This is a genomic window from Streptomyces sp. NBC_01237 (assembly GCF_035917275.1).
Taxonomy (GTDB): Bacteria; Actinomycetota; Actinomycetes; order Streptomycetales; family Streptomycetaceae; genus Streptomyces.
In genome coordinates this window covers 459,326-688,067 of sequence record NZ_CP108508.1, presented here as the reverse complement: position 1 = coordinate 688,067, position 228,742 = coordinate 459,326, and the positions used below count along the sequence as shown (strand labels likewise).

Annotated in this window: 201 protein-coding genes and 6 pseudogenes (2 of these 207 cut by a window edge); 96 read left to right on the top strand and 111 right to left on the bottom strand. The window is 70.8% G+C overall.

Annotated elements, in window-relative coordinates:
- Positions 1-409: the 3' portion of a DNA-binding protein NsdB gene (locus OG251_RS03195; protein ID WP_326675502.1), read on the top strand. It extends 1,085 nt beyond the left edge of the window; the window shows 409 of its 1,494 coding nt (coding positions 1,086-1,494); its start codon lies beyond the left edge, outside the window; the stop codon is at positions 407-409.
- A gap of 119 nt (positions 410-528) precedes the next feature.
- On the opposite strand, the gene OG251_RS03190 is transcribed toward OG251_RS03195, so the two are convergent.
- Positions 529-1,980: a PP2C family protein-serine/threonine phosphatase gene (locus tag OG251_RS03190; RefSeq protein ID WP_326675501.1), complete on the bottom strand. Its 1,452-nt coding sequence runs from the start codon at positions 1,978-1,980 to the stop codon at positions 529-531.
- A 424-nt stretch (positions 1,981-2,404) separates the two neighbouring features.
- Here OG251_RS03190 and rpmG point away from each other — a divergent pair, with 424 nt between their 5' ends.
- Complete coding sequence (gene rpmG, locus OG251_RS03185) at positions 2,405-2,569, top strand: 50S ribosomal protein L33 (RefSeq protein WP_326675500.1); 165 nt, start codon at positions 2,405-2,407, stop codon at positions 2,567-2,569.
- Between the two features lie 63 nt (positions 2,570-2,632).
- Positions 2,633-2,893 (top strand): type B 50S ribosomal protein L31, encoded by a 261-nt coding sequence (locus OG251_RS03180; RefSeq protein ID WP_326675499.1) that lies wholly within the window; start codon positions 2,633-2,635, stop codon positions 2,891-2,893.
- A 254-nt stretch (positions 2,894-3,147) separates the two neighbouring features.
- Here the strand turns inward: OG251_RS03180 and OG251_RS03175 are convergent, their stop codons facing one another.
- Entirely contained in the window at positions 3,148-3,648 is a 501-nt protein-coding gene (locus tag OG251_RS03175; RefSeq protein ID WP_326675498.1) for a tetratricopeptide repeat protein, read from the bottom strand.
- A 75-nt stretch (positions 3,649-3,723) separates the two neighbouring features.
- Between OG251_RS03175 and OG251_RS03170 the strand changes: the two genes are divergently transcribed.
- On the top strand, positions 3,724-4,593 hold the full coding sequence (locus tag OG251_RS03170; RefSeq protein ID WP_326675497.1) for a VanZ family protein: 870 nt from the start codon (positions 3,724-3,726) through the stop codon (positions 4,591-4,593).
- On the opposite strand, the gene OG251_RS03165 is transcribed toward OG251_RS03170, so the two are convergent.
- The 4 genes from OG251_RS03165 to OG251_RS03150 all read right to left on the bottom strand — a co-directional run bounded on the left by OG251_RS03165 (position 4,565) and on the right by OG251_RS03150 (position 10,419).
- On the bottom strand, positions 4,565-6,298 hold the full coding sequence (locus OG251_RS03165; RefSeq protein ID WP_326675496.1) for a glycoside hydrolase family 6 protein: 1,734 nt from the start codon (positions 6,296-6,298) through the stop codon (positions 4,565-4,567). The two genes, OG251_RS03170 and OG251_RS03165, sit on opposite strands and share 29 nt — an antisense overlap.
- 15 nt (positions 6,299-6,313) lie before the next feature.
- On the bottom strand, positions 6,314-7,813 hold the full coding sequence (locus tag OG251_RS03160) for a cellulase family glycosylhydrolase (RefSeq protein WP_326675495.1): 1,500 nt from the start codon (positions 7,811-7,813) through the stop codon (positions 6,314-6,316).
- Between the two features lie 396 nt (positions 7,814-8,209).
- The gene (locus OG251_RS03155) at positions 8,210-9,802 is read right to left on the bottom strand and encodes a DHA2 family efflux MFS transporter permease subunit (RefSeq protein WP_326681128.1); all 1,593 of its coding nucleotides are present in this window, start codon (positions 9,800-9,802) and stop codon (positions 8,210-8,212) included.
- Between the two features lie 137 nt (positions 9,803-9,939).
- Positions 9,940-10,419, bottom strand: a complete 480-nt coding sequence (locus tag OG251_RS03150) for a MarR family winged helix-turn-helix transcriptional regulator (RefSeq protein WP_326675494.1) — start codon at positions 10,417-10,419, stop codon at positions 9,940-9,942.
- A gap of 240 nt (positions 10,420-10,659) precedes the next feature.
- On the opposite strand from OG251_RS03150, the gene OG251_RS03145 reads away from it, so the two are divergent.
- The 8 genes from OG251_RS03145 to OG251_RS03110 all read left to right on the top strand — a co-directional run bounded on the left by OG251_RS03145 (position 10,660) and on the right by OG251_RS03110 (position 17,102).
- Positions 10,660-11,445 carry a DUF4389 domain-containing protein gene (locus OG251_RS03145; protein ID WP_326675493.1) on the top strand — a complete coding sequence of 262 codons (786 nt, stop codon included), beginning with the start codon at positions 10,660-10,662 and terminating at the stop codon, positions 11,443-11,445.
- Between the two features lie 37 nt (positions 11,446-11,482).
- Positions 11,483-12,016 carry a DinB family protein gene (locus OG251_RS03140; RefSeq protein ID WP_326675492.1) on the top strand — a complete coding sequence of 178 codons (534 nt, stop codon included), beginning with the start codon at positions 11,483-11,485 and terminating at the stop codon, positions 12,014-12,016.
- Between the two features lie 382 nt (positions 12,017-12,398).
- Positions 12,399-12,914: a lytic polysaccharide monooxygenase auxiliary activity family 9 protein gene (locus OG251_RS03135; protein ID WP_326675491.1), complete on the top strand. Its 516-nt coding sequence runs from the start codon at positions 12,399-12,401 to the stop codon at positions 12,912-12,914.
- 247 nt (positions 12,915-13,161) lie between these two features.
- Positions 13,162-14,187, top strand: coding sequence for an alpha/beta fold hydrolase (locus OG251_RS03130; RefSeq protein ID WP_326675490.1), 1,026 nt, complete (start codon positions 13,162-13,164; stop codon positions 14,185-14,187).
- 75 nt (positions 14,188-14,262) lie between these two features.
- Complete coding sequence (locus OG251_RS03125; protein ID WP_326675489.1) at positions 14,263-14,772, top strand: mycothiol transferase; 510 nt, start codon at positions 14,263-14,265, stop codon at positions 14,770-14,772.
- A gap of 132 nt (positions 14,773-14,904) precedes the next feature.
- Complete coding sequence (locus tag OG251_RS03120) at positions 14,905-15,216, top strand: hypothetical protein (RefSeq protein ID WP_326675488.1); 312 nt, start codon at positions 14,905-14,907, stop codon at positions 15,214-15,216.
- A gap of 366 nt (positions 15,217-15,582) precedes the next feature.
- Positions 15,583-16,362 (top strand): signal peptidase I, encoded by a 780-nt coding sequence (lepB, locus tag OG251_RS03115; RefSeq protein WP_326675487.1) that lies wholly within the window; start codon positions 15,583-15,585, stop codon positions 16,360-16,362.
- A 74-nt stretch (positions 16,363-16,436) separates the two neighbouring features.
- Positions 16,437-17,102, top strand: coding sequence for a class I SAM-dependent methyltransferase (locus OG251_RS03110; RefSeq protein ID WP_326675486.1), 666 nt, complete (start codon positions 16,437-16,439; stop codon positions 17,100-17,102).
- A 79-nt stretch (positions 17,103-17,181) separates the two neighbouring features.
- Here the strand turns inward: OG251_RS03110 and OG251_RS03105 are convergent, their stop codons facing one another.
- From OG251_RS03105 to OG251_RS03075, 7 genes are all read right to left on the bottom strand, one after another.
- On the bottom strand, positions 17,182-17,673 hold the full coding sequence (locus OG251_RS03105) for a YfbM family protein (RefSeq protein ID WP_326675485.1): 492 nt from the start codon (positions 17,671-17,673) through the stop codon (positions 17,182-17,184).
- A 60-nt stretch (positions 17,674-17,733) separates the two neighbouring features.
- Positions 17,734-18,171: a protein-tyrosine phosphatase family protein gene (locus OG251_RS03100; RefSeq protein WP_326675484.1), complete on the bottom strand. Its 438-nt coding sequence runs from the start codon at positions 18,169-18,171 to the stop codon at positions 17,734-17,736.
- 138 nt (positions 18,172-18,309) lie between these two features.
- On the bottom strand, positions 18,310-18,453 hold the full coding sequence (locus OG251_RS03095) for an HPr family phosphocarrier protein (RefSeq protein ID WP_442818303.1): 144 nt from the start codon (positions 18,451-18,453) through the stop codon (positions 18,310-18,312).
- A 63-nt stretch (positions 18,454-18,516) separates the two neighbouring features.
- On the bottom strand, positions 18,517-20,556 hold the full coding sequence (locus OG251_RS03090) for a PTS fructose transporter subunit IIABC (RefSeq protein WP_326675483.1): 2,040 nt from the start codon (positions 20,554-20,556) through the stop codon (positions 18,517-18,519).
- Positions 20,557-20,647: 91 nt separating this feature from the next.
- Positions 20,648-21,595 (bottom strand): 1-phosphofructokinase, encoded by a 948-nt coding sequence (gene pfkB, locus OG251_RS03085; protein WP_326675482.1) that lies wholly within the window; start codon positions 21,593-21,595, stop codon positions 20,648-20,650.
- Complete coding sequence (locus OG251_RS03080) at positions 21,592-22,353, bottom strand: DeoR/GlpR family DNA-binding transcription regulator (RefSeq protein WP_326681127.1); 762 nt, start codon at positions 22,351-22,353, stop codon at positions 21,592-21,594. The genes pfkB and OG251_RS03080 overlap by 4 nt, the downstream gene beginning before the upstream one ends.
- Before the next feature lie 190 nt (positions 22,354-22,543).
- Positions 22,544-22,792 carry a DUF6296 family protein gene (locus tag OG251_RS03075; RefSeq protein WP_326675481.1) on the bottom strand — a complete coding sequence of 83 codons (249 nt, stop codon included), beginning with the start codon at positions 22,790-22,792 and terminating at the stop codon, positions 22,544-22,546.
- A gap of 249 nt (positions 22,793-23,041) precedes the next feature.
- Here OG251_RS03075 and OG251_RS03070 point away from each other — a divergent pair, with 249 nt between their 5' ends.
- Entirely contained in the window at positions 23,042-23,848 is an 807-nt protein-coding gene (locus OG251_RS03070) for a PepSY domain-containing protein (RefSeq protein WP_326675480.1), read from the top strand.
- A 92-nt stretch (positions 23,849-23,940) separates the two neighbouring features.
- Here the strand turns inward: OG251_RS03070 and OG251_RS03065 are convergent, their stop codons facing one another.
- From OG251_RS03065 to OG251_RS03045, 5 genes are all read right to left on the bottom strand, one after another.
- Positions 23,941-24,438, bottom strand: coding sequence for a GNAT family N-acetyltransferase (locus tag OG251_RS03065; protein ID WP_326675479.1), 498 nt, complete (start codon positions 24,436-24,438; stop codon positions 23,941-23,943).
- A 61-nt stretch (positions 24,439-24,499) separates the two neighbouring features.
- Complete coding sequence (locus tag OG251_RS03060; RefSeq protein ID WP_326681126.1) at positions 24,500-26,533, bottom strand: ATP-binding protein; 2,034 nt, start codon at positions 26,531-26,533, stop codon at positions 24,500-24,502.
- A 177-nt stretch (positions 26,534-26,710) separates the two neighbouring features.
- Complete coding sequence (locus tag OG251_RS03055) at positions 26,711-27,217, bottom strand: DinB family protein (RefSeq protein ID WP_326675478.1); 507 nt, start codon at positions 27,215-27,217, stop codon at positions 26,711-26,713.
- Between the two features lie 82 nt (positions 27,218-27,299).
- On the bottom strand, positions 27,300-27,872 hold the full coding sequence (locus OG251_RS03050; RefSeq protein WP_326675477.1) for a DUF4291 domain-containing protein: 573 nt from the start codon (positions 27,870-27,872) through the stop codon (positions 27,300-27,302).
- A 43-nt stretch (positions 27,873-27,915) separates the two neighbouring features.
- On the bottom strand, positions 27,916-28,344 hold the full coding sequence (locus tag OG251_RS03045) for a GerW family sporulation protein (RefSeq protein WP_326675476.1): 429 nt from the start codon (positions 28,342-28,344) through the stop codon (positions 27,916-27,918).
- Positions 28,345-28,491: 147 nt separating this feature from the next.
- On the opposite strand from OG251_RS03045, the gene OG251_RS03040 reads away from it, so the two are divergent.
- On the top strand, positions 28,492-29,130 hold the full coding sequence (locus OG251_RS03040; RefSeq protein ID WP_326675475.1) for a hypothetical protein: 639 nt from the start codon (positions 28,492-28,494) through the stop codon (positions 29,128-29,130).
- A gap of 136 nt (positions 29,131-29,266) precedes the next feature.
- Here the strand turns inward: OG251_RS03040 and OG251_RS03035 are convergent, their stop codons facing one another.
- Complete coding sequence (locus OG251_RS03035; protein ID WP_326675474.1) at positions 29,267-30,322, bottom strand: alpha/beta hydrolase; 1,056 nt, start codon at positions 30,320-30,322, stop codon at positions 29,267-29,269.
- A 126-nt stretch (positions 30,323-30,448) separates the two neighbouring features.
- On the opposite strand from OG251_RS03035, the gene OG251_RS03030 reads away from it, so the two are divergent.
- Positions 30,449-31,060, top strand: a complete 612-nt coding sequence (locus OG251_RS03030) for a TetR/AcrR family transcriptional regulator (protein ID WP_326675472.1) — start codon at positions 30,449-30,451, stop codon at positions 31,058-31,060.
- A 24-nt stretch (positions 31,061-31,084) separates the two neighbouring features.
- On the opposite strand, the gene OG251_RS03025 is transcribed toward OG251_RS03030, so the two are convergent.
- Positions 31,085-31,975, bottom strand: a complete 891-nt coding sequence (locus tag OG251_RS03025) for a sigma-70 family RNA polymerase sigma factor (protein WP_326675471.1) — start codon at positions 31,973-31,975, stop codon at positions 31,085-31,087.
- Positions 31,976-32,082: 107 nt separating this feature from the next.
- Here OG251_RS03025 and OG251_RS03020 point away from each other — a divergent pair, with 107 nt between their 5' ends.
- Positions 32,083-33,291: an alkene reductase gene (locus OG251_RS03020; protein ID WP_326675469.1), complete on the top strand. Its 1,209-nt coding sequence runs from the start codon at positions 32,083-32,085 to the stop codon at positions 33,289-33,291.
- Here OG251_RS03020 and OG251_RS03015 read toward each other — a convergent pair.
- The gene (locus OG251_RS03015) at positions 33,227-34,048 is read right to left on the bottom strand and encodes a hypothetical protein (protein WP_326675468.1); all 822 of its coding nucleotides are present in this window, start codon (positions 34,046-34,048) and stop codon (positions 33,227-33,229) included. The genes OG251_RS03020 and OG251_RS03015 overlap by 65 nt on opposite strands.
- A gap of 269 nt (positions 34,049-34,317) precedes the next feature.
- On the opposite strand from OG251_RS03015, the gene OG251_RS03010 reads away from it, so the two are divergent.
- A complete protein-coding gene (locus tag OG251_RS03010; protein ID WP_326675467.1) occupies positions 34,318-34,914 on the top strand; it encodes a hypothetical protein in 597 nt (198 codons plus the stop codon).
- Between the two features lie 18 nt (positions 34,915-34,932).
- Here OG251_RS03010 and OG251_RS03005 read toward each other — a convergent pair whose 3' ends face one another.
- Positions 34,933-35,586 carry a hypothetical protein gene (locus OG251_RS03005; RefSeq protein ID WP_326675466.1) on the bottom strand — a complete coding sequence of 218 codons (654 nt, stop codon included), beginning with the start codon at positions 35,584-35,586 and terminating at the stop codon, positions 34,933-34,935.
- A gap of 571 nt (positions 35,587-36,157) precedes the next feature.
- Positions 36,158-37,048 carry a hypothetical protein gene (locus OG251_RS03000; protein WP_326675465.1) on the bottom strand — a complete coding sequence of 297 codons (891 nt, stop codon included), beginning with the start codon at positions 37,046-37,048 and terminating at the stop codon, positions 36,158-36,160.
- 162 nt (positions 37,049-37,210) lie between these two features.
- On the opposite strand from OG251_RS03000, the gene OG251_RS02995 reads away from it, so the two are divergent.
- The gene (locus OG251_RS02995) at positions 37,211-37,417 is read left to right on the top strand and encodes a hypothetical protein (RefSeq protein WP_326675464.1); all 207 of its coding nucleotides are present in this window, start codon (positions 37,211-37,213) and stop codon (positions 37,415-37,417) included.
- A 95-nt stretch (positions 37,418-37,512) separates the two neighbouring features.
- On the opposite strand, the gene mmsB is transcribed toward OG251_RS02995, so the two are convergent.
- From mmsB to OG251_RS02965, 6 genes are all read right to left on the bottom strand, one after another.
- Positions 37,513-38,739 (bottom strand): multiple monosaccharide ABC transporter permease, encoded by a 1,227-nt coding sequence (gene mmsB, locus OG251_RS02990; RefSeq protein WP_326675463.1) that lies wholly within the window; start codon positions 38,737-38,739, stop codon positions 37,513-37,515.
- A 9-nt stretch (positions 38,740-38,748) separates the two neighbouring features.
- Positions 38,749-40,311: a multiple monosaccharide ABC transporter ATP-binding protein gene (gene mmsA / locus OG251_RS02985; RefSeq protein ID WP_442818302.1), complete on the bottom strand. Its 1,563-nt coding sequence runs from the start codon at positions 40,309-40,311 to the stop codon at positions 38,749-38,751.
- On the bottom strand, positions 40,308-41,414 hold the full coding sequence (gene chvE, locus OG251_RS02980) for a multiple monosaccharide ABC transporter substrate-binding protein (protein ID WP_326675462.1): 1,107 nt from the start codon (positions 41,412-41,414) through the stop codon (positions 40,308-40,310). The genes mmsA and chvE overlap by 4 nt, the downstream gene beginning before the upstream one ends.
- Before the next feature lie 3 nt (positions 41,415-41,417).
- Entirely contained in the window at positions 41,418-42,386 is a 969-nt protein-coding gene (locus OG251_RS02975) for a hypothetical protein (RefSeq protein ID WP_326675461.1), read from the bottom strand.
- Between the two features lie 118 nt (positions 42,387-42,504).
- A complete protein-coding gene (locus OG251_RS02970; RefSeq protein WP_326675459.1) occupies positions 42,505-43,509 on the bottom strand; it encodes a zinc-dependent alcohol dehydrogenase in 1,005 nt (334 codons plus the stop codon).
- Entirely contained in the window at positions 43,506-44,660 is a 1,155-nt protein-coding gene (locus OG251_RS02965; protein ID WP_326675458.1) for a mandelate racemase/muconate lactonizing enzyme family protein, read from the bottom strand. Before OG251_RS02965 ends, OG251_RS02970 begins: the two co-directional genes overlap by 4 nt.
- Positions 44,661-44,821: 161 nt before the next feature.
- Here OG251_RS02965 and OG251_RS02960 point away from each other — a divergent pair, with 161 nt between their 5' ends.
- The 3 genes from OG251_RS02960 (at position 44,822) to OG251_RS02950 (ending at position 47,298) form a co-directional block, all read left to right on the top strand.
- The gene (locus OG251_RS02960) at positions 44,822-45,592 is read left to right on the top strand and encodes an IclR family transcriptional regulator (RefSeq protein WP_326675457.1); all 771 of its coding nucleotides are present in this window, start codon (positions 44,822-44,824) and stop codon (positions 45,590-45,592) included.
- 327 nt (positions 45,593-45,919) lie between these two features.
- Positions 45,920-46,717: a phytanoyl-CoA dioxygenase family protein gene (locus OG251_RS02955; RefSeq protein ID WP_326675456.1), complete on the top strand. Its 798-nt coding sequence runs from the start codon at positions 45,920-45,922 to the stop codon at positions 46,715-46,717.
- Complete coding sequence (locus OG251_RS02950) at positions 46,714-47,298, top strand: DUF6309 family protein (protein WP_326675454.1); 585 nt, start codon at positions 46,714-46,716, stop codon at positions 47,296-47,298. The genes OG251_RS02955 and OG251_RS02950 overlap by 4 nt, the downstream gene beginning before the upstream one ends.
- On the opposite strand, the gene OG251_RS02945 is transcribed toward OG251_RS02950, so the two are convergent.
- Entirely contained in the window at positions 47,227-47,976 is a 750-nt protein-coding gene (locus OG251_RS02945; RefSeq protein ID WP_326675453.1) for an SDR family oxidoreductase, read from the bottom strand. The two genes, OG251_RS02950 and OG251_RS02945, sit on opposite strands and share 72 nt — an antisense overlap.
- Positions 47,977-48,066: 90 nt before the next feature.
- Here OG251_RS02945 and OG251_RS02940 point away from each other — a divergent pair, with 90 nt between their 5' ends.
- Positions 48,067-49,398 carry an aspartate aminotransferase family protein gene (locus tag OG251_RS02940; RefSeq protein ID WP_326675451.1) on the top strand — a complete coding sequence of 444 codons (1,332 nt, stop codon included), beginning with the start codon at positions 48,067-48,069 and terminating at the stop codon, positions 49,396-49,398.
- A 17-nt stretch (positions 49,399-49,415) separates the two neighbouring features.
- Here OG251_RS02940 and dnaE read toward each other — a convergent pair whose 3' ends face one another.
- Positions 49,416-53,012 carry a DNA polymerase III subunit alpha gene (gene dnaE, locus OG251_RS02935; protein ID WP_326675450.1) on the bottom strand — a complete coding sequence of 1,199 codons (3,597 nt, stop codon included), beginning with the start codon at positions 53,010-53,012 and terminating at the stop codon, positions 49,416-49,418.
- 261 nt (positions 53,013-53,273) lie between these two features.
- Between dnaE and OG251_RS02930 the strand changes: the two genes are divergently transcribed.
- Positions 53,274-54,212 (top strand): LysR family transcriptional regulator, encoded by a 939-nt coding sequence (locus tag OG251_RS02930; protein ID WP_326675449.1) that lies wholly within the window; start codon positions 53,274-53,276, stop codon positions 54,210-54,212.
- Between the two features lie 161 nt (positions 54,213-54,373).
- On the opposite strand, the gene OG251_RS02925 is transcribed toward OG251_RS02930, so the two are convergent.
- Positions 54,374-55,678: an NAD(P)-binding domain-containing protein gene (locus tag OG251_RS02925; protein WP_326675448.1), complete on the bottom strand. Its 1,305-nt coding sequence runs from the start codon at positions 55,676-55,678 to the stop codon at positions 54,374-54,376.
- 210 nt (positions 55,679-55,888) lie between these two features.
- On the opposite strand from OG251_RS02925, the gene aroQ reads away from it, so the two are divergent.
- Positions 55,889-56,548: a gamma subclass chorismate mutase AroQ gene (gene aroQ, locus OG251_RS02920; RefSeq protein WP_326675447.1), complete on the top strand. Its 660-nt coding sequence runs from the start codon at positions 55,889-55,891 to the stop codon at positions 56,546-56,548.
- Between the two features lie 272 nt (positions 56,549-56,820).
- Here the strand turns inward: aroQ and fabV are convergent, their stop codons facing one another.
- From fabV to OG251_RS02905, 3 genes are all read right to left on the bottom strand, one after another.
- Positions 56,821-58,065, bottom strand: coding sequence for an enoyl-[acyl-carrier-protein] reductase FabV (gene fabV, locus OG251_RS02915; RefSeq protein WP_326675446.1), 1,245 nt, complete (start codon positions 58,063-58,065; stop codon positions 56,821-56,823).
- 228 nt (positions 58,066-58,293) lie between these two features.
- Positions 58,294-58,791, bottom strand: coding sequence for a cupin domain-containing protein (locus tag OG251_RS02910; RefSeq protein WP_326675445.1), 498 nt, complete (start codon positions 58,789-58,791; stop codon positions 58,294-58,296).
- 92 nt (positions 58,792-58,883) lie between these two features.
- A complete protein-coding gene (locus OG251_RS02905) occupies positions 58,884-59,321 on the bottom strand; it encodes a RidA family protein (protein ID WP_326675444.1) in 438 nt (145 codons plus the stop codon).
- A gap of 97 nt (positions 59,322-59,418) precedes the next feature.
- Between OG251_RS02905 and OG251_RS02900 the strand changes: the two genes are divergently transcribed.
- Positions 59,419-60,090, top strand: coding sequence for a FadR/GntR family transcriptional regulator (locus OG251_RS02900; protein WP_326675443.1), 672 nt, complete (start codon positions 59,419-59,421; stop codon positions 60,088-60,090).
- A gap of 101 nt (positions 60,091-60,191) precedes the next feature.
- On the opposite strand, the gene OG251_RS02895 is transcribed toward OG251_RS02900, so the two are convergent.
- Entirely contained in the window at positions 60,192-60,731 is a 540-nt protein-coding gene (locus OG251_RS02895; RefSeq protein ID WP_326675442.1) for a GNAT family N-acetyltransferase, read from the bottom strand.
- A 122-nt stretch (positions 60,732-60,853) separates the two neighbouring features.
- Between OG251_RS02895 and OG251_RS02890 the strand changes: the two genes are divergently transcribed.
- Positions 60,854-61,390, top strand: coding sequence for a DinB family protein (locus tag OG251_RS02890; RefSeq protein ID WP_326675441.1), 537 nt, complete (start codon positions 60,854-60,856; stop codon positions 61,388-61,390).
- 264 nt (positions 61,391-61,654) lie between these two features.
- On the opposite strand, the gene OG251_RS02885 is transcribed toward OG251_RS02890, so the two are convergent.
- Positions 61,655-63,100, bottom strand: a complete 1,446-nt coding sequence (locus OG251_RS02885) for an MFS transporter (RefSeq protein ID WP_326675440.1) — start codon at positions 63,098-63,100, stop codon at positions 61,655-61,657.
- Between the two features lie 880 nt (positions 63,101-63,980).
- Here OG251_RS02885 and OG251_RS02880 point away from each other — a divergent pair.
- Positions 63,981-64,115 (top strand): hypothetical protein, encoded by a 135-nt coding sequence (locus OG251_RS02880; RefSeq protein WP_326675439.1) that lies wholly within the window; start codon positions 63,981-63,983, stop codon positions 64,113-64,115.
- Between the two features lie 671 nt (positions 64,116-64,786).
- On the opposite strand, the gene OG251_RS02875 is transcribed toward OG251_RS02880, so the two are convergent.
- Positions 64,787-65,314, bottom strand: coding sequence for a hypothetical protein (locus OG251_RS02875; RefSeq protein ID WP_326675438.1), 528 nt, complete (start codon positions 65,312-65,314; stop codon positions 64,787-64,789).
- A 148-nt stretch (positions 65,315-65,462) separates the two neighbouring features.
- Here OG251_RS02875 and OG251_RS02870 point away from each other — a divergent pair, with 148 nt between their 5' ends.
- Positions 65,463-66,452: a hypothetical protein gene (locus OG251_RS02870; RefSeq protein ID WP_326675437.1), complete on the top strand. Its 990-nt coding sequence runs from the start codon at positions 65,463-65,465 to the stop codon at positions 66,450-66,452.
- Positions 66,453-66,533: 81 nt separating this feature from the next.
- Here OG251_RS02870 and OG251_RS02865 read toward each other — a convergent pair whose 3' ends face one another.
- Positions 66,534-67,766, bottom strand: a complete 1,233-nt coding sequence (locus OG251_RS02865; protein ID WP_326675436.1) for an MFS transporter — start codon at positions 67,764-67,766, stop codon at positions 66,534-66,536.
- Between the two features lie 556 nt (positions 67,767-68,322).
- Here OG251_RS02865 and OG251_RS02860 point away from each other — a divergent pair.
- Positions 68,323-71,082 carry a hypothetical protein gene (locus OG251_RS02860; protein ID WP_326675435.1) on the top strand — a complete coding sequence of 920 codons (2,760 nt, stop codon included), beginning with the start codon at positions 68,323-68,325 and terminating at the stop codon, positions 71,080-71,082.
- Positions 71,083-71,296: 214 nt separating this feature from the next.
- Here OG251_RS02860 and OG251_RS02855 read toward each other — a convergent pair whose 3' ends face one another.
- The 7 genes from OG251_RS02855 to OG251_RS02825 form a co-directional block, all read right to left on the bottom strand.
- The gene (locus tag OG251_RS02855; RefSeq protein ID WP_326675434.1) at positions 71,297-71,929 is read right to left on the bottom strand and encodes an isochorismatase family protein; all 633 of its coding nucleotides are present in this window, start codon (positions 71,927-71,929) and stop codon (positions 71,297-71,299) included.
- A gap of 61 nt (positions 71,930-71,990) precedes the next feature.
- On the bottom strand, positions 71,991-73,631 hold the full coding sequence (locus OG251_RS02850) for a (2,3-dihydroxybenzoyl)adenylate synthase (protein ID WP_326675433.1): 1,641 nt from the start codon (positions 73,629-73,631) through the stop codon (positions 71,991-71,993).
- Positions 73,628-74,833, bottom strand: a complete 1,206-nt coding sequence (dhbC, locus tag OG251_RS02845; protein ID WP_326675432.1) for an isochorismate synthase DhbC — start codon at positions 74,831-74,833, stop codon at positions 73,628-73,630. The genes OG251_RS02850 and dhbC overlap by 4 nt, the downstream gene beginning before the upstream one ends.
- A gap of 71 nt (positions 74,834-74,904) precedes the next feature.
- Positions 74,905-75,735 (bottom strand): 2,3-dihydro-2,3-dihydroxybenzoate dehydrogenase, encoded by an 831-nt coding sequence (locus OG251_RS02840; protein WP_326675431.1) that lies wholly within the window; start codon positions 75,733-75,735, stop codon positions 74,905-74,907.
- 244 nt (positions 75,736-75,979) lie between these two features.
- A complete protein-coding gene (locus OG251_RS02835) occupies positions 75,980-76,915 on the bottom strand; it encodes an NAD-dependent epimerase/dehydratase family protein (RefSeq protein WP_326675430.1) in 936 nt (311 codons plus the stop codon).
- Between the two features lie 192 nt (positions 76,916-77,107).
- Positions 77,108-78,568, bottom strand: a complete 1,461-nt coding sequence (locus OG251_RS02830) for a N,N-dimethylformamidase beta subunit family domain-containing protein (protein ID WP_326675429.1) — start codon at positions 78,566-78,568, stop codon at positions 77,108-77,110.
- Positions 78,565-79,722, bottom strand: coding sequence for a glycosyltransferase family 4 protein (locus OG251_RS02825; RefSeq protein WP_326675428.1), 1,158 nt, complete (start codon positions 79,720-79,722; stop codon positions 78,565-78,567). The genes OG251_RS02830 and OG251_RS02825 overlap by 4 nt, the downstream gene beginning before the upstream one ends.
- 888 nt (positions 79,723-80,610) lie before the next feature.
- Between OG251_RS02825 and OG251_RS02820 the strand changes: the two genes are divergently transcribed.
- The 6 genes from OG251_RS02820 to OG251_RS02795 all read left to right on the top strand — a co-directional run bounded on the left by OG251_RS02820 (position 80,611) and on the right by OG251_RS02795 (position 86,271).
- Complete coding sequence (locus OG251_RS02820) at positions 80,611-80,760, top strand: hypothetical protein (RefSeq protein ID WP_326675427.1); 150 nt, start codon at positions 80,611-80,613, stop codon at positions 80,758-80,760.
- A 128-nt stretch (positions 80,761-80,888) separates the two neighbouring features.
- The gene (locus OG251_RS02815) at positions 80,889-81,803 is read left to right on the top strand and encodes an aKG-HExxH-type peptide beta-hydroxylase (protein WP_326675426.1); all 915 of its coding nucleotides are present in this window, start codon (positions 80,889-80,891) and stop codon (positions 81,801-81,803) included.
- Complete coding sequence (locus OG251_RS02810) at positions 81,803-83,080, top strand: YcaO-like family protein (RefSeq protein ID WP_326675425.1); 1,278 nt, start codon at positions 81,803-81,805, stop codon at positions 83,078-83,080. Before OG251_RS02815 ends, OG251_RS02810 begins: the two co-directional genes overlap by 1 nt.
- A gap of 100 nt (positions 83,081-83,180) precedes the next feature.
- Complete coding sequence (locus OG251_RS02805; protein ID WP_326675424.1) at positions 83,181-84,011, top strand: class I SAM-dependent DNA methyltransferase; 831 nt, start codon at positions 83,181-83,183, stop codon at positions 84,009-84,011.
- Positions 84,012-84,138: 127 nt separating this feature from the next.
- Positions 84,139-85,341 carry a cytochrome P450 gene (locus OG251_RS02800; RefSeq protein WP_326675423.1) on the top strand — a complete coding sequence of 401 codons (1,203 nt, stop codon included), beginning with the start codon at positions 84,139-84,141 and terminating at the stop codon, positions 85,339-85,341.
- A 105-nt stretch (positions 85,342-85,446) separates the two neighbouring features.
- Positions 85,447-86,271, top strand: a complete 825-nt coding sequence (locus OG251_RS02795; RefSeq protein WP_326675422.1) for an aldo/keto reductase — start codon at positions 85,447-85,449, stop codon at positions 86,269-86,271.
- Positions 86,272-86,379: 108 nt separating this feature from the next.
- Here the strand turns inward: OG251_RS02795 and OG251_RS02790 are convergent, their stop codons facing one another.
- A complete protein-coding gene (locus OG251_RS02790) occupies positions 86,380-86,904 on the bottom strand; it encodes an SET domain-containing protein-lysine N-methyltransferase (RefSeq protein WP_326675421.1) in 525 nt (174 codons plus the stop codon).
- A gap of 350 nt (positions 86,905-87,254) precedes the next feature.
- Between OG251_RS02790 and OG251_RS02785 the strand changes: the two genes are divergently transcribed.
- Positions 87,255-87,947: a TetR/AcrR family transcriptional regulator gene (locus OG251_RS02785; protein ID WP_326675420.1), complete on the top strand. Its 693-nt coding sequence runs from the start codon at positions 87,255-87,257 to the stop codon at positions 87,945-87,947.
- Between the two features lie 52 nt (positions 87,948-87,999).
- Positions 88,000-89,151, top strand: coding sequence for an FAD-dependent oxidoreductase (locus tag OG251_RS02780; RefSeq protein ID WP_326675419.1), 1,152 nt, complete (start codon positions 88,000-88,002; stop codon positions 89,149-89,151).
- A gap of 186 nt (positions 89,152-89,337) precedes the next feature.
- On the opposite strand, the gene OG251_RS02775 is transcribed toward OG251_RS02780, so the two are convergent.
- Entirely contained in the window at positions 89,338-92,100 is a 2,763-nt protein-coding gene (locus OG251_RS02775) for a hypothetical protein (RefSeq protein WP_326675418.1), read from the bottom strand.
- A gap of 329 nt (positions 92,101-92,429) precedes the next feature.
- Here OG251_RS02775 and OG251_RS02770 point away from each other — a divergent pair.
- Positions 92,430-93,571: pseudogene (locus tag OG251_RS02770) on the top strand (serine hydrolase domain-containing protein).
- Positions 93,572-93,661: 90 nt separating this feature from the next.
- Here the strand turns inward: OG251_RS02770 and OG251_RS02765 are convergent.
- Positions 93,662-94,390 (bottom strand): hypothetical protein, encoded by a 729-nt coding sequence (locus OG251_RS02765; RefSeq protein WP_326675417.1) that lies wholly within the window; start codon positions 94,388-94,390, stop codon positions 93,662-93,664.
- A gap of 129 nt (positions 94,391-94,519) precedes the next feature.
- Complete coding sequence (locus OG251_RS02760) at positions 94,520-95,110, bottom strand: VOC family protein (protein ID WP_326675416.1); 591 nt, start codon at positions 95,108-95,110, stop codon at positions 94,520-94,522.
- Positions 95,111-95,389: 279 nt separating this feature from the next.
- Between OG251_RS02760 and OG251_RS02755 the strand changes: the two genes are divergently transcribed.
- The 4 genes from OG251_RS02755 to OG251_RS02740 all read left to right on the top strand — a co-directional run bounded on the left by OG251_RS02755 (position 95,390) and on the right by OG251_RS02740 (position 101,010).
- Positions 95,390-97,219, top strand: a complete 1,830-nt coding sequence (locus tag OG251_RS02755; protein ID WP_326675415.1) for an alkyl/aryl-sulfatase — start codon at positions 95,390-95,392, stop codon at positions 97,217-97,219.
- Between the two features lie 162 nt (positions 97,220-97,381).
- Positions 97,382-98,218: a trimeric intracellular cation channel family protein gene (locus tag OG251_RS02750; RefSeq protein ID WP_326675414.1), complete on the top strand. Its 837-nt coding sequence runs from the start codon at positions 97,382-97,384 to the stop codon at positions 98,216-98,218.
- Between the two features lie 179 nt (positions 98,219-98,397).
- A complete protein-coding gene (locus OG251_RS02745; protein ID WP_326675413.1) occupies positions 98,398-99,675 on the top strand; it encodes an amidohydrolase in 1,278 nt (425 codons plus the stop codon).
- A 234-nt stretch (positions 99,676-99,909) separates the two neighbouring features.
- On the top strand, positions 99,910-101,010 hold the full coding sequence (locus OG251_RS02740; RefSeq protein ID WP_326675412.1) for a serine hydrolase domain-containing protein: 1,101 nt from the start codon (positions 99,910-99,912) through the stop codon (positions 101,008-101,010).
- 137 nt (positions 101,011-101,147) lie between these two features.
- Here OG251_RS02740 and OG251_RS02735 read toward each other — a convergent pair whose 3' ends face one another.
- The 8 genes from OG251_RS02735 to OG251_RS02700 form a co-directional block, all read right to left on the bottom strand.
- Positions 101,148-101,963 carry an SAM-dependent methyltransferase gene (locus OG251_RS02735; protein WP_326675411.1) on the bottom strand — a complete coding sequence of 272 codons (816 nt, stop codon included), beginning with the start codon at positions 101,961-101,963 and terminating at the stop codon, positions 101,148-101,150.
- A gap of 178 nt (positions 101,964-102,141) precedes the next feature.
- Positions 102,142-103,362 (bottom strand): hypothetical protein, encoded by a 1,221-nt coding sequence (locus OG251_RS02730; protein ID WP_326675410.1) that lies wholly within the window; start codon positions 103,360-103,362, stop codon positions 102,142-102,144.
- A complete protein-coding gene (locus tag OG251_RS02725) occupies positions 103,359-104,186 on the bottom strand; it encodes a class I SAM-dependent methyltransferase (protein WP_326675409.1) in 828 nt (275 codons plus the stop codon). Before OG251_RS02725 ends, OG251_RS02730 begins: the two co-directional genes overlap by 4 nt.
- Positions 104,183-106,408, bottom strand: coding sequence for a cytochrome P450 (locus tag OG251_RS02720; protein WP_326675408.1), 2,226 nt, complete (start codon positions 106,406-106,408; stop codon positions 104,183-104,185). The genes OG251_RS02725 and OG251_RS02720 overlap by 4 nt, the downstream gene beginning before the upstream one ends.
- 508 nt (positions 106,409-106,916) lie before the next feature.
- Positions 106,917-108,419 (bottom strand): alpha/beta hydrolase, encoded by a 1,503-nt coding sequence (locus tag OG251_RS02715; protein ID WP_326675407.1) that lies wholly within the window; start codon positions 108,417-108,419, stop codon positions 106,917-106,919.
- 216 nt (positions 108,420-108,635) lie between these two features.
- Entirely contained in the window at positions 108,636-108,773 is a 138-nt protein-coding gene (locus tag OG251_RS02710; protein WP_326675406.1) for a hypothetical protein, read from the bottom strand.
- 319 nt (positions 108,774-109,092) lie between these two features.
- Positions 109,093-109,734 (bottom strand): histidine phosphatase family protein, encoded by a 642-nt coding sequence (locus OG251_RS02705; RefSeq protein ID WP_326675404.1) that lies wholly within the window; start codon positions 109,732-109,734, stop codon positions 109,093-109,095.
- A 167-nt stretch (positions 109,735-109,901) separates the two neighbouring features.
- Positions 109,902-110,804: a S41 family peptidase gene (locus tag OG251_RS02700; RefSeq protein WP_326675403.1), complete on the bottom strand. Its 903-nt coding sequence runs from the start codon at positions 110,802-110,804 to the stop codon at positions 109,902-109,904.
- Between the two features lie 445 nt (positions 110,805-111,249).
- Here OG251_RS02700 and OG251_RS02695 point away from each other — a divergent pair, with 445 nt between their 5' ends.
- Entirely contained in the window at positions 111,250-111,777 is a 528-nt protein-coding gene (locus OG251_RS02695) for a DinB family protein (protein ID WP_326675402.1), read from the top strand.
- Between the two features lie 47 nt (positions 111,778-111,824).
- Complete coding sequence (locus OG251_RS02690) at positions 111,825-112,220, top strand: DUF2268 domain-containing putative Zn-dependent protease (protein WP_442818301.1); 396 nt, start codon at positions 111,825-111,827, stop codon at positions 112,218-112,220.
- Between the two features lie 161 nt (positions 112,221-112,381).
- Here OG251_RS02690 and OG251_RS02685 read toward each other — a convergent pair whose 3' ends face one another.
- Entirely contained in the window at positions 112,382-113,233 is an 852-nt protein-coding gene (locus tag OG251_RS02685; protein WP_326675401.1) for a class I SAM-dependent methyltransferase, read from the bottom strand.
- Between the two features lie 47 nt (positions 113,234-113,280).
- Here OG251_RS02685 and OG251_RS02680 point away from each other — a divergent pair, with 47 nt between their 5' ends.
- Positions 113,281-113,847, top strand: a complete 567-nt coding sequence (locus OG251_RS02680) for a helix-turn-helix transcriptional regulator (RefSeq protein ID WP_326675400.1) — start codon at positions 113,281-113,283, stop codon at positions 113,845-113,847.
- Positions 113,848-114,261: 414 nt separating this feature from the next.
- Positions 114,262-114,606: a hypothetical protein gene (locus OG251_RS02675; protein WP_326675399.1), complete on the top strand. Its 345-nt coding sequence runs from the start codon at positions 114,262-114,264 to the stop codon at positions 114,604-114,606.
- 267 nt (positions 114,607-114,873) lie between these two features.
- Here OG251_RS02675 and OG251_RS02670 read toward each other — a convergent pair.
- The 3 genes and pseudogenes from OG251_RS02670 to cynR all read right to left on the bottom strand — a co-directional run.
- A pseudogene (locus OG251_RS02670) lies at positions 114,874-114,969 on the bottom strand (IS5/IS1182 family transposase); the annotation flags it as partial.
- A gap of 205 nt (positions 114,970-115,174) precedes the next feature.
- The gene (locus OG251_RS02665; protein WP_326675398.1) at positions 115,175-115,627 is read right to left on the bottom strand and encodes a hypothetical protein; all 453 of its coding nucleotides are present in this window, start codon (positions 115,625-115,627) and stop codon (positions 115,175-115,177) included.
- An 873-nt stretch (positions 115,628-116,500) separates the two neighbouring features.
- A complete protein-coding gene (cynR, locus tag OG251_RS02660; protein WP_326675397.1) occupies positions 116,501-117,406 on the bottom strand; it encodes a transcriptional regulator CynR in 906 nt (301 codons plus the stop codon).
- Between the two features lie 123 nt (positions 117,407-117,529).
- On the opposite strand from cynR, the gene OG251_RS02655 reads away from it, so the two are divergent.
- The 3 genes from OG251_RS02655 (at position 117,530) to OG251_RS02645 (ending at position 119,340) form a co-directional block, all read left to right on the top strand.
- Entirely contained in the window at positions 117,530-118,129 is a 600-nt protein-coding gene (locus OG251_RS02655; RefSeq protein ID WP_326675396.1) for a carbonic anhydrase, read from the top strand.
- A 120-nt stretch (positions 118,130-118,249) separates the two neighbouring features.
- Positions 118,250-118,720 carry a cyanase gene (gene cynS, locus OG251_RS02650; RefSeq protein WP_326675395.1) on the top strand — a complete coding sequence of 157 codons (471 nt, stop codon included), beginning with the start codon at positions 118,250-118,252 and terminating at the stop codon, positions 118,718-118,720.
- 122 nt (positions 118,721-118,842) lie between these two features.
- Entirely contained in the window at positions 118,843-119,340 is a 498-nt protein-coding gene (locus OG251_RS02645) for a nucleoside deaminase (RefSeq protein WP_326675394.1), read from the top strand.
- Between the two features lie 69 nt (positions 119,341-119,409).
- Here OG251_RS02645 and OG251_RS02640 read toward each other — a convergent pair whose 3' ends face one another.
- The 4 genes from OG251_RS02640 to OG251_RS02625 all read right to left on the bottom strand — a co-directional run bounded on the left by OG251_RS02640 (position 119,410) and on the right by OG251_RS02625 (position 124,484).
- Positions 119,410-120,285, bottom strand: a complete 876-nt coding sequence (locus tag OG251_RS02640) for a hypothetical protein (RefSeq protein WP_326675392.1) — start codon at positions 120,283-120,285, stop codon at positions 119,410-119,412.
- Positions 120,286-120,721: 436 nt separating this feature from the next.
- On the bottom strand, positions 120,722-122,056 hold the full coding sequence (locus OG251_RS02635) for a glutamate-cysteine ligase family protein (protein ID WP_326675390.1): 1,335 nt from the start codon (positions 122,054-122,056) through the stop codon (positions 120,722-120,724).
- Between the two features lie 14 nt (positions 122,057-122,070).
- A complete protein-coding gene (locus OG251_RS02630) occupies positions 122,071-123,606 on the bottom strand; it encodes a flavin monoamine oxidase family protein (protein WP_326675389.1) in 1,536 nt (511 codons plus the stop codon).
- 272 nt (positions 123,607-123,878) lie between these two features.
- Positions 123,879-124,484, bottom strand: coding sequence for a hypothetical protein (locus OG251_RS02625; RefSeq protein ID WP_326675387.1), 606 nt, complete (start codon positions 124,482-124,484; stop codon positions 123,879-123,881).
- 667 nt (positions 124,485-125,151) lie between these two features.
- On the opposite strand from OG251_RS02625, the gene OG251_RS02620 reads away from it, so the two are divergent.
- Positions 125,152-125,796 (top strand): dihydrofolate reductase family protein, encoded by a 645-nt coding sequence (locus OG251_RS02620; RefSeq protein ID WP_326675385.1) that lies wholly within the window; start codon positions 125,152-125,154, stop codon positions 125,794-125,796.
- Between the two features lie 236 nt (positions 125,797-126,032).
- On the opposite strand, the gene OG251_RS02615 is transcribed toward OG251_RS02620, so the two are convergent.
- Positions 126,033-126,695 carry a GNAT family N-acetyltransferase gene (locus tag OG251_RS02615; protein WP_326675384.1) on the bottom strand — a complete coding sequence of 221 codons (663 nt, stop codon included), beginning with the start codon at positions 126,693-126,695 and terminating at the stop codon, positions 126,033-126,035.
- A 143-nt stretch (positions 126,696-126,838) separates the two neighbouring features.
- On the opposite strand from OG251_RS02615, the gene OG251_RS02610 reads away from it, so the two are divergent.
- On the top strand, positions 126,839-127,285 hold the full coding sequence (locus tag OG251_RS02610) for a TIGR03618 family F420-dependent PPOX class oxidoreductase (protein ID WP_326675382.1): 447 nt from the start codon (positions 126,839-126,841) through the stop codon (positions 127,283-127,285).
- Between the two features lie 308 nt (positions 127,286-127,593).
- Here OG251_RS02610 and OG251_RS02605 read toward each other — a convergent pair whose 3' ends face one another.
- Complete coding sequence (locus OG251_RS02605) at positions 127,594-128,994, bottom strand: lamin tail domain-containing protein (protein ID WP_326675380.1); 1,401 nt, start codon at positions 128,992-128,994, stop codon at positions 127,594-127,596.
- A gap of 347 nt (positions 128,995-129,341) precedes the next feature.
- Between OG251_RS02605 and OG251_RS02600 the strand changes: the two genes are divergently transcribed.
- The gene (locus OG251_RS02600; RefSeq protein ID WP_326675379.1) at positions 129,342-130,463 is read left to right on the top strand and encodes a hypothetical protein; all 1,122 of its coding nucleotides are present in this window, start codon (positions 129,342-129,344) and stop codon (positions 130,461-130,463) included.
- A 137-nt stretch (positions 130,464-130,600) separates the two neighbouring features.
- Here OG251_RS02600 and OG251_RS02595 read toward each other — a convergent pair whose 3' ends face one another.
- Together OG251_RS02595 and OG251_RS02590 are read right to left on the bottom strand one after the other, a co-directional pair.
- Positions 130,601-131,320: an ABC transporter permease gene (locus OG251_RS02595; protein WP_326675378.1), complete on the bottom strand. Its 720-nt coding sequence runs from the start codon at positions 131,318-131,320 to the stop codon at positions 130,601-130,603.
- A 36-nt stretch (positions 131,321-131,356) separates the two neighbouring features.
- Positions 131,357-132,241, bottom strand: a complete 885-nt coding sequence (locus OG251_RS02590) for an ABC transporter ATP-binding protein (protein WP_326675376.1) — start codon at positions 132,239-132,241, stop codon at positions 131,357-131,359.
- Positions 132,242-132,513: 272 nt separating this feature from the next.
- Between OG251_RS02590 and OG251_RS02585 the strand changes: the two genes are divergently transcribed.
- Both OG251_RS02585 and OG251_RS02580 read left to right on the top strand, forming a co-directional pair.
- Positions 132,514-133,647 (top strand): sensor histidine kinase, encoded by a 1,134-nt coding sequence (locus tag OG251_RS02585; protein WP_326675374.1) that lies wholly within the window; start codon positions 132,514-132,516, stop codon positions 133,645-133,647.
- Positions 133,644-134,246, top strand: a complete 603-nt coding sequence (locus OG251_RS02580; RefSeq protein ID WP_326675372.1) for a response regulator transcription factor — start codon at positions 133,644-133,646, stop codon at positions 134,244-134,246. Before OG251_RS02585 ends, OG251_RS02580 begins: the two co-directional genes overlap by 4 nt.
- A gap of 216 nt (positions 134,247-134,462) precedes the next feature.
- On the opposite strand, the pseudogene OG251_RS02575 reads toward OG251_RS02580, so the two are convergent.
- Positions 134,463-134,911, bottom strand: a pseudogene (locus OG251_RS02575) (carboxymuconolactone decarboxylase family protein).
- 94 nt (positions 134,912-135,005) lie between these two features.
- Between OG251_RS02575 and OG251_RS02570 the strand changes: the two are divergent.
- A complete protein-coding gene (locus OG251_RS02570; protein ID WP_326675371.1) occupies positions 135,006-135,884 on the top strand; it encodes a sigma-70 family RNA polymerase sigma factor in 879 nt (292 codons plus the stop codon).
- A gap of 169 nt (positions 135,885-136,053) precedes the next feature.
- On the opposite strand, the gene OG251_RS02565 is transcribed toward OG251_RS02570, so the two are convergent.
- The gene (locus OG251_RS02565) at positions 136,054-136,905 is read right to left on the bottom strand and encodes a LysR family transcriptional regulator (RefSeq protein WP_326675370.1); all 852 of its coding nucleotides are present in this window, start codon (positions 136,903-136,905) and stop codon (positions 136,054-136,056) included.
- A gap of 80 nt (positions 136,906-136,985) precedes the next feature.
- On the opposite strand from OG251_RS02565, the pseudogene OG251_RS02560 reads away from it, so the two are divergent.
- Positions 136,986-137,477 (top strand): annotated as a pseudogene (locus OG251_RS02560) (cupin domain-containing protein); the annotation flags it as partial.
- Between the two features lie 182 nt (positions 137,478-137,659).
- On the top strand, positions 137,660-138,022 hold the full coding sequence (locus tag OG251_RS02555) for a DoxX family protein (protein ID WP_326675369.1): 363 nt from the start codon (positions 137,660-137,662) through the stop codon (positions 138,020-138,022).
- Positions 138,023-138,034: 12 nt separating this feature from the next.
- Here OG251_RS02555 and OG251_RS02550 read toward each other — a convergent pair whose 3' ends face one another.
- Both OG251_RS02550 and OG251_RS44940 read right to left on the bottom strand, forming a co-directional pair.
- Positions 138,035-138,724, bottom strand: a complete 690-nt coding sequence (locus OG251_RS02550; protein ID WP_326675368.1) for a TetR/AcrR family transcriptional regulator C-terminal domain-containing protein — start codon at positions 138,722-138,724, stop codon at positions 138,035-138,037.
- Positions 138,687-138,914 (bottom strand): annotated as a pseudogene (locus tag OG251_RS44940) (TetR family transcriptional regulator); the annotation flags it as partial. The gene OG251_RS02550 and the pseudogene OG251_RS44940, both read right to left, overlap by 38 nt.
- A 95-nt stretch (positions 138,915-139,009) precedes the next feature.
- Here OG251_RS44940 and OG251_RS02545 point away from each other — a divergent pair.
- Positions 139,010-139,525: a hypothetical protein gene (locus OG251_RS02545; RefSeq protein WP_326675367.1), complete on the top strand. Its 516-nt coding sequence runs from the start codon at positions 139,010-139,012 to the stop codon at positions 139,523-139,525.
- A 110-nt stretch (positions 139,526-139,635) separates the two neighbouring features.
- On the opposite strand, the pseudogene OG251_RS02540 reads toward OG251_RS02545, so the two are convergent.
- The 5 genes and pseudogenes from OG251_RS02540 to OG251_RS02515 all read right to left on the bottom strand — a co-directional run.
- Positions 139,636-140,338: pseudogene (locus OG251_RS02540) on the bottom strand (CoA transferase); the annotation flags it as partial.
- Between the two features lie 44 nt (positions 140,339-140,382).
- Positions 140,383-140,730: a VOC family protein gene (locus tag OG251_RS02535; protein ID WP_326675366.1), complete on the bottom strand. Its 348-nt coding sequence runs from the start codon at positions 140,728-140,730 to the stop codon at positions 140,383-140,385.
- Positions 140,731-141,151: 421 nt separating this feature from the next.
- Positions 141,152-141,679, bottom strand: a complete 528-nt coding sequence (locus OG251_RS02530) for a GNAT family N-acetyltransferase (RefSeq protein ID WP_326675365.1) — start codon at positions 141,677-141,679, stop codon at positions 141,152-141,154.
- A gap of 149 nt (positions 141,680-141,828) precedes the next feature.
- A complete protein-coding gene (locus tag OG251_RS02525) occupies positions 141,829-142,059 on the bottom strand; it encodes a hypothetical protein (protein WP_326675364.1) in 231 nt (76 codons plus the stop codon).
- A 569-nt stretch (positions 142,060-142,628) separates the two neighbouring features.
- Complete coding sequence (locus OG251_RS02515) at positions 142,629-143,213, bottom strand: hypothetical protein (protein WP_326675363.1); 585 nt, start codon at positions 143,211-143,213, stop codon at positions 142,629-142,631.
- 2,251 nt (positions 143,214-145,464) lie between these two features.
- Between OG251_RS02515 and OG251_RS02510 the strand changes: the two genes are divergently transcribed.
- Positions 145,465-146,247, top strand: a complete 783-nt coding sequence (locus OG251_RS02510; protein ID WP_326675362.1) for a sirohydrochlorin chelatase — start codon at positions 145,465-145,467, stop codon at positions 146,245-146,247.
- 193 nt (positions 146,248-146,440) lie between these two features.
- Here OG251_RS02510 and OG251_RS02505 read toward each other — a convergent pair whose 3' ends face one another.
- Positions 146,441-147,934 carry an MFS transporter gene (locus OG251_RS02505; RefSeq protein WP_326675361.1) on the bottom strand — a complete coding sequence of 498 codons (1,494 nt, stop codon included), beginning with the start codon at positions 147,932-147,934 and terminating at the stop codon, positions 146,441-146,443.
- A gap of 195 nt (positions 147,935-148,129) precedes the next feature.
- Between OG251_RS02505 and OG251_RS02500 the strand changes: the two genes are divergently transcribed.
- From OG251_RS02500 to OG251_RS02490, 3 genes are all read left to right on the top strand, one after another.
- Complete coding sequence (locus OG251_RS02500; RefSeq protein ID WP_326675360.1) at positions 148,130-148,561, top strand: YciI family protein; 432 nt, start codon at positions 148,130-148,132, stop codon at positions 148,559-148,561.
- Positions 148,558-149,769 (top strand): RNA polymerase sigma factor, encoded by a 1,212-nt coding sequence (locus tag OG251_RS02495; protein WP_326675359.1) that lies wholly within the window; start codon positions 148,558-148,560, stop codon positions 149,767-149,769. Before OG251_RS02500 ends, OG251_RS02495 begins: the two co-directional genes overlap by 4 nt.
- Positions 149,770-149,869: 100 nt before the next feature.
- Positions 149,870-149,998 (top strand): hypothetical protein, encoded by a 129-nt coding sequence (locus OG251_RS02490; RefSeq protein WP_326675358.1) that lies wholly within the window; start codon positions 149,870-149,872, stop codon positions 149,996-149,998.
- A gap of 93 nt (positions 149,999-150,091) precedes the next feature.
- On the opposite strand, the gene OG251_RS02485 is transcribed toward OG251_RS02490, so the two are convergent.
- Entirely contained in the window at positions 150,092-150,682 is a 591-nt protein-coding gene (locus OG251_RS02485; protein WP_326675357.1) for a lytic polysaccharide monooxygenase auxiliary activity family 9 protein, read from the bottom strand.
- Between the two features lie 773 nt (positions 150,683-151,455).
- Here OG251_RS02485 and OG251_RS02475 point away from each other — a divergent pair.
- The 3 genes from OG251_RS02475 (at position 151,456) to OG251_RS02465 (ending at position 153,179) form a co-directional block, all read left to right on the top strand.
- Positions 151,456-151,677 carry a hypothetical protein gene (locus OG251_RS02475; protein ID WP_326675356.1) on the top strand — a complete coding sequence of 74 codons (222 nt, stop codon included), beginning with the start codon at positions 151,456-151,458 and terminating at the stop codon, positions 151,675-151,677.
- Entirely contained in the window at positions 151,670-152,761 is a 1,092-nt protein-coding gene (locus OG251_RS02470; protein ID WP_326675355.1) for a response regulator, read from the top strand. Before OG251_RS02475 ends, OG251_RS02470 begins: the two co-directional genes overlap by 8 nt.
- A gap of 130 nt (positions 152,762-152,891) precedes the next feature.
- On the top strand, positions 152,892-153,179 hold the full coding sequence (locus OG251_RS02465; protein WP_326675354.1) for a hypothetical protein: 288 nt from the start codon (positions 152,892-152,894) through the stop codon (positions 153,177-153,179).
- Between the two features lie 149 nt (positions 153,180-153,328).
- Here the strand turns inward: OG251_RS02465 and OG251_RS02460 are convergent, their stop codons facing one another.
- From OG251_RS02460 to OG251_RS02445, 4 genes are all read right to left on the bottom strand, one after another.
- Positions 153,329-153,682 carry an SCO4225 family membrane protein gene (locus OG251_RS02460; protein WP_326675353.1) on the bottom strand — a complete coding sequence of 118 codons (354 nt, stop codon included), beginning with the start codon at positions 153,680-153,682 and terminating at the stop codon, positions 153,329-153,331.
- A 100-nt stretch (positions 153,683-153,782) separates the two neighbouring features.
- Positions 153,783-154,460, bottom strand: coding sequence for a response regulator transcription factor (locus tag OG251_RS02455; protein ID WP_326675352.1), 678 nt, complete (start codon positions 154,458-154,460; stop codon positions 153,783-153,785).
- Positions 154,445-156,829, bottom strand: coding sequence for an ATP-binding protein (locus OG251_RS02450; RefSeq protein WP_326675351.1), 2,385 nt, complete (start codon positions 156,827-156,829; stop codon positions 154,445-154,447). Before OG251_RS02450 ends, OG251_RS02455 begins: the two co-directional genes overlap by 16 nt.
- Positions 156,830-157,083: 254 nt before the next feature.
- Complete coding sequence (locus OG251_RS02445; RefSeq protein ID WP_326675350.1) at positions 157,084-158,562, bottom strand: MFS transporter; 1,479 nt, start codon at positions 158,560-158,562, stop codon at positions 157,084-157,086.
- Positions 158,563-158,699: 137 nt separating this feature from the next.
- Here OG251_RS02445 and OG251_RS02440 point away from each other — a divergent pair, with 137 nt between their 5' ends.
- Positions 158,700-159,443 carry a class I SAM-dependent DNA methyltransferase gene (locus OG251_RS02440; RefSeq protein ID WP_326675349.1) on the top strand — a complete coding sequence of 248 codons (744 nt, stop codon included), beginning with the start codon at positions 158,700-158,702 and terminating at the stop codon, positions 159,441-159,443.
- A 110-nt stretch (positions 159,444-159,553) separates the two neighbouring features.
- Here OG251_RS02440 and OG251_RS02435 read toward each other — a convergent pair whose 3' ends face one another.
- The 3 genes from OG251_RS02435 to OG251_RS02425 form a co-directional block, all read right to left on the bottom strand.
- Complete coding sequence (locus OG251_RS02435; protein WP_326675348.1) at positions 159,554-160,324, bottom strand: MerR family transcriptional regulator; 771 nt, start codon at positions 160,322-160,324, stop codon at positions 159,554-159,556.
- A 349-nt stretch (positions 160,325-160,673) separates the two neighbouring features.
- Positions 160,674-161,546 carry an alpha/beta fold hydrolase gene (locus OG251_RS02430; protein WP_326675347.1) on the bottom strand — a complete coding sequence of 291 codons (873 nt, stop codon included), beginning with the start codon at positions 161,544-161,546 and terminating at the stop codon, positions 160,674-160,676.
- Positions 161,543-162,193 carry a TetR/AcrR family transcriptional regulator gene (locus OG251_RS02425; RefSeq protein ID WP_326675346.1) on the bottom strand — a complete coding sequence of 217 codons (651 nt, stop codon included), beginning with the start codon at positions 162,191-162,193 and terminating at the stop codon, positions 161,543-161,545. The genes OG251_RS02430 and OG251_RS02425 overlap by 4 nt, the downstream gene beginning before the upstream one ends.
- Before the next feature lie 47 nt (positions 162,194-162,240).
- Between OG251_RS02425 and OG251_RS02420 the strand changes: the two genes are divergently transcribed.
- On the top strand, positions 162,241-163,671 hold the full coding sequence (locus tag OG251_RS02420) for an amidase (RefSeq protein ID WP_326675345.1): 1,431 nt from the start codon (positions 162,241-162,243) through the stop codon (positions 163,669-163,671).
- A 289-nt stretch (positions 163,672-163,960) separates the two neighbouring features.
- Positions 163,961-164,557 (top strand): RNA 2',3'-cyclic phosphodiesterase, encoded by a 597-nt coding sequence (thpR, locus tag OG251_RS02415; protein ID WP_326675344.1) that lies wholly within the window; start codon positions 163,961-163,963, stop codon positions 164,555-164,557.
- A gap of 52 nt (positions 164,558-164,609) precedes the next feature.
- On the opposite strand, the gene OG251_RS02410 is transcribed toward thpR, so the two are convergent.
- Positions 164,610-164,999, bottom strand: a complete 390-nt coding sequence (locus tag OG251_RS02410; protein ID WP_385894254.1) for a MerR family transcriptional regulator — start codon at positions 164,997-164,999, stop codon at positions 164,610-164,612.
- A 425-nt stretch (positions 165,000-165,424) separates the two neighbouring features.
- Between OG251_RS02410 and OG251_RS02405 the strand changes: the two genes are divergently transcribed.
- A complete protein-coding gene (locus OG251_RS02405) occupies positions 165,425-166,945 on the top strand; it encodes a SulP family inorganic anion transporter (protein ID WP_326675342.1) in 1,521 nt (506 codons plus the stop codon).
- A gap of 12 nt (positions 166,946-166,957) precedes the next feature.
- Here OG251_RS02405 and OG251_RS02400 read toward each other — a convergent pair whose 3' ends face one another.
- The gene (locus OG251_RS02400; protein WP_326675341.1) at positions 166,958-168,220 is read right to left on the bottom strand and encodes an MFS transporter; all 1,263 of its coding nucleotides are present in this window, start codon (positions 168,218-168,220) and stop codon (positions 166,958-166,960) included.
- A gap of 120 nt (positions 168,221-168,340) precedes the next feature.
- Between OG251_RS02400 and OG251_RS02395 the strand changes: the two genes are divergently transcribed.
- Positions 168,341-168,937, top strand: coding sequence for a TetR/AcrR family transcriptional regulator (locus OG251_RS02395; protein ID WP_326675340.1), 597 nt, complete (start codon positions 168,341-168,343; stop codon positions 168,935-168,937).
- A 141-nt stretch (positions 168,938-169,078) separates the two neighbouring features.
- On the opposite strand, the gene OG251_RS02390 is transcribed toward OG251_RS02395, so the two are convergent.
- From OG251_RS02390 to OG251_RS02380, 3 genes are all read right to left on the bottom strand, one after another.
- Positions 169,079-169,510: a DUF6083 domain-containing protein gene (locus tag OG251_RS02390; protein WP_326675339.1), complete on the bottom strand. Its 432-nt coding sequence runs from the start codon at positions 169,508-169,510 to the stop codon at positions 169,079-169,081.
- A gap of 278 nt (positions 169,511-169,788) precedes the next feature.
- Positions 169,789-170,235, bottom strand: coding sequence for a hypothetical protein (locus OG251_RS02385; RefSeq protein WP_326675338.1), 447 nt, complete (start codon positions 170,233-170,235; stop codon positions 169,789-169,791).
- Positions 170,232-173,348 carry a DNRLRE domain-containing protein gene (locus tag OG251_RS02380; RefSeq protein WP_326675337.1) on the bottom strand — a complete coding sequence of 1,039 codons (3,117 nt, stop codon included), beginning with the start codon at positions 173,346-173,348 and terminating at the stop codon, positions 170,232-170,234. The genes OG251_RS02385 and OG251_RS02380 overlap by 4 nt, the downstream gene beginning before the upstream one ends.
- A 342-nt stretch (positions 173,349-173,690) precedes the next feature.
- On the opposite strand from OG251_RS02380, the gene OG251_RS02375 reads away from it, so the two are divergent.
- The 3 genes from OG251_RS02375 (at position 173,691) to OG251_RS02365 (ending at position 176,637) form a co-directional block, all read left to right on the top strand.
- The gene (locus OG251_RS02375; protein ID WP_326675336.1) at positions 173,691-174,092 is read left to right on the top strand and encodes a hypothetical protein; all 402 of its coding nucleotides are present in this window, start codon (positions 173,691-173,693) and stop codon (positions 174,090-174,092) included.
- A gap of 134 nt (positions 174,093-174,226) precedes the next feature.
- Positions 174,227-175,378 (top strand): PLP-dependent cysteine synthase family protein, encoded by a 1,152-nt coding sequence (locus OG251_RS02370; RefSeq protein ID WP_326675335.1) that lies wholly within the window; start codon positions 174,227-174,229, stop codon positions 175,376-175,378.
- Positions 175,375-176,637 (top strand): MFS transporter, encoded by a 1,263-nt coding sequence (locus OG251_RS02365; protein ID WP_326675334.1) that lies wholly within the window; start codon positions 175,375-175,377, stop codon positions 176,635-176,637. The genes OG251_RS02370 and OG251_RS02365 overlap by 4 nt, the downstream gene beginning before the upstream one ends.
- Positions 176,638-176,753: 116 nt before the next feature.
- Here the strand turns inward: OG251_RS02365 and OG251_RS02360 are convergent, their stop codons facing one another.
- Positions 176,754-177,137, bottom strand: a complete 384-nt coding sequence (locus OG251_RS02360) for a winged helix-turn-helix transcriptional regulator (protein WP_326675333.1) — start codon at positions 177,135-177,137, stop codon at positions 176,754-176,756.
- A 138-nt stretch (positions 177,138-177,275) separates the two neighbouring features.
- Between OG251_RS02360 and OG251_RS02355 the strand changes: the two genes are divergently transcribed.
- From OG251_RS02355 to OG251_RS02345, 3 genes are all read left to right on the top strand, one after another.
- Entirely contained in the window at positions 177,276-177,563 is a 288-nt protein-coding gene (locus OG251_RS02355) for a hypothetical protein (RefSeq protein ID WP_326675332.1), read from the top strand.
- Positions 177,564-177,763: 200 nt separating this feature from the next.
- Positions 177,764-179,839, top strand: coding sequence for a DUF4139 domain-containing protein (locus OG251_RS02350; protein ID WP_326675331.1), 2,076 nt, complete (start codon positions 177,764-177,766; stop codon positions 179,837-179,839).
- Between the two features lie 8 nt (positions 179,840-179,847).
- Positions 179,848-181,410, top strand: a complete 1,563-nt coding sequence (locus OG251_RS02345; RefSeq protein WP_326675330.1) for a mucoidy inhibitor MuiA family protein — start codon at positions 179,848-179,850, stop codon at positions 181,408-181,410.
- A 165-nt stretch (positions 181,411-181,575) separates the two neighbouring features.
- Here OG251_RS02345 and OG251_RS02340 read toward each other — a convergent pair whose 3' ends face one another.
- Positions 181,576-182,214: an NADPH-dependent F420 reductase gene (locus OG251_RS02340; RefSeq protein ID WP_326675329.1), complete on the bottom strand. Its 639-nt coding sequence runs from the start codon at positions 182,212-182,214 to the stop codon at positions 181,576-181,578.
- 111 nt (positions 182,215-182,325) lie between these two features.
- Between OG251_RS02340 and OG251_RS02335 the strand changes: the two genes are divergently transcribed.
- A complete protein-coding gene (locus OG251_RS02335) occupies positions 182,326-182,763 on the top strand; it encodes a winged helix-turn-helix transcriptional regulator (RefSeq protein ID WP_326675328.1) in 438 nt (145 codons plus the stop codon).
- 35 nt (positions 182,764-182,798) lie between these two features.
- Here the strand turns inward: OG251_RS02335 and OG251_RS02330 are convergent, their stop codons facing one another.
- Positions 182,799-183,038 carry an alpha/beta hydrolase gene (locus OG251_RS02330; protein WP_326675327.1) on the bottom strand — a complete coding sequence of 80 codons (240 nt, stop codon included), beginning with the start codon at positions 183,036-183,038 and terminating at the stop codon, positions 182,799-182,801.
- Between the two features lie 487 nt (positions 183,039-183,525).
- Here OG251_RS02330 and OG251_RS02325 point away from each other — a divergent pair, with 487 nt between their 5' ends.
- Positions 183,526-184,086, top strand: coding sequence for an SMI1/KNR4 family protein (locus OG251_RS02325; protein ID WP_326675326.1), 561 nt, complete (start codon positions 183,526-183,528; stop codon positions 184,084-184,086).
- Positions 184,087-184,351: 265 nt separating this feature from the next.
- Here the strand turns inward: OG251_RS02325 and OG251_RS02320 are convergent, their stop codons facing one another.
- The 3 genes from OG251_RS02320 to OG251_RS02310 all read right to left on the bottom strand — a co-directional run bounded on the left by OG251_RS02320 (position 184,352) and on the right by OG251_RS02310 (position 186,843).
- On the bottom strand, positions 184,352-184,498 hold the full coding sequence (locus tag OG251_RS02320) for a hypothetical protein (protein WP_326675325.1): 147 nt from the start codon (positions 184,496-184,498) through the stop codon (positions 184,352-184,354).
- 330 nt (positions 184,499-184,828) lie between these two features.
- The gene (locus OG251_RS02315; RefSeq protein WP_326675324.1) at positions 184,829-185,185 is read right to left on the bottom strand and encodes a hypothetical protein; all 357 of its coding nucleotides are present in this window, start codon (positions 185,183-185,185) and stop codon (positions 184,829-184,831) included.
- Positions 185,186-185,412: 227 nt separating this feature from the next.
- The gene (locus OG251_RS02310) at positions 185,413-186,843 is read right to left on the bottom strand and encodes an amidase (protein WP_326675323.1); all 1,431 of its coding nucleotides are present in this window, start codon (positions 186,841-186,843) and stop codon (positions 185,413-185,415) included.
- Positions 186,844-186,970: 127 nt separating this feature from the next.
- Here OG251_RS02310 and OG251_RS02305 point away from each other — a divergent pair, with 127 nt between their 5' ends.
- The 3 genes from OG251_RS02305 (at position 186,971) to OG251_RS02295 (ending at position 189,415) form a co-directional block, all read left to right on the top strand.
- Positions 186,971-187,606, top strand: a complete 636-nt coding sequence (locus OG251_RS02305; RefSeq protein WP_326675322.1) for a TetR/AcrR family transcriptional regulator — start codon at positions 186,971-186,973, stop codon at positions 187,604-187,606.
- Positions 187,607-187,732: 126 nt separating this feature from the next.
- The gene (locus OG251_RS02300; protein WP_326675321.1) at positions 187,733-188,410 is read left to right on the top strand and encodes a HEAT repeat domain-containing protein; all 678 of its coding nucleotides are present in this window, start codon (positions 187,733-187,735) and stop codon (positions 188,408-188,410) included.
- Between the two features lie 3 nt (positions 188,411-188,413).
- A complete protein-coding gene (locus OG251_RS02295; RefSeq protein ID WP_326675320.1) occupies positions 188,414-189,415 on the top strand; it encodes a MerR family transcriptional regulator in 1,002 nt (333 codons plus the stop codon).
- Between the two features lie 107 nt (positions 189,416-189,522).
- Here the strand turns inward: OG251_RS02295 and OG251_RS02290 are convergent, their stop codons facing one another.
- Positions 189,523-191,160, bottom strand: a complete 1,638-nt coding sequence (locus OG251_RS02290; RefSeq protein WP_326675319.1) for an alpha/beta hydrolase — start codon at positions 191,158-191,160, stop codon at positions 189,523-189,525.
- Between the two features lie 425 nt (positions 191,161-191,585).
- Between OG251_RS02290 and OG251_RS02285 the strand changes: the two genes are divergently transcribed.
- Entirely contained in the window at positions 191,586-193,685 is a 2,100-nt protein-coding gene (locus tag OG251_RS02285; RefSeq protein WP_326675318.1) for a S9 family peptidase, read from the top strand.
- A 36-nt stretch (positions 193,686-193,721) separates the two neighbouring features.
- Here OG251_RS02285 and OG251_RS02280 read toward each other — a convergent pair whose 3' ends face one another.
- The gene (locus OG251_RS02280; RefSeq protein ID WP_326675317.1) at positions 193,722-195,749 is read right to left on the bottom strand and encodes an ABC transporter ATP-binding protein; all 2,028 of its coding nucleotides are present in this window, start codon (positions 195,747-195,749) and stop codon (positions 193,722-193,724) included.
- A 585-nt stretch (positions 195,750-196,334) separates the two neighbouring features.
- Between OG251_RS02280 and OG251_RS02275 the strand changes: the two genes are divergently transcribed.
- On the top strand, positions 196,335-196,748 hold the full coding sequence (locus tag OG251_RS02275) for a GFA family protein (RefSeq protein ID WP_326675316.1): 414 nt from the start codon (positions 196,335-196,337) through the stop codon (positions 196,746-196,748).
- An 87-nt stretch (positions 196,749-196,835) separates the two neighbouring features.
- Here OG251_RS02275 and OG251_RS02270 read toward each other — a convergent pair whose 3' ends face one another.
- The 6 genes from OG251_RS02270 to OG251_RS02245 all read right to left on the bottom strand — a co-directional run bounded on the left by OG251_RS02270 (position 196,836) and on the right by OG251_RS02245 (position 203,985).
- Positions 196,836-198,656 carry an ABC transporter ATP-binding protein gene (locus OG251_RS02270; RefSeq protein ID WP_326675315.1) on the bottom strand — a complete coding sequence of 607 codons (1,821 nt, stop codon included), beginning with the start codon at positions 198,654-198,656 and terminating at the stop codon, positions 196,836-196,838.
- On the bottom strand, positions 198,653-200,758 hold the full coding sequence (locus OG251_RS02265; RefSeq protein ID WP_326675314.1) for an ABC transporter ATP-binding protein: 2,106 nt from the start codon (positions 200,756-200,758) through the stop codon (positions 198,653-198,655). The genes OG251_RS02270 and OG251_RS02265 overlap by 4 nt, the downstream gene beginning before the upstream one ends.
- Positions 200,759-201,432: 674 nt before the next feature.
- Positions 201,433-202,029 carry an HAAS signaling domain-containing protein gene (locus OG251_RS02260; protein WP_326675313.1) on the bottom strand — a complete coding sequence of 199 codons (597 nt, stop codon included), beginning with the start codon at positions 202,027-202,029 and terminating at the stop codon, positions 201,433-201,435.
- Positions 202,026-202,235 (bottom strand): hypothetical protein, encoded by a 210-nt coding sequence (locus OG251_RS02255; protein WP_326675312.1) that lies wholly within the window; start codon positions 202,233-202,235, stop codon positions 202,026-202,028. The genes OG251_RS02260 and OG251_RS02255 overlap by 4 nt, the downstream gene beginning before the upstream one ends.
- Before the next feature lie 300 nt (positions 202,236-202,535).
- Positions 202,536-203,090, bottom strand: a complete 555-nt coding sequence (locus tag OG251_RS02250) for a hypothetical protein (RefSeq protein ID WP_326675311.1) — start codon at positions 203,088-203,090, stop codon at positions 202,536-202,538.
- A 214-nt stretch (positions 203,091-203,304) separates the two neighbouring features.
- Entirely contained in the window at positions 203,305-203,985 is a 681-nt protein-coding gene (locus OG251_RS02245; protein ID WP_326675310.1) for a TetR/AcrR family transcriptional regulator, read from the bottom strand.
- Positions 203,986-204,138: 153 nt separating this feature from the next.
- Between OG251_RS02245 and OG251_RS02240 the strand changes: the two genes are divergently transcribed.
- The 3 genes from OG251_RS02240 (at position 204,139) to OG251_RS02230 (ending at position 206,926) form a co-directional block, all read left to right on the top strand.
- Positions 204,139-205,065 carry an NADP-dependent oxidoreductase gene (locus tag OG251_RS02240; RefSeq protein WP_442818300.1) on the top strand — a complete coding sequence of 309 codons (927 nt, stop codon included), beginning with the start codon at positions 204,139-204,141 and terminating at the stop codon, positions 205,063-205,065.
- A 280-nt stretch (positions 205,066-205,345) separates the two neighbouring features.
- Positions 205,346-205,726: an FKBP-type peptidyl-prolyl cis-trans isomerase gene (locus OG251_RS02235; protein WP_326675309.1), complete on the top strand. Its 381-nt coding sequence runs from the start codon at positions 205,346-205,348 to the stop codon at positions 205,724-205,726.
- Positions 205,727-205,999: 273 nt separating this feature from the next.
- Positions 206,000-206,926, top strand: a complete 927-nt coding sequence (locus tag OG251_RS02230) for a MerR family transcriptional regulator (RefSeq protein ID WP_326675308.1) — start codon at positions 206,000-206,002, stop codon at positions 206,924-206,926.
- A 680-nt stretch (positions 206,927-207,606) separates the two neighbouring features.
- On the opposite strand, the gene OG251_RS02225 is transcribed toward OG251_RS02230, so the two are convergent.
- Positions 207,607-207,939 carry a hypothetical protein gene (locus OG251_RS02225; protein ID WP_326675307.1) on the bottom strand — a complete coding sequence of 111 codons (333 nt, stop codon included), beginning with the start codon at positions 207,937-207,939 and terminating at the stop codon, positions 207,607-207,609.
- Between the two features lie 671 nt (positions 207,940-208,610).
- On the opposite strand from OG251_RS02225, the gene OG251_RS02220 reads away from it, so the two are divergent.
- From OG251_RS02220 to OG251_RS02205, 4 genes are all read left to right on the top strand, one after another.
- The gene (locus OG251_RS02220; protein WP_326675306.1) at positions 208,611-209,450 is read left to right on the top strand and encodes a hypothetical protein; all 840 of its coding nucleotides are present in this window, start codon (positions 208,611-208,613) and stop codon (positions 209,448-209,450) included.
- Positions 209,451-209,950: 500 nt separating this feature from the next.
- Entirely contained in the window at positions 209,951-218,395 is an 8,445-nt protein-coding gene (locus OG251_RS02215; protein ID WP_326675305.1) for a type I polyketide synthase, read from the top strand.
- Positions 218,396-218,629: 234 nt separating this feature from the next.
- Positions 218,630-219,181 (top strand): GNAT family N-acetyltransferase, encoded by a 552-nt coding sequence (locus OG251_RS02210; RefSeq protein ID WP_326675304.1) that lies wholly within the window; start codon positions 218,630-218,632, stop codon positions 219,179-219,181.
- A 257-nt stretch (positions 219,182-219,438) separates the two neighbouring features.
- Positions 219,439-220,281, top strand: a complete 843-nt coding sequence (locus OG251_RS02205; protein WP_326675303.1) for an alpha/beta fold hydrolase — start codon at positions 219,439-219,441, stop codon at positions 220,279-220,281.
- 245 nt (positions 220,282-220,526) lie between these two features.
- Here OG251_RS02205 and OG251_RS02200 read toward each other — a convergent pair whose 3' ends face one another.
- Positions 220,527-220,943 (bottom strand): helix-turn-helix domain-containing protein, encoded by a 417-nt coding sequence (locus OG251_RS02200; RefSeq protein ID WP_326675302.1) that lies wholly within the window; start codon positions 220,941-220,943, stop codon positions 220,527-220,529.
- A 553-nt stretch (positions 220,944-221,496) separates the two neighbouring features.
- Here OG251_RS02200 and OG251_RS02195 point away from each other — a divergent pair.
- Positions 221,497-221,895: a hypothetical protein gene (locus OG251_RS02195; RefSeq protein ID WP_326675301.1), complete on the top strand. Its 399-nt coding sequence runs from the start codon at positions 221,497-221,499 to the stop codon at positions 221,893-221,895.
- 338 nt (positions 221,896-222,233) lie between these two features.
- Here the strand turns inward: OG251_RS02195 and OG251_RS02190 are convergent, their stop codons facing one another.
- Together OG251_RS02190 and OG251_RS02185 are read right to left on the bottom strand one after the other, a co-directional pair.
- Positions 222,234-223,058 (bottom strand): hypothetical protein, encoded by an 825-nt coding sequence (locus tag OG251_RS02190; RefSeq protein WP_326675300.1) that lies wholly within the window; start codon positions 223,056-223,058, stop codon positions 222,234-222,236.
- Positions 223,059-223,124: 66 nt separating this feature from the next.
- Positions 223,125-223,631 (bottom strand): SigE family RNA polymerase sigma factor, encoded by a 507-nt coding sequence (locus OG251_RS02185; protein WP_326675299.1) that lies wholly within the window; start codon positions 223,629-223,631, stop codon positions 223,125-223,127.
- 352 nt (positions 223,632-223,983) lie between these two features.
- On the opposite strand from OG251_RS02185, the gene OG251_RS02180 reads away from it, so the two are divergent.
- From OG251_RS02180 to OG251_RS02160, 5 genes are all read left to right on the top strand, one after another.
- On the top strand, positions 223,984-225,411 hold the full coding sequence (locus OG251_RS02180; RefSeq protein WP_326675298.1) for an NAD(P)/FAD-dependent oxidoreductase: 1,428 nt from the start codon (positions 223,984-223,986) through the stop codon (positions 225,409-225,411).
- Positions 225,395-225,877, top strand: coding sequence for a terpene synthase family protein (locus tag OG251_RS02175; protein WP_326675297.1), 483 nt, complete (start codon positions 225,395-225,397; stop codon positions 225,875-225,877). The genes OG251_RS02180 and OG251_RS02175 overlap by 17 nt, the downstream gene beginning before the upstream one ends.
- 118 nt (positions 225,878-225,995) lie before the next feature.
- Complete coding sequence (locus OG251_RS02170) at positions 225,996-226,514, top strand: MarR family winged helix-turn-helix transcriptional regulator (protein WP_073721618.1); 519 nt, start codon at positions 225,996-225,998, stop codon at positions 226,512-226,514.
- A gap of 333 nt (positions 226,515-226,847) precedes the next feature.
- Positions 226,848-227,702 (top strand): NmrA family NAD(P)-binding protein, encoded by an 855-nt coding sequence (locus tag OG251_RS02165; protein WP_326675296.1) that lies wholly within the window; start codon positions 226,848-226,850, stop codon positions 227,700-227,702.
- 197 nt (positions 227,703-227,899) lie between these two features.
- Positions 227,900-228,742, top strand: partial view of a sodium:calcium antiporter gene (locus tag OG251_RS02160; protein ID WP_326675295.1) — the 5' portion only. 207 nt of this gene lie beyond the right edge of the window; 843 of the gene's 1,050 nt are visible here — the first part of the coding sequence; its start codon is at positions 227,900-227,902; the stop codon falls past the right edge of the window.

Genomic DNA, 228,742 nt, shown 5'->3' with positions numbered 1-228,742 from the left:
GAGCTGGATGCAGATGTTCGACGAGGCGGACATGCACGGCATGCAGGCGCTCGCGTTCCGGACGCTGGCCGAGCACGACCCGGCGGCCGCGACCACGGCCCAGCGCCATGCGAAGGAGGCCCTGGACCTGCGGGGCGACGGACGCCAGCGGTCCAAGCTCTTCGACTACATCTCGCTCGCCTCCGCCTGTTTCATCGCCGATGACCCGGAGCAGGCCGACCGGTACGCACGGCTCGCGCTCGTGTCGATGGGGGAGACCTCCTCGCACCGCACCTGGGACAGGCTCCACGAGATGTACCGGCTCACCGGCCGGTTCGCGGGCTCCGCCAGGATCCAGGACCTGCGCGAGGAGATCGAGCTCGTGCTGCCGCAGCGGGCGGCGAAGAAGGCCAGGGGTACCCAGATCTGATCCGAGGCGCTGCCGGGCAGCGGCGCCCCCGTCCTCCGTACCACTGCCCCGTGTCCAACCGTCCCGCGTCCACCCACCGATTCCCCGCGCCGGCGGGCGTCACATCGTCGTGCGCTCCGTCATGCCCCGATGCGGGCGATCAGCACACACGCGTCGTCCGGACGATCGGTCCCGCCGAACCCCTCGACGACGGTCCGTACGCAGTCCTGTGCCGTGCGGGCGTGGGCGAACCTCGGTGCGAGATCGAGCAGCGCTTCCGGGCCCGCACCCCGGTCGCCGCGCCGCGTCAGCCCGTCGGTGTGCAGGACCAGCACGTCGCCGGGCAGCAGCGGCACGTCCTCCTGCTCGTAGGCGACCCCGGACGCCGCGCCGAGCAGTACCCCGTCCGGCGGGGGCAGGGGGCGCCCCGTTCCGTTGCGGAAGAGCAGCGGGGCGGGGTGTCCTGCCTGCGCCCAGGAGAGAACGCCGGTCGCGGGGTCGAAACGACAGCACAGCGCACTGCCCAGCGCGGGCTGCATCGATGATTCGAGCAGCTGGTTGAGATGGCCCATCAGGGGGCCGGGTCCGATGCCGGCCACCGCCATGCCGCGCAGGGCGCCGAGCATCATCGCCATGGCCGAGGTGGCCGGGATGCCGTGGCCGGTCAGATCGCCGACGGTGAGCAGTGTCCTGCCGTCGGGCAGCTCCATGGCGTCGTACCAGTCGCCGCCGATGAGACCGCTCGACTCCGACGGCAGATAGTGGGCCGCGATGTCCATCGCGCCGGGGCCCTGCCGGGGGAGCCGTAACGATCCGCGCCACGGAGGCAGCACCGCCTCCCGGAGTTCGAGGGCCAGCCGGTGCTCGGTCCGGACGATGTGGTCCTGGCGGCGCACCGAATCACGGTTCCGGCCGACCGTCCGCTCACTGCGGCGCAGCTCGCTGACGTCACGCAGGACCGCCCACATGGAGGCGGTGCAGCCCTCCGCGTCGAGGACGGGCTCACCCATCATGTGCAGGGTCCGCATCCGGCCGTCCGGCCGCAGGATACGGAACTCCCCGTCTATCGGCCGTCCGTCGACGAGGCAGTCCGTCACCATCGAGGTCAGCGACGGCTGGTCCTCGGGAAGAAGTACGGAGGGCAGTTCGTCCAGCGACAGCGGTCCCGTTCCGGGCGGCCTGCCGAAGATGCGGTACAGCTCGTCGGACCAGCTGACCTCGTCGGTCAGGAGGTTCCATTCGGCGCTGCCGACCCTGCTCAGCAGTGAACCGGGCGGCGATTCGGGTAAGGCGTACCGGCCGGACGCGGCGGCGGAGCCGGAGGTCGGTGCGGCGTCCCCGGTGCTCTGCGTGGGCACCCCCGCCCGCAGCTGTCCCAGGTGGGCATCGAGATCGTCGAGGTGCTGGACCGCGAGTTCGCACAGGGCGCGCCGCCAGCGCAGCTGCGGGTCGTCCTCGTCGACGATCACGGCGTCCCGCCGCACGGCGTCCACGTCTCCGCGCAGCCGGCGGGCCCGATGGATCAGCGCGTCGACGGCATCGTGCTCGGGCGGCTGTGGTGCGGGGCGCTCCGCGAACAGATGGGACGGCATCTCGTACTCCGATACAGGCGCGGCGCGGCCAGTTCTGAGGGGTGGACCGAAGACGACTGTCGCACAGGCTGCGGCAGCCCGTAAGGGATTTGGCAACACTCGATACGTTGTTGCATCCGGCATATGCCATGGGCTGTGTGGGGCGATGGCTCGCCGAACACCCTTGCCTTTGCAGGGATGTTGACGCAAGTCGCCCGGCGTGCGCGGCCGCTGTGCGCGCCCGCGTGCGAGGTTCCCGCGCGGTGTGCGCGAGGGGGGTCGGGGCATATGCCGTCGGCGGGACGGGCGGGGTGGACGGGATGCGTGAGGTGCGGGAGCGGTGCACGGGAATGCGGGCGGACCCCTCCGCGTTACGACACCAGAACGAAAACGACACCCATTCCCGGTACGGGGGCGGGGTCGACGCACACGCCGGGAGGCGCCCATGGCACGCAGTGAGGTCAGGCCCGTCGTCACACTCCGCTCGACCGCCGGAACGGGGCTGAGCTATGTGACGCGCAAGAACCGCCGCAACAACCCGGACCGGCTGGAACTGCGCAAGTTCGACCCGGTCGTGAGGCAGCACGTCCTCTTCCGCGAGGTCCGCTGACCGTCGGGGAACCACATGCCCGTACACCCGCCACCGCGCCCGCGGTGAGGAAGGAACGCATCCATGAAGTCCCGTATCCACCCCGTCTCCCGCCCCGTGGTCTTCCGCGACCGCGCCGCCGGAGTGGCCTTCCTGACCCGTTCGACCGCTGACGCCGAGCAGCGGGTGGAGTGGGAGGACGGCAACACCTATCCCGTCATCGACGTGGAGACCTCGTCCGCGAGCCACCCGTTCTACACCGGCGCAGGCCAGGTGCTGGACACGGCGGGCCGCGTCGAGCGGTTCCGGCGCCGCTACGCAAGCGCCACGACGGCCGGAAGCTGACGCGGACCGGGAACGCCGTGCCCTGGATCACAAGACAGGGCGCGGATTCCCGGGAACAGGTCCGGATGGTTTATCGTTCATCTACCAGTGGGTGTGAGGGGGACAGTGTCCCCGGGCCTCACCTGTAGCCCATGGGGAAGATCGTTCGGCTGAAGCCCCATGGAGCCCCCCGCCGAGAGGCGACCGCCCTTCACTCCCACGCACAGGCCGCCCCGGCCGGATTCCCCCGATCCGGCCGGGGCTTCTCCATGCGGTCACACGGTCTCGTGGAGATCCTTCGCGTAGTGCTCGATGGCGCGCCGGTAGCGCTGCACGGAGCGGTCGTCGCTGGTCGAGGCGAGCAGCTCCAGGAGAACGCGCATCGCCTCGTGGTGCTCATCGGTGTTGAACAGGGCCATCGAGAGGAAGGTCCTCAGCGCACCGTCGTCGGGGAACTCCGCCACGCCCCGCCGGAGCGTCTCGACCGCCTGGCCGTATCTGCCCAGCACGCGGTAGGTGCTGCCGAGGCCGAGAAGCGCGGCGCTGCGGTCCTCGGCGGCGAGTGCCGTGTCCCGCAGGCACCGCTCGTAGTACGGCACCGCCTCGGCCTCCAGGCCGAGCACATCGTGGACCCAGGCGGTCTGGTACGCGACCTCGGCGTCGTCCGGGAATTCCGCCGTGAGGGCGAGGAGGCGTTCCCTCGCTTCCTCGGGGCGGCCGTCGGCGCGCAGTCGTACGGCCTCGGCCAGCAGGGCGTCCCTGTCACGTGAGTTCATGCGGTCATCGTCGCAGGCGGAATCCCGCCACTTTGCCTCAGGTGTGTCCCCGGATGCCGGGGGCACCCGTCCGCCATGACTCCAGAGACCAATCGTGGTGCACACCCGGCGGGAGGGTGGCGCGTCCTGCTGCGTGCGACCGTACTGGTGGCCGCCTTCCTGGGACTTGTGGCCTTCTCCGTCCTCCTGGCGAAGGTGACGCTGACACCGTCGCCCGCGTCCGAGGATCTCGTCAACTCGAATCTGCGGCCCGGGAGGTCGCTGCGGCAGTACGCCGAGGACTACACGTTCCTCGCCGCCTGCAAGCAGGCGGGCGGAAACCTGCTGCTGGGCGTGCCCTTCGGTGTGCTGCTGCCGATCGTCGTGCCGCGCCGGCTCCGGATGATCCGTATGACCTTCCTGACCGTCCTGGCAGTGATCGCCGTCGAACTGGTGCAGGGCGCACTGGTCGCCGGACGGGCCTTCGACATCGACGACGTGATCCTCAATACGGCGGGTGCGCTGCTGGGCTACCTCGTGCTCGGGCGCCGGCTCAGCCACCGCTACCACGTGTTCGCGGCGGGCGGGGGAGAGGCGCGGGCGGGGCGGGCGGACAGCGAGGGACGGGAGAAGCGGACGGAGAGCAGCGGGAAGACACGGACGCGGAGCGACGGGAAGGCGGGGAGCCGGGCCGGGGCGAAGGCGCGGACGCGGACCAAGGCAAAGGCAAAGGCGGGGAGCCAGGGCAAGGGGCGGACGCAGACCGGGGCAAAGGCGGGGAGCCAGGCCAAGGGGAAGGCCGGGGCGGCGGGGTCCAGGGGCGCGAAGGCCCGCGCCGGTGCGGCGGCGCGGGCCCGGCGCGGGCGTGAGCTGATCGCCCGGCTCTGCGGGCGCCGACCGGCGCCGGGCGGGGGAGCGCCCGGCACCGGACGTCGCACTAGAGCGCCGGGTGGGCGTTCTTCATGAGCTCCTGGAACTGGGCGGAGAACCACTGCCCGGAGAGCGGGGCGTCCGGCAGCGCGCCCGACATGTTGTTGCCGTTGCGGACGTTGCCCGGGTACGTCGGGTCGCACATCCGGTCGAATCCCTTGCCCTCCCCGTTCGGGATCTCCTTGCTGGAGCCGTCGGACTCGCCCGGCGGCTTCATCCAGACGTACGCGTCGACCCCCGCCTCGGGCGCCGCCTGCGGCCGCTCGCCGAGACCGGCTCCGGACTGGTTGCACCAGTTGCCGAGGTGGATGCGCCGGTCGTAGCGGCCGCCGTTGACGTAGGTGTCCACGCTGGTGGTCGCGCCGGGTCCGGTCGGCCGCGCCGTGCCGCCCCAGCCGTTGCGGGAGGTGTCGATCAGCATGCCGATGTGCGTGTCGAACCCGATGGAGACGAGTTGGGTGCGGAAGGCCTGGGCGAAGGACAGCTCGTCGGTGTAGCGGTTCCAGTCGACCCACTTCGACTGGCGTACGGACGTTCCGTTGACGGAGTCGCCGATGGCGAAGTGCTCCTCCTTGAGCGCGCTGTAGTTGGCGGTGTTGGTGATGAAGCCGTGTACGTCGCCGACCGTGGCGCCCTCGGCGGTGGCCGCCTGCTTGAAGGTGTCGGCGGACGCGGCGAAGTTGTCGTCCCAGCCGATCCAGCCGTGGTGTCCGGCGTCGATGTAGTTGTAGACGTTGGACACGTCGCCGAGCTTGTTCAGGGCGTAGCCGACGCCCTTCACGTAGTTCCCGTTGGCCTTCATCGTGTCGCAGGCCGGGGTGGCGGTCGGGCGGCCGCCGGTGTTGGTGACCAGGTTCGGCAGCGAGTCGATCTCGACCGTGGTGACGATGCGCAGCCCCGCGTACTTCGCGTCGCCCAGGATCGCCGCTATCGGGTCGATGTACTCCGTCTTGTACCGCCCCAGGTCGTTCGGCCCCAGCTCGCCGTTGGAGGCGAGCGCCGCGCAGTCCCGGCCGGGCAGGTTGTAGATGACGAGCTGGACGACGAGTTCGCCGTTGCCCTTCTGGGCCAGCGCCTCGTCCAGGTGGTCGCGCAGCCCCATTCCGCCGTTGACGCCCTCGATCGCGGCGATGCGGTCGAGCCAGACCCCCGTGGGTTCGTCGGCGATCCGGGAGCCGCCGGGCTCGGCGGAGGCCTTCGCCGCCCACTCCGGGTTCACATAGACCTGGGCGCCGGCATACGGGTTGTCGACGCGGTCACCGGGCCCGGTGGGATCGGTGGGGTCGACCGGGCCCGTGGGATCGCCGTTGCACGTCACGCCGTTCAGCTTGAACGTCGCGGGGACGGTGCTGTTTCCGCCGGCCGTCGCGTTGAAACCGAAGGAGGCCGAGGCGCCGGAGGCGAGGGTGCCGTTGTACGAGACGTTCTTCGCGGTGACGGCCGTGCCGCTCTGCGAGACGGCGGCGTTCCAGCCCTGGGTGACCTGCTCGCCGCCGGCGAACGTCCACTCCAACTGCCAGCCGGAGAGCGCCGCGCCGTTGTTGGTGACGCTGACGGCGCTGGTGAACCCGCCGTTCCACTGGTTCTGGATCGTGTAGGCGACGGTGCACCCGGCCGCCGCGGCGGAGGCCCCGTGGGGACCGGAGGCGGCGGCGGTGCCCGCTGCCGCGGCGACGAGCGCCGCCGCGGCGAGGAGTGACGTACGTGATCGGCGCAAGGTGGTGCGGCTCGTGCGGCTCATACGAATTCCGTTTCCTCAGCTGTCGAGGGCGCGCAGATGATCACGCAGCCCGATTCCGTACGGGGTGGGGGTTCCTTCGTAGTCGCTGATCAAGGACGGGCCCGAGGAGCAGTCCCAGGTGTTCCAGGTCCATCCGAGATACGAGAGTCCGCGGTCGTCGAACCACCGCATGACCCGGTCGGCGAAGTTGTGGGAGCAGGTGTTCTCGCCGATCTCGCCTGCGACGAGAGGGACTTCGGCGGCGACCGGCGCGAGCGTGGAGTTCCAGCAGTCCTCGTTCGCGCAGACATTGAAGTTGTAGACGTGCCAGGCGGCGGCGAGATTGCCCGCCGGGTCCACGGGCCGGTGCCGGAGCCACTGGCCGAGGTCGTTGGAGTACGCGAGTCCGCCGGCCAGGATCAGGTTCCCGGCGCCGGTCGCCCGTACCGCGTCGACCAGATCCTGCATGCCCGCGACCTCGTACCCGATGCCCGGGCAGGTGCCACCGTCCCGCCAGCAGGTCCATGCCTGGTCGGGGGTGGGCGTGGCGCGGTCCGGATACGGCTCGTTGAACAGGTCGAACACCACGGTCGGGTCGTCCTTGAACGTCGAGGCGACCGAGGACCAGAAGTCCGGGGTGTACCGCGCGTCCGGCATCGGTTTCTGGCAGCTCGCGTGCACATCGGAGCAGCCCGCCGAGTTGCCCGTGTACTGGCCCCAGGACCAGTGCAGTTCGACCATGGGGGTCATGCCGTGGTCGCGGACCCGTCGGACCAGGTCCTTCACGGCGTCGATGTAGTGGGTGCCCGCGTACCGCGGGTCGATGTTGTCCAGGCCCAGCCAGCACTCCTCGTTGAGGGGGATACGGACGGTATTGGCTTTCCAGTCGGCGATCGCCCGTACCGAGGCGTCGTCGACCGGGCCGTCGAAGATGCCATGGCCCTGTACGCACATGAACTCTCCGCCGGAGCGGTTGACGCCGAGCATGCGCCGGGTGGCGCCGGACTCGTCGACGAGCCTGTTGCCGGACACCTTCAGTACGGGCGGCCCGGCGGTGGGGTCGGGGGGATCGGTGGGGTCGGTCGGGTCCGGGCCGGGATCCGTGTTGCAGGGGGTGCCGTTGAGAGTGAACGTGGCGGGAGGGGAGCCGGCTTCGGCTCCGGACCCCGAGTCCAGGAATCCCGCCATCACGCTCGCCCCGGTGGCGAGCGTGGCGTTCCACGTCTCGTTCGACGCGGTGACCGCTCTGCCCGACTGCGACCACCGGGCGTTCCAGCCACCGGTCACCGTCCCGTTGCCGGGCAGAGCGAACTTCAGATCCCAACTACCCACGGAGGGACCCAGGTTGGTGAGTGTCACCGCTCCCTGGAAACCGCCGTCCCACTGGTTGGCGGCTGTGTACTCCACCGTGCAGACAGGGGCGGATCCGGAAGCGGGGACCACGGGTCCGACGACGATGCCGGCCGTGGTGAGCACTGCTCCGAGGAGCAGCCGGAACAGGTGCCGTACGTGCGGTAAGTGCGGGGGATGTCGCATGAGCGACTCCTTGCAGTTCGGATGTGTCCCCTACGACACATCGACTGATGGAACCGCTCCCACTGGTGTGGCATGACGTTAGAGCGTCATGAGGTGTCGGTCAACACACACGTTCTGATCTGTCGCTATCGAATTTATTCGACTCTTCAACTCTCTTGACTCCCTTTTTTCCCGTCTCCATGCTGGGAGCGCTCCCACTGGTTCAAGGCTTGTGCTCGACCCCGCACGCCCACCCTGTCGCCGAACTGCGAGGAGGAACCCGCGCATGCCTTCGGGAAGCGCACGAAGACCATGGGTGCCGGGGAGATCCGGCACAACCGGAGCGAAGTCCCGTCGGCTGACGGCATCGCGGACCGGTGACCGGACCTCCCTCGGCGTGGACCGCCGACGCGGTCCCTACGCGTGGCCGGGGGACGCGTCCCGGGCGCGGTGCAGTCCGAAGGCGGCGAGGGCCGCTCCGAGCAGGCACAGCACCCCGGTCACGGTCACGGCGGTGTGCACCCCGTTCATGAACGCCTGCCCGCTGCCCTCGGTCACCGCGGCCCTCAGCCGGTCCGGCATCCCCTCGGAAACGGGCGACACCCCCATCGCCACCGCGTCCCGGGCCTCGCCCAGGCCCTGTGCCACGGGTGCCGGAACCCCCGCGGAGGTCAGCTCGCCCGTCAGGGTGGAGCCCACCCGGCTGCTGATCAGGGAGATGAGCACGGAGGTGCCCAGCGCCCCGCCTACCTGGAGGGACGTGGCCTGCAGCCCGCCCGCCACCCCGGCGTCCCGGACCGGCGCGCTCCCGACGATCGCGTCGGACGAGGCGGCCATGACCATGCCCACACCGAGGCCGAGGGCGATGAAGGACGGCCACATCGCCGCGTACGGCGAATCTGTTCCCAGGCCCAGCAGTCCGAACGAGGCGCCGGCCTGGAACAGCATGCCCAGCGTCATCGACAGCCGCGCGCCGAACTTCTCGGTGAGCGCCGCGCCCAGTGGGGAGGCGACCACGGAGGCGAGACTCAGCGGCAGCGTACGGACGCCGGCCTCGACGGGGCTGTAGCCCCGCACGTTCTGCAGGTACAGCATGATGAAGAAGATCGCGCCGAGCAGCACGAAGAAGTTCACCGCGGTGATGATCGTGCCGATGGTCAGCGAACGGTTGCGGAACAGCCGCATCGGCAGCAGCGGGTGCTCGTTGCGCGTCTCGAACCATCCGAAGACGACGAGGACGAGGAGCCCGGCGGCCAGTGTGCCCATGGTCCGGCCGGAGGCCCACCCCCAGGTCTCGCCCTTGACGACGCCGAAGACGACGACGAGCAGGCCGAGGGCCAGCAGGACGACGCCGGTGATGTCGAAGCGGTGATGTCCGGTGGAGTTCTTGCTCTGCGGGAGTACGAACGCGCCGTACGCGAGCGCGATCGCGCCGATGGGCGCGTTGATGTAGAAGACCGTCTCCCAGCTGGCGTGCTCGACGAGGAGTCCGCCGACGATGGGGCCGAGCGCGGTGGAGACGGACGAGACCATCGCCCAGATACCGACGGCCATCCCGAATTTCCTCGGCGGGAACACGGCGCGCAGCAGGCCCAGGGTGTTGGGCATCAGCAACGCGCCGAAGAAGCCCTGCACGGCGCGGAAGGTGATGACGCCCTCGATGGAGCCGGCCAGGCCGATCGCGACCGAGGCCAGGGTGAATCCGGCGACCCCGACCAGGAAGTACGTGCGGCGCCCGAAGCGGTCACCGAGTTTTCCGCCGAGGATCAGGGCCGCGGCGAGCGCCAGGAGATAGGAGTTGGTCACCCACTGGAGCTGGGACGTGCTGGCTCCGAGGTCCCGGCCGATCGCCGGGTTGGCGATGGAGACGACGCTGCCGTCGAGGCCCACCATGAACAGGCCGAAGGCCACGGCGGTGAGTGTGAGCCACGGGTTGGACCTGCGTCCGGCCGGGCCCCGGGGCGTTTCCCGCACCGGCGTTCCGGCCGTCGGGGGAGTGTGCGCGGGCATGACGAGATCGCCCGCGGAGGGGGAGGACATGCGGAAGTGCCTTTCGACTGAACCGGAATGAGACGCCCCCGCCTCGGAAGCCGGGGCGGGGGAAGTGTGAGGAGAAGGTGGTGGGGAGCGGGGGTGGGCCGGCGGTGTCAGCTCGCGGCCGAGCGGACCTGTCGCGCGAGCGCGGAGAGGGCGGGCAGGGCGCGGGCGATGGAGGCGACATCGTCGTCGCCCAGGGACCGGAGCCCTTCCTCGACATAGGTGCTGAACAGTGCGTCCACGGCAGTGCTGTGTGCGCGCGCCCGCTCGGTGCTGTGCAGATGGGCCACCCGCCGGTCGGCGGGGTCCTGCCTGCGCTCCATGAGGCCCTCACCGCTCAGCTGGGACACCATCGCGCTGACGTTGTTCGGTTTCATGAGAAGGGTCTCGGCCGCCTGCCGGACGGTGATGCCGTCCTGTTCCGTCACCAGTCGCAACAGGGCGAGTTGGCCCTCCGACGGCTTGGGGTGGCCGTATTCCTTCTCGACCCGGCGGTCCGCCGCCCGCAACAGCACCGGAAGTACGGCCGTGAGCGTCGCGGCGATCTCGGCGGGGGTGCGCGGGGACGGGCCGGGGCTGTCGGGAAGCATGGAAGTACCTTAGGTATGAAGTAATAGGTATGTCAACATAGCTAAATTCGCTGCGGTCGTACGGCGTCGATCCGCCCGGTGGGCGCGGGCCGGATCGGCTGACGCGGCCGTCCGCCTCATGAGCCGCCCGGCGGGCACCCGTTCGGCCCGTGGCCGATTGCGGGGCCGTTCGCGCGGACCCAGCGTGGGTCACGTCGTACGCGCCGATGCCGTACGGATCACCTGCCGAGGAGGAGCCCGATGGCCGACGGCCAGTGGAGCCCGGGCCGCGTCGCGGGGGACGCGGACGAATTCCAGCCCGTCGTGGACATCGTCGAACCGTCCCGGCAGCGCCGTCTCACGGTGCTGCTGCGTCTGCTCCTGCTCATCCCGCAGTTCATCGTGCTGTTCTTCCTGTACATCGCCGCCGTGGTCACCGTGATCGTGGGCTGGTTCGCCGCCCTGGTGCTGGGGCGGCTGCCCCAGCCGGTCTTCCGCTTCCTCTCCGGATACCTCGGCTACCACGTGCGGGTCTCCGCGAGCGAGATGCTGCTGATCGACCGATACCCGCCGTTCGCGCTGACGCCGCCGCCGGACTACCCGGTGCGGACCGAGGTCCGGGCCACCGACCTCAACCGGCTCGCCGTGCTGTTCCGGCTGTTCCTGATGATTCCGGCGGCGATCGTGCAGAGTCTGGCGGTGACCGGCTGGTTCGTCCTGGGGTTCCTCTGGTGGCTGATCACCCTGGTCCTGGGCCGGATGCCGCGGCCGCTGTTCGAGGCGACGGCGGCCACCCTGCGCTATCAGACACGGTTCTACGCCTACGCCATGATGCTCACCCCGGCCTATCCCAAGGGCCTCTTCGGGGACGACGACCTCTCCGTCCTGCGGGCCCGGACGCGTTCCGGCACCGAGCCGCTGGTGATGGGCGGAGCGGGCAAGGCCCTGGTGGTGCTCTTCCTGGTGCTGGGCCTCCTGGGCGGTATCGGCTCTTCGACCACCACATGGTCGGACGACGGCGACGACCACAGGATGAGCGGTCAATAGGTTCGCGCCGACGGCCGTCGGCAGGCATGCTCGCCGGATGACATGGACAGCACCCGAAGCAATCGACGCCTACGGCTCCCCGATGGCGGACAGCCCACTCGCCGCGGGCGAGCGCGAGATACTGGCGGAGTTCCTCGCCTCCTTCCGCACCGCGCTCCTGCGGAAATGCGCCGGTCTGACGGGGGAGCAGCTCGCCGAGACCACCGTGCGGCCGTCCAACCTCAGTCTGCTCGGGCTCATCAGGCACATGGCGAAGGTCGAACGCGTCTGGTTCCGTGAGCGCTTCGCCGGCCGGACGCTGCCCCCGATGTACGACGCGGACAAGGGCAAGGACGCCGATTTCGAGGACCTGGCGCCCGAGCGTGCCGAGGAGGACTACGCACGCCTGGTGGAGGAGATCCGCCTCGCCGACGAAGTGATCGCCGGTGCCTCCCTGGACGACACCTTCGTCCACCGGGGCGAGGTCTACTCCTTGCGCCTGGTCCATGTCCACATGATCTCGGAGTACGCCCGCCACGCGGGCCACGCCGATCTGCTCCGGGAGAGCCTGGACGGGGTAACGGGGAGCTGAGGGCGGGCCACTGGGCCTCGCCGCTTCCGTCCGCCGGGGGCGGTGCCCCCGTACGTCGGGGGCACCGCCCCCGGTGCCTTCGTGTACGCGGCGAGCTCCGTGTCACGGTGCTCCCCGCGCACCGTGAGCCTTCGGAGCCGGCTCATGCGCATGGCCGGTTTCCGACTCCCTTCGCCTCCGGTGTCCTTGACGTGTACGCGCCGATCGGTATGGTCTAGTCCAAGTGCAAGGCCTTTCCGGACAGCCGCAAACCGGGCTCCGGCAGTGGTTCTTGCTGTGCCCTTCGCGCCACTTGGCCCCACACTCGCGAGGCCTCGCCGCCCCCGGCCGGGTTACCCCACGGCCCGCCACCACGCGGCACGGCCTCCTGTGAAGGAGAAGCATGCACGCCAAAAGGAAGACCGCAGTCGCCGTCGGCGCCGTACTCGCACCGGTGCTCGCGCTGAGCCTCCCCGTGAGCCCCGCCGGTGCCCACGGCTATATCTCCTCGCCGCCCAGCAGGCAGGCGCAGTGCGCCGCCGGAACCGTCAGCTGCGGTGAGATCAAGTACGAGCCGCAGAGCGTGGAAGGCCCCAAGGGGCTGACCAGTTGCAGCGGCGGCAACAGCAGGTTCGCCGATCTCGACAACGACGCCAAGGGCTGGCGGGTCAGCCCCGTGAGCCGCTCCCAGTCCTTCCAGTGGACCCTCACCGCCCGGCACTCCACCAGCACCTGGCAGTACTACGCGGGCGGCCAGAAGATCGCCGAGTTCAACGACAACGGTGCCCAGCCGGGAGCGACCGTCACCCACCAGGTCAACTTCGGCAGCCACACCGGAAAGCAGAAGGTCCTCGCGGTCTGGAACATCGCGGACACCTCGAACGCCTTCTACGCCTGCATCGATGTGAACGTCAGCTAGAGGGCCCCGCACACCGTGCCCCGGACGGGAACCCCCGTCCGGGGCGCCGTGCTGCCCGCGACCGGAGGCCGGCAGGGCGCCGAGCGTGTCCTGTCGGCGCCCGCAGCTCATCCGGTTTGCCGTACCGGCAAGTTTTCTTGTGCCTGCCGCGGCCCGGTCGAATGATCGTGCAGAGGGCGGCAGGATGGATGATCAGCCGCCTCGCCGGTCGTCGGCGTCCGCTGTCCGGGACGCCCCAGGAGGAAACATGCCGCAGACCACCCCGACGCCCCAGCCGCCGACGACGGACCGGACATGGCCGTCCACCGCCGTTCCCGGCGCGGTCCACCGCCTGGTGGATGTTCCCGGCGGCCGTATCCACCTGGTCGAGCAGGGCGCCGGCCCCCTCGTCCTCCTCGTCCACGGATTCCCCGAGTCCTGGTACTCGTGGCGCCATCAGCTCCCCGCGATCGCCGCCGCGGGCTTCCGTGCCGTCGCCGTCGACGTACGCGGCTACGGCCGTTCGTCCAAGCCCGCCGCCGTGGACGCCTACCGCATGCTCGACCTGGTGGCCGACAACGCCGGGATCGTACGCGCCCTCGGCCAAGAGACCGCCACGGTCGTCGGCCACGACTGGGGCTCGTCCATCGCCGCCAACAGCGCACTGCTCAGGCCCGACATCTTCACCGCCGTGGGCCTGCTCAGCGTTCCCTACGCACCCCGCGGCGGCATCCGTCCCACCGAGGGCTTCGCCCGGATCGGTGGCGACGAAGAGTTCTACGTCAGCTACTTCCAGACACCCGGCCGGGCCGAGGCGGAGATCGAGGAGGACGTGCGCGGCTGGCTGGCAGGCTTCTACACGGGGCTCTCCGGCGACACCCACGCACCGCAGGACCGGCCGAGCCTCCACTTCGTCCCCCCGGGCGCGAAGCTCTCCGACCGGTTCGCCGAGGGGCCGCTGCCCGCCTGGCTCACCGAGTCCGACCTCGACGTCTACAGCGGTGAGTTCGAGCGGACCGGGCTCACCGGCGCACTCAACCGCTACCGCAACGTCGACCGGGACTGGGCGGACCTCGCCGCCTGGGACAGCGCGCCCGTGACCCGGCCCGCACTCTTCATCGGTGGCGCGCTCGACGCCTCCACCACATGGATGGCCGACGCCATCAGCGCCTTCCCCGTCACCCTGCCCGCCCTGACCGCGGCGCACATCCTCGAAGGCTGCGGCCACTGGATCCAGCAGGAGCGGGCCGACGACGTCAACCGCCTGCTGACCGACTGGCTCGGCGCGCTGTGACCGCGGGCCGAATCCGCGGGCCCGCCACGCCCCGGTCGGGGTGCGCCCGGCGGGCCCGCGGGTCATGGTGACCGTATGAACAGTGCAGGTTTGCTGGCCGAATCCTTCGGCCGGGTCCGGGAAGCGGTGCATTCGGCGGCCGAAGGGCTGCCGCCCGACCATCTCAACGCCCGGCTCGACGACGGCGCCAACTCGATCGCGTGGCTGCTCTGGCATCTCGCGCGGGTCCAGGACGACCACATCGCCGACGCCGCCGGAACCGAGGAGATCTGGCTCGCCCAGGGCTGGTCCGACCGGTTCGCCCTGCCGTTCGAGGAGCGGGCGACCGGATACGGCCACAGCGCCGAAGAGGTCGCCGCCGTGCGGGTGGACTCGGCGGAACCGCTCCTCGGGTACTACGACGCCGTGCACGAGCGGACCCTGGAATTCGTCACCGGGCTGAACGGCCACGCGCTGGACCGGATCGTGGACGAAGGGTGGTCACCGCCGGTGACCCTGGGTGTCCGGCTGGTCAGCGTCCTCGCCGAGGGCCTTCAGCACGCCGGTCAGGCAGCGTTCGTCAGGGGCTCGTTGCAGCGCGCGTGAGCCCTGACGGCGAGGGCGCCGACAGTTCTGGAAGCATGCCGGACCGCACACCCGTGCGACACCGTAATTCCGGTGGCATACTCGGAAGCAGTCCCGCTGGACAGACTGTCCCTGGCCGAAAGGCGACACGTCATGAACTGGGCATCCTGGACGACCAGCGGTGTCTACGCGGGCGCCGGCGGAGTCCGCACCGAAGAGGTAGGCATCCTGGCCGGAGATCTGACCGTCCACACCACCTGGTCCGACGGACAGGCGTCGGTGGCCGTGCAGTACAGCGGCTCCTCGGACTGGTTCACCCTGGCGGGCAGCCCCGTGCCGTGCCCCTCCGAAGAGGAGAGCCGCACGTTCCACCAGAGCGTGGTCGAGGCAGTACGTGCCGGAGACGGCGCCACGGTCCCGGTCGCCGAGAGCCCGCCCGAACCGCCTCCGCCACCCGCCCCGTAGCGCCCCCCGTCCCCGCGCTACGTGCCGGCAACGGTACGGGCGTCTGCGGAACGCAGGAGGCGCGGCCCAGGCGGCGCGCGACAGACATGAGCCCGGTGCTCCGTCCGGGAAACCACAGCCACCCTCGGGCCTGAGCCTTGTCCATCGAGTCCCGTACGGCTTCCGGCGGCAGGCCGGGGCGGGGGCCCGCCATGTCGGGGCTGTCGGCGCGGAGTTCTCACTCCGGCCCTGTCGGCTCAGCCCGCAACACCCCGCCCGTACAGGAGGAATGGCCGCTCCCGCAGCCTTCCGCAGCACGCCTTAGAGTGGCCTGCGGGCCACTCCGGGTACGGGGCGGGCGGTGAACACGGGGCGAGGAGCGGCGTGATGGTGCTGGCGGGCGCACGGCGGGGCAGAACGAAGAAGCAGCGTCCGTTCTGGGTGGAGCTTCCGCTGCTCATCGGCATGGCACTGGTGCTGGCCCTGCTCATCAAGACCTTTCTCGTTCAGGCGTTCTCGATTCCGTCGGAGTCCATGCAGAACACCCTTCAGAAGGGCGACCGGGTCCTGGTCGACAAGCTCACCCCGTGGTTCGGATCGGAACCCGAGCGCGGCGAGGTCGTCGTCTTCCACGACCCGGCGGACTGGCTCAGCGGGGTACCCGTCGACAAGCCCAACACGGTCCAGAAGGTGCTGAGTTTCGTCGGTGTGATGCCCTCGTCCGAGGAGAAGGACCTCATCAAGCGCGTGATCGGTGTCGGCGGGGACACGGTGGAGTGTGCGGGCGACGGCCCGCTCAAGGTCAACGGCACCGCTCTGGACGAGCCGTACGTCTTCCCCGGGAACACCGCGTGCGGCGACGACGCCGAAGGCCGGTTCAAGGTGACCGTGCCCGCCGGCCGGATCTGGGTCATGGGCGACCACCGGCAGGACTCGGCGGATTCCCGCTACCACCAGGACGATCCCCACGGCGGAATGGTCCCGGTCGACGACGTGGTGGGCCGCGCCGTGCTGGTCGCCTGGCCGGTCACCCGCTGGGGCACCCTTCCGGTGCCCGGCGCTCTGGACCGGGCCGGTGCGGTGGCCGCCGCGCATCCGGGTGGACCGGCCCTCGCCGGTGCGCTGACGCTCGTTCTGGTGCGGCGCCGGCGCCGGGCGGGCAACTGAGCACGACACCGGGCGTTTTGCCGTAACGGCAACGGAATTCGCCTGCCGCCCGGAACCCAGGTCACAGTGACGGCATGAGCCACCATCACTCGGCCGACCACACCGAGAACACGGATGACCACTTCACCCAGGAGTTCTGGGACGCCCGCTACCGTTCCCGCACCGTCTGGAGCGGCAACCCCAACCCTCTCCTCGTCGAGTACGCCGCGGGTCTCACCCCGGGCACGGTGCTGGACGTGGGCAGCGGCGAAGGCGCCGACGCGATCTGGCTCGCCTCGCGCGGCTGGCAGGTCACCGGTGCCGACCTGTCCACCGTCGCGCTGGAGCACGCCGCACGGAACGCGGCCGAAGCGGGCGAGGACATCGCGGGCCGGATCACCTGGCAGCATGCCGACTTCCTCACCTGGGACCCGGCCCCCCGGCGGTTCGACCTGGTGTCGGCGCAGTTCATGCACCTTCCGCGGCCCTCGCTCGAAGCCCTGTACCGCAGGCTGGCCGCCGCGGTGAATCCCGGCGGGACCCTGCTCGTCGTGAGCCACCACCCGGCGGACCTGGACACATCCATGGGCCGGCCGATGGCCGTGGACACGTTCGTGACGGGCGAGGAGATGGCCGCCGTACTCGACCCCGACGCGTGGGCATCGATCGTCACGGCGGCCCCCGAACGCATGGCGTCGGACCCCGAGGGCCGTCAGGTCGTCATCCGTGACGCCGTGCTCCGGGCCGTACGCCGCGGCTGACCCGCCAGGACCGGACACGACGGGGGAGCGCTCACGCCCGCGTCCGGATCTGGCGGAAGCGGGCGCGGGCGCGCCCCGGCTACTGGTCGACAGTGAAGATCGCCGCCCGGCCCGCCCGCGCTGCCTCACCGTAGAAGTCCCGCAGGTCGGGCAGATAGGCGAGCGCGTAGCCGATGTCGTCCTCACCGCCGCTCCCCCGGTACTCGGAGAAGGTGAGGGCGGCGAAGCGCTCCCTGAGCCATTCCTCGTCGAGCGGCGCCAGGGCACGGGCGATGTCCCGGACCTCCGCCGCATCGACGTACGAAACGATGTAGTCGTCGCCCTCGTGGAGGAGCCTGCCCCCGAGGACGGCATGGGAGAGCGGGTACTCACCTCCGGCGTAGGACAGGCTTCCATCGGTCAGACAGCGGTGCAGGACGTCCCAGGACTTGTCGAGCTCCATCAGCGCCGACACGTCCCAGCCCTCCTCGATCGTTTCGACGATCTCCATCACCCCGGTATCGCTTCCGGCTGCCAGCAGCCGTTCCGCGTCCGCGGCCTCCAGCGCGAAGAGGACCCCGCGACAACCCATGTGCTTTCTCCCGCCCGGTGGCATCGGTCAGGGGAAGATCCAACCACAGGGCCGCGGGCGCTACTTGACCGCTCCGAAGTGCCGCACATAGCGACGCTGCCATGGTGTCTCCACCGCACGCGGATGGTAGTGGCGGCGGATGAACGCGACCGCCTGATCCGCCGGGACACCATCCAGAACGGCCAGGCACGCCAGGGCCGTTCCCGTCCGGCCGATGCCGCCTCCGCACGCGACCTCGACCCGTTCGCGGTCGGCCCGGCGCCACACTTCCGCAAGAAGATCACGCGCCGCCCGCCGGTCGGCGGGGAGCCGGAAGTCCGGCCAGCGAAGCCAGTCGGACTCCCACGGTGTGGGCGGCGGCCGCTTGCCCAGGAGATAGACGCCGAAGTGCGGCACCGGCCCGTCGGGAAGGGGACGGCGCAGGCCACGGCCACGTACCGTCCGCCCGGAAGGGAGGCGGACGACGGCCTCGTCAGCGGGGCTCCAGCTCTCGGTCACGCGGCCAAATCTAGCGAGGTGGCGGGCTGCGCCGTACCCCATTCGGCACACTCGTTCATCAAAGCGGCCTGGAGACGGCACCGGTGGCAGTCGGTGCCGTCTCCAGGGGGGCTTCGCCCGTCCCCGGGGGCCGCCGGTTCAGCTGCGGGCATCGACCGGATCGCGACCGTCCCGGGCGATGGTCACCTTGACCGGCTGACGGGTGGCGGCCCGGACGAACAGCCAGGCCGGGCGGGCGTGGAGGCCGCTGCGGGAACCGACGGTCACGGTGCACAGATGCATGGGCTCACTCCTGTTTGAGGTACACCGGAAAGGTGAGGTCCACCGGCAAAGAGGGTGTGGCGATCAGGCGGTGACGGTGACCTCGGACCCCTCGGCCGCCGACGGGGCGGCCGCCGTCGACCGGCGCATGCCCTTGAGCAGCACGACCAGAGCGGTCGCCACGACCGTGCCGGCCGCGATGGCCAGCAGGTAGGGGAACGGGTTGCCGATCAGCGGTACGACGAAGATGCCGCCGTGCGGAGCCCGCAGCGTGCAGCCGAAGGCCATCGACAGGGCGCCGGTCACCGCGCCGCCCGCCATCACCGACGGGATCACCCGCAACGGGTCGGCCGCCGCGAACGGGATCGCGCCCTCGGTGATGAACGAGGCGCCCAGTACCCAGGCCGCCCTGCCGTTCTCCCGCTCCGTCCTGGTGAACAGCCCGCTCCGTACGGTGGTGGCGAGGGCCATCGCCAGGGGCGGCACCATGCCGGCCGCCATGACCGCGGCCATCACCTTGAGGCTGCCCGGCGTCGGGTCGGCGAGGCCGCCGACCGCGAAGGCGTACGCGACCTTGTTCAGCGGGCCGCCCATGTCGAAGCACATCATCAGGCCGAGGACGATGCCGAGGACGATCGCGTTGGAGCCTGACAGGCCGTTCAGCCAGTCCGTGAGGGCCTTCTGCAGCGAGGCGATCGGCTTGCCGACCACGATGAACATCAGGAATCCCACGACCGCCGAGGCGATCAACGGGATCACCAGCACCGGCATGATCCCGCGCAGGGTCGGAGGGACCTTGAGCCGCTGGATCGCCATCACCACCGCACCGGCCAGCAGTCCGGCGACGAGGCCGCCCAGGAAGCCCGCGTCGACGGTGAGCGCGATGGCTCCGCCGACGAAGCCGGGCACGAGCGCGGGGCGGTCCGCCATGCCGTACGCGATGTACCCCGCGAGGACCGGGACCAGGAAGCCGAAGGCCGCGCCGCCGATCTGGTTGAGCAGGGCCGCCCAGCTGTCCGCCTCGCCCCAGACGAAGTGGTCGGCGACCGACTCGGCGCTCGCCGTCCCGTAGCCGCCGATGGCGAACGAGAGGGCGATGAGGAGTCCGCCCGCCGCGACGAACGGAACCATGTAACTGACGCCCGACATCAGGTACGTCCGCAGCCGCACCCCGAAGCCGGCGTGGTCGGCGTCCGGCCGGTCCGCACCGGGCGACGCACTGCCCGGGGCGTCCGAGGCGGTGCTGATCTCACCGCGCTCCGCCTTGCGGCGGGCCTCGGCTATCAGTTCGACGGGACGGTTGATGCCCGCCTTCACCCCGACGTCGACGACCGGCTTGCCGCCGAACCGCGCCTTCTCGCGCACCTCCACGTCATGGGCCCAGATGACCGCGTCGGCCGCGGCGATGACCGCGGGGTCCAGCTTCTGGAAACCGGCCGAGCCCTGTGTCTCGACGGTGAGTTCGACACCCTCGGTCCGGGCCGCCGCCGCCAGTGCCTCGGCGGCCATGTACGTGTGCGCGATGCCGGTGGGACAGGAGGTGACGGCCACGATCCGCAACGGTGCGCGCTCGGCATCACCGGCCGGGGGGCCGGGCACGGCCCCGGCGGGAACCGGGGCGGACGGAGCGGCGGAGCCGGCCACCGGTGCGCCCCCGGTCGCCTCGGCCTCCCCGGGCGCGGGCTCCTCGCCCCGGATCAGACCCGCCACCGCACCGGGATCGTCCTGGGCGCGGAGCGCGGCGGTGAACTCCGGGTCCATCAGCCTGCGGGCCAGGCCCGACAGGATGGTGAGGTGGTCGTCGTCGGCTCCGGCCGGTGCCGCGATCAGGAAGACCAGATCCGCCGGACCGTCGGCCGCGCCGAAGTCGATGCCCCGTGCGCTCCGCCCGAACGCCAGGCTCGGCTCGCTCACGTGCTCGCTGCGGCAGTGCGGGATACCGATGCCGCCGTCCAGACCGGTCGGCATCTGTGCCTCCCGGGCGGCCACGTCGGCGAGGAAGCCTTCGAGGTCGGTGACGCGATGCTCGGCGACCATCCGCTCGGCGAGCGACCTCGCGGCGGCGTCCTTCGTTCCGGCGGACAGATCGAGGTCGACCAGTGCCGCGGTGATCAGTTCACTCATCGCGGTGCTCCTTGCTCGTGGACCGCCCTGCGGGCGGCCGGGGGACGTGGGGCGGCGGGCTCATGCGCGTGATGACGGCGGGTGGCGCCGCTCATGGGGCGGGCTCCGTCAACGCGCGGTCCAGGGGAACGTCGGAGGTCGTGACGACCGCCGGCAGATCGATGTCGGCCGGGGTGGGCATGACGCTTCCGGGAAGCTGCACCGCCGCCGCGCCGTGCGCGACGGCGGCCGCCAGCGCGGCCGGTCCCGCACCGCCTGCGGCCAGGAAGCCCGCGAGGGACGCGTCGCCCGCGCCCACATTGCTGCGGACCGATTCCACGAAGGCGCTGCCGAAGTACGTACCCGACGCCTCCACCAGCAGTTGTCCGTCGGCCCCCAGGCTGGCCAGCACGGACCCGGCGCCGCGCTCGCGCAGCTCCGCGGCGGCCTCGACGGCGTCCCCGACGGTCGCCAGGGGGCGGCCGACCGCTTCGGCGAGCTCCTGGGCGTTGGGCTTGATCACATCGGGGTGTTCCCGCAGGGCCGCGGTCAGCGCCCGACCGGAGGTGTCGAGCGCGATGCGCGCACCGGCGCGATGGCTGCGCGCCACCAGCTCGGCGTACCACCGGGGCGGCAGCCCGCGCGGGAGGCTGCCGCAGCACGCGATCCAGTCCGCGGCCGCCGAGCGCGCCCGCACGGCCTCCAGCAGGCTCTCCGCTTCGGCCGCCGTGATCCCGGGGCCGGTCGCGTTGACCTTGGTGAGGGTGCCGTCGGGCTCGACGAGCGTGATGTTGACCCGGGTGCTCCCGGCGATCTCCACCCCGGCGGCCTCGATCCCGTGCTCGCCGAGCAGACGGGCGAGCAGGGCGCCCTCCGGTCCGCCGAGGGGGGCGACGGCCACCGTACGGTGGCCGGCCGCCGCGACCGCGCGGGAGACGTTGACGCCCTTGCCGCCGGGGTCGACACGGTCCGCGGCGGCCCGCAGGACGGCGCCCCGGACGAGGCCAGGGAGCTCGTACGTACGGTCCAGGCTCGGATTGGGGGTGACGGTGAGGATCATGCGCGTACTACCTCCGTGCCCCGGCTCTCGATGGAGCGGGCGTCCTCGGGGCTGAGGCCCGTGTCGGTGATGAGCAGGTCGACGTCGTCGAGCGCGCCGAAGCGGGCGAAGTGTTCCTGCCCGAATTTGCCCGAGTCGGCGAGCAGGACGACGCGCCGGGCGGCCCGGATCACCGCCCGCTTCACCGCGGCCTCGGCGAGGTCCGGGGTGGTCAGCCCGGCGTCGGGCGAGAACCCGTTGGTGGCCAGGAAGACGACATCGGCGTTGATCTCGGCGTACGCGCTCAGGGCCCAGGCATCGACGGCGGCTCGTGTACGGTGCCGGACCCGGCCGCCCACGAGGTGCAGGGCGAGGCCGGGGTGGTCGGCGAGGCGGGCGGCCACCGGCAGGGCGTGCGTCACCACGGTCAGGGCCGAGTCGATCGGGATGGCCGCGGCGAGCCGGGCTGTCGTGGTCCCGGCGTCGATGATCACGTTGCCCCCGGCGGGAAGTTCGCCGAGCGCGGCCTCCGCGATGCGGTCCTTCTCGTCGGCCGCGACGGCGTCGCGCTCGGCGAGGTCGGGCTCGAATCCGAGCCGACCCACGGGAATCGCGCCGCCGTGCACCCTGCGCAGCAGTCCGGCGCGGTCCAGGGCCTTCAGATCACGCCGAACGGTCTCGGCGGTCACCTGGAACTCCTCGGCGAGGGAGAGCACATCGACCCGGCCGCCCTCCTGGGCGAGACGGAGGATCTCTTGCTGCCGCTCCGGTGCGTACATGTGGTTTCGTATCCGTTTCATGCCCGAGTCTGTGGTTTCGCGATCAGATTACGTCCGGGGTGCGGGAATGTAAACACAATCGGGCGAAGAGCGGGCATGTGCGGACGGCGCCGTGCGGACAGCACACAGCGGCGGGGCATCCAGGTGGACGCCCCGCCGCCTGCTCGCCACAGGGTTCGGCGGGCCGCGCTCAGTGCGTGTGCGGGCTTCCCTGGCTCACGGGCCGGGCCAGGAGCGGTACTCCGAGGACCTGGTGCCCACCGCTCGCCAGCATGCGTACCTCGCCGCGGTCACTGATCTCCGCGCGGACGATGCCCGACTCGTCCTCGTAGACCGGGTATCCGCCGGCCCCGGACCGGGCGGTCAGCCGCACGGTGACGACATCGTCCTCGGCGCCGGACGCCTGGAAGATCAGTTCGTAGCTCTCCGGGTATTCCATGACGGCCTCCCGACCGGGCGGCGACAGGAACCGGCGCCCGCGTTGCGTCCATTGTTTCCCACCTCCGCGAGACCCGCTCAAGGAGCGCCACCGTGGCACGGGGTGCCACCGCCTGGGACGCCCGAGGGCGGCGGGGACGACGGCCAACGGGCGAAGAGGCCGGTCGATCGGGTGACTCCGGCCGGTCGGGCAACATGACTGATCGCCGGGAGGGCTAGGCATGCGCGTATGAGACTTGAGCCCCGACGAATGACCCGTGTTTCCCCCCGTGCCCGAAACCTCCGTGTCGCAGGTGCCCTCTGCGTGGTCGCCGCCGCCGTGCTGGTGACCGGATGCGGGGCGAGCGGAGACGAGACGACGGCCACGGCCACTTCCGAGGCCGCGAAGGTCGTCCCGCAGCAGACGACCACCGCGTCGAAGAGCGCGTCCGGCAGCCCTTCGGCCACGGCACAGCTGACCAAGGACCAGAAGGAGCGCAAGAGGCTGATCGAGGCCACCAAGGTGACCTTCGACAAGGCGGCCACGACAGCGGTCGGCGAGGTGGCCGGGAGCAAGCTGGTCGAACTCGACCTGGACGACAGGGACAGTGACGCGAGCGCGAGCCCCAGCGGGAGCGCGAGCGCCAGCCCCAGCGGAACCACGAGCGCCAGTGCCAGTGCCAGTGCCAGTGCCAGCGGCAGCGCGAGCCCGAGCGCCGGCGCCGTGAAGCCGGAATGGGTCGCGGAGGTCGTCGAGAAGGACGGCACCGCGCACACCGTCCGCATCGACGCGGTCTCGGGAGAGGTGATCGAGGCCACGGCGGACACCGATCAGGACGCCGCCGAGAAGAAGCAGATGGCCCAGTGGATCACCGAGGCCACGCAGACGCCCGAGCAGGCGGCCAAGGTGGCCACGGACAAGAAGAAGGGAACGGTCACCTCGGTCAACCTGGACGACAACAACGGCAAGGGCGTCGTCTGGTCGGTCGACGTGGTCGACTCCGGGTGGAAGAAGACCACGTTCGACGTGGACGCGAAGAACGACACCATCATCAGCGAGAAGACCGACGAGGACTGACCTGTCGGTGACGTGACCGTACGCCGGCGGTCTGCCGTGAGGGCACACCACCGGCGTACGGGAAGCGTGGAGACCGGCCGGGCGTCCCCGGATCAGTGGAGCGGTGCTGCGCTCAGCTCGAGCGTGTAGAGACGCCCCGGGCGGCCGTCGAACACGGCCTCGCCCGTGGGCTCGAATCCCGTACGCGTCAGTACGGCGTGCGAAGCCGCGTTGTCCACGGTCGTGGCGGCCCGCAGCCTGGTGAGTCCGTAGTCGGCGGCGGCCAGAGCGCAGACCCGGCGGACGGCCGATGTCGCCAGCCCGTGACCCGCGGCCCGCTCGGCGATCCGGTAGCCGAGCTCCGCGGAGCCCTCCGCGACATCGATCAGATTGACCCGGCCCAGTACCGTGCCCTCACCGTCCTCCACGAGGTGGAAGTGGTGCAGCCCGGCCCGCTGTTCTGCGAGCAGGCCGTGGTGCCGTACGTCGAAGTGGGCGAAGTAGTCGTCTCCGCGGTCCGGGACCGAAGCGGCGAAATAGGCACGGTTCTCCTGCTCGAAGGCGAGCAGGGCCGGGGCATGGTCGAGGCGCAGCCGACTTATGACGATCATGCGGTGACGATAGTGTCCGGTGCGCCGGAGGCGCGCGGCGCAAGGGGGCGCGGGACGCCCCTCAGGGAGAGGACTGCCGTTCCAGGGCATGCGCCAGGCCCCGTTCGGCGTCGTCGGCCGAGGCGCGGTGGTAGGCCCGATCGTAGGCGGTGTCGCCCGCGGATTCCCGCGCGTGGCGCTCCCACCGCTCGCGGATCGCGCCGAGCTCGGGGGTGCCGCGATGGGGGTGGCCGATCATCCGCCAGAACGTGTGTCCCGTGCCGGACGTACGGGCCGCCTCGACTCCGTCGCCCTGGGCGGCGATCGCCCCGGCGAGCAGGTCGAGACCGAGGGCGATGCCGAGGCTGTCGTGCAGCGTGTGCTTGCTCGCGAGCATGGCACGCGCGTGGGTCTCGGCATGGCGCGGTCGGCCCTGCAACAGGTGTATCAGGGCGAGTTGGTGGTCGGCGTAGGCGCGGGCCCAGTGTTCGCCGTGGCTCAGGCTGATCTGCTGGAGCCGGGTGGCTTCCTCGTACGCCTCGTCCAGACGGCCGAGCGCGGAGAGCGCGAAGAGCCTTATCACCCTGCAACGCATGTGCGAGGGGGCGTCGCGCGAACTGTCCGGCAGATGGCGCAGGGCGTGGTCGCTCACCGAGTGGGCGGTCTGCGGACGGCCCATCATCAGATAGGTGAAGCTGATGGAGTGGGCGGCGGAGAGTATGGATTCGGCGTCCTGGTCGCGCCGCGCGGCGCGGTTGCACTCCTCACCGACCCGCCGGGCCGCCTTGTGGTCGCCCTGGAGGGTGAGCGTGATCCCGAGGGCCCAGAGCGCGCGGGTGCGGTGCGGGCCGGGGGAGAGCGGCAGGGCCAGGGCCCGCTCGATATAGACGCGGGCCTGGTGCAGATAGCCGCAGCAACTCCAGAACAGGCCCGTGCAGCCGGCCATCTCGACGGCCTTCTCGGGGTCCTCGGCCAGCAGGTGGTCGAGAGCCGCGCACAGATCCGCGTGGGTGTCGGCGATCCTGCGGTACCAGGCGACCTGGGACGGGCCGAGCCAGCCCGCGTGGGCCTGCGCCGCGACGCTCGCGAAATGCCGGGCGTGCCGGTCCGCGAGGGAGGTGTCCTCCGCCAGTTCCGCGAGCCACATGGCGCCGTACTCGCGCAGCGTGTCGAGCATCCGGTACCCCTCACCGACCCGCTGGAGCACGGAGCGGGCGGCCAGTCTCTCCAGCGCCGGGGCGATCGCGTCGCAGGTGAGCGGACCCCCGGAGCACACGGCCTCGGCGTCGGCCGTCCCGATGACGCCGCGGAAGACGGAGAGCCGGGCCCACAGGAGGCGTTCGAGGGGCTCGCACAGCTCGTGGCTCCAGCCGATCGCGGTGCGCAGTGCCCGGTGGTGGCGGGGCCACCGGGCCTCGTCGGTGAGAGCGTCGAGCCGGGAGACGAGCCGGCCGGTGATCTCCTGCGTGCTGCTCTCGCGGAGCCGCGCGCAGGCCAGCTCGATGGCCAGCGGGACCCCTTCGAGGCGGCGGCAGATCTCCTCGACGGCCGTGGCGGTGGCCGGGTCGTCGAGCGCCAGACGGGGTGCCGCGGTCGCGGCACGGTCACGGAACAGACGCACCGCTTCGTCCCCGTCGTCGCCCGCGGGCAGCGGCGGCACGTCGAGGCAGTGCTCGCCCGCGATGCCGAGCGGCTGCCTGCTGGTGGTGAGGACGGTCAGCCCCGGCGCGGCGGCGAGGAGTTCGTCCACGAGGTTCCCGCAGGAAGCGAGCACCCGCTCGCAGCAGTCGAGGACGAGCAGCAGCCGCCGGTCGGCCAGCCACTCGCGCAGCGCGTCCTCGGGGAGGCGCGAGCTGTGATCCAGCAGTCCGACGCCGTCGCAGACGGTCGTGGTGAGCAGCTGGTCGTCGTGGAGATGGGACAGATCGGCCCACCACACACCGTCGGGGAATCGGTCTTCGGCACGGTCGGCCGCGCACAGTGCCAGCCGGCTCTTCCCGACCCCGCCGCTGCCCGTGAGCGTGACCAGCCGGTGTTCTTCGAGTGCCCGTTCAATGCTGGCCAGTTCGCCGCTGCGGCCGATGAAACTGGTCCTCACGACGGGAAGGTTGCCCATCACGCACGCCATCCTGCCTCGGCCACATCCAGGGTCCACGTCCATGACGGATAACAGTCAAAAAAGGCCGACAATGAATCCTGAAGGGGCAGGAATTGGCGTGATCTGACGCCGCGTGAGCAGATGGGTGCAGGAACGGGACGCCTCGCCGGACGTCGCCTCGCGGGTGCGCCGCGCCTACTCTCCGGTGACTCCGTCGATGGCTTCACGCAGCAGATCGGCGTGCCCGTTGTGGCGGGCGTACTCCTCGATCATGTGGGTGAGGACATAGCGGAGGCTGAACACCTCGTCGCGCCACCGCACGCTGGTGTCGAGGGAGTTGACGGATTCGACGATCGCCCGGGACCGCGCGCAGGCCGTCCGCCAGAGCGTGAACGCCTCGTCGGGATCGGCCGCGTCCACATCGAAATCGGCGAACGTGCCGTCGGGCTTCCTCGGCCAGTACGCGGGGACGTCCTCCGTGTTCCAGACGACCTGGAACCAGCTCCGCTCGACCTCGGCCGCATGCCGCACCAGCCCGAGCAGGGACAGTCCGGACGAGTGGACCGCTCTCCTGCGCAACTGGTCGGGGGTCAGACCCGCGCACTTCATCGCGAGAGTCTCCCGCTGGTACTGGAGGAATCCGGTCAACGAGACCCGCTCGTCCGCTGTCCTTGAAGGAGTTGCCCGCTCACGATCACGCATCGGGGCATCATGGCAGGGGACGGCCGCCGAAGCCCCCGGATTTCCGGGCGCGGGGACGGTCACGCGTACGGGCGTGGGGGCGTCATGCCGAGGTGTCGATGCGAAGGCGCTCGGCGCAGGCCCCGGGAGCGGGGTAGACGCGCTCCGCGGGGAGCAGCCGCTGAGCCTTCGATGCGTTCCCGCTCTGTATGAGCCCGGCGACCTTGCGGGCCTGTGCGGTGATGTCGGTGAGGTCGACGATCCACTCGTCGGCGAACGTCCGGATCAGCCCCCTGCCCACCCCCACCTGGATGCTGTAGTGGTTGAGGGCCGCTCCGCGCAGTGAACGCTCCGGATCCCACTGGACATGAACCGGTGCTCGGGCGACGTGCGCGGGATCGGCCGTTGTCAGGACGGCCTGTGACAGGGCTTCTTCCCATCCTTCCCGGGTGATCCGTACGGCGAGAACGCGTTCCTGCCCCGATTTCCGTGCCCAGTTGCTGCGGTGCATGAGCCACAGGAACGACGGTTTGATCCACGTCATGCGAGTGAACGAGAACGGTGGCACGAAGCGGTTGGCGCGCAGAGCGGGATCTGCGACCGCGGGCGAGTACGCCTGATAGACGACGATCGTGCGAGCGTCGTACTGGGCGCGTATCTGACGCTGGGGCAACATGCGGCGCACGCTGTCATGTCACGGATTCATCGGCAAAGGATTTCTAGACCCCCCGGCGCCCGAGCTCGGCGAGCGCGCGGGCGGCCCGGGGAGCGGCGACCGCCGCCAGGAGCAGAGCCACGGGGATGACCGTGTCGGCCCAGGGGGGTCGGATCGGGCGGTAGACCGCGGTGCCCTTGCTGATCTCGATGAACCCCAGGGGCCGGGCCGTCGCGCCGCCGCCCCCGCCGCCGCCCTCGTTCGACCTCCCGTCACCGTCCTCCTGCGTGGCGCCGCCCCCGAATCCGAATCGTGCGGAGGCGACGGGGATGACGGTCACGTCCTCGCGGACGACCGGCTCCCCGAAGACGGCCGACACCGCGGCCCTGCCGCCGAGGCGGGCGGCGACCCGCTCCAGCAGCCGGGTCGCCGCCTCCGTGCTCGCGCCCGCTGCCTTGAGGGCGTCCTGCGGCGTTCTGCGTGGCGTGGTCATGGCGGTGCCTCCGAGCCGATCAGCTGACGAGTGGGCGTACCGAGTATGTCCCTGGAGGCGGGCCGGGGTCTGCCGCAGCAGGAGATCCGGCGGTGCGGCCGACGGGCGCCAACCGTGCGGCGGCGGTGGCGGACTAGGGTCGTCGGCATGCGAGGCGTGCGTGTGGTGTTGATCGGGGGAACCTCGAATGTGGGCAAGTCGACCGTCGGCCGGGCGGTGGCGCAGCGGCTCGGATTCGTGTACCGGTCGACTGACGGGCTGGCGCGTCATCCGGGGCGGCCCTGGCGGACGCCGGATCACGAGGTACCGGAGCATGTGGCCGAGCACTACCGGTCGTTGACGGCCGATGAGCTGCTCACGTCCGTTCTCGACCACTACGAACGGCTGTGGCCCCGCATCGAGGAGCTGATCACGGCTCATGCGGCGGGCAGGGGTGACCGGCCGGGCCTGGTCCTGGAGGGGTCGGCTCTCTGGCCCTCCCGGGTCGTGAGGACGGCGGCTTCGCGCACCGCCGCCGTGTGGCTGACCTCGGACGCGGGCATCGTGCGTGCCCGGGTGCGTGATGCGGGCCGCTACGAGGCGGCGACGGCCGGGGAACGGCACCTCATGGACAGGTTCCTGGCCCGTACCGAGCGTTATCAGACGCTCATGCTGGACGCCGTCGGCCGGCTGGGACTCGATCGTATCGACGCGGGAGACGGGCGGTCCGTCGAGGCGCTGGTCGACGCGGTGCTCGCGGCCGTCGACGCGCAGGACATGGTCGGACGGTCCTCCGGCGGTCGGTGAACAGCCCCGCACCGACGAGCTCTCGGCGTACGTGAGTGGATCGGCCGACGCACCCGGGCGGCATCAACTCTCCTTGCGTACGGGGGTGATGCCGCCCGGGTGCGTCGGCCGGGACGGTCGGACGACCGAAGTGGGGTCAGCCGTTCAGGGTCTGCTTGAGCCAGTCGACGATGACGGGCAGAACCTCGGGCAGCTTGGAGATGGCACAGTGACCGGTGCCGGGGACGAGCTCGACCCGGGTGTCCCGGCGGTCGCCGAAGACGAGGGTGTCGTGCTGGGGGATGTGGACGTCGTCGGCACCGTTGATGACGAGCATGGGCGCGTGGGCGTCCTGGTCGAGGTACGGGCGCAGGTCGAAGCTGGAGAAGGCGTCGCTCAGTTCGTCGGAGCTCGGGGGCCGGTCGAAGCCGAGCGCGTTGCCGACGATCCCCTCCATGCCGAAGGCGAAGCCGCGGCCGGGCGCGAACGCCGCTTCCACGGGGCCGCCGAGGACCACGGAGGCGTCCACCGCGGCGGTGAGGCCGGTGCGGGCCGAGTAGTAGCCGCCCATGGAGAGACCGAAGTGCGCCACCTTGCCGTTGCCGATCCTGCGGGCTTCGGCGACGATGCCTTCGACGATCTCGGTGCCGCCGTCGGGAGTCATGGGGAGATGGCTGGTCTCACCGGTTCCCGCGAGGTCGAAGGTGACGACCCGGGTCTGTGACAGCAGGGCGAGCTGGACCCACAGCGAGTGGAGATCCATCTTCCAGGAGTCCACGCCGCCGCTGGCGAGTGTGACGGGCGCGTCGGCGGGCAGACCCGGTGCCGCCAGGACATGGATCGCGACCTGAGCCGTGCCGCCCCGGTGGGGAACGGTGAGGACGCGCCGTTCGAAGTCCACCGGGAAGCCGGCTGCGGAAAGTGTGTACTGCTCGGTCTGCCGGGCGAGCGCGGAGCGCTTGGGCCCGTCGGCCAGGGTGGGGAACTTCGCCCAGCCGTAGGCCGCCGCCGCCAGGTCGTGGCGGCCGGTGGCGGCGTAGCTCTCGGCGAGCCGTGACCACTCGTGCACCCAGCCGCCGGGCGCGTCCGGCCACATGTCGTCGATCGCGGCGCGGGTGGCGTCGACATCCTCGGCGGGCAGTCCGAAGCCCAGCATCTGCGGGTATCGCTCGACGAACAGTTCACGGGGGTCCAGAGGCCATACGTATGACATGTCCAACTCCTTGCACATCGCTCCGGGCGACGCTAAAAGCGGGAATTCTTGCTTTAAGAACCATGACCCACTTCCTCGATAAAAGCAAGAAATCTGGCATTAGTATGGTGGTGAGGAGTGATGCACATGACCGAGGAAGAAGTCCGGCGCCGGCCCGGCGGCCGGGGCGCACGGGTTCGCCAGGCCGTGCTCGACGCGGCTGTCGAGGCGCTGGTCGAGCACGGTGTGACCGGATTCAGCTTCGCGGACGTCGCCGCACGGGCCGAGGTGAACGAAACCTCCGTCTACCGGCGCTGGCGCACCCGCGAGAATCTGATCACCGACGCGCTGCTCGCCGTCAGCGACCGCCGCGTCCCCGTGCCGGACACCGGTTCCGTGCGCGAGGACCTGTACGCGTTCGCCACCCTGGTGGTGGAGTACCTCAACAGCCCTCTCGGCGGAGCACTCGCCCGCGCCGCCGTGATCACCGTGCAGGACCCCGAACTGGCAGCGGCCCGCGAGGAGTTCTGGCGATCGAGGATCCGGTCGGCCGGGGTGATGATCGAACGGGGCATCGCCCGGGGCGAACTCCGGGCCGGGACGAACCCGCGCCTGGCCCTCGAAGCCCTGATCGCCCCCCTGCACAGCCGGGCGCTGCTGACCCGCGAGCCCCTGGACGAAGATCTGCCGCGGGCACTGGCCGATCTGGTCCTGGACGGGCTGGGCGCGCGGGACGGCGGTCGGGCCGCCACGGCCTGACCCCCGTCCCAGGGGTGCCGCCCGTCAGGGGCGCGTGTCGAGAACGGCCAGTTCGAGCCGTTGAAGACGGACGGGATCGGCGATCACCTCGTACGCCGCGATCCTGCCGCCCTCGATCGTGAGGGTGAGGGCGAGCAGCAGCCGCCCGCGCGGGGCCACGACGATCCCCACCGCGCCGTCCACCAGCGCCGGCGCCGCGAACCGCGAGTTCCGGGCGAGCAGCACGGTCTCCTCCGCCACGGCCCGCGCGCCGCGCACCACGGTCGCCGCGCCCGACGGCAGGGCGGCGGGATCGGCCCTGCGTACGACATCGGGGGCCAGCACCGCGAGCAGGGCGCCCAGGTCGCCGCCGCGTGCGGCGGCGAGGAAGGCGTCGACGACATCGCGGTGCGCGGCCGGCTCGGAACCGGTGACGACGGGCGTGCCATGGACCTTGTGCCGGGCGCGGCTGGCGAGCTTCTTCGTGGCGACCGGTGTGCGTTCCACGATGGGAGCGATCTCGTCGAACGGTACGGCGAACGTGTCATGGAGCACGAAGGCGATCCGCTCGGCGGGCCCCAGCGTGTCCAGGACCACGAGCAGGGCGCGGCCGACCGAGTCCACCAGCAGCGCCTCCTGCTCGGGGTCACCTTCCTCGTCGCCGTCGACGAACCGGCCGGGAAGGTCCTCCCCGGCCGGTTCCTCGCGCCGTGAGGTGCGGGAGCGCAGCAGGTCGAGGCAGATGCGGGACACGACGGTCGTCAGCCACGCGGCCAGATTCGCGATGCCGCCGGGGTCGACCCGGCTCAACCGCAGCCAGGCTTCCTGGACGGCGTCCTCGGCCTCGGCCGGCGACCCGAGCAGCCGGTAGGCGACCGCCCGCAGCCGCCCGCGATGCGCCTCGAATCGCTCCGCCAGCCGGTCCTGCTCGTCCATCGGTCACCTTTCGCCGTCGCGCTCCGTCGACCCTAAGAGGCGCACGATCGCGCCGAAGCGGCAGGGCATCCGGCACCTGCCGACCGTACGACGAGGAGAGCCGCACCATGAGCACAACCCCTGTCACCGCGCTCGGACAGCCCCTGCTGCGCCGGGCGGATCTCGCGGGCCTGCCGCTGCCCAACCGGGTGGTGATGGCCCCGGCCACGCGGGCTCGCGCGGCCAACGACGGACTGGTGCCCACCGAGATGCACGCCGCCTACTACGGTCAGCGGGCAGCCGCCGGGCTGATCATCACCGAGGGAGCCTGGGTCGGCGAGCGGGCCATCGGCTTCCCGGGCGTACCCGGCATATACAGCCAGGAACAGATCGCCGGATGGCGACGGGTCACCGACGTCGTCCACGCCCTCGGAGGCCGCATCGTGGTGCAGCTGTGGCACACCGGCGCCGCCTCGCACCCCGACCATCTGGGCGGAGCCCTGCCAGCCGGGCCCTCGGCGATCGATCCGCACGAGAAGTCGTACACGCCGAGCGGGTTCAAGGACACCGTCACCCCCCGGGCGATGACCGTCGCGGACATCAGGGGCACGATCGCGGACTATCGCGAGGCCGCCGCAAACGCCCGGCGCGCCGGATTCGACGGCGTCGAGATCCATGCCCTCGGCGCCCATCTCATCCCGCAGTTCCTCAATCCGCGCCTCAACCGCCGCTCCGACGCGTACGGCGCGGGGCGCGCCGGCCGACGGCGGCTGCTGCTCGACATCATCGACGCGGTCGCCGAGCCATGGCACGGAGAGCGTGTCGGCGTCCGCCTGTCGCCGTACTGGACGGGCGGCCGGTTCACCGCCGATGACCGTACGCTGGCCGACTACGACGAACTCGTGACGGAGCTGAACGACCGTCCCGTCGCGTATCTGCACCTCCGGGGGCGGGAACTCGCCGCCCCGGGCGCCGCCCCCGACTTCGACGCCTTCGCGCGGTTCCGGCGACGATTCACCGGCCCGCTGATCGCGAACCTCGGCTTCGACCGCGACTCCGGGAACGCCGTCATCGAGGCGGGAATCGCCGACGCGGTGTCCTTCGCGGCCCACTTCATCGCCAACCCCGACCTCGTCGCCCGATTCGCGCTGGGCCGCGAGCCGGCGACCGGCGACCCGGCCACGTACTACATCGGCGGGGCCGGCGGCTATGTCGACTACCCGGTCAGCGACTGGCAGGACGACGAGCACCGGCCGCAGGCGCGGAACGCCCTCACCAGGACGGCCGGAGGCGCTGGATACGGTCCAGTCTCCCGGCGAGTAGATCACCGTGGGTGAGGGAGAAATCGCCGTTGGGCAGCGAACCGTCGAAGCGGGCCCCCATCACCGAGTCGGGCAGGAACTGGCGCAGCCGGTGGCGCATGCGGGGGTCGTGGTCGACCGACTCGCCCCATTCCTCGGGAGCTTCGTCGGTGCCGAAGAGCACCCAGTGGTCCACCGCGACCTCGGTGGTGAACTCGGGCGGCTCCCCCGTATGGCAGTCCAGCGAGGGAAGGGACAGCCGGTCCGGGTCGTGCGGTGAGTACCACATGATCAGCGGTTTCGCCCGGGCCGCCTCGGCGTTGTCGAAGCAGCACACGACGATGGCGTGCCCCGCGTAGTGGTTCGCGTAGAAGCGCAGCAGAAGGGGGTTCAGTGCGGGGCGCCTGTGGGACGGGACCCGTGCGAGTGCGGCGGGCAGCGCGGTGGCGTCGGACGCCAGCAGCACCGTGTAGATGTCGTGGTCGAAGACCTCGACCTCATCACCGGCGCCCCAGCTCATCCACGCGATGTCGGACGGCATGCCCGCGGCGACCGGCCGGACGGCGTCGACCATCCGGCCGAGAACGTCCGAACTGCGCCCCGCCGGAAGGAAGTTCTCCCGGCCCATCCGGTACGCGGGAAGATGGAGGAGCATGGCGTTGGGGCCGTCGGCCAGATTCACCGCGGTGTTCTGGTAGCCGAGCACATGGACCAGCCCGTGGAGGGGGTGACGCAGCCGCCCGGCGTACAGAGTGGATCCGGAGAATTCGGCCTGGTCCACGGAGATGCACATGGGCCGAGCCTAAACCTTGATCCACCGAGGCGGTTCGAGGGTGATCCGCTGTCCGGTTGTTGAGTCGGTTCCGTGCGGGCGGCTGGGTGCGGGCAGGCGGTATCTGCTGGTCTGCCCAGCCTTTCCACGTTCTTCGATTCCGGTCGGGCCCTGGTGGGTGGGGTGGTCAGGGGCTGTTCGTGCACGATCAACCGGGCAGCGGGCCGTTCTCCTGCCCGGCGGCGCATACGCTGAGCCCTACGGGCAATCACAGGAACGGAGCAGATGTCGTGAGTGATGCGACCGGGTCGGTGCGCACATACCGCCTCTTCCACGGCAAGCGGCTCGCGATGGGACTCAGGGGCGAACCGGGGGTGCTCGTAAGCACCTCAACCCCGCCGCCGCTGCCAGGGGCTGCACCGGTCACGCATCCGTTCGCCACCGCGACGTTCCACGTGGCCGAATGCGAGGGCGAGCTCGGAGCGCTCCTGCGCGAGGCATCCGATCTCCATGCGTTCCTCGATGCCGCCGAGCGTTCCGGCTACGCGGTCGAGGCGGTCGAGGACCGCACGGCACCGTTGCCACCTGCCGCAGGCGGCAGCGACGCGGCATCCGAGGGACTCGACCGGCTCGTCGTGGTGGGCAGAGCGCACTTCGCTCGGCTCAGGACCGACCCGGTGCTGAACGTCATCGAGCTGCCCGACAGGCTCGGCGTCTGCCTCGTGCACGCCGTACGCGGCGGAGGCAAGATCTACGTTGCCCCCGACGAATCGGCGCTGTTCGCGGGGTCGGCGGTCGACTTCGATACGGGCCTCGACGCGTTCCGCCACGGTGCCCGCACGCCGCTCGAGAAGTTCGACAACAAGGGCAGCGGCACACAAGGGTGACGCAGCCGCCCTTGCCGCTCAGCCCGTGAGGAAGGCGCCCTCGGAGCAGGAGCGGCAGACGAAGACGTAACCCAGCCGGCCGCCGAGGTTCATCGCTGTCTGCCGGTCGATCCCCTCCTCCAAGTGTGCCGCGAATTCCGCCGTGCCGGAGCAGGAGGGGCACCCGGGCAACCGGTCCTCGTCCAGGTAGGAGGGGCTGCCGCCGAGCGATCCGAGCACCTCGCGTTGCTTCCCGAACTGCTCGCCGGGCTCCCGCTTCCACCCTGAACGGGCGAGGTCGTATGCGTCGGGCGGGAGATCGTCGTCGCCGTCATCCTCCTCGGGTTCGACCGTCACGACCCGGGTCGTGATCGCCGACACCGCGGGCAGCAGCGTCACACCCTTCTCGGGTACGGCCACCGGTACCAGCCCCGCGGGCGGGAAGAGAAGGACCCGATTCGCCCCGGAGGTCGCGTCCCACAGCTCGCAGGCGCCCGGATCGTTCTGGCACACGAAGACCGACAGGACGCCGTACTCGACCGGCAGATGTGCGAAGAACTGCATCGGGCCTCCGCAGTAGTCGTCGCACACCGGCCAGGTGAACCCCTCGGGGGCCAGCGGCACGCCCCCGGTACGTGGTACGTCCGCATCGGGCGCGGCCTTGCCGTCGTAGATCATCAAAGTTGCCTGCATGGAGGAAGGCTACGGGCAGTCGGCAGCTCAGGATCCAGCATGCACAGTGCACCGTCGCGGATCATCCCGGTACACCCCGAGGAGGGGGCACTGCGCGAGCTCGGCGACGCCGTCGGCGGTGAACGGGTCTGGGACCGCGCGTTGCTGATCCTCCGTCAGCTCGCCCCGCTCGTGTCCGGCCCGTGCGGCGACGGCGGAGGTCCTTGCTCCAGCAGGCGGCGGAGGTGCGGTGGCACCGGAGCTTTGACCATCGGGCTTCCCGGACCACGCTCCGGGAAACAGGCCCTCGCACCGCTGCCGGCGTGTACCAGCCCAATCTCCGGTGAGCCCCCCACGGGGGGCTCGTGTTCATACTCGGTCTCTTGTCCACAGCTGACACAACGCATGTCTCACTCCTGTTCGCGGGCCGGGCACCACAAGATCGTGGCTCCTTGGTCCGCCAGTGGCGGCTTGGTGTTCCTGGGGCTCGCGCGGCCCCACTACTTGGTCGTCGACGTTCCCCCGGGCGGTTCCACGGGCGGCGTCGCCGACACCGGCGTAGGGGAGGCCAAGGCCCTTCGCGGCGCGCCGGTCAGGTGTCGAATCTCGCCGATACGGCCTGCTCCAGCGTGAGACCGCTCGCATCCTCGTCCGGTTCGAGGAACCCATGGATCACAGCGAGGGCGACCGTGCCCATGAGGGAGCGGCGCCTCTCGTGGTCGACGACCCCGGAGCCGGGGTCACCGATGGCGCGCAGGGTCATTCCGTCGGTGGTCGCGGACAGCGCGTCGGCGAGGTCGTCGAGTGTGAGACCCGGACGCAGCCGCAGCCCGCGCTCCCGCATCACCGCGCTGTACAGCTCCTTCCAGGAACCGAGATAGTCCTCGTACATGGCGGAGACGGCCCGCATGATCTCCTCGTCCCCCTCGGCGGCGGTCATGAGGGCCAGCCCGAGCCGGACGGAGGGCATGGCGGCGCCCTCGGCGGTGTGCCGGTACGCCGTCTCGTGCACCGCGCGGACGAAGTCCGGCCCGCTCACCAGCTTCTCGGTGTTCGCGGCGCGCTGTTCCCGGTACTCCGGCCGGTAGTTCTCCCGCCACACCGCGAAGCTGATCAGATCGGCGACGAACTCCGACTGGGCGCTCCAGCGGTCCCGCAGCATCGCGACGGTGCCCTGCCGGGGGAACGGCCGGGGGTTGTTGGCGACCTCGGCGGCGATCGCGCGCTGGGAGAGGAAGCTGAGGAAGGGCCGCTCGCCGTGGGCGCGGCCCGGGGAGCCGGGGCCGAGATGCCGCCCGAGCAGCCGCATCCCGGCCGCCAGATACGCGGCCGTGACCGGGTCGTTCGCCAGCCGGGACCGGAAGGCGCGGGTGCGTCGGTTGAGATGGCGCAGCACCCCGGACAGGTCCCGGTCGTAGGGAAAGGGAAGATCGCGCTTCGGCCCCTTGCCCCACGGGGCGCGCGGCTCATTCACGTGTGCCATGGCCGCATACTGCCCCGGCACGCGCCCGGCGGAAAGGGGCGCAGCCGCGCGGAGATCCCCCGGGGCGGACCGGTACCGCGCGCCTGCGGGGCGGCGCATCGCCGGGCGATCGCGCTAGACCGGGACTCCCGACCGACGAAGGTGTGATCGAAGATGCTCTCCATGGAGTTGAGCCAGGCGGCGTGGGTGGTCGCGGCCGTCCTCATCAGCGGCGCGCTGGTCCGGCTGATCCTCGGCGTACTGGCCATCCACGCGACCCGCCGGGCGCTGCGCCCATCGGGCGGCTCCAAGGCGGCCGACCGCCTCCGCGCCCACCGCCTCGCCGTGCTGCGCGCCCTCCTCGACAGCTTGAAACCTCCTCGTGGGTGACTTCCGGAGCCGGCAACGGCCCTGGCTCCCGCACGCGTACGGTCTCTGCGCTCCGGAGCCGGACCGGCGACACCGCGGCCGGGCGGGAGAGGCGGTCACCTGCCGGCCCTGCGCTTGTTCCACACGTCGAACCCGACCGCCGCCAGCAGCACCAGCCCCTTGATGACCTGCTGGTAGTCGGTGCCGATGCCGACCAGCGACATGCCGTTGTTGAGCACGCCGAGCACCAGGCCGCCGATCACCGCACCCATCACCGTGCCGACGCCGCCGCTCATGGACGCGCCACCGATGAACGCCGCGGCGATGGCCTCCAGTTCGAAGTTGAGGCCCGCCTGCGGGGTACCCGAGTTGAGACGTGCCGCGTACACACAGCCCGCGAGCGCGGCCAGCACCCCCATGTTGACGAAGACCAGGAACGTGACGCGCTTGTCCTTGACGCCCGAGAGCACGGCCGCCGCCTTGTTGCCGCCCAGCGCGTAGACATGGCGGCCGATCACCGCGTTGCGCATCACATGGCCGAGGCCGATCAGCAGGGCGCACATGATCAGCATCACCACCGGCACCCCGTGGAAGCTCGCCAGCGTCAGCGTGAAGGCGACAACGGCCGCGACGATCGCCACGCACTTGAGCGCCCACAGTCCGGCCGGCAGCACCTCCAGTGCGAAGGCGAGCTGCCGGCGCCGGTCGCGCCACTCCTGCACGAGCAGGAGGGTGAGGACGGCGAGGCCGATCAGCAGGGTCGGGTTGTGGTACTGGGTGTAGGGGCCCATCTCGGGAATGAAGCCCTTGGCGATGTTCTGGAAGCCCTCGGGGAACGGGGCGAGGGACTGGCCCTCCAGCACGATCTGGGTCAGACCGCGGAAGAGCAGCATGCCGGCCAGTGTCACGATGAAGGACGGGATACCGACGTACGCGATGAAGAAGCCCTGCCACGCACCGGCGACCGCGCCGATCAGCAGCGCCAGCACCAGGGCGAGCACCCACGGCATGTCGTGCTTCACCATCATCACGGCCGACATGGCGCCGACGAAGGCGACGAGCGAGCCGACGGACAGATCGATGTGGCCCGCGATGATGACGATCATCATGCCGATGGCCAGGATGAGGATGTAGCCGTTCTGCTGGATCAGATTGGACACGTTGTTCGGCAGCAGCAGGGTGCCGTCGGTCCATATCTGGAACAGCGCGACGATGAGGACCAGGGCGACGAGCATGCCGTACTGACGCACGTGGGAGCGGATGCTCCGGACGATCAGCGCACCTGCCGAGGCCGCGGCGGGTGGTACGGCCGAGGTGCCCTGCGGGGGAGTGACGGTGGTCATGACGGGACCTCAGCTTCCGTTCAGGGTCATCTGGCGCATCAGGACTTCCTGGGTGGCCTCGGCGCGGGTGACCTCACCGGTCAGCCGGCCCTCGGCCATCGTGTAGATCCGGTCGCACATCCCCAGCAGCTCCGGCAGCTCGGAGGAGATGAACAGGACCGCCTTTCCCTGCGCCGCGAGCCGGTCGATGACGGTGTAGATCTCGTACTTGGCGCCGACGTCGATCCCGCGCGTCGGCTCGTCGAGGATCAGCACCTCGGGGTCGGCGTGGATCCACCTGCTGAGGACGACCTTCTGCTGATTGCCGCCTGACAACCGCCCCACCTGCTCGAAGACCGTCGGCGCCTTGATGTTCATGGTGGTGCGGTAGCGCTCGGCGACCCGGCGCTCATGGTGCTGGTCGACGACACCGCGACGCCGCATCCCGGGCAGCGAGGCCAGGGAGACATTGCGGGTGATGGTGTCGATGAGGTTGAGGCCGTAGCGCTTGCGGTCCTCGGTGACGTACGCGATACCGGCGTCGATCGCCGCGGAGACCGTCCTGGTGGCCACCTCGTGCCCGCCCACCTCCACCGTCCCGGCGACGTACTGTCCGTAACTGCGCCCGAAGACGGACATCGCCAGCTCGGTGCGGCCCGCGCCCATCAGGCCCGCGACCCCGACGATCTCGCCGCGGCGCACGGTGAGCGACACATCGTCGACCACGGTGCGCTGCTGGTCGACCGGGTGCCGCACCGTCCAGCCCCGCACCTGGAACGCGAGTGTCCCGGCGTCGTCGCCCCCGTACGGGGTGCGCTCGGGGAAACGATGGTCGAGATCGCGGCCGACCATGCCCCGGATGATCCGGTCCTCGGACAACTCCGGTTCCGCGTCCGGAGTCACACGGACCATCAGGGACTCGATGGTCCGTCCGTCGCGCAGGATGGTCACCGAGTCGGTGATCCGCCTGATCTCGTTCAGCTTGTGGGAGATGATGATGCAGGCGATGCCCTCCGCGCGCAGCTCCAGGATCAGATCGAGCAGCTTCGCGCTGTCCTCGTCGTTCAGGGCGGCCGTCGGCTCGTCGAGAATGAGGAGCTTCACCTCCTTCGACAACGCCTTGGCGATCTCCACCAGCTGCTGTTTGCCCACACCGATATCGGTGACGGGAGTCTGCGGGTTCTCGCGCAGCCCCACCCGCTTCAGCAGCCCGCCCGCCTTGCGCAACGTCTCGTTCCAGTCGATGACGCCGCGCGCCGAGGTCTGTTCATTGCCGAGGAAGATGTTCTCCGCGATCGACAGGTGGGGGATCAGGGCCAGTTCCTGATGGATGATCACGATGCCCTGACGCTCGCTGGCCCGGATGTTCCTGAAGGCCACCGGCTCGCCCTCGAAGAGGATGTCGCCCCGGTAACTGCCGTGCGGATGAACGCCGCTGAGGACCTTCATGAGCGTGGACTTGCCCGCGCCGTTCTCGCCGCAGATCGCGTGGATCTCCCCGTGGCGCACGGTGAGGGAGACCTCGCTGAGTGCGGTGACGCCGGGGAAGGTCTTGGTGATGCCGCGCATCTCGAGGACCGGGCGGCCGCTCACTTGAGCTGTCCCGCCGTGAAGTACCCCTCGTTCACCAGGAGCTGGGTGTTGGACCTGTCGATACTGACCGGGTCCAGCAGATACGACGGCACGGTCTTCCTGCCGTTGTTGTAGTCCTTGGTGTTGTTGACCTCGGGCTTCTTGCCGGTGAGGACGGCGTCGCCCATCTGGACCGCCTGTGCGGCCAGCTTGCGGGTGTCCTTGAAGACCGTCTGCGTCTGCTCGCCCCGGATGATCGACTTCACCGAGGCCAGCTCCGCGTCCTGGCCGGTGACGACGGGCAGCGGCTGGTCCCCGCTGCCGTAACCGGCGCTCTTCAGCGCCGAGATGATGCCGATCGAGATCCCGTCGTACGGGGAGAGGACCGCGTCCACGCGCGCCTCGCCGTAGTTCTTGCTGATCAGGTCGTCCATGCGCTTCTGTGCCGTACCGCCGTCCCAGCGCAGCGTGGTCGCCTGGTTCAGTGCGGTCTGCTTGCTGCGCACGACGAGCCGGCCCGCCGAGATGTACGGCTTCAGCACCTTCATGGCGCCGTTCCAGAAGTACTTGGTGTTGTTGTCGTCCGGTGAGCCCGCGAAGAGCTCGATAGTGAAGGTGTCCTTGTTCCTTTTCAGTCCGAGCCGGTCGACGATGTACGTCGCCTCCAGCTCGCCGACCCGCTCGTTGTCGAAGGACGCGTAGTAGTCGACGTTCTCCGTGCCCATGATGAGGCGGTCGTACGAGATCACGGGGATGCCCGCGTCGTGCGCGCGTTCCAGCACATCGGTGAGCGCCGAGCCGTCGATCGCGGCGACCACCAGCAGCCGGTGGCCCTTGGCGATCATGTTCTCCAACTGGGCGACCTGGTTCTCCACCTTGTCGTCGCCGTACTGGAGGTCGGGCCGGTAGCCCGCGCGCCGGAACTGCTCGGCCATGTTCTTCCCGTCGGCTATCCAGCGCTCCGACGACTTGGTGGGCATCGCCAGACCGATGGTGCCCGTCGTGCCGTCGTCGGCCCGGTAGCGGCTGCCGCCCCTGGCCTCCTGGCCACAGGCGGTGAGCGAGAGCGTGAGCACCGCGGCCAGTGCTGCCGCGGTGGCGATACGAGGGGTGCGTGTGCGCATGGGTCAGTCCCCTTCCGGGACGGGAAAGCGCCGGAGCGGCCCCGGCAGCCGGGAGCCGAGCGGTGACATTCCGCCGTCCGCTCCGTGCCGGGCCAGCAGATCGAGAGCGAGGCGACCGCGCCGCACCCGCTCACGGGCGGTGGCGAGCGTGAGTTCACGCAGCTGTGCGCCATAGGGATAGATGGCCGGAGATCTGCTCAGGCCGAACTTCAGGTAGAGGGGCGCGCCCCGCCGGATCAGCTCGGCCGCCTCGTACATCCGGACATAGCCGCCGAGGTCGTCGGGGGCCTCGACATAGAGGTCCATCGGGGCGCGGCTGACCCTGCGGATCTCGGTGAGGTGGTCCAGGGTCAGGTCGGAGGGCACGTTGAGGGAGTCAGCGCCGAGCCGTTCGTACACGGTGTACGCGGCCGGATTGACCGGACCGGTGAGTGCGGACAGCTTGAAGGTGGTGCCGTCCGGCAGCAGCCCCGCGGCGCGCAGCCGGTGCAGTGTCCACAGCACGCCCTCGTCGGCGACGAGCAGACAGCGCACCCCCAGGGAGGTGGCACGCAGGGCGTCCTCGACACAGCCGGCGAGCGCGTCATGGCCGCGGGCGCGGAGCCCGCCGCCGCCCGAGTCGGTGCGGGTGGCCGCGCCGATGTCCCAGGTGCCGCGTGGACCGGTGAACAGACAGAGTTCGATGCCGCGTTCGGCGCAGGAAGCCGCCATCCCGGAGATCTCGTCGTCGGTCAGCATCCAGACACCGCTGCCCTGACTGATGCGGTGGACGGGCACGTCCAGGCGGAGGCTCTCCGCGAGTACGACGGCCAGCGCCTCGGGCCCCTCCACCGAGGGGATCTCGGTGCGCCAGGTGCCGCCGTCGGGGAAGGAGTGCGGTGAGGCGTCGGCCGGATCGACGTCGGGGGAGCGATGGCCGATGCGGGCCAGGGCATCGACACCGGGGCGGCGGGGTACGTGGGAGGCGTTCACAGGACTCCTTTGTCCGGTATCCCGGACGTCATTCGGATGTGGGGTCGTGCGGGGGCGCGAGGCCGGCAGAACCGGCCACGCCGGAGCGGGGCCCCGGCGCGCCCCGGTGGTGCGCGGACTACGGCCGGAGAAGCACCTTCCCGGTCTCCGGGTCCCCGCCGCCGACCAGCGCGACGGCCTCGCCGAACCGCTCCAGCGGGAACTCGTGGGTGATCAGCGGCGCCGGGTCGAGCAGACCCAGGCCGAAGGCCCGTACGGCGTCGGACCAGGCGGACGAGGGTGCGCCGAAGATGCTCCGCACCTCCAGCTGGCTCAGCGAGAGATGCACCGGATCGATGCCGGTCGCGCCGGGCGTGAACATCCCGGTCAGGACGACCCGGCCGCCCCTGCGCGCCAGCAGGCAGGAGGACGCAGCCGTGGCCGGCGCGCCCGCGGTCTCCACGACCAGGTCGAAGCGGCCGTGTTCCGCTTCCTCGGGTACGCATGCCGCGCTCGCCCCGGACCGCAGGGCAAGGCCGCCGCGCGGGACCCGCGGATCGATCACGGTCAGCTCGGCGGGCGAGGTGGCGGACAGCAGCTGTACCGCGAGCAGCCCGAGCGTGCCCGCGCCGACCACCGCGATCCGTTCGCCGGGGCGAGGCCGCCCGGCCCGTACCGCTGCCGCGATCACGGCGGCGGGCTCCAGCAGGGCCGCGGCCCGCAGGTCCGCGTCGTCGCGCAACGGGTGCAACAACCGTGCGGGCAGCGTCAGATGGTCCGCGAAGGCGCCCGGCTCGGTGAACCCGGTCTCCGCGTACCCGCCGGAGCACAGGCTGGTCTCGCCGCACCGGCAGCGCTCGCACGTCCCGCAGGACCTGAACCCCTCGGCGACGGTCGCGCGGCCGACGAGCGCCGGGTCCACGCCCGCGCCGACCGCCTCCACGGTGCCGGACCACTCATGGCCCAACGTCACGGGATAGCGGACATAGCCGGTGTCGCGGTGCCCGTCGTACACGTCCCGGTCGCTCATGCAGATGCCGGCGGCGGCGACCCGTACCAGTACGTCTCCCGGCCCCGGACACGGCACTTCGCGGCGCACCAGGCGGTACTCGCCCGGCCGCTCGACGACCAGGGCGCGGCTCACTTCGGCGCCCTCCGCTCCCAGCCCTCGGCCCACAGGTCGAACCGGGCCCGCTGCTGCGGGAATTCGGCGGCGGCGTCCTCGTCCAGCTCGACCCCGAGGCCGGGTGCGTGCGACACCTCGAAGCAGCCGGTGTCGGGATCGACCTGGGGCGCGCCCCTGACCACCTGCTTGATGTCCGCGTCCGCGAAGTCATTGAAGTGTTCGAGGATCTTGAAGTTCGGTGTGCAGGCCGCCAGTTGGAGCGTGGCGGCGGTCAGGACGGAGCCGCCCACATTGTGCGGGGCGAGGAGCGTGTAGTGCGTCTCGGCGGTCGCGGCGAGTTTCCGGGTCTCCAGAATCCCCCCGATGTGTCCGACGTCCGGCTGGATGATGTCGGCCGCCCGGGAGGCGAACAGCTCGCGGAACTCGATCCGGTCATGGATCCGCTCGCCGGTGGCGATGGGCAGATCCACCTTGTCCGCCACCTTCCTGAGCGCGTCGAGGTTCTCCGGCGGCACCGGTTCCTCCAGCCAGGCCGGCCGGAACGGGGCCAGATCCTTCGCCAGCCGCACCGCCGTGGAGGGGCTGAAGCGTCCGTGCATCTCCAGCATCAGTTCGGCGTCCGGCCCGATCGCGTCCCGTACCGCCTCGATGAGCGACACCGCGTAGGTGGTGCCCGCGTGGTCGAGTTCGTAGTGCCCGGTCCCGAAGGGGTCGATCTTCAGGGCCCGGTAGCCGCGGTCCATGACGGTCCGGGCGGCCCGGTGGTACGCCTCGGGGGTGCGCTCGGTGGTGTACCAGCCGTTCGCGTACGCCTTGACCCGGTCGGTGACCCGGCCGCCCAGCAGCTGCCAGACCGGGACGCCCAGGGCCTTGCCCTTGATGTCCCAGCAGGCCATCTCCACCACGGCGATGCCCGACATGACGATCTCCCCGGCCCGTCCGTAGTCGCCGTACTTCATCCGCCGTACGAGATCCTCCACCGCGAACGGATCTGAGCCGGTGATGTGGTTGGCCGTCGCCTCGCGGAGATAGCCGACGAGGGCGTCGGTGCGGCCGAGCATCCGGGTCTCGCCGACGCCGGTGAGACCCTCGTCGGTCCGGACGACGACATAGGTGAGATTGCGCCAGGGCGTCCCGACGACGTGAGTGCTGATTCCCGTGATGCGCACGGCAGTTGCCCCCAGCTCTGTTCGATATTTCGTCACTCGTTCGAAATGCTGGCGCGACCGTATTCAGCGATCCTCGGTAGTGTCAATGGATCGCGCAGCGGCTAGCCTGTGTTCGTCATACCGGCCAATGGTCGGAATTTCGAACGCAAGGGGTGTGCGCCATGGGGCGATTGGTACCGGCCGTGACCCGGGCATTCGACATACTCGAACTGTTCCTGGAAGGGGACGGGACGCTCTCCGCCCCCGACGTCACCCGCAGGCTCCAACTCCCGCGCACCACCGTGCACGAGCTGCTCACCACCCTGGCCGCCCGCTCCTATCTGGTGGCCGTCCCCGAACAGCCCGGCCGCTACCGGCTCGGCGTACGCACCTACCAGCTCGGCAGCCGGTACGCCGAACAGCTGGACCTCGCCGCCGAGGGACAGCAGGTGGCCCGCGACGTCGCGGAGACCTGCGACGAGACCGTCCATGTCGCCGTCCTGGAGGACGCCGATGTCATCTACATCGCCAAGGTGGACTCCACCCACGCCGTGCGGATGGTCTCGGCCGCCGGACGGAGACTGCCCGCGCACTGCACCTCCGTCGGCAAGATGCTGCTCGCCTCGCTGCCCGAAACCGAACTGCGGGCCCGCATCGAAGGGCGCGAGTTCGCCCGGATGACGCCCGACAGCATCACGGATCCCGATGAGCTGCACGCTGTCCTGGCCGACGTCCGGGAGCGCGGCATCGCCGTGGAGCACCGGGAGTCCAACCCGGATGTGAGCTGCGTGGCCGCACCGGTGCGCGACAGCACGGGCCGTGTCGTCGCCGCGCTCTCCATCTCCGTACCCGTGATCCGCTGGAGCGAGGACCGCGAGGCGGAACTCGCCGCGCTGGCGGTCAAGGGCGCCGAGGACCTCTCGGCGCGGCTCGGTCACCGGGGGCGCCGATGAGATCCCGTACGCCCGCGCGGGAGACGGCCGGGCCAAGGGCTGTCCCGTAGACCGGGGGCCCGCCCCGGGACGTGGCGGCCTGCCCGGCTGATCCGGGACGGCGCCCTGTCCGCACGCGTCGACCCCCGCACCCCCGTGAGCGGCCGTCGTACGGTCGTTTCCCTTCGCCGCCCTCGCGGCGGTTCCGGCCAAAGTGCTGGCCTTTGGCCATTGTCGGTCGGCGGGGCGTGCGCCGTAGTGGAGAGGGATAGAAAGGACCGGACGCTCAGCCGTACGTCTCTTGGCATCTCGGTGAATAGTGGGGGGTTTCATCGCGTGATCGGTTTCATGGATCTCGAAGCGCAGGTGGCGAACTTCAAGGAGACCGGCTACCTCGTGTTGCCCGGACTGCTTCCCGGCACCCTGGTCGAGCGCCTCGCGCGCGAAGTCGACGAGTGGGTCGATTCCGGTCTGAGGCAGTTATCCATCGACGCGTGCTTACGCCCGGAGGAATGCGCTCCGCCGTCGGTGGTGGAGTTGCGGATGGAGGCGCACGGAGAACTCGCGGCCTACGCCCCCCTGCTGGAACTGCTCAGTGACGACAGCCTGCTGGGGCCGTCCTTCGTCTTCCACCACCTGCACAGCGACCGCCGCCCGCCCGGAGGCAGCGGCAAGAACTGGCACCACGACTACGAGCAGCGGCCGCAACGGGACCGAGATCAGCCCATGATCCACACCCTGCACTACATAGGCGGGCTCCAGCCCACGGTGGGCTCCCTGGCCGTGCTGCCCGGATCGCACCACCTCGTTGCCGAGAAGGACGCGTGGACACACCTGGGGACGGCCGCGCAGCCGGGTGAAGTACTCATCGAGGAGCTTCCGCCGGGCTCCACCGTGCTCCTGCACTCCGCGCTGTTCCACACCCGCCGCGCCGCGCCCGGTCCGACGGCGGGCGGGGGACCTCGCTACATGATCGACGCGTCGTACTGCCGGACGGGCACGCTGTGGCCCCCGGTCAAGCCGTACTGGCGCGAGGTACTGTCCGTGGGCCGGGAACGGGGACTGGGCCAGGGACGCTGGCCGGAACTGTTCGCCGACCGGCATTTCAGCGAATACGTCCGCACAGGAACGGGAACGTCGGCATGAAGGTGTTGGAAGCGGTCACCTTTGACGCACTCATGAGGCGATTCGGCCGTGAGCACCCCTATGACCCGGACGACGAGGCCAACTCGAACGACGAGGCCCGGACCCACATCCATAACGCCCAGCTGACCCTCGGAGGCCGCTGGCACGAGGTGATGCTGGAGGGCACCGAAGTACTCGACGTCGTGCTGCCCTGGCATCTCGGGGAGAACGGCGGGGTCGAGCTGATCCCGAGGACCGGCCTGACCGTGGCCGCGGCGGCATCCCGGCTCACCGCACTGGGAACGTCGTACGCCGACACCAATCCGCTGTGCCGGCGCAAGCTCGCACGTCAGATCCACGCCCGGCCGCGGCCGCTGTTCCTCAGCACCAGCGCGGTGCCGGGTCAGGACTACGAGGCACTGACGGTCCGCGAGGGGCTGATCCACCTCGACGGACTGCACCGGATGCTGGCCTGGCAGCAGGCCGGGCACCTGGTGCCCGGCCGCTGGGTGCGGGCCTACGTCGCCGGGCTATCCCCGGCCGACGTACGGCATGGAGCTCGGCATGACCAGGACGGACTGAATGTTCACCCCGGCCGGTAGCGCGGCCATGGCGCGCACCATGTCGACGACATGCCGCATGTCCATGGTCGGCTCGGCCCGGAGCGACCCGTCGGCCTGGCGCACCTCGGGCTGCGGCCGGTCGTGCGGGGTCACATTGCCGATGTCGATCTGGCCGCAGGAGATGTCGTAGCGGCGGCCGTCGAGGGAGAGCGAACGGGTCAGCCCGGCCACGGCGTGCTTGGCCGCGGTGAAGGCGATCGAGTCGGGGCGGGGCGCCTGGGCGGAAGGAGCACCGTTGTTGATGATCCGCCCGCCTCGCGGCGACTGCCGCTTCATCATCCGGAACGCGGCCCGCGAACACAGGAAGGTGCCGGTGGCGATGGAGTCCATGACACGGTGCCAGTCCTCGACGCCGACATCCTCGGTGGCGGTGTACGGCATGGTGTCGGCGGCGTTGTTGAACAGCAGGTCGAGCCGGCCGAACCGCTCTCCCACCGCCGCGAACAAGTCATCGACGGCCACCGGGTCGGTGATGTCCGCGGCGACGGCCACGGCGCGGCCACGTTCCGCCGGGGGCGCGAGCGCCACCGTCTCCTCCAGCCGCGCCGTACGCCTGCCGGTCAGCACGACGCTCCAGCCGTCGGCCAGCAGCCCCAGTGCACAGGCCCGCCCGACACCGCTCCCCGCCCCCGTCACCACAGCCGTTCTCACCACCACGTCGCACACATCCTCTCTCCGTGAGCCAGCCACCGCACGCGTGGCTCTCGGAGCGTGTCCCCCCGTCCTCACCTCCAAACAGGAGCAGCGATGAATGACGCTTTCCCGGCGCTCGGCGGTACCGAGGGCAGCAGGTCCTGGTTCGACCGCGCGCAGGCATCCCTCGCCGGCGGGATCAGCTCCTCGGCCCGGCTGACCTCGACCGGACCACACCCGTACCCGCTCTACATGCAGAGCGGTTCGGGTGCCCGCATCCGGGACGTCGACGGCAACGAGTACATCGACTACCTCGTCTCCTACGGCAGTGCGGTCCTGGGCCACGCCTCCCCGCTCCTCACCGACGCCCTCACCGAGGTCCTGCACACCGGCACGATGTTCGGCACCTGCAACGTGCCGGAGGTCGAACTGGCCGAGCTCATCTGCCGGATGGTGCCCTGCGCGGATCTGGTGCGCTTCGCCAACTCGGGGAGCGAGGCGGTACAGGGCGCGGTGCGCGCGGCACGCGGATACACCGGACGGTCCGGAATCCTCAAATTCGAGGGGCACTACCACGGCTGGTCCGACACCCTGGCCATCTCCAACCGCCCCACCCTCGCCGAAGCCGGGCCGTACGACGCACCCCACTCCGTACCCCACTCGCCCGGCATTCCGGCCGGTGTCGTGGACGACGTGGTGGTCTGCCCGTGGAACGACCCGGCGGCCCTGCGGGCCGTCCTGGACGCCCACCGCGACCTGGCGGCCGTCATCTGCGAGCCGATCGTGGCCAACAACGCCTGCACCATGCCCGACGCGGGATTCCTGGACCTGCTGCGAGACGAGTGCACGGCACGCGGGATCGTGCTGATCTTCGACGAGGTGTGCACCGGATTCCGTACCGGCCCCGGCGGCGCCCAGGGGCTCTTCGGAGTGCTGCCGGACCTCGCAGTGTTCTCCAAGGCACTGGGCGGCGGCCTCCCGATCGCCGCCTTCGCCGGCCGGCGCGAGGTGATGGAGCCACTGGCCCGCGCGGAGGTCAAACACGGCGGCACCTACAACGCGTCACCCCTGTGCGCCACGGCCGCCCTCGTGACGCTGCGCACCCTGAACGACCCCGCCGTCACCAAACGGATCGACGAGACCGGGCGCCGTGTGATGGAAACGGTGCGCCGCGCCGCGCACGACAGCGGTGTGCCGTGCGCGGTGCAGGGGGTCGGTGCCATGTTCCAGGTGGTGTTCACCCCGGACGGCACCCCCACACGGCAGTACCGGGACCTGCTGCGGACCGATCAGCCCCGGTACGACGCCTTCCGCCACGAGCTGCTCAAGCGCGGGGTGCACACCAACGCCTACGGCATGGCCTGCTGGTTCGTGCCCGCCGTGGTGTCGGAGGACGACCTCGCGGCCACCTGCCGGGCCGTGGAGGAAGCCTTCGCGGTCCTGTAGCCGCGCCCGGCACGGCATCACACGAGGCCCACCCATGCCTCGGCCCCGAACGTGCCCTTCACGTCGGAGGCGATGGTGGTGGCGTCCACCTTGGCCCCCAGCGCGTAGACGGTGGTCTTCCGTGCGCCGCGGACGCTGAGGTGGACCGGGCTGTCGCCCGGGTGGTCCGCGAGGATCCTCTTCAGTTCGCCCACGGACCGCTCGGTGATCCGGTGGGAGGGGAGCGCGAGCCGTACGGGCGGCCTCCCGCCGTGCTCGGCCGAGGACACGTCCAGTACCGCGAGCTTGCTGCCGAAGATGTTCACCGTTCCGTCGCGGTCCTCGATCCTGCCGGTGACGGAGATGACGTTGTCCTCGGCGAGCGCGTGCTGCACGAGGCGGTAGGAGGCGGGGAAGAAGAGGACCTCGATCCCGGCGTCCCGGTCGGCGAGGTTCACGATGGCCCAGGCGTTGCCCTGCTTGGTCACCTTGAGCTGGACGCCGGTGATCAGCCCGGAGAGCCGCACGTCCCCGGTCGTGCGGCCGGAGGCGAGCAGTTCGGCGATGGAGCAGTCCCGTGCGCCGGAGAGGATGTGTTCGGCACCGTCCAGCGGGTGGGCGGAGACGTACAGGCCGAGCATCTCCCGTTCGGTCGCGAGCAGCAGTCCGCGCGGCCACTCCGCGTCCTCGATGGCGAGGTCCGGGCCGAAGGCCGGTCCGCCGCCGATCTCTTCGCCCAGGCCGGCGAAGAGATCGTCCTGCCCGAAAACGGCCGCCTTCTTCACCGGGATGACCGCGTCGATGGCCGCCTCGTGAATGGCGGCAAGCCCCTTGCGCGAATGCCCCAGGGAATCGAAGGTGCCGGCCTTGACCAGGGACTCGACAGCCCTCTTGTTCAGCGCGGGCAGTCCGGCCTTGTCCAGGAAGTCGGAGAAGGAGGTGAACTTCCCCTTGCTCCGGCGGGCGGCCAGCACGGCGTCGATGACGTTGTCGCCCACGTTGCGTACGGACCGCAGCCCGAACCGCACGTCGTCGCCGACCGCGGTGAACTCCGCGACCGATTCGTTCACGTCCGGCTGAAGAACACGGACGCCGTTCTTCCGGGCGTCGGCGAGGTAGACCGCGGCCTTGTCCTTCTCGTCGCCGACCGAGGTGAGCAGGGCCGCCATGTACTCGGCCGGGTAGTTGGCCTTGAGATAGGCCGTCCAGTACGAGACGAGTCCGTACCCGGCGGTGTGGGACTTGTTGAACGCGTAGCCGGAGAACGGAAGCATCACGTCCCACAGCGCCTTGACCGCCTCCTCCGTGTAGCCGTTGGCGCGCATGCCGCTGTGGAACCTGTCCCACTCCGCCGCCAGCACCTCCGGCTTCTTCTTCCCCATCGCGCGGCGCAGCAGATCGGCGCCGCCCAGGGTGTACCCGGCCAGCTCCCGGGCGATGGCCATGATCTGCTCCTGGTAGACGAGCAGATGGAAGGTGTTCCCGAGGATCGGCTCCAGAGCCTCGCGCAGCTCGGGGTGGATCGGGGTGATCTCCTGGCGGCCGGTCTTGCGGTGCGCGTAGTTGGTGTGCGCGTTCGCCGCCATCGGGCCGGGCCGGTAGAGGGCGTTGACCGCCGCGATGTCCTCGAACCGGGTGGGCTCCATCTGCTTCAGCAGGACCCGCATGCCTCCGCCGTCGAGCTGGAACACCCCGAACGTATTGCCCTCGGCCAGCAGTCGGTACGTGGTGGCGTCGTCCAGCGGGATCACGACGGCCGAGGAGCCACCGTCCAGCGGATCCACGGTGGCCAGGTCGACGCCCCGGTTCTCGCGGATGTTCTCGATGGCCTGATCGATGACGCCCAGGTTCCGCAACCCCAGGAAATCCATCTTGATCAGTCCCATGGCCTCGCACGACGGGTAGTCGAACCCCGTGATCCGCACGCCGTCCGAGGCCCGCATGTGCAGCGGGATCCGGTCGGTCAGCCGCGTCTTGGAAAGGATCACCGCGGCGGCGTGCACCCCGGTGCCGCGCGTCAGGCCCTCCACCCCGCGAGCGGTGTCGATCACCCGTTTCACGTCGGGCTCGTTGTCGTACATCTGCCGGATCTCGCCGGCCTCGCCGTACCGTTCGTGGGACGGGTCGAAGACGGCCGCCAGTGGAGCGGACCTGCCGTTCTGGTCCGGGGGGAGCGCCTTGGTGATCCGCTCGCCGTGGGAGTAGGGGTAGCCCAGGATGCGCGAGGAGTCCTTGGTCGCGTTCTTGGCCTTGATCCTGCCGAAGGTGTTGACCATGGCGGTGTATTCGTCGCCGTACTTCTCGGTGACGTAGCGGACCATCCTGTCGCGCCGGCGGTCGTCGAAATCGAGGTCGACGTCCGGCGGGTTGATGCGCTCGGGATTGAGGAACCGTTCGAACAGGAGGCCGTGCTCCAGGGGGCACAGTTCGGTGATGCGGGTGGCGTAGGCCACGAGGGAACCGGTGGCCGATCCGCGGCCCGGACCCAGGGGGATCCGGTTCTTCCGGGCGTGGGCGCAGATGTCCGCCACCACGAGGAAGTAGGAGCTGAAGCCCATGGGGCCGATGACCGCCATCTCGGTCTCGAACCGTTCCATGACGTGCTGGGGCACCGGGCTCCCGTAGCGCATCGCCAGGCCCGTGAGCACTTCCCTGCGCAGCCATGACTCCTGGGTCTCGCCCTCGGGTACGTCCGGGAACCGCGGCATCTCGTCGGTGTAGTCGAACACCTCGTCGTAGGACTCGACGCGCTCGGCGATCAGCAGGGTGTTGTCGCAGGCTTCCGGAAGCTCCGAGAAGAGGCGGCGCATCTCGGCGGCTGTCCTGAGGTAGTAGCCGGAGCCGTTGAAGCGGAAACGGCCCGGGTCGGCCTTGTTCTTGCCGACCCCGATGCACAACAGACTGTCGTGGGCATCGGCCTGGTCCTCGGTGACGTAGTGCGCGTCGTTGGTCGCCAGCAGCGGGATGCTCAGCTCCCCGGCCAGGCGCAGCAGACCGCCGCGGACCTCCCGCTCGATGTCCAGACCGTGATCCATCAGCTCCAGGAAGTAGTTCTCGCGGCCGAAGATCTCCTGGTAGGCCGCGGCGGCGGCCTTCGCCTCGTCGTACTGGTCCAGCCGCAGCCGGGTCTGGATCTCGCCGGAGGGGCAGCCGGTGGTGGCGATGATGCCGTCCGGCCGCTCAGCGATCAACTCGCGGTCCATACGCGGTTTCCCGGCCGGGAACTGGCCCTCGTAACTGGCCTGTGTGCTGAGCCGGAACAGGTTCCGCAGGCCCTGGACGTTCCGCGCCCACATGGTCATATGGGTGAAACGGCCACCACCGGAGACGTCCTTCGACCCTTCTCCGTCGGCGCTCACGGCGCGACGGCCGCCCGGCCCCCAGAACTCCTGCTTCCGGGCGAAACGCGACGAGGGCGCCACGTACGCCTCGATGCCGATGATCGGCGTGATGCCCTCGAAGTCCTTCGCGACCTGCGCGAATTCATGCGCACCGAACATATTGCCGTGGTCGCTCATCGCGATCGCGGGCATCCGCTGCCGGGACACCTCGCCGAACATCGGCTTCAGCTTCTGCGCGCCGTCCAGCATCGAATATTCGGTGTGATTGTGCAGATGGACGAATGAATCCGGCACGGGCGGGTCGCCTCCGATGCGAGGGGGAAGCCCCGCCCCGGTCCGCGACGCGAGGGAGCCGTCGCCGGCTGCCGAGGGCACCGGCGTGGGTCGCCGGGGTGGGGCCGGGTCCGTCGCGGTGCGGTGACGCCGCCGTCCTGCGGCGTTGCCCGCGAAACCACACGTTGACCCGAGACATCAAAGCGACCTTCGAGTACGGGAATCAAACAACCATTTCGCCCTGGAGGAACAACGATCGGTTGCGTGCCTAGGATGGGACACGTGGACCTCACCGCCGTGCGCACCTTCGTCACCGCCGTCGACGCGGAACAGTTCCAGGAAGCCGCCGTCACCTTGTCGATCACCCCGCAGGCGGTCTCCAAGCGCATCGCCGTGCTGGAGAAGGACCTCGGCGTGCAACTGTTCCATCGCACCGCGCGAGGAGCCCGGCTCACCATCGACGGGCAGGCGTTCCTGCCGCACGCCCGCGCACTCCTCGAAGCCGAGGAGCGGGCGGCGGCGTCCGTGCGACCCGGACGCCGCGCCCTGCGCGTCGATGTGATCGGCCGACGGCTCTCGGTGGCGGGTCTGCTGCGCGGCTTCCACCGCGCACACCCCGACGTCGAACTCGACGTGGTGACCCTCCTGGACTCCGGTACGGCCATCGCGGCCGTCCGGTCCGGAACGATCGACGCGACCTTCCGTGCCGTCACCATGCCCGGACGGGAGCTCCCCGACGGTGTCGAGGCCACCCCGGTGTTCGACGAGCCCCTTCAGCTGTTCACCGGACCGGCCCACGAGTTCGCCGCCGCCGGTGCGATCACTCCCGCCCAGCTCGCCGGGCGCCGCATCTGGATGCCCGGCAACATCCCCGGTACCGAGTGGGCGGCCTACTACGACGAGTTCGCCGCCGCGTTCGGGTTCACCCTCGACGCGATCGGCCCCGACTTCGGCATCGAACCCCTCCTCGACACGATCGCGGATTCCTCGACGCTGGGGACCTTCGTCAGCGAACAGACCCCGCTCGTCTGGCCCGCAGGCCACGACCTGCGGCGCATCCCGCTGCACGACCCGATCCCGGTCTACCCGCACTCCCTGCTCTGGCACACCGACAACCAGCACCCCGCCCTCGCCGCGCTCCGCGCCCACCTCGCCGCCGCGTACCCCGGCCGCCCCGACGGCGAGACCTGGACACCGGCCTGGGCCCGGCGTCCCGATTGAATACGGGGAAGGAGCAGCAGCCGATGTCCCCGTCGGCGACCCGCGTGACGGCGCGGGGCCGCGACCGGGGGTCGTCCGGTCGCGGCCCCCCAGGCATCGAGCTCGGTCACGGGCAGCAGCCACCGGTCCCGACGGGTTCGGCAGGGACGGTCGGGGGCGGGTTACGGGGCGTCGCAGCAGCCACCGGCGTCGGCCTGCTCGGCTGCCGGGTCGTCGAAGAGTCCGGCGCCGCCGCAGACTCCGGTTTCCGGGAGGGTGAGTTCGACGCGGTCGGCGGACTCGGTGTCACCGGCGAGCGCGGCGGCGACGGAGCGGACCTGCTCGTAGCCGGTCATCGCCAGGAAGGTCGGGGCGCGGCCGTAGGACTTCATGCCGACCAGGTGGATGCCGGGTTCGGGGTGGGACAGTTCACGGTGGCCATGGGGGTAGACGGTGCCGCAGGAATGCTGGTTGGGGTCGATCAGCGGGGCGAGCGCGGTGGGCGCCTGGAGCCGTTCGTCGAGGCCGAGACGGATCTCCGAGAGGAAGGACAGATCGGGGCGGAATCCGGTGAGCACGATGACTTCGTCCACGGGGTCCGTGCGCCGGCCGTCCTCGCCGACGAGGACGAGACGGCCGGCGCCGTCCCGCTCGACGGCCTCGGTGCGGAAGCCGGTGACGGCGTCGGCGTACCCGTCGTCGACGGCGGCCTTCGCGGCCAGGCCGAGGGCACCGCGGGCGGGGAGCTGATCGGCGGCGCCGCCGAAGGTGGAGCCGCTGATCCCGCGCCGCAGAATCCACGTGGAGTGGGTACCGGGCTCGTCCTTCGCGACATCCGCGAGGGCGGCCAGGGCGGTGAACGCGGAGGCCCCGGAGCCGATGACGGCGGTGCGCCCACCGGCGTAACGGGCGCGCACGGCCGGGTCATGGAGATCGGGCACGCGGTAGGAGATGCGGTCGGCGGCAGCCTTCTCGCCGAGGGCGGGCAGGCCACCGGCGCCCGCGGGCCCGGGGGTGAGCCAGGTCCCGGAGGCGTCGACGACGGCGCGCGCGAGGACGCGCTCCTCACCATCGGGGGTGGTCAGGTGCAGGACGAAGGGCTGGGATTCGCGGTCGGCGTCGACCACGCGGTCGCGGCCGGCACGCGAGACGCCGGTGACAGTGGTCCGGTAGCGGACGCGGTCGCCCAGTACATCGGCGAGGGGCTGGAGATACCGCTCGGCCCAGTCCCCGCCGGACGGGTAGGCGGCGGCGTCGGGCGTGACCCAGCCGGTCGGCGCGAGGAGCTTCTCGGCGGCGGGGTCGGTGACCTCGCCCCAGGGGGAGAAGAGCCGTACATGGGACCAGTCGCGAACCGCGGAGGCGGCGGAGGACCCCGCCTCCAGGACGAGAGGCGCGATGCCGCGCTCGACGAGGTGGGCGGCGGCGGCCAGCCCGACGGGGCCGGCCCCGATGATGACGACGGGGAGCTCTGAAGTGGTGCTCATGGCAGGTCTGTCCTCCGGAGTACGCGACCGGACCGGTCGCTGTTTCGATCGATGTCGATACTCGTAGCCTGCCACTCGATATCGGTGAGTGTCAATATAGATATGCATCGAAGTTGGCTGCTGGGTGTGGCTCGCACTCCGGATGTCTGGGGCGGCCCGTTCCACGCGTGGCGGCGGTCGCGGCCTGCGCGGGTCCGTACGATCGGCCCCATGCGACCCACCGCCTGCGCAAGGCGCCTACTGACCGTCGGCGCGATCGCGGTCACCGTCTTCACCGGCCCGGCCGCGGTCGGGCCGCCACCTGCCGCCGCGTCGCCTGCCGCCGCGTCACCGACGGTTACTGTCGCCGGGACGGGCTACGGGGCGTACGCCCGGCTCCTCCCGCTGGTCGACCTCTCGTCCCGGCGCCTAGCCACGGCCGACCTCGTCGCCGCCGCCAAGTGGGGGACGCTCAGCCCTGTCGACGACCCGGTCCGCGAGGGGCAGGTCCTCGACGCGGCGGCACGGCAGGCGCGCGAAGCGGGCGGCGATCCGAAGGCGACGGCAGGGGTCTTCCGGGACCAGATCGAGGCGAACAAACGGGTGCAGCGCGCCCTGCACAGCCGCTGGGACGCGGACCCCTCCGACGCGCCGGTGGGGCGCCCGGATCTCGCGGAGGTACGTGAGGAGATCAACCGTGCCAACGTCGACCTGGTCCGCGCGATCGTCGCTTCTCCGGCGGCACGGGCGGCTCACTTCTGCGGCGGCACATTGACCGCGGCCGAGGCACACGTACGGCACGACCGGCGCCTCGACCCCCTCCACGCGACGGCGCTGCGCCACGCACTGCGCTCTGTCTGCGTCGAGAGAACCGGACGCCCGTCGAATTGAGGTGACGCAGCGCCGCTCGTGCCGGACCGGGCAGCATGTGCTCGTTGCTCGTTGCTCGTTGCTCGTTGCTCGTTGCTCGTTGCTCGGTCGCCGGTCGCCGGTCGCCGGTCGCCGGTCGCTCGGTCGGTCTCTGTCGTCCGCGCACGCACGGTCGGCCGGGTCGCGGATCGGCACGACGCACGCTCACCGTGAGCGGCCTCGGCCGGCAAGCACCGCACGGCCACCTCGGCCTGCCCGCGGGAGAGCGCTGACAGCGGCATCGCTCCGGACGGTCAGGCTGTGGTGCCGGGCCACGGGATGTCGGTCCTGACCGGAGCGTCGTAGTCGACTCCGGGCACGGCGAAGCCGTACAGGCGCTCGACCTCCGTGTGGAACCAGTCGAGATCGGCCAGCTCACCGATGGTGTCGGTGGTGGCACGGTTCCAGCGATCCGTGACGGCCCTCTGCACGTCCGGGGCGAGTTCCCAGGTGTCGAGACGGACGCGCCCCTCATCGTCCGGGTCGAGCGGACGGGTGCCGGTGAGCCGGTCCCACAGATCGGTGAGCTGCGCGATCGGCGGTACGAGAGCGTCGCCGAGGGTCCCGCGCAGGAGTCCCAGGTAGAGGGCGATGCCGGGAATGGCGGTGGAGGACTGGGTGACGGCGGCACCGTTGACGGAGGTGACCGCCCTGCCGCCGACGAGTTCGGCCAGTCGCTCGTCCAGCGTCCGGGCGGTCTGTTCGAGGTGGGCCTTGGCCACGCCGATGGTGCCCTGCCGGTAGATACCGGCGGTCAACGGTGAGCCGATGTACGAGAGCGCGACCGTCGTGAAACCGTCCGCGAGCAGGCCCCGCGCCGCGAGATGGCCGATCCACCGTTCCCAGTCGGCGCCGCCCATGACAGCGGTCGTCTGGGCGATGTCGTCGCCCTCGGCGGGCGGCGACTCCACCTCTCGAACCTCGGGCGCACCCTCACCGTCGAAGACGAGAGTCCTCGTCCGGTGCGCCTCACCGACGGACTTGAGGACGGACGCGTAGGTGACGCCGGTGTCCGGGTCGGTGCGCCGGGGCGCGGCCACCGAGTAGACGAGGTAGTCCAGCCGCCCGTCGAAGCGCTGCTTGAGCAGATCGGCCACCTGGTCCTTCATGGCGTCGGAGAAGGCGTCGCCGTTGAGGAAGACCATGTCCCGGCCGTGGTGGCGGGCGAGCCGGGCGGTGGCAGCCGTGCGGTACCAGCCCGCAGTTCCGGTACGCCTGTCGGGAGCCTTCTCGAAGCACACACCGATACCTCGGATGCCGACCCTCGCCAGGCCCGCGACGGTGGCGGCGAGCCCGTAGCCGGCGGACGAGCCGATCACGAGCGCGACCGGCGCGCCGTCCGGCGCGGTGTGCGCCGCTCCGTCCGGCGAGCCGGCGGGGGAGTCGGCCGGGGAGGGGACGGCCTGCCACATCTGCTCGACGACACGCTCACAGCCGGTCGGGTGGGAGTCGATGAACAGGAAACCACGGTTACGGGGGGTGATGACGCGTTCGCTCACAGGCCTGTGTCCTTGGAATGGGGGAGAGGAGTGCGGCCGCGACCGATCCACCGCACTCCGTCAGTCTGCGACCGCACGGACCCGGGCGGGATTCCCGGCCGGGACAGTAACGGGCAGCCGATCTTGGAGACTCCCGCCACTGCCGCTCCCTCTCGCAGGACCACGCGCGCACGCCCCGCGCGCTCTTCCCCTTCCCGCACATCACGGCTGTCGCGGTGCCGGGCATGGTCATGCGCGGGCGGCGTTCCAGACGGCGCTCGTCCCGAAATAGGAGTCGTAGAGTTCCTGCACTTCGAGGAGGCTCTCCGGCGGCACCTTGCCGTAACGGATGCGCTCCAGATGGCGGAAGTATTCGAAGCGCTCCACGCCGGGCGTGATGATGACCAGCATGTCCGCGATCTCGCCGGGTGCCGCGGCGAAGGCGTGCTGTGTGCCGGGCGGTACGACGACGACGTCCCCGCGCTCCGCGGTGACCACCTGATCCCCGGACAGGAGTTGGGCGGTGCCGTCAAGGACGTAGAACATCTCGGCGGACTTGCCGTGGTGGTGCGGACGGGCACCGTTCGCGCCCTTGTCGAGGGTCACCCGCATGCTGGAGAGCGCGCCGCCCGTGGCGGAACTGTCGACGAGCAACTGGTTGGTCACCGGGCCGCCCTTGCCGATCAGTTCGGCTTCTGTGGAACGCACGACGACGGTTCCGTCGAAGTCGGGGATGAAGAGGGACATGATCTGCTCCTGCGGTAGTCGACGCGCCGTGGACCGAGGGCAGACGCGCCGTCGGTCAAGGGCGCGCGCCCTTGACCGAGGGGCACGCACTGTCAGCCGAGGACCGCTACGGCCTCGATCTCGATCTTCAGCTCAGGGCCGACCAGCCGGTTGACCCCGATATGGCTGCGTGCCGGCCTGTGCTCGCCGAAGAACTCCGCGTAGACCCGGTTGACCTCGTCCTGGGCGTCCATGTCGGTGTTGAAGATGGTGACCTTCACGATGTCCCGGACCTCGCCGCCCGCCGCCTTCAACGCGATGAGCAGATTGTCCAGGCAGGCCCGGGTCTGCTCCGCGATGCCCTCGGGCACGGTCAGCTCGGCCTCGTCGTGGGGGTGCTGATGCACGAGCGGGTAGGCGGTGGCGCCCGAGAGCCATACGGTGTCGCCGCGCGTGATGACCGCGGGGGCGAACGGCATCGCGTCTGCCCCGGTGTCCTCCCGCAGCTGTGCGGCCCAGGCCAGGGAATCGGGTGTGACGAACTGCTTCACCGTAGCTCCAAATTTGTATGATGACTGATGAATGACGGCAGGTGATCAGGATACGGTAGGGCTGGAAGATCGCAAATCGGCGGGAAAAGGAGCACTCATGCGCATGATCGGCCGCAGGTCCTCGGTCGACGAGGTCGTCGGTCAGCTCAATGAGGCTCTGGAGCAGGGCACTTGGGCGATCGGGGACCGGCTGCCGACCGAGCAGCGGCTCACCGAGGAGCTGGGAGTGAGTCGTACGGTGATCCGCGAGGCGGTACGGGCCCTGGTCCACCTCGGCGTACTGGAGACCCGGCAGGGGGCCGGTACCTATGTGGTCTCCACGGCCAATCCCGCGCCCATGCTGCGCCGGTTCGGGACCGCCGATGTGCGTGAGGTGTTCGAGGTGCAGCTCGGCTTCGACGTTCAGGCGGCCCGCCTCGCCGCCACCCGCCGCACCGATGCCGACCTGCGGCGGCTGCGCGGCTTGCTGGCCGCCCGGAACCGCGCCACCGGACCGGAGGAGTTCGCCCGCGCCGACGCCGACTTCCATCTGGCCGTGGTGGAGGCGGCGGGCAACGGTGTGCTGCTGGAGTGCTACCGCTTCTTCGTCGGCAGGCTCCACGACAGCCTGCACGCGCTGCGCAGCCAGGACGTGATCCAGGAGAGCGGCGCCGAGCCGCACGAAGCACTGCTGGCGGCGATCGAGGCCGGGGACGAAGCCGCGGCGGCCGACGCGGCTGCGGCGGCGATCCGCCCCAGCCTCAAGGCGCTCACCCCGCCGCAGGGCTGACCGGAGAGCGGCAGGGACGCCGCATGCCCGGGTGGCCCCGGCCCCGCTCGCCGACACGCCGACGGAACGACTGGGGGAGCGATTCGCTCGCTCCCGACGCCCTAGGTCATGGCGGAAAGGAGGGACTCGTCGGCCGCGGAGAGGCGGCGGCGGGTCAGCACCTGGGTCGTGCTGCCGTCGTCCTCCTCGAATCCGCGGACCCGCTCGAATCCGATCCTGCCCAGCAGGGTGAGCGAGGCCGTGTTCTCCGAGGCCACGGTGGCGTGCACCTCGGTCTGCCCGAGCGTGTCGAAGGCATGGGCGACGATCGCCTCCGCCACCTCGGTCCCCAGGCCGGTACCCCAGGCTGCGGGAGCCAGGGCGTAGACGATCTCGTAGCCTCCGACGGTGTCGGTCCGCTTGACTTCGGCGTGCCCGATCAGCAGCCCGCCCCGACGGACGGCCCAGACGTCGAACAGGTCCTGGGCGTAGACCTTGCTGAAGATCCGCCCGAACAGGGCCCGGTCGGCTGCCTCGGAAGCAGGGCCCTCACCCATCCACCGGGACACCCTCGGGTCCTGGAAGAGGGCGACGAAGCTCTCTTCGTCCTCCGGTGTGTACGGGTCCAGGAGGAGGCGGGCCGTGCGCAGGGTCGAAGTCACGAGTGGCGACGCTACGCAGCACGGTCCGAAGCGGCAAACCACTTTCACCGGGGCGGAATTCGGTCCGGGTGCACCTGATAGCCGCTTACCTGGTGGCACGGCAGTGTGCCGGGGTCGGGCCGGTGAGCGCTTTCCGATGTGACCTGCTGCGCGGGCAGTTCGACCTGACCTGGTCGCTGTTCGAGTACCACATGGCGCGGCTGGAGCCCGAGGACTTCCTGTGGGAACCCGCGCCCCTGTGCTGGACGGTGCGCGCGGATGCCGACGGAACGTGGGTCGCGGACCGGGCGGATACGGAGCCGGAGCCCGTACCGATCCCCACGATCGGCTGGCTGACCTGGCATATCGGCTGGTGGTGGAGTGTGAGCATCGATCACGCGCGGGGGCAGGTGCCACGGGAGCGTACCGACGTCGTTTGGCCGGGTGAGGGGAGCGTGGCCATGGAGTGGTTGCGCGTCCTCCGAGGGGACTGGCTGGGCGTACTGGACCGTCTCACCGGCATCGACCTGGACGCCACCGCCCCGGTTCCGTGGCAGAACGACCCCTCGTACACCGTCGCCCACATGGTCGCCCGGGTGAATTCCGAGCTGATGAAGAACGTCGCCGAGATCGGTCAACTCCGTTTGCTGCGTGCCGCGTCGGCGCAGGCGAACGGGTGAGGAATCGATCCGGGGTCTGCTGAGCGAACAGCACACCCCGACCTGGCCGTCCGGTCGCCCCGGGTATGCGCGCGACGCCCGGCCGGGGCACCCCGGCCGGGCGTCGCGGAAGCCCGGGCCGCGGCCGCTGATGGACAGTTCCGCGGCGGGTGGGCCCGGCCGGTGGCGGGTGGGTGCCGCCCCCTGAACTCCCCGTGCCGCCCGACCGGGCTCTTCCGGTCGGGCGGCACGTGCGTCGCGGGCGCGCGATGAGCCCGGCGGGGTTCAGGCCGCGTCCGCCTCGGCGGTCTGCTCACCGCGAGGGGAATCCGCCGCGGGGGCCGTGCGCAGGGTGAGCAGCGACGCGAGCGCGCCGACGGCGGCGAGGGCCGCCGCGCCGAGGAAGGCGGCGGAGAACCCGTTGGTGAGTGCACCGGGGTTGCCGAGTTCGCGGGCGCCGTACGCCGCGGACACGGCCGTCATCGCGGCCAGTCCGAGAGCGGAGCCGACCTGGTAGCTGGTGTTGACGATGCCGGAGGCCAGGCCGCCTTCTTCGGGGCGCGCGCTGGACAGTGCGGTGCCGAGGGAGGGGATGAACGCCAGCGACATGCCGACCGCGGCCAGCAGGGAGGCGGGCAGGACGTCGACCCAGAAGGTGCCGTCGGCGCGGGCGAACGACAGCCACAGCATGCCTGCCGCGAGGCCCAGCAGACCGGTGACGATCAGCGGCTTGGTCCCGAAGCGTGCGATCAGGCGGGGTGCCAGGACGACCATCATGATCATGGTGGCGACCGTCATGGGCAGCAGGGCCGCGCCGGAGGCGAAGGCGCCCAGTCCCAGGACCTGCTGGAGGTAGAGGTTGAGGAAGAACCACATGGGGATCCATGCGGCGGCCATCAGCAGCTGCGCGATGTTCGCCCCGGCCAGGTTGGGTGCCCGCCAGATGCCCAGCCGCATCAGCGGCTCGCGGCGCTTGGACTGGATGGCTATGAACGCGGCGATCAGGGCCACGCCGGCCACCAGTACGAGCCAGGTCTCGGCCGAACCCCAGCCGGTTTCGGGGGCACGGACGATGGCGTAGACAGCGGTGGCCAGTCCCACGGTGACGGTGGCCGCTCCCGCGAAATCGATGGAGCCGCGGCGGACGGGGGCCGAGGGCATGACCGACGGGGTGATGGCCAGCACGACCAGGGCGATCGGGATGTTGATGTAGAACACCCAGGGCCAGCTGGCGTACTCGGTGATGACACCGCCGAGAAAGACGCCGGCGGTGCCGCCTGCCGGGGCCGCGGCGCCGTACAGGGCCAGCGCCTTGGTCAGCTCCTTGGGGCGGGAGCCGAAGAGCATCATCAGCAGGGTCAGCGCGGACGGGGCGATCAGTGTGGCACCGACGCCCTGAAGGGCGCGGCCGGTGAGTTCGACCCAGACCTCGGAGGCGAGGCCGGCGGCCAGGGACCCCGCGGCCATCACCGTCCAGCCGACAACGAAGATCCGCTTGGCGCCGAACAGGTCGGAGAGCCGCCCGCCGAGCAGGAGCAGCCCACCGAAGGCGACGACATAGGCGTTGAACACCCAGGACAGGTTCTCCGGGGAGAAGCCCAGGTCAACCTGCATCTTGGGGAGAGCGACACCGATGATGGACGTGTCCATGATGACCGCGAACTGGGCCAGGGCGATGAGGACGAGCGCGGTCCAGCGGCGCGGACTGGGAGGGGCGGTTGGGCTTGACATAGCTATCTCCTATACCGGAGGGGGGTATCTCCTCGGGATGAGCAATATACCCCCCTCCGGTATTCCGAGCTGCGTCGGTTCCTGAATCGCCGACGGAAAGCGGGTGTCGTCGAAGTGCTCGCGGGCATGTCGTCCGGCGTCCACCGGTCCGGGCGGCGAACCGTTCCGCGTCGTTCGCGGCGAGGGCCGGGAGCCGGTGGGCGGTAGGAGAGGCACCCTTCCGACGGCGGTCGGTCGGACTCCGGCCGTCCCCGGGGGCGCGGGTGGTCGCGGCCGGCCTCACGACCGGGCTCGGCCACGGCAGCGGCGGGTGCCATGCTCAACTGCGTCGCCGAGGTCACCGCCTGCGGGATGCACCTGGTCCCTCTCGGCGGCGGCGTGGAGTACATCGGCGCGACCGGCATCGTGCTGTTCGACCTTCCGACCGGACCCCGCGTCGGTGTCACCCGGTCCCTGCCGCGTTCCGCCACCGACCAGTTCGACGTCCGCCCGGGCGTATCCGCGATCCAGCGATGGCACTACGGCAGCCGACCGGTCGCACTCGACCGGTATCCCTCTCCTCGGCCCCGCCCCCATCGACGGACTGTTCCCCGCCACGGGCACGTACCGCGACCGCTGCCTCCACGCCGCCCATGCCCGTCCCGGCGCCCCGCCGACGGCCGACCGACCCTCTGGCGGGTGCACCGCACGAGGTGGCCTTCGTGCTACGGGTGGTGGCTCGTCCGGACGTCACCACCGGGCCGACGGGGAACGGCCCGACCGTCAGGGCGTGTCGGGAGTGGCGGTCCGTCGTTGGTCGACGTGCGGACCGGGTTCATCCGGCGAGCGGTCCGGTCGGCGGACCACCGGGAAGCCGGTTCCGGCATGGAGGAGAAGCACGATGAGCGTGGGGATGCGCAGCACGGCAAGCGGTGCGGCGAGCGGCAACCAGGTGGGCCTGCCGCCGGTTCTGCCGGGTCATCGCCGCAGGACCGACGGCATCGCGTGCACCGCCCTGCCCGCAGCTGCGGTCTGACCGGATGGGAGCGGGCGAGGACGGAGACGACTGTGGCGGCGGGTGAGCCGGTGGAGCACCCGGCGGTGAGGGAGATGCTGGCGCTGAGCGGGCGGGCGATGCCTCTGCTGCGCGAGTGGGTGGCCAAGGAGCCGGGCTGCGGTGTGGCGAGGGCGCTGCTGGCCCTGGCGACCGGGGACAGCCTGGACGACGCCGCGCTGCAGGAGCAGTTGGTGGCCGCGCACCGCGACGCGCTGGCCGCGGGGGAGTGGCAGGCGAGCCTGGTGTACGGGGTGTTCCTGTACACGCACCGGCAGTACCGGCTCGCGGCCGATCATCTGACGCTGCACTTCGACCGGTGGCCGGCCGACGAGGTGGCGGGGCTGATGCTGGGAGCCTTCTCCTCCTGCGGGGATCCGGCCTACCGCGCGCACGGCGACGCTCTCGTGGAGCGGCAGTCGATGCTGGCAGGCCCGGACAGCTGGCCGTGGACGAGCTGGCTCGCCGCGACCAGGTCGGAACAGGGGCGGGTACGGGAGGCCCACGCACTGGCCGAGCAGGCACTGGACCTGTACCCCCGCGCGGGTGTGGCCGTCCATGCCCTGGCCCACGCGGAACACGAGATGGGGCTCGGCCGCGCTTCCGTCACGTTCTTGGACAACTGGCTCGCCTCCGACCCGCAGGCGGTGCAGCTACGTCATCTGAACTGGCACGCGGCGCTGCAGTCGATCGCCGCCGGTGACTTCCCGGACGCTCGGCGGCGGGCGGACGCGGCACTGGGGCGTGCGGATGTCGGGATGCGGGCCGCGACGAACTGGCGCCTGCTGCTCGCGGGTCAGGCACCCGCCGGACGCAGCGATCCGGCCCAGGTACGGGAGTTGCTGAGTGCACCGGGCGGAACGGCGGAGGTCTTCCACACCTTCAACCTCGCCCTCGCCCTGGCCGTGGAGGCCGCGACCCATGACCTGCGTGCCCTGGCCCGCCGGGCCGCCGCCGATGAACGCCCCGACTACCGCGAGGTCCTGGCCCCCGTGGTCCAGGCGCTGGCAGAGATCACCGCGGGCCGGCCGCGGACAGCGGTGACTCTGCTGAGCGCCCTGGGCGAGAAGGCGGAGCGCATCGGTGGAGTACGCGTGGAACGCGAAATCATCCAGGACACCCTCGCCCGCGCCCTGATCGACTCCGGCGACCACGTTCGCGCGGCCGGTCTGCTCCACCACCGCACGACCACCCGCCACCACCACACCTACGAGGACCTCCTCCTCACCACCGCCGCGCCGGCCGGGGTGACCGTGAACCGCTGGCCCTCCCCACCCGCTGCGCGGGACCCCGATCCACCCGACCGCCGCCTTTCGCCGGAGATGTTCCATGGCCGTGCCCCAGATGATCGTCGTCTCACTGCGAGGCAGCGGTACCCCGCTCCTCGCCGACGTCACCACCGCCCTCGGCTACACCTCCTACGGCACGATGGGCGGCGACCCACGCGGAGGCGACGACCGGCCCGGCCCGGGGGAGGTCTACCCCCTGCTGGAGGCCGCCTTCGGACAGGACCGGGCCACCCTGCTGCTGCACGGTCAGAGGCAGAACCGCGAAGCGCTGGAGGCCGCCTTCCAGGACGCGGTCAGCGCCCTGTGGCGGATCTGGTGGATGCGCCTGGGCCAGCCCACCACGCTCGCCTCACCCGTCGACCCGGGAACCGAGGCCCGCCTGGCCCGCCTGCCGGACAGCACACTGCTCGCACTGCTGCCGGGCCGTGGCTGCTGGTACCTCACCGGCCTGGACCTCCGACGGGCCGACGCCGGATTCCTGCGCGCCTGGCACGCCGGGCGGCAGCCGCCCCTCGTCTTCCACCACCGCGACATCCGCGACCGGATCATCAGCCAGATCCGGATGCTCTCCCGGCCCGCCGACCGCGTCGGCTCGATGCCCGAGCACCTCATCTACCGTGACATCCTCGCGGCCCTGCCCACCCTGGACGACCGGATCACCCTGGCACTGACCGACCCCTGCTTCCCCGGCATGGAAGAGGCCCGGCGCAGCCGATGGATGCTGCACCACCCCGCGGTCTGTGTCCTCACGCACGAAGAACTCACCGGCCCCACCACCGGCGCCCGTGCACAGGCCCTGACCCGCCTTCTGCGCGCCCTGGGCCATCCCGATCCGTCCGCGGAGCTCGCCGGCACCCCATCACTGGCCACTGCGGATGACGCCGAAGTCGCGGTGGGCACCGGACGGACGCTCTTCACCCCCGCCCACGAAGACCTGCTCCACCGACACCACAGCGACCTCCTGCCCGCGGGCCCACCGCCCACCGGCGTGCTCCCGGACGGGCACAACGCCCCGGCGCTCACCGGGTGACCTCACGGAGATCCCCGCGCTGTGCGCCCACCATCGGCGGCCAGGGCGGACTGCTGCGGCCCGGGGGGCGGTGGCCCCCCTTCACCGGGGCTCCGTGGCGACTCTCCCGCCTTCCCCGCTCGGCGGCGCGAAGTACCAGCCAACCGTGAGCAGCATCGGAATTCCCATCACACCGGCCACGATCAGAGCCGCGGCCGGCACGGATACACCCGCGAGCCATGCGCCGACGGCGCTCCCCAGGAAGATGCAGGCATCGCCGACGGGGATCAACGCGGCGTAGTAGTAGCCCATCACGGACGTCGGGACCCGAATCTGGACCTCGGCGTAATACAGCACGTATCCGGCCGACTCCATGATTCCGATGGCGGACATGACGGCCATCGCGGCGGGAAAGTTCGGCAGCCACGGCAGGGACAGCCACCCGCATGCCTCTATCAGCATCACCGCGACATAGAGGGTGCCCGTGCTGAACCGCTGGAAGCGTGCGACAAGAAGGCTTCCGCACAAGCCACCCGCACCCATCGCGGCAAGCATCCATCCGTAGAAGCCGGAGATGTCGGAGTAGCGTTCCGCCCCCATGACGAGCAGCATCAGCCGGCCGAGCGTCACCGCCAGGAGATAGCTGAACGACGTCAGTGTCGCGCCGCGAATGAAGGCGTCGCTCGAAATGACGCGCAGGAGCGCCCGGGTGCTGGTGACGTACGCCTTCCTGAGCATCCTCCCGTCCTTCGCCCCACCGGGCCCGGCACTCTTGTTCACTGTCGGTCTCCAGGGGGGAATCCGCAGGATCAGGGCCGCTGCGAACAGTGCGGTCACGGCCTCCAGGAGGAAGGCGACCCACAGGTGCGGGCCGACGATGACGATGACGCCGACCAGCGGCGGTCCGGCGAGAGTGGACACCCGCTGCGCGGCCATCAGCAGGCCGTTGCCACGGAGTTCGTCGCCCTCACTCACCACCGCCGGTCGCATGACCAGCCGGGCGGGCACCGCGAGCATCACCGTGATGCCGATGGCGAGGGTCAGGATCTGGATCTGCCACAGCGCCCGGCACAGCGGAATCATGCCGGCGAACAGTGCGGAGAACAGAGAGCTGACCATCGCGACGCAGCGCGGGTCCCGTTCTGCCAGCAGTCTGCCCACCACCGGCCCCGCGGCGATGCCGGGAATCAGCCTGACAGCGAGAGTCACACCCGCGGCCAAGGTGGTGCCGTACTCCTGGATCAGGAGGAGGGGAAGAGCGACGGCGGTCATGCTCGTTCCCAGGTCCACAAGGAAGAGGCTGCCCATCAGCGGGACCAGGCCCGGCTTCTTCATGTGTCAGTGCCCCATTCCCGGTCCGCCGCCCACAGGGAAGACGCCGCGGAACCGTTCGTCGCGCATTCCTGTCACCAGTCCGGCATGGGTGATGCCCGCGTCCATGACGAGAGATTCCACCGGTCCGTGCTGTTCGGATGCCTGTGGGAAACGCACGGGTTGCGCGTGACGCACCAGCCACGCGGGCAGAACGTACCGATGGTCACGCCTGATCGCCACACCACTTGAGCTACGCGCACGACGCACCGCCCACCGTGATCCTCGTCGGCGGCAAGCGCAACGACGTCACCACGGGCGTCCGCGAGCACAGGTGACCGGGACCCGCTCGCCGTACGGACGTCGGATCTCCGGTCGGTGCCGGGGTCTTCGATCACCGGACCGGTCCCAGCGCTCCCGTCCGCCTCCCGTCCGACAGTTGTCGGATTCCTGTCAGATTCCTGTCAGGTTCACGAGGCAGGACAACCGGTGACGACACGTCACCCTCTCCCCGGTGCGGGGGGCGCACCTGGGGAGACCCGGGGGCGCTGAAGCACACCAACGACGAGGAGACACCATCGTGAGACAGCTCTCACGCGCGCTGGCGGCCGCCCTGGCGGTCGTGGCGCTGGCGGCGGGTGCGCCGGCGCACGCGCAGCCGACCCCCGAGTCCATACCGGGCGCGCCTTCGGGCGCTTTTGGGGAGCGGCTGCCGGAGGGGTGGCGTTTCCAGGGCGGGGAACTGATCTGGAGCTCGCCCGAGCCCGTGGGCATGGGCGGTGCCCTGGTCGAGTTCCGCTCGGGGGAGCGCACCCTCGGCGTCCCGGAGCCCTCCCCCGACCACCGCGTCTTCCGGCTCCGCCTCGACAGGGCGAAGGCCGGACCGGTGGGCGAACTCCAGGTGGTCGCCGGTTCGCGGCGGCTGGACGCCGCAGGGGCCGGCCAGGCACCCGGTCAGCGGCGCCCGGCGGCCGCGACGGAGCCCCAGGAGCCGTTTCCCGCCAACCCGGTGGACCCCGGTGTCACCGGGAAGTACCGCACCACCAGCGGTGAGTACGTCCTGAAGTCGGTGAAGCTGCCGGGCTACGCCGAGCCCGTGGAGATGCGTGCCACGGTCGTCGGCCCGACGGACGCGCCGGGGAAGCGGCCACTGGCGCTCTTCCTCCACGGCCGCAACGCCACCTGCTACGAGCCCGACAAGAAGATGCCCGCCCTGCAGTGGCCGTGCAAGCCGGGCTACAGGGAGGTACCGAGCTACCGCGGCCATCTGCACGACCAGCAGCGCCTCGCGTCCCAGGGCTATGTGACGGTCTCCGTCTCCGCGAACGGTGTCAACGCGCAGGACGGCCGCACGGCCGACCACGGGGCGCAGGCCCGTTCGTCCCTCGTGCGCCGGCACCTCGCCCGCTGGGCGACGTGGAGCGCGAATCCCGCGAAGGCCCCCGAGGCCGTGCGCGCGACGGAGCCCGCCGACCTCTCGAAGGTGCTCCTGGTCGGCCACTCCCGGGGCGGCGAGGGCGTCAACCGGGCGGCCCTCGACAGCGTCTCCCCGCCGCCGCCCGCCGAGGACGGCTACCGGGGACCGGTGAGCTGGCGCATCCGCGGCACCGTCATGATCGGCCCCACCCTCTTCGGCCAGAACCCCACGCCCGACCTGCCGTCCATGACCATCCTGCCGGGCTGTGACGGCGATGTGAACGACCTCCAGGGCCAGATCTACCTCGACGGCACCCGGGGCACCGGCCGGGGCACGGCGCTGCACAGCGCGGTGTACATGGTCGGCGCCAACCACAACTTCTTCAACACCGAGTGGACGCCCGGCCAGGCCGAGGCCCCGGCCGCCGACGACGTATGGGACGACGAGGACCCGGTCTGCTCGTCGAAGGCCGAGACCCGGCTGAGCGCCGAGCAGCAGCAGACGGCGGGCACCACCTACATCGCCGCCGCCGCGCGGCTCTTCCTCGCGGGCGACGACCGGGTCCGCCCGCTGCTCGACGGCTCCGGCCGGCGCGCGCCCTCGGCCGGCCCCGCCCGGGTACTGACCCACGCCGTCGGCGGCAACCGGGTCCCGGCGATCCTGCCCGACGCCCCGCTCTCGGTGTCGAACGGGCGCGTCTGCCGGCAGGTCACGACGAGCGACACCGATGCCTGCAAGCCGATCGCCGAGCCCGGTCAGTCGCCGCACTTCGCGTCCTGGGCGGCCACCGACAACGAGCCGGGCCGCAACGCGGTCACGGCCAGCTGGACCGAGCCGGGCACCCCGGTCCGGCTCACGCCGGGGCGCGCCTTCTCACTGGCGGGCTCCGACGCGCTCGCCCTGCGGGTGATCGTGCCGCCGAACACCCGGGGCACCCGGCTCGACGTCGCCCTCACCGATACCTCCGGCAAGCGGGTGGGACTCGGTCAGGTCACCGTCGACGGCCTTCCCGGCTCCGCGTTGACGGCCGCGCACTGGGCGCGTGAGGTCCGTGTCCCGCTGAAATCCGCTGTCGGCGCCGGTGTCGACCTGAAGCGGGTGCGGTCGCTGGAGTTCACCCCGCTCAGCGACTCCGGCCGGTTCTGGCTGATGGACGCCTGGGGCTGGCGCCCCGGCACCCCGGCGGTACGCCCCGTCGCGCTCCCGCGGGTCGACATCGGCAGGCTGACGGTCAAGGAGGGAGACTCCGGCACCCGTACCTACCGCGTGCCCGTCCAGGCCACCGGTAGGGGCACCGGAGTGATCAAGCTCTCCGTCCTGGACCCGGAGACGGACAGGACCACGGTCCGCACCGTGACGGTGAGGGCCGGTGGCTCCGTGGACGTGCCGATCACGGTCGAGGGCAACCCCCGCTACGACTTCGACCTCAAACACGAGGTCGCGGCCAAGGCCGTGCGCGGCACGGCCGTCGGCGGCGCCCTCGGGGGCGTCCTCGTCGAGAACGACGACCCCATGCCCACGGTCACCGTGACCCCGGTGGCCGACTCGGTGACCGAGGGCCGGAAGCTCACCTGGAGGGTGAGCATCTCCGAGCCCGCCGACATCAGCATCGAGACGCCGTTCACCTTCCTGCCGGTGCTCGAAGGCACGGAACTGTCCACGAAGGACGTCGACGAGGAGTGGCTCGCCGGTCTCGGCGGGTCCGCCGACCCGGAGCGGCCCCTGTCCACGATCGATTCCTACTTCTGGACCGGCGTCCCCGAGGGCGGGACGAGCACCGAGGTGTCGGTGCCCACGACCGCCGACACGCTGACCGAGCCGGAGGAGTCTGTGCGGATGCAGGCGCATGTCTACCGGGCGGACGGCGAGTTGACGGAGGGACCGATCGTCACGGGAAAGGTCACGGACGCGGCCCGGCGCTGACGCCCGGGGCCCACGTCCCGCGCTGACGGCACCCGAGCGCACCTCCATCCGGCCGATGGCACCGGCCCCCGCAGCGGGGACCGGTGCCATCGGCGCGAGGAGGCCATGAGCGGTCACCGGGGCGGGTTCGGGCCCGTCCGGCCCGAACCCGGTTCCGCGGCGCCGGTGGCCGCGCATCAGACGCGTGGGCGCCCAGGAACCGGGGCCACCGCGGTCACTTCCCTTCGAAGACGGTCCGGGTGGTGGTGACGACGGCACACTTGCCCGCGGCCCAGCGCAGCGCCATCGCATGGTCCTCGGCGGAGAAGTCGGCCACCGCGTCGGCCACCACGAACGCCTGGATGTCCTGCATCCAGGCATCGCACGCGGTCATGAGGACACCGATGTGGGCGTACACACCGGTGATCACGATCTGATCGCGGCCCTGTTCACGCAGCCGCTCCAGGAGATCTGTGCGGACGAAGCCGCTGTACTTCCATTTGGTGAGCACCGTGTCGCCCTCGTCGGGCGCGACGTCGTCCGCGATGGCGGCGGAGTACGGGTCGGCGGGCAGGCCCGGACCCCAGAAGTCCTGCTGCAGACCGCGCTCGTCGGGGCTCTGTCCGCCCGGCTGCGCCGTGTAGAGCACCGGTACGCCGAGGCGCGTCGCCTCCTTCTTCAACGCCGCTACATGTGACAGCAGTTCGGGAATCGGCGAGGACCCGGAGTCGTAGGCCGACAGGAAGTAGTTCTGCAGATCGTGGACGAGGAGCACCGCGCGTGACGGGTCGACGGTCCACCCGACCCGGTTGGCGGGCAGTCCGTCGGCGGCCGGCATGGGATACGGGGCAATAGCGGGCAGGGCCATGGTGCGGGAGATTCCGTTCGGGGTCGCTGGGAAACCGGGCCGGTGCGCGGGCCCGGGAGGGTCAGGCGTGCGGGGCGAGGGGGGCGTCACGGGCCGCGGCGGCGGTCCGCAGATCCTTCTTGGAGACCTTTCCGACGCCGGTCTGCGGGAACGCGTCCACGAACTCGACCCGGTCCGGCACCTTGTACGCGGCCAGCCCCCGGCCCCGTACGAACCGTTTGATGTCCACCTGCTTCAGCGGACCGGCGCCCGAGCGCAGGATCACGTACGCGCAGACGCGCTCACCCAGATACGGGTCGGGCTCGGCCACCACATTGGCATCGTGCACGGCCGGATGGGCGAGGATGTGGTTCTCCACCTCCTCGGCGGCGATCTTCTCACCGCCCCGGTTGATCTGGTCCTTGGCACGTCCCTCGACGACGAGGTGGCCGCTCCCGGTGACCCGGACGACGTCGCCCGTACGGTAGAAGCCGTCCTTCGTGAACGAGCGGGCGTTGTGCTCCGGCGCCCTCCAGTAGCCCCGGATCGTGTACGGCCCCCGCGTCAGCAGGTGGCCCGTCCCGCCCGGCGCGACCTCGCGGTCCTCGTCGTCGACGACCCGGATCTCGTCGTCCGGAGAGATCGGCCGCCCCTGGGTGGTGACGATCACCTCGACCGGGTCGTCCAGCCGGGTGTAGTTGACCAGCCCCTCGGCCATCCCGAAGACCTGCTGAAGGGTGCAGCCGAGCGCCGGCCGAACCCGCCGCGCCGCCTCCTCGCTGAACTTGGCCCCTCCCACCAGCAGGACGTCCAGGCTGCTGAGGTCGTGCGCGCTGCGGGGCGCCGCCTCGGTCCACAGGAGGGCCAGCGGCGGGACCAGCCCGGTGATGGTCACCCCCTCCCGCTCGATGAGCGGGAACGCCACCTCGGGCGAGGGCTGCGGGCACAGCACCACGCGACCGCCGGCATGGAGCGTTCCGAGTGAACCGGGGGAGGAGAGCGGGAAGTTGTGCGCCGCGGGCAGCACGCAGAGGTAGACGCTGTTCTCGTCGACCCCGCAGATCTCGTTGGAGCCGCGCAGCGAGTAGATGTAGTCGTCGTGGGTGCGGGGGATCAGCTTCGGTACGCCGGTGCTGCCGCCGGAGAGCTGGAGGAAGGCCAGGTCCTCCGGGCGCGGAGCGCCGTAGCCGACCGGATCCCGCGCCACGTCGGACAGCGCCTCGAACTCGCCGGGATCCCCGGCGGCGACGAACACGTGCCGCAGCGTGCCGGCACGGGCGCGGGCCTCAGCCGCGAGCTCCCGGTAGTCGTAGCCGCCGTGTTCCGCCGCGATGACGTACGCGACCGCCTCGGTGAACTCGCAGAAGTACGAGATCTCCGTCTCGCGGTGGGCGGGCAGCGCGAAGACGGGCAGCGCGCCGATCCGGAACAGCGCGAAGACGACCTCGAAGAACTCCGCGATGTTGGGCAGTTGGACCACCATACGGTCGCCCTTGCCGATGTTCCGGGCGAGGAAGCCCGCCGCCAGCCGGTCAGCACGCCGGTCCAGTTCCGCGTAGCTCCATCGGGTTCCCGCGACGGGATCGACCACGGCGATCCGCTCCGGGTGCGCCTCAGCCCGTTCCCGCAGCATGGAGCCGAACGTCTCGCCACGCCACCAGCCGGCGGCCCGGTAGCGTTCGGCGAACTCCGGCGGCCAGGTGGGTGCGTCGTGCGGGCTCACAGCTCGGCCCCCACGGCGCTGAGGAAGGTGCGGAACTTGGCCGCCGTCTCGGCGGTCTCCGCCTCGGGCTCGGACGCGGCCACGATGCCGGCGCCCGCGTACAGGCGCAGGGTACGTTCCTCGGCCTCGGCGCAGCGGATCGTGACGACCCACTCGCCGTCACCCCGGGCATCGCCCCAGCCCACCACGCCGGTGAAGAAGCCCCGGTCGAACGGCTCTGTCTCCGCGATGACCTGACGAGCCGTCGGCGTGGGGGTGCCGCACACGGCGGGGGTCGGATGCAGGGCGCAGGCGAGAGCCAGGGCCGAGGTGTCGGGAGCGGCGAGCGTGCCGGTCACCGTGGTGGACAGGTGCCACATGGTGGCGGTGCGGATCAGCGTCGGCCGGGCGGGGACGGTCAGTTCCGTGCAGTGCGGGGCCAGCGCCTGGTGGACCGCGTCCACGACGACGGCGTGCTCATGGAGATCCTTGACGGACTCCAGCAGTGTGGCGGCCCGGCGGACGTCCTCGGCGAGGTCGGCGCTGCGCGGGGTGGATCCGGCGAGCGGATTGGCGACCACCTGCCGCCCCTGCCGGGAGACCAGCAGTTCCGGACTGGCGCCGATGAGGGTACGGCCGGCCCCGGTCGGCAGCGCGAAGGTGTAGCCGACGGGGTCGCGGCGGGCCAGCCGCTGGAGCATCGCGGGCAGGTCGAGGGGGGTGCGGGAGGTGAGTTCGAGGGTGCGGGCGAGCACCACCTTGCTGAACTCCCCGCGCCACATGCGCTCCACGGCCGAGGCGACGCCCGCTCCGTAGACCTCGGGTTCGGGAACCGGGCGTATCCGCCAGTCCGCCGAGCCGGACACGCCGACGGGCAGGGCGATCAGCGGATCGGAGGCGAGCGGCGGTGCGACGCGCAGTGCGCCCGGCACGCTCAGGGCGGCCGGTGCCTCGTGGTCGAACGGGATGGCGCCGATGACCACGGGCGATTCCTGTCCGGCCTCGCCGGCCTCGGCCAGGGTGGCGTTCACCCGTTCGTCCAGCGGCCGTTCGTCGTGCGGCACATGGCGTGCGGCACCGTGTGCCAGCAGGGTGCGGTCAGGGGTGGCGAGGAAGCGGTCGCCCGGTGTGTAGGCGTCCAGAAGCGAGGTGGCCGCGCCTACGGCCGGGTGAGCCGGATCGGCCGGGGGCATGTGCGTGGCGACCTGGGATGCCGTCGACACGGGGACTCCATTCTCGATGGTTCCGCCAGCGGGTGCGGGGGGATGAGGTGTACGGAAGAGCTGAGGACGGCTCAGCGCAGGGTCGCGCCGCCGTCGACGTACAGCTCCTGAAGGGTGATGTGCCGGGCGCGGTCCGAGGCGAGGAACGCGACGGTGTCGGCGATGTCCTCGGGGGCGGCGATCCGGCCCAGCGGTATGCCGGTGCGGTAGGTCGCCGGGTCTCCGTCGATGACGCGCTGTTCGGCGCCGGCGTCGGTCCACAGGGCGCGTTGCATCGCGGTGTCGGTGGATCCGGGTGCGACGACGTTGCACCGTACGCCGCTGCGGGCGAGTTCGAGGCCCAGGCATTTGGTGAACATGGCTGCCGCCGCTTTGGACGCGGCGTAGGCGGCCATGCCGGTGCGGGGGATTCCGGCGGCGTTGGAACCGACGGTGATGATGCAGCCGTTGCCCCGGCCCGCCATCAGTGGCGCGACGGTCTGCGAGACATTGAAGACACCGCCGGTGTTCACGGCGAAGGTGTCCGACCAGTCCCGGGCGGTGAGTTCGGCCGCGGGGCCGGTGCGCAGGATGCCCGCGACGTTCACGAGCACGTCGACGGGGCCGAGTTCGCGGTCGACGCGCGCCACGGTGCTCTCCACCGCGGGCCGGTCGGTGACGTCCATCACGTACGGCTCCAGCCGGCCCGCCGAGCGCTCGCCCATGGGTTTCTTCGCCTGTTGCCGGTTCCACGCGGTGGCCAGGGCGTCGATGCCGTCCTGCGTGCGGTCGGTGGCGGCCACCCGGGCGCCGAGGGTGGCGAGCAGATCGGCGACAGCCGCCCCGATGCCTTGCGCGGCACCGGTCACCAGGACGGTGCGGCCATCGAACTCGCCACTTCCGCCCGGTATGTGCTCAGGCATGAGCAACCTCCTACGAGATGTTAGGTAAGGGTAACCTAAGTTACATCGGCCATCCGCGGGGACGCCGGATTGTCGATGCCTGCTTAGGTTAGCCTCACCTTACGTAAAAGCCACGCAGGAGGCCACGCCTCTGGTTCCGAACCTGACCCCCGCTTCGCCCAGTTGAAAGGAGGGCCGCATGCCGGTGGGCGGGCGCGCCGCCGAGTGCCGGCGGCCGAAACCGGTCGGTAGCCGGGCTCTTGAGCTACTGACCGCGGGTGCGGAACCACTCGGCGGTACGTTCCAGCCCCTCCCGCAGGGGTACGGGCTCCACCTCGGGGAAGAGGGAGCGCAATCGTGCGTTGTCGGCGTGGGAATGCCGTACGTCGCCCGGACGGGGAGGCAGGTATTGGGGGTTGAGGGGCTTGCCCAGTACGGACTCCAGCTCGGTGATCAGCTCCAGGAGCGAGGTCCGGGTGCCGTAGGCGAGGTTGACCGGCTCGGCGGAGACGGATCCTCGCAGGGCTGCCCGGGTGAGGACCCGGCAGACGGTTTCGACGTAGGTGAAATCGCGGGTCTGGTGACCGTCACCGTGCACGAGGACCGGGTGACCGGCCGTCATCGCGCTGATCCAGGCGGGCACCACCGCGGCGTACGCGTGCCCGGCGGGTTGTCCGGGCCCGTAGACGTTGAAGAAGCGGAACGGAAGCACCGGTAGGCCGTAGCAGTGGTGGAACGCCCCCAGATACGCCTCGGAAGCCAGCTTGCTCACGGCGTACGGACTGAGCGGGGCGCTGCGTAACCCCTCGTGCTTGGGCAGATGCGGATTGGCACCGTAGACGGAGGACGAGGAAGAGGCGATCACGTGCACCCCGCCCGCACGCCGGGCGGCTTCCAGTACGCAGAGGGTGCCGGTGGCATTCGCGTGGTGGCTGGCGATCGGATGGGCCACCGACCTGGCCACGGAGGGGAGCGCGGCCAGATGCACGATCGTGTCCGCGCCCCGGAACACCCGGTCCAGGAGGGCGCCGTCGAGGACGCTCCCCTCGGTGAAGTGCACGTCCAGGCCGCGGAGGTTCTCCTTGAACCCGGTGGACAGGTCGTCCACGACCCGGACTTCGGACACCTCGGGTCGCCGCGTCAGCGCGTGTGCGAGGTTGCTGCCGATGAATCCGGCGCCCCCGGTGATCACCATCTTCATGCCCACCACTCCTGGTCTGAGGGTTCGGAGAACGTCGATACTGGAGCCGTCGAGCCGTCGAGCCGTCGAGCCGTCGAGCCGTCGAGCCGTCGAGCCGTCGAGCCGTACGGCAGGCCGAGTTGCCGGCGCGGAGGCCCGCTCGCGAGCTTCAGGGGATGAGTGCGCCCTCCTCGGTGCGATCCCCGTCCCGCCTCAGCGGAGCAGGCTGATCACATTGCGGGTGATGGCGTCCACCAGCGGGTCGAGGGCCAACAGCCGCGCCCAGTCGGCGGTGGCCGCGTTGAAGACCGTGCCGCCCCGGGTGTAGATGCCGAAGGTCGCGGCCCTGCCCGGGTCGGTGTTCTCCCGGACGGCGGTGTTCCAGCCGGAGTCCGGGGCCGTGGGGAGGTCGGCCACGCCCAGGATGGTGAAGTCGGCGGGCGTGCCGTCCGTGCCGGTCGCGACCGCCCGTCCGAGGAGGTCGCGCCGGTGAGCGGCTCCGTCGCATTCGTAGCCCACCAGCGCGTGTTCCTCGCCGAGGACATCGCCGTCGCTCAGTCCGGTGCCCGCGAAGACGGGGTGGTCGGTGTGCTGGAGCGTGAAGCCCAGGGGTTCGCGGAGACCTTCCCAGTGGCCGCCGCCGTTGCGGTAGCTGACACCGATGAGGGAGTTCTCGGGCTCGTCCTCCCACCAGTGGTCGGGAGCGCCCCGCATCCGGTCGCAGTCCGAGCCCTGGGGGACTCCGGGCGGGTACTTGGCGCAGCTGATGGCCGTGCCGTCGGCGGTCGGCGTGACCCGCCACCAGCAGGTGTTGGCCCCGAAGACGGCGATATTGCCTCCCCGGTCACGGAAGGCGGTGATGTGCCGACGGGTGCGCGCACTCCAGTACTCGTCATGTCCGGCGGAGAGCAACAGGCGGTATCCAACCGCGTGTCGGGGGCTCTCGTGGAGGTCGAGGTCGGTGCAGTAGTCGACGATGTGCCCCGAGGTCTCCAGCCAGGAGATGAAGGGCGCGTCCCAGTGGGCGAAGGTCTGCCGCGGCGTCCGCGGGTCGTGGGCGTCGGGCAGCCCTTTCACGGGGCCGCCGATGCCGCCCCCGGGGCGTCGCAGGGTGACGGTGCGGTACGCCTCGTCGTAGGGAAGCGCCCCGTACAGGCTGGCGCCCCCGCTCCTGTTGTACGCGTGGTAGGTGAAGACGGGCACCTTGTACAGGATGCGCGTACGGCGTGCGGGTTCACGTGCCGTCACCACGAAGAGCATCCGGGAGTGCCGGGCGTCGAGGGCCTCGGCACCGGCCGGCGGCGGGGCGGCGGGCCGGGCCGTACCGGGGCCGAACACCGCGATGTACACGCCCGAGGGCCAGTCCCCGGGAACGGCGAAGTCATGGCCGGGCCAGTGCCAGTCCTCGTCATGGCGGCCGGGGGGCGCGTACCGGCCCGGCCCTGCGGTACTGCCCATGAGACGGGGGCGGGCGCCGCAACGGTAGAAGTCGGCCCGGAACCGCTCCGACCGGGTCGAGACATGGAACCGCAGGACCTCCCCGGCCCGAACGCTCGGCCGTGCGGGATATCCGTCCACCGGCGCTCCGGTGGGCAGCGGCGCCTCGCCGCACGCGGCGGCACCGGGGAGCGCTGCGGTGGCGTCCCGGCTCTGCGCGGCGCCCGGCGCCGTCACTTCGGGAGCCCGGCTTCCCCGGTCCCGGTGCGGTCCGGTAGGCCGATGTCCGCGAGGACGTCGTCGGCCCGGCGGCGCCAGGTGTAGCGCTCCAGGACCTGGCGCCGGGCTTCGTCGCCGAGCCTGCGCCGCAGGGCGCCGTCGGCGACGAGTTCGCCGAGGGCTTCGGCCCACGCCTCCGGATCCTCGGGCGGGCGGAGCAGGCAATTGACGCCGTTCTGGAGGACTTCGCGCAGAACCGGGAGATCGGAGGCGATCATCGGGAGTCCGTGGGACATGTACTCGAACACCTTCATGGGGGAGGCCCAGCGCCCGGTCTCGCCGAGTCGGCCCCAGGTGTAGACCTTGGTCTCGTAGGGGGCGAGGACGACGTCGAAGAGGCCGTAGTAGGCCGGCAGCGCGGACGGCGGCCGGTGCCCGTGGAAGTACACGTGGGAGGCCCGGCAGGCCTTCTCCCAGCGGGCCCGGTCCTCGGCCGTGCCTCCGACCAGGTGGAAGTCGAGACCGGGAAAGCGGTCCGCGAGATCGAGGACGAGGCCGATGCCGCGTCCGTCGTACAGGTGCCCCACATAGCCGACACGCGGTACGTCCGGGCGGCCCGGCAGCTGCGGTGCCCGTGTCGTGGCGGTGGGACCGGGAGGGTCGGCGCAGTCCGGGGCCACGAGGATCGGCAGGGTGCCCAGGTCTTCGTACTTCTTGCGCAGATCGCCCGCGAGGGCGTGTGTGATGGCGACGACGCGGGCCAGACCCGGCTTGCCGAGCAGTTTCCTCTCGGTCCCCACCGGGACCAGGTCCTTGCGCAGTTGGTGGACCTCGTACACGAAAGGTGCCAGATCGGCGAGGACGGACAGGGCGTAGGGGTCGCGTCCGTAGACGATGTCCGGGCGGGGGCCGCGGGCCACCATGCGGCGGATCGTGTCCGCGCGCTGCCAGTATCCGTTGGGTGTGTGGCCGGGGGCGGCGACGAGGCGGATCGGGAAGCGGTTGCTGACGCCGTAGTAGGTGTACGGGTCCTCGGCCGGGTCCGGGCCGGGCATGGAGTAGAGGGTGATGTCGTGCCCGGCTGCGGCGAAGGCGTCGCACATGCGCATGACGTGGACGCCGTTGGCGAAGAGGGAGGGGATGCTGCCGCCATGCAGGTAGCTGATGCGCATGGTGCCTACTCCTGCGGGTCCGATGGTGCGGGCGACCGGTGGCGGTCCGTGGCGGGGGTGCGACGTCGCGCGGGGTCCGCGGCTGGGCTGCGATGTCGCGCGGGCGCGGGGCGGAGCGCGCGGTCTGCGGCGGGGCTGCGGCGAAGTGAGCGGTCTGTCGGATCCACTGGCATCTCCTCGTGTGGGCCGCGACGCGTGGACAGTGGGCGGGGGCCTCTGCCGGTCCTCCCGCGGTGTTGTCGGTCCATGCCTCCCCCTTCGACGCGCGGTTGCCCGCACCGGGACCCGCACCCCGTTCGGGTCGGGTGCGAGGAGACGCCGTGGCCGTGGCCATGGTCGCCGGTCGGGCGAGGTCATCATCGCGGGTGCCGGTCGGTGTTCCAAGAGCGGCGTTTCGGCCTTTTCCGCGGTCCTGTTCGCGCGCGTGGGGACGGCGCGCGGCGGGGTACCCCCGGCGCCGCGCGCGCGGGAGCCGGGCCAACGGGTCTCCGGCGGGGGGCGGCACGCCCCCGACCTTGTGCCGTTGGCCGGGAACACCCGTGCCGAACGTACCCCGCGCCTCGGAGGGGCATCTTCTGAGCCTCCGCGCAGCGAAACGTGCCGGAGCCGCCTCCCCTCTTCCGGACAGAGAGTGGCCGGACTGTGCTGGTTTCCCTGTCGGACAGGCCGGTTCCCGTCTTGTGGCCGACGCGGCGGGCCGCGCACTCCCCGTGGCTGGAGCCGCCTTCGTCCACAGAGCGGTAACCGCAGGTCGGAGCCGATGCGCGACGGCCGTTGCCGGGCTTGACGCGACGCGGCGGGAGCGCCCCGGGCGGGGCTCGTCGGGGTCGGCAGCCCTCACTCCCTCTCCTGAGTGTGACGATCCGACCGCATCTTGTGATCACGGCGATGCCGTGCGTACCTTGGCGCCGCCGGGACTCCCCGTCGGACGTCGGTGGAGCCGGTCGCCGAAGGGAGATCGATATGCACGAGGAAATCGAGCAGGTCCCCGAAGAGGAACTGCCCGAGCTGGCACTGATGGTCGACGTGCCCAGCTGACGGTATGTCACCTCGGACGGCGGGCCGTTCAGGGCCCGCCGTCCCCCGACGGCGACACGGAGGTACCCGCGGTGCGAGTGGAGCCCGACGCACGCCGGAGCGCTGAAGAGCGTTCCGTACTGGCGCGCATGACCCGGTCGGCCCTGGAACGGGCCGGGCAGGACGTCTCTCCGGAAGAGGCCGCGCACCCTGCGGTCGTCGAGGCCGCACACATCGCTCAGAGCGTTCTGCGCAAGGGACCTCCGGGCCCGGAAAGCATCGCGCGCCTCTCCGGCATGCTCGCCCGTGCCCGGTCGGGCATCGCGGACACACCGCCGTCCGGTCTGCCCTGGCCGGTCGGACTCGCCGCGCCCCAACCCCACCTCGAACGCAGCGTCGCCCGCGCGCTGAAGGCCGTCCCCCGCACCGACGGCGACACCGGCAACCGAAGCGGCTCGGCGGTCGTGGCGTGGCGCGAAAGGGATACGGAGGTGATCCGCGGGACGATCGCCCTGCTCGCGGACCTCTGGCCGGGCGCGTATGCCGAACTGCGGGAGATCCTTCGCCAGACGGTCCTGCTGGACGGGCCCGCACTGGACGGCTTCACGGATTTCGCGGTCCATGGCGCCGTGTTCATCCGACGCGACCGGCTGGGACCGGACACCGGCGGACTCCCCGGAACCGTCCGGCTCGCCGAGGCACTCGTCCACGAGGGAACCCACACCCGGTGCAACGCCGCCTCCGTGGCGGCGGAGCCGTTCCTGCGCCCCGCGGCCGACGGCGGGCCGCTGGTCACCACCCCGCTGCGCCTCGACCCGCGGCCGCTCACCGGGCTGTTCCAGCAGATGGTGGTCCTGGCCCGGAGCGTCCTGCTGTACCGGCGCCTGCTGGGGGAGACCGCGGCGGACACCCGCACGACCGCGGCCGTGCGGGCACGCCACGACGAGCTCGCCCGCTCCGCCACCGAGGCCGTGCACATCATGACGGGACATGCCCGAGCGCTCACCGACCACGGTGAGGCGGTCCTGAAGGACGCCGCCGAGGTGGTCCGGGTGCGTGCCTGATGTCCGTCTCCCCGTGGGAACCACAGGTGTTCACCCCCTACGCCGCCTGGCCGGAGGTCGTTTTCGCGCGGGTCGCGGCACGCTCGCCGCAGTTCGATCCCGTCTGCGCCGCCGGCAACCGGCCCATCGTGGTGGGCAGTGCCGCCGGTCACCGTCCGCCGCACGTCGTCGCGAGCGCCCGCGGTGAACTCCTCGAACGCGTCAGCAACATCCTCGCGGGCCGCGCCGCCGAGTCGGACGCCGGGATCGTGGCGACCCACGGCGAACTGCGCCGCAAGGGGATACCCGCCCTGGACCCCGCCGAACTGATGCCCGGTGTCCCGGACGACTCCCGCCACGCCCGTCGGCTCTGGGTACGCGGCCGCTCTCTCCGCACCGGTGCGGACCTGCACGTACCGGCCGGTGCCGTGTTTCTGCACCACCGGCCGCCGGCCGGCTGCGACCCCGGCCCCGGCGCCGGGTCCACCGGTCTCGCGGCACATCCCGACCCGGAGGCCGCCGTGCAGCACGCCGCGTGGGAGGTCCTCGAACGCGACCTCATCCGCCGAAGCTGGTACGGACTCTCCCGCGCTCCCCGCGCGGTTCCCGCAGCCGAGCTCCCGGAACCACTGGCGAAACTCCTGGACGGCATGGGCGTGAGGGCGACGGTGCTCGACCTCCCGGCCCCCGTCGGATCACGATGCGTCGCCGTATGCCTGCACGCACCGGACGGCACCCGGCAGGCGTTCGGGGCCCGTTGCGGTCCGGACGGCCAGGGGATCGCCCCGCTGATCGAGAAGGCGGCGTACGAGGCGCTCATGGTGCGCTGGAGCGTGCACACCCCGGTGGCCGACGACACCTGGACGCGCTGGCAGGGCCGCGACGCCCCGGACTCCGCCGTCGAGCACGCGCTCTGGGCCTACCACCGGCAGGACAGCCTGCGCCTGTGGACGGAACGAGCCCCGGTGGCGCCCAGGGAGACCCCACCGCCATCGGCCGGCCCGGACCCCGTCGGCCCCGGACCGCGCACCGGCCCGGACCGTTCCGGAACCGTCTCACACACCGTCGCCGATCCTTCCGGCAACGGATCGCGCACCGTCGCCGACCTTTCCGGCACCGCCGTGCTGTCCGGCCACACCGGCCAGGACCTCATCCTGGTGGACACGACGTGCGAACCGGCGCGTGGCCTCGGCTCCGCCGTGGTGCGCGTCGTGGCCCCCGGCTCCCACGCCCTGCCCACCGGTCCGGACGACGAACGTCATCTTCCGGCCGCTCCGGGCCCGCACCCCTTCGGCTGACCGGCGAGCGTCCGCGAGGCCCGCGCCCGCACCCCCATTTCCCGTGGTCCGGCCCGCACCACGGGGACCGAACCGACCGCGGGCCGAGGAGACCCCGACCATGTCCACGTTCCACGACCACCCCGCACCCGCGCCCACGGCGGCGACCGGCACCGCCCCCGACGACGCGGGCGAACCGGACAGCACTCCGGCGCAGCCCCCGGTTCCCTCTCCCGGTTACGCCGACATCCATGCCGACGACTACGACCGCTGGTTCGGCAAGCCCGGCATCACCGCGGCGACCGTGGACACCCTCGCCTCGCTCGCCGGTGACGGCCCCGTCCTCGAACTCGGCATCGGCACCGGGAGAGTCGCGTTGCCCCTGGCGGCGCGCGGTCTGGACGTCCACGGGGTCGAGGCGTCGGCAGCGATGGTGGCACGGCTCCGCTCGAAACCCGGCGGCGACCGCATCCACGTCACGCCGGGCGACTTCGCCGACCTGCCGGTCGCCGACACGTATTCCCTCGTCCACGTCGTCGGAGGCACGTTCTTCGAACTCGCGGGAGGCGACGCCCAACAGCGCTGTCTGACGGCCGTGGCCACCCACCTCGAACCCACCGGCGTCTTCGTCCTCGACGCGCATCTGCCCGAAGCCCTCGCCGTGGCCGCGGCATCGGGCGTACCCGAGGTGGTCTCCGAGACCGACGAGCACCTCATCCTCTGCCACCGCCGGATCGATCCCTCCACCCAGACGTACCAGTCGCACTACCTCATCCACGAGGCGGACCGCACCCGTCACCTCAGGGTCCGCTTCCGCTACGCCTCACCGGGCGAACTCGATCTCATGGCCGAGCGCGCCGGACTCCGGCTGCGACAGCGCCTGGGTTCCTGGCGGGGCGGCCCGCTCGCCCCGGACAGCACGTACCACGTCTCCGTCTACGAACTCCGGTGACGCCCGCCCGGTACCCGTCGACCTGCCGCCGATCGCCTGCGTGCCCGTCAGCCGCCGCGGCCACCGCCCGCCCGGCGGCGGACGAACGGCCGTGGCTCAGCGGCCGGACACCTTCCTTGGAGCACTCGTGACCCACGTGGACCCCGAACCGCCCGCCCACACCGTGGACTTCCCCTTCCCCCATCACGACGGTCTCGGCCCGCTGCCGGAATTCGCCCACCTGCGCCGCGAGGCACCGTGCGTCCGCATCCGGCTGCCCAGTGGCGATCCGGCCTGGCTGGTCACCCGATACGCCGACGTGCGCACCGTGCTCGCCGATCCGCGTTTCAGCCGCAGCCGTGCCACGCAGGGAACAGGGCCGCGGATCGCACGCGTGCCCACCCTGCCCGACTCGATACTCGCCGCGGACCCACCGGAGCACAGCCGGCTGCGCAAACTGGTCGCCCCGGCCTTCACCGTCCGCCGCGCCGAGGCCATGCGGCGGGACGTGGCCCTGCTGGTCGACGAACTCCTCAGCACCCTCGCCGCCCACGACCGCCCCGCCGACCTGGTGGCGCTGCTCGCCCGCCCCTTGCCGCTGGCCGTCATCTGCGACCTGCTGGGCATCCCGCGGCAGGACGGCGACCGGCTCGACACCTGGTGCGACAGGCTGCGCAACCTCACGGCCAGCTCCGACACCGAGGTCACCGCCGCTGTAGGAGAGATGACCGGCTACCTGAGCGCACTCGTCGCCGCCAAACGCCGCCACCCCGGCAACGACCTGTTGAGCACGCTGATCTCCGCCCGCGACGAGGACGATCGGCTCAGCCAGGACGAGCTGATCTCCTTCAGCCTCGTGCTGCTCGCCGGGGGCTACGGCACCACCGCGGACCGGCTGGCCGGCATGGCGCACCTCCTGCTGGACGAGCCCCAGCGGTACGAGCGGCTCCGGCGCGAGCCCGACACCATTCCGAAAGCCGTGGAGGAACTGCTGCGGTACGCCCAGACGAATGTCCAGGCGAACCTGCGCGTGGCCACCGAGGAGATGGAACTCGGCGGGAACACCATCGCCGAGGGCGATGCGGTCATGGCGGTCAACTCGTCGGCCAATCACGACGAGACCGTCTTCGAGAACCCCTCTCTGCTCGACTTCGACCGTGACCGCAATCCGCACATGGGCTTCGGACACGGCGTCCACCACTGCGTCGGTGCGCAAATCGCCCGCGTCCAGCTCCAGGAGGCCCTGGCCGGACTCGTACGCCGGTTCCCCGACCTGCGCGCGGCGGCCCCGCCCGAGTGGAAGACCGGCCTGAAGACCCGGGCACCTCGTTCGCTCCTTGTGACCTGGTGAGCCGTTCACCGCGAGCGCCCACCGTCACCCGTGCCCGTGCTGATGCCCGTGTCGTGCTCGTGCCGTGCAGTCCCGTTCCCGACCCACGGATCGGAAGGCTCCCGTATGCAGCGCCTCACCCTGAACAACGGCATCTCCATGCCGCGAGTCGGCCTCGGCGTCTGGCCGCTGACGGATGACCAGGCGTACACCGCCGTCAGCCACGCCCTTGAGTGCGGCTACCGCCGTATCGACACCGCCCGGGTCTACGACAACGAGGAGGGTGTCGGCCGGGCGGTCCGAGACGCGGCGATACCGCGTCAGGAGGTGTTCCTCACCACCAAACTCTGGAACGCCGACCACGGGTACGACGCCGCGCTCCACGCGTTCGACGCGAGCGTCCGGCGCCTGGGCACGGACTACGTGGACCTCTACCTGATCCACTGGCCCACCCCTCGGCGTGACGCGTACGTCGAGTCGTACAGGGCGCTGGAACGGATCTACGCCGAGGGGCGGGCGAAGGCGATCGGCGTCTCCAACTTCACCGCCGCGACCCTGGACAGACTCCTGGCGGAGACCGGCATCGTGCCGGCCCTGAACCAGATCGAACTTCACCCCTACTTCCCGCAGCGCGCCATGCGTACGTTCGCCGCCGAGCGGTCCATGGTCACGGAGGCGTGGAGCCCGCTCGCCCAGGGGCAGCAGCTGCTCGCCGAACCCGTTCTCGCCCGGATCGCGGAGAGGAAGGGGAAGTCACCGGCCCAGATCGTCCTGCGCTGGCATCTCCAACTCGGCAACACGGTGGTCCCCAGATCCGTGACCCCCTCCCGGATCAGGGAGAACCTGAGCGTCTACGACTTCGCTCTCGGCCCCCAGGACCTGCGGGACATCGCCACCCTGGACAACGGTGTCCGGATCGGGCCCGACCCGGACACCGTGAACCATCAGTGACCCGGCTGTGCGGCCGGCCCCGACGGCGTCACCTGTCCCGCTGTTCCCTTGCCCGCCGCGTGCCGCCCCGCTGTTCGGTCCGCTCGGTCCGCGTGCGGTTCCGGACTGCTACCGGGGCCGAGGTCCTTGCGGTATGTGGAGGAGATAGGGGGCGACGTAGCCGCGGTAGGCGTGCCTGCGGTCCGCCGGGAGGTCCTGCCAGCCGGTGATCCGGCCCCGGCACAGCCGGGATCCGCACTGGCAGCGGGGCGGGAAGTGCTGGACGGTGTGGTTCCGCATGGCGTAGTCGAAGGTGACCTCCTGCCCGGCGTGAACCGCGAAACGGGCCACGAGGTCGTGAGCGCCGGAGTCGTTGACCTGGACTCCGCAGTTCGGATCGCACGAGTGGTTGACGCGGGGCATCAGACCGGCGTGCCGGATGAACCGGTCCGGACCGATCTGTGAGGCGTGGGCATCGTTGCGGTCGAGTTCGGCCTTGATGGCACCGGCAAGTACCACCTCCCCGACCCGGAACGCATGGGTGGCGAAGACCCCCGCTCCCTTGCCGGGTGTGTCCCGCAGCTCCGTCCCCGGGCTCGGTGTCGGCTCGCCCGGCGCGGGGGGCGGGGTGGCGGTGACTTGGTCGGGGTGCATACGGAGCCCTTCGGTCGGTAGTGGCGGGTTCTGGTGCGGCCCGCTGAGGATCGAACTGCTCTGGACGGCGCCGGAACGCTGTCGTGTTCCATACAAGCGGCCCGCCACCCCGATGGGCAGGCGGATACCGGCCGGACAGTGGGGTTCCCGGCCATGTGGACGGCCGGAGCTCCGGTGCCGGAACGCCGTTGTCCGCCGTTGTCTGGACATTGACCTGCACCAACGGGTGCGATCGCCCCTCGTCGGAGTGGAGGCCCTACGGCGGGAATGAGCCGGGACCGTCAGGCGGCACGCATCCGGAGAGCGGTCGCGAACTTGTTCGTAACGAACATGTTCGTTAGGGTGTTCACATGCCTTCGAGAACCCCTGCGCCCCGCAGTCGTCGTGAGCGGCCCGCCAAACCCGCGCTCACCTACGAGGGCATCGTCGCCACCGCCGTCCACCTGATGGAGACCGAGGGACTGCAGCGCGTCACGATGCGCCGGCTCGCCCAGGAACTGGACACCGGTCCCGCCTCGCTGTACGTGTACGTGGCCAACGCGGCCGAACTGCACGCGGCGATCCTTGAGGAACTCCTCGGCGCCGTCGACCTCTCCCCGGTGGACGGGGAGGGGGACTGGCGCGGGCGGCTGAGCCAGTTGCTGGAGTCCTACACACACGTCCTCTTCCAGAACCCCGGCCTGGCCCGTTCCGCCTTGGTCGCCCGGCCCTCGGGCCCCCACTACCTGGCCGTGGTGGAAGCCGTTCTCGCGCTGCTCCACCAAGGCCGGGTGCCCGATGAGCAGGCCGCCTGGGGCGTGGACGTACTCCTCCAGGTGGCGACCGCCACCGCCGCCGAGCAATCGAGCCGTGCACGGTCCGCCGACGCGGCGGACGAGCACGACGCCCTGGTCGTCGCGGTGCGCGACGTCTCCTGCGACACCCACCCGCGCATCGCCGCGCTCGGCGACGACCTCGTCTCCGGCGCCCCGGAACAGCGCCTCGCCTGGATCTTCCGCGCGGTGATCAACGGCACCCGCGCCACCCCGCGCGACACACCATGACACCCCCGTCCGCCTGCGGCTTTCCGCCCCCGGACCGAAGGAGAGCACCACCATGAGCACCACACCCCACTACCCCATCGCCGTCATCGGTGCCGGACTCGGCGGTCTCACGCTCGCCCGAGTCCTGCATGTCCACGGCATCGCGGCCACCGTCCTCGACCTGGAGACCTCCCCGAACGCCCGCACTCAGGGCGGCATGCTCGACATCCACGAGGAGACCGGACAGGCCGCCCTGCACGCCGCTCGGCTGCACGAGCAGTTCCTCACCAGGATCCACCCCGGCGGCGAGGCGATGCGCGTCCTCGACCGGCACGCCCGCGTCCTGCACGAGGAAACCGACGACGGGACCGGCGGCCGGCCGGAGATCGACCGCGGGGACCTGCGCGACCTGCTTCTCGGCTCCCTGCCGGACCACACCGTCCGCTGGGGCAGCAAGGTCACACGGACCCGGCCGCTGTCCGACGGACGACACGAAGTCACCCTCGGCGACGGCACGGTCTTCACCACCGGCCTGCTGATCGGCGCCGACGGCGCATGGTCCCGCGTCCGGCCGCTGCTGTCCGGCGCCACGCCCGCGTACACGGGGATCGCCTTCGTCGAACTCGACCTCCTGGACGCCGATGCCCGCCACCCCGAGTCCGCGCGACTGCTCGGTGGCGGCATGTTCTTCGCCCTCGGCGGCCACAAGGGCTTCCTCGGTCACCGGGAGACCGACGGCAGCCTGCACATCTACACGGCGCTCCGGGTCGCGGAGGACTGGCTCTCCACGCTGGACTTCGACGACACGGCGTCGGCCAAGTCCGCTCTGCTGCGCCGGTTCACCGACTGGGCACCCGAGCTGCGCGGACTCATCACCGACGCGGACGGCCCACTGATCCCCCGGCTGATTCATGCCCTGCCCGTCGGCCACCGCTGGAGGCGGGTACCGGGCGTCACGCTGCTGGGTGACGCGGCACATCTGATGTCCCCGTTCGCGGGCGAGGGCGCCAACCTCGCCATGATCGACGGCGCGGACCTCGGACGGTGCCTCGTCGAGCACCCCGGAGATCCCGAGGCGGCTCTCGCCGCGTACGAGGAGATCCTCTTCCCCCGCAGCGAAGAAATCGCGCGCGAGTCCGCCCGAGGACTTGAGACCATCTTCGACGACAGCGCACCGCAGCCGCTGATCGACATGTTCAACGCCTTCGCGGCGGAGTCGGTCTGACCCGAGTCCTGCGGACGTTGTCGAGGTGTCGTGTCTGCCGCCGCGCGAGCAACTCGTCGATCGTTTCGAGAATTCGGGCCCATGCGCGTTCAGCGCGCGGGACGGGCAGGAACGGGGCGACCCCGGACAGGGCCCCTCGTAAGAGGGCCTGCCCGGGGCCGACCTGCCGGAATCCGAGCCCAGGGGTTACGGGGCGCCGGTCACCGTGCCGGTGAGCACAGGCCCCTCCTGGGGCTCCCACTGGTCGTCGTAGGTGATCAACCGGAGCTTCAGGAACTCATCGGGTTCGCTCTCCCCGTCCGCGACAGTGGGCACGCTCACCTCGGTGCTCAGCGCCCCCACCGGCACGTCGGCGTAGACCGACGGCTCCTCCTCGATACCGGACAGAGCTCTGGCCGGTGCGGGCGCCTGGCCGAAGTTGTCCTCCAGCCACTCCGGGGCGACATCCATGGTGGACAGCTCCGGACCCCCGGTGACCGGGAGGATGGTGAAGTTGCCGGAGATGTCGACGTCGGCAGCCTCCGACAGCGTCATCCGCCAGACCAGCGGCCGTCCTTCGGCGACGCGGTCGGCGACCGGCGTCACGGTCACCTTGGGCATCGGGTCGTCATTGAGCGTCGTCACCCCGCCGCGGTGGGAGCCGACCACCGCGCCGTGCACCGCCTTGACGTACGCCTCCTGCGACGTGCCGTAGCTGTAGCGGGTGTTGCCCCGCACCTCGACCGGCACATCGACGGCGTGGGTTCCGGCGCGCACGGTCACCGTGCGGTACGCGACCTTGTCCGTCCCGGGCTCGGGGACGAACAGCCGTACCCGGCCGCTGCCCTTGCCCGCCACGCGCACCGGCACGCGGTAGTGCCGTACGCCCGAGTCGCCCTCCTTGACCGTCAGCCGGCCGACATCGACGCGGGGCATGGCCGCGGGCTTCACGGCCGGAGTGCCGGGGCGCCAGCCCCAGGCATCCACCAGCCACGCCCGGCCGGAGCCGGAGCGCGGTACGAGCTCCAGGGAGGTCACCCGCTTCAGGTCGAGACCGGGACGTGCCGCGGACAGCGGCACCCGGATCTCGCGCCCCCAGTAGGAGGCGGTCCGGTCACTGCCCGGCAGCCCGTCGACACGGACCCGGCCCAGCACCGCACGGTGGCCCGAGGCGTCGACGACGGCGACGTCCAGCCGGGTGCCGGTGGTGTTGGGCGGCACGATCACCCGGAGCGCCAGTGCCTCGGATCCCGACAGCGAGACCGGGCGCGCGGAACGCACCCGGACCGGGGACCCGGCCTTGGACCATGTCATCGCCACCGCGTCGCGTCCCGGTTCCGCCGCGGTCTCCCAGGCCGCGAAGTGGGGCGACGCCCCGGCCACGTCGGAGGGGAGGCAGGCGCGCGCCGGGTCGGGGTCCACCGCCGCGCACAGCCGCCCGCCGCGGACGGAGACGGACGGACCGGGCAGGAAGGCGGGCGTGCGGTGCGCGCCGACGGCGTCGGTCAGCACCCGCGCGGGGCCGGCCGAGGGCATGCGTACGCCGGAGCCGTCCAGCAGAGGTCGTGCCCGGTCGTCACCCGCGACGAACAGCCGGGCCGAAGCGGCGATGTACGCGGCCCCGGCCGTCTGCTGCTGCGGGGCGGTCAGCCGGGTCTTGGTGCCGGGGGTGCACACCGGGTCCACCTCGTCGTCGGACCCGAAGTCGTCCTCGGCGGGCGCCTTCGCCTGCCCGGGGGTCCACTCGCTGTTGAAGAAGTTGTGGTTGGCGCCGGTCATGTAGACCGCGCTGTGCAGGGCGGCGCCGCGGCCGACGCCGCGCGTCCCGTCGGCGTAGATCTGGCCCTGCAGGTCGGACACATCGCCGTCGCACCCGGGCAGGACGGTCGTCGACGGCACGTCGGGAACCGGGTTCTGCCCGAAGACGGTCGGACCGATCAGCACATTGCCGCGGATGTTCCAGCGCACCGGACCGCGGTACCCGTCCTGGTCGGCGGGCGGCGGGGACAGGCTGTCGAGCGCCGCGCGGTTGACGCCCTCGCCGCCGCGGGAGTGACCCACGAGCAGCACCCGGGACAGGTCGGCCGGGGAGACCGCGCGTACGGCGGCGGGAGCGGTGCCGCGGTGCGCGGCCCAGTCCGCCAGGCGGGCGAGGTGCAGGCGCACGAGGGAGGAGCGCGCCTGGGCGCCGCCGTCCTCGGCCCGGTCGTCCTGCGCGTTGATGCCGTTGGCGGAGATGGACACCGTGACATAGCCCTGCGAGGCCAGGAGCTTCTGGGCGCTCCCGTAGCCCTGGTAGCTGGGGACGGGGCGGGTGCCCGGCTTGCAGGGCCAGTCGATGCCCTGGTCGCCCGCCGTGCTGTAGCACGTGTAGTGGCGGCCGTGCAGGAACAGGGCCAGCGGCCGTTTGCCCGGGGCGCCGACCGGTCCGACCACGCGGGCCCGCATCTCGACCGCTGCCGGGAAGCCCGGCAGACGGACGGACGTGAGCGCGTACTCACCCGCCGCGGTGCGGTAGCGCCCGGGGATGCCGGGATCGGTCTTCGCGGCGGGCAGTGTGGCGGGGGGCCGTGCGGGCGTGGCGAGTCGCGGGAGGCGCGACGTCGTCCGCTTCCCCGCCCCGTCCAGTCTGCGTCCGGCGGCCAGCACCCGCAGATCCTCCGTCCGGCCGAGCCGTGCGGTGTCCACGGACAGACGGAACGACCGCCGGTCCTTCGCCGCCACCGGCAGTCCGAGCAGCCGGTCCCCGGTCTGGAACTCGACCCGTGCGTCGCCCATCGGCACCGGGTCGGCCGAGGTCCAGATCAGCTGCCGCCCGGCGTCGCTTCCGGCGAACCGCCATCCGGGGGGAAGGTCTCCCTCGGTGTGCGCCGAGCGCGCGGACCGCAGTGGGTCCGTTGTCGGCAGGGCGTGTGCCGATCCCAGTGTCGTCGCGGCCAGCGCGAGCGCCGCCACGGTGGCGCCTGCCATGTGCAGGACCCGTATCAAAGTGGTACTCCTCGGAGTCACTTGGGCTATGGCGCCCCGGTCGATCCGAGGCTCTTGCGTCCCCGAGGACGGAAACCTGTGGCCAAGGGTTGCTCCGCAGAAGGGAATTCGATGCCGGGGCGCCCGCCGCCGAGCACAAGACGGAGTGCCGGAGAGGGCTGCGGGACCACTGTTCTCCGCCGCCCGGCCAAAACCGTTCGTGCCGGTACCGCCCACCGCCGTACTGTGACCGGTCGACAACCGTGGGGCGCGCGGGCACCGCTCCGGGCCGCCCCCACGAAGAACCATGATCACCTGGAGGGCAGGGCACCGTGGAGCACTACGGGGGATGGGCCGACGAGCACTACGGAGCCGTCGCCGACACGTTCGCGCGGAACTTCGCCGATTTCCCCGAACTCGGCGCCGCCGTCACCGTGTTCGTCGACGGACGCAAGGTCGCGGAGCTGTGGGGCGGTGTCGCGGACCGGCGGACCGGCCGGTTGTGGAACCAGGACACACCCGTACCGGTCTTCTCCTGCGCCAAAGGCATCGTGAGCCTGTGCGCCCACCTCCTCGCGCAGGAGGGGCGTCTCGACCTCGACGCCCCGGTGAGCAGGTACTGGCCCGAGTTCGCGCAGCACGGCAAGGAGTCCCTCACCTGCCGCACGGTCCTCGGACACCGGGCGGGCCTTCCCGCCCTCGACCGGACCCCCGCCTTCGAGGAGATCGCCGCCTGGACCCCGGTGATCCCATCGAGGAGCAGAAGCCGCTGTGGGAGCCGGACACGGCGTACGAGTACCACGGCCATGTCTTCGGCTTCCTCATCGGTGAGGTCGTCCGGCGCGTCACCGGGCTCACCCCGGGCGCGTACTTCCGCCGCGCCGTGGGCGATCCGCTGGGGCTACGGGCCTGGATCGGCCTGCCCGCAGAGGAGACGGACGGCCGCGCCCGGCTCGTCGAGGCCGAGGGGCGGCCGGGCATGCCGGGGCCCGAACACCTGCTCACCCGCATCGTGACGATGAACGGAGCGCTGGTCTTCCCCGGTCTCGACGAGCCGCACGGCTGGAACGATCCGGCATTGCTGGCGATGGAGCTGCCGGGAGCGGGTGCCACCGCGTCCGCGAGCGGCCTGGCCGGGCTCTACGCCGCTGCCGTGACCGGCATCGAGGGCCGGGAGCGGCTGCTCGCACCCGACACCGTGACGGACGCGGTCCGGGAGGTGTCGTCCGGCAAGGGCTGGCTGGGCTTCGACGCCGGTGCCCGCTGGGGCTCGGGCTTCCTTCTCGACTCGTCGGCGTTCCGGCCGATGCTGGGGGAGCGCAGTTTCGGCAACGACGGAGCCGGTGGCCAGTTCGCCTTCGGCGACGACGAGTTCGGTGTGGGCTTCGCGTACGTCGCCAACCGCATGATCGGCCACGGCGACGCACGGGCGGACCGCCTGATCGCGGCGGTACGCACCTGCCTGGCCGGCTGACGCCCGACTCCGGCCGGGGCGCCGGCCGTCCGCCGCCTCCGCGGGCGGTATGGGCGCGGAGAGCGCTGGGCCGGACGCCCGGAGGAGGGCTCAGCCGACCCCGTCGCGGGGCCCCACCGGGTGCGCCTCCAGCTCAGGATCTGCCAGGAGGTCGGCGATCAGTTCCACGGAGCCGCCGATGTACGTGCTCACCAGGTCCACGTCACCTCCCAGGCACCAGGCGCGATCCTGCGGCCACCACAGGTCGGGCAGCTCGGCGAACTCGTCCAGGGACACCGGGGTGATGGCTTCGGCGAGCGTCCCGGCGAGCAGCACCTCGTCGCGGCCGGGGGTGTCGAAGGTGGGCACCCGGTCGAAGTCCCACCGTCCGTAGCCGTTCCACAGGCCGAACCAGCAGCGCTCCGCGGTCCGGGTGTGCCGGGCCAGGACGGGGATGAGGATCCGGGCGACAGCGGGTGGGGTCGGTCCCTCCGCCGGGTGCTCGTCCCAGACGCCGGGCACGCCGTACTCCGAGAGGTTGTAGTAGTCGCGGTCCGTCCCGATGACGTCGTGCCAGTCGGTGCCCGGAGCCACCTCGCGGCCGTGGACGGCAGCCACCGTCGCCCACCGCACCGGCAGCTCGTCCAGGGAGGCCGGATGCAACACCCGCGCGTAGGCGGCGAACCCGGGTGCCGCCACGCCTGCCACCGTCCCGAAATCGCCGTACCCCGGAGCACGCTCGGTGAGCCAGTCGGCAGGGCCCGGGGCGGCCGTCTGCACGCGGAGGCGTCCGTACCGTTCGGGCGCGGGATCCCGGTCCACCGGGGGATAGTCGTCCACCCGCACAGTCTGCCCGGCCGGACCGCAAGGGCGGAGGTCCCCCCCGGCCGTCGTGTGGTGGCGGGACCCCCGCCGCACCGCTCCCCGCGTCGCGGTGCGGTGGGGGAGGGGTGCGGGGCGTACGAATCGTCAGGCCGGGACCGAGGCCGGGACCGGGGTGCGCGGAGCGCGGTCGGCCGCTGTCCTGGGCTCATCGGCGGTGTTGTGCGGCTCACCCGTCGGCTGCTTGATCCAGCAGGCGAATTCCAGCAGGATCCCGTCGGGGTCCTGGAAGTAGAAGGACCGTACGTACACCCCTTCCTGCAGACGGGCGGCCACGGTCGTCGGACTGTCGTCGTGGTTCATGACCGGGCTGACCTCCACCCCCTTGGCAACCAGGCGGGTGCGGTACTCGTCGAACCGCTCCGGCGGCACATGGAAGGCGACGTGGTTCATCGAACCGACGGCACTGAGGAACTCCCCCTGGCCGGGGAGGGACGCGGGGGCGGAGATTCCTGGCACACCGTCGGGGGCGTCCGCGAACCAGAAGAAGGCCACGCAGTCACCACCCCCGCAGTCGAAGAAGAAGTGCTGGCCGCTTCCCCCGGGAAGCTCGATCGTCTTGATGAGCGGCATACCGAGAACGCCCGAGTAGAAGTCCACGGTTCTGCGCATATCCGCACAGACCAACGCCAGATGATTGATTCCCCCGAGCTCGAACTCGGTGTTCCGAGGTGTCATTTCTGGTACCTCCAGTGGTACGGGACAGCGGTCCCGTTGTCCGGCCGCCGCCCTCCCGTGAGCGGCGCCAAACACCGAGTGTGGTGCACGGGGCACGACCGGATCAACGGTGACGCACGGACGACGTGGCTTCGACGGCCGGGTCGCCTCCCGCTCACGCGGTACGAGGTCGTCCCGGCCCGAAGGAGTACGTGGCCGCCGGGCCCGGGGGAGTGCCGCACGGAGAGACGCACCGGAGAAGGGTGAGTAATTTGATGGCATATAGGTTACTTGTCACATATGACTGATCTCGACTACGCAGACAGGTCCGACTTCGAGGACGCCGAGCGGGGATTCGTCGCCGCCCTGGCACCGGCGGTCGTCCGTCCGGACGACGGCCGGGTGATCTGGGACGGCGACGCGTACGCGTTCCTGGACGAGGAATGCCCGGACACGGCGCACCCGAGCCTGTGGCGGCAGAGCCAGCTGTGCAACAAACAGGGCCTGTTCGAGGTGACGGAGGGGATCTACCAGGTCCGGAACCTCGACCTGTCGAACATGACGCTCGTCGAGGGCGATACCGGCGTCATCGTCATCGACCCGCTGATCTCCGCCGAGACCGCGGCGGCGGCGCTCGCGCTGTACCGCAAACACCGGGGCGACCGCCAGGTCACCGGGCTGATCTACACGCACTCGCACGGCGACCACTTCGGCGGCTCGCTCGGCGTCCTGCCGCACGGCCACGCCCCGGTGCCGGTGATCGCCCCGGCCGGGTTCCTGGAGCACGCCGTCGCGGAGAACGTGTACGCGGGCGGCGCGATGACCCGCCGCGCGGTGTACATGTACGGCGCCGAACTGGACAAGGGCCCCGCCGGTCAGATCAGCGCGGGCCTGGGCATGACGACCTCCACGGGCACCATCACCCTCATCCCGCCGACGCTCGACATCACCCGTACCGGCCAGGAGGAGACCGTCGACGGGGTGCGGATCATCTTCCAGATGACGCCGGGCACCGAAGCGCCGTCGGAGATGAACTTCTACTTCCCCGACCGGCGCGCGCTGTGCATGGCGGAGAACGCGACACACAACATGCACAACATCCTGACCCTGCGCGGCGCGGTGGTCCGCGACACCCGTATCTGGGCCCACTACCTGAACGAGACCATCGCGCTGTACGGCGAGAGGGCCGAGGTCGCGTTCGCCTCCCACCACTGGCCGACCTGGGGCAAGGACCGCATCGTCGACCACCTGGCCGGGCAGCGCGACATGTGGGCCTACCTGCACGACCAGACCCTGCGCATGACCAATCAAGGACTGACCGGCAGCGAGATCGCCGAGCGGATCGAACTGCCGCCCGCCCTCGCGGGCCGGTGGGCGAACCGCGGCTACTACGGTTCGCTCAGCCACAACGTCAAGGCCGTCTACCAGCGCTACATGGGCTGGTTCGACGGCAACCCCGCGCACCTGTGGGAGCACCCGCCGACCGAGCAGGCCACCCGGTTCGCCGCCGACTACGGCGGTGTCGCCGCCCTGGTCGCCAAGGGCGAGGAGTACGCGGCATCGGGAGACCTGCGCTTCGCCGCCACGCTGCTCGGCCACGCGGTCTTCGCCGCCCCCGGCGACACGGCGGCCAAGGAGGCACTGGCTTCGGTGTACGAGAAGCTCGGGCACGGCTCGGAGAACGGCACCTGGCGCAACTTCTACCTGATGGGGGCCCAGGAACTGCGTGGCTCCGTCGCGCACACCTCCTTGGAGACGACCAACCCGGAGATGGCGATCGCGCTGACCGTCGACATGCTCATCGACTCGCTCGCCATCCGCATCGACGGGCCGCGCGCCTGGACCAAGAAGCTCACGATGGCCTGGCACGTCACCGACGAGGGCCGCACCTGGCACCTGCTGCTGTCGAACGGGGCGCTGACGTACCGCAGCACCGACGGCGCCCCCGACGCGCACGGTCCGGCGCCGGCCGCCGATCTGACGCTGACCCTGACGAAGCGGCAACTGCTCGGTGTCCTCGCGGGGGCGGGCTTCGACGATGTGAAGGTCCAGGGCGACCCACAGGTCTTCGCCACTCTCGCGAGCCTGCTCGACACCCCCGACCCCGACTTCGCCATCGTCACGCCCTGACCACCACCACGCGCACGACGCGGCTGCCCCTCGCCACGGCCCGGGCAGCCGCACCCGCGCGGGCGGAGCACGCCGACCCCGCGGCGCGTCCGTACGGGCCGCGCGGCGTGGAACGCGCCGACCGGCGGCGGCCGCGGTCGGCCCCTCCACGGAAGGAACCCCGTGAGCACGAGAGAGCTGGCCATGGCCGTCGGTTTCGGATCCTTCGAGTTCAGCGGAGGCGGCACGTTCATCAACCTGGTCGCGGCGACCACCAACGCCCTCAACGGCGCGCTGCTCGCCCGCCGTCCCGACCACTACAAGAACTTCACCGTGGTCGGCATCCTGCTGATGGCCCTGCTCGGCGGCATCGGCGGGGGTGTCAGCCGCGACGTCCTGGTGGGTCATGTCCCGGCCGCGCTCACCAATTCCTCGTACATCGTGCTGTGCCTCATCGCCGGGATCATCGGCCACCACCTGGCCTACGACCGGGGGCAGCTCTTCCGGGAAGGGCTCTTCCAGCTCGTCACCTCCTTCGCGCTGCCCTGGTACGCCATCGTCGGCGCGCAGACCGGAGTGGAGGTCGGTCTACCGGTTCTGGGCAGCCTCGCGCTCGCCGTCGTGGGCCCCACCGCGGGACGCTTCCTCATCGACGTCTCGTGCGGAGTCCCGCCCAAACAGTTCGTCCGCGGCGAGTGGTTCGTCGCCATCGCCGCGCTGACGGGTGCGGTGTGGATCGCCCTCGACCAACTGGGACTTCCACGCGCGGCAAGCGCCCCGCTCGCGTTCCTGGTCGGCTTCGGCGTGCGCCTCACGGCGCTGTACCGAGGCTGGGAGGAACCGCTGGCGGCCGAACCCGCGGGTGTCTACCGCCACGACGACGGGCGCCCCCTGCTCGGTCGTAAGATCGCCGGAAAGTCCACCCGGGAACTGCGCCTGCTCGGACTGACGGTCGAACCCGACGACGATCCGGCCGCCCCGCCCGAAGGTGCGGACCACAGCCCCGGTGACGGCCACTAGAACCCGAGCCACGCGGCCCTACGAAAGGAGTGCCGGTTCTCCCGCCCGCGTTCGGTCCAGCTCCTCGCAGTGTGTCCGGTACGCCTTCGGGGGAGCCTGCGTCGCCGCTCTCCCGGTGCCCGGCCCACGAATGGCCCGGTCCACAGGCCGGGCCCGCAGGGTCCCCCGACCATGAACACATGAGTGACACCGACAGCGCCGCTGACAGCGCCCCTGACACGACGGCGAGTTCTCCCCTGCTGACGCGATTGCCGGATGTGCGGGACGGACTCACGGACCTCTACCGGGACCTGCACAAAAATCCGGAACTGTCCTTCGCCGAGACACGCACGGCCGGGATCGTCGCCGAGCGCCTGCGGAAGCTCGGTCTGCGGGTCACCACCGGCGTCGGACGCACCGGCGTGGTCGGTGTGCTCGCGAACGGCGACGGCCCCCACGTCCTGCTCCGCGCCGACTTCGACGCGCTGCCCGTCACCGAACGGACCGGCCTGCCCTACGCCAGCACGGCGGACGGCATCATGCACGCCTGCGGCCACGACATGCACGTCACCTGCCTCCTGGGCGCACTCGACCTGCTGGCCGACGGACGGGCCCACTGGTCCGGAACCATCACGGCCGTCTTCCAGCCCGCCGAGGAAATCGGCCAAGGAGCCCGCGCCATGGTCGACGACGGCCTCTTCGACCGGTTCGGTACACCGGATGTCGTCCTGGGCCAGCACGTCGGTCCGTTTCCTGCCGGTACGGTCGGCTGCCACCCCGGCCCCGCGCTCGCCGCCGCCGACGCGCTCGCTGTCACGATGTACGGGAAGGGCGCGCACGGGTCGCGCCCCGAGGCCGCCATCGACCCCGTCGTCATGGCCGCCTCCACCGTGATGCGCCTGCAGACCGTCGTCTCGCGCGAGATCTCCGGCGGCGACACCGCCGTCGTCACCGTCGGCGCGCTCAACGCCGGCACGAAGGACAACATCATCCCGGACACCGCCGAGCTCAGACTCAACATCCGCACCTACACCGATGGGGTACGGGCCCGAGTGCTGGAAGCGGTGAAACGGATCGTGCGGGCCGAGGCCGAGGCATCCGGTGCCACCCGCTCGCCCGACATCGACCCGATCACCACCTTCCCCGTTCTCGTGAACGACGAGGCGGCCGTCCGGCGCACCGTCACGGCCTTCCGCGGCCACTTCGGCGCAGAGAGGGTCTTCGACCCGGGACCCGTGACGGGCAGCGAGGACTGCGGGATCTTCGGCACCGCGTCGGGCGCTCCGGTCTGCTACTGGTTCTTCGGCGGCACAGCCCCCGCCTCCTACCGGAAAGCCGTCGCCGCCGGAACGGCGGACCGGGACATTCCGTCCAACCACTCCCCGCACTTCGCCCCGGTCGTCGAACCCACGCTGAGCACCGGCATCGAAGCGATGACCACAGCAGCCCTCACCTGGCTGTCCTCCGGGAAGCGGTGACACCCGCCCCTGTCGGCGCCGCCCGCGATCGAGCGGACGCGCGCGGCCCGTGCGCCCGGTGATCCGGAGCCCGGCAGGATCGGGCGAGGCGTTCCGCGCCATGTCAAGGGGGTGTGGCAACACCTTCGATTCGGGGGGTCAGGCGTAAGGATCTTGAGCGGGGAGCCTGTCAGAGTCGTCGCAGAGCGAACGATCGGCCCGCACAGGGCGGGCCGGGACCAGGGGGAGAGTTTCATGCAGCGCAGGCGTCCGGCCGTCGCAGTCCTGCTCGCCGCAACGCTCACCGGGGCGTTCGCCCCGGTGGCAGTGGCACAGCAACCCAATCCGGTGCAACGGCAGTTGGATCTGCTGGTCGAGGGGGGCGGGGTGCCGGGGGCTCTCGCGTACGACGGCAGGGCGACGCGTACCGCCGGGGTCTCGGACCTGGTCCCGGGCCGTCCGATGACCGACGCGCGGGGCCGATTCCGGCTGGCCAGCAACACCAAGGCGTTCACCGCGGCCGCCGTGTTGAAGCTGGTGGCGGACGGCCGGATCCGACTCGACGACCGCGCGGGCACCTACGTTCCTCAGCTCTCGGAACGCGCCATCACCGTACGTCAGCTGCTCAAGCAGACCAGCGGACTGCCGGAGTACGCCGCGCTGGTCGACTGGAACCGGCCCGGCACGACGGAGGACTACCTGGCCCTCGCGCTCAAGGAGAAGCCCGTCTTCGAGCCCGGCGCCGACTGGGGCTATTCCAACACCAACTACCTGGTCCTCGGCATGGTGATCGACAGGACGTCGGGCGTCGACTTCCGTACGTACATCGAGCGCACGATTCTGCGCCCGCTGCACCTGGAGGACACGTACTGGCCCGCCCCCGGCGAGCTGACCCTGCGCGGGCCGCACGCCCGTAACTACGGTGTCCACCCGGCGCGTCCGGAGGCCGGCCGGGTGGACGTGACCGAGCTTCCCGGGTACGAGTTCGGCGCATCCGGCGGGCTCGTCTCGACGCCCGAGGACCTCAACACCTTCTGGGACGGCCTGTTCGGCGGGCGGCTCCTGCCCGACTGGGCGCTGCGCCTGATGACCCACGACACCACCGCCGTCGGCGGCCGTGACGTGTACCCGGCGGGCAGCCGCTACGGCTACGGCGTCGCCTCGATCCCGCTCAGCTGCGGCGGCGTCTACTGGGGCCATGGCGGTGATCTGCCCGGCGACTCGGTGGGCGGCGGCCGGGCCACGGGCCACCGCGGCACCGTGACGGTCTACACCACGACCTGGGCGGCCGCGGGCGAGAATCTGCGCCACCTCCAGGGGGCCGTGGACGCGGCCCTGTGCGCACGGGGTCGCTGAGGGCTGTCCCGGCGGCCGTCCGCCGGGTCGGTGCCCCCGGCTCCGCGAGTGGCCGGGGAGCGGGGGAGCGGCCCCTGAACCCTCGTCCGGCGGGAGCCCGTCCCGGAGCGGCCCCTGGACCCTGGACGTCCGGGGCGTCAGGGCTTGCGGGCGAGGCCGCCGTGCTCGCCGATGGGTTCCGGGGCGGTGGAGGCGGGTTCCGGGCGCCAGAGGGGAACCGGGACGACCCCGGGGTCCAGGAGTTCCAGTCCGTCGAAGTACGCCGTGATCCGGTCGACGGGACGCAGGAAGTACGGGACGGCGCCGGTCTCGTTGTAGGCGTCCTGGGCCTGCTCGTAGTCGGCGTCGGTGCCCCATGAACCGTCGTTGATGGAGAGGTAACTGCCGGACGGCAGTCCGTTCATCAGGCGGGTGACGGTGCTGCGTGCCTGGTCGTAGTCGGCCACATGGCCCAGGATATTGCTGAGGATCAGGGCGGTGGGGCGGGTGAGGTCCAGCGTTTTCGCGGCGGCGGCCAGGATGCGATCGGGGTCGGACAGTTCGGCGTCGACGTACGCGGTCGCCCCCTCGGGGGTGGAGGTGAGCAGGGCGCGGGCGTGCGCGAGGACCATCGGGTCGTGGTCGACGTAGACGATCCTGCTCTCGGGAGCGAGACGCTGGGCGACCTCATGGGTGTTGTCCTCGGTCGGCAGGCCGGTCCCGACGTCGAGGAACTGCCTGATGCCCGCCTCGTCGACCAGATACGTGATGGTGCGGCGCAGAAAGGCGCGGCTGCTGCGGGCGATGGTGACGATGCCGGGGAAGACGGCGCTGTACGCGTCGCCGGCCGCCACGTCGACGGGGTAGTGGTCCTTCCCGCCCAGCCAGTAGTTCCAGATCCTGGCCGAGTGCGGCACCGACGTGTCGATCTTCTGATGCACCGCCGGTCCGGGTGTCATCGCGGGGTCACTCATGGGTACCGTCCGTCTTTCAACCGATGCGTGAGGCGTGCACTGTTCAGCGCCCAACCTACGTTCCAGTAGTCGGGGAACCCGGATCAGCGCACGCTCCGCACGGGTCGGGCGGCGGTTTTCAGGCTTCCGGGTGCCGTCCCGGCGTTCGTATGAGGCGGACCCCGGCGGCCCCGCGCCATCACGCGAGGCAGTTCGCCCAGTGCTCCGGCACGGCGAGGACGGAGTTGCGGGCCGGGTCGGAGACCGCGGCACAGCGGACGTTCTCAGGGGTTCGCGTGAAGGAGATGTAGGCCGGGAAGTTCGCGAACACGTTCAGCGTCATCGAGGCCGCACACAGACCGGCGCCGAACAGGGTGTGGTTCTCCGGAAGGGAGACGCTGCTGATCACGAGTGGAGTCGCCCGCGGGTGCAGCATGGATCTGAAGGCCCGTACACCGAGCTTCGGCGGGACCGGGAGACCCAGCGCCGTCCGCAGGGCATCGCGTTGCCGGGTGTCCCGGACTTTCGCCGTCTGCCGGCACACGAGGGCGACGGCTTCCGGGAACGATTCGATCCGGTGGGGGAACTTCAGGCGGTACACCCCGAGCCGGTTTCCGGCGTGGTGCCGCTCCTGCGGTGTTCTGGTCGACATCGCCACGCTTGCCACGATGTCGCGCCGGGATTCCGCGGGAACGCGGTCGCGCTGCCAATCGCCGAACGCCAGGCCGAGCGCGGCCAAGGTCACATCGTTGACGCTCACACCGTAGGTGTCGGCGTAGGTGCGCAGGACCGCGACGGGCACGTCCCGGTAGACGGAGCGCCCGTCCGTGTGGTCGGGAGCGGTGGAGTGCGGGGGTGCCCATGCGGACCGGTGCACCAGGGAGGAGGTCATGTCCTTGAGGACCCGGGCCATGCCATGGACGCCGGGGCTGGCCGACGGATGCAGACGGGCGCCCTCGCCGGGCTCGTCCGGCAGCAGGGCCGTCGCCGCGTGGGTCGCGCCCACTCCGTCCAGGAAGCCGTGGTGTGCCCTGAAACAGACCCGGAAGAACGTGCTCCCGGGTCTTCCCGCGAGGAGCCGGACGTCCCAGAGCGGCAGCCCGCCGACGAGCGGGAACGGGCTGCGGGAGATGCGGCCCGTCTCTTCGTCGATATCGCTCACGGCGGAGGCGAGGACGTTGCTTCCGAGGGCGGCGGTGCCGGCGCGGAGACGGGGGATGCGCGCCGCGCGCTCCTTCACACGCCGTACGAGCGGATCCAGGGCGGGCGGGGTTCCGTGATAGTCCATGGCCAAGGTGATGACCGGCTGGTCGCGGCCGCTGTACGAGAGATAGGTCCTGTCGAGCAGATTCGAGCCGTGGCCGGATGACGTCGGGCCCACGGCGGGCCCCTTCTCCCGGTGGACGGGGAGAGGCGTCATGTCTTCCTGCCCCAGGCGCTCACCATGGCCACGGCGGTGTCGGTGAAGCCGGGAGCGCGGTGCAGAGCGCGCATGGCCGCGATGTCCTCGTGCCGGAGAGTGCCGGCGGCGAGGTGCGCGGGAAGGGACTGCTCGAAGGTGGCCGTCCAGAAGGCGTCGGTGGCACCGCCGTCACCGATCGTTCCCGGTGTGGTCCGGGCCTGGACGTCATGGAGACCGATGCCCCGCAGCCGCTGCGGGAGGGTCTGGGCCCACCGCAGATCGGTGCCGACGGTGGTGCGGAAGAGGACCTCGCCCGCCCGGGTGACCTTGCGGAGGATCGGGTGGGGTGAGGCATCGACGGGATGCACGGTGAGGTCCTCGACGACGAGCCAGCCACCGGGGCGGACCCAGCGGGCCGCGCGTTCGAGAATACGGTCGTGGTCCGGTAGGTGGCACAGCAGGGCGCGGGCGTGGACGAGGTCGAAGGAGGCGTCCGGGAAGTCCTCGGTGACGACGTCGTGCCGGAGGACCCGCACAGGTGCACCGGGCCGGAAGCGGAGGAACCGGATGTCGGTGTCGGTGGCGACGATGTGACCACGGGGGCGATGGGCGGCCAGCCAGGCCGCGATCGATCCGGCGCCCGCCCCCAGTTCCAGACAGACCGCGGCCTCGGGCAGGGGCAGGCCGACGAGGGCCTGGACGGTGGCTGGGTCGAACGCCGCTTCGAGCGTTCCCAGGCGCGACCGCTCGCCCGGGGTGTGATGGGCCACGTAACTGCTGTCGTACCCGCAGGGCGGGGGCAGGGCGGGCCCGCCGGAGGCCGGCTCGACGCGTGTGGTCACAGGGCCACATCCAGGCGTGGGGGGCAGCGCTTGACGAAGCCGGTCGGCCGGGGGGTGAATCCGGGCGCCCACCGCAGATCGGGGAAGGCGTCGAGCAGGATGCGCAGGCCGGCGGTCAGTTCGGCACGGACCAGATGGGAGCCGAGGCAGAAGTGGCGGCCGGCGCCGAACGCGACGTGGGAGGAGGCCGCGCTGTACTCGCGGTCGACGCTGTCGGCGCGGTGGAGGTCGAACGCGTCGGGCAGCCGGAAGCGTTCCGGGTCGCGGTTGGCAGCCCCGATCAGACAGGCGACCGTCGCTCCGGCCGGAACGGTCCCGGACGGCAGTTCCACCGCCTCGGACGTCTGGCGCAGCACCAGTTGCATGGGCGCGTCCCGGCGCAGCGTCTCGGTGAGCGCGTGGTCGACGAGAGCGGGGTCGCGGCGGACGGCGTCCCGGACGCCGGGCTCGTCGAGGACGTTGACGATGAGGTTGGCCAGCCCCGCGTTGCTGGTTTCGCTGCCCGCGGTCAGCAGGATGGCGCAGCAGCCGCGGATGTACTCCTCGGACAACGGCTGCCCGTCCACGACGGAGTCGAACATCACCGAGATGAGGTCGTTGCCCGGCTGCGTGCGGCGGGCGTCCAGGTAGGGCTGGAGGTAGGCGTAGAAATCGTCACGGCTGGCCAGCCCGTAGGTGAGGAGGCCGGGGTCCTGGCGGTAGTTGCCGAGATAGGAGAAACCGACCTTGGTCCAGTTCCGCAGCCGGGCGACCTGCTCGGGGGTGTCGGTGGGCAGGCCGAGGAGACGGGCGATCACCTGGACGGGCAGGGGAGTGGTGAATTCGGTGATGAGGTCGGCGGTGTCACGGCCGCGGAGCCGCTCGACCAGCGAGGTGGCGACCTCGGTGATGGACTCGTGCATGACGGCCAGGGCCCGGCTGCGGAACTCCGGGGTGAGCAGGGCTCGGTGGGCGGTGTGCTCGCGGCCGTCCATGGACACGATGCTGTGGCCCAGGAGCGGGGTGATCTGCCAGGTGTAGTTGGCGTTGGTGAACCGCTGGTCCGTCAAAGCGGTGCGGACGTCGGCGTGGCGGCTCAGCAGCCAGGTGTCGGTCGGCTCGTCGTAGGCGAGGGGGAACGTGGTGCGCAGCCGTTCGTACAGCGGATACGGGTCGGTCTCGAACTGCCGGGACTTCAGCGTCGGCGTCGCCTCCCCCGTGCGTACGGACCTGTGGTCGTCCTGCGCGGGGGTGCCGGACCGGAGGTGGTAGCGGGATGTGGTGCGGTGCCAGTCCACGCAGGCCGTCATCACCTGCTCCAACCGGCCGGCCGCCCGTGCCACGTCCGGACGGTCGGCTTCCGGAAGTTCCGCGTGCCCGAGGTGGCGCCGCTTCACGGCGGTGAAGTCGCCCACCGCCGTCGCCAGCATCTCGTGCGCGGCGTCCACGGCCGCCTGCGGAGCCAGGCGCCGTTCCTGCGCGAGGACCGTCACCAGGTTGAACCGTTCACCGAGGACGACGTCCTTCGCGACGGAGTGGATGTCGTTCGTCCACGACACGACGTCGGCCGCCCGGTCCCGCAGTACTGGCCAGCAGCCCTGCCCGCACGGGTCGGCCGGCAGCACCACGCCGTCGGCGGCTTCGATCAGGTCGAAGAACAGCGGCGCACCGAAGGTGTGCCGGCGGATGCGTACGTACTCCTCGGATCCGATGTCGGCCGCCGTCTCCCGCATCCGCACCAGATCACGCTGGGCGTCGAGATGGTGCAGGAGATGCCCGCGAAGCCGCTCCAGCCACGCCGCGTCGGCCAGGCGGCCCGTGCGTGGCCACAGGTCGTCGATGAGTACGGTCAGCATCGGGTCGTGAACGCCGGCCTGGTCCTCCTGCCCGCGGGTGATCGCGTCCACCGCGGCGGAGAACCGGTCGAGGGCCCCGTCCTCGGCCCACGGGCCGTCATCGACGCGGTCGTCGAGGACCACCGCCCACAGGAACCAGTCCATCAGCACGGTGGCCCCGGACCGGGGCGCCGTCCCGGTCAGCGCCACCCCCAGCCCCAGCAGCGACGTCTCGGCCAGCCGTGCTCCGCCCCGTGGGCCGATCAGCCCGAACTCCTCACCCCACCGGATGGCGTGCGCCCGCAGCACCTCACTGTCGGGCCGCTCACCTGGCGTGCCGAAGGGCAGGCGAACTCGGGGGATGGCGAACGGCTCGGAGCCGATGAGGCTCGGAGAAGAGGCGGGCACCACGTTGTCTCCTTGCGGGGCGGACGGGCACGGGCGGCCGCGCGGAGACACGGCCGCCCCGCACAACCGGGCACCGGGTGGCGGGGACACGGCTCCGCAAGCCGCGACCCGGCACGGCGCCGCAAGATCACCTGATCGAGTCACGCCCGGCCGGAGTGTGCGGGTCTTCCGTCCGTACGGCCGAGCCGTTTTCGGCGCCGGCCCGGCCTACGGCCATCAGGACACCGTGCCGGAAGCATCGTTCTCCGGTTCATTCCTGCGACGGACCCGTCCGCTGCTCCGTTTGGCCGTATCCCGGGGCGGGCTCCATCGAGAGTTCACATCATATTGTTCAAGCGAACATGACTGTGTGAGAAATGGGCTGTGGGTGTCGCCGGTCGCCGGACCTGACCCAGCGGCCGACGCAGGGCTCCGACCCGCTCTCCGAGGCGGAGCCCTCCCATCGCCTGATACACGAAGAAACAGCCCCGGCATGTCCCGGCGCCCTCCGCTCCCGGCCTATCCCGGCTCAGCCCTTGAGGCCGGTCAGGTAGGTGTCGATCACCCGCATCGCCTCCTCCGGGGCGCCCCTGCGGTAGAGCCAGTGGCCCACCAGGTCCATGGTGAACAGGGACGCCTTCGGGAAGGCGTCTCTCATGCGGCGCGCGCCTGTCAGCGGAGTCGCCAGGTCATGGGTGGCGTTGACCACGAGTACGGGCGGGAGGTCGCCCTCCGCCCGGGCGGGACGGGGCTTCGGCGGCATGGTCCAGCCCTGGCATCCGAGGACCAGGTCCAGGGCCTGGGTGTTGGAGCGGACGTGCGGGGCGGCCTCCGCGACCCGCTGGCGGATGGCCCGGTACTGGGCGTAGTCGCGGATCCGGAAGTCGTAGTCCCGGCACAGCACCAACTGTGCGGTGGGGTCGGTGCTGCTTGTGGTCCAGCGGACCTCGCCCTTTCCGGTGTGCAGGGCGGCCAGCTGCCGTGCCGTCCCCTCCGGGCTCCACACCCGGAGTTCGCCGGTGAGGAAGTCGGACAGCCGATCGGCGTCGACCTTCGTCCGCGTCGGCCCCTTGGAGCCCGGCTCGACGAGCGTGCCCGCGTCGGCGCGGGCGAACAGCCGATCCGTGACGGCCGTCAGGTCCTGGTCCTTCAGCGCACAGGCCGCGTCCTTGGCGCACCAGGCGGCGAGCTTCTCCAAGGTGCTGTTGAGAGTGACGCTGCCGTCGGTGAGGTAGCGCTCGGCGTCCGGCCGGTCGGGGTCCATCGCGCTGTCGAGGGCCAGCGCGCGCAGGTTCCCCGGAAACAGGCGGGCGTAACGCTCGCCGAGGAACGTGCCGTAGGAGTGGCCGAGGAAGCTGATCCGGCGTTCGCCGAGGGCGGCGCGGATCGCGTCCATGTCGCGGGCCACGCTCTCGCCGTCCATATGGGCGGCGAGCGGGCCCGTCCGCTTGAGGCAGCTGTCCGCCAGCCGGCCGTTCAGGGTGCGCATCCGCTCGAACCCGGCCGCGTCGCGGGGGCGGGCCGGGGCCGGGTCGTTGATCGTCTCGTCGCAACGGGCACCCTGGCTGCGGCCGACACCGCGGGGGTCGAAGCCGATCATGTCGAAGCGCTGGAGCATGGCCGGGGAGTAGCCCCCGACGGGGTCGTCCGCGTACAGCGCGTCATCGGCCCCGGGCGCCCCGGGACCGCCCGGGTTCGACATCAGGACACCGATACGCCGCGCGGGGTCGGTTGCCCGGTGGCGGGCGACGAAGATGCCGGTCTTCGGGCCCGTCGGCTTCGACCAGTCGAGCGGAACCTCGACCGTCGCGCACTGTGCCTTCGGGCTGGGATCGGGGTAGGGCGGATCGGCCTTGGGGCAGGGGCCCCAACTGATCGGCGCGGCAGGGGCCGTGGTGCCGGCGGGCTCCTGGGCGGCGGCCGTTCCGGGAACGGCCAGGGCGGCCGAGGCGGACAGGGCCAGGAGCGCGGAGAGTATCCCCCTTCTCAGGTGGGGGTTCGGGTTGGTGTTCACACGCATGCTCGTGTTCATGCGCGCCACTGTTCCGGCCCCGCATGACGGCGCCTCGATGGGCACATGGTGAGGACGTAACAGGGCGGCCCCTCACCGGACCGGCGGGACCTCCTGAACCGAACGCGGTTCAGGGTGTGTTGGGAGCGGCCGTCGGGCGGGGGCTGCCGGCAGGAGAGGGTGTCTCCGCGGTCCGCCGGATGGTGCTCGGACGACGACCGCCTCGCGCGCCGGTTGTCAGTCGGTTGTCCGGGAGACGGCCCCCCCCGGGGTGTCCGTTGTCCAGGAGGCGAGGATGCGCAGGGCATCGATGCCTTCCACCTGGCGGAGGTTCTGCTGACGCAGCCTCTCCTGATGGTCGGCTGCGACACCCATGGGGCCTTCGGCTCGCACCGCGGCGCGTATGAGATCTTCAACCGCGCGGCATCCGAGAAGAAGGAACTGTTCGTCGTCCCGGGGTCGACCCACTACAGCCTGTACGACCAGCCGAAGTACGTCGACCAGGCATTCGAGAGAGGATTGCCCCCTTCCTCCAGGACAACCTCTGGAGAGCGAGAGCGAGAGCGACAGCGGCGCGGGCGGCCGGGACCTTCCGCCCGCACCGCTGGGCGGATGACCGGACTGGCTGAGCCGCCCTGCTCGGGGCGGTCCGCAGGTGGGGAACCTGCGGCGTCTCAGGCGGGCCGGGTTGAGGTCAGCCGGCTTCGGCGGGGTCGAGATGGCGGGTGTCACCGAGGCAGACGACATGCCGATTGTGGAAGAAGTCGTCTTCGTGCAGCGTGGTGATGCTTCCGGACGGCGCCTTGAAACTGGCGTATCCGGCCGACTCAAGTGGCATCCTGATCCAGGACGCCACGACGCATGTCAGGGAACCGCCGTGCGTCACGATGATCTGGTGCTCGCACGGGCTCCGCAGGATCTCGTCCATGGCCGCGTAGATCCGCTGGGCCCACACCGCCTTGGTCTCGGAGCCCGCCACGCCCTCGTCGTGATCCATCCGCTCCCCGACGGCCGGCGGCGGGACGAACCGCCGGTCCAGCCACTCCTGCGGCTTGCCCTCCGCTTCTCCGTAGGACTTCTCCCGCAGCCGCGCGTCCAGGACCGGTTGCAGGCCGAACAGCTCGGCCACCGCCTCGGCCGTCTGCCGGGTGCGCTGCAGATCCGAGGAGAACAGTTCGACCTCGGCGTCGTCCGGGACGGCGGCCCGCAGTGCCTGGGCGACGGAGGCCGCCGCGCGGACACCGGTGGGTGTCAGCCGCGAGTCGTGCCATCCGCCGACGACGTTCTCGACGTGGTGCGTCGCTTCCGGATGGGTGACGACGTAGAGAGTGCGCATGAGTGTGGCCCTTCGTGTGGGTGGAGCCTCGCCCGGCGATGGTGCGCAAACGACGGGCAGTGGCCGCCGACCGCGTTCGTCCCGGCCCGCCGTCGTCCTCGCGGAACGAGCGCTGACCGTCGGCGTCGGCCGGGGCTTTTCGGGCCATGGCCTTGTGGGTTGCGTGGTCAGGGGGTCCGGCATGCCTTCCGGGTCTTCAGCCAGTCCGTGGCGGCTTCGAGGGCCTGGTCGTCTCCGCGTGTTTCCGGGACTTCCACGTCGGGTGTGATGGGGCCGTTGTACAGGTGGCCGGTCCGGTCGGCTTCGCGTGCCACGGTCAGGATGACCAGCGCGCCGTCGGACAGGCGGTACGGCGCGTTCGCGGTGGGGACACCGGCCGTCGCCTGTCCGAATGTACGGGTGTCGGGGCGGCCCCGGAACGCGATGGTCACGGCCTCGGCGGCGCTCGCGGTCCTGCGGCTCGTCAGGACGGCCACCGGCGGCGCCGGCCGGGCGAGAGATTCGGCCGGGCCCCAGTCGTCCGTGTGCTGACGGGGGGTGCCGTTGACGATCGTCCACGGGGACTTCCTGCCGTCCGCGTGGACGGCCGCGCCGACGGTGCCGTTTCCGAGTATCGGCCCCACGGAGGCGAGCGGCCCCCACATGTCCCCGCCGCTGTTGTGCCGCAGATCGACGACCCAGCCGCAGGTGCCCCGGGTGTCGATTCCGCTCACGGTGGAGCGTGCCGAGCGGACGTACGGCGCGGCCGCGCGGTCGGAAGGGACCGGGGGCAGCATCAGATAGCCGATCCCGCCGGGCAGTCGGCGCCCTTCGGGGAGCATCAGGTCGTCGGCCGGGGCATTGAGGGCCTGGGAGGCTTCTTCCGGGTCGAAGAAGGTGCTGTGCCGGTCGCCCAGGTCCCGCAGGGCCCGCCGGATCGACGCGTACGTCTCCGCAGGCGTCCGCGCACTCTCCGCACGCGTGAAGGCGTCCCGGCGTACCTTGGGCCAGTCCACGTCCGCGGTGACCAGGGAGCGTTTCTCCATCACGTCCAGGGCGGAGGTGAGGTAGGTCCTGGCCTTCGGTGCCATCCCGCCGCCAGGGTCGGTTCCGGTCCCTCCGGCGCACCCCGCCGTCGCCAGCAGAACCGACACCACGGCCGCCTCCGCGAACCCGGGCCTCCGGGGCCTCGTCGACGTCCTCACCGCACACACTCCTGCTCCGGCCATGGCCACCGCGGCACTGAGAGATCATCCACTCGCAGGCCCCCTGCATCCTAAGGGCGGCGAACTCCGGTTCGGTGGCCGCCTTCCGCCCGGTGGTGGGCCACACCCGGCCCTGGGACCGGCAGCCGACAACGGCCCCTCCGGCTGCGCCTCCGTACCGTCGCAGCCCTCGCAGCCCACGCCCGCGTCCGCCACCATGACCGCGCCGACTGTCCCGACCGTGCAGCGATCGAAGAACGCCGGATCCCGCCCGGCCACGCTGCAGTCCTGTCTGCTTGAACCCTCCTGGACGGCGATGCAGGGTGGATGCATGACATGGACAGCGCCACCGGTCGAGCGCGGCAATCGGCTGGGCGACCTGGGTACCGTGACCGAGCGTCGGATGCTGGAGGGCTGGCTGGGCTGGCACCGGGAAACGTTGCTGGCCAAGTGCGCAGGGCTGCGGCCGGCCCAGTTGGCGCGGACGACCGTGGAGCCGTCGAACCTCACCCTCCTGGGCCTGGTCCGGCACATGGCGGAGATGGAGCGATGGTGGTTCAGGCGAAGCTTCGCAGGTGAGGTCATCGGCGATGTCTATGCCGGCCCGTCGGACGGCGACGAGGGACTCGACGGAGTTCACGCGGCCGATGCGCAGAGGGACTTCGGGCGACTGCGGACCGAGGCCGAGGCCTGCGAAGCGGCGGTGGCCGGGCACGACCTCGACGAGACCTTCGTGTCCTCGCGCGGAGTCTCCCTCAGCCTGCGCTGGGTCTACGTATTGATGATCCAGGAGTACGCCCGCCACAACGGCCACGCCGACTTCCTGCGGGAGCGGACCGACGGAGCAACGGGTGACTGAGGGACGGCTTGACCCTCCTGCAACAGGAGGCCCTACGGCCCCAGGCCATGAAGATTGTTGTTCATGACACGGCGTCCGCCATGCTCGATCTGCTGCGACGCCCCTGGGAGGAGCGGCCCGACGCCCTGCGGGAACTGCTCAGTCCGCTCTATGCCGCCGCACACGAGCTCCACCACAACGTGCGTCACACCAACGCCGTCTGGAACCCGCTGACGGTCACGGTCGGCGAGCAGGTCATGGCCGAAGGACTGGCCGAGGCGTTCGTCCGGGAACTGGCGGGCGAGCGGGCCATGGGGCCCTGGGCGACGGCGCGCCGTCCGGTGCGGAACTGGACGACGTCCACAGGAAGCTCGTGGCCGGGATCGATGCGGCCGGGATGCAGAAACTGCCCGCGTATGTGTACGGCCCCGCCACCGCACGGCACCTGGGGCAGCAGCCCGTAGGGCTGCCCGACTTCGCCGGTCTACGCGGGCGGCCTCCGCATCGTGGACGCCCATCTGGCGGCCTCCGGCCTGACCGCCGCCCGGAGCACCGCGCTGCCGGCCCGCGACATCCTCAGGAACGCGGGCGTGGCGACCGTGTGGTGCTGCTGCACGACTGCGGGTCAGGGGCGACGGGCAGCCCATGTGGTCCGGGTGGTCCGGACGGTGAGGTCGTCGCGCCGCAGGACGCTGTGGGGGCCTTCGCTGTCGAGGAGGGCGTCGAGCGTGGCCAGGTCCTCGACGGGCAGCTGTTCGTCGAGGTGGGAGCGCAGCTTCCGCAGACACACCTCGGCGTAGCGGGCGGCGGCGGGCGGCAGTGGGGCGGCCAGGTCGACGGAGAAAGGACGCCTGGCCTCCAGCACGAAGCCCGTGCGAGCCAGCTGATCGGTCCAGTCGACGGCCGGGGCCGGGGACAGAGCGGCATGGATGCGGGCCTCCAGGCCGGGGCGGCCCACGCCGATGTCGTCGGGCAGGAAGCGGGGAAAGAAGTCCATCTCGGTGAGGGCCAGAAGACCGCCCGGCCGCAGGGCGTCGAACGCTCCGGCCAGCACACGGTCGGGTTCGGCCATGTGATGCAGGGAGGCGGCAGCCCAGACCAGGTCGATGGTGCCGAGGGCCGGCCAGCCGTCGTTCAGATCCGCTCGGACACCGATGACCCGGTCGGAGAGACCGAGTGCGTACGCCTTCTCGGCCAGCCGGTGGAGCATCTGCGGGGAGAGGTCCACGGCCGTCACCCCGGCCCGCGCGAACCGATGCGCCAGGGCGATGGCACCGGTGCCGGTCCCGCTTCCCAGATCGACTATGCGGCGGGGTTCCCGGTCGGTCAGTTCATCCAGCCAGGCCGTCAGCTCCGAGACGCAGGTGCCCAGAACCTCGGCGTCCAGCTCCAGCATGTCGACCATGGCGATGGTGGCGGCGTCGGCCCCGGCGTGGTTCCGGTCCGCGTGAACCGTGCTCGTCTCGGTGGTGTTCATACTCCGAAGCTAACTCGGCCTTGCGTGCATCACATACAGTCTTGCGCATGACGCAAGAAAGCGACTTGGACAGTACGGTCCGCATGCGGATCAGGAGCCTGAGGCAGGCGCGCGGCTGGTCGCTCGACAACCTTGCCGAGCGTGCATTCCTGAGCCCGTCCACCCTGAGCCGCATCGAGACCGGGCACCGGCGCATCAGCCTCGACCAGCTCACGGCACTGGCCCGCGCCCTGGGAACCTCACTCGACCAGCTCGTGGAAACCGTTGATGACGACGATGTCGTGATCAGGCCGCAACGCGACGAGCAGCGCGGATTGACGACATGGCTGCTGAACCGCGGATCCGGGCCGGCCGGTATCACCGTGGCGAAGATGCGGATCACCGATGAGGGGCGCGGCCCACTCGGAGTCCACCCCGGCAAGGACTGGTTCACCGTCCTGTCGGGAACGATCACGCTGATCCTCGGTAAGCGCTCGATCCGGGTCGAGGCAGGCCAGGCGGCGGAGTTCTCCACCATGATCCCCCACGTGATCAGGGCACACGGTGGACCGGCGGAGATCCTGTGCATCCTCGATCACGACGGGCAGCGCACCCACCTCCACCCGCCGGTGTGAACCCACGCCATGTCTCTGCGCTCTTCTGCGCAATCCGAGGTGTGCGGCCGCCGTCACGGTGTTCTCGTCGCCGGTGACGGTGCGGGATCGCGCCCTCGGGCCGAAGCGCCCACCGTGTGCGGAACCCTGGTCCGGAGCGCGTGAGGTCTGTTTCGGTCAGGATCCGATGTCCGACCACCCTCCGGGAGAACACATGCGCTTGCGCGCCATGATCACCACTGCGGTTCTCGCCGGGGCCGTCGTCCTGGCCGGGACCGGTACCGCGTTTTGCGGCTGCCCCTGTCGGCTGTGAACAGACGGGCGGCTGAGGCACCTAAAAGCTGAATGGCAGGGGATACGCCGGGTTTTGTGCGTTATGGGGCATTTCGGCGCGCCTGCTCGCGTTGCGCATTCGAACGGGTGGAGCATTCGTGTGTGCCGAAGAACAGTGTCGTTTTCCCTTTCCCGCAGGATCTGCGGGAGGCCCAGGTCGCTCTCCACCGGACCCGTGCGGAGTGCGAGGAGTACGCCCGGACCCTGCCGTGGTCGGTGGAGCCGATGCCGGGGTGGGAGGCGGACAAGCAGCTCCACAGCACCTATGTCTCCGCCAAGCCCGAGAGCCCTGGCTACTCGGACGGGCAGGCGCAGCGGATCGCCGACTACCGTGCCCGGCTGCTGGAACTGTCCATCGCGGTGTCGACGCACCCGTTCTGGGAGACCGTGGACTCCGGGGATGTGGTGGCCGCCCGGATGGCGCTGAAGCACGCCCACGAGTCGTAGCCGTGGTTGTTGATGGGGTGTGAGCAATCGGGCGAGGTGCTCGCCCGCGATCACGTTGCGGCTCTTGTCGTCGTCGGCGTCGAGCCCGACGGCCCTGCCGCCGCGTGAGCCGCGACGTTTGCGGCGCCCCTGCTGGTCTCCGGGTTCAGGGGTGATTTACGGCCTTGATGCCACGCTCGCGCAGATGCTTCCGGATCGCGCGGAACGCGTATGCCGTGTCGCCGCGAACCGCATCCGGTCCCGTGCGCGGCCGCCCGGCGTTACGGCCTGACCGGACGTGATCAGCGTGACCAGTGGCAGCCCGTTGCCGTCGATGAGCTGATGGATCTTCGTCGACAACCCGCCCCTGGAGCGGCCGATCCCGTGATCAGGCGGCTCGACCGCTGGATTCGTGTAGTTCGACCCATCCCCCTGTGAGGCGGATCGTGTTCGTCGCATGCTCATGCGCGCGAGTGATCGTCGAGTCCACCGACAGTGACCAATCGATCAGCCCCTCCGCGTCCTGGTTCCAGCCAGAACGCTCCGCCTTTGCCGGACACGCCCCAGGGATCCGGCCAATGGCTTCGGGTCAGGACCGCTTGCGGCTCGCGATCTCGTCGGAGAGTCGCTGCACGTGGGCGGGGTCCGCGTCCCGGGCAAGGGCGACGTAGTGGTCCATGACGGTCGGCCGGTAGCGCACGGGCAACGTCTGTCCTGGGGCGAGTCGGGTGAGCTCGGTGATCGTGAGGTCTTCGTCTGCGATACCGCGGAACGAGATGCCGCCGACGGTCTCCACGTCGAACATCAGGACCACGCGTGGACTGCCGTCGCTGCTGACCTCCCGCCAGTCGACGAGAACTCCGAGCGCAAGCGCCCCCATACGCAGTTCCGCTTTGCGCCTCCGTGCGTCACTGCTCAGGAGCGGGTTCGGGGCGACGCCCGGGAAGTCGGGCCCGACGCCGAGCGATTCCCGACTCAGGTCGGGCCTGAGCTGCGCCATCAGATCGTTGAGGTTGAGCTTGTTCTTCTTCGAGCCGAACATCCTGACCCCTCCCTCACACCGGTGCCGGATTCTCGGCCCGGTGCTTCGCCCTCACCGCGATTGTACGTCGCGGCCATTCCCGGCCTCCGTCGCATCTCCCCGTCCCGATGGCGTCGCCGTCCGCGGTCGCGGACGGGCTCGGTCGGTGCACGTGTCTGTCGGACGAGCCACGTCCGCACGCCGACGGGAGGGCCAGGCCGTGATCGATGTTGACCCCAGCGGCAGCGGGCTTCCGGGGATCGTGCAGTTGCGCGGCATCCGCGAGTTCGAACAGAGCATCCGCGCGCCTGGTCGGATCACATGCTCAGCCGAGGGCGCCTGTGTGCACCGCAGTTACCAATCCGAGTGATCAAGTACGACCCACCGTTCGGACCCCGAGGTTAAAGATCGAGCCAGGGGAGCCCTGCGCTGCCGGTTCGGTGCCTTCGATCGTGCTGATCACTGTGTCGGCCCGGTCGTGTGCGTCGCCGGCATCTCGATGAACTCCTGGTCGCTGTGGTGCATCGCGGTGACCGTCAACCCCTGTCATGGGTGTGGGCGGACGTTCGGTGACGGTGATCGGTCTGGGTCCGATGGGGCAGGCGATGGTCCGGGCGCGGGCGTTTCTGGCACGCGGTATGGGGTGACCGTGCAGACCGTCGAGACCTGCCTGGACGGCTTCCGGAAGAACGACCACACGCGGATTCTGAGCTGCCTGACCGACGACATCGAGTGGACCGTCTTCGGCGGCTTCCGCCTGACCGGCAGGGAAGGCGTACGACGCCGCTGTCGAAGGCCCGGGTCGCGTCCCGCCACCCCAGCTGGAGGTGACACGGACGGTATGCCCGCCTCGACGCCAGGCTGTACGGCCGGCTCGTCCTGCGGTTGTGCTGGTCAGGCGGGGGAGTAGCGGCGGGCATGGACGATGTGCTGGGTGAGGCGGGTGAAGGCGCGGGCGGCGGCGCTCCGGTACGCGCCTTCTCGTCGCAGGAGTGCGGCGGTGCGGGTGGGCAGGGCCGGTTCCAGCGGGACGGGTGTGAGGTGGGGGTGGTCGTGGGTGATGGCGTCGGGCAGGACGGTGGCCAGTTCGGTGCGCCGGACGATTTCGGTGAGGGCCTGGATGGAGTTGGCCTCCACGGCGATGCTCGGCGTCACCCGGTGGGTGCTGAAGTAGTCATCGATATGGCCGCGTGTGGCGAAGTCGCCGCTGAGCAAAGCGAGTTGGACGTTGCTGAGGTCGCGGACGGGCATCGGCTCCTTGGGCTCGGCCCCGGCCTGCCGGGTGCCGGTGACGAGGCTGAGGGTTTCGGTGAACAGAGGGGTCGCGGCGATGCCGGGGAGGTGAGGGCCGTGGAAGGCGATGCCGAGGTCGAGTCCGTCGGACAGCAGCCCGGTCTCGATGCGGTCCTGGGGCATCTCCTTGACGTTCAGGGTGATGCCGGGGTGGCGGGAGTGGAGCTCAGCGCTGAGAGGGCCGATGAGGTAGGCGGTGAAGGTTGGGGTGAGTGCCAGTCGGAGGTGGCCTCGGGAGAGGTCCGCGACGTCCAGGACGGCACGCTCTGCGGCGGCCAGGTCATGCAGGGCGTGGCGGGCGTAGTGGGTGTAGGTCTCGCCGGCGTCGGTGAGGCGCACGGTGCGCCCGCTGCGGTCGAGGAGCTGTGCGCCGACGGCGCGTTCCAGCTGCTTGATCTGCTGCGAGAGCGTGGGCTGGGAGATACGCAGTTCTTCGGCGGCGCGGGTGAAGCTGGCGTGCTCGGCCACGGCGAGCAGGTACCGCAGATGGCGCAGGTCCGGGGTCATGGGTCAACTATAGATGTCATCGATAGCATGCATTGATATTGCGTCTTGGACACTATAGATACAGGTCATGCATGGTGGATCTCGTCAGCCCCACGGGGCGGACACCCACCGAAGGAAGTGACCATGCAAGACCTCACCGAGGGCGTCGCGCGATTCCAGCGGGACGTCTACCCGGCCAAGGAGGAGCTCTTCGCCCACCTGGCCGAGACCCACCGCCCGACCACACTGTTCATCAGCTGCTCCGACGCCCGTGTGGTGCCGGAGCTGATCACCCAGAGCGAGCCGGGTGAGCTGTTCGTCATCCGCACCGCCGGAAACCTCGTCCCCGCCTACACGCCGGGCCCGGACGGCGTGGCGGCCAGCATCGAGTACGCCGTCGCCGTCCTGGGAGTGAGCGACATCGTGGTCTGCGGGCACTCCGCCTGTGGAGCGATGACCGCCCTCGCCGAACACCATGACCTCAGCGCCGCCCCGGCGATCGCGGACTGGCTGCGTCACGCGGATGCCTCCCGAGCCCGCGCCGCCGCCGAGACCGGTGCCGAGCAGGTGAATGCCCTGGTGCGGGGCAACGTGCGTGCCCAGCTGGTGAACCTGGCCACCCACCCCTCGGTGGCACGCGCACTGGCCGCGGGCACGGTCACCCTGCACGGTTGGGTCTACGACATACCCACAGGCGCCGTCGAGGACCTGGAGGCTTCCCGCCCGGCCGCCCGCGCCGCCTGACACCGGGCCTCGAAAACCTGCTCCTGTGCCCCGGACCGTCCCGGGAGCACTGCCTGAACCCCCGTCTCCGCCGTTCCCCCGTTCTCCCGGCGAGCGGCGCAACCGAAAGGAACACTTCTCATGGTGCACGCCCAGTTCGACAACTCAGCCCGTCAGGCCCTGTCCATCAAGGCCGTTGATGCCAAGGTGCGCAAGGACCTGACCTGGCAGCAGATCGCCGACGCCGCGGGCTTCTCCGTCGCGTTCGTCACCGCCGCCGTGCTCGGCCAGCACCCGCTGCCCGAGGCTTCGGCCAAGGCCGTCGCCGAGCTCCTGGACCTGGACGCGGACGACGTGATGATCCTGCAGACCATTCCGACCCGCGGCTCCATTCCCGGCGGCATCCCCACCGACCCGACCATCTACCGCTTCTACGAGATGCTCCAGGTCTACGGCACCACCCTCAAGGCGCTGGTCCACGAGCAGCTCGGCGACGGAATCATCAGCGCCATCAACTTCAAGCTCGACGTGAAGAAGGTCGCCGACCCCGACGGCGGCGAGCGCGCCGTCATCACCCTGGACGGCAAGTACCTGCCGACCAAGCCCTTCTGACCAGGCTTCCGCCAGACCGGACCCGGGGCGGGCCACCGCACATGATGCCACCGGCCCGCCCCTGCCCCCCATCTTCATCACCCGCCGGGCGGCCCCGCCGCCCCATCCCCGGAGGACCTTCCATGGACTTCGCACAGCGCACGATCGACATAGCCCGCCGCAACGTCGAAGAGGGCGGCCGCCCGTTCGCGACCGTCATCGTGAAGGACGGCGAGATCCTGGCGGAGAGCCCGAACCTGGTCGCTCAGACCAGCGACCCCACCGCGCACGCCGAGATCCTCGCCATCCGCGACGCCTGCACCACACTCGGCACCGAGCACCTGACCGGCGCCACCATCTACGTTCTCGCGCACCCGTGCCCGATGTGCCTGGGCTCGCTCTACTACTGCTCCCCGGACGAAGTCGTCTTCCTGACCACCCGGGACGCCTACGAGCCGCACTACGTCGACGACCGCAAGTACTTCGAACTCGACTCCTTCTATGGCGAGTTCGCCAAGGACTACACGGAGCGACGCCTGCCCATGCGCCACGAGGCACGCGAGGCCGCCACCGATGTCTACAAGGCGTGGCAGCGGCACAACGGCGGCGAGCGCCGCGTGGCCGGCACGCCGACGGCCTGACCTCCGTTTGACTTCCGCCCTATCACCGCCCGCGCCCGGCGCGATCGATTCGAGTCCCGGCGGGACGAATCACCATCCGCCTTCGAAGAAGGCCAGAAGTGCCGGTGCCGGATCTGCTGCGGTGGTCGTGTTCGCCACAGCGACAACGATGACGATCAGCGACAACAATGCCGAGAGAGCGCCGAACGACCCCCACACGCGCCTGGTCCGCCTGTCGGACGAGTCCGTCCTCGCAAACCTCATCCACAGCATGACGCTCAGGCCGATGAGGACGAGCGCCACGATCGAACCAACAACGGCCATCGCTACGTGATACCGAGCGAAGTCGCTGGTCATCAGGTCAAGGGCGGGCGGGGTTGGAGCACCTGTGCTCAGGGAGTCGGCCAGTTGCTGCCTGACGTGATCGAGCGTATCGGCCAGTTCGCCGTCGGCCGTGCCGACCGCGAGCAGCGGCAACAGCGAGGAGAGGGGTGCCACCGCCCCCTGGATGTTGGCCATGACCGTCACCAACGAGAGCAGCGCGAGCATCGTGACAAGAACGCCGGCCGACGCGAGGGCGGCCCTCCTCCCCGCTCCTGGACCGTCGGCCTTCAGGAACGCCTTCCAGAGGCGGACACCGAGCGCAACGAGCACGAGCAGCAGGATCGCGGCGATCACGGCCTTGACCACGTGGTAGCGGAACCAGTAGTCAACCACCCTCTCCAAGTCCGGGGAGAATTCCCGGTCGCCGGAACTCCAGTACCCGACGAGCGCCTCGCGGACGGCTTCGGTGAGGTGGCGACTGTCAGCGAGGCCGTCGTCCGCCCCGCTCGCCGCCAGCATGCCCGGGGCGACGACGAAGGCGGCGACGAGAGCGGCGACGAGGGCCACAGCGAGGGTGACGAGCACTGCCGGTGTGCGGGCGGAGATACCGGCGGAACGCGTCGGGGCTACGGGGCTGTGCAAGGAGGTTCCTTCGGCTCGCTGGAGTGTGTGACGGCGCGCCGGTCCCGGTGGGTTCGCCAGTTGAGGGGTTCGGTGCGGCAGTGTCCCGGAACCGGGGCGTTCGATGTGTGCTTCCGCCACAGCATGCTGGACCGGCCAGGACGACATCTCAGATGCTGTTGTCCTGCCCCTCACCCTTTCGTACCGGCGGTCGCCCGGTCACTGGGGGACACCGCAGGCTTGCAGGTAGGGCCTGCCCCACCTCGCAGAACGGGACGAGGTGGGACGGGTCGAGGCACAGCGGGCGGAACTTGGTGCGGAGGGCTCCTCCCTCGACGCCCCCGGACCGTCGCGGGTCCGCCGGGGCCCTGCCGTACCGCTTCTCCACGGGACGATTGCCCGTAGCCGTCCATGGCATCGCCGCGTTGCCGCGCACGCTCGCCAGCACGGGCGCTCTTCAGACCCGGAATGCCGCCACATACCGTTGGGGGTCTCGGCGCAGATCCGTCTCCCAGAGGTGCAGGGTCTGTTCCGCGAAGGTCTGTCCCGTGGCGAGGATGTCGTCGAGCGGGTCGAGGTAGTCCACTACTCGGGCGGGTTCCAGGCCGGCTGCGACCCGGGCCGTCAGACCCTGGCGGGCCAGACGGAGCAGTTCTGTGGCGAGATCGTGGATGCGGTCCTTGCCCAGCCTCGTCCGCAGTCCTTCGCGTGGAAGATTGCGCAGGGCGTCTTCGTGGTCCCGCAGGGTGTAGTGGCCGAGCAGGTTCCAGGCGGCGTCGCGTGACGGCGCGTGGTAGCTGAGACCTACCCACAAGGCCGGCACGGCTGGGATGTGCTGGAAATGAGGTCCGTCGGCACCGCGCAGTTCGAGGGTGCTGCGTACATGGACATTCGTCCAGATCTGCGACAGGTGAGCAACCCAGTCGTGCATCGTGGGCATGGTTCCGTCGTCGAAGCCGCTGTCCAGGATGGTGGCGAAGGATCGGTCGGGAGCCGCGTGGTACGCGCCGTCGGCGGCCCGGTGGTAGAGCATGGGAACCTGCAGCGCCCAGTCGACGACGTCTTCGATCCCGACGTCCGGGCGCAGTGCAGGGGGCAGCGTGCCGCAGCGGCGCGGGTCCATGCGCAGCCACGCGTCCGAGCGGTGCGACAGGAGTCCGTTCGAAAGCCCGCCCTGGAGCGGCGAGTTGACCAATAGCGCGGCAACGACGGGGGCGGCGGCCGTGTGCATGCGCAGTTTGTGGCTGAAGTCCTGCCTGTCCAGGTAGTCCACGTGGACCTGGGTGGAGAGCGATGTCGTCATGATCTGTTCGGCGCCGCTCCCGGCGGGTCCCAGGCGCTGGAAGAATTCACGCATGAGCCCGCCACGGGTGGAGGGCACCCAGGCGATGGTGGCGGTGTCGTCGAAGGGGAGATTGGCGCCGGGCAGGAGCGCCAGACCGAACCGGCCGACGAGATCCGCGAGCCGCCGCAACGTGTCGCGTGCGTCATCCACCGCGCTCTGCAGATTGGGCGCGGGGGTCGATGAGTATTCCACCTGCCCGCCGTGTTCGAGGGTGATCTGGGTGCCGCTCTCCAGCCGGATGCCGGTCAGCAGTCCCGCATCCTCCAGACGCTCACCGCCCCACTCCTCAAGAACTGTCTCCAGGACCGCAAGCGTCCCGTTCCTGCCCTCGTAGGGAGTGGCGCGCCCGGTGTCGGGCGAGACGAGACCGGACTCGATTTCGATGCCCACCTGCTCCGTCGCCGCCGGCGACGGAGCCATGACGGTGGAGAGGTCTTCGTGGTTCAAGGCGGCCCTTCCGGTCATGCCGCCCCCACGGGGGTGGCGGCTTCTGCGTGCTGCCGCATGCCGAGTAGCCGGCTGACGACATGGAGAGCTGACTGCGCCGCGCCCTGGCACCATGCGTGCGCACCGGACAGATGCTCACCGGCGAAGAAGACGCGTGGGTCCTCGACGGGGTGCGGAGAGCCGAGCGCTTCGAGATGGCGGCCGTGCTCGCCCGGCCGCAGGTGCGCGAAGGCACCACCACCCATGCCTGCCTGCTCACCCCAGTTCCAGTGGACGATGTCATCGACGTCCTCGGCGATACCGGGGTGGAGCTGTTCCAGACCGTCCAGGACCAGGCGGTCGCGATCGTCGGAAGACATCGCGGCGAAGCGGGTGGCATTGGCCCCCCAGAGGTACGCCCCGAGAAGGGCCGTGGGCGCTTCGGAGCGCTGCGGGTCCTGGGCGGTCCAGCGTGGCGTGAGGCCGTCGGAACTCTCACCGGCGGGGCGGGCGTTGTCCGAGGGATACCAGCACTGCTGGATCGGGAGATCGGTGAAACTGCCCCCTCCGAACAGGCCGTCGCGCGACTCCCACCTGCGGCGCGTCAGGTGCAGGAGGCTCTTGGAGCTGCTGGCGTAACTGATACCCCGGATCGCCTGCCGCTGATGGTGGGGCAGGCCGGGCAGGAACGCGATCCGGTCGAGTGCGGGAGCGGGGACACAACAGATGACGAAGTCGACATCCTTCTGGAACGACGTTCCCATCCGCCGGCCTCGCACCGACGCCCCTCGGCCGGTCAGAGCGATCTCTCTGATGTCGGTGGACAACCGGACCGTGTTCGGCACCAGTCGCTCCACGAAAGCGCGCACCAGGGAATCCATTCCGTCAACCAGTTCCAACTGGGTGGTGTGGAACAGGCCGAAATGATCGACGAGGACCTCCAGCAGCGAGGAGTGCTCGTAGTGAACGAGCCCTGTGGCATGTCCTACGAAGTCCCAGGCGTCCTTTGACATGTGTTCGTGCACGAACTGCCACAACGATACGGACACCAGTCGACCGAGAGCCGGATCATCCCACTGACCTTGCAGCACGCGGTGCTGCTGCTCGAAGCTCAGCGTTTCCCATACTGTTCGCAGAAGGCGGTCGAGAAGCAGAAGAGGAGGCTCCTCCTCGTTGCTCCGCAAGTCGAAACCCGCATAGAGATGATGCGCGTTACGCATCCGGACTCTCCGCCCTCGCAGATGGTAGTAGGCGTCCGGGTTCGAGTTGATGAATGGACGAACTCTCAAACCGAACTCTTGGACATACTGCAACACGCAGTGATGATTGTCGGGAATGCGCATCGCACCCAACTCCGCGTGCGTGTCGTCCCAGAAATGATGGGTGCGGACCCGGCCGCCGGGCCGGCTCGCCCTCTCGTACACCACCACGTCGTAGCCGCGATGCTGCAACTCGTAGGCCGCCACTAGTCCGGCGACACCGGCGCCGATCACCGCCACCCGGCCCAAGCCGCCGCCCATTCGCACCCGCTCCCGCAGGTCGGACGGGAATGCGTAGCTTTCGTCGAACATGACGTTCCCCCATCTGGCCAGCCTGAATCCGGCCGATCCGTCTTCCGTGCACCGCAGGCGAAACAATGGTCCCCACGGGAACGCGGGCCTGACGTGCTTTCACGCGGCGGTGCGGCGAGCAGTACACCACCACCCAACGAATCCGATCAAGACCACCTTCACCGAAAAGGAGCAGTGGGAACTTGCCCCTCTGTACCAGTCATCCGGGCCATTTCAGGGACCGAAAGGGCAAGATCAGCAGATCGATACGGCCGACGCGCATTTGTGTGTGATCAATGGCTGTTCCGGGTGACGCCGCGACCGCTTGAGGTCCGGCCCGAGCCGGTGAAGGGGACCTTCCCGGCCTTCCGATCACGGAGGCCGCACCTCTGGGTGCTCCAGCCGTGGACCGGCTGACCAGTGGCTCGGCTGTCCGCTGTCCGAGCGGAAAGCGTTTTTTGGGTGCAGGGCATCGGTTCTCGCCACAGGCTCCACATCAAGGACGGGCGAGTTCCAGGACGGCTATGCCTGTCAGGACGGTCCGAGTGGCGTACCCCGGTGCCGTCGATGACGGTGTACGCGGCGATGACCGCGCCGGTGGCCGTGGCTGCGGCCAGAGCGGGCAGCTGGGCGCGTCCGGGCCACCCGTTGGCGAAGGCCGGCCCCGCCAGACCTGCGGAGATGGCCACGATGCCCGCGGTCTCGACCGCGGTCAGGGACTGGCCCAGGCTGCTCACCGCGGCGAAAGCGACCAGCAACGGAGCGGTGCCGCGCGCCAGTGGGTACATCTGACCGAAGTCGCCGAGCTGGTAGGCGCGCAGCAGGAAGAGCTGTGAGAGCACCTCAAGGACGGCCGAGGTCAGGATGAACGGCCACGCCGAGGCAGGAGGAAACGGCATGAAGCGGACCATTACGGTCGCGCACTTGACGACGACCCCGCGACAGGCGCCCTCAATGACACCCTGCACGCCTCCCACGAAGCCCTCGACGGACTCACCACGACCCTTCCCCGGCGCAACTCCAGGCCGCAGGAGCCGCACTGAACGCCGCCCCATGTCGTCGTGACCGCCGCCGGGTTCTCCGCTGCCGTGGCCATCGACGCCGCCTACCGCCTGCGCGCCCGGGGCTGTATCGGCCCCCACCGACCCCCTCACCGGCCAACTGGCTGCTGCATAACTCCCCGCCGGTGCCGTGTGTCTGGCGATCAGTCACACCGGCGCCACGTGCGGCACGGTCGACACCGCACGCGCCCGTGAAGCCGGCGCCACCGTCGTCGCCCTCACCCAGACCCTCATGGCCCGACGCGCCACGGCCGCCCAACGGGCTCTCGGCCTCTCGGCGGACGTCACAGCCGACCACGCTTACCAGCCCCAAGCCCCCGCTTCCGCTGGACGCTCGCCCGGTGGGGGGTACGTGGCCGAGCCAGGGAATGACCACGGGGAACCGTCGCCCCGAGTGCGGTCACGGGAGCTCGATGGGAACTGCACGATGCGGCAGTGAGTTTTCCCGGCCCGGCCGGTCTACGGTTCGTCAGGTGATCGGAAAGCGCGAAGCAGGAGGAGCGACATGAGCCAGTTGCTGCGGGTCCAGAACTTCACCGTCTCGAGCGACGGGTTCGGCGCAGGCGAGGGCCAGAGCCTCGACAAGCCGTTCGGCCATGCCGATCCGGGGACCTTGCTCGCCTGGGCCTTTGCCACCGACCACCCACCCATCAACCGCTCCGAACCCGGTGGCAGAGGTCTGGACGACTACTTCACGCGGGACTACGCCCGCAACATCGGCGCCGAGATCATGGGCCGCAACAAGTTCGGGCCGCAGCGCGGGCCCTGGCAGGACCACGAGTGGCAGGGATGGTGGGGTGACGAGCCCCCGTTCCACACGCCGGTGTTCGTCATGACGCACCACAAGCGCCCGTCGTTCACGCTCTCCGACACCACGTTCCACTTCGTCGGCGGCGACCCGGCCGCGGTGCTGGCCCAGGCGAAGGAGGCGGCGCAGGGTCAGGACGTCCGGCTTGGCGGTGGGGCCACGATCATCCGCCAGTTTCTTGAGGCCGACCTCCTCGACACCTTGCATGTGGCGGTCGCGCCGACGGAGCTCGGCTCCGGGGCCCGGCTGTGGGAGTCCCCTGATGAGCTGCTCGACCGGTTCCACCAGGACGTCGTGCCCAGCCCGAGCGGCGTGACGCACCACCTGTTCTGGCGGAAGTGAGGCCGGACCGGCCGACCGGCCGGCGCGGGCTCCGTCACCGGCGCCCGCGGCATGGCCGCTGCTCAGCGGTGTCCTGGCCTCGCGTTTCACGGCCGCGGCTTGTGATGTCCACCGACCGGTCGGGGGTGGTCGGGCACTCCGGAGCACGTCTGCCGGCGGACCTCGCCGAAGCGACCTGGCTGCGGAGCCACCGGATCGCCCCGTAGGCGGAGTCCGGCGAGATGGGCCAGTCGTGGCTATTCGGCTCGCTTGGCGGCGCCCGAAGGCTCGTACCAGAGGCTCGCCATGGGGGAGTGCGTGGTCCAGCCCAGCGAGTCGTAGAGCGCCTGGCCCTCAGGCGTGCCGACCAGGAGGCCGGTCCTGGCGCCGGCCTCGTACGCGGTGCTCTGCAGTGTGCGCATCACCAGGCCGCCGAGGCCCCTGCGCCGGTGCTCGGCGGCGGTCTCCACTTGGTCGACCACGACATGGGTGCCTCCCTGGGCGATCTGCCCACGGGCGGCGAAGTGCCCGGCGCTCGTGCGGACCAGAACTCGGCCGACGCCGCCACGGGTCCAACTGGTGAGCGTGTAACCGGCCGGAACCTCAGTGCGTTCCGGTGCCAGGCGGCAGGTCATCAGGAACCCGGGACTGTCGCACCGCCAGTCCGGACCGACCCAGGGCAGGACCGTTTGATCCTCGGCGAACAGCTTCAGCCACGTCCCGGGCGCGCTCGTCGCGGCGACGATCTCGCGCACATCGGCTTCGGAGGGCTCCGGCAGTACGTGTCGCGCGACGTGCTCGGGCTGCCCGACGTCGATCGTCCACCCCCACGGCTCGTCGATCGGGTCCGAACTGCCGCGGGAGATGACCCAGCCGTTGATCCACATCCGCACGAACTCGCTGATCCTGCTGTCCGGCATCGCCGCCCGCCCTGTGAATGGTAATGGGTGCTAGTGCGTAGTGAACCTTACGTGATGGAGGTGGGATTTGACCATAGAGGCAGACGGACGGAGGCCATGGTTTCCCCGGCCGTCCCGCCGATCATGGTTGGTAGCCTGCGAAGATGACTGCGACTTTCGACGAAGCTGTCCGTGCCCGGCTGCAAGCCCCTCACATCTGGTACGTCGGCACCGTGTTCGCCGACGGAGCGCCGCAGGTCAGCCCGATGTGGGTGGACCTTGAGGGGGAGGGGGAGCTGACGTTCAACACCTCCGTGGGCCGGGTGAAGGAGGAGAACCTGCGCCGCGACCCCCGCGTCTACCTCTCGCACGCGGACGCCACCGATCCCTTCGACCGGGTACAGATCAGTGGCGAGGTCGCCCGCTTCATCGAGGGCGAGGAGGCGCAGGCCCGTATGGACCGGCTGGCCCGGAAGTACCTGGGCAGCGAGCGGTTCGAGTGGATCATGCCGGGGGAGCAGCGGGTCGCGGTGATCGTGCGCCCGGTCAAGGTGCGGCACATCGTCGGGGTGGAGCGGTTCCGGCCCGGCGGCCCCGTCCCGGCTTCCTGACCGGATCCCGACGGGCGCCGACCCCGGGCCCGGCTCGCCTCCCCCTCGCGTGCGGCCGGCCGGGAGCGTGGGGGTGCAGCCGCGGGCGCTGGTCGGGCCAGGTCTGCCGGGGGAGGGACCCCGGAGGCGGGTGGCCACCGGGGTCCCTCTTCTCTGCTCGCCGGACTCCGGCGGATCATCGGCCGGAGCCCGCCGGAGCCCGCCGGAGCCCGCCGGAGCCCGTCGGAGCCCGTCGGAGCCCGTCGGAGCCCGTCGGAGCCCGTCGGAGCCCGCCGGAGTCCGTCGGCGCCAAGGCCGGGTGACTGGTGTCAGGGGGTGCAGTTCAGGGTTCCGGCGCGCAGTGCGTGGCCCCCGTCGTTGCCGTCGTCGGACCAGATGACCGCTTTGCGGCCGCCCGTGCAGGTCGTGTGGGGGGCGATGGCGAAGCCCTCGTTGTTGTAGTCGGACATGCCGGCGGGGCGGTCGTAGGTGTGGGTGACGGCGAACTTGCCCTGGGCGTCGATGTCGAGGGTCGAGGTGCGGCCCTGGCAGGTGTCGTCGCAGACGGCCCACAGATGCCCGGTGGCGGGCTCGAACTCCAGGTCCATCACGCCGGAGAAGCCGCTGGTGATCGTGGCGATGCGGGTGTATCCGCCGCCGGACTGATTGAGGGCGTAGGCGTAGACGGTGCCACTGGCCTCAACTCCGACGAAGAACAGGCCGCTGCCGTGGCCGGGGTAACCGGCCGGATCGTAGGCGGCGCCGGTGCGCTCGTCACGGAAGCCGTGCGCGGTCAGGAAGGTGTCCGGGACCCACGAGATGGCTTCGGGGCCGGCGTTGGCCGGCAGGGAGGGCAGGTCGGACGTGAGGTTCCATTCCTGGGTCGCGTTCAGCGAGGACGTCGTGGAAGAGGCGTTGAACCGCAGGATCTTGGGCGCGCTGGTGGAGCCCTTGCTGTTGTCGCGCTCGGTGGCGACGAACATGCCGTCGGGGGTGACGACCACGCCCTCGGCGTCGGGCTCGCCGCTGCCACCCGCATAGCGCAGGCTCTTGCCGGATGCCCAGCCGCCGGCCGGGTCGGGACGCCATGTCGTACCGTTGGGGACCAGCCGGTAGAGCTTGCTGGGGCCGTTCTGCACCGCCCAGAGCACGCCCGCGCTCTCGAAGGACAGTCCGCTGAGGTTCTCCCCGAACACGTTCGAGCCGTCGGCGACGGTCACTGCCCCGTCGCCCGGCCACGCGGCGTCGGACCCGCCCCCGCCGCAGGCGTTCGCCGTGCCCTTGGTCGGGGCTGAAGTGGTGGTGAAGGCGCCGGTGCCGTCCCCGCAACGCCCGAAGGTGGTGGTGGCGTGGTCGGTCCAGGTGTAGGAGTCCACCAGTGTGGAGCCGTCCGCCTGGAACAACCTCGCGGAGTCCGAGCTGCCCAGGCCGAACGAGGAGTCGACGTCGAGGGCCAGGAAAGCACCCGGAGCGATCGAGGTGTTCTTGCCGATCTTGTAGGAGTGGGAGTTGTCGTTGTCCTTGACGACCCATCCGGAGACATCGGCCGCGACGGTTCCGGTGTTGACGAGCTCGACCCAGTCACCCGGGCTGCCGCCGCTCGACTCGGTTTCGTTGATCCGCACCGTGGACTGGTCCTGCGCCGAGGCCGGCGCGCCGGACAGGCCAAGGGTGAGGAAGGTCAGGGCGACGGCGGTGATGTGGGCTTGTCTGCGCCAGTGGGTACGCAAGGTTGCCGGTCCTTTTCTTGGGGGGTCGGGCGGGCGGGGAAGCGTGTTCGTGCTCCCGGCGAAGTGTGGGGCCTCCCGGCGACTATGTGCTGAACACGTCACGAACTGTTCGGGGTAACTCACAGATCCCGCTTGGCCAGTTGGTGACCGGAGTCGTCTCCCTCCGACCGTGCTGCGGGACGCCGGGGACACCCCCGGGTCATGCGGTGCGCACCTCAGGTCCGGACATGCGGACGCGCCAATGCCGTACCGCCGTGGTGGGCGGTGGCCGAACCTTGGGGCGCACATACGGGAGTCTGATGTGTGCCGTAGGGTTCGCGGAGTTTCACCGCTCTCGGAGGTTCGGCGTGTCTGCTCGTGCCCGGCTCTGTGCCACCGTCCCCGCGCTCATGCCCACGTCACAGGCCGGTCCGCCGGACATCGCAGGGCTGTTGGGGCACCGGATGCTCGTCCAGCGGAGCGACGACGAGATCGTGGCCCAGGCTCTGGACGACGCCTTCGCCGCACGCCCTGGGGGGAGGGTCTCCTTTCCCGCGCCCTGGCCGCGCCTCTACGGGACCTGGGAGGTGGCGCCGGACGCAAGCGTCGCTGTTTTCGCCGGGGTTCATGCCGTGCGGGCGGTGGAGCCGACGGGCGCGACGCGCTGGGAGGTCCGGCATGGGTGCTGGAGCGGCGCGTGCCGGGAGACGCACGAGTCGTACGGTGAGTACGCGGATCGCCGGGATCATCGGTACCCGGACGGTGGCTCGGTCGGTTTCTCGGCGGACGGCAGACTCGTCTGGGCCCACATACGTGGCCCGTTGCCCGAGGGCGGGCCGAGCCCTGACGCAGCCGACGAGTGGCTGGTGCTCGACGCAGAGGACGGCAGAGTGCTCGCGCGGGTCAGCGCCGAGGCCGCGGCGGTCGGCAGTCTTCACCTTGCCCACCCGACCGACCCGCATCAGATGGGGCTGAGCATCGGCGAAGGGCAGGACGGGGCGCCCCTGCGCTGGGGGCGGTGGGACGGGGCGACGGTGGACGTCGACTACGTGGAGGGCGATCTGTGCCTGTTGAGTGTGAGCCCCTCGGGTGAGCGGCTCATGACGGTCGCCCACGATCAGGACTCGCTCGCCGTTCGCGACTCCCACGGCGCCGTGGTGGACGGGTCGGAGTGGGACGCCGGGGCAGTGGTTCCCCGGCACCCCGACGCTCCCCCGGGCGATGACGACGAGATGCTTGTCTGCTGGGACTGGGCGGGTGGGTTCGTCGACGAGAGGACCCTGATCGTCTCGACCGTCGAGAGCGACGAGGAGTGGGGCCGTGGCCGGCACTGGCTGGTCGACACCATGGCGACGCGCGGCCTCGTGCAGGTCACCTATCCTTCGCCGGTCTCCTGGCAGCCGACCGCGCTGGGCAACGGCGCCTGGTGGACTCCGTCCGAGTCCCGTGACGCCCTGCAGGTCTGGGAGCTCCAGACTCCGGACAACTGACCTCGGCCGCCCTTCGGCACCGTAACCCTCTTCCCAGGCCCAGCTCTGTCCGGCCCGTCCCGGAACAGATGTACCGGGACGGTGCGCCTCGGCGCGACGTGCCCCCAGCGCTCAGGACCGCCCTGCGCTCAGTACGGTCATCGGCGCGGTTCCCAGCGGAAGAGGCGGGAGGCCAGCGCGACGGCGACGATGACCCAGCTCAGGGTGGGCAGCAGCAGAAACAGGGAGTCGGCGACAGGAACGCCGCCGTTCCAGGCGTTGAGGACCAGTTCGGTGGCCGAGCCGCCGGGGAGCAGCCGCTTGAGCAGGGTGAGTTCCTCGGTGCCGGTGATGGCTACCCAGTTGGAGACGGCGATGGCGCCGAGGCTGATGGGCAGCGTGGTCACCTGCGCGTGCTCGGGGGAGTTCGTCACTCCCGCCGTGGCCAGCGCCAGGCCGAGCATCATGATCACCGTCGAGAGGACCGCCGCCGCCAGGAGTAGAACGTCGGCCGGTCCGCCCGCGACGGCGGCCAGTACGGCGAGGATCGCGGTCGTCTGGACCAGCGCGAGGACGGTGACCGGGAGCATCAGCCCGAAGAGAATTCCGGCGTCGCCCGCCGGAGTGGAGCGCAGCCGCTTGAGGAAGAGCGTCTGACGGCGCGAGGCGAGCGTGGTCACCGCCGTGGTGTAGAGCCCGAACGCACCCACGGTGAACATCACCACCGCCGCGATGTATCCGAGGCTGCGCAGGTCCGCGATGGCTTCGTGCTTGTAGACGAAGTACGCGCAGGCCGCTACGGGAATGAGGAAACTGGTGACCAGAACCATCCGGTTCCGGAAGATCTGGATCAGCTCGCTGAGAGCGATCGACAACATGGTGAAGGTCCCTTTCTCGGGAAGTTCCGGGAGGGCCTATTCGCTGCCGATGGAGCGGAAGACGTCGTCGAGCCTCGTCGGTCCGGCCTGGAGTTCCCGTAGTTCCACCGCGTTGGAGTGCGCCCAACCGAGCAGGGTGTGGAGGTCCTTCTGCAGACCGAAGGTCTTGATCAGGAACTGTCCGTCCAGCTCGCGCGTGGCCCGCAGCGGCAGTGCCGGTGCGGGGGCGGGCAGGGAGAAGCGGATCGCGGCCGGCAAGGTCCGCGTCAGCTCGGTGACGGTTCCTTCCTGGTGGAAGGTGCCCTTGTGCATGAGCCCGATGCGATCGGCGCGCTGCTGCGCCTCTTCCAGATAGTGGGTGGTGAGCACGATGGTGGATCCCTCCTCGCGCAGTTTGTCCACGGCGTCCCACAGGGCGTCCCGCGACTGGATGTCCAAGCCGGTGGTGGGTTCGTCCAGGAAGATCAGCTCCGGGTTCCCGTACACAGCGGTGGCGAAGTCCAGACGTCGCTTCTCACCGCCGGAGAGCTGGGACACCTGGACATCGGACTTCTGGGTGAGGCCGACGATGTCGAGTACGCGTCCGGCCCTGTCCGTACGCTGGGAGAGTCCGCCGATCAGCCGGACGGATTCCTTCACCGTCAGGTCCGGGGAGAACCCGCTCTCCTGCAGCATGATGCCCATCCGCGGCCGCACCGCGCGCCGGTCGAGGGGGTTCTGACCGAAGACCCGTACGGTGCCCGAGGTGGCCGTACGGTGGCCTTCGACCGTCTCCAGGGTCGAGGTCTTTCCGGCCCCGTTCGTGCCGAGCAGCGCGTACAGCTCACCCTTCTCCACCTGGAATGACAGGTCTTTCACGGCGTGGAAGTCGCCGTAGCTGAGGTTGAGACGTTCAACGTCGATGACTGGTGTCGAGGTCATGCACCGATCTCAGCCGCCCTCGCGAGCGACCGGCAGTGCCATGGTGTCAGCACCGCACCATGACATTCCTTGAGGCGAAGGCATGACGCAGTGTCACTGGTGTCATCCGCCGAGCCGGAAGAATACTGGGTGGCAGACTCTGCTTTTCGATCCCGGAGAGAGCCGCACATGGACACCAGGCCCCCGCACGTTCCGGCGATCCCTTCACCCGGCCCGCGCACCCGGCGGCCGGGCGGTGACCGGTGAGATCGCCCCAGCGAGCGACGCACGAGATGTTCGAGCACAGCGGGACGACGCAGGGACGGCTGCGCAGGTGGAACCTCATCGCGTTCGTCCCGCCGCTCGCCGCCGTGGGGGCGGTGCTGGTGGCGATCGACGCCCGGAACCGGTGGGACACCATGGTCCTCACCCTGAGCGTGATGGCGGCCATGGTGGTCGTCGAGCGATGGACAGCGGGCGACACCTCCCGCGTCGCACTCCCCTGCCTGATCATCACCGCGGCCGTGTGGCCGTTCGGAGTGCTGGTGGCCGACAGTCACACGGCGTTCTACGGAATTCTGATCGTGGGCCCCCACCTCCTCTCTCAGCTGCCCCGTCACCGAGGCGTGGCAGCCCTGGCGCTCATCACGTTCGTCGCCGCGGTGGGCACAGCGAAGCTGCTGGAATCGCAGGACGATGTACCGGGCGTTCTGATCCGGTACGTCGCCGTCCCCACGGGCGCCACCGCGCTGGCGACCGGCCTCATGCTCGCCAACCAGCTGTTCTACAAGATCATGGAGCAATCGAGGGAACGCGAAGCGGAACTGGCCGTCATCCGGGAGCGCATTCGGTTCGCCAGTGATCTGCACGATATCCAGGGCCACACCCTGCATGTGGTGAAGCTGAAGATCATGCTGGCCGAGAAGCTGCTGCGCAGCGACACCGGGCGTGTGGAGGAGGAACTGCGAGAGGTACGTGCCCTGGTCAGCGACACCATCACCCAGACCAAGGAGCTCGCCTACGCGCAGCGGCGGCTCAACCTGTCCGTGGAGCTGGAGAACGCGAAGAACCTCTTCGAAGCCGCGGACATCCGCGTACGCGTCCACCGCGAAGCCGACGTCGACGAGAGCGTCAACGGACTGCTCGGCCAGCTCCTCCGCGAGACGACCACCAACATCCTGCGCCACGCGCAAGCCACGCGGGTGGGGATCACGCTGTCTAAGTCGGGCATCAGCATCGTCAACGACGGCGCGCGGGAGGGTCCCCTTCCCGTGCTCAGCGGACTGGCCACCCTCAAGGAACGGGTGAGCGACAGCGGAGGCGAGCTGACGGTGGAGCAGGAGAACGGGAACTTCCTCACGGCTGCGGCGTTTCCGCACCTCCGCTCGGCGACGATGCTTTCCGCGGCACGGGAGGACGGTCGATGACCACCGTGGTGCTCGCGGACGACGAGGCCCTTCTGCGCAGAGCGCTGGCGTCGTTGCTGACCCTCGAAGGCGAGATCACAGTGCTCGCCGAAGCGCAGGACGGCGAATCCGCCGTCCGGGCCACGCTGCGACACCGGCCCGACGTGCTGGTCATCGACCTGGAGATGCCCGGTCTTGACGGACTCGGCGCGGTCGCGGAGATCCGTCGTGTGCGGCCGGAACAGGTGATCCTCATGGTGACCCGCCATGCCAGACCGGGGGTGCTGCGCAAAGCCCTGAAACTCGGAGTCCAGGGATTCGTCAGCAAGTCGGCAGAACCCGCGCACATCACGGAGGTCATCAACACGCTGCACGAGGGCAGGCGTTGGATCGACCCGGACGTCTCCGCACGCGCCGTCGTCGACGACTGCCCACTCACCGACCGGGAGATCGACGTCCTGCGGGAGACCGGCGGCGGGTACTCCGTCGCCGACATCGCCACCCGCCTCCACCTGGCGCAGGGCACCGTACGGAACTACCTCTCGAACGCCATGCAGAAGACCCAGACACGGACCCGGCACGAAGCGGCGCGCTACGCGCGTGAACACGACTGGCTGTAGGGGCGGTCGGGGCGGGAGCCGGCACGGCCATGTCGAGTGGGTGCGCCGCGAACCGCGAACCGGTCGCCGCGTGGGCGGCCGGACGACCCGCGGCGAGCGCTCGTACCGCGGCACAGGGGTGTCGGACGAGGAAGGGACAACGCCGGTGAGCCGGGCGGGACGCCATCCCTCGGCGCTGGGAAGGCACGGCCTCCGAGGGATGGCGCCCCGCCCGGCTCACCAGGTCCTGCCTGCCTGCTCCCGGACCGTGCGGTTGATCCGGTTGAAGAAGTTGGTCATCGCCACCTCCAGGATGATCGCGCCCGGTTGTGCCTCGCTGAAGTGGTCGGCGGCAGTGTTCCAGATCTCGTCGGTCACACCCGGTGCGCCGTCCTGGAGCCGGGTGGCGGCCTCGGTCAGGGCGAGGGCAGCCCGCTCCGCATCGGTGTAGAAGGGCGTCTCGCGCCACGCGACCACGTTGTGCAGCCGCTCCTCCGTCTCACCGGCCTTCTTCGCCGACCCGATCGAGGCGAAAATGCACGGGCTGCAGCCGTTGATCCGGCTGGCGCGCAGGTGCATCAGGGACAGCGGGTGATGGTCACGCCCCCCGCGTGAATCGCCTTGTAGAGGTGCTGGATCGCTGCGCTCACATCGGGGCCGGCCGCGCTCTTCAGACGTGCTTCCATCGGTCCTGCTCCTTCATCGGTGGCTGATCGGTTACCTGCGCCCCTCCGGGCCCGTCATCACCCATGACGGAGCAGAGCCGAGGAAGGTAACAACATGTCCGACACCAGCCCGACGGACCCGGTGGCCGAGGCGTTCGAAGCCCAGCGCGACCGGCTGCGCGCGGTCGCCCACCGCATGCTCGGATCGCACGCCGATGCCGAGGACGTGGTCCAGGAGGCCTGGCTGCGCCTCTCCCGCCAGGACACGGCGACCATCCACAACCTCGCCGGCTGGCTGACCACGGTGGTCGGCCGGATCGGTCTCGATGTCCTGCGATCACGGCAGGCCAGCCCGGAGGCGTCCTACGACGACGGTCTGTCCGAGCTCGTGGTGACGCTCGACGACAACCCCGCTCCCGAGGACGACGCGGTGCTCGCCGACTCGGTCGGGCTCGCGCTCCTCGTCGTTCTGGAGTCGCTCGGGCCGAGCGAGCGGCTGGCGTTCGTGCTGCACGACCTGTTCGCGGTGCCGTTCGACGAGATCGGCCCGATCCTCGGCAGGTCCACCGCCGCCACCAAGATGCTCGCCAGCCGCGCCCGCAGGAAGGTACGGGCGAACGAGCGGCCGGCCGCCGCCGTACGGGAGCGGCGAGAAGTGGTCCAGGCCTTCCTGACAGCGGCGCGCCACGGCGACTTCGAGGAGCTGCTGCGGCTGCTCGACCCCGAAGTGAGACTGACCGTCGACACCCCGTCCGGCGTGGTCGTCACCCTCGGCGCCACCAAGGTCGCAGCCGGCGCGCAACTCTCCGCCCGCGCAGCCACGCAGGGGCGGTCGGTGCTCGTCAACGGCCTCCCGGGAGTCGTTTCCTGGCGCGAGGACCGCACCCCGCTCTCGGTCCTCGCCTTCACCGTCATCGACGGCCGGATCACCGGCATGACGGTCGTGATCGACCCGGCCAAGCTCGCGCTGATGGACCTGCCGGATCCGGCGTGAGCGGGACCACCAGCCGCCCCGGCCGCTGGAGGGCCGGGACCACCAGCCGCCCCGGCCCTCCAGCGGCAGTGACCCAGGAGTGCCTCCCCTGACGTGCGGCTGGACCGAGTGCTGGATGCGGGTGCTCGGGTGGGAGCGCGGTTCGGACCGGTGTGCCGCCGTGAGGCGCTCAGGCACCGTATGCGGCGATCGCGATCTGGACGAACGAGCGGATCAGGGGATTCGTCTCGCCCTCGCTCCATGCCGCTACCACCCGGCTCGGCTCCATGTCGACCAGCGGGACCACGGTGAGCCCCCGCACCGGCCGGTGCGCCAGGAGCGTCATGCCGACCGTGCCGTTCCAGAGAACGGCTTGCCGGCATTCCTGGACGGCACGCACCACCGGACCCTCGCGCGGTTCTCCGCCGTTCCAGTACGCCTGCCAGAGGGGATCGGTGCCCTGCGGGAACACGAACCAGCGGCGGTCGGCCAGGTCGGCCAGCTTCAGCCGGTCGCGGCGGGCCAGCGGATCGTCGGCGCGCAGCAGCGCTCCCACCGGGTCGGCGCGCAGCTCATGAACGGTCAGGCCGGTCTCGTCGAACGGCCCGCGGGTCAGGGCGACATCGACCACGCCGGCGTGCAGCCCGCAGGTGGGGTCGGTCAGGTCGGTCTCGCGGATGCGGACCTCGACGCGTGGGTGCCGACGGCGGAAGGCGGCGGCCAGCCGGGTCGCGCCCGGATCGGTACTGTCACCCAGGATGCCGACGGTGATGGTCGCGGCTCCGGCCGCCGCGGCCACACGTACACGTACCTGGTCGGCCCGGTCGAGCAGGGCCCGCGCCTCATCCAGCAGTACCTCTCCCACCGGAGTCAGCGTGACACCGGCGGACGATCGGTCGAGCAGTGCGGCGCCGACCTCGGTCTCCAGCTGTTTGATCGCCCGGCTCAGGGGCGGCTGGCTCATGTGCAGCCGGGTGGCGGCCCGGCCGAAGTGGAGTTCCTCGGCGACCGCCACGAAGTAGCGCAGCGTGCGAAGCTCCATGGTGCAACGATACCCGGACGGTATCGATGTCCGGGAACAGGTCTTGGACAGCCGCGGCGCCCCGGCGGTGGAATCGACGCATGACTGACGAACCACTGACCAGCGAGCCACTGACCGACCCCGACGTATCGGTGGTCGGTCCGGGGGACGGGGAGACGATCCTCCTGGGCACCACGCGACTGCGCGTCCTCGAAGACGGCAGTAACACCGGGCACCGCCTCGGGCTCGCGGAGTCCGTCCTCGCCCCGCACACGCCCGGACCGCCGCAACACCGTCATGCCCAGCACGACGAGGGTTTCTTCATCATCTCCGGGACGGTGCGGTTCACGGTCGGAGACAAGGACCACGACGCCACGGAGGGCACGTTCGTGCTGGTCCCGCCCGGAGCCCCGCACACGTTCGCCAACACCACCGACCGACCGGCCGTCATGCTCAGCATCTTCACGCCCGACCTGTATGTGCAGTACTTCCGCGACCTGCGGGACATGATCGCCGACGGCCGGCCCACGACCCCACAGGCGACCGTCCGGACGATGAGCCGTTACGCCACCGAGCCCGCCACCGATTTCGCCGAGGGGCCGGAGGGCGGCAACGCGACCATGGCTGACGCCGCCGGATCCCTACAGCCGAGGCGGCTCCTGCCTCTGAACGTCCGTGCCGCGGAGGCACATGCGCATCCGCGTGTGCCTCCGGCAGGCGCCTCCCCGATGACGACGCCGTCACCTGCACCTGACAAAAAGCGCGGAGAGGAATCGTGAACATCGCCTACTGGATCGTCGCCGGTCTGCTTGGCCTGTTCTACCTCTACGCGGGCGGGGTCAAGGTCGTCCGGAGCCGCGATGGGCTCCGACCGATGATGGCCTGGGTGGACAGCACTCCGATGCCCGCCGTCAGGGCCATCGGTGTGATCGAAGTGCTCGGCGCGATCGGGCTGATCCTCCCGCCGCTGACCGGTATCGCGCCCTGGCTGGCCCTGGCCGCGGCCATCGGGTTCGAGGCGCTGCAGATCGGCGCGACCAGGGTGCACCTGAGCCGCGGTGACCGCCGGATCGCCCTCAATCTCACGCTGATCGTCGCCGGGGCCGTGACCATCTGGCTGGCGACGACGTGGCTGTGACATCGGGCCGCGTCAGGGGCCCTTCGCCGCCAAGTCGTCCCGGGCGGAGGCGCGTTGTCCGGGTCGGCGCTGAAGGCCCGAGCCGCGGCGTCCTTGCGAGCCACCCGGAGCCGGTGGCCGTCGTCGTGAGCATCCGAGCGCACCGGTCGGCCGCGACGCCCACCCCATGCTTTCCACTCCCGCGACGAGCATGGTCAGGACCGATTCGAACAGGACGTCCGGGGGTTCACTCTCCGATTCGGCTGCGATCCGTCGCAGGCGCGGGAGTTCTCCGGGTGCCGGGTTCGGTGGTACGCCGGTCCATCCGGCCGGGTCCGAACCGGGCGGAGGCCGGTCGTGCCAGGCCTCCCGGATCTCCGCGAATCCGGAGACCTGAAGGGTGGTGATCGACCAGGCGCGGGAAGCGTTCTGCGGAGACAGGCCGAGGTCGGGGAAGAACCCCACGAGGATGTCGTCGGGCCGCAGCGGATCGGCGGACGCGAACGGGCCCTCGGCGCGGGCGAGCGCCGGCATTCCCGGGTGCCCGCGGTACCAGGCACGCAGCTCCCGGCAGTAGGTCCGCAGGCTCTCCTGCCGGCGGTCGGCGTCCAGCCGGGGGCTGTGGCCGGTCCCTCTGGCAGAAGGCCACGATCTCCCCGGGCGGATCGCGCCGATCGGCCGCGTAGTTGTAGAGCGCCCGCGGCGATACGTCGAGGCGCGCACCGACGGCGCGCATCGTCAGCTCCGCAGGGCCCGCCTCACCCAGGATCTCCAGGGCCGCACGGGCGATCCTCTCCGTCGTCGGAGTAGGCTGGGCCCTTGCGGAACTCCGGGCGTCTCCGGCCGTCGGCCGCACGCCCGCCCCGGGGTGCCGCGACCGGCCCGACGCCGTCTGTTGTTGCCACGCCGGCATCGTAACGACCTCGAACTTCACAGTGCGTTGACTTCATGCGCGATAGTGGGTTAGGTCAGCCTTACTGAAATACGGGAAGGCTTCGGGAGGTTGGCATGCGGTGGTCGCCGGTCCTCGGGTACGGGCTCGGCTACGGGCTGGTGCTCAGTGTGCTGTTCACCGCGGCGGTGTTCGCCGGAGCGGCCATGAGCAGGGACTTTCTGCTGAACGACTATCCGCCCGCGATCCAGCGCCGGTACGGCCGGCCCAAGAGCGCTCGCGGCCACCGGGTAGCGATGCTCTTCGGCGTGTTCATCTGGGCCGTCTGCGGCCTTCCCCTGATGATCGCGGCGATGACGGGCCTCGACGGTGCGCTGGACGACGGCCTGGAGTTCCTGCCCGCCGCTGTCTGCGCGGCCCTCGTCTTCGCCACATTGACTGTCTGGGACCTGGTCGTCCTCGACTGGATCATCCTCGCGGGGCTGCGCCCCCGCCTGTTGCTTCTTCCCGGCACCGAGGACATGGCGGACTACGGCGACCTGCGATTCCACCTCGGCGCCGCCGTCAAAGGCAGTCCACTCATCGTCGTCGTGGGCCTGCTCGCCGGAGGCATCGCCGCGTTGGTCACCTGAAGCAGCAGTGGCGCCAGGGCCACCCTGCGGCGTCGTGTATCCGTTGTGGTGCCGGACGCCTCATCAGGCGAGCGGGGCCATAAGCCCATTGCTGTCCCGGCGGGCTCGGCTCAGGTCCGGTCGGGCAGATCGGTACCCCATAGGCTCGGAGCGCGCTTCCAGCGCGTGGGCGAGCCGTCGTAGGGACGGGGGCAGAGCGTGACGCAGCAGACCGTACGGCGATTCGGTCTCGGTGAGCCACGATCCGGGGTCGTAGGTGTCGGCTCCGTCCTGTGCGGGGACGGGACGGATGCCGTGCAGCAGCCAGGAAGCCGTGCCCGCCAGGGAGAGGCGAAGATGCCGCCCGCCCCCGGTGGCCCGGCGGTCGTTCGGCGCACGCAGGACGGCGGCGGCGAGCGGACAGCCGGTTCCGTGGTCCAGCGCCTGCGCGGGCAGTACACCGGGGCGGCCGTCGGCCGTGGCCTCGATCGCGGCGATTCCGGTACCGGCCCGGACCAGGCTGTCGAAGCCGCGGCGCTCGGCCCAGGGGCCGGACCAGCCTCAGGCGCACGGTTGGGCGACGATCAGTCCGGGTCACCGGGCCAGGAGCTCGTCGGGGCTCAGCCCGTGCCGGTCCAGGGCCCCCGGGCGGTAGCCGGTCACCACGACGTCCGCCCGGCTGAGCAGGTCGACGAAGGCGTGGCGGCCGTCGGCGTCGGTGAGGTCCAGCAGCGTGGAGCGTTTGCCCATACCGGTATCGGCGTGGACATCCGCTTCCTCGGGGAACCGGGGAGTGTCCACGCGCAGTACGCCGGCGTCCCGCAGCGCCGGCGTGTGCTTGGCGTGGGTGCGCACCCACCCGGTCATGCGCCACGTCGTCAGCGGTGGCCCAGCACGTTGACCACCCGTCCGCCGGGGTCGCGGACGAAGAACCGCCGTACGCCCCAGTCCTCATCCTGCAAGGGGTGCACGATCTCTGCGCCGTTCTCCCGCATCACCGCGTAAGCCGCGTCCACGTCGTCCACCTCAATGCTCATGTCGGGGGTGACAGGCGCGGTCCTGTCACTGGTCATGACGCTGATCTGCGCCGCCGGGGTGGACGGGGACGCGAGCGTCATGATCCAGCCGTGGTTCATGACCTCCTCGAAGCCCAGCAGGCCATAGAACTCCCGGCTCTCCTGCGCGGCCTCCGACTGGATGTTGGGCACAACACGGCGAACGGCCATCGACGACTCCAAGTGAGAACGAACGTGTCTCCATGTCCCAGAAGTACTACGCCACGTCCACCGTCGCACGCACTTTCGCAACACGCTCGGCTGACACTCCTGGCCCCCGCCCGCGGCATCCGGGGACGCTCACCGTGTGTACGCGCGGTCGTGCGTTCGGTGTCTCTCGAAGAAATCGGCCTCGTCGGGGGCATGCCGAAGCGGGACGACAGAGCCGGTCCGTAGTCGGTGAAGCAGAGGCGTCGGCCGTCGGTCAGGATGTTTCTCGAAGTGGGCATTCCAGCGCCGTCGGCCATCGCCCGCGTCCGCCTTCGCGTATTCCCGCCCTGCTTGTCGTCGCCACCCTCGCGGACCGTTGCCTCACGCACCCCGGCCCGACGGACGCCCGTCCGGAAGCCGCACGTTGATCCTCCGCGCGACCTCAGTCGCCGAGGATCCGCTCCCACAGCAGCCCGTCCCGCCAGCTCCCGTCGAGAAGGATCGAGGAGTGTGCGACGCCGTACGGGCTGAACCCGTTGCGGCGCAGCACCCGTTGCGACGGCAGATTCTCCAGATTGGTGGACGCCTCGGCGCGGTGCAGCCCGAGTTCGTCCGTCATCACCCGGAGTACAAGCCCGACGGCGTGCCCGGCATGCCCTTGATTCTGGGCGACGCCGGCGATCCAGTATCCGACGGAGGCCCGACGCAGGTGCGGCTGCGGCAGGATGCCTCCGACGGTGACCTGCCCGACCACCTGGTCGTCGGCGAGCACCACGCCCGGCCAGACCGTGCCGGCCCGGTATCCGGCCAGCAGGCTGTCGATTCGCTCCGCCTGGCCCTCCGGGGTGAAGAAGCCGGCCGGCTGGGCCGGTTCCCACGGTCGGAAGGCCTCGACGTCCCGCGCTCGATGCGCGGCGATCGTTGCGGCGTCCGTGGGCTCTATCAAGCGGATTCTGGTGCTGCTGCGCATGGTTGATCCTCGTCGCGGTGCCTCTGATGAGATGGCGGCCTCTGCGGGGGTGCCCGCGCCGCCGCACTCTACGCCCGCCGGAGACCGCTCTCCCCGCCGGAACAAGTTCCCCTGCCGCCTCCCGCTCCCGCCCCGGCGGGCGGCGGGCCTCACTCGTGCATGTCGCGGAAACCGTCCACGAAGCTCTCCGCGACCGGCCGGATCCCGGCCAGCATGTCGTTGAGCGACCGGGCCGCACGCGTCACGGCCTGTCCGGGACGTGCGATCTGGACCAGACCGTCCGCCGTCTCGTCGATCTGGACCTTGACGGTGCTGTTCGCGTCAGGCGGAGCGGATCCCGCACTCTCACCCCGTACCGGAAACGGGCAACTCCGCGACACGCGCCAACCGAGCTACGTACCCTGACGCTTCCACGATGCATCCGGCCCGAACTCTGTTGCATCGGCACACGCAAGCGACACGGCATGGCCCCCGAGCCCGCACCGCATCCCCGCCCGCTCGCAGGCGAGATGAAGAGACGGCCTCCGCGTGCAAGGCCTCAGTCCGCAACACCCCACGCAGGCACAGGAGATGCCGGAGATACATGTGGCTGTCGCTGTCGTCCCCGGGCGTCAGGTTCACGCAGCATCGGGGTGGCTGTCGCAGCTGCCGTCGTTACGTCTGCCGTCGGCTGCCTCAATAAGGCGCACCGCATCTGCCAGCGGCGGGCCGACCGGTTCGAGCGGGTGGCCGGACGGTTCGACAGGTCGCGGGCGGTGGCCGGCCCATCCCATGTCCTCGGTCGCTGGGCGGGGCCGAAAGTGGTGCCGGCCCGGTCGGCCGCGCATGGCCGGGCAGCAGGCACCACTTCCTCGTCGACGGGCGGGTCATCCTGCTCGCGGCGTCCATGACCGGCGGAAATCGCACTGACGTCACCCAGCTGATGCCCCTGCCGACGGCGATCCGCGAGTTACTCGGCCGCAGCTTCGGTCTCGTCGCGGGTCGCGGCAGCGGCCGGGCTGTAGAAGACGGAGCGTCCCTGCTTGGAGCGCTCCAGCAGCGCCTGCGCGACACCCTGCTCCAGAGTGCTGCGCACGACAGTCACCTTCACATCGCGCTTCGGATTGGCCTCGGTCAGGGCCGCAGCGATTTCGGCCGCGGACTTGGGCTCGTGATGCCCGGCGAGGTATTCGGTGATCAGCTCACGCCACGTCGGCTCACCGGAAGTCCTGGCAGGGGTGCTTTCCCCCGTCGCGGGCTTTGCCTTGCGCGGCGCCTTCTGTGCACTCGCTTTGCGCTTGGGGCGGACAGGCGCGGCAACAGTGGCGGCCTTCCGTCCCTTGCCGGTCTTCGCGGCCGGTGCGGCGACGCCGCCGAGGACGTGCTGCATCTTCACCAGGACCTGCTCGCTCTGCTCCAGCTGGACAAGTTCGTCCTGCAGCCGAGTCAGTTCGGCACGTACGCGTGCCTGCTCACTCTGGTTGGCCGAAAGGTCGTCGGCGATCCTCTGTGCGTAGTCTGCGGTGAGACCGGACTTGGGTGTGTTTTGAGACATGGGATCCTCGTCTATTCATGTGCGCCAATCGGGTTGTAGCGGCTGATGTTACCCAGTAAAGCCGAGACACCGGACCGATGCGTGGTAGTGCAACTCGATAGAGAGCTGCTGAAGGGTTCGATCACATGTCACCATGCCTCGGCGTGGGGCGGGGTCACTCACCCCTGCGACGGGTTCGGGTGCGACCGGAAATCGTCCAAGCCGGAAGTGCCGGCGGGTAAGTCGGAAGAGCCCCTACCAGCCAATTCAGCCCGTCGTTCCGAGGGCTCCGAACCCTGCCGGACTACTGGAACGGGGGGTCGGTGGTGGCGTGTATCTCCTCTACGCAGGTTCGGAGACGACTCCTTTCGAGTCGGCAGCCACCTCCTTCCTGCCACAGAACCCGGTCGTCGGCAGACCTCGGAGAGAGCGCGCGGACTGGCTGGGTGTATCGCTTCCAATGTTGACGATCGCTTGTCCCCATGGGACCGCTCACACCGGTCGCGAGCCGTCCCGGCGGACCACGGTGCCCAGGCACTGCGGCTGAAGGAACACCACAGGCGGGACGACAGGATGAGCCGCAGGGTCGCTCCGGAGACGGCCAGGAGCTCGGACTCCGTTGCGTTACGGCCTTGTTGGGCGATCCGGGCCGCGCATCCGGCCTTGTGACAGCGAGGCTTTCGGCAGTGGGAACGGAGGTCGGTGCCGGTGCCCGGCCACTACTCTGGGAAGGTGCCGAAAGGCCGATCGCGTGGGGCAAGCACGGACGCCGAACCGCGGAGCGCTCGCGAGGCCCCCGACGTCTTGAGCGCCGAACAACCGAGACGTATCACTTCGTTGCACCGCGGGTTCACCTACCAGTATCTGTACGCGGTCGGCTGCCTGCTGCGGCTGCGGGCGGCAGAGGGCCGGTGCCTGCGCGACGAACGCGATGAGGACGTGGAAGTCGCGTTCGACGCCCGTTGGCTCTACTTGCGGGTCAAGACTCGTCAGGACAACCTGACCCGGGGCGACGTGGAGGGCGCGGTAGATCAGTTCCGAAGCATCCGGGACGAGCACACGGCGGGCCGCCGGACCGGCACTCCCTACCTGATCGTGGTCACCAACGCGGACAGGGGAAAGCGCCTCCTGACCCGGACGCGAGAGGCGCACTGGCCCGCGGACGTGGCGATCGTCGGGCCGGGACGGCCGCACCCCGCGGAGACGTGGCTGCCGGACCCCGGGCGCGACCTCGCCGCCATGCTGAAGAACTGTGCCGACCAGGCCGAGCAGATCCTCCTTCGGGTCGCTGAGCGCCGAGACCCTGGTCCGGAAGCCGGCGGCCCGGGTTCAGTACGCCTGCACCGGTGTTCACGGCCGTGGGTTCCCGCGCCGCGGATCTGCCGCAGTTGTACGAGCAGTTCGTGGAGGAGTTGCGGCCTTCCCCCAACTGCCCGCTGTCTAACGCCCCCGAGACAGGGAGCCGGAGCTCGCGAACGAAGAGTTCGTGAGGCTGGTGGTCGGCTTCTCGGGAGCGGGCAGGACGACGTGGGCGGCGAACGCCGCCGCGCACTGTCCCCAGCCGGTGACCCACTTCGACGTCGTGTTCCTGCCGGCCGCCTCCGTACCGGGCGCCTTGGCGCGGGAGCCGGCCGCTTGGCATCCTGGGACGGAGGCCGGATTCCTGCCGGCCGCCGCGGGCATCGAGGTACTGCGCGCCGGGTGCACACCTTTCTCGTTCAGCCGGAAACCGATGTCGCGGTCGTCATCGACAACGTCCACCTGCTCGGCAGCGCGGAGGTGCCGTTGCTGGTCGGCGCCCTGCCGACGGCCCGGCCGATCCTGTGGGGCCACCCCCGGCCGGAACACATCCCGCTCGCCGCGCACCTCGGTATATCCACATATCCACGGAGTCACTGGACGGCCGGGGCACCGACACCATCGCGGCGGTCTTCGGCGGCGAAGGCAGCACCCTGGACTGTCGCACCGCCCAACGCGTCCTCGTCCCTTCTTCCCTCACCGCGGGTCTGCCGCTGTACGCACTCAGCTCAGCACAGCTGACCCGCACCGCATACGCCGGAGACCGGTCCGCCTTCTGTGACTCCGTGCGGGCTCGGACACACATCAGGACCACTGCGCAGGACCTGATCCTTGGGCAGGTGTGCAGCGCCACGACCCCTCGTGCGAGCAAGGAGTCGGCGGATCCCGCCGAAAGGGCCGTCACGGACGCTAAGGTCATCGTCACTCCATTGCACCCGCACCGCGTGACGAGAGTGGTACGACAGTGACCAACGTGATCGAGACGCCGCATCAACAGGTCCCCGGGTCCGGGGCGAGCGCGCTGCTCCTTCTGGCGCACGGCAGTATCGACTCCCAGGCGCAGGAGTCCACTCGCGCGCTCGCCCATGCGGTCGGGCTGTCCCAGGCATGCCGGGTCGAGGTCGCGTATCTCCGGCACGCCCGTCCCCGGGCACGCCACGTGCTGGGCACACTCGCCGAGACCGGAGTCGACCGTGTGGTCGTGGTGCCCTTGCTGCTGACCTCCGCGTTTCACGCCCGGGTCGACCTGCCCAGGGCGCTGTCCGGCCTGCCGGCTCCGGTGCCGGTGGTGACGCCGGTGCTGGGCAGTTCACCGGGCGAGCCCGACGCGCGACTGGTCGCCGCGCTGCGGCGCCGTCTCACCGACATGGATGCCGAGTTCGACGGGGTGGTGGTGGCGGCCGCGGGCAGTAGCGACAGCGATGCGTGTGCGTCGGTGACCGCCATGGCGTCCGCGTTGGGAGTGAACCTCGGTCTGCCGTGCCTGGCCGGCTTCGCGTCGACCGCGTCGCCGACTGCCGCGGAGGCGGTGGCGCAACTCCGCCTGGCGGGAGCGCGTCGGGTCGTGGTCGCGTCCTATTGCTTCGCCCCTGGAATGCTGTTCCGCCGAGCAGCCGACGCGTCGACCGAGGCCGGCGCGGTCGGCATCTCCGAACCGCTCGGAGACGCGCCTGAACTGGTCGAGCTCATCCTGGAACGCTTCCACGAAGCCTGCGACGTGCGGGCGGGAACAGCAGGGGCGGCCGACCGGCTCTGACGGGGCCGACGACCGGCCACCACCGCGTCGATGCCTGCGGCCACAGACTGTGTTGTCGCGGGCGCCGGAGGACGCCCCCGACATCGACGGTCGCCACGGCACCCTGGTGTTCGTGGGTGGTGGCCGCGCGCTCGGCGTTCATTCCGCCGGGTTCGGACAGGGGCAACGGCGGCGTGGGCGCCGCGACGGGGTTCTACGAACGGGTCGTCCCGTGGCCGGCGTATACGGCCGGGGTGGTCCGGGTTGCCGGGCGCACGGTCAGGATCAGCACGGCCAGCCCGGCGAAGATGACCGCGGCGATGACGCCGGTGACCTGTAGACCGAAGGTGAACGCCTCCCGAGCGGTGTGCAGCAGATCCGTGCCCCGGTCGGCGGGAAGGTGCCTGCTGGTGGCGATCGCGCCGGCCAGTGAGTCGGACGTGCCGTCCATCCTGCTGCGGTAGACCACCGCGGCCACCACACCGAGCAGTGTGAAGCCGAGCGAACCACCGAGGTAGTTGCCGGTCTCCGACATCGACGCGGCCGAGCCGGCGCGCTCCGGTGGTACGGACCCGACGACCAGCCCGGTGCCCAGGGCGAACAGCGGGCCGGTGCCCAGTGCCAGCACGGTGATGCCGATCATCACCGGTACCAGGGCGTTCGGCCCGTCGGCGCCGACCAGCAGCAGGCTGCCGAGCGCCGACACCACCAGCCCGCCCCCGATGGCGGTCGTCCGCCTCATCCGACGGGCCAGCGCCGGTGCGGCCATGGTCCCGATCGCCACGCCGATGCCCATGGGGGCGAACAGCAGCGCCGACGCGGCGGGGGAGAAGCCCAGCACGCTCTGGAGGAACTGGGTCACCAGCAGGCCCGTACCGGCCATGGCGATGCCGGCGCAGGCCAGCGCGACGAGCACGGCCGTGAACGGGCGGTCGCGGAGCAGGCGCAGGTCCAGCAGAGGCTCCTCCAGACGCAGTTGCCTGCGTACGAACACCGTGCCGATGGCCGCGCCGGCGGCGAGCGCCACGGCCGGCACGACGGGCACGCTCTCGACGGCCAGCTGCTTGACGCCGTAGACCATCAGGAGGATCGCCGCGAGCGACAGCCCGACGCCGGCCAGGTCCAGCCGCCCGGCCCGGTCGCCGCGGAACTCCGGCAGAAGCAGCGGCCCGGCGAGCAGCAGCACTGCCATCGCCGGCACGGCGACCAGGAACACCGATCCCCACCAGAAGTGCTGGAGCAGGAAACCGGCGAGTACGGGTCCGAGCGCGCCGCCGGTGAACTGGCAGGTCGCCCAGATCGCGATGGCCTTCCCGCGCTGTCGCTCGTCGCGGAACATGTTGGTGACCAAGGCCAGCGTGGAGGGCACCAGGGTCGCGCCGGCGACGCCCAGCAGCGCACGCGTGACGATCATCATCAGCGGGCTGACCGCGAAGGCGGCCACGCCCGACAGCACCGCGAACGCCGCTCCGCCGATCATCAGCAGCCTTCGCCGGCCGATCCGGTCGCCGAGCGTACCCATCGTGATGACGAGGCCGGCCACCATGAGTCCGTAGCTGTCACTGATCCACAGCTGCTGGACATTGGTGGCACCCAGGTCGGCGCTGAGCCGCGGGAGGGCGAGAAGCAACGCTGTCGTGTCCATTGCGACGAGCAAGGTCGGCAGCATCAGGACGATCAGTCCCAGCCACGCCCGGTTGACGCGCATATCCGTAACTCCCTGGTCTCTTGACGTTTCGCCGGTTGGTCGGAGCGGTCGGGACCTTCTTGACATCGGTACGGACGGCGACTTCTTCGGCTGCCGCGGTGGGCGTCAGGCGCACGTGACGTCGTCGTGGGCCGGACGGTGCGACGGCGAAAAAAGTCATGCGAAAGTCCGGGCAGGGATGTCAAGACGACGGCGGTGGCTCCGACCAACCGGTCGAAGGGCCCGGCAGGGCTCGCGAACCACGAGGAGTACGAGATGAAGTTCCTGATCGGCCTGCACATCAACCCGGCCGTGCTGGACGCGCTCAGCGACGAGGAGAAGGCGGCGATCGGCGACGGCCACGGCGCGTTCATCGAGGGGCTGAAGAGGTCCGGTGAGCTGATCTCCACGCAGGCGCTGGTCGACCCGTCGCAGGCCGCCGTGGTGTCCGTGCGCAACGGCCGGCCGGTGGTGACCGACGGACCTTTCCTGGAGGCCAAGGAGTATCTGGGCGGCTTCTACCTGATCGACTGCGAGAACAAGGAGCGGGCGATCGAGCTGGCCTCGCAGATCCCGGACGCCGCGATCGAGGGTCTCGGGGTCGAGGTGCGACAGGTGATGTTCGCCGACGGACAATTGGAGGCATGACAGCACCACCCATCGAGGACCTGCTGCGTGGGCTCACGCAGCAGGTCCTCGCCACGCTGGTACGCCGGTACGGTCAGTTCGAAGGGTGCGAGGACGCCGTACAGGAGGCCGTCCTCGCCGCCACCGTGCAATGGCCGGCCGAAGGTGTGCCCAACAACCCGCACGGCTGGCTGGTGACCGTCGCGTCCCGGCGGCTCATCGACCAGATGCGCAGTGACCGCGCGCGCCGGGAGCGGGAGGCGGCAACGGCCGCCGAGGTGCTTCCCGAGGACGTGCCGGACACCGACGACACCCTCGTTCTGCTGTTCCTGTGCTGCCATCCGACGCTGACCGCGGCCTCCCAGACCGCCCTGACACTGCGCGCCGTGGGCGGCCTGACCACCGCCGAGATCGCCCACGCGTTCCTGGTGCCGGAGGCCACCATGGCGGCCAGGATCAGCCGGGCCAAGCAGCGCATCAAGGCCGCCGGCAGATCGTTCAGCCTGCCGGACGGCACGGAGCGGGAAGAGCGGCTACGGGTCGTCCTGCATGTGCTCTACCTGATCTTCAACGAGGGTTATACCGCCTCCTCCGGCAGTGAGTTGCACCGAACCGACCTCGCGCAGGAGGCGATCCGGCTGGCCAGAATGGTGCACACACAGTTGCCCGAGGACAGCGAGGTGACCGGGCTGCTCGCGCTGATGCTGCTGACCCACGCCCGCCGGGAGGCACGTACGACGGCGGACGGCGACCTGGTGCCGCTGGACGAACAGGACCGTACGCGGTGGGACCACGGGCTGATCGGCGAGGGCCTCGGGCTGGTCAAGGCGTCACTGGCCGGCCCGGAGCTGCGGCCGTACCAGCTGCAGGCCGCCATCGCCGCCACGCACGCCGACGCGGCCACGACCGGCGAGACCAACTGGGCGCAGGTGCACGCCCTTTACCTGATCCTGGAACGGATCGCCCCCAATCCGATGGTCACCCTCAACCGCGCCATCGCGCTCGCCGAGACCGAGGGCCCGGCGGCAGGGCTGGCCCTGCTGGCCACATTGGACCGTGACGAGCGGATCGCCAAGCACCACCGGCTCCTGTCGGTGCAGGCGCACCTGCTGGAGAAGGCCGGCGACACGACGGGGGCGTACGAGCACTACCGGCGCGCGGCGAAGTCCACCGCCAGCATTGCCGAGCGTCGCTACCTGGAGTCCCGGGCCGGCCGGGTGAGACCGTAGATTCCGCACTGCGGAAACGGCCCCGAGGAAGGGGCGCGTCTCGCCGTCGGAGCCTGTGGTCAACCATCGGGTGGCCCGCGGTCCAAGGACGGCATCCGGCATGCTCCCACTGGAAGCCGAGAAGCGCCTCGATCTCGACGGGACGGTGGAGTCCCGGCTTCCCGGAGTGGTGCCCCCCGGACAGCGAGAACAGGGCCGGGCTCCGCTGTCACTCGTGCAAGCCTCCTGAGGGCGCTCCGGCCGGGGCGGACGGTCCCGCTTTCCTGAACCGCCCGCCCCGGGCCCGTTGGGCTTGCGAGCGCGGGCCGCGCTCAGGCCGGGATCAGAAGGTGACGTCCGAGCAGGCGTAGAAGGCGTTGCCGGTGTCGGCGATGGTCCAGACGCCGAGGATCAGGTGCTTGCCCGACTTCTGCGGCAGGACACCGGCGTGGGACACCGTGGAGCCCGGCAGGCGGCCGCCGAACGGCACGGTCAGGAACGGCTGGGACTCCAGGTCGGCCCGGGTGAGCCGCTTGGTGGGGTCGTATCCGTCCTTGGTGATGTAGTAGCGGAAGTCGGTCGTGGCATGACGTGCCTCGATCTTCCAGCGGAAGGTGTAGCTCTGCCCACCGGTGATCTTCGTTGCCGGCCAGGCACCGCCGCGCGGGTCGTCGAGCTCGGAGAACCGGCCGTTGCCACCGGCGCAGAGGGTGCCGTCGACCGGGCCGCGGGCGGGGAAACCCTTCGGGCCCTCGACGCTCGGCGGCTCCCACTGGATCTGGCCGCAGTTGTGCACGGTGCCGAGGCCGCAGAGCTGCTGACGGCTGACGGGGGCATCGGTGTAGCCATGGCTCTGGGCACTGCCGGTGGTGGCGAGGAAGGAGACTGCGGCGATGCCGAGCCCGAGCAGTGATGAGGTGATCCTTCGGCGCATGCTTCGCTCCTGAGGGAGGTGTGGGGGCGCTGCGAGACGAGTGGAGAGGGCGCGCCCCACTCCACTAGGTCTAGACCAACTCCGAGACTAGTGACGGTATTTGGTCGTGTCCATACCAAGAATGGGTCGCCGGTCTCCGGGGCGGCGGTCATGACGCCCCGTCGTTCCCCGCTGTCCGGCTCACGCGTCAGCCGTTACCCGGCGCCGAAAGGCTCGTACGCGGCAGGCCCGGGAAGGCCGCGGCCGCGGGGCTGGAACCCCGCCTGCGCGCACGCGTGGTCGAGGACCCCGAGCGGCCCTGTGCCGCGCGGCAGGCTGATCAGTGGGCGCTCGCGGCCGAACGACGGGAGCTGGCGGCCGTGCTGGACGGCCCGTACCCGAGAGCGGCTCCGCCGCTGGGCCGGCCCGGCACGCCGTTCTCCGCATCTACCCCGAGCGCAAGTGCCGTCCGTACCGAAGTGCCGTCCCGGGCGCCGGAGTCACAACGGCTCCGGGGCCTCGTGCTGCCCGGCAGCAGAAGGTGTTGCCGCACCGCGTCGGCAACGTTGCACGGCTGCACACTGGCAACGTACTGGCCCATCGGCCTGCTGAGCTGCGTGAACGAGGGCTTCTCCCGGCAGCGGGCCCGTGGCGACGACGGGTTTCGTTGCCTCATCCCTTGATCACGTACCGCAACGGTCCGGTGACGCACCATGCTGTGTGTCACCCACTTGGCCGTCAGCCGGGAGGGACACCTCTCCCGCTCCGAGCGGGGCAGATGAATGGAGACACACGTGGATCGGCCTTTGCTGCCACTGAAGACGGCTCTGGTTCTCCTGCTGGCAGTGCTCAGCGGCACAGCGGCGGGGGCACTGTCCTGGCTGGCGGGGGAGGGCTCCCCACGCAGTGTGCTCCTCGGCTTCGCCGTCGCCGGGCCGGCGATCCCGTTCTTCGACCGTCTGATCGCACCCGGAGAGAACACGGGCGTCTGCGGGAAGGCGAAGGATCATGGGTGAACTGCGGCCCCTGGGGCAGGACCTGACGCGTGAGTCACGCGCACTGGCCGAGGCCCTGCGGGAGCTGTTCGAGGGGCTGGAGGTGTCCGTGCGCCGGTACGCGGCAAGACACCGGCGTGATCCCGGCACGTTCTCCCGCTACCTCAACGGGACCCGCTTACCTCCCTGGCCGGTGGTCATGGACCTGTTCGCCGACCTGGCCGAGCACCGCGGCACCACCGTCACCGCCGAGACCATCGAGTTCGTGCGCGAGCTCTACGGGTCCGCCGTCGACGCCAACTCCTCCCCGAAACACGCGGCACAGATCATCGAGCAGCAACTGGCCGACGCGGACCGGGTCTCACGCCGCTCCAGTGTCCGCGGCGACGTCCTGGGCGACGCCCTGCTGGACCGCGCGCACCGCATCGCCGATCTGGGAGTACGGCTCAACCAGATGGAAGCGACGCTCAAGGCCGAGCGCGAGCGTGCCGGCCAGCTGGCCGCGGCACACCCCGACGTTTCGGAACTGCTGGGGGAGCGCGACGTCCTGCGGCGGGAGGTGGCGCGGCTGGGCAAGGAACTCCAGGCAGCGCAAGAGCAACGGGCGGACGCGGAGGCCCGCTGCGATCTGCTGGAGCGCCAGCTGGAGGCCGTCGAGCACCCATCGGCCCTGCCTCAGCCCGCATCCCAGCCCCAGCCCATGCCCAAGGTCCTTGTCGTGGACGACCAGCCCGACAACCTGCTCGCCATGACGGCCGTGCTGGAGACGCTGGACCAGGAACTCGTCACGGTCTCCTCCGGCCGGGAGGCACTGAAGGCGCTGCTCCACCACGACGACTTCGCCGTCATCATCATGGACGTGCAGATGCCCGAGATGGACGGCTACGAGACCGCCGCCCACATCAAGCGCCGGCCCCGCAACCGGGACGTACCGATCATCTTCCTCACCGCGATGGGCGTCGATCCCGAGCACACCGCGCGCGGGTACGCGGCCGGGGCGGTCGACTACATCAGCAAGCCCTTCGACCCCTGGGCCCTGCGCGCCAAGGTCGCCGTCTTCACCGAGATCCACCTCGAACGACGGGTCGGCCACCCGGCCCCCTAAGGGCTGTCCGGCTCCCGGATACGCCGAACGGCTCGGTTCCGCGCGCCGGGCGAAGCCGCCGTGAAGCGGCTGCGGTCGCCCCGGCACCCAGGTGTTGCCCGCCGGGCCTGTTGCCTGGGACCGTGGCCGCATGGTCGACACCCACTCGCGCGGCTACCTGCTCGCCGCTCGCAGGATGTTCTGGTCCGGGATCCTGTTGCTCCTCCTCGGTCTGGCCTCCACCTGGGCCGTGACGCGGCACTCCGCCAACTCCTGGGAGTGCGACCCGACATGCAGGCTCTCGACCAGCACCACCTGGGAGGCGGCCGAATGGGTGGGCGCCGCGTTCGCCTTGCTCGGGTGCGTGCTGGCGGTGGCCTCATTCCTGATGATCATGTGGCGCAGGCCGCGGACCCCGCCGGGCAAGGACGGCCCGTAGCGTCCCGGTCCACTGGTCCCACGGCCCGGCCGCCGGTGGGACCGCCGCACAAGCCGTACCGCCGGGCGAGTCGAACGCCGCAGCGGCGTAAGCGTTTTGGCCGCGCCGGGGGCGGACCACGTGCCCGCCCCCAAGGCCGGCCGCCCCTTTCAGGCCGTCGGCGTGGAACCGCCCCGGCCCCGGCGCAGGGTGCGGACGCACCAGCCGATCAGCACGGCATTCACCAGCGCGCCCAGAGCGATGGCGAGGACCGCCATGGAAATGTGGTCCGGCAGTACCAGCAGAACCAGGCTGACCGGTGCCGTGGCGAGCGTCGGGATCACCCCGGCGAAGGACGCGTCGTCCCCGGCGTCCGCCGTGAGTGCCCAGATCAGCAGGATCGCGCAGGCCCCGAGGTAGACGAGTGCGACGACGCTGCTGAGTGCCTCACGCACCGTACGCAGGAAGGGGTTTTTGGACGTGGTCATGGCGCTGTGCTCCTCGTGTGCGGTGGGCGCGTTCATGGGAGGGGTCCTTTCCGTTGGCGACGTCGCGGCACGGCGTGCCGGTGTGCCCGCCGGGAGGGGCGGGGGATGGGCTCGGCGGTGCGTCCAGGAAGCGGGACTACGCGGAGGGCGGGTTCGGGCGGGTGATGCCCAGGTCGTAGGCGAGGATCGTCGCCTGTACCCGATCGCGCAGCCCCAGCTTGCGCAGCAGGGCGTTGACATGGGATTTGACGGTGCCGACGGTGATGCCCAGCTCCTCGGCGATCTCCGCGTTGTTCAGCCCCGAGGCGATCAGCGCGAGGACGAAGTTCTCGCGTGCGGTCAGCCGGTCCAGGATTCCCGGCTCGGCACCCGCCCGGGGCCCGGTGCGCGGCCCGGCGGCGTAGTGACTGATGAGGCGACGCGTCGCGGAGGGCGCGAGCACGCTCTCGCCGGCGGCCACCACACGGATGCTGTGCAGGAGTTCAGCCGCCTGGACGTCCTTGAGGAGGAAACCGGAAGCACCGGCTCGCAGCGCGTCGAAGACGTACGCGTCGAGGTCGAAGGTCGTCAGCACCAGCACGCGCGGCCCTCCGTCACGGCCGGTGAGAATGCGGGTGGCGGCGATTCCGTCGAGTTCGGGCATCCGTACGTCCATGACGATCACATCGGGGGCGAGTTGTCCGGCCAGCCGGACCGCGGTCGCGCCGTCGCCCGCCTCACCCACCACCGTCATGTCCGGCTCCGCGTCGATGACGGCCGCGAAGCCCGCTCGGACGACACTCTGGTCGTCGACGACCATCACCGTGACGGGCATCGGGGCCCCTCCTCGTCTCCCCGTTCCGGGGCGGGTGCCCCGGTGTCCGAGGTCTCGTCGATCCGGTCGGGACTCTTCGCCATGGGCCCCAGCGGCAGGCGCAGGAGTGCGGTGTCCGGCCGAGAGGTGGACAGGCTGCCGCCGAGGGCGGCCGCGTGCGCCGCCAGCCGCTCCCGTACGGCCGGGCGGGCCGCGTGCGGGGCACCGGTGGCGGTGAGGCTCAGGACGCCGTCCGCCGCGTCGAGCACGAGCGAGGTGGGACCGTCACCACCGGCCGCCAGGAGGGTCTCCGCGGCGCGGTAGGCGGCGAGGTCCACCGCGGCCGGCAGCCGCTGCGGAACCCTGGCGGTGCGCCGTACCTCGACCTCGCGGCCGCCGGCCCGGCACTGCTGGGCGAGCAGATCGAGCGCCTCAAGTGTGGGCTGCGGCCGGAGTTCGGCCGATGGCGCTCCCTCACGAACCGAATCGAGCAGGGCGCGCATGGCGGCCAGCGCGTCACGGGCCCGGTGCGCCGTCTCCGCGAGCCGGCCCGCCTCGGCCGCGTCGACCACGTCGGCGGTGCGCGCGAGCACGGTCGTCTCCAGCCCGGCGGTGATGCGGCGGCGTTCGGCCCAGGCGTCCCGCACCGCTTCCCCGGTCCATGTGGCGAGGCGGTCGTCGTCGGCGTTCCTGACGGCCCGCTCGCGGCGCCCGTACCGAACTCCCGTCCACCAGGCGGCACCGGCCGCCAGGCCCGCACCGGCGCTCGCGAGCCCGGCCACCGCCACCGCACCCGCGCCACGGCCGGTGAGGAGTACGGCGACGGTCGCGGCCGCCGCGTGCACGACGGCGAGCGCCACGGGCGCGGCCGGCCGGGCCGGTGCCTCGGTGCCGGCGTCGGACGGAGCGCGGGACGCGAGCACGACGAGCGCCGTACAGGTGGCGATCATGCTCATCAGGGGCGGCAGGACGATGGGCCCCGCGTACCCACTCACGGCCATCGCGGCCGGCCAGAGAGCGGCCAGCGCGGCCAGGGCGACCAGCACGGTGCGTGGCGCCCGCCGCAGCCACAGCAGCGACACCGCCTGCGCCGTGGCCAGCAGCGCGAACAGCACTCCGGGTGAGATGCCGGACCCGCTGGACGCGTCGTCCGCCCGTACGACCAGTACCGGCAGCAGCGGTTGCAGGCACAGCCCCACGGCCGCGGCGAACTGCGCGACCCGGTACGTCCTCGGCACGGCGGACCGCGGCGGCCCCGCGACCCGCCCCGGCAGCAGCGCGCGCACTTCCCATCCGCCGTCCGCCGTCGGACCGCTGCTGAGTGTGCCGCCCGCCTCGCGCGCCCGCCCCCGCAGGAAGGTCCGGCCGCGCCCGCCGCCCAGCCCGGCGCCGGGCGCCGCAGTACCGGCGGGCGGGTCCACGGGCCCGTTCCGCACCATGACCTCCGTGCGGTGGTCGTCGTGGGTGCAGCGCACCGTGGTCGGGGCGCCGAAGGCGTGACGTACCGCGTTGGTGAGAGCTTCCCGGACGATCGCGTACACGACCTCGTCGGCGAAGCCTCCCGGCAGGCCACGGATGTCGCCGGTCACGGGCTGCCCGAGGCTTCGGAAGCCGTTCACCAGCGCGTTCAGACGCTCCCGGGAGGCCGGGCCGTCTTCCGCCGTGGGCTGTGGGGACCGGACGGCGCTCAGCGCCTGTCCCACCTCGCGGCCGGTGTCGGCGGCGAAGACCAGCGCCTCCCGGGCCAGCTCGGGGCGGTGCTCGCGCAGCCCGAGGGCCGCTTCACAGGTGACCACGACGGCCGTCAGGTGATGGGCGCTGACATCGTGCAGCTCCCGTTCCATGCGCCGCCGTTCGGTCGCCGGAAGCCGGTCGCGCTCCGACTCCGCCCGGCGCAGGCGCCGCTCGGCGGTGTCACGCGCGGCGCGCACTCGGCGCAGGTGCAGTCCGGTGCCGCAGGCGGCCGCGTAGAGCAGGGTGGTGAGCAGGAGATCGAGGCCGTCGCGCTGACCGAGCCCGTGCAGCGTGATGCCGTGCAGCGCCTGCCAGACCTCGAGCGTCACCACACACAGCAGCGCGGTCATGGTGTCCCGCTCGACGGCCACGGAGAGGAGCGCGAGGGCCACGCCGCCGGTGCCCAGAACCGTCACGGCACCGACGGGCAGCGGACCCGCGCCGAGGGCGCAGGCCGTGACGACCACCAGCAGGGCGAGCACGGGGCGAGCCCGCCGGGCGGCCAGCGCCATGGTCACCGGACCACCCGTCAGAGCGGCCGCGAGGAGCTGGGCGGCGGATGGCTCGACACCGCGCAGCAGTGCCGCACCGGGCCATACAGCGGCCTGGGCGGCGAGCAGGAGGACCGGTAGGAGCCGGTCGTCGGTTCGTTGCATGATGTGACGAGGCTACGGTCGCCGACTCCCGGCGTGCCTCCGGCCGAAGGGGGATCGCCGCCTCTAACCGGAGGTAGAGACGGACCGGCGGCGGCCACCTCCGGGTGGACCGCGGGCGGAGCGCAACCACGGTGCCCGTGCCGTCGGAACGGCCCCTGGCCGAGGCGCGGGGACCGCCCGCCACGGCTTCCACCGCCACCGCCGCGCGAAGCGGCCGGCGCTCAGCCAGGAGCCGCCCTCCTCCACCGGGACGACTACCTGCTGTCGGCCCCGGCCCCGGCCGAGGCTTGAGCGGCCGTCTTCGTCGGCTCCAGGAGTTCCGCCGTACGGCGTGCCGTGCGCCCCGCCCAGGAGCCGCTGGTCAGTGCGCCCACCAACAGGACGCACGCACCGCAGGCCGTGATGATCCACCAGGCCGGACGGCTCGCGTCGACGAACCCCGTACGGTACGGGGCCGAGCCCACCGCGCCCACGACTCCACCCGCCAGCACCGCGCCGATGACCGCGACGCCCAGCGTCTGGCCGATCTGGCGACTGGTGGACGCGACGGCCGCCGCCACGCCCGCCTGGGAGCGGGGCATACCGGAGACGGCGGTGTTGGTGATGGGGGCGTTGACCATGCCGAAGCCCAGGCCGAACAGCACGTACCCGGTGAACATCAGCGTCGTCGTCCGCTCCGCGTCGAACGCGGCGAAGAGGACACCGCTCGCCGTCATCGCGGTCCCGGCGATCAACAGCGGGAGACGCGGGCCGCGGTTGCCGACCAGCCGGCCCGAGAGCGGGGCGCAGACGAAGGTCATGGCAGCCATCGGGAGCATGTACAGCCCGGCGTGCAGCGCGGACAGACCGCGTACGTTCTGGAGGTAGAGCGTGTTCAGGAAGAGGAATCCGCCCAGCGCCGCGAAGGCGCACACCGCGATGACGGTCGCCCCGCTGAACGGCGCACTGCGAAAGAACCGCAGGTCGATCAGTGGCTCGGCACGCCTCGGCTCGTACAGGACGAGTCCCGTCAGAGACAGGACCGACACGGCGGCGAAGGACAGGATCATCGGTGAGGTCAAGCCGGCCGAGGGTGCCTCGATGATCGCGTAGGTCAGCGCTCCCAGCACCCCGATGACCAGCAGCTGACCGACGGGGTCGGGCCGTCGGGGCTTGGGGGCGCGGGATTCGGGAACGTACCGCCAGGTCAGCAGCAGGGCTGCGGCTCCGATCGGCAGATTGATCCAGAAGATCGACCGCCAGCCGACGGAGTCCACCAGCAGCCCGCCGATCAGGGGACCCGCCGCCATCGAGATACCCACGACCCCGCCCCAGACGCCGATGGCGCGGGCGCGCTCACGGGGCCCGGTGAAGGTGTTGGTGATGATCGACATCGCGACGGGATTGAGCATCGAACCACCGACGGCCTGCACCATCCTGAAGGCGACGAGCGATTCGAGGTTCGGCGCGACGGAGCAGAGCGCCGAACCGAGCGTGAACAGGACGAGACCGGTCTTGAAGACCCGGCGGCGGCCGATCCGGTCGGCCGTCGATCCCGAGAGCATCAACAGGGCGGCGAGGACGAGCGTGTACGCGTCGATCGTCCACTGCAGCCCGGATACGGACGCGTGCAGTTCGCGCTGCATGGAAGGCAGGGCGACATTGAGGATGGTGTTGTCGAGGCTGACGATGAGGAGGCTCATGCAGCAGATCGCCAGCACGAGCATTTTCCGACGGTGGCTCAGCTCGGGCATGTGTCGACTGTACGACCGGTCGGCACGTTTCCCGGTGGGGAACACCTGACCGGCGCCCTGCCCGCCGGGCGGGAGCCCGGCAGACCGGGGCGAATACTCGCTGGACAGCGCGCGGGCCGGCGTCCAGCGTTGGCGGCATGCAGCAGGAGAAGATCTGGGACGCCGATACCGCCCTTCGCTACGACACGCCAGGATCCGGCATGTTCGCGCCCGAGGTCCTGGGCCCGACCGTGGAGCGCCTGGCCCATCTCGCGGGGGAGGGAGCGGCGCTCGAGTTCGCCATCGGAACCGGCCGGGTCGCGGTCCCGCTCGCCGAGCGAGGAGTGTCTGTCACCGGCGTCGAGTTGTCACAGCCGATGGTGGAGCAACTGCGTACCAAGGCGGACGAAGCGACGGTCCCCGTCGTCATCGGTGACATGGCGACCACGGTCGTGTCCGGGAAGTACACACTGGTCTACCTCGTCTACAACACGATCTCCAACCTGCTCACCCAGGCCGAGCAGGTCGAGTGCTTCCGCAACGCCGCCCGCCACCTCGCGCCCGGTGGGCGGTTCGTGGTCGAGCTCTGGGTGCCCGAGCTGCGCAAGCTCCCACCGGGCGAGACAGCCACCGTCTGGCAGTCCGAACCGGACTACATCGGTCTGGACACCTATGACGTCCTGCGCCAGCACGTCGTATCGCACCACTTCCGCTTCGACGAGACCACGCGGGCCACGCTGTTCCGCAGCCCCCACCGCTACATCTGGCCGGCCGAACTCGACCTCATGGCGCAGTTGGCCGGATTCGAGCTGGAGACCAGGCACGCGGACTGGGAGGGCGCCGCGTTCACCGCCGAGTCGCGTTCCCATGTCTCCGTCTACCGAATCCCACCCGCACGATAACTCCGTTCCGGGCTCCCCGTTCCGGGCTCCCCGTTCAGGGAGCCGCGGCTCGGCACTGCGCCGCCCGCAGGACAACTCGTCAGATCTCCCGGACGTGGGAGGTGCCGGTTTCAGCTGTCGTGCCCGGCGGGTCGGCGCAGCCCGGCGCGGTGGGCGAGCGCTTCGAGGACGCGTTGCCATGCCGGTGACGCGTCGGATATCCGGGACGGGACCAGCTTCAGGTACCCGGCCCGCTTGCTGTCCCGTTCGTGTGCGATCTCCCAGGCGTCCAGGTCGTCGATGAGCCGGTCCAGGCGTGGATCGCGCGGATCCCAGTCGACCGACTGATCACCGGCGAGATTCAGGCGCGTCGTCTCCGGATCGTCGAGGCCGGCGTTCTTGTCCCGTATCCGTTCCGGCATAACCTGTGGATCCAGCGCCTGCATCAGGATCCACGCGTCCCGCTCAGGCCGTACCCTCAGTTCGCTGACCCCGAGACCGCGCATCCGGTTCAGGACGGCGACCACCTCGGGGGGCAGGAAAAGCCTTTCGTCTCCGGCCAGTTCGGCGATCCCGCGGCGGTATGCGGCGAGTTGGCCGATCCTGCGCTGCAATTCGGCGTCGATGTCCGTGACGGCCGCGGCGAACCCGGTCGGCCGCGCATGCAGCGGCGCGTCGATTCGGGCCATTGGCACTCCCCGGTCGGCGAGGGCCCTGATCCGGATGAGATCCACCGCCGCCTGCGCGCTGTAGCGGCGGTAACCGGAGGCGTCGCGCTCGGGCTCGGGCTCGGGCAGCAGGCCGATGTGGTGGTAGTGGCGCACGGTGCGCACGGTCACGCCTGCGGTTGCCGCGAGCCGGCTGACCGTGAGCACCGTCCTCCTCGGATGCTCGTGCGACATGGGCGCGCTGAGCCTAGGGGACAGCCCTCGGGGACGAGCCCGGTCCACGACGTCGCGGATCGCCGGACGACGGCATCGGGGCGGTCGAAGCAGAGGCGGTGGTGAGCGGTGTCGGAAATGACGCGCTGTTGTCCGTACGAGACCGCGCTCACCAGCGCCGCGTCCAGTCCCGTCCTGCCCTCACGCATCTCCCGCGACGTCCGTTCCGGCATCAGCGCCTGCTGACCGAGGTCGGCGCCCAACACGGCGACTACCGGGAAGCTGCCCGAAGCGTGCGGGGCCGTTCAGCGCGCTGCCCTGCGGCTGAACGGTCGGGCGGACGGCCGGAGCACACGGTCGTGCGTACCGCTCAGGCGAGTTCCCGCAGGAGCGGATCCGCGTCCATGAGGAGGAAGAGGTGCCCGCCGCCGGGGATCGGGCGCAGCTCGGAGCCGTCGATCTGCGCGTGCGCCCAACGCGCCACGTCGATGGGGACGTTGCCGTCCTCCTCGCCGTGGATGAACACGGTCGGCACCCGGATCGATCCCAGCGGCTCCGGCAGTGGGCGGGCATACCCGGCGAGATCGGCCATGGCCGCGTCCATGCCCTGACGTCGTCCCTCGGTGGTGTCCAGCTCCGAGAACTTCCGGAACTCCGCTTCCCTCATGATCAGTTGGTCGGCGAGCGGCCAGGCGGCGAGGTGTGTCTCACTGTTTCGCGTGCTCTTGAAGACTCCCGTCCCCGCGAGCATCGGCCGGGCGATCACGGGGGCCCAGCGCACCAGCCGGTTCAGCCACTTCACGACCGGGATCCGGCGTGCGTACGCCCCACGGGGTGCTCCGGGGACGGCGGCGCACGCGAGGATCAGCTTCGACACCCTCTCGGGGTGCGCCTGGGCGGCGGACAGGGCGTATCCGCCGCCGCCCGAGATCGCCACGAGCGGTGCCCGTTCGTGGCCGAGGTGGTCGAGCAGGGCCACGAAGTCGTCGTTCCAGCGGTGGAAGCCCCGGCCGGGCACGGGATCGGTCTCGCCGTATCCGGGGCGGTCCGGGCAGACCAGGTGAAGGCCCGCGTCCTTGGCCGCCTGCCGCAGTGCGACCCCCTCGAAACGGCTGCCCGGGGTGCCGTGGAGCACGATCACGGGCGGGGCGGCGGGGTCCCCGTACGAGCAGTAGGCGATACGGCGCCCGCCGGGGGCCGTCAGACGGACCGTCTCGGGCAGGTCCTGCAAGGAGGGGGTCATCTCTGCTCCTCGGGCGATACGGGGGTGGCGGCAGCGGCGGCGATTCCGCCGATGACGAAGTCGAGTCCGAAGGTGAACCGGCGGTCGTAGTCGTGGTGGTCGGCGAACACGGACCGGGCCCCGTCCGTGGGCGGGGAACGGTGCGGTTCCGGGGTGCCGCGGCCGAGGCGGATCGCCACATGGCCGGTGACGAAGTCGTGCAGGGCGCCGTACGCGTACGCGGCGGACTCGTCGTCGAGTCCCGCGGAGCGCAGTGCCGCGACGACCCGGTGCGCGGCATCGTCCGCGCCGGGCCCGACGAGAGGGGCCCTGCGGTGTGCCTCCAGTACGACGGGATGGCGCATGAGCAGGTCGTGGAGCGAGTGCGCGAACAGCCGGACGACACCGCGCCAGTCGTCCGGCCAGACCACGGACCGGGTCACCTCGCCGACGATTCTGGACACCATCGCGTGCTGGAGCGCCTCGATGCCACCGGTCGTGCGGTGGATGGCCATCGGCGACACACCGAGCCGTTCGGCCAGTGCCCGGAAGGTCACCGCGTCGAGACCCCGGTCGTCGGCCATCCCGGTCGCCGCATCCAGGACCGCGTCGAGCGTCACCGCCCGGGGACGGCCGTTCCTCGGAGTACTTGCCTTCTCGCCCACCATGCCCGCACCATATCGATACGCGTAACGAAACATCAATGGGAGCGCCCATGACGGAGTTGCACGACCTCTCGGCTCTTCAACTGGCCACCGCGTACGGGTGCGGAGACACGAGTCCCACCGAAGTCGTGGACCATCTGCTGGCCCGCATCGAAAGCGGCGACCGGGTGGGCGCCTTCACCACCGTGTCGGCCGACCGGGCCCGCGCGGAGGCGGCCGCGGCCGAACGCGCACTGCGCTCGGCCGACCGCGCCGGGCTGCCGCGCCTGTTCGGCGTGCCCACCGCCGTCAAGGATCTGGAGGCGACGGCGGGCGTACGCACCACACTGGGTTCCGCGCTCTTCCGCGACTGGGTCCCCGGACACAACGACGAGATCGTCGATGTCATGGCCGACGCCGGGCTGATCAGCCTCGGCAAGACCACCGTTCCGGAGTTCGGGGCGGCCTGCTACAGCGAGCCCGAGGTGTCGCCACCGGCGCGCAGCCCGTTCGACCTCGGCCGCAGCGCGGCCGGCAGCAGCGGCGGGGCGGCGGCCGCGGTCGGCGCGCTGCTGGTTCCGCTCGCGCAGGGGAGCGACACCGCGGGATCCGTGCGTTCCCCCGCGAGCGCCTGCGGTGTGGTCGGGCTCAAGCCCAGCCGCGGGCTCGTCACCGCGGGCCCGGCCGGCTCCGACGGGATGGGGCTTTCCGTACGGGGTCCGCTCGCCCGCACCGTACGCGACACGGCCGCGTTCCTCGACGCGCTGACCACCCGTACGGGAGTCGGCACCGTGCATCCGCCCCGCGTCGACAGTTACGAACGCGCCTGCGACGCGCCCGTGCCGCGGCTCCGCGTGGCGCTCGCGCAGGGGTCGGTCTCGGGGTCCCGGGTGGACACCGAGGTCGCCGCCGCGGCGGAACTCACCGCCCGGACGCTGGCCGGACTCGGCCATCAGGTGTTCGCCCGGGACCAGGCGCCGGATCCCGAGTTCACCGAGGGGTTCCGGGTGATGTTCACCGCGCTGGTCGGGTCCCGGGTCATGGCGTTCGACGAGAGGGCCCTGCGCCCGATCGTCCGCCACCTGCGGACCCGCTCGCAGCAGTGCACCTCGGGCGAACTGGCCGCCGCGATCGGTGTCGTCCAGGCCCGTGCGCGGGCCTGGACGCTCGACTACGCGGACGCCGACATCGTGATCACCCCGACCGTGACCACGCCGCCGACGCTCATCGGTCAGCTCCGCGACGATGACGATCCGGCAGGGGAACTGGCCGCGATGACCGCCTTCACGGGCAACACCGTCATCGCGAACGCCACCGGGTATCCGACCGTCAGTCTGCCGTTGGGCTGGAGCTCCGAGGGGCTCCCGCTGGGGGTTTCGCTCACGGCCGGGTGGGGTCGCGAGGATCTCCTGTTCGGTGTCTCGGCCGCACTGGAGGAGGCTCTGCCGTGGGCCCGTCGCTATGGCGACCGGACCGCGGCGCGCACACCGGTGGCGGGCTGAACGGGAACGCCGGAGGCGGACGGCCGTCGGAATCCGCCCCCAGTCGGGGGCAGGGCCCCGGTCGTCGCGGGCGGAGTTCCGCACGGGCGGGGCACGCTGTGACGCAGACCCCGGGGGCACGCTGTGACGCAGGCCCCTGGGGCACGCTGTGACGCAAGCCTGGGGCCCGCGCTCGCACCGCTGCCGCCCGTACCAGGCTGTCGGTCCCACCTTCCGCGCGGGCGCTCCACCGCGTGACTGGGGTGGCCGGTGTGCGCACCGGCCACCCGGGTGCGGTACGAAGTGCGGTGTGAACGAACAGACTCAGCCCGCGACCGTTCGCGTGTTCATCGCCCTCGCCCCGCCCGACCACGCGAAGGAAGAACTGGCCCGGGAACTGCGCCCCGCCTATGACACGCACCCCGACATGCGGTGGAACCGTATCGAGGACTGGCACATCACCCTGGCGTTCCTCGGGGAGCTGCCGGCCGGGACGGTCCCGATCCTGCGCCCGCCTCTCGCCGGCCTCGCAGCGCAGCGCCCATCACCGCGTCTGGCGCTGCGCGGCAGCGGAACCTTCGACGACCGGGTGCTGTGGAGCGGAATCGAGGGAGACCTCGATGAGCTGCACTCGCTCGCCGCCGATGTGCGTGCCGCGGTCAGGAGCTGTGGTGTCACCTTCGAGGACCGACCCCTGCGCCCGCATCTGACGTTGGCCCGTGCCCGCCGAGGGGACCGGTCCTCGGCGGGAGAGATCGCCGAACGGTTCACCGGATTCACCGGCGGCCGATGGCCCGCCGAACGACTTCACCTGGTCGGCAGCAACGTCGGCCGGAGCCGTGGGCCGATCCACTACCGCGACATCGAGGCCTGGGCCCTCGGCAACGGCAACCTCACCGGATCCTGAGCGAGCCGGCCGGGCCGGCCGACGGGGGACCGCGATGCTCACGCGGATGCCGTCAGAGGGTGGGAGCGCGCCCGAGGCGTTCGCGCAGCGCGGCGGCGAACTCCTCCGCCCGCGCCAGTTGGGTGCGGAGCTTCTCCACCTGTTCCGACGCACCCTGCTCGTAGCCGCGGATGCGCTCCAGCAGGGCCTGAAGCTCGTCGGCCGTCAGTTCCTCGCCGGAGTCGAGGCGGTCGGTGGCGGCGAGCAGTTCGCGCATCTCGTCCAGGGTGAAGCCGAGCGGCTTCATGCGGCGGATGACCATCAGACGGGACACGTCGGCCTCGGTATAGAGACGGAAGCCGCCCTGCGAGCGGGCGGACGGGGTGACGAGCCCGGTCTCCTCGTAGTGACGGATGGTGCGCAGCGACAGTTCGGTCCGCGCGGCGACCTCCCCGATCTGCATCTGCTCGCTGCTCACGAGGGGACCCGTTTCTCTCTGTCGGAAGGTCGCGGTAGACCGAGCCGATCTCTACCCTAACGTTAGGGTACAGTATGTGATCGCAGGGGATCGGCTCCACACCGTCGCCGCTTCCATGGTGCGGGACGGACCGTTTCCGCGACCCTCAGCCGTGTCGGGGCCGACGATGCTCCCGGCGAAGACCGGTACGAGCTGGAGAGAGCGTGCACATTCCCATGACGCCCGGCGCCGCCTGCCCGCCGTGACTCTCCGCCCTGAGCCGCGCCCGGAGTTCTCGCCCGCGCTCGTCGTTGCCTTCTGACTTCAGCCCGCGCCGTACGTGGGCTCCGCGGGATGCCGTGCCGGCCTTCCCGTGTCCTTCCCGCACGCCCAAGGTTGCCGGGCGTGCCCGAGCACGGCAGGTACGTCCCTTGTTCACGTCCGCACCGTCCACCTCCGCACCGTCCCCGGCCGCGCGGCTGCGCGGCCTGCGCCCCGACTGGCTGTCCGACCCGAAGGTCTGGCGCACCGAGGTCCTGGCCGGCCTGGTGGTCGCGCTCGCGCTGATCCCCGAGGCGATCTCCTTCTCGATCATCGCCGGTGTCGACCCCGCGATCGGCCTGTTCGCCTCCTTCACGATGGCCGTGACCATTTCCGTCGTCGGCGGCCGGCGGGCGATGATCTCCGCGGCGACCGGTGCCGTCGCCCTGGTCATCGCACCACTCAACCGCGAGCACGGCCTCGGCCACCTGATCGCCGCGGTCATTCTGGCCGGGGTCTTCCAGATCGTCCTCGGCGCGCTCGGCGTCGCGAAGCTGATGCGGTTCGTGCCCCGCAGCGTGATGGTCGGTTTCGTCAACTCCCTCGCCATCCTGATCTTCATGGCCCAGGTCCCCGAGATGCACGACGTGCCCTGGCCCGTCTACCCGCTGATCGCGGCCGGACTGGCCCTCATGGTGCTCACCCCGAAGGTCACCAAGGTGATCCCGGCCCCCCTCGCATCCATCGTCGTCCTCACCGCTTTTACGGTCGCCGCCGGGATCGCGGTACCCACCGTCGGCGACAAGGGTGACCTGCCTTCCTCCCTGCCCGTACCGGGACTTCCGGACGTGCCGTTCACCCTGGACACCCTGACGACGATCGCCCCCTACGCCCTGGCCATGGCGCTGGTCGGCCTGATGGAGTCCCTGATGACGGCCAAGCTCGTCGACGACATCACCGACACCCCCTCCTCCAAGACCCGCGAGTCCATCGGCCAGGGCATCGCCAACATCGTCACCGGCTTCTTCGGCGGCATGGGCGGATGCGCCATGATCGGCCAGACGATGATCAACGTGAAGGTGTCCGGCGCCCGTACTCGCTTGTCCACCTTCCTGGCGGGCGCTTTCCTGATGGTGCTGTGCGTCGCCTTCGGACCGGTCGTCTCCGACATGCCCATGGCCGCGCTCGTCGCCGTGATGGTGATGGTGTCCTTCGCGACCTTCGACTGGCACTCCGTCGCCCCCAAGACGCTCAAGCGGATGCCGACGGGCGAGATCGCCGTCATGGCTGTCACCGTCGTCTGCGTGGTCGCCACCGGGAACCTCGCCATCGGTGTCGTCGTCGGCTCCGTCACCGCCATGGTCATCTTCGCCAAGCGGGTCGCCCACCTCGCCGACGTCACCTCGGTCACCGACCCCGACGGCGCCACCGTGGTCTACTACGTGACCGGCGAGCTGTTCTTCGCCTCCTCCAACGACCTCGTCACCCAGTTCCACTACGCCACCGACCCCGACAGGGTCGTCATCGACCTGACCGCCGCCCACATCTGGGACGCCTCCTCCGTCGCCGCCCTCGACGCCATCGAGACCAAGTACGCCCGACGCGGCACGACAGTGGAGATCATCGGCCTGAACGATCCCAGCGCCGACCTTCACGGCCGGCTCACCGGCGAGCTCACCGGCGGCCACTGAACGAGTCGGATATCAGGCCGCCTCCGGGCCGGACCCGCCCCGGACCTGCCCGGCGCGTCCCGCGCCGAGACCTGCGGCAGCCTGGATCGCGCACACGGCCAGCAGCGTCGCCAGGGGAACGCCCCATCCGCCGCTCGCCTCGTGCAGAAGCCCCGCGCCCAACGGGCCGATCGTGGCGATGAGGAAACCGGTGCCCTGGGCCATCGAGGACAGTGCCGACGTCTCGTCGCCGTTGCCGGTACGCAGCCCGATCAGGCTCAGCGCGACCGCGAATCCGGCCCCCTGCCCGAGCCCCAGGATCACGGAGGCGGCCCACACGCCCGCCGGCGCGGGGGCCAGGACGATGCCGGCGAGACCCGCCCCGCTGAGCACCGCCACGAGCACGGCGGGCCCACGCTGGTCGGGCAGCCGACGGTACACCGCGGGCAGCAGCGCCGCCCCCGCCACACCCACCAGGCTGGTCAGCGACAGCAGGAGGCCGCTCTGCGCCTCGCCGATGCCCCGGTCCTGGGCCATCGTGGGCAGCCAGCCGAACACGACGTACGCCAACAGCGCCTGCGCCGCGAAGAAGACCGTGACCCGCCACGCCGTCGCGTCCCGCCACAGCCGCACGCGCTGCGGTGTCGGTGCGTCGACGGCCCGCGCGTCCACGCGCACCCCCGGCCACCAGGCCAGGATCGCCGCGATCGACAGGGGGACGGCCACCAGCGCCAGTGCACCGCGCCAGGCCCATCCGGTCGCGTCGGCCAACGGCGGCGCGACCGCCGAACCGCTCGCACCGCCCAGGGTCAGGAACGCCGAGTAGAACGCGGTCACCCCCGCCACCGCGCCCGCGAAGCGCCGCCGGATCAGTCCGGGCAGCAGCACGTTGGCGAGCCCGATCGCCGCGCCGACCAGCACCGTGCCCACGAACAACGCCGCCGCTCCCGGGAGCAGTCGCAGCGTCGCGCCGACGGCGAGCAGGATCAGGCTCGCGAGCACCACGCGCGCCTCGCCGTACCGCCGTCCGAGCACGGGGCCCGCGAACGCGAACACGCCCAGGCACAGGACCGGCAGCGCGGTCAGCGCGCTCACCGCCGCGGCCGACAGGCCCAGGTCGTCGCGGAGGCGGCCGAGCAGCGGGGCGACCGCGGTGACCGGTGCCCGTAGGTCGAGGGCGACCAGGGCGAGCGCGATCAGGGCGCCGATCGCCGGACCGGTTCTCGCCGGTATCGGTACGGGTGAGGTGGGCGCGGTATCGCGGAGCGTGGGGGGACGCGGAGGTGGAGTGGGCATGGCAGGTCCTTCGACGGAGGGAGGCCCGTTCGGGCCGGAGTCACCTTGAATTGATACAGTACGGACTGTATCAATTCAAAATCCGGTTACAGTCCGTAAGTCGACCGAAAGGACTCACCCGTGCCCCCGTCCCCGCGCACCGCCGGCCGCCAGAAGGATCCGCAGATCGACGCCGCCGTGCGCGCCGCGACACTCGACCTGCTCGCCGAGGTCGGCTACGCCGACCTCACGATCGGGCAGGTGGCGAAGAACGCAGACGTCTACCGCCCGGCCATCTACCGACGCTGGCCCTCGAAACAGCACCTGGTCACCGACGCGCTGGCCACGGTCCTGGGCACCACGCCGACGGTGGACAGCGGCGACCTGCGCGCGGACCTGCTCATCGGCATCGGCAGCCTGGTCACCGCGTTCGAGACCACCGTCCTGGGCCCCGTCCTGCCCGCGCTCGTCGCCGACCTCGCCCGTGAACCCGAGCTGCGCGAGAGCTTCCTCGACGACGTCTTCCACGCCCGCCGACGCAGCACCGAGACCGTCCTGCGCACCGCTGCCGCACGCGGCGACATCCGTGAACTCGACCGGGCCGAGATGGAGTTCACCCTCGACGCGCTCGCGGCGCCGGTCTACTACCGGGCCCTCTTCCGGCACGCCCCACTGGACGCCGCCCTGGTCGAACGCACCGTCGACCTCGTTCTGGACGGCCTGCGGAACGGCGACTGAGCGTCACGACGCGCCGAAGGACGCGACTGACCCGGACGCCACGAGGCCGGCCGAACCGCCGTTCCGGGGGCGGGGCTTGTGATCCGGTCACTGGCCGGTGAACCCGCCGCGGGTCGCCGGAGAGGGCAGCCGGGGCGCCCGTCAGCCGGTGTCCGGGAAGTCCCGGTCGACCGGGAGGCCGAACAGGCGCTGCGCCCGTCGCTCGTTCTCCCGCCGGAGCGAGGCTGTCCAGGGCCAGGGGTCTTCGGGCTTGAGGTAGGGGCAGACCACGCGGTGCGCGATGCGGCATTGGGTGCCGGGGAGGGGTTCGGCGTCCCACAGGTTCATCGCGGCCCCGTCCGAAGCGATGATCCAGCGCCGACGCGGGGGCACGGTGTGGGCGGGGACGATGACGCGGGGTTCGAGGAGGACCCAGTGGCCCTCGTAGTGGGTGGCGTAGCGGTCCTGGCGAAGGTCGCAGAACGGGCAGTCGGGCGGGGCGGGCGGCCGTGGGGCGGTGGCGCCTTCGAGGAGGGCGCGGAACGCGTTGTCGGTACTGTCCGGGCCTGGTGTGATGTTTCCGGAATCCCCCATGTTTTCAGGGTCCGGACGGGTTGCCGGGGCGGGTAGGGCGCGATCCGGACGTGCCGGGCGGGGGAGATGCCGCCCGGTGGGCTGCGGGGCGCCCTGTGAGGTGCGGGGCGACCCACCCGTACCGGACTGTCGGGCCGAACCCGTATACGCGTTGACCGGCACGGCGCATGCGCGGAGACGCGTGGCAGGTCCCGCCTGCTCCTTCGGGGAGCAGGCGGGACCTGGGCAGTGATACGGGGACTCTCCCCGTATCACTGCCGGTGGCTGCCTCGGTGCGCTCAGCCCTGCGTCGCGGGCCTGAGGCTGCGGAGATGCCTTTGGACCTCGCCGACGCAGGTCAGCGTGATGGCCAGGCTGACGACGATGGCCAGTGCGGCGATCAGGGTGTCCGGGCCGGGGGATTGCCGAAGGGCCTCGTTCAGGAAGGCCGCTGCGAGGGCGATCTCGCCGAGCCCGAGCGCCCCGAGCCATGCCGCTCGGGCGGTGGGCGGAGCCCAGGCCTGAACCCTCTTCCAGCCCAGCAGCGCCGCCCCTCCTCCCATGGCCAGCACCGTCAGGATCAGGAGCCCGGTGAACAGGGCGTCACCTGTGGGGGACGGCGCGGTGTGATCGAGTTCGGCGGTGTCCGGTCCGGACAGGCCGAACAGCAGCTCCAGGAGGACGATGTAGGCGATCTGCGCGATCAGCAGTGCCGGCGCGACCCGCTGGTGGAGAAGGCGGTTCATGCGTTGCTCCTCACAAGCTTCTTGTTCTTGATGATCCAGAGCTTGCCCTTCGACACGTAGCTCTTGCAGGCGCTGCGGGACTTGCTGGATGCCTTCGCCTTGGGGTTGTTGCTCTTGTAGCTCCGTCCGATGGCGCGGCCGATCTTGTTGTTCCGGAGGTCCATTTCCTTGTCGTTGCCCTTGGACTGCGACTCGTGACGGGTGGCGACCTCGTAGGCGGTTTCGTGGTCGACGAAGATCTCCATCATCGCGTTCCAGTAGCAGTGCCGGAAGGCGTCGCCGGTGCCCTGGTACAGGGTCTTGTCCGCGTAGTACTTCTTGGCGTAGTGGACCGCCACCGAGGCCTGGTCACGGGCCTTGGAGCAGTCATAGGGGTTGAGCCAGCAGTAACGCTTCTCCGACGGGGTCATCCCGTAGCCGGAGGCGCTGGGATCCAGGAGGACCGGGTAGTGCACGGTCTGACCCGCGGCCGGTGCGAGCGAGATGACGATCGCGGAGCCGGAAGCCGTCATGGAGACCGGGACGGCGGTCCCCTTGGCGTCGACGGCCAGCGGGGCGGAGACGAAGGTGGCGAAGCCTGCCTGCTCGTCCACGATCATCAAGGTGTTCTCGGAGACGGCCGTCATCTCCTGGCCGGGAAGCAGATTCACCGTGTACGTGAAGGAGCGCGGTGCGTTCGCGCTGCGCAGCAGATGGAAGAGCTCCACCTGGCTGGCCTCGGTCCTGATCGCGACGGTGTCCGCGTCCTGCTGGGTGTTCGGGTAGATCACCAGGCCGGTGCTGCTCAGCTCGGCCTGTGAAGTGGTGGCGACGGGCAGGTCGATGAGGGTCTGTGCGCTGCCGTCGGCGCTGGTGCCCACTACGGTGCTGTCGGCGGTGGCGGGCAGTTCGGTGACCGGGCCCGCCGCGACGCTCTCCTCGTCCTCGATCTTCTCGGGGTCCTCCTCCTCGACGTAGCCGGGCGGGGTGTCGTCCTCCTCCGGTATGTCCTCGGTCGGTTCGGTGGTCTCGTCCTCCTCCTCGACGGGGTGGAGAACGCCGGAGAAGTGCGTTTCGGCTATCTCGTTGATGAAGGAGGTGGAGAGATTCCCGGTGAGGGAGCCGGCCTGGAAGGTGTACTCGCGCCATTCCGACCAGGTACCGGCGGCGTTCTTGACCCGGGCGGTCAGGGAGTGGACGCCGCGGGTGGCGGGTGTGACGGTGACAACCGCTTTGCCACCGGTGAGCGTCGCGGTGCGCGCGGGTTCGTCGTCGAGGGCGTACTCGGCGGACACGGCCTTGCCGGCCGGGTCGGTGAGGGTGAATGTTCCAGGGGTGCCCGCGTCACCGTGCCACAGTCCGTCGGCCGGGTAGACCGTGGAGAGGACGGTGGGGGCCGCGGGTATCGACGTGTCGATGGTCAGTGTGCGCCAGCCGGACCAGGTGCCGTTCGCATCGGTTCCGTCGAAGGTGGACACGCGCCACTTGTAGGCGCCTGCGGGCAGTGCCGGTGCCGTCCAGGCGCCGGTGCTCCCCGAGGCGACGTAGGCGGAGTTGCCGGTGGCGACCCGAGTGGTACCCGCGGCGTTCCAGACCTCGAAGGTGATGCGGACCTGATTGCCGTCCGCGTCACTGGCCTTCGCCTGCAGCGTGGGTGTGGTGTCAGCGGTCACCGCACCGGATACCGGGCTGACGAGCGTACCCACACCGGGCTTGGTGTTGTACGTGATCGACAGCGCGGGCTCCGTGGGTCCCTGCGAGCCGTTCACGTAGTTGGCGGACCGGAACCGGCGCCAGCTCAGGGAGTCCTGCTCGTCCACGGCCTTGATCTGGAGGCCGTGGTTGGCTTCGCCACCGGCCCATGCCTGGGCGATGCCGGTGACGTTCCAGCGCATGAAGTTCGCCGGGCACGCGGAACTGAAGCCGTAGGCGGCCTTGGACACCGCGGCTCCGGTGGCGGTGGTGGCGGGCTGAGCACCCCACGTGACGGCGCTGGGGTCCCAGCTCTGGGTGATGCGTCGGGCTTCCACGCCTGTGCTCGCGGTCGAGCAGCTGGCGGACCAGTAGGAGTGCATCCGCAGCTCCGCGCCGAGGATGTGGGTGCCGGTGTACTTGGCGACGTCGAACTTGAGGAAGGAGCGCGCCTTCGTCGTACCCGCGTCGTACGTGCCGGCCTTCAGCTCCGTCGAGCCCCGCTGCGAGTCGGGGTAGTTCGTGGCTACCCAGGTGTCGGTCGACGCGGCCAGGGTGGTGGTCGGGTCGATGGTGACGGGATAGGTCAGGTCCGGGTCGCTGAGGAATTCCTCGCTCGGGCGCAGCACGAGTACGGTGCCCTCGGCCGTCTTCTCGATGGCCGTGGCGATCTCGGCGTCCTTGAGCGGTTCCCCGGAGACGGGATCGGTGCCGGTGCCCCACATCCTCGGCGCCGGGGCGCTGGCCACAAGCCCGCCGGCGCTGTCCTCCAGCCTCAGATGCCGCTGGGCGGTCTTCTTCAGCTCCATGCCCGTCAGCGTCACCGGAAGGCGCAGCTCGACGGGTTCGGTGGGACGCTTCTTGAGGATGAGCGACTCGGTGAAGCCGTGCGGCAGCGCCGTGACGTGAAGGTCTCCGCCCGGTACCGCCGACGGGTAGACGGCCGTGTCTCCCTGGATGTGCGGATCCGCCAGCGCCGTGCCCCAGTCCAGGCCGAAGGTACGCTCGCCGCGGGTGACGCTGGCGAAGTCCTCTCCTCCGCCGTCGGACAGTTCCACGGCCGCGACCGCTGTCTTCGGCTCCAGTCGGCTACCGGTGTCGACCAGAGTGGTGTCGATCCGCTTCCACCGGCCGTTCTCCTTCACTCGCACCGTGCCCGAGGCGACATCCGTGGTGAGTGATCCGTTCGGATTGACCCAGGTGGTGGAGTCTCCGGTGCGTTCGGACAGGGCCTCCACCCGACGGCCCGTCAGGACGGCGGCCAGTCGCGCCGACTCGATGTCGGCGGCTTCGGTGACCCGCTCAACACCGTTGCCGTTCGTACGTGTTGCCGACGACGTCTCCCCAGACGTCTCGTCGGCCTGAACAGCGCTCGCGGACTGCAGCGCGAGCGTGACGGACAGCACCAGCGACGTGGCCGCCGCTGTGAACCGTCTGTTCATCTTGCCCCCTCTTGCGTGTCAAAGACATGCCAAATGCATATTTCCTTGGCATGCCGGAGGTGATCATATAGGGACTCCGCACCCAAGAATTTGCTCGACAATGAGGCTAAATTGAACAAAGATTGACAAATTCTGCCGAACGGTAGGTATCTGAGTTCGCTCCGGCCGTTGCCGTGCGGGCGGACTCCGGCGGCGGCAACCCGGTGGCGCGAGGGTCCCGTTCATGGAGGCGGGGACTGGCCGCCCCGCGACCTGGCGAGCACTTTATGTAAGGGATCGAATACCCTGTGTGCCGTGATGGTGGGAGCGGGTCCTCGTGTGCCCCGGAATGTGCCCCGGCCTGTGCCGCGGCTGCTGGTGCTGATCACGGTGCTGGCCGGGCTGCTGCATGTGCTCGGCTGCGCCCACGGTCCGCAGGCCGCCGGGATGCCCCGCACCGACACGGTGGCCGCCGTCGCGGCCACCACCTCGCCGAACGTCCATCCCGCCGGGGCGTCCGTCGCCGCCGTCGCTGCGGCACTGTGTGACCACGGGGCCGCGGTGGAGTGCACCGGGGTGGATGAGCCCGCCGAGGCCGGCCCGCGGGCGGATCTGCCCGCGCCCCCGGCGGCCGACGACGGGCTCCTCCCGGGAGAGGGTGCCTGCCGGCAGGCAGCGAAGAGCCGGGCTAGGTGGTGCGCAGGCGGTGCCCACCCTGCGGAGCACAGCCGTGCGCGCGCCGAGCTCGGGGTGTGGCGGACCTGAGAGGACCGGGCCACCGGCCGCGCCCGCGACATCGCGCGCCCGGTGGCGTCGTCGTCCCCAGCGGTTCCGTCCTCGAACACCCCGGCCCGCCACCGCCCTGACGGGGCGCTGCGGTCCGGCAGGAGATCAGCGCGATGAACTCATCCCTCATGCCCCCTTCCGTCCTGGCCCCGGCCCAGATGCTGTCCGGAGCCACACGCCGCGCCCATACCCCGGCCGCTCTGGTCGGTGACACCCCCGTGCTGTGGGTCGGTGAGCCCTTCTCCAGTGCCGGGCGCGGATTCTGGGCCAAACTCGAAGGCCACAACCCCGGCGGCATCAAGGACCGCACCGCCCTCTTCATGGTGGAACGCGCCCGTGAGCGCGGCGACCTGCTGCCCGGCGCACGGATCGTGGAATCCACCTCCGGCACCTTGGGCCTCGGGCTCGCGCTGGCCGGGATCGTCTTCGGCCACCCCGTCACCGTGGTCACCGACCCCGGCATGGAGCCCTTGGTGTCGGGCCTGCTCGCCGCCTACGGCACCGATGTGCAGACCGTCACGGAGCCGCATCCCGTCGGGGGCTGGCAGCAGGCCCGACGTGAGCGTGTCGGTGAACTCCTCACGGGCCACCGGGATGCGTGGTGTCCGGATCAGTACCACAACCCCGACAACGTGACCGCGTACGTGGGCCTTGCCCAGGAGCTCGTCGCCCAGCTCGGGCGGATCGACGCCCTGGTGGTCAGCGTGGGCACCGGTGGGCACTCCGCCGGCATCGCCTCGGTCCTGCGCGGATTCTTCCCCGCCCTGAAGGTGGTTGCCGTCGACACCTGCGGTTCCACGATCTTCGGCCAGGAAGCCGCACCACGGCTGATGCGGGGCTTGGGGAGCAGCATCTACCCGCGCAACGTCGACTACACCCTGTTCGACGAGGTCCACTGGGTTGCGGCCGGTGAAGCGGTGTGGGCGGCACGGGCGTTGGCCCGCTCCCGGTACGCCACCGGCGGGTGGAGCGTGGGAGCGGTCGCCCTGGTCGCCCGGCATCTCGCCACAACGCTCCCGGCCGAGGCCCGGATCGCGGCCGTGTTCCCCGACGGCCCGCACCGCTACGCCGGTACGGTCTTCGACGACGCCTGGTGCGGGGAGCGCCGGCTGCTGGGATGCGAACCGGCCGCTGCCCCGGACCGGATCGCTCACCCCGGCGAGCGGGTCGTCACACGGTGGACGACGTGCGAAACCGTCCTCGACCCCGCTCCGGCCCCGGCCCGCGACACGGGTGCGGCGAGCCCGGCGGGAGCGCGGCGATGAGGATGCTGTGGACCTCCACCCTGAGCTTCCCGCCCGCGGTACGGCTGTTGATGGTGAATCAGTTCGCCATCAATCTCGCCTTCTACATGCTCATGCCCTACCTCGCCGCGCACCTCGCCGGTGAACTCGGACTGGCCGCGTGGGCGGTCGGCCTGGTGCTGGGGGTACGCAACTTCTCCCAGCAGGGCATGTTCCTCATCGGCGGCACGATCGCCGACCGCTACGGCTGCAAAGTCCCGATCATGGCCGGGTGCGTCCTGCGGACGGGCGGGTTCGCCCTGCTCGGTGTCGTGGACAGCCTGCCCGTTCTCGTGATCGCCTCGGCGGCCACCGGTTTCGCCGGAGCCCTGTTCAACCCGGCCGTGCGCGCCTACCTCGCGGCCGGGGCGGGGGAGCGGCGGGTGGAGGCGTTCGCCACGTTCAACGTCTACTACCAGGCCGGGATGCTGCTGGGCCCGCTGGTCGGTCTCGCCTTGCTGGCGGCCGACTTCCGTCTGGTGTGCGTGGTGGCCGCGGGCATCTTCGCCGCCCTGACCGTACTGCAGGGCCGGTGTCTGCCCGCCCGCCGCGCCGCCGACAGCGGCCGGCCGGGGAGCGGGGTGCTGGCACAGTGGCGCACGGTGGCGGCCAACCGGCCGTTCCTGCTGTTCTCGTGCGCGATGATCGGCTCCTACGTGCTGACCTTCCAGGTCTACCTCGCGCTGCCGCTCGCCGCCGGCGACGCGTTCGGAGCAGCGGGAACGAAGGCCACCAGCCTGCTGTTCGTCCTGTCCGCAGCGGTGGCCGTCGTCGGGCAACTGCGGCTGACCGGCTGGGTGGCATCCCGCTTCAGCGGTGAACAGGCCCTCGTACGCGGGCTCGTGCTGATGGGCCTCGCCTTCGTGCCGCTCGCCCTGACGACGGCGAACGGCACAGCCGTTCCGGACACCATGACGCTGGCCGCGCTGGCGGCCGCGGTGATCGCCCTGTCGGCCGCCGGTGCGGTCGTCTACCCCTTCGAGATGGACACCGTCGTCTCCCTGTCCGGCAACCGTCTCGTCGCCACCCACTACGGCCTCTACAACACCGTGTCGGGTATCGGGATCACTGTGGGCAACCTGGCCACCGGGGCCCTGTGGGGCTACGCCGAGCAGCACCGGGCCCTGTGGCTGGTGTGGACCGTTCTGACGCTGACCGGTGCCGGCTGCGCGGGCGCGGTCCTCGCCCTGGCCCGCGCCGGGCGGCTCGCGGCACCGGCACCCCGGATCGCTCCCGTCTGACCGCGACAGCCGGCCGGGCGGGGTCCAGCACCGTTCGTGGGGGGCTCCGCCCGGCCGTCGGAGCGAATGTGCGATCGATGAAGGAAGCACGGAACGGGCGCGTGGCGTTGCGCCCTTCAGGCGTCGAAACGACCGCGCGAGTCCTCGATGTGGCCGAGGTACTGACGGGTCCAGCCGCACATGGCGTCCACCGTGGCGCGCAGGGCCCGGCCCGGCTCGGTGAGTGTGTACTCGACCCGCGGCGGCACGGTGGGATACACCTTCCGGTCGGCCAGGCCGTTGCGCTCCAGCATGCGCAGGTTCTGGGTGAGCATCTTGTGGCTGATGCCCTCGACCTCGTTCCGCAGTTCGCTGAAGCGCAGGGTGCTCTCCCCGAGCGCCTCGATGATCAGGAGCGCCCACTTGTTGGCGACGTCCGAGAAGATCTCCCGTGCCAGGGAGTCCGCGCGCCTCAGGTCGGCGTCCTCGGGCAGGACTTCGAGTATCTGCTTGCTCACCATCAGGTTCCTCACTCACCGAAAAGTACGTTCTTCCAGGTCGGCCAAGACTCTCCTGGAGTTCCCGGGTAACCACAAGAGAGCGAGGCGGAGGCGATCACGACGGCCACGATCGATCTCTTCAAAGGAAGACACCCCCACATGCACCGAACTCCGATCTCCCTCGGCAGCCCCGCAGCCGCCGGGATGCTCGCCCTCACCGTCCCCCGGTCGGCACACGCGGCAGAAGGCGTCCTGATCATCAACGGTCAGGTGTACGAGAACTCCAGTGGTTGCTACGCCGCGAGCGATCCCGCGACGGTCACCGACGACACCGACACCCACGCGGAGATCCTCTCCGACTCGCACTGCACCCAGGGGCCGGTGGGCACCGTCCACGGAGGCGACCAGCAGTTCGTGGCTCCCGGATCGGGCGTCAGGATCAGCTGACGAGTCCCCGGCCCGCTGACCCTTGGGGTACCGCGTGGGCGACGCCGAGGGGCGCCGGGAAAGGACGGAACGACGGTCTCGACGTCGTCCGGGGGCCGTTGGCCCCCTTGGGCCCGTCCCCCTGACTCCACGCGGACCCGCGGACCGTCCGGGCGTAGGCTTCGCTCAGCATGCACGCGACAGGGGGCGGGGCGGAGCACATGACGGCTGAGCCGGCACAGAGGTGGGGTTCGACCCTCGATTCGGTCATGGTGTACGCGCAGGGCGCGGTCTGCCGACGCCTGGCCCGGGGGAGCGCGTCGCCCGACGGCCGGGTGCGGGTGACGGGACTGCCCCGCTCGCTGGACCCGGGTTCGCTGCGCACCCGGGTCCTGGGCCCGCCCGGTGTGCGCGTCACCGAGGCGCGGGTGGAAGTCGAGGCCGAGCCGCGCGGTACGGGCACGCCCCACGAGTTGCGGCGCGAGTTCGAGCGGCTGAGCGACGCGTACGCGGCGGCGCAGGGACACCGGGACCGACAGCTGAAACGGATCGAGGAGGTCAGGGCCCTCCACCCGGTCCCCCCTGCCCGCAGACGCGAGGACCCGTACCGCAGCACCCCGGTGGACGCGTGGCTGGAGCTCGCCGCATTCGTCGACGAGCGGCTGACGGGACTGCACAACCGCCTCGTCGAAGCGGAGGAGGCCCTGCGCGATGTCGAGCACGAGCTCGGCGTCGCCGCCGACAGGCTCGACCGCGCCACCACCGACGCGCCGTCGGCGCATGTGGAGACCACGGTCTGCGCGGTCCTGACCCTCGAAGGCGCCGACGACACGGAGGTGGAACTGGAGCTGGAATACGGGGTGCCGGGCGCCATCTGGGTGCCGGCCTACCGTCTTGCCCACCGTCAGGGCGACGGCAGCGGCCGTCTGGTGCTGCGCGCCTCCGTCGCCCAGCGGACCGGCGAGGACTGGACCGGCGTGCGCATCGCCCTGGCCACCGCCGATCTTCGGCGCCGCACCGATCTGCCCAGGCTCCGCTCGATCCGGATCGGACGGAGTCAGCCCGCCCCCACGCCTCCTGGCTGGCGGGAGCCCCCGGCCGGGCTGGCCGGCCTGTTCTCCGGGTACGACACGGCAGGCCCCCGCCCGGTGACCGCCGGACCCGTCGCTGTCGGGGCCGGCTTCGCGTCGGCGAGCGCCGCCGGAGGCTCCGGGGCCGCTCCTGTTCCGCCCCCGCCGCCTCCACCGTCGGGTTACGGCGGTCCAACGGCACCGCAGGGCTTCGGCGCTGCCCCGGAAGCCTTCGGCGGCGGGATGCCCGCCCTCGCGCCTCCGGCCGGGGCGCGACCGGGCGACAGGCCGCGTACCGGCGGCAGGCCCTTCGCGGGTGCCCCCGCCCCCATGGCTCCCGCGGCTTCCGCCCGGTCCGCGCCGCCGCCCCCTCCGGCACCCGAAGCCGGTCCGCCGCAGCCGAGCGGCGCCGAGCTCGACTACGCCGCCCTTGCCCTGTGCGGCCCCGACGAGCAGAGCGGTCGCAGAGGACGGCTGTTTCCGAACTCCCCCTTCGACCCGGTGGCGGCCGAGTACCGCCGCCGCGCCGAAGCGGTGTCCACGCTGCCGCTGCCCGGACAGGCGGTACGCCCCCGCGAATCGGCGGGATCCTTCGACCACCGCTTCGATGCCACCGCCCGCGCCGACATTCCGTCGGACGGCATCTGGCACACCGTCACCGTCGGCGAGATCCCGGTCGGTCTGCGTACCGAGTACCTCTGCGTGCCGTCCGTGGAGCAGACCGTGTTCGCGACCTTGGTGCTCTCCAACGCCACCGACCAGGCACTGCTGGCCGGCCCGGTGGAAGTCACCGTCGACGACGAGTTCCTGCTGACCGCCGCACTGCCCACGCTTGCCCCCGGCGGTGTCCGCCGGGTGGGGCTCGGGCCGGCCGAGGGCATCCGGGTCACCCGGCGTACGAACCTGCACGAGTCGACCTCGGGCCTGCGCAACAACACCACCGTGCTCGACCACCGCGTCCATGTGGAACTGGCCAATCGGCTCGCGAGGCCCGTCACCGTGGAAGTCCGCGAGCGGGTCCCGGTCACTTCGGAACCGGACGTACGGATAGAGGAACGGGCCGACTGGGCGGCACCCGACGAAGGCACGGGGCCCGATCGGCATGCGCCGGGCACCCGCGTCTGGCGGCTGGACCTGCCCGCAGGCGCCACTGCCGCCTTCGACGGCGGCTACGAGATACGCATCCCGACCGGCAAGGCCCTGGCCGGCGGCAACCGCAGGAGCTGACACACACCATGTCCACGGCCCCGAAGCCGATCGCCCTCCCCGTCACCGCCGTCACATGCCTCGAAGACCGGGCCCACATCGAACGCACCGTCGTGCTCGACCTGGAGGCCGGGGTCCAGCGGCTGCGTCTCGGGCCGGTCAGTGCGCTGGCCGTCGACCGGACCCTCCACGCCGAGCTGACCGCCGATCACCCCGCGACCGTGCTCGACGTGCGGATCGTCCGCACCTGGACACCGCGCGGGCCGCTGTCCTCCACCGACGACGACTCCGCCCTGCGCCGGCGCGTACACACCCTCGAAGAGGAGCGGCTGACCCTGGGGCAGCGGCGCGACCGGCTGCGGACCCGCCTCGACCTGCTCGGCCGCCTCGCCGCCGATCTGCTGCGGGAGATCGGCGAAGGAGCCGGCTCCGGGGAGAGCGACCGGACACGCTGGTCCCGCGAACTGGACCGGGTGGACGATGAGCGCGCGACGTACGGCGAGCAACTCCGCGGCGCAGAGGCCCGGCTGGCCTCCCTGAGCGCCGAACTCGGTGAGGCCGAGCGGGTCATGCACCTCGCGGAGGAGGAGCCCGCCGAGTTGGCCGGTCATGTCGAGCTGACCGTGGAGGCGGCGGTCGCCGGGCCGGCCGGGCTGCGCCTGAGCCACCTCACTCCGTGCGCGTTGTGGCGGCCCGCCTACCGGGCCGTGCTCGACGGGGGCTCCCTGACGCTGGAGACCGATGCGATGGTCTGGCAGCGCACCGGTGAGGACTGGTCGGACGTACGGCTGACGCTGTCGACGGCCCGCTCGGCGCTGGCCACCGAACCGCCACGGCTGGACGAGGACCGGCTGACGCTCACGGACCGCTCCGCGGCGGAGCGCCGCACCGTCGACGTCGAACTGCGCGAGGAGGAGATCGGGGCCCTCGGCCCGGCCCCGGTGCTCGGCCTGCCGGGGGTGGACGACGGCGGCGAGGCACGAGTGCTGAGACCCCCCGCGCCGGTCTCGGTGCCCGGTGACGGCCGCGCCCATCGTGTGGCGCTCTCCGCGTTCACCACGGCCGCGCCCGGTGAGTACGCGTGCTCACCGGAGTTGTCCCCCCTGGTCACCCAGGTGGTGCGGTTCGACAACCTGTCCGGCCACGCACTGCTCGCCGGGCCCGTGGACCTGGTCCGCGGCACCGGCTTCAGCGGCCGCGGCACGCTGGACTTCACCGCCCCCGGCGCCCCCGTCGAGCTGGCGTTCGGCAGCTGTGACGACTTCAGGGTGGTCCGGCAGGCCGAGGAGTCCCGCAACTCCGTCGGCATCAGCCAGCGGACCGTGGTCACCCGCACGGTGCGGCTGCACCTTTCCCGGTTCTCCGCCCCGGGGGAGCACGACGAGCGAGTGGTCGCCCTACGGGAGCGGATCCCGGTCTCCGAGGTCTCGGCGGTGGACGTACGTCTTCACAAGGACGCGTGCGCCCCGGCCCCCGACGTGGTCGATGCCGAAGGCATCGCCCGCTGGGACGTCACCCTTCCGCCGGGCGGCCGTCGCACGGTCACCCTGGTCTACGAGTTGTCGGCGAGCGCGAAGGTCACCGGACTCTGAGTTCGGTGGGTCGCCGCACGCCTGCTGATGCGGCGTGATGCGGGAGAGTCGGCGCCTCTCCCGCATCACGCCGGTCGAACGCGGCATGCCGGGCATCTCAGGACCTGGACGACAGCTTCGTCGAGAGGCGGAAGGCTGCGCGGGGGGAGCCGGCTCGTCGTTGCCTCATCGAGCGATCGCCATGCCGAAGGGCACTGGTCCCAGCGCACGGACGAGACTGCTGACCATCAGCACGAACGCCTCGGGCACCCGGGCGGCCCGCACGTCCCCGAGGTCGATGATCCACTCCGGCGGCCAGCCCAGCTCGGCAAGCAGACCGCGGACGACCTTCTTGGCGTCGGCATCGTCGCCGGAGACGAAGGCGCAGGGGGCGATGGCCAGTTCGGCCGGGGCGGCCATGACCGACTCGTGCATCGTGTTGAGGGTCTTCACCACGCGCACGTCGGGCAGCGCCCGCTGAATCTCCTCGGCGAGGCTGCTGCCCGGATACAGGGGCGCCGATGCGAAACCGGCGGAGTCGAGCTCGGTGGCGTTGGCGATGTCGACCAGCACCTTGCCCGTCAGCTGTGGGGCGAGGCCGGTGAGCGCATCCAGCGACGCCGAGCCGGGCATGGCGTTGATAACTACCTCGGCCGACCCGGCCGCGTCCCGCGAACCAGTGACCTGTATCCCGGAACCGGCCCAGCCGACGGCCGCCCTGTGCGGGTCGCGGGAACCCACGATGACGTTGTGCCCCGCCCGGTGCAGTGGGCCGGCGAGGGCCCGGGCCACGCTGCCGGAGCCGAGGAGGGTGATCGTCGTCATGGTCTGTTCGCTCCTTGATCAGACAGGGATTGCTCATGAGCAAAGCTAGGCGGCGCTACCGTTGGCAGGGAGTACGCACTTCAAAGTGGCCGACGCACGCGAAGGGATGCCATGACCACGCGCTCTGCCGGTCAACGACACGCCGAGGCGCGCCTCTCGCACCGGGCCCGCTTCACCAGTTGTCCGACCAATCGGGTTCTGGACCGCATGGGCGAGAAGTGGGTCGCTCTCATCCTCAAGGAGCTGGCCGAGGGCCCGCGCCGATACGGAGAGCTGGCTCGTGCGATCGCAGGGGCAAGCCAGAAGATGCTCACGCAGACTCTGCGTCGCCTGGAACGCGATGGTCTGCTCTCTCGCACGGTCACCCCGGCCGTGCCGGTACGCGTGGACTACGCGCTCACCCCCCTGGGGCAGAGCCTGGTGCCCGTCATGCAGGCCGTGACCCGCTGGGCCGAGCAGAACATCGAACAGATCGATGTCGCCCGCGAGGCACACGATGCCCAGCAGCACGGAATGACCAGCCCCGGCACTCGCCCGACCCGGTACTGACCACCTCGGCACCGACTTGACCGGTGCGGAGAGGCTTACGGAGCCGAGGGACCGAAGCCATCAGTCCTCGCGGCGGGGGCACGGCGGCTCCCGGCGCTCGGGGGTTTCCGCTCCCTGAGGCAGTCGTCCACGGCGTCGCGTGTGCAGTCACCGCGCCCGTAGACGCTGTGACCCGCACCCTCGTACGGCAGCAGTACGGTCGTGCCGCGCGTCTGCCGGTGCACATTGGTCGCCCACGCGTAGTCGTTCGCCGGATAGTGCGGCGAGTGCACCATGAGGTTCCTCGGCGACTCCGTGATGCGCAGGCGGTGTTGCGGGTGGGTCCAGCAATTCCGTTGAGTACGTGCCCGGTTGGCTTCCTCCGACACCTCGTGTATCGAATCCGACGATGCCGAACCTCCGCTGAACGTCCGCGCTGAAGTGGGCCATGGCACGCCGTACGGTGAAGTCCGCCCCCGAATCGCCCGGTCCACCCGGGTTGACCAGCAGCGCACCGACCCGGCGCTCCGCATCGGTCGCCTTGCGGCGGGCCACCGCGAGATCGAACCTCTCGGCGTCCGGGCGTGCCCAGTCGATGGGCAGGCGCAGGGTCCCGCATTCCGCTGCGGCGTCCCGGGGGCACGGTTTCGCCCCTCTTGAGCCCGGCTCCCTCCCGTGTTCGCGTCCGCCCACACACCGGCCCTCCTGCGAGGGCTCCGAGGTCCGTCGCCGAGTACCAACGCATCCGAGGGCGTTGTCACTGCGAGGTGGTATCCATGCCGCATGGACATTGATCAAGCTGACCCTGCCGAGCTGGCGGCGCTTCGCGCGGCGTTCGATGTCGATGGGGGCGACGGGTCGGCTCTCGGCTGGGAGGCAGTCCACGCCTTCGAGGCGGATCACGGAATCGTGCTGCCCGAGCCGTATCGGACCTTCGTCGCCGAGATAACGGACGGTTCGTACTCGGGGCCGCCCGAGTACGGGCTGCTGCCGGTGGCGGAGCTGCCCGACGACTGGGGCGATGACGAGCGGGAACGCGACTTGAGCAAGCCGTTCCCGCTGGCGGCGGCATGGATGTGGGAGGAGGAATCGGACCGGGCCGATGATGCCGACGAGATCTTTGAGCAGGTCTGCAACCACGGAACGGTCGTGCTCGGCACCGACGGGTGCGCGATGAACTGGCATCTCGTTGTCGCCGGACCTCACCGGGGGCACGTCTGGCTGATCACTGACGTCGGAGCAGCCCCTTTCGGCGAGCGGTTCGGGTTCACCACCGCTGAACCCGGCTTTGCCGGCTGGGTCCAGCACTGGGCAGCGAAGAAGCCCTGGTATGACGCCGAGTGACTCTCCAGGAGTGGAGCGGAGGCGGCGTCGCATCAGGTTCTTGAGGGCGCCCCCGCCTCGTACCAAGAAGTCCCGCACGTGTTCGTACGGCACTGCCGGAACAGGGTGCTGAGCCCGAAGAGGTGCTCGTCCAGGGCGCATTGCGGGAGCTGTTCGGTGAGGCCCCTGACAGCCCGGCTGCGGGCACCTGCGGTGCGGCGGGCAATCCCGCGTGCGGCAGAAGACCGGAGCTCTGCGGGCGGTGTGCTGTCTCCCGGTGGCGGTGCTATCCGTTCTCGGAGGAGCGCCCGTTCCGCTTGTTCCACGGGATGTGGACGGCGAGCATGTCGCCCACCGTGCCGACCACGTTGAACGCGAGCCAGCCCACGCCCTTCAGTACGCGCACGACGGCGGAACCCGCAGCCTCTTCCATGCTCTGATCCCCTTCGGTCCGTCCCTGTGGCTTGTTTCGATCCTGTAGACGGGTTCCTTCGTCACCTGGTTGCCCGGGAAAGCGGATTCGCCACCGCCCCACCGCCCATCAGTGCCTGCGCCATGGGCGAACAGCACAGCTCCGCGTACCCGGCATCCAGCTCGCAGGGCCCCGTTCGCCGCCGATCTGCCCGCCGCGGTCTGCGCCCGCACTCTCGTCCTCCCCGTCACCTCACCGCGAGCCGCCGCCCGAGGCAAGGGGCGGACGGGCAGCCGGGATCAGCCGAACGAAGAGTGCAGGAGATCTCTTTGCCGAGACGCGTACACCGGCTCAGGCAGCGAACCACGGAACACGGCAAGCGTGGGGCGCCATTCCTTCCGGACACAGGGCTTTGATCACTGTCTTGCGGATCGCTCGCCAAGTCCGCAGGGAACACTCCACGTGGACGCGCAGCTCAACCGCTTCCCGCTCGCCGCTGTTGCGGCCAGGGTGTTCGAAGGCCCACTGTTCCGCCAGAGAGCCGTACATCTCCGCGGTAGTGAGGTCGCTGTCAGGGTAGGTACGTGCAACGTCCGCCCTGATGATGCGGGTGCTCCGGGAGGCTGCGGCACCGTCGACCAGCTCTCTGACCCATGCCAGTCCCTGCTCGTCCGCGTACAAGCCGAACCTCAGAATTCGCGTCGTCATGATGGCACAAACCTACTGATCACCAGCCTCCAGCGACAACGTTTGACCCACCGTGACCGCCGGCAGGGCAGCCTGGGACACCTGCACTGTCTGCCAGGTAGTGCTGCGCAGCTCATCCACTACATCCTCAGCGTTGCCTCACACCCTCACACCCTCACGCCCTCGCACCCTCACGCCGGAGCTGTGCGGAGCGAGCCGAGCGTGTGCACCCCTCAGGGCGCACGTGCTCAAGCGGTCCGGCCTCCCACGCGCGGGTCGACCGGTGTGAGAACCCCGAGCCGGTCCTCGATCGCCTGGGCCGCTTCCAGGCACAGGTCCTCCCGGAACGCGCGCCCGACGATCTGGACTCCGGAAGGGAGCCCGCCGACGGTCCCCGTCGGAACGGCCACACCGGGTACGCCCACGAAGCTGGTCACGGTGCACAGACGCATTCCCGACCCGACCCGCTCCCTGCCCGACCTGTCACGCGACTCCAGCCCCGGCTCGACCGGTGGCTCGGTGAAGACCGGGCCGAGCAACAGCGGGTACTCGTCGAGGAATTCGGCCCATGAGCGGCGGACGTTCATCCAGGTGCCCATCAGTTTCATGAACTCGGCCGCGCTTGCGGGCGGGGTCTGCTCCATCATCATCTCGATATAGCGGTCCCCGCCCTTGCCGAGCAGCTTGCGGACCATCGGCCAGGTCGGGGCGAACTCGGTCACGGTGATCCGGCCGTACGCCTCCAGGGCCTCGTCCATACGCGGTACGTTCGGCACCTCGCGCACGTCGTACCCGGCGTCGCGGAGCGCGTCGGCCGCGGTCGTGACGGCTGCGCGGACCGTGGGGTGGACGCCGTGACCGCCGGGGTCCGCCACCACCGCGACCTTCACCGGCCCGGCGAGCGGTTGGCCGTAGGCAGGCACCGGCACGGCGCGTGGGTCTCGCGGATCAGTCCCGGCCAGCGCCTCGTAGGCAAGCCGAAGATCACCCACGTTCCGGGCCAGCGGGCCGTCGGTGACCAGTATCTGGGACGCCGGCCCGGGGTCCTCCGGGCCGAACACACGGTGGTCGGCGGGGAACCGGCCCGTGGACGGCTTCAGCCCGGCCACGCCGCAGAACTGGGCCGGGATACGCACCGAACCGCCGGAGTCGTTGCCGAGTCCGAGCGCCGCCATGCCCGTGGCGACGGCCACGGCGTCGCCTCCGCTGGAGCCCCCCGGGGTCCGGCTGCTGTCCCATGGGTTGACCGTGTCGCCGAACAGCTCGCTGCGCGTGTGCATCCCCGCCAGAATCAGTGTGGGGATATTGCTGTGCCCGATGGGGATGGCCCCGGCTGCGCGCAGCCGTGCCACCGGGGGTGCGTCGGCCGACGCCACCAGATCACGGAAGCGCTCCGTGCCGAACGTGGTGGGCACGCCTTCGACGGCGGTGCTCTCCTTCACCGTGAAGGGGACGCCCGCGAGGGGCCCCAGCGCTTCACCGGCGGACCGCCGACGGTCCAGTTGTGCCGCGGCCTCACGTGCGCGCTCCGCCAGGAGCTGTGTGACCGCGTTCATCCGCGGGTTGACCTCGGCGATGCGATCCAGATGACTGTCGACCAGTTCGACAGCCGAGACCTCCGCGCTGCGCACAGCTTCCGCCTGCGCGGTGGCCGGCATCTTCCACAGGGCGTCCTGCATGGCTCTTCCTCCCTCATCCACGTACCAATGCGCTTGCATCGGAACCGTACCCCTGGAACCGATACGAGCGCATCGCATAAAGTGCGACGCAAGGCGGAGCGCTGTGAAACGAAGGAGGCGACCGGGCATGCCCAGGCAGGTGGATCATGTGAGCCGACGCCGTCTCATCGCCGAGGCGGTCTGCGACCTCGCCGACGAGCGCGGGCTGGAGGGTGTGACCCTTCGCGACGTCGCCTCCCGCGCGCAGGTGTCGATGGGCGCTGTTCAGCGGTGCTTCCGTACCAAGGAAGAGATGCTCGTGTTCGCGCTCGGGCACATCGGCGACCGGATCACCGAGCGCGTACGGGCCCGCCTCGTCAGGAGCCCGGCCCAGTCGGCCGGCACCGCGCTGGGGCACGCGGTCACCGAGATCTCACTGCTCAGGGAAGAGCACCGCGCCGAGGCCAGGGTCTGGCTAGCCTTCGTCGCGCAGGCGGCTGTCAGCGAGGCGCTCGCCAAGACGCTGAAGGCGAACTACGCAACCCTTCAGGCGACGTTCACCCGTCTCATCTCGGAAGCCGGTGAGGGCACCGACCGCGCCGTGCCCCTCGACCCGCAACGCGAGGCCCGCACCCTCCTCGCCCTCGCTGACGGGCTCACCGCGCACGTCCTCATCGGCCACCTCACTCCGCACGGGGCACACGACGTCCTCCATACACACCTGGCCAACCTCTGGGAGCAACCGGGCCGGCCTCCTCGCGCCGCCCCGGAGCCATCGTCGTAACGCAGTGTTCCTTTGAGCAGCCGAAGGAGGAGTCGAAGATGGTGCGGTCCGTACTTCGCGCCGACGGCCCTGTTTGACCTTGACACAGTGACAGGGTCTTCACTTCTGGGCGAGGAGGTGGTCTCGATGACGATCACGGGACAGGACAAGGACACGGACGCGGTACGAGCGCTCCAGGGGCTGGAGGACGGCCGTCCGTCCGTGCGACTGCGGGCCGCACTGGCTGTCGGCACGACACCTGACCCGCGCTTCATCGACAAGCTCGTCGAGCGATGTGCGATCGAGCCCGAGTTCTACGTCCGCGACATGCTGACCTGGGCGCTCACCCGCCATCCGGCGCCCCTGACGCTTCCCGAACTGCTCCGCGAAGTCCGCTCGGAGCGCGCGCAGGCACGGAGCCAGGCGCTGCACACACTGTCCAAGATCGGGAGCCGGCAGGCGTGGCCGGCGATCACACGGGCGCTGCTGTCCGACGCCGACGACGGGGTGGCGCGGAGCGCCTGGCGGGCCGCGGTCGTGCTCGTACCGGAGGGCGAGGAGTCCGGGTTGGCCGCGATGCTGGCGACGCAGCTAGGACGCGGCGGTAAGGAGACTCGGCTGAGTCTCAGCCGGGCACTGGTCGCGCTGGGTGAAGCGATCGTGCCGGCTCTGTGTGCTGCGACGACGGCCCCTGACCCGCACGTGCGCGCGCACGCGCTCGCCACGCAACGGCTGCTGCGCGATCCGGACATCGGTTTCGATTTCGCCATCGAGGAGGCCAAGCGCATCGTGGCCCTCGGCGTGGCCGGCCAGGAGGGACGATAGGACGTGCTGATCGGTGAGGTGGCCCGACGGTCCGGGGCCAGTGCCCGCATGCTCAGGCACTACGAGTCGCTCGGCCTGGTGCGGCCTTCGGGCCGTACGGGCTCCGGCTATCGGGAGTATTCCGGGGAGGACATCCGGCGGATCTTCCACATCGAGAGCCTGCGGTCGCTGGGGCTGTCGCTGCGCGAGATCGGGCGCGCGCTCGAAGACCCCGGTACACCTTCGGCGCTCGTCGGCGACCTCATCCGGCAGACACGCGAACGCATCGCTGCGGAGACCGAGCTGCTCACACGGCTGCGCCGGATCGATGCCGCCGACCCGGCGGACTGGGAGGACGTCCTCCAGATCGTCGCGCTCCTCCAAGCACTGGGGTCCAAGAGCGCCGACGCGCGCCAGCGCGCGGCCCTCTCCGCGGCCGACGAGATCCCGGTGCCGGTGGAAGCCCTGGTCGAGGCGGCCTTGAGCGAGACGGAGCCGAACGTCGCCGGAGCCCTTCGATGGGCGCTGGCGCGATCGGGCGACGGCGGCCCGGCGCTGCTGGCGGAGGGTCTCGGCTCACCGGTGGCAGCGGTGCGGGAACGCGCTGTCCGGTCCCTCGCCGAGATGCCCGGTGACGAGGCCACCGCGCAGCTGCGGGACGCTCTGGCCGGCCCCGACGTCCTGGTCCGCGGGTACGCGGCTCTGGCTCTCGGGACACGTGGAGCGGCCGATGCGGTTCCGACACTCATCGACATGATCGCGGAGGGAAGGAACGACACCGATGCGGCCGACGTACTGAGCGTGCTGGCGAGTGACGAGGCGACGGCGGACCGGATCGCGACAGGGCTCGTCGACCGCCTCGCCCACGACACCGCGCGAACGTCCGCACGCGGACGGCTGACCCAGGCGCTGGCGGGCATTTTGGGGACGACCGCCTCACGTGCCCTCGTGGAGCTGTCGCACGACGGGGACCGTGCCGTCGCGCTGACTGCCGCGTACCTCCTCCAGCTGCGCGACACACGGTGACGGGCCTCTCCCGGCCGCCGTGTACGGCGTGCGGACGGGGCGGGACCCGTCCGGAGGTCCCGCCCCGTCTTCAACGGGTCATGCGGCAGTGGGCCGTACGGCCGGGCTCAGAAACGGTCGGGCGCGCGCTGCGGGAGCGGCGACCCGGGCAGCACGTCCTGCTTCCGGTTCTTCCGTGCCTCGGAGTTCGAAGCGGCCGTCGCCGTGCAGGTGACGTCCTTCGCGGGGAGCTTGCCGGTGAGCAGGTATCCGGTGACCGTGCCGTCCGTGCACGCGTTGCCGTTCGGGTAGACGCCGTGGCCCTCGCCGCCGAGGACGGTGACCATTCGCGATCCCTTCAGGTTCGCGTGCAGGGCCTGACCGCTGGGCAGCGGGGTCTGCGGGTCCCACTCGTTCTGGACGACCAGGGAGCCGACCTTGTTGTTCACCTTGGTGGCCGGTTCCACGGACTTGTCCCAGAACGCACAGGGCTTGATGCTGGACGTGAAGTCACCGTAGAGCGGGTACCGCCCCTTGTCCTGGACGGCTTCCCGTCGGTAGGTCTCGGGATCGCGGGGCCACGCGGCCGAGTTGTCGCCGCACACCACGGCCCAGAAGCTCGCCGTCATGTTGTCGGACGGCGCCTCGGCGGCGCCGCCTGCCGCCCCGGCCTTCCCGGATCCCGCGAACGCGGCGAGCTTCTTCGCGGAGGCGGGTACGCCGGCCGCGGCCTTCTTCAGCTCCACGATCGCCTCGGTGGCTTCCTGGGGAAAGAAGACCGCTCCGCGCATGCCGCTGCGGATGTCATCACCGGTGACCGGCTGACCGTCCACCTCGATGGGCTTCTCGTCGGCCTGCGCGACCAGGTTCCAGAAGGTCCGGTCGACCTTCTTCGGGGTGTCACCGAGGTCGTACTTCTCCGAACGCCCGGCGGCCCAGGCGGTCCACCGGTCGAACGCGGGCTCGGCACCCTCCGCCCACCACTGGACCATGCCTCGCCAGGCGCGCGCCGGATCGACCGCGCTGTCCAGTACGAACCGGTCGGCCCGGCCCGGGAAGAGCTGGGTGTAGACGGCGCCCAGGTAGGTGCCGTACGAGTAGCCGACGTACGAGATCTTCTTCTCACCGAGGACCGCCCGGAGCAGATCCATGTCGCGGGCGGTGTTGCGTGTGGTGATGTGGGGGAGCGTGTCGCCCGCCTTCTCCCCGCACTTGTCCGCGACCCCGCGGGCCCAGGCGACGTCCTTGTCGAACGTTTCCTCCTTGTACGGCCGCAGCCAGTCCTCCTCCTCCGGCGTCAGGCCGCAGGAGACCGGGGTGCTGCGACCCACACCGCGCGGGTCGAACCCGATGAGGTCGTACTTCTGCCGCGCGGAGCTGGGGAGTCTGTCCTGCATCCCCAACGGCATGTAGATCCCTTCTCCACCCGGGCCGCCCGGGTTGGAGAGCAGGACACCCCGCCGCTTGCCGGGCGCGGTGCTCTTGATCCGGGATATCGCCAAGTCGATCCGCTTGCCCCCGGGAACCCGGTAGTCCAGCGGGACCTTGATCGTGGCGCACTCGAACGATGCCGGGGCGTCGGCTTCGCACCGCTTCCACCGCGGTTTCTGCTTCACATACCGGTCCAGCGCGCTCTTGGCGGCGGACGAGGACGCGGTCGACGGGGCGGCGGCCGGAGCGGCGGTGGCCGTCGAGGTGGCGAGCGCGGGAGCCAGCGTGGCCGTGACACTCACGGCCAGCAGAGGCACGAGACGTCGTCTGCGCACGATAGGGATTCCTTCCGGTCTTGTGTTCGGACAGGAAAGATCCTTCAGGACCGGTCATGCCTCCGGATCCGCCCGCCGGGGTGCACCTCCCTCCACCCAGGGAATGAGACAACGGTCCTGTGTGCTACCCAAGTTGTAGGGGGCGCATGGCGGCGCGGGACAGCGCCGCGAGCGCGGCCCCGGACGGCCGTCGGGGGCGTGTGTGGGGGGTCGGACCGGGCCCGTGGACCGTGGCTGCTAGAATAAATTCCGTTCGGTTGAGGTCATCATCGAACGAGGGTTGATCACTTGATCCCCGTCACAGCATGAGTTGCAGGCTCCAGGCCACCGGCCTGGAGCCTTTTTTCTTGTCCAACCACGTTCTGGTTTCACGTCGCCGTCGCCGTACCGCAGGCCGCGAAGCCCTCGCAGAGATGGTCAAGATCATGGATATCGAAGGATTTCCCCGCCGGTTCGCCCGAACCCGCCGCTTCTCTCTCGGAGTCCCACGCGAGTTCACCGTCTCCCCGGACGGTGACCGGGTGCTGTTCCTCCGGTCGGAATCCGGTGTCGTTCCGCGCGTCGGACTGTGGATGTACGCGGGGGGCGACGAGCGGATCCTCGCCGGTCCGACAGCCGACGGCAGCCGGGGAACCCCGGAATCCCGGCGCATCGGTACCGAACCGATCCCCATGCGCTCGGCCGGAGTGGTGTCCTACGCGACCGACCGCCGCGTTCGGGTGGTGGCGTACAGCCTCGACGGTTCGCTGTGGACGGTACGTACGGACGGTGGCCCGCCACGTCGCATCCGGACCGTCGGCCCGGTGAGAGATCCCCGCCCCTCCCCGGACGGCACTCTGATCGCCTACGTCGCCGAGGGCACCCTTCGTGTGGTGGGTACCGATGGGACCGGAGACCGGCCGCTCGCCGTGCCCGAGACCGCGGATATCACCTACGGGCTTCCTGACTACACCGCTGTCGCCTCCATCGGGAGATCGCGCGGCTACTGGTGGTCTCCGGACAGCGGTGCGCTGCTCGTCGCACGGGTCGACACCTCCGTGGTGGAGCGCCGCTGTCTCAGCGATCCCTCGGATCCCGGCCGACCGCCCCGGTCGTTTCCCTACCCGGCGGCGGGCACGGCCAACGCCCTCACCTCGTTGCACCTGGTGACGGTCGTCGGCGGTCGCACGCCGGTGCAACTGCCACGTCAGGCACGTGCGGGTGACGCTCCCGCCAACAGCTGGGGGCTCGCGTTCGAGTACGTCGTCAGTGCCGACTGGCAGGGTGCGGGCCCGGTGATCAGTCTTCAGACCCGGGATCAGCGAACGATGTGGGTGCTGCGGGCCGACCCCGTGACCGGCACCGTCGAGCGGCTGTCCCAGCACACCGATGAAGGATGGGTCGAGTTTCCGCCGGGTGCTCCGCTGCACACCGCATCGGGAGTGCTGGTGCTGCCTCAGGTCCGCGGTGACGAGCGGACGATCCGGATGGGTGAGGTCCTCGCTCCGGCCGGACTCCAGGTACGCGCGGTACTGGGGTCGGTGGGCGAACGGGTGTTGTTCACCGCGAGTGAAGAGCCGACAGAAGTGCATGTCTGGGCATACGAGCCCGGCCACGGCTTCGAACGGCTGACGCACACTCCGGGGGTGCATACGGCCACCGCCGGGGGTGACACCCTCGTGCTGGACAGCAGAACTCCGGACGGGCAGACGGTGACGGTGCTGCGGGGCGGCAGACAGGTCGGCCGGATCGCGGTCCTGGCGGAACAGCCGCCGGTCACACCGCGGCCGGCGCATCTGTCGCTGGGTGAGCGGCAGTTGCGCAGCCGACTCCATCTGCCCTCCTGGTACGAACCGGGCATGGACAAGCTGCCCGTACTGCTCAGTCCGTACGCCGGACCCGGCATGCAGGTGGTGACGAAGGCGCACGGTTGGTACACGGCGGTGTGCCAGTGGTACGCCGAACACGGCTTTGCCGTACTGGCCACGGACGGGCGGGGAACCCCCGGCCGCGGGGTGCGGTGGCAGCAAGCCATCCTCGGTGACCGGCTCACCCCTGTCCTCGACGACCAGATCGACGGGCTGCACGCTGCCGCTGAACGGTGCGAGGCCATCGACCTGGGACGAGTGGGCATCCGGGGCTGGTCGTTCAGCGGCTACCTTGCCGCCGGCGCCGTACTGCACCGTCCCGATGTGTTCCACGCGGCGGTCGCGGGCGCGCCGCCGACCGACCGGCGCCTGTACGACACGTATTGGGAGGAGCGCTTCCTCGGCCACCCGCGCCTCCAGCCGCTCGACTACGAGCGCAGCTCGCTGATCCCGCTCGCCGGGAACCTGACCCGGCCGCTGATGCTCGTGCACGGACTGGCCGACGACAATGTGGCCCCGGCGCATACGCTGCGCTTCTCGGCGAAGTTGCTCGCTGCGGGGCGGCCGCACAGCGTGCTGCTGCTCCCGGGGGTCGGGCACCTCGTGACCGGGGAAGGGGTCGCGGACACCCTGCTGCGGCTCGAACTGGACTTCCTGAAGAGCTCACTCGGAGAGTGAACAGGCGCCGGAGCGCCGACCGTTTCCGGGGTGGGATCACTGCGTCGCCTCCTCGACGGCGGTCGTCGCGGTGGCCGCAGGGGTGCGGGGTCGGTAGCCACCGGCCTGAAGCGTGAACATGGCTGCGTAGTCGCCGCCCAGGGCCATCAGTTCGTCGTGGGACCCGGACTCGACGATGCGACCGCTGTCGAACACATGGATCCGGTGGCAGTCGATGACGCTGGCCAGTCGGTGGGAGATCAGCACGGTGATCTGGTCCTCACGCAGCCGGCCGCGCAGTACCGCCTCGTAGACAGCGTGCTCGGAAGGAGGGTCCATGCTGGCCGTCGGCTCGTCCAGGAGGAGCAACGGTGCCTTCTTGTACAGGCCGCGGCCCACGGCCACTTTCGCCCACTGTCCGCCCGACAGCTCCTGGCCGTCCTTGAACCGCTTGGACAGGATCGCTCCCCACTGGCCGGGCAGGGCGGCGATGACACCGTCGGCGCCGGACGCCCGCGCGGCGTCCATCGCCCGCTGCGGATCGACGTCCACGAGAGTGCCGGTCGAGATGGTGATGTTCGACAGGGCGCTGAAAGGGAAGCGGACCGGCTCCTGCAGCACACAGGCCACCTGCCGGTGGACCGACTGGGCGTCCATGTCACGCATGTCGACGCCATTCCAGCGCACGCTGCCCTGCTGCGCCTCGTACAGGCCGGCGAGGAGCTTGGCGCAGGTGCTCTTGCCCGAACCGTTGAGGCCGACGAATGCCACCGTCTCCCCGGCGCGGAGGGTCAAGCTGATCCCGTCCAGGGCCGGTGTGTCCTTGCCGGGGTAGGTGAACCGCACGTTCTCCAGGGTGATCGTCCTCACCTGGGCGGGCGCGTTCAACGCGGTTCTGCGAGGCAGTAGTTGGCGACAGCGTTCCTGCACGGCAAGGAGGTCGTCCACCCATAGGGCGTGCTCGTAGACGAGATGGGCGACCTCGACGAGCCGGGTCAGCGACGCCTGGCCTGCCTGGATGGCGATGACGGCACCGGCACCGGCTGCCAGGGGAAGCCATCCGGCGATCAGCATGGCACCCAGCACCGTGTAGGTGATGCCGGTCCCGAGCCCGCCCACAGCCCGCCCGGCCAGGTTCAGCATCGCGGAGTACAGGCCCAGCCTGCTGTCCTCCGCTGCGATCTTGGTGGTGAGCCGCCGGTGCTCTTCCAGGAGCGCGCCCTGCGCGGTGTCGGAGCGCAGTTCGGCGGCCGCGTCCACGTCGAGCATCAGCCACGAGAAGACCCGGACCCGGCGCTGCAGGGTGTTCCAGCGTTTGAAGGAGTGGAATCTGGCGCGTGCGCTGCGGACGGCGGCCGCGCCGACCGGGACGACGGACAGCAGCAGCAGGGGCAACAGGAGCGGGTGCAGGAGGCTCAGTACACCGGCGGTGCCGACGAGCCCCAGGCCGGCGGACGCGAGGGAGACGACCTGCCCGACGATCTGCCGCGCGTAGAACAGCCCTCGGTCGTTGGCGCGGTGCACCTCGTCGTGCCACTCGGCGTCCTCGACCGCTTCGAGACGCACGTGCGCGGTGAGCCGGAAGAATTCGCATTCCAGGGCCGTGCGGATCTTGGGCGTCACCCTGGCCTGAGCAGCCGCGACAGCGGCCTCCATGAGCGCACGGGCCGCGAGGAAACCGACGATGAGGAGGATCTGGGGAACGGCGGCACGCACACGGTCGGGCGTGGGGCCCTGGGCGAACAGGTGCTGGAGAACAGCGACCGAGGCGATCAGCCCGAAGGCGCTCATGGCCGCCGATGCCAGTTGGCAGACGACGACCGTGACCGTGGCGGAGCGGTCCGCGCCCCAGGCGAGCCGCCCGATCAGGGCCGTGATCCTGGGCAGCCGGGCAAGGACCTGCCACACCGTGGCGTTCGCGGCCGCGCCGTCGTGGACAGACCAGTACGCCTCCTTCATCCCGTCGGTCACATCGCCGTCCTGCGGGCCGGTGGGGAACGTCGCGGGAGGCAGTGGGAGCGGGACGGACCGCGGCGCCGGAACACTCCCGTCGACGGGGACCTTCGGAGGGTGCGTGTTCGTCATCCCTCCCGCCTCGCATCCGGCCGCGTCGAGCGGTGGGTGGAGGTGTCGACCTGCTGCACGCCGAGGGTGGGAGGAGCCGGGACAGGCCACCGTCGTTCGAATGCGAGGGGCCGGCACGCGGGGGCGGGGAGCGGAGTCATCGTGTCCTCCAGCAGATCGTCGAATGGCACGGGTGCTCTAGAAACGGGGCACCCGGCACGCCGTAACGGGTGACGGCGAGGGGATTTCTGGACGCGTGTACGAATGTCGCCGCTCGCGCCAAGGGCGCGGGGTCCTGCCGTCGAAACGCCCTCGTTCGAGCGATGGTCGCCCGTTCGGCCGCTTCCTCCGAGGGTTTCCGGCCAACCTGATGCCCCGTCCGCCCCATGCGGCGGCTGCGCCCGACAGTGCCCGGCGTACGGCGGCACGGCGGCGGCGATGGCCCGATTCCGCTCGGCCGCTCCCACGCCACGGAGTCGGCGTGCCAGGCTGCCCACCCCGGAGCGCCCTCACCTGCCCCGAACTCCGCCCGTAGGCCCGTCCTCTTGTGGCGAGTCGACGCGCATGTCCACCGTCCCGGCCGTGCCGCGACAGCAAGGAAGCCCCATGCCCAGCGACCTGACACCCACGACAGAGGCATCCACCGGCGGCTGCCTGTGCGGCCACATCCGTTTCGAAGCGATGGGGGAGCCCTACGACCCCCACGTATGTGCCTGCCCCCACTGCTCCCGCCTCTCCGGCGGCCCGATCATGGGCTGGGTCGGCTTCCGCCGGACCGGCTTCAGCTGGACCGGGCCCGGAACCCCCAGCTCGTACCGGTCCTGGCCCACGATGCAACGCTGGTTCTGCGCCTTGTGCGGTACGCCCCTCGGGGCTGCGGCCGACGGTGAGGAATACCTCGGAGTCTGTCTCTCGGCCCTGGACAACGGTGCCGGGATCATCCCCATCGGTCACAGCTTCCGCCACAACACGCCCACATGGCTTCCGCCCATCCCCTCCACCCGGCCGCCATCCGCATGAACGCTCCTCGGCGTTCCACTCCGCTGCCGGCCCGGACCGAAAGCCGGGCGGTCATCCCCCCCTTGTCCTCAAGGCAGTTGTTCTCGGTCAGGAGGTCGACAGGGTTCGGTCACCGGACCTGCCGTAGCCATCGGCCTGGAGGTGGAAGAGTTCTGCGTAGGTCCCGCCGAGGCGCATCAGTTCGTCGTGACTGCCGCTCTCCGTGATGCGTCCGCCGTCCAGCACGACGATGCGGTCGGCCATCCGGACCGTGGAGAAGCGGTGCGAAACGAGCAGGGTCACCGCCCCGGAGAGGGCTCCCTCCCGGCTTGCACGGGTGTAGCGCTCGAAGATCGCGTGCTCGGTCACGGCGTCGATGCCGGCGCTGGGCTCGTCCAGTACGAGCAGGAGAGGGCTGGTGCGCATCGAGGCGCGAGCCAGTGCGAGCCGCTGCCACTGCCCGCCCGACAGGCCCACGCCTCCGGTCCAGCGGGCGCCGAGCTGGGTATCCAGGCCGTGCGGCAGGCCGTCCAGAACTCCGGTGATGTCCGCCCGGAACGCGGCCGCACGGACCCGTGACTCCCGCTCCACGTCAGCCAGTTGTCCTATGCCGATGGCCTCCCGGGCAAGGAGTTCGAAGCGTACGTAGTCCTGGAAGCAGGCCGACATGGCACCGCGCCACTCCTCAGCGGGCAGTTCCCGGAGCCCCTGGCCATCGACGGTGATCTCGCCGACGTCGGGTTCGTACAGGCGGCAGAGCAGTTTGACGAGGGTGGTCTTGCCCGCCCCGGTCACGCCCACGACCGCGACGGTGCTACCCGGCTCCAGACAGAGGTCGATCTCCCGCAGTACGTCGCGCTCCGCGCCGGGGTGGCGGAAGCTCACTCCACGCAACTCGATGCCGTGTGCCAGACGCTCGGGGACCTGCCCCGTCGCCGGCGGAGAGGGCGTCCCGGCGGCTCGGTCGATGCCGTCCACCAGGCGAAGCAGGCGCCGCCCGTCGATCAGTGCCCGCCGCGCACCCGCCACGGCCATCGTGATGTCGTCCACCTGCTCGATGAGTCGCACCGCCAGACCCAGGATGATCAGCGCGGCGCCGACGCCGACCCGGCCGTGTATGGCCTCCCGGACGAGCAGGACGAGCGCGGCCAGCAGACCGGTCGAGAACACCAGCCATCCGGCCGCCGTGATCCCCGCGGCCCGCCGCTCGGCGCGACCCCGCACCGCGGCAATGTGCGCAGAGCTCTCACGGAACCGCTCGCGCAGCAGAGGTCCGCTGCCGGACAGCCGGATCTCGGCCGTCGCCTGCGGCCGGGTGGCCAGTTCGAAGATGCGGTCGGTGTGTCGCAGAGGCTCGGCCAACTGCTCCTCGGCGCGCATCCGCACGGACTCAGCGCGCCCCGTGGCAGCGACGGCGGGAATCGCCACGATCAACAGCAGGGCCAGCGCCCCATGCACGGTGACCAGGGCGGCCACGGTGATCGCCACCATGATCAGAACCTGCACCAGGGCGACCAGCCGGACCACCAACGCGCCCAGCGAAGACGACTGGTCCCTGGCCCTCTCGACCTGGTCAAGGTAGGCGGGGTGTTCCAGGTGACCGGTCGTCACCGGCTCGCTCACGGCTTTGACGACCCGGCGTTCAAGGAGGAAGTCGGTCTTCTCCCTGAGGGTCAGCTCCAGTTTTCCCGCCGGGTGGTTGAGCGCCGAACTCCCCGCGTCGCACACCGCGAACATGACGGCGTAACCGAGCGATGCCGGGGTGTTCCCGCTCAGGGCCGCGTCGACGAGGAGCCCGAGGGCGACGGCGTCGAGCGGGGCCAGGACGCCCGCGGCGATCCGCAGGGCGATGACCGCCGCCGTGAGCCGCGGGTCGGCGCGCAGGGAGTCGGACAGGACCAGACGGATCAGCCGGAGTGTCTCCCTCACGGTGTCCTCCCGTCCGCGAGGTCCACGGCTGCGACATCGGTGTCTTCGGCGTTCGGGCGGGGCACATCAAGAACCGAGGCGTCCGGGCCGGGGACGTCCGGACGCCCTTCGGCGGGCTCCTTGGCCGCATCGGTGAAATGGGCGGCCTGGAGACGGAACATCTGTGCGTACCGGCCGTTCAACCGCATCAGCTCGTCGTGGGTTCCCTCCTCGGTGACGCGGCCGCCGTCCAGGACGACGATGCGGTCGGCGCGCCGGACGTTGGCGAAGCGATGGGAGACCAGCACCGTGGTCAAGCCGGTGTCCGCGCCGATGATCCTCCCGAACAGCTCCGCCTCGGCGCGTACGTCCAGACTCGCCGTCGGCTCGTCGAGCACGAGCAGGTGGGCGCCCGTCGCGGTGCCGGCCAGCGCACGGGCCACCGCTATGGACTGCCACTGCCCGCCGGAGAGTTCGGTGCCTCCCGTGAAGTCGCGGGACAACACGGTGTCCAGTCCTCGGGGCAGCCGCCCGATCAGCTCCGCCGCCCCCGCCTGCCCGGCAGCCCGCAGTACCGCCGCGTCATCGACCGGACCGGCCGCTCCGACGGCGATGTTGTCGCGGACCGAGAAGGGGTAGCGCACCTGGTCCTGGAAGACCGCGGCGACCCCGGTCCGCCACTCGCCGGACGCCAAGTCCGCGAGGTCCGTGCCATCCGCTGTCACCCGGCCGTCGGTGGGCCGGACAAGACCGCACAGCAGGTTGATCAGAGTGCTCTTGCCCGCACCGTTGGCCCCGACCACCGCCAGGGTTCCGCCCGCCGGGACGGTCAGGTCGATGCCATGCAGAACCTCGTCGGCTGCCGCCGGATAGCGGTAGGTCACGTTCTCGAACCGGATGACGGGCCGGTGCGCGGGTGCGGGTGGTACGGCCCGCTGCGACGCGTGTCCGGCGGGCTCGGGCAGTCGCGCCGCCGCCGAGACGGCGCCGGCCCCGATGGCGAGCCGCGAGAGGTCGTTGAAGCTCGGTACGATCCGCCAGATCTGACCGGCCGTCTGGACGTACAGCACCGTGGCGGTGAGCCCGAGCGTCCCGTTCGACAGCTCGCGGCCCATGGAGCCGTAGACCACGGCGTAGCCGAGCGCCACCAGCGCCACGCGGGGAAGGAAGCGTCGCAGGTCGGTGCCGCGCCCGCGCCATACCGGGCTCATGGCCCGCCGGAAGTGCCTGGCGAACCGGTCGCCGACGAAGCCCGCGAGGCCGAAGATCCTGATCTCCTTGCCCGCCGCCGGATCGAAGGCGAGATCGCGGTAGTACCTGGCCCGTTCCTGCTCCTCGGTGCGGCCCGCCCAGCCCTTCGCGACCTTGGCGTGTTCCTGGCGGAAGTAGCGGTCCCAGGGGAGGAAGGTGCCCAGCAGCACCAGCGGCGCCCACCATTGGAAGGTGGCCAGGACAGCGGCCGCCGCCAGCCCGTGCAGACGTCCCGCGACCAGACCGGACAGTCCCCCCACCGCGGCCGACGGTCCGAACGCGGCGGTCCTGATGTCCCGCGCCCGCGCCACCGCCTCCCGAAGCCCTTCCCCGCCGTGCTCCTCGCCGTCTGCCGCCGCCATGACCCGCATCCGGGTGCGTTCCTCCAGCCGCGTACCGAGGGCTCGGCACAGCGACCTCTGGAGCGGAACGGCGGCCTGCGCGGCGAAGAACACCGCGGTCAGCACGGCGAGCACCAGCACGAGGCGAGTGTGCGCCCTTGTGCCCGCACCATGGCGCACGGCGTCGGGGAGCGAGCCGACCGCGATGCTGGTGAGCCCCATCTGGACCAGGGGCAGCAGGCCGGTCAACAGCGTGACGGTCAGCAGCCCGGCCGTCAGGCCCCGGCCGGCCCGAGGCAGAGCGGCGGCCAGGTCACGGACGGTTCCCGCAGCCCGCGGAGCGCCGTCGGTCCGCGGCCGTAGCCATCGCCCGTGCGGCCGCTCATCGCGCCCGGCATGATCGTGGGTGCTCATCGTCGTGCCCGGCGGGCTGCGGCGCTCGGCTGCCACGCCAGAGTCATGGGCGTACAGGCTCTCCTCCCGTTGCCCGCCCGCCGCCATGGCCACCTGGCCGAGTACGTCGTCGACCACCGTGAATCCGTACCGTTCCGAGCGTCGGCCGCACCCCGCCGGGACGCCCGCCGCGACGCTCCCGCTGAGCAGTTGAACGGATGGCGCCTCTCGGCCGGTACATCAGCGCGCGGTAACCGCACCATCACTCGTCCCGTCCCCAGACTTGTCCCCGAACAGGGTCGACACTGAGTAGTAAATCGATCCACCGATGCTAGGAATCCGATCGGCGGGGCGTCAATCGCTTGTAGCTCATATTTTCAAGGAAGTTGACGGAGATGGCGGTTGCCGGCGTGCAGTGCATCGGTACACGGCCACCTTCAGGGACCCCGAACCGGACGCGGTCGAGGCGCCCTTGAGGGACCAGTCGTCCCAGGACTCCCTTCGGAGCCGGTAGTTGCCGGGTGTGTGGGAGACCCCGGGGGCGGCATGGCCGTCAGCCGTTCCCCGGGGGCATGGAAGTCGACCAGGCCGGTGAAAGGGCTCGGCGTGCGTCAACAACCGACATGCTTGGACCCGTTGATGTGCCGCCCGGCCCACCCATGAGTCCACGACCCAGGGGCGGGGGACTGCCCGTGCGCGACAGTGAACCTGCGATCGTCACCGGCACCGTCAGCCGTCTCGGTTCCGAGCACTGGCCGTTCGACCGCGACCCGAGAGCGATTCACGTGACCGCTGCCGGTTGAACGACGGGTTCAGGCGCGGCGGACCCGCCAGAGCCATGTTGCCGTGCCGGCCAGCACGGCGAGCATCGCCAGGTTGGCCACGAGGGCCGGGGTGTCGCCCGCCGGGCCGCCGCTGGACAGGTTCCAGGTGGCGATGACGGCACTCGGCAGGACGGCGGCAAGCAGAACGCCGGTGGTCTTCTGGACGGCGACCCAGTGCACCGAGGTGCAGAGCAGCACCGCGCCGGTGACGCGCAACAGGACGCCGAACAGCGGCCCGGGGAGGTCGGGGAAGACCATCATGAAGGGCAGCGACAGCGTGAGCATCAGGAGCGGGACCAGGGGGTGCACCTTGCCACGCCGGGCGGGTATGCCGACACCGCTCCGGGCCGGGGCTCCGGCGGCCCCGTTCCCCGCCTCCGCCAGTGCCGTCGCCGCGATCGTGCGGGGGTCCCCCAGCTCCGCCAGGACCTCGCCGATCGCGGCATCGGGGCGCTCGGCGCGCGTCACCTCGATGTGTTCGGCGAGGTCGGCGAGGAGTTCCTGGCGACGGTCGGCGGGGAGCGCGGAGGCCTCGCGCTCGACAGCGGAGAGGTAGTCGCGTACGGGGTCGGCAGAGGTCTTCATACGAGGTCTCCGGTGCTGGGGTGGGGGGTGGTGAAGAAGGTGTCGACGGTGTCGCGGAAGCCGGGTCGGACGCGGGCGAACTCGTGGAGGAGTTCCGCGTCGTAGCGGGGGCGGTTCCGCATCAGGGCGAGTACGGGGTACTCCAGGACGCCCTTGCGCAGCTGGGTGGCTGCGCGGGTCTGCCTGGCCGAATCACCTGGTTCCATGCGATGCAAGATACCTGGTGGGGCAAGTGGATGGGAAAGGGGGGCGCGGATCTCCTCAACCCGTCGGACCGGTGGTGCCGGTGCCCACGGCCTTCCGGGTCGTCACCGGGGCGTGAGCAGGCGGGGGCTCCGACGAAGACCGGAGATCGGAAGCAACTTCTCACCGCCCCGTGCGCGACGGGCAGTCGGGCGCGTCAGTGGAGCCTGCCGTCACGGGGGCGAGGCTGTGCCCAGCGGGACGCGGCGGTGCGGAGGTGTCAGGGATTGCCGTGCACGAGGCCGTTGGGCAGCGGGGCGGGGTCAGCCGACCGGACCCGCGTCCGCGTCGTTCTCCTTCACACAGGCGTCCTCGAAGGCCGTCAGGGTGATCACGCCGTCCTCCTGGAAGGTCCGGTACTCCGCGACCACGCTCCAGCCGCGCTGATTGAGGACCACCCGGGCCAAGTCGACCACCCCGTCGTCCGGGCCCTTGCGCTCATAGCGTTCCTGGGGCTGCTGCCAGTCGCGCTCGCGCAACTCGCCCACCACCGCCTCGTAGCGGGCGATGTCCACCGGGGCGGTCTTGGTGCCGAACCCCTTGAAGGCGACGCCGCACGACTGCGGCGCCGAGCCGGCCGGGGCGTCCTCGCTCGTCCGCCCATATTCCGGTGCGTTCGCCGGAACGCCCGCGTCCGCGGCCGAGGCGTCGAGGTCCGTACGCACGACTTCCTTCGTGAGTACCCCGGTGCCCTGGGGCCGGGGCGGCTTCGGGGTGGCGTCCACCTCGGTGCCCGCGTCGCTCGTGCCGCAGCCTGCGGCTCCGAGTGCGATGACTGCTACCACCACGGTGGCCCACTTGGTTCTGCGCACAGTCATGTCCTCCCGGGTCGGGGGCAGTGCGGCCCCCGCGATCAAGGGACGAGTGTGCCACGGCGTACGGGCGGTGCGGCCCCCGCTGCCCGGCTGCTCCTTCTGGGGGAACCCGGATGTCCGCTGGCCGACGGGCATCCGGCACTCTCCATCGAAGGAGGAGTTCCCGCCGCCGTTCCTCTGGAGCCCGCCGACCACGGGACCTTGAGCACATCGGCGGTCACGCCGTTCGACGCGGTGGTCTGTAGAGGTCGTCCAGGCGGAGTGGCGCGGGCTCGGGCAGGGGTGTGCCGTCCGTCGGCAGGCAGGACTGGAGGAAGTAGGCGAGCAGGCGACGGGATGCGGCCATGGAGGCCGCCGGGGACTCTCGCACGACGCCGTTGTTGGCCAGGAGCAACAGGGTGACATCGCTGGGGTCGAAGTCCTTGCGCAGCTGCCCGGTGTCCTTCGCGCGCTGTACCAGCTGGGCGAGGGATGTCTCGGCGCGGGCACGCTCACGATGGACGTCCGGCGCGTCGGGAAACTGGGAGAGGAACGCGGCGCTGAACCCGCGGTCCTGGGCCTGCATCATGCACACCTTGGTGAGGACGTTGCGAAGTCCGTGCCAGGGATCGTCGTCCTGAAGAGCCTCGTCGAGAGTGGCGACGCACTGGCCGAGTTGTTCGGAGAACGCGGCGGCGATCAGCGAGCCGCGTGTCGGGAAATGCCGGTAGAGGGTGGCGGCACCCACGCCCGCTCTGCGGGCGATTGTGCTGGAAGGTACGTCGGTGCCGTCGAGGGCGTACGCCTCGCGGGCGGCCTGGAGGAGCCGGGTGCGGTTGAGCCGGGCGTCGGCTCTCTGCCCCGAGGCGGGGGCGCCGGATGCGGAGGGGGGCGGGTTCCGAGACGGTTGAGCAGGCATGTCTCCCACTTAATCACAAACGGAAGGGGTCAACCGTTTAGCGGGTTAGCGTGACCTGGTGCCGCGGTGCCCCTGCGGCCGGCTCTCTGCCGCAGAGGTGAGCGGCTGCGAGTTCTCCCGTTGAACGACGTGCCATTTTTACGGAGGTTGTCCGTGTTCGCTGTGCAATACCACTGCTATGGCGGTTCCGAGGTCCTTGGTGTCGAGGAGGTCGAAGAGCCGCACGCGGGACACGGTCAGGTCCGCATCGCGGTGCGTGCCACCGGCGTCACCCCTGCCGACCATTACCTGCGCTCAGGGATGCTGCGGGACATCGCCACCGTGGAGTTCCCCCATATACCCGGCATGGATGCCGCGGGAATCGTCGACGAGGTGGGAGAGGGGGTGACCGGGGCCGCCGTGGGAGACGCGGTCTTCGGCCTCGTTCCCTTCGTGGATCAGGGGGGCGCCGCGGCCCAGTACGCGGTGCTGGAGGCATGGGCGTCCAAGCCTCGGTCATGGTCCTTCGAGGAAGCGGGTGGCGCTGCGGGCAATATCGACTCGGCCACACGCGTACTGGAGGCGCTGGAAGTCGCCGAAGGCATGACCTTGTTGATCGATGGTGCCGCCGGTGGCGTCGGCACCATCGCCGCGCAACTCGCCCAGGCCCGCGGTCTCACCGTGATCGGCACCGCGAGCGAAGGCAACCACGGCTTCCTCGCCCAGCTCGGCGTCGTACCGGTCACCTACGGGGCGGGGCTGGCCGATCGCCTCGCCCCACTGGCTCCGCTCGGTGTCGATGTGGTTCTGGACGCGGCTGGTAAGGGCTCTCTCGCCGAACTGGTGGCCATCGTCGGAGACCCGCACCACGTGGTGACCATCGCGGACTTCGACGCCGCCCGGCACGGAGTGCGGTTCTCCCGCTCCGAAGCGGGAGAGTCGCCGGGCTGGGCAGGTCTACCGCTGGCGGCCGACCTCGCCGACCAGGGCCGCCTCACGGTCCCGCTGCACGCCGTGTTCCCGCTGAAGGAGGCTGCCAGAGCTCATGACGCCAGCGCCACGGGCCACGCGCGCGGCAAGATCGTCATCACCGTGCCCTGACGTGCGGACGCTGCGGCCCGCGACCGCAGGCCGGTTGTGCGCACGCCGCTTGGCCTGCACCGCATCGCGGTTCATATCGTCCAGTCGAAGGGGTGCCCCTCCAACTCCGCACGGGGGGCGTCCCGTAGAACGCCCCGTCACGCTGGGCATCGCGCTCCGTTGGACGTGACGCACCCCAAGAGAACAGCGTTCACGGCAACATGGTGATCTACTGCATAGAGTGACCATGTGCCTGGCTGGTCTGTACGAGGGCTCCCGGCTGCGAGCGAACGAGGCGGTAATGAGTGAACTGACGAAGCCCGAGATCGACCTTCCGGAGGGTGACGCTCCCACCGAGCTGACCTTCCGCGACCTCGTCGTCGGGGACGGGCTTGAAGCGAAGCCTGGCAGGGTTGTCCAGGTTCACTACGTCGGGGTCACCTTCGAGTCCGGCAAGGAATTCGACGCCTCCTGGGACCGGGGCAAGACGTTCAAGTTCGCCGTGGGCGGTGGCAAGGTCATCAAGGGCTGGGACCGCGGGGTCAGAGGGATGAAGGTCGGCGGCCGGCGCGAGATCATCGTTCCCCCGCGCCTCGGCTACGGCAAGCAGTCACCCTCGCCGTTGATCCCGGCGGGCTCGACACTCGTCTTCGTGGTGGACCTGATCTCCGTCGCAGTCTGATGCCTTCTGCTCCCCGAGTCCTCTCCACCCGGAACCAAGGCCGGCAACACCTGCCGGCCCGCCGCGACGCCCCACTCGCGCGCCCTTCACCCGCACCCACGGACAGAGGTACGCGCCGACGGCAACACGCGTCGGCGCCCGTGACCGATCGTCACGGACAAGGGGTGCTTGTCCTGGCACGGGTACCGGGCGGAGCGGCTCGGGTTGCACCTTCCGTAGCGGTATGTGGTCCGGTGGACTCATCTCCCGCCCTATTGAGGAAGGCCCCTGCTCATGTATCCGTCCTTCGTCCCGCCGCGCCAGGTCAAGATCGGTGACGCGGCGGCCTTTGTCGGCACCACACCGCGGGCGATCCGTCACTACCACGAGATCGGCCTGCTCCCCGAGCCCGTGCGGGGTGGCGACGACCGCCGCCGCTACGGCTACGAAGACATGATCCGGCTGCTGTGGATCCGCAGGGCGGCCGATGCCGGGATCGCCCTGGACGACATCCGTGACGCCTTCGCCGACGCCGACACGGCTTCCGCCGGTGCCGACAGCAAGGACGGCGACGACGGCATCGCGAGCATCCTGGAACGGCTGGAGGAGACCCTCGTCGCCCAGGAAGCGGAACTGCGGCGGCAGCGGACTGCCGTGCAGCGCATGCGTACCGAGGGCAGCAGGATGGGTTTGCTCTCCGACTTCGTCACCAGCCGCCTCAAGAGCCTGCCCGAAGGCTCCTTGCGCCAGACGGACCTGGACAGCCTGCTGGTCACCGAGCGGATCTTCGGCCCGCTCGGTGCTGCCGTCCAGGCCTCCCGTTTCATCGCCCTGGCCACTCACCCGGAACTGCGGGAGGACTCCGACCGTATTGATGCCGCCGAGGAGGCACTCGATGACACGATCGCTGTCGATGACCCCCGTGTGGCCCGGGTGGCTGCCGAACGGCACGCCTTCGAAAAGGCACTGCACGCCGTTATCGAGGATTCCGGCCTGGCGGAGAGCGACGACGCGATTTTCGGCTCCTGGGACGCGTTGCACCCCGCTACCGCTACCGCTGACAAGGGTGGGGGCGAGGCAGGCAAAAGCGCCGGCAAGGGGGAGGGGGCCATGAGCGCATTCGAGGCCACGGGAAAGATGCCCTACAACTTCTCCCCGGCCCGTCTGCGCTGTATGGAGTTGGCCGGAGAACTCCCCGCCCACGAATCACCCGCTTCCTGAACACGGACTGGACGGGGCCGGCCTCCAATGATGTCGGCGACCCGGTCGGTAGGCGGCAGCGTGCCCTCCAGGAGCACGAACGCCTCCGTCCGTACGGTACTTACTGCTTCGGCCGGAGCCGGAGCGAGGTGCGGTGCGGTGCGGCCAGGGCATCGAAGGCCCTGCCCATGTAGCGGCAGGCCGTCGTGGCACCGATGCGGAACCCGGCCGCGAGCCGCGCATGGTGTCACGGCATGACGGACGGGGGCCAGGGCGGCCAGGGTCTGCCGGCCCGCGACTGTGTCGGCAGACCCGGGCCGGTACACCGGCTGGGCCGCGGTCCGCTCGTCCACGAGGCCGTCGGAGCCTTCCGCGCCGTTGTTGGTGCCTTCGGGCGCTGAGGCTCCCGACCATGATCCCACCCCGGTACGAAGACCTGCGGATCCTGCCGAGCCCCAGTGCCGGGGGAGGGGGAGACGGCCGCCGTGGCGGGGCGCGCGGACATCCTGAAGGCCGGGCAACTGGTCGTTGTCGTCCTGCCCGTTGGTGCCGCTGCACTGCTCGACAGCGCTTCGATATTTGCCAGGACGTGCTGGGCAGCAGCACGGGTGGGTTTTCGACTCGTCTGCCGGGTGCGGCGGTTGGCTCTACAGCGACGGGGTTCCCTGATGGTGGGCGACCACTCCGCGAACTCACTCCTGCTACGTCTTCTGGACGGCGAGGAGGCGCTGCGCCGACTCGGGGAGGAGCTGGCCGAGGTCGGTGTGCGGGAGAAACGGCTCCGCACGGACCTGGAGGAGGAGGGCCGTCGGACGCGGCCTTCGCCGAGCACGGGCAGCCAGGACAGGAAGCACCAGCTCGAAGAGGCGAGCCGGCTCCTGGCGGAACGCCGTAGCCAGCTGGTCCACCGCCGCGCTGACCTGATCACCGAACTGGACGGCTGCCGTGCGCGCCTGGTCGTACTCGAAGAGGCAGACGGGCCGGGCGGCCCGGTCCGATGCCGGCCGGGAGCGGTACCGGTCCGCACCACGCACCCCCCCCGTGCCTCACGATCCGGCCAAGCACCCGACAGCGGATCCGAGGAAGCCCGGCATCCGACCCGGTGTCCTGCTGGTCGGCGGGGCGGTGGCCGTCCTGCTGCTGTCCGGCGGGGGCACCGCGGTCGGCATCCGGGCGACCGGGGCGCACGACACGACCGACCAGGCCGTCCCTTCGCCTGCGTCCGTCCCCACGCAGGCGTCCCCCGCCTCCACACCGACCACGCCCACCCCGGCGCGAGCAGTGCGTCGGCCTCCTCAACGCCAACCCGGCCCAGCGGAGCGTCAACGTCCCCGCAGGCTCCACCGCCTGCGGCGGAACCGCCGCCGGACGGGTCGGCTGCTTCGCACCCAGCGGCGCGGCGGCCAACGGCCGGGGAAGGCTGGAGGCCACCGTTCGGGAACTGCCCTGACCCCAATGGCCGGGTGTGCGCCCGGCCGTCCTCACCGACGTGCCGGAAGGATGCGCGGCAGCCGCGTCGTCGTGGTCGTCGGGTTCGGCCGGGTTGCCGCCCGACGGTTCTGTCCGGGCTCGCCAGGCTCCGGCCACATTGATGGGCCCCGGCAGGTTGTGGATGGGACGTGGTGCCGGCCCGATCACGGCTGCGCCGTAGCGGCTGCGGGGAACATGCTCTATTCCTGTCTCCATGAATGGTGTGGTGTGGCTCGTGGTGAGCACGAGTGGGGTCCTGGTGGTCCTGAACCTGGGCATCGGCGGACTGGCCCTGTCGAGTTACCGGGCCGGGGCGCGGACCGCGGACCGGCTGCTCGCGTCGGGCGAGTGGGACGAATACCACGCGGCATGGCTGCTCGGGCCCGGATTTCGACGGTCGGATCCCAGGGAACGGGAGTGGGCGGCGGCCGAGATGGCCGTGCGGTCGCTGATCGCGGCGGGGCTGGCGGGCCTCGACCCGGAGGGACGGACCAGCCCTGAGATTCGGCTCGACCCGGCCGTAAGGCTCGACCCGAAGCAACCGCTCCTCCCCTTGGCCGGGTTGGACCAGGAGGTCGCGGTTCCTCCGGAGCATCCCCTGGTCCTGGAGGCGTGGCGGTTCGCCCGCGAGTCATGGTCCGCTCGACGTCCTGTGACGGTGAAGGCACTCACCGGCCACCCCGCTTTCAAGGCGGCCTGCGGGGCCCACGCGGAGCTGGTGACCGGATATCTGCCGCTTCACCGTACGCGGCGTGACAACCGCGCCGACCGCGCACCGTGGGCCGCGGGGATGATCGCCGCGGGGTGGATCACGGTCAACACCTGCGTGCTGCTGGCCCGTAAGGCGTCCGGTACACATGGCGCCGGGGCCGAGGGGGGCTTCGAAAGGATCGACAAAGTGGTAGCCGCGACGCTGGGCACCGCGGCGCTCTCCGGGTTCCTTCTGGTGGTGTTCCACGTCCTCGTCTGGCGGGCGTGGCAGGATCGGTGGCCCCAACGACTGCGCACCCATTGCCGGGCCATGATCCGGCAGGGCTCCGAGACGGGGGCATCTCTGTCACGGCCCCCACGCTGACCCTTCCCACGGATGGCCTTCGCCCTCGACTTCCCGCAGATTCCCGCAGAGCGATCACGACTTCACGCGGCGGTGTGCTCCGCAGTGCTTCTCCCCGCCGCGACGACAATGCCGCCGGGGGCGTGGGCCATTGCGGTCGTCGCCGCGGTCCCGGTATGCGGACGGCGGCGCCGGGGCGCCGTGCCGCCCGCCGTGCATGCGGCATTGACGCGTCAACCATCTGCGTACGCGAGCGGGTGGTCCGTCGTGCACGTTGACCGGGCACCCGCACGGCGGCAACCGCCCCTGGAATCGGGCGTAGGCCCGGCGCACGTCTGTCGGCGGTGACCGGGCCGGTGGACCGGAGCCGGGCCCGATGGTGGGGGCCGGCCGGTGAAGAGTGTCCAAGGCCGCGGGAAAACGCGAGGAGGGACCCCGAAGTGGTCCGCCCGTCGCCGGGAGGCAACCCGGTGAACTGTGCGGTCGTCCTCAACGACGGGTCATCTCAAGGAGGTCATACGGTGGGTACGCACGCCGACGTCGTCACATCACTGCCGGAGCTGCTCAAGAACCACGCCCGGCACCTGGGGGACAAGGTCTGTTTTCGGGACCGGCTCAGGCATGTGACCTACCGGGAGCTGGAACGGAGGACCGCACGGCTGGCCGGTCACCTTGCAGACCTCGGCCTGGCGCGCGGCGACCGGGTTGCCGTACTCCTCGGCAATCGCGTCGAGGCGGTCGAGAGCCTGCTCGCCGTCACCCGCGCAGGCGGCGTGGGCGTACCTCTGGACACCGGGAACTCGGAGACGGAGCTGGCCCGCTTGCTGGATGACAGCGGGGCGCGGGTGCTCATCACCGATGACGTCCGCCTGAGGCGGCGGGCGGCATCGGCAGTGCGACCCGGGCTGACCGTGGTGGTGGCCGAAGGCGGAGAGGAGGACGGGGCCGGAGACGAGGACGGGGCCGGGGACCGGCCCGCCACGGGTGCGGAAGGCGTTCTGCGCTACGAGGAGTTGGCGGGCACGGATCCGCAATCGCAGGCCCGGGACGATCTCGGACTGGACGAAGTGGCCTGGCTGCTCTACACCTCGGGCTCCTCCGGCGTACCCAAGGGCGTCCTGTCCACTCAGCGCAACCGCCTCTCAACGGTCGCCACGGGGCTCGTCGGTGTCCTGGGCCTTTCCGAACGGGACCGTGTGCTGTGGCCGTTGCCCCTCCATCACGCGATGAGTCAGGTGGTGTGCTTCCTCGGGGTGACCGCGGTGGGGGCGAGCGCGGTGCTGCTTCCCCGGTTCTCGGTGGCGGAGGTGCTCGGCGAACTGCGGGGTGCGGATGACTCGTTCACCTTGCTCGGCGGGGTCCCCACGACGTATTCGGCGTTGCTCGACGCGGTCCGGGGCGAGGGGAGCGGCAACGACGGCGGCAAGGACGGAGGCGGTCTCGGCGCTCCCGCGCTGCGCGGTTGCGTCAGCGCCGGTGCCGCGGCGGGGCCCGGGTTCCGCGAGTCCTTCGAGGCCATCTGCGGTGTCCCCTATCTGGAGCACTACGGCAGCACGGAGGCGGGCCCGGTCACCATGCCGGCGCCGGGCGAGGCGATCGGGTCCGGGGCGTCCCGGGCGTGGGGCCGGGTGTTGCCCGGCACCCGGGTCCGGGTCGGCGGAGGCCCCGACGGCCGGGACACGGGTGAGGGCGAGCTGTGGGTCAACGGGCCCGGGGTCATGGTCGGTTACCACGGCAGGCCGGAAGCGACCGCGGACGTACTGCGCGACGGCTGGTTCCGCACGGGTGACCTGGCCAGGATTGATGGCTTCGGCGGGCTGGCCATCACCGGCCGGGCGAGTGATCTGATCATTCGAGGCGGGGTGAACATCCACCCCTCCGAGGTGGAGGCGGTGTTGCGGCGGCTGCCGGGGGTGGCGGACGCCGCCGTGGCCGGGCGCCCGCACTCCGTCTTCGGTGAGGTGCCGGTCGGCTATCTGGTCCCCGAGCCCGGTGGCGGCGTGCTGGACAGGGGGCGTGTCCTCGCCGCCTGCCGTGCGGAGCTGTCCGGTTTCAAGGTCCCCGTCGAGCTGTTCGAGGTGGCGGAGATTCCCCGTACCGCCTCCGGGAAGACCCTGCGGCGCAACCTCGCGGACCTGCCCGCGCGGTCGCTGGTCGCGGAGGCCACCGGGAAGCCGTCGGAGGACCTGCTGGCCCTGGTGCGGAACGAAGTGGCGGCCGTGCTCGGCTGTACGCCCGAGGCGGTGGAGCCGAGCACGGCCCTGCGGGACCTGGGCATGGACTCCCTGACGGCGACAGTGCTGAGGGAGCGGCTGTCGGCCGTCACCGGCCTGCCCCTCTCCGAGGCCGTCGCCTTCGACTTTCCCACGGCCGTCGCACTCGCCGACCACCTCGGGGCGCAGAACGCCGCCGCGCCGTCCGGCACCGGGCGCGTGAACGGGAGCGCGGTCCGTCCGGACGACGACCCCGTGGTGATCGTGGGGATGGCCTGCCGCTATCCCGGAGGTGTGACCTCTCCCGAGGAACTGTGGCGGCTGGTGGCCGACGGGAGGGACGCCATCGGCCCCTTCCCCACCGACCGGGGCTGGGACGCCGAGGCGCTGTACGACCCGGATCCGGGGCGGCCCGGACGTACGTACGTGCGCGAAGGCGGTTTCCTCTCCGGCGCGGACCGCTTCGACCCCGGTTTCTTCGGCATCTCCCCCCGCGAGGCGCTGGCCATGGACCCGCAGCACCGGCTGCTCCTCGAAGTGGCGTGGGAGGCCTTCGAGCACGCCGGCCTCGTCCCCGACGCCCTGCGCGGTTCGGCGACCGGGGTGTACGTCGGGCTGATGTACAGCGACTACGCCCGCCACCTGACAAGGACGCCCGAGCATGTCGAGGGCTACCTCGGCCTCGGCAACGCCGGAAGTGTCGCCTCCGGCCGTATCGCCTACACCTTCGGTCTCGAAGGCCCGGCCCTCACCGTGGACACGGCGTGTTCCTCGTCCCTGGTGGCGCTGCACCTGGCGGCCCAGGCGCTGCGCCGGGGCGAGTGTGCCTACGCGTTGGCCGGTGGCGCCACGGTGATGTCGGGACCCTCATCGTTCGTGGAGTTCAGCCGCCAGCGGGCGCTGTCCCCGGACGGCCGCTGCAAGGCGTTCGGCGCGTCGGCCGACGGCACCGGGTGGGCCGAGGGCGCCGGAATGCTGCTGCTGAGCCGGTTGTCCGAGGCACGCCGCGCCGGACTTCCGGTACTGGCCGTGGTACGCGGCTCGGCGGTGAACCAGGACGGGGCGAGCAACGGGCTGACCGCACCGCACGGACCGGCGCAGCAGCGGGTGATCCGGCAGGCCCTGGCCGATGCGGGCCTCAATGCCGGGGACATCGACGCGGTGGAGGCGCACGGCACCGGCACCCGGCTGGGGGACGTCATCGAGGCGGAGGCCTTCTTCGCGACGTACGGGCGGCAGGCGCGGCAGCGTCCCCTCCGGCTGGGCTCGGTGAAGTCGAACATCGGTCACACCCAGGCCGCTGCCGGAGTGGCCGGCGTGATCAAGATGGTGCAGGCCATGCGGCACGGTGTGCTGCCGCGCACCCTGCACGCCGACGAACCGACCCCCCGTGTCGACTGGTCCACGGGGCGGATCGCGCTGCTGAGCCGGGCGGAGGAGTGGCCCGCGACGGAGCGTCCGCGCCGGGCGGGGGTGTCCTCGTTCGGCATCAGTGGCACCAACGCCCATGTGCTGCTCGAAGAGACTCCGGACGACGGGGAGGCCGCACCGTCGCACGGGGCAGCGGACGGCGGTCTCGCGAGCGGTCGCGTCGCGCCCGGGGCGGTGGCGGGAGGCGCGACACACCCCGGACCGGCCGCGGTGGCCTTTCCGGTGTCGGCCAGGAGCGTGCCGGGGCTGCGGGCCCAGGCGCGACGGCTGTACGACCATGTGGTCGCCGCACCCGACGTGTCCCTGGTGGATATCGGGTACTCACTCGCCACCACGCGTGCGGCCTTCGAGCACCGGGCCGTGCCGGTGGCCCGGGACCGTGAGGGGCTGCTCGGCTCCCTGCGCGCCGTGGCGGAGGACGGCGGCGGGCCCGGAACGTATCCGGGCACGTCCCGCCACCGGGGCCCGCTGGCCCTGCTGTTCACCGGCCAGGGCAGCCAGCGCGTCGGTATGGGCCGTGAACTGTACGAGTCACGGGACCGGTATCCGGCCTTCGCCGCTTCGTTGGACGAGTGCTGTGCACTGCTCGACCCGCTGCTGCCGGTGCCCCTGCGGGACGCCATGTTCGCCGAGCCCGGTACGGAGAAGGGTGCGCTGCTGCACACGACCCGGTTCACGCAGCCGGCGCTCTTCGCCCTGGAGACGGCCTTGTTCCGGCAGTTCGAGGCCTGGGGGGTACGCCCCGACCTGGTGGCAGGGCACTCGGTGGGCGAGGTGACGGCCGCACATGTCGCTGGGGTGTTGTCCCTCGCGGACGCGTGCACACTGGTGGCGGCCCGGGGACGGCTGATGGACGCGCTGCCTCCGGGCGGCGCGATGGCGGCGGTGGCCGCCGGCGCGGACGAGGTGGCCGCCCACCTCGCCGACACCGGGTGTGCGGTGGAGATCGCCGCGGTCAACGGGCCCGCCTCGGTGGTCGTCTCGGGCGACGGGGCCGCGGTGGGGGAAGCTGTCGCGTACTTCCGGAAGCTGGGCCGTGCGGTGACGCCGCTGCGGGTCGGTCATGCCTTCCACTCCGCCCGGATGGAGCCCGTGCTGGCCGATTTCGCGGACGTGGTCCGGCGTCTTTCCTTCGCCGCGCCGCGGCTGCCTCTGATCACCGCAGTGCAGGGCCGGGCGGCCACCGACGAGGAGCTGTGCACACCGGAGTTCTGGGTGGACCACGTCCGCCGCCCGGTCCTCTTCGCCGACTCGGTGGCGCACCTGGGCGACCGAGGCGCGGCACACTACGTCGAACTGGGCCCGGACGGGGTGCTCACCGGCCTGGTACGAGACTGCCTCGCCTCAACCGGACCGGGCTCCACCGGACCTGCCCCGGCCGACCTGGTCCCGTCCGGACCGGCCCCGACCGACCCGGACACGGGCGGCATGGACGGCGGTAGACGGGGTCAGGCACCGCTGGTCCTGCCGACACTGCGCGGGACTCGGCCGGAGGCGGACGCCCTGCTCGGCACACTGGCCACGCTGCACGCCCACGGCGTGCCCGTCGACTGGCAGGCCGTCTTCGCCGGGCGCGGTGGGCGCCGCGTCGCACTGCCCACGTACACCTTCCAGCGCCGCCGGTACTGGCTGGAGGCCGCCCCGGAACTGGCGCCCGTGTCCCCGACGCCCGAGACCACCCATCCGTTCCTGCACGCGGCCACCCGCACGGCCGACGACGACGGATTGCTGCTGAGCGGGGTGCTCTCGGTGCGCGACCAGCCGTGGCTCGCCGACCATGTGGTGGCCGGGCAGATCTTGCTACCGGCCACCGCCTTCGTCGAAATGGCCCTTCACGCAGGCGAGTTGGCGGGTGCGGCCGTTCTGGACGAGCTCGTCCTGACCGCGCCGCTGGCTTTGCCCCCGGACGGCTCCGTGGCCTTGCAGGTGAAGGTGGCGGGGACGGACGCAGCGGGACGGCGGACCGTGCTCTTCCACTCCCGGCCGCACACTCCGGCGGGTGAGCAGCCCTGGCTCCGGAACGCCGCCGGAACTCTTTCGACGGTCCAGCCGCCCCTGGACGGGGGAGCGACCGCCGCCGAAACCGGCGGCGCGCCCCGGCCGGACGCGTCCTGGCCGCCGGAGGAGACGGTGCCACTGCACGCCGACGGACCGGGGACCGGACCGTACGAGCGGCTGGCCGCCGACGGGTTGCGCTACGGCCCCGCGTTCCAGGGCATGCGTGCCGCCTGGAGGCACGGGGAGGAGCTGTACGCCGACGTGGTGCTGCCCGAAGCGGCCCGGACCCCGCGCCCGGCGGCGGGCGGCCCCGACTTCGTCCTGCATCCCGCGCTGCTCGACGCGGCGCTGCACGCCCTGGCCCTGGACAGCCTTGTCACGAACGCTTCCGGGCCCGGCGGCCCGGCGGCCGGTGGGCTGTCCCTGCCGTTCGCCTTCAATGGAGTGCGCGTGCACACCACCCGCGCACAGCGCCTGCGGGTCCGGCTGACCCCAGGGCCCGGCGGCCGGGCCGGAGTGGAGCTGAGCGACGAGACGGGCGCAGCGGTGGCGACGGTCCGATCGCTGACGCTGCGGCCTCTTCCGCGCACCGGCTCGGCGACGGCGGAGGCCGCCGCCGCAGCTCTCCACCGGACGGACTGGGTGCCGCTGACCGAGCCGCCCGCACCCGTGGCGATGCCCCGCTGGGGGGTTCTGGGCACGGCGGGCACACGGCTGGTGGACGCCCTCGCGCCCCCGGGTTCCGGCGTCCCGGTGTACCCGGGGCCGGCGGCGTGCGATGCGTCGTCAGCCGTCGTCGTGGCACCGTGCCCGCTGCCGGACACGACCGGCGACGCGCAGGACCAAGCTGCCGGGATGCTGCGCGCAGCGGGCTGGGCGCTGAAGCTCGTGCAGGAGTGGCTGGCCGAACCGCACCTGTCCCGCTCCCGTCTGGTCCTCGTGACGTCCGGCGCCGTCGCTTTTGCAGATGACGGTTTCCCCGCGGACGGCACCGCTCGCGGGAACGACGACCGGTCCGGTGAGACCGCGTCCGTACCGTCGCACGCACCGGTCTGGGGACTGGTCCGCTCCGCCCTGCGGGAGAATCCGGGCCGCTTCGCCCTGATCGATGTGGACGAACACCCCGGCTCCTGGAGCGCCCTGCCCGCCCTGCTGGCCGCCCAGGTACCGGAGGCTGCCGTACACCGAGGGGCGGCATACGTACCGAAACTGGTGCCAGTGGCCGAGGCGGCGACGAAGCCGACGAAGCGGCGGCCGCTCGACCCTGAGGGCACCGTCCTGGTCACCGGCGGCACAGGTTCCCTGGGCATGCTGGTGGCGCGGCACCTGGTCGCCGCTCACGGAGTCCGGCATCTGCTGCTCGTCGGCCGCCGCGGGCCGGACGCCCCGGGGGCCCGGGAACTCGTCGCGGAGCTGCGTGAGGCGGGTGCCCAGGTCACCGTTCACGCCGGTGACGTCGCGGACCGTACCGCGCTCGCCGCGCTGCTCGACACGGTACCGGCGGCCCACCCGCTGACCGGTGTGGTGCACAGCGCGGGAGTGCTCGACGACGGAGTCGTCACCGCGCTCACCGCCGACCGTCTGAGGCAGGTGCTGCGCCCCAAGGCGGATGCCGCCCTGGCTCTGCACGAACTGACCAGGGGACACGACCTGGCCGTGTTCGCGCTGTTCTCCTCGGTTGCGGGCACCTTCGGCTCCGCCGGCCAGGCCAACTACGCCGCGGCCAACTGCGCGCTGGACGCCTTGGCACGACACCGCGGGCGGCTCGGACTGCCCGGTACGTCGATCGTCTGGGGCCCCTGGCGGCAGAGCGAAGGAATGATGGAGCACCTCGGCGACGCGGATCGGCGGCGGATGGACCGCGCCGGGTTCGGCCCGCTCGGGCCGGAGGAAGGTCTGGCGCTCTTCGACGCCGCCGTGGCCGGGGACGAACCCGTGGTGGTGGCCGCCCGCCTCGCCCCGGCCGCTCTCCGCGGCTCCGAACCGGCGGGGAACCGGCTCCGCACACCTGTCGCCGACGCCGGCGAGGGGGGCGGGGACCGACTCGGCCGGGCGCCGACGACCGCTCGCCCCGGCGAGCAGGGCGGGGCGCTGCTCACGAAGGTACGGACCCTCGCCGCCCGCGTCCTGGGCCATGGGGAGGGGGCGAGCGAGATCGACGAGGACACCCTGCTGGCGGACCTGGGGCTGGACTCCCTGGCCGCGGTCGATCTGCGCAATGAGCTCGCGGCGTGGACGGGGCTGGCGCTGCCGTCGACCCTCCTGTTCGACTTCCCGACACCGCGCGCGCTCGCCGCCGAGCTGACGCGGCGCTTTGCCCCCGAGGCACCTTCTGCGGGCGCCGCTTCCGACGGCCCGGGAAGCCCGCAGACCCGGCCCGACGCTGCCGGCGTTGCGGGCTCCCCGGGCCTACCGGCGGATGACGGTACGGGTGGGGGTCCGGCGGGCGCTCCGGCGGCGGGCACCGGGCCGGACGCCCGGACGCGGCCCGCCGAGGCACCGCACACCGGGGGAGCTCCGGACTCCCTGGGCGAACTCTTTCGTACCGCCTGCGCCCGGGGACGGAGCTGGGACGGCATGGTGCTCCTCACCATCGCCGCGCGCCTGCGCCCGGTCTTCGACGGAACCGGGACGCCCGGTGCGACCCACGATCCCGTCGTGCTCACGGCGGGCGGTTCCGGCGCCCGGCTGGTCTGTTCCCCCGCGCTCAGCGCCCTGTCCGGACCGCAGGAGTACGCGCGCCTCGGTGCCGGACTGCGAGGGCTGCGCCCGGTTTCCGCGGTGCGGCACCCGGGGTTCGAGCCACGAGAGGCTCTGCCCGCCACACTGGACGCCCTCGTCACCGCGCAGGCCGACGCCGCCCGCGCGGCCGCGGCCGGAGGTCCGGCGGTACTGCTGGGGCGGTCGGCCGGTGGCTGGGTGGCCCATGCCGTGGCCGAACGTCTGGAGTCCGAGGGCGCGGCTCCGGCGGCCGTCGTCCTGGTGGACACCTATCCCCCCGGTCACGGTGACCGGGGTCAGGCGCTCTCCGCGATGACCTCGGACATGCTGCGCCGAGCGGGGGAGTTCGCCTCGGCCGAGACCGACCGACTCACCGCCATGGCCGGATACTTCGAGCTGTTCAGCGACTGGAAACCCGCGCCGCTCACCTGTCCCACCCTGTACGTCCGGGCCCGGGACCTGCTGCCCGGCGCCGAACCCGCCCCGGACTGGATCCTGCCGCACGCCGAGGTCACCGTGCCCGGGGACCACTTCACCATGCTGGAGGAACACGCCCGTACCACCGCACTCGCCATCCACCGGTGGCTCGGCGACCGGACCTGAGGACGTCCGGGGAACGGTGCGGGTGCGGGTGCGCGGAAGGGCTACGCCGCACGCACCCGCATCCGTACCCGCACCCGCGCGCACCCGTACCCGCACCCGCACGCACCCGCATCCGTACCCGTACCCGCGGCCGATGCCGTTCGCCGCGGATCGTCATGTGCCCCTGGGATCGGGGCCGTCCATCGCCGCCGGAGATCAGGTGTCCCCGGCGAACCACCTGGCTATGGTTGGGCCATGCCCGAGCTGAAGCGGCTGCACGTCAGCCATGCCCCGGCGGTCCTGGCCTTCGAGTTGTCGAATCGCGCCTACTTCGCTGCCTCGGTCTCCGACCGCGGCGACGACTTCTTCGCCCGGTTCACCGACAGGTACAACGCCTTGCTGGCTGAGCAGGAGACGGGCATCTGCGCCTTCTACGTGCTCGTCGCCGAGGACGGCTCGGTACTCGGCAGGTTCAACCTGGTCGACATCGAGGACCGCGCCGCGGAACTCGGCTACCGGGTCGCGCAGCACGTCGCCGGCCGCGGCGTGGCGACCGCGACCGTCAGGGAAGTGTGCCGGCTGGCGGCGGCCGAGCACGGGCTGCGCACGTTGCGAGCGGCCACGGCCTGCCGGAATGCCGCGTCCCAAAAGGTGCTGACCAAAGCCGGGTTCGTCCCCGTCGGCCGCGCCGACCCCGCCCACATCGGCGGCAAGCAGGGCACCTGGTATCAGCGCGACCTGGTGCTCCGGCCGGCCGGCACGCTCCTGCCTGAGGACCGGCTGCGGGAGAGCCCCGGCCACCGCTGATCACCGGTGCGTGAAGGCGTGCAGCGGACTGCGTAGACCCTGCCCGTCGGCATGAGGCGTTCGAGGGCCTGATCGGCCGGGTGGGAGGGGACACCGGAGCCGTGCGCGAAGAACATCGCGTCCATGCCGTTGGGGCCAGGGACGCCGGTGAACGTCGTGCACCGTATGCGCCTCTGCGTACATCGGGGGCGACCGTCCGCTGTACGTCCGACGCGCCGCTTCGGGAGTCGTGTGCTCCTGGCGGATACGGTGATGCGATGACCACCGTCAACGCCAATGAGGTCGTCCTGGGCATCGAGTCCTTCGGTGACGACGCCGCGCCACTCGTGTTGCTCGTGGGCGGGACGACGATGCTCTCCTGGCCCGACGCGCTCTGCGAGCGCCTCGCCGCGGGCGGGCGCCGCGTGGTGCGCTACGACCTGCGCGACAGCGGCGAGTCGACGACGGCGGACCCGGAGGCGCCCGCCTACAACCTGCGCGACCTCGCCGCCGACGCGGCGGCTCTTGTCGACACGCTCGGCGGAGGGCCCGCGCACCTCGCGGGGATCGGCGTCGGTGGGATGGTTGCTCAGGTGGCCGTGCTCGACCGTCCGGGCGCGTTCTCGGCACTCACCCTGGCCGGCACCCGCGCGGTCGCGCCCGGCCCGCCCGACGACGACCTCCCCGACCATGACCAGGCGACGATGGGCCGACTTTTCGCGCACTCGATGCCCGACTGGACCGACCGTGAGGCGGTGGGGGAGTTCGCTGCCGCCGGTGCGGAGATCCTCGGCGACGACCCGGTCGCCGCGCGCGCGAGAGCCGAGCGCATCTGGGACCGCACGCCCGGCACCGTACCCCCGGTCCAGATGGCCAACCAGATGGGCCTGGTGTTCTCCAAGCTCGACTGCACACCCCGCTGGCGCGAGCGCCTGCCCGGGATCGAGGTGCCCACGCTCGTCGTCCACGGCCGCCGTGACCGGTTCTTCCCCGTCGGCAACGGCGAGGCGATCGCACGCGAGATCCCTGGTGCGCGGCTGCTCGTCCTCGAAGAGGCCGCCACTGCGATCCCCGATGCGGCGGCACAGGAGGTCGCCGAAGCGATGCTCGCGCTCGGGTAGAGGACGGCCCGTGCCGCGCGGGTACGGCGGTGGTTGTCGGAGGCCCGGCACGGCCGTGCGCCCGCGTCCGCGGAACGCGCGGTGCACTGGGTGCGGGACGACAGCGCGGACGGGCGGTGTCCCTCAACGCCTCGATCGAGTGACGCAGTTGCCGACGCTGAACCGCAGTCCGCGTTTCAGGATGCGGACGGTCGGCCATCGGCAGGGAGTGCCGCTCCGTGGCGGTGACCCTGGGGCGTGGTCCCCTAAGTCACGCGGAAGGTGCGGCTGAACAAGGTCGCGTCAGTGAAGCCCCATTGCGCGGCGACGGCGCGGATCGGCAGCGTACGTAGGCGCGGATTGCTGAGCGCGGCTCGCGCCCCCTCCAACCGCCGGTGGCGGATCGTCGCGGACACGGTCCGCTCCCGCTGCCGGAACAGTGTGTGGAGCGTGCGGACGGACAGGTGGTGGTGTGCGGCGATGTCCGAGGGAGACAGCGTCCGATCCGTGAGGTTGGCGTCGATGAAGTGGTCGATACGGGCCAGCAGCATTCGGGTGCGGGACTCCGGCTGTACCCGGTCGAGCAGGCCGGGCCGACATACGAGGAAGGCGGTGGCCAGATCCAGGGTCGCGGGCCCGAGCGCTCTGCGGTCCCGCTCGGTGAGTGTGGGGCCCTGGTCCATGACGCTGCACAGGTGGGGGCCAGGACAACGCCCATGCCGTCGGCGGCCGGGAGATGCCGGACGAGCAGGTGATGGATCAGGGCGTGTGGCAGCGGGAGGAGCGCCCGCGGGAGGTGCACCACGACGGCGCGCGGGGCGTCCATCGGACTGCCGCTGACGGCTCGGCCGACGTAGGGGAGTGAGGAGCTCCACATGAGGAACTCGCCGACGGTTGCCCGGACCTCGCTGCGCGCCTGCGACCCCCACATCCGGCCGCCGAGAACCAGGGTCAACTCGTTCGCCTCTCCCGGATCGCAGGGTCCTTCCCACTGTCGGTGGTGGTCGCGTACAACACGACGCACCCGTCGGCCATGCGCTCCGCGCGGCGGACACGGCTGAGAACGGTTGATCGTGCCGACGTAGCCGGGCGTCGGGCCGTACGCGGGGTCTGCCGGCCGGATGCGCCGCCCTGTGCGGTGGCGGACCGCCCGGCCCGCACACACCACCGGAAGGTGCCGTGTGCTCGCCGTACGCGCCGGTCGATCGCCACCCTGTGTCAGTGGTGTGCGGCAGGATGGCCGCCGTGGATACCGAGATTCTGATAGATGTCTGGCAGCGGCTTCTCGCCGACCCCCGCAAGTCGTGGGTGCTGTTCGAGCACGGCACTTGTGTCGTGCTGACCGCCCCGAATGGCGAGCTTGCTGAACAGGCCACCGAGATCCTGAAGAAGTTCGGCCCGGCGCATGCCGGATCTTCGGCAGGAGACTTTGGGGTGATCGACCTCAAGGACGCCGAGGGTTGGGTCGTCACCGGGCACCACAATGACGTCCTTACCTATGTCGGCCCTGATGAGTCCGAAGCTCAGTCAGAGGTCGCTGTCGGGCTGTTCGGACGTGCCAAGCGCCATCGGGATGGCACCGAACTCCACATCGTCCATGTCGAGGACAGACGGGGCCCAGCGGACCCAGCGTGACGACCTGCGCCTCACCGCCGGTGGTCGCGGGGGTGTTTGGCCTTCATGAGCCGGCACGGCGCAGCATGTCCGGGCCCGTCGAGGAGGAGTGAGAATGAGTATGTCGCACGAGAATCCCGTTGAGGTGGCTGCCGCGATTCTGGGGGAAGTCGGTGTTTCGGCTACGTGAGCGAGAGCCACCTGTCGCGGATGCTGCCCGTGGGCCGACCTCCCGGGCGGTGCGGTGCACTCCCGCTTCGACCGGCGACGGGGACGACGTCACACCGACCAGAACCTCCGTGCCCTGCCGACGCGGCAGGGCACGGAGGTTCTGTCCCCGTTTCCGGCGAGGCAATGGGTCAGCCGACGGCGTTGAGGATGGGTGCCCAGGTGGGGCCGGTGAGCGCGGCCACCGCCTGCTTCTGAGTGAGCGGGGGAGTGTCACGGGTCGGCTTCGGCCTTCCGCTGCCGGAGTCGCCGGTGGTGTCCCACTGCACCATCTGAAGCTGGGCGCCGGTCGATTTCAGGGTTACCGTCGTCGTCCAGCGGTGAGCGATCTCGGAGTCGGGGACGGCGTCCGCGCCGATCGGCTGCCTTTCCGCGATCTTCTCCGACATCACCAGGGCTCCGCCGGGAAGCCCGGCGCTGCTGGGCAGTTCGCTCAGCTCGCAGGTGTCGCCGGCCTCCGCACGCCCGGCCGTGTCGTCGCAGTTCAGCCCTTCGCCGTCCCCGAGCGGCAGCCTGAGCCGCTGGGCCGAGACACCGACAGCGGCGGCGCCGTGCCCGTCGTTCACGTCCGTCCCGCCGTTGGCGACCCACCCGCCGGACGGATCCGAGGGGTCGTTGCTCTGCCCGTGGTCGTGGCCGAACCGGCTCCCGGGGAACGTCTTCTTCACCGCGTCGATCATCTGAGTACCGGTGATCGCGGAACGCGGCATCGCCAGCGCCACCGTCTCCATACCGGACTCCGCCGGGCGACTTTCTGCCAGCACACCGGGAAGCACCAGACCTGCTGCCGCGACCGCCGCGCAGGCCCCGACCCCGGCCATGACCACCACGTTACGTCGGCGCCGGCTGCGGCTCCTCCCACGCTCCACGGCTCCACCCGTGAGCGCGGTGAGATCGGGTTCGAGGGACTCGGTCGTACGGTCCAGGGCACGTGCGAGATCTGTTTCGAACGGCATACTGACATCACCTTCTCTGTCACTGACGGGAATTCTGCGACGGGTCCGACCCGTGGGCACCGGCACTCAGTGCACAACCAGGTCCGACAGGCTGTCACCGAGCAACGCACGCACCCGGTTCAGTGCCCGGGTGCCCTGAGAACGGACCGCGCCGCTGCTCAGCCTGAGCATCCCGGCGGTCTCCTCGACACTGCGGTCCTCCCAGTAGCGCAGCAGCAGCACCGCCCGGTCCCGGGGCGGCAGCTGACCGAGCGCGTCCAGCAGAGTGACCCGCAAAGCCGCATCCGGGCCCGCCGCCGCACTGTCGGGCACACTCCCGACCGGACGCTCCCCGGTGCTCCGCCGGCGCCGCAGACTGAGGAAAGTACGGACCAGAACCGTCTGGGCATAAGCCGCCGGACTGTCCGCCCCCGCCACCCGCTTCCAGTGCACATACACCCGCCCGAGAGTCTCCTGCACCAGATCCTCGGCAAGGTGCGTGTCCCCCGCCGCCAGCACATACGCCGACCGGTACAACGCCTTCGCCCTCACCGCCACGAACTCCACGTACTCATCCTCCTGTGCTGATTTCACTCGACCCCGCCTGTTCTCTTGTTCCGTGATCCCCGCGCATACCCCCTTTGACTACGCGACCCGGCAGGATGTCACGCGGCCCGAACACGTTCTTTCCCCCGGCCGGGCACGGCCGGAGCCCGGCCGATGGCCGGTCAGTTCCAGCGGACCGGCCGGCCGCATCTGACCCGCTTCCTGCGGACTGCCCGATCGTTTTTCCGATGGCGGGGATCTCCCCGCCATCGGGGTTGAGCTGCCCGTGCCGACCGCAGGGCGGGGGCAGGCACGGCAATCCCGTGCCCCGGTGATCAGCGGGCGGGGCGCATGCGGGCTGTGTGTCCTCGCCCCGCCTTCACACTCAGGAGGAGCAGGCATGCAGGACTGGACGGCCACCGTTCACGGAGAGCACTCGGAGCAGGAGGTTCTGCGCGTGGAGCGACTCCTGGAACTGAACCATGTGGAATATACGCATATTGAGGAGAAGAACCCGGACACGGTCCGTGTCGAGCTCACGCCTTCCGGTGGTGGACAGACGGTCATTGTCAACGGGTTCGACCTGGGTGAACTGACAGCGCATCTGAAGCTGAACACCTATACCAAGAAGGACTCGTACGACCTCGTCGTCGTGGGGAGCGGCCCGGCGGGCATGTCCGCCGCTTTGAACGCGAAGACCCTGTTCGGCTGGACCACGCTCATCGTGGAGGACAACGCTCCCGGCGGGGCGGCCGGAACCGCACTCAATCCGATCAACAACTATCTGGGAATCCCCGCGGGGACCAAGGCCCTGGACCTGGCGCATACCTGGATGGGACAGATCAACGCGGCCGGGGTCGAGTGGCTTCCGGGGTGCAGGGCCACCGCGATCACACAGATCGAGGATCCCAGGAAGACCGGGACCGAGGACTCGTCCCTCTATCCCACGTACAAGCTCGCCATCCAGAGGACCGACGGCAAGGGCCCCGTCGACCTCTACGCGGGGATGGTGCTGATCGCCGCGGGCCTCAAGCCCAACCGGCTCGGATGTACAGGCGAAGAGCAGTATCTGGGCCGAGGTGTGTACTACGGCACGCTGCCGACCGACATCGCCAGGGCAAGGAAGGAACGTGTCATCGGGATCGTGGGCGCTGGAGACACCGCCTCCGTAGCCGCGATCCTGCTCGCCGAGGAGAAGGCGAAGGACCCGGCTCAGAGGCTGCAGGTGGCCATGTTCGTCCGGGGCAAATTCGGCAAGGACACGATCCCCGGCAATGTGGACAGGGTGAGGGAATACGTGGACCGGCAGTTCATCACGGTCCACGAAGGAACGGAGGTTTTCAGCTGCCTGGGGAAGGACAGGAAACTGACCGGCGTCGAGTTCGGGAAGACCGGGCATCCCGAGAGCGTGGAACCGCTTGACCTGACCGCCCTCTACGTCCTGACCGGCGGCGTCGCCGACACCCAGTGGCTTCAAGGGATCGGGCTGCGGATCGTCTCCGACGAGGACGTGAAGCAGCGCCGCTACCGGAAGGCCGGCGCGGTGATCACCGGAGGAATCGACAGCAAGCTGGGTTCGCTCACGACGACGGGGGCGGACGCCATCTTCGCCGCTGGGGACGTGCGCGAGGGCGCGGTACGACGCATCGCGGCCGCCGTGGGAGAAGGCGGGGCGGCCTCCCTGGACATGAACGCCTATCTGGTCACGGACGGCACATGGCAGACGGCCATCAAGGAGGGGACAGCGCTCTACAAGTACTACGAGGCCACAGCACCCAGGAACCTAGGGTCTGTTGCGGTACTCGGTGGGGATGCCTTGGCTCCATGACCTCGCCGCCCTCGACCTGCACCCCCTGCTTCCGGCCGGCTCACTGGCAGGCCCCGCTATGCGGGCCCTGCGGCGCGCGGCAAGCCCGCACTCCGGCCTTGTCAACGATCTCTATTCGGCCGACCGCGAAGCCCTGACCGGGTATCCCTCCAACGCCGTCCTCATCATCGAGCAAAGCACCGGGTGTACCCGGCAGGAAGCGGCTGACGCCGTCAACGGCATGATCACCACGCTCGCCCACGACCTCAGTACCGCCCTGGCCGCCCTGCCCGCCGAACTCACCGCCCTCGCCACGCCACCCCACGCCCGCGCAGCGGTACTCCTGCACGCCGAACGCATCGCCACCTGCACCCGCGGACAGATCACCTGGCACGCCTCCTCACCCCGCTATGCCACCGACGACCTCACCGCCGACGGCCGCCCCACCCACGGATACCCCGAGGACCTCCTCTCCTCCACCGGATGAGGAAGGCGGACCAGTCCTGACGCTGCTTGCGGGATGCGGTCGGCGAGGCGGGGTTCGGGCGGCAGTGAGCCAGGCGGTGGGTTTGACCGACGGTGTAGTTAGCTGCCATATTACTTGCATGGCGACGGACGAGACCAACCATGAGTCACCCACGCTGGATCAGGCTCGGCGGCAGTTGGAGCACTACGGTCTCGGGGTCGACCCGCAGGCGGTGCTCGTCGCGGTGCGGCTGATCTCCGCGGGGGCGCGGCTCGGTCGGGCGACGGAGGTGCACTTCGCGAGGTACGGGTTGTCGACCGGGCGATATCGGTTGCTCGCGGATCTGGAGGATCACGACGGGGAGAAGTCCCCTTCGCGTCTGGCCGCCGATCTCGGCGTCTCGCGGGCCACGGTCACCGGCCTGGTCGACGGCCTGGAGCGGGAGGGCCTGGTCGCTCGGCGTCCGTCCGCGGAGGACGGGCGGGGCGCTGTGGTGGTCCTGACCGCTCGTGGCGCGCAGCGGTTGCGCGACATGGCGCCCGAGCATTTCGCTCGCCTACAGGAAATGGTGGGCGAGCTCACGGTCGACGAGCGTGCGGTGTTTCTGGATCTGCTCTCGCGGGTCGTTCGTGGAATCGGTGCACTGACCGCGGAGTAGTTCGCCCGGCCGTGCGCCCGGTCACCTGTCCCTTGCGTGGCGATCCGAAAGGCCGGTCCGGCCCGGATTGCGGGCCGCGGTGCCCGCCGGTGCGGGCGGATGCCTTTTTGTGCCCCAGTAGTTAGCTGCTTAATCATAATCGGGAAGCTGGTTGCCTGCCGCACCCCGCCGCGATGGTCGGCGTCGGCGCGGTCGCCGGTGGTCCCGCCCCTGCCCGTACTGCTCACGCCGCCCGTGCCGGGAGCGGACCCGCCGACCGGCCTACGCATCGCCAGACACACCCCCCGCGATTGCCCCGGGGAAAAGACTGAAAGGCACACGATGATCGTCATCATGGGAGCGTCCGGAACCACCGGCGGCGCGTTGCTGCACAGCCTCGCCGCGTCGGGCGTGCCGGTCAGGGCGCTGACCCGCGACCCTGCCCGGCTGCGGGCCCACCTCGGCGGCGCGGTCGGCGATGTGGTCGAGGTCGTGCCCGCCGACGCTGCGGACCACGTCTCGCTGCGCGCGGCGTTCAAGGGCGCCCGACAGCTCTTCCTCGCCATGGCCAACAGCCCGGCGCAGGTCGAGCTCGAATCGCGTGTCATCGACACAGCCGCCGACAGCGGTATCGAGCACATCGTCAAGATCTCCGATCCGTCCGCCGCAGCGGATTCCCCCGTCGCCATCTCCCGCGGCCACCACGCCGTCGAGGAACACCTGCGCGCGTCCGGCCTCACCCACACCGTGCTCCGCCCCTACGCGTTCATGCAGAACCTGCTGCTCCTGGCTCCGGCCGTGGCCGCGCAGGGGGTCGTCCTGGGCGCGATGCGGGACGCCCCGTGCAACTGGGTCGACTCCCGCGACATCGGTGACGTCGCCGCCGCGACGCTGACGCGCGCCGAACTCGCGGGCGGCACCTACGTGCTCACCGGGAGCGAGACGGCCGGCTACGGCGGACTCGCCGAAGCCCTGACCCGTCTGCTCGGCCGTCCGGTGCGCTATGTGGACCTTGCCCCGCACGACCTGAGGGAAAGCCTCGTCCATCACGCGCACATGCCCCCGTGGCTCGCCCAGCACGTGGTGGATGTCCAGCAACTGGCCGTGGCCCAGACGGAGTCACCCACCGACACGGTCGCCCGCGTCCTGGGCCGCGAGCCCCGCACCCTGGACGCGTTCCTGCGCGAACACGTGGGCCGCTTCCGCTGATCCCACCCGCACCGGTCGTCGACATGCTGGAGCCCTTGCGGCCCCCGGTGACCGGGCCCGTGCAGAATCTGCCGGGTGGGCCAGAACTTCGACTCCTTGTCGACGACGTACGTATGTCGCGGGGCCGATGTCGTACGCCGTGACTCCTGCCGCGCACTGCTCAGCGACCCGCGCTGCGGGAAGGCCGGGCGGTCAGTGTGATCCATTTCGTTCCGCTCGTCGTGTGCGCGGTGGCGATCTATCTCTCGTGCGAGTGGTTCGTCAATGCGGTGGAGTGGTTGGGCCGGCGCCTCAACATCGCGAAGATGGCGGTCGGCACGATCCTGGCCGCGTTCGGGACGGCACTGCCCGAGTCCGTGGTGACCCTGGTCGCGGTCACCACGGGCGCCACCGAGGAGGCCAGGAACATCGGTGTCGGCGCCGCGATGGGCGGTCCGCTGGCGCTGGCCACGGTGGCCTACGGTGTGACGGGCGGAATGCTGCTTCTCAAGCGCCGCAGGGAGCGCCGTCCGGTCCTGGAGACCACCGGCATGGCATCCAGCGGCCTCGACGGGGTTGAGGCGCTGGGCGATGAGAAGGACATGAAGCGGCTGGCCAAGGACCAGCAGTGGTTCTTGCCGATCTTTGTCGTCAAAGTCTCCCTGGGCCTGGTCGCATTCGCCTTCAAGCCGGCCCTTGGCCTGCTGTTCTTCGGCGCCTACGCCGTCTACTTCTGGCGTGAGATCCGCAGCGACGACGACGGTGACGGGGAGGAGGAAGAACTGGAGCCGCTGAAGCTCCAGCCCAAGGCTGCCATTCCGGCCACAGGGGCTGTCGTGCTCCAGACCGTGGCCACGTTGGGCGTCATCTTCTTCGCGTCCCAGCTGTTCGTGAAACAGCTCGACGCGATCGGCCCGATGCTCGGTCTCTCGGCCGCTGTCACAGCACTGCTCCTGTCGCCGGTCGCGACGGAGCTGCCCGAGATCATGAACGCGGTCATCTGGGTCCGTCAGGGCAAGACCAAGCTCGCCCTGGCGAACATCTCCGGTGCCATGATGATC

Excerpts from the sequence above, each read along its gene's own strand:
- cynR (WP_326675397.1), bottom strand. The coding sequence starts at position 117,406 with ATGACCCCGGACCTGCGCCATCTGCGGTACCTGCTCGCCGTGGCCGAG.
- OG251_RS02730 (WP_326675410.1), bottom strand. The coding sequence starts at position 103,362 with ATGACGCCTCTCCCCGTCCACCGGGAGAAGGGGCCCGCCGTGGGCCCG.
- OG251_RS02825 (WP_326675428.1), bottom strand. The coding sequence starts at position 79,722 with ATGCGCATCAGCTACCTGCATGGCGGCAGCATCCCCTCCCTCTTCGCC.
- OG251_RS02165 (WP_326675296.1), top strand. The coding sequence starts at position 226,848 with ATGGGAGCGTCCGGAACCACCGGCGGCGCGTTGCTGCACAGCCTCGCC.
- OG251_RS03120 (WP_326675488.1), top strand. The coding sequence starts at position 14,905 with ATGAACTGGGCATCCTGGACGACCAGCGGTGTCTACGCGGGCGCCGGC.
- OG251_RS03155 (WP_326681128.1), bottom strand. The coding sequence starts at position 9,802 with ATGCCCGCGCACACTCCCCCGACGGCCGGAACGCCGGTGCGGGAAACG.
- OG251_RS02200 (WP_326675302.1), bottom strand. The coding sequence starts at position 220,943 with ATGGACCAGGGCCCCACACTCACCGAGCGGGACCGCAGAGCGCTCGGG.
- OG251_RS02420 (WP_326675345.1), top strand. The coding sequence starts at position 162,241 with ATGACGGAGTTGCACGACCTCTCGGCTCTTCAACTGGCCACCGCGTAC.
- OG251_RS02325 (WP_326675326.1), top strand. The coding sequence starts at position 183,526 with ATGGACATTGATCAAGCTGACCCTGCCGAGCTGGCGGCGCTTCGCGCG.
- OG251_RS03190 (WP_326675501.1), bottom strand. The coding sequence starts at position 1,980 with ATGCCGTCCCATCTGTTCGCGGAGCGCCCCGCACCACAGCCGCCCGAG.
- OG251_RS02235 (WP_326675309.1), top strand. The coding sequence starts at position 205,346 with ATGAGTGAACTGACGAAGCCCGAGATCGACCTTCCGGAGGGTGACGCT.
- OG251_RS03025 (WP_326675471.1), bottom strand. The coding sequence starts at position 31,975 with ATGGACGAGCAGGACCGGCTGGCGGAGCGATTCGAGGCGCATCGCGGG.
- OG251_RS02545 (WP_326675367.1), top strand. The coding sequence starts at position 139,010 with ATGCGGTGGTCGCCGGTCCTCGGGTACGGGCTCGGCTACGGGCTGGTG.
- OG251_RS02900 (WP_326675443.1), top strand. The coding sequence starts at position 59,419 with ATGCGCATGATCGGCCGCAGGTCCTCGGTCGACGAGGTCGTCGGTCAG.
- OG251_RS02485 (WP_326675357.1), bottom strand. The coding sequence starts at position 150,682 with ATGCGCCGAAGGATCACCTCATCACTGCTCGGGCTCGGCATCGCCGCA.
- OG251_RS03050 (WP_326675477.1), bottom strand. The coding sequence starts at position 27,872 with ATGTTGCCCCAGCGTCAGATACGCGCCCAGTACGACGCTCGCACGATC.
- OG251_RS02505 (WP_326675361.1), bottom strand. The coding sequence starts at position 147,934 with ATGCGCGTCAACCGGGCGTGGCTGGGACTGATCGTCCTGATGCTGCCG.
- OG251_RS02320 (WP_326675325.1), bottom strand. The coding sequence starts at position 184,498 with ATGGAAGAGGCTGCGGGTTCCGCCGTCGTGCGCGTACTGAAGGGCGTG.
- OG251_RS03055 (WP_326675478.1), bottom strand. The coding sequence starts at position 27,217 with ATGCGTGATCGTGAGCGGGCAACTCCTTCAAGGACAGCGGACGAGCGG.
- OG251_RS02255 (WP_326675312.1), bottom strand. The coding sequence starts at position 202,235 with ATGGAACCAGGTGATTCGGCCAGGCAGACCCGCGCAGCCACCCAGCTG.
- OG251_RS02470 (WP_326675355.1), top strand. The coding sequence starts at position 151,670 with ATGGGTGAACTGCGGCCCCTGGGGCAGGACCTGACGCGTGAGTCACGC.
- OG251_RS03075 (WP_326675481.1), bottom strand. The coding sequence starts at position 22,792 with ATGGAATACCCGGAGAGCTACGAACTGATCTTCCAGGCGTCCGGCGCC.
- OG251_RS02835 (WP_326675430.1), bottom strand. The coding sequence starts at position 76,915 with ATGAAGATGGTGATCACCGGGGGCGCCGGATTCATCGGCAGCAACCTC.
- OG251_RS02445 (WP_326675350.1), bottom strand. The coding sequence starts at position 158,562 with ATGCCCGAGCTGAGCCACCGTCGGAAAATGCTCGTGCTGGCGATCTGC.
- OG251_RS02340 (WP_326675329.1), bottom strand. The coding sequence starts at position 182,214 with ATGACGACGATCACCCTCCTCGGCTCCGGCAGCGTGGCCCGGGCCCTC.
- OG251_RS02285 (WP_326675318.1), top strand. The coding sequence starts at position 191,586 with ATGGATATCGAAGGATTTCCCCGCCGGTTCGCCCGAACCCGCCGCTTC.
- OG251_RS02680 (WP_326675400.1), top strand. The coding sequence starts at position 113,281 with ATGACGCAAGAAAGCGACTTGGACAGTACGGTCCGCATGCGGATCAGG.
- OG251_RS02925 (WP_326675448.1), bottom strand. The coding sequence starts at position 55,678 with ATGAGCACCACTTCAGAGCTCCCCGTCGTCATCATCGGGGCCGGCCCC.
- OG251_RS02780 (WP_326675419.1), top strand. The coding sequence starts at position 88,000 with ATGAGCACCACACCCCACTACCCCATCGCCGTCATCGGTGCCGGACTC.
- OG251_RS02170 (WP_073721618.1), top strand. The coding sequence starts at position 225,996 with ATGGCGACGGACGAGACCAACCATGAGTCACCCACGCTGGATCAGGCT.
- OG251_RS03130 (WP_326675490.1), top strand. The coding sequence starts at position 13,162 with ATGCCGCAGACCACCCCGACGCCCCAGCCGCCGACGACGGACCGGACA.
- OG251_RS03105 (WP_326675485.1), bottom strand. The coding sequence starts at position 17,673 with ATGGGTTGTCGCGGGGTCCTCTTCGCGCTGGAGGCCGCGGACGCGGAA.
- OG251_RS02460 (WP_326675353.1), bottom strand. The coding sequence starts at position 153,682 with ATGAACGCGCCCACCGCACACGAGGAGCACAGCGCCATGACCACGTCC.
- OG251_RS03060 (WP_326681126.1), bottom strand. The coding sequence starts at position 26,533 with ATGGGCAACCTTCCCGTCGTGAGGACCAGTTTCATCGGCCGCAGCGGC.
- chvE (WP_326675462.1), bottom strand. The coding sequence starts at position 41,414 with ATGCGCACACGCACCCCTCGTATCGCCACCGCGGCAGCACTGGCCGCG.
- OG251_RS02940 (WP_326675451.1), top strand. The coding sequence starts at position 48,067 with ATGAATGACGCTTTCCCGGCGCTCGGCGGTACCGAGGGCAGCAGGTCC.
- OG251_RS02490 (WP_326675358.1), top strand. The coding sequence starts at position 149,870 with ATGCTCCCACTGGAAGCCGAGAAGCGCCTCGATCTCGACGGGACGGTG.
- mmsB (WP_326675463.1), bottom strand. The coding sequence starts at position 38,739 with ATGACCACCGTCACTCCCCCGCAGGGCACCTCGGCCGTACCACCCGCC.
- OG251_RS03110 (WP_326675486.1), top strand. The coding sequence starts at position 16,437 with ATGAGCCACCATCACTCGGCCGACCACACCGAGAACACGGATGACCAC.
- OG251_RS02740 (WP_326675412.1), top strand. The coding sequence starts at position 99,910 with ATGCAGCGCAGGCGTCCGGCCGTCGCAGTCCTGCTCGCCGCAACGCTC.
- OG251_RS02955 (WP_326675456.1), top strand. The coding sequence starts at position 45,920 with ATGGATCTCGAAGCGCAGGTGGCGAACTTCAAGGAGACCGGCTACCTC.
- OG251_RS02275 (WP_326675316.1), top strand. The coding sequence starts at position 196,335 with ATGCCCAGCGACCTGACACCCACGACAGAGGCATCCACCGGCGGCTGC.
- OG251_RS03150 (WP_326675494.1), bottom strand. The coding sequence starts at position 10,419 with ATGCTTCCCGACAGCCCCGGCCCGTCCCCGCGCACCCCCGCCGAGATC.
- OG251_RS02190 (WP_326675300.1), bottom strand. The coding sequence starts at position 223,058 with ATGCCGTTCGAAACAGATCTCGCACGTGCCCTGGACCGTACGACCGAG.
- OG251_RS02280 (WP_326675317.1), bottom strand. The coding sequence starts at position 195,749 with ATGACGAACACGCACCCTCCGAAGGTCCCCGTCGACGGGAGTGTTCCG.
- OG251_RS02390 (WP_326675339.1), bottom strand. The coding sequence starts at position 169,510 with ATGGGGGATTCCGGAAACATCACACCAGGCCCGGACAGTACCGACAAC.
- OG251_RS02565 (WP_326675370.1), bottom strand. The coding sequence starts at position 136,905 with ATGGAGCTTCGCACGCTGCGCTACTTCGTGGCGGTCGCCGAGGAACTC.
- OG251_RS02810 (WP_326675425.1), top strand. The coding sequence starts at position 81,803 with ATGTCCGTCTCCCCGTGGGAACCACAGGTGTTCACCCCCTACGCCGCC.
- OG251_RS03180 (WP_326675499.1), top strand. The coding sequence starts at position 2,633 with ATGAAGTCCCGTATCCACCCCGTCTCCCGCCCCGTGGTCTTCCGCGAC.
- OG251_RS02995 (WP_326675464.1), top strand. The coding sequence starts at position 37,211 with ATGGAGTTGAGCCAGGCGGCGTGGGTGGTCGCGGCCGTCCTCATCAGC.
- OG251_RS02615 (WP_326675384.1), bottom strand. The coding sequence starts at position 126,695 with ATGCCGGACAGCAGGATCAGCGAGTTCGTGCGGATGTGGATCAACGGC.
- OG251_RS03125 (WP_326675489.1), top strand. The coding sequence starts at position 14,263 with ATGAACAGTGCAGGTTTGCTGGCCGAATCCTTCGGCCGGGTCCGGGAA.
- OG251_RS02710 (WP_326675406.1), bottom strand. The coding sequence starts at position 108,773 with ATGGGTGTCGCAGCCGACCATCAGGAGAGGCTGCGTCAGCAGAACCTC.
- OG251_RS02495 (WP_326675359.1), top strand. The coding sequence starts at position 148,558 with ATGACAGCACCACCCATCGAGGACCTGCTGCGTGGGCTCACGCAGCAG.
- OG251_RS03020 (WP_326675469.1), top strand. The coding sequence starts at position 32,083 with ATGAGCACAACCCCTGTCACCGCGCTCGGACAGCCCCTGCTGCGCCGG.
- OG251_RS02685 (WP_326675401.1), bottom strand. The coding sequence starts at position 113,233 with ATGAACACCACCGAGACGAGCACGGTTCACGCGGACCGGAACCACGCC.
- OG251_RS03030 (WP_326675472.1), top strand. The coding sequence starts at position 30,449 with ATGACCGAGGAAGAAGTCCGGCGCCGGCCCGGCGGCCGGGGCGCACGG.
- OG251_RS02365 (WP_326675334.1), top strand. The coding sequence starts at position 175,375 with ATGAGGATGCTGTGGACCTCCACCCTGAGCTTCCCGCCCGCGGTACGG.
- OG251_RS03040 (WP_326675475.1), top strand. The coding sequence starts at position 28,492 with ATGCGAGGCGTGCGTGTGGTGTTGATCGGGGGAACCTCGAATGTGGGC.
- OG251_RS02355 (WP_326675332.1), top strand. The coding sequence starts at position 177,276 with ATGCACCGAACTCCGATCTCCCTCGGCAGCCCCGCAGCCGCCGGGATG.
- OG251_RS03035 (WP_326675474.1), bottom strand. The coding sequence starts at position 30,322 with ATGTCATACGTATGGCCTCTGGACCCCCGTGAACTGTTCGTCGAGCGA.
- OG251_RS02620 (WP_326675385.1), top strand. The coding sequence starts at position 125,152 with ATGAGCCAGTTGCTGCGGGTCCAGAACTTCACCGTCTCGAGCGACGGG.
- OG251_RS03045 (WP_326675476.1), bottom strand. The coding sequence starts at position 28,344 with ATGACCACGCCACGCAGAACGCCGCAGGACGCCCTCAAGGCAGCGGGC.
- OG251_RS03165 (WP_326675496.1), bottom strand. The coding sequence starts at position 6,298 with ATGAGCCGCACGAGCCGCACCACCTTGCGCCGATCACGTACGTCACTC.
- OG251_RS03005 (WP_326675466.1), bottom strand. The coding sequence starts at position 35,586 with ATGCAGGCAACTTTGATGATCTACGACGGCAAGGCCGCGCCCGATGCG.
- OG251_RS02570 (WP_326675371.1), top strand. The coding sequence starts at position 135,006 with ATGTCCGACACCAGCCCGACGGACCCGGTGGCCGAGGCGTTCGAAGCC.
- cynS (WP_326675395.1), top strand. The coding sequence starts at position 118,250 with ATGGTGCACGCCCAGTTCGACAACTCAGCCCGTCAGGCCCTGTCCATC.
- OG251_RS03145 (WP_326675493.1), top strand. The coding sequence starts at position 10,660 with ATGGCCGACGGCCAGTGGAGCCCGGGCCGCGTCGCGGGGGACGCGGAC.
- OG251_RS02805 (WP_326675424.1), top strand. The coding sequence starts at position 83,181 with ATGTCCACGTTCCACGACCACCCCGCACCCGCGCCCACGGCGGCGACC.
- OG251_RS02585 (WP_326675374.1), top strand. The coding sequence starts at position 132,514 with ATGTTCGAGCACAGCGGGACGACGCAGGGACGGCTGCGCAGGTGGAAC.
- OG251_RS02705 (WP_326675404.1), bottom strand. The coding sequence starts at position 109,734 with ATGCGCACTCTCTACGTCGTCACCCATCCGGAAGCGACGCACCACGTC.
- OG251_RS02345 (WP_326675330.1), top strand. The coding sequence starts at position 179,848 with ATGTCCACGGCCCCGAAGCCGATCGCCCTCCCCGTCACCGCCGTCACA.
- OG251_RS02785 (WP_326675420.1), top strand. The coding sequence starts at position 87,255 with ATGCCTTCGAGAACCCCTGCGCCCCGCAGTCGTCGTGAGCGGCCCGCC.
- lepB (WP_326675487.1), top strand. The coding sequence starts at position 15,583 with ATGGTGCTGGCGGGCGCACGGCGGGGCAGAACGAAGAAGCAGCGTCCG.
- OG251_RS03090 (WP_326675483.1), bottom strand. The coding sequence starts at position 20,556 with ATGAGTGAACTGATCACCGCGGCACTGGTCGACCTCGATCTGTCCGCC.
- OG251_RS02425 (WP_326675346.1), bottom strand. The coding sequence starts at position 162,193 with ATGGTGGGCGAGAAGGCAAGTACTCCGAGGAACGGCCGTCCCCGGGCG.
- OG251_RS02305 (WP_326675322.1), top strand. The coding sequence starts at position 186,971 with ATGCCCAGGCAGGTGGATCATGTGAGCCGACGCCGTCTCATCGCCGAG.
- OG251_RS02335 (WP_326675328.1), top strand. The coding sequence starts at position 182,326 with ATGACCACGCGCTCTGCCGGTCAACGACACGCCGAGGCGCGCCTCTCG.
- OG251_RS02210 (WP_326675304.1), top strand. The coding sequence starts at position 218,630 with ATGCCCGAGCTGAAGCGGCTGCACGTCAGCCATGCCCCGGCGGTCCTG.
- OG251_RS02515 (WP_326675363.1), bottom strand. The coding sequence starts at position 143,213 with ATGTCTCAAAACACACCCAAGTCCGGTCTCACCGCAGACTACGCACAG.
- OG251_RS02840 (WP_326675431.1), bottom strand. The coding sequence starts at position 75,735 with ATGCCTGAGCACATACCGGGCGGAAGTGGCGAGTTCGATGGCCGCACC.
- OG251_RS02815 (WP_326675426.1), top strand. The coding sequence starts at position 80,889 with ATGACCCGGTCGGCCCTGGAACGGGCCGGGCAGGACGTCTCTCCGGAA.
- OG251_RS03065 (WP_326675479.1), bottom strand. The coding sequence starts at position 24,438 with ATGATCGTCATAAGTCGGCTGCGCCTCGACCATGCCCCGGCCCTGCTC.
- OG251_RS02300 (WP_326675321.1), top strand. The coding sequence starts at position 187,733 with ATGACGATCACGGGACAGGACAAGGACACGGACGCGGTACGAGCGCTC.
- OG251_RS02370 (WP_326675335.1), top strand. The coding sequence starts at position 174,227 with ATGAACTCATCCCTCATGCCCCCTTCCGTCCTGGCCCCGGCCCAGATG.
- OG251_RS02630 (WP_326675389.1), bottom strand. The coding sequence starts at position 123,606 with ATGTTCGACGAAAGCTACGCATTCCCGTCCGACCTGCGGGAGCGGGTG.
- OG251_RS02625 (WP_326675387.1), bottom strand. The coding sequence starts at position 124,484 with ATGCCGTTTCCTCCTGCCTCGGCGTGGCCGTTCATCCTGACCTCGGCC.
- OG251_RS02870 (WP_326675437.1), top strand. The coding sequence starts at position 65,463 with ATGGCCGTGCCCCAGATGATCGTCGTCTCACTGCGAGGCAGCGGTACC.
- OG251_RS03015 (WP_326675468.1), bottom strand. The coding sequence starts at position 34,048 with ATGTGCATCTCCGTGGACCAGGCCGAATTCTCCGGATCCACTCTGTAC.
- OG251_RS02450 (WP_326675351.1), bottom strand. The coding sequence starts at position 156,829 with ATGCAACGAACCGACGACCGGCTCCTACCGGTCCTCCTGCTCGCCGCC.
- OG251_RS02250 (WP_326675311.1), bottom strand. The coding sequence starts at position 203,090 with ATGACTGTGCGCAGAACCAAGTGGGCCACCGTGGTGGTAGCAGTCATC.
- OG251_RS02645 (WP_326675394.1), top strand. The coding sequence starts at position 118,843 with ATGGACTTCGCACAGCGCACGATCGACATAGCCCGCCGCAACGTCGAA.
- OG251_RS02195 (WP_326675301.1), top strand. The coding sequence starts at position 221,497 with ATGGCCGCCGTGGATACCGAGATTCTGATAGATGTCTGGCAGCGGCTT.
- OG251_RS02755 (WP_326675415.1), top strand. The coding sequence starts at position 95,390 with ATGACTGATCTCGACTACGCAGACAGGTCCGACTTCGAGGACGCCGAG.
- OG251_RS02310 (WP_326675323.1), bottom strand. The coding sequence starts at position 186,843 with ATGCAGGACGCCCTGTGGAAGATGCCGGCCACCGCGCAGGCGGAAGCT.
- OG251_RS02690 (WP_442818301.1), top strand. The coding sequence starts at position 111,825 with ATGAAGATTGTTGTTCATGACACGGCGTCCGCCATGCTCGATCTGCTG.
- OG251_RS03140 (WP_326675492.1), top strand. The coding sequence starts at position 11,483 with ATGACATGGACAGCACCCGAAGCAATCGACGCCTACGGCTCCCCGATG.
- OG251_RS02760 (WP_326675416.1), bottom strand. The coding sequence starts at position 95,110 with ATGACACCTCGGAACACCGAGTTCGAGCTCGGGGGAATCAATCATCTG.
- OG251_RS02865 (WP_326675436.1), bottom strand. The coding sequence starts at position 67,766 with ATGAAGAAGCCGGGCCTGGTCCCGCTGATGGGCAGCCTCTTCCTTGTG.
- OG251_RS02465 (WP_326675354.1), top strand. The coding sequence starts at position 152,892 with ATGGTCGACACCCACTCGCGCGGCTACCTGCTCGCCGCTCGCAGGATG.
- OG251_RS02315 (WP_326675324.1), bottom strand. The coding sequence starts at position 185,185 with ATGACGACGCGAATTCTGAGGTTCGGCTTGTACGCGGACGAGCAGGGA.
- OG251_RS02665 (WP_326675398.1), bottom strand. The coding sequence starts at position 115,627 with ATGTTCGGCTCGAAGAAGAACAAGCTCAACCTCAACGATCTGATGGCG.
- OG251_RS02700 (WP_326675403.1), bottom strand. The coding sequence starts at position 110,804 with ATGGCACCGAAGGCCAGGACCTACCTCACCTCCGCCCTGGACGTGATG.
- OG251_RS02655 (WP_326675396.1), top strand. The coding sequence starts at position 117,530 with ATGCAAGACCTCACCGAGGGCGTCGCGCGATTCCAGCGGGACGTCTAC.
- OG251_RS02430 (WP_326675347.1), bottom strand. The coding sequence starts at position 161,546 with ATGACCCCCTCCTTGCAGGACCTGCCCGAGACGGTCCGTCTGACGGCC.
- OG251_RS02595 (WP_326675378.1), bottom strand. The coding sequence starts at position 131,320 with ATGTTGTCGATCGCTCTCAGCGAGCTGATCCAGATCTTCCGGAACCGG.
- OG251_RS02175 (WP_326675297.1), top strand. The coding sequence starts at position 225,395 with ATGCCTTGGCTCCATGACCTCGCCGCCCTCGACCTGCACCCCCTGCTT.
- OG251_RS02960 (WP_326675457.1), top strand. The coding sequence starts at position 44,822 with ATGGGGCGATTGGTACCGGCCGTGACCCGGGCATTCGACATACTCGAA.
- OG251_RS02380 (WP_326675337.1), bottom strand. The coding sequence starts at position 173,348 with ATGAACAGACGGTTCACAGCGGCGGCCACGTCGCTGGTGCTGTCCGTC.
- OG251_RS02820 (WP_326675427.1), top strand. The coding sequence starts at position 80,611 with ATGCCGTGCGTACCTTGGCGCCGCCGGGACTCCCCGTCGGACGTCGGT.
- OG251_RS03170 (WP_326675497.1), top strand. The coding sequence starts at position 3,724 with ATGACTCCAGAGACCAATCGTGGTGCACACCCGGCGGGAGGGTGGCGC.
- OG251_RS02580 (WP_326675372.1), top strand. The coding sequence starts at position 133,644 with ATGACCACCGTGGTGCTCGCGGACGACGAGGCCCTTCTGCGCAGAGCG.
- OG251_RS02455 (WP_326675352.1), bottom strand. The coding sequence starts at position 154,460 with ATGCCCGTCACGGTGATGGTCGTCGACGACCAGAGTGTCGTCCGAGCG.
- OG251_RS02885 (WP_326675440.1), bottom strand. The coding sequence starts at position 63,100 with ATGTCAAGCCCAACCGCCCCTCCCAGTCCGCGCCGCTGGACCGCGCTC.
- OG251_RS02590 (WP_326675376.1), bottom strand. The coding sequence starts at position 132,241 with ATGACCTCGACACCAGTCATCGACGTTGAACGTCTCAACCTCAGCTAC.
- OG251_RS03175 (WP_326675498.1), bottom strand. The coding sequence starts at position 3,648 with ATGAACTCACGTGACAGGGACGCCCTGCTGGCCGAGGCCGTACGACTG.
- OG251_RS02715 (WP_326675407.1), bottom strand. The coding sequence starts at position 108,419 with ATGAACACGAGCATGCGTGTGAACACCAACCCGAACCCCCACCTGAGA.
- OG251_RS03135 (WP_326675491.1), top strand. The coding sequence starts at position 12,399 with ATGCACGCCAAAAGGAAGACCGCAGTCGCCGTCGGCGCCGTACTCGCA.
- OG251_RS02610 (WP_326675382.1), top strand. The coding sequence starts at position 126,839 with ATGACTGCGACTTTCGACGAAGCTGTCCGTGCCCGGCTGCAAGCCCCT.
- OG251_RS02855 (WP_326675434.1), bottom strand. The coding sequence starts at position 71,929 with ATGGCCCTGCCCGCTATTGCCCCGTATCCCATGCCGGCCGCCGACGGA.
- aroQ (WP_326675447.1), top strand. The coding sequence starts at position 55,889 with ATGCGACCCACCGCCTGCGCAAGGCGCCTACTGACCGTCGGCGCGATC.
- OG251_RS02745 (WP_326675413.1), top strand. The coding sequence starts at position 98,398 with ATGAGTGACACCGACAGCGCCGCTGACAGCGCCCCTGACACGACGGCG.
- OG251_RS02205 (WP_326675303.1), top strand. The coding sequence starts at position 219,439 with ATGACCACCGTCAACGCCAATGAGGTCGTCCTGGGCATCGAGTCCTTC.
- OG251_RS02230 (WP_326675308.1), top strand. The coding sequence starts at position 206,000 with ATGTATCCGTCCTTCGTCCCGCCGCGCCAGGTCAAGATCGGTGACGCG.
- OG251_RS02735 (WP_326675411.1), bottom strand. The coding sequence starts at position 101,963 with ATGAGTGACCCCGCGATGACACCCGGACCGGCGGTGCATCAGAAGATC.
- OG251_RS02880 (WP_326675439.1), top strand. The coding sequence starts at position 63,981 with ATGAGCGTGGGGATGCGCAGCACGGCAAGCGGTGCGGCGAGCGGCAAC.
- OG251_RS02400 (WP_326675341.1), bottom strand. The coding sequence starts at position 168,220 with ATGCCCACTCCACCTCCGCGTCCCCCCACGCTCCGCGATACCGCGCCC.
- OG251_RS02330 (WP_326675327.1), bottom strand. The coding sequence starts at position 183,038 with ATGGTGCACTCGCCGCACTATCCGGCGAACGACTACGCGTGGGCGACC.
- OG251_RS03160 (WP_326675495.1), bottom strand. The coding sequence starts at position 7,813 with ATGCGACATCCCCCGCACTTACCGCACGTACGGCACCTGTTCCGGCTG.
- OG251_RS02360 (WP_326675333.1), bottom strand. The coding sequence starts at position 177,137 with ATGGTGAGCAAGCAGATACTCGAAGTCCTGCCCGAGGACGCCGACCTG.
- OG251_RS02530 (WP_326675365.1), bottom strand. The coding sequence starts at position 141,679 with ATGCGCAGCAGCACCAGAATCCGCTTGATAGAGCCCACGGACGCCGCA.
- OG251_RS02260 (WP_326675313.1), bottom strand. The coding sequence starts at position 202,029 with ATGAAGACCTCTGCCGACCCCGTACGCGACTACCTCTCCGCTGTCGAG.
- OG251_RS02775 (WP_326675418.1), bottom strand. The coding sequence starts at position 92,100 with ATGGCAGGCGCCACCGTGGCGGCGCTCGCGCTGGCCGCGACGACACTG.
- OG251_RS02180 (WP_326675298.1), top strand. The coding sequence starts at position 223,984 with ATGCAGGACTGGACGGCCACCGTTCACGGAGAGCACTCGGAGCAGGAG.
- OG251_RS03095 (WP_442818303.1), bottom strand. The coding sequence starts at position 18,453 with ATGCATCTGTGCACCGTGACCGTCGGTTCCCGCAGCGGCCTCCACGCC.
- OG251_RS02435 (WP_326675348.1), bottom strand. The coding sequence starts at position 160,324 with ATGTCGCACGAGCATCCGAGGAGGACGGTGCTCACGGTCAGCCGGCTC.
- OG251_RS02385 (WP_326675338.1), bottom strand. The coding sequence starts at position 170,235 with ATGAACCGCCTTCTCCACCAGCGGGTCGCGCCGGCACTGCTGATCGCG.
- OG251_RS03070 (WP_326675480.1), top strand. The coding sequence starts at position 23,042 with ATGACCCGTGTTTCCCCCCGTGCCCGAAACCTCCGTGTCGCAGGTGCC.
- OG251_RS02350 (WP_326675331.1), top strand. The coding sequence starts at position 177,764 with ATGACGGCTGAGCCGGCACAGAGGTGGGGTTCGACCCTCGATTCGGTC.
- OG251_RS02695 (WP_326675402.1), top strand. The coding sequence starts at position 111,250 with ATGACATGGACAGCGCCACCGGTCGAGCGCGGCAATCGGCTGGGCGAC.
- OG251_RS02410 (WP_385894254.1), bottom strand. The coding sequence starts at position 164,999 with ATGCAGATCGGGGAGGTCGCCGCGCGGACCGAACTGTCGCTGCGCACC.
- OG251_RS02535 (WP_326675366.1), bottom strand. The coding sequence starts at position 140,730 with ATGGCCGTTCGCCGTGTTGTGCCCAACATCCAGTCGGAGGCCGCGCAG.
- OG251_RS03000 (WP_326675465.1), bottom strand. The coding sequence starts at position 37,048 with ATGGCACACGTGAATGAGCCGCGCGCCCCGTGGGGCAAGGGGCCGAAG.
- OG251_RS02795 (WP_326675422.1), top strand. The coding sequence starts at position 85,447 with ATGCAGCGCCTCACCCTGAACAACGGCATCTCCATGCCGCGAGTCGGC.
- pfkB (WP_326675482.1), bottom strand. The coding sequence starts at position 21,595 with ATGATCCTCACCGTCACCCCCAATCCGAGCCTGGACCGTACGTACGAG.
- OG251_RS02950 (WP_326675454.1), top strand. The coding sequence starts at position 46,714 with ATGAAGGTGTTGGAAGCGGTCACCTTTGACGCACTCATGAGGCGATTC.
- OG251_RS02440 (WP_326675349.1), top strand. The coding sequence starts at position 158,700 with ATGCAGCAGGAGAAGATCTGGGACGCCGATACCGCCCTTCGCTACGAC.
- OG251_RS02910 (WP_326675445.1), bottom strand. The coding sequence starts at position 58,791 with ATGTCCCTCTTCATCCCCGACTTCGACGGAACCGTCGTCGTGCGTTCC.
- OG251_RS02245 (WP_326675310.1), bottom strand. The coding sequence starts at position 203,985 with ATGCCTGCTCAACCGTCTCGGAACCCGCCCCCCTCCGCATCCGGCGCC.
- rpmG (WP_326675500.1), top strand. The coding sequence starts at position 2,405 with ATGGCACGCAGTGAGGTCAGGCCCGTCGTCACACTCCGCTCGACCGCC.
- OG251_RS02790 (WP_326675421.1), bottom strand. The coding sequence starts at position 86,904 with ATGCACCCCGACCAAGTCACCGCCACCCCGCCCCCCGCGCCGGGCGAG.
- OG251_RS03080 (WP_326681127.1), bottom strand. The coding sequence starts at position 22,353 with ATGTACGCACCGGAGCGGCAGCAAGAGATCCTCCGTCTCGCCCAGGAG.